The 219,338-nt window shown below is 66.9% G+C and carries 244 protein-coding genes, 2 tRNA genes and 1 pseudogene (2 of these 247 cut by a window edge); 139 read left to right on the top strand and 108 right to left on the bottom strand.

Translation table 11 applies throughout. The annotated features are described in order from the left end of the window. Positions 1-377, bottom strand: the 5' portion of a protein-coding gene (locus JIP62_RS11635; protein ID WP_201102343.1) for a hypothetical protein. Its footprint begins 238 nt before the window's first position; only the first 377 of its 615 coding nucleotides appear in the window; the start codon lies at positions 375-377; the stop codon falls past the left edge of the window. A gap of 146 nt (positions 378-523) precedes the next feature. On the opposite strand from JIP62_RS11635, the gene sdhC reads away from it, so the two are divergent. From sdhC to JIP62_RS11605, 6 genes are all read left to right on the top strand, one after another. Beyond that, positions 524-985 (top strand): succinate dehydrogenase, cytochrome b556 subunit, encoded by a 462-nt coding sequence (gene sdhC / locus JIP62_RS11630; protein WP_201102342.1) that lies wholly within the window; start codon positions 524-526, stop codon positions 983-985. Next, entirely contained in the window at positions 982-1,386 is a 405-nt protein-coding gene (gene sdhD, locus JIP62_RS11625) for a succinate dehydrogenase, hydrophobic membrane anchor protein (protein ID WP_201102341.1), read from the top strand. Before sdhC ends, sdhD begins: the two co-directional genes overlap by 4 nt. A gap of 7 nt (positions 1,387-1,393) precedes the next feature. Further along, a complete protein-coding gene (sdhA, locus tag JIP62_RS11620; RefSeq protein ID WP_201102340.1) occupies positions 1,394-3,178 on the top strand; it encodes a succinate dehydrogenase flavoprotein subunit in 1,785 nt (594 codons plus the stop codon). A gap of 2 nt (positions 3,179-3,180) precedes the next feature. After that, positions 3,181-3,996 (top strand): succinate dehydrogenase iron-sulfur subunit, encoded by an 816-nt coding sequence (locus tag JIP62_RS11615; protein WP_201102339.1) that lies wholly within the window; start codon positions 3,181-3,183, stop codon positions 3,994-3,996. Between the two features lie 65 nt (positions 3,997-4,061). Further along, positions 4,062-4,382, top strand: a complete 321-nt coding sequence (locus JIP62_RS11610; protein ID WP_201102338.1) for a 2Fe-2S iron-sulfur cluster-binding protein — start codon at positions 4,062-4,064, stop codon at positions 4,380-4,382. 54 nt (positions 4,383-4,436) lie between these two features. Beyond that, positions 4,437-4,763, top strand: a complete 327-nt coding sequence (locus tag JIP62_RS11605) for a PilZ domain-containing protein (RefSeq protein WP_201102337.1) — start codon at positions 4,437-4,439, stop codon at positions 4,761-4,763. Between the two features lie 87 nt (positions 4,764-4,850). On the opposite strand, the gene JIP62_RS11600 is transcribed toward JIP62_RS11605, so the two are convergent. Further along, a complete protein-coding gene (locus JIP62_RS11600) occupies positions 4,851-5,702 on the bottom strand; it encodes an HAD family hydrolase (protein WP_201102336.1) in 852 nt (283 codons plus the stop codon). A gap of 114 nt (positions 5,703-5,816) precedes the next feature. Beyond that, a complete protein-coding gene (locus JIP62_RS11595) occupies positions 5,817-8,096 on the bottom strand; it encodes a sensor histidine kinase (RefSeq protein WP_201102335.1) in 2,280 nt (759 codons plus the stop codon). A 106-nt stretch (positions 8,097-8,202) separates the two neighbouring features. Between JIP62_RS11595 and JIP62_RS11590 the strand changes: the two genes are divergently transcribed. From JIP62_RS11590 to JIP62_RS11575, 4 genes are all read left to right on the top strand, one after another. Then, the gene (locus tag JIP62_RS11590) at positions 8,203-8,619 is read left to right on the top strand and encodes a metallopeptidase family protein (protein WP_201102334.1); all 417 of its coding nucleotides are present in this window, start codon (positions 8,203-8,205) and stop codon (positions 8,617-8,619) included. 87 nt (positions 8,620-8,706) lie between these two features. Next, positions 8,707-11,682, top strand: coding sequence for a M16 family metallopeptidase (locus JIP62_RS11585; protein WP_201102333.1), 2,976 nt, complete (start codon positions 8,707-8,709; stop codon positions 11,680-11,682). A gap of 231 nt (positions 11,683-11,913) precedes the next feature. Beyond that, a complete protein-coding gene (locus JIP62_RS11580) occupies positions 11,914-12,342 on the top strand; it encodes a DUF2141 domain-containing protein (RefSeq protein WP_201102332.1) in 429 nt (142 codons plus the stop codon). A 75-nt stretch (positions 12,343-12,417) separates the two neighbouring features. Then, positions 12,418-13,899, top strand: a complete 1,482-nt coding sequence (locus tag JIP62_RS11575; protein ID WP_201102331.1) for a carotenoid oxygenase family protein — start codon at positions 12,418-12,420, stop codon at positions 13,897-13,899. Here the strand turns inward: JIP62_RS11575 and JIP62_RS11570 are convergent. Continuing rightward, a complete protein-coding gene (locus JIP62_RS11570; protein WP_201102330.1) occupies positions 13,896-14,666 on the bottom strand; it encodes a LytTR family DNA-binding domain-containing protein in 771 nt (256 codons plus the stop codon). The two genes, JIP62_RS11575 and JIP62_RS11570, sit on opposite strands and share 4 nt — an antisense overlap. Positions 14,667-14,729: 63 nt before the next feature. Continuing rightward, positions 14,730-15,446, bottom strand: a complete 717-nt coding sequence (locus JIP62_RS11565; protein ID WP_201102329.1) for a TetR/AcrR family transcriptional regulator — start codon at positions 15,444-15,446, stop codon at positions 14,730-14,732. A gap of 179 nt (positions 15,447-15,625) precedes the next feature. On the opposite strand from JIP62_RS11565, the gene JIP62_RS11560 reads away from it, so the two are divergent. Then, positions 15,626-17,836, top strand: coding sequence for a TonB-dependent receptor (locus JIP62_RS11560; RefSeq protein WP_201102328.1), 2,211 nt, complete (start codon positions 15,626-15,628; stop codon positions 17,834-17,836). Positions 17,837-17,959: 123 nt separating this feature from the next. Then, positions 17,960-19,282 (top strand): spinster family MFS transporter, encoded by a 1,323-nt coding sequence (locus JIP62_RS11555; RefSeq protein WP_201102327.1) that lies wholly within the window; start codon positions 17,960-17,962, stop codon positions 19,280-19,282. 43 nt (positions 19,283-19,325) lie between these two features. On the opposite strand, the gene JIP62_RS11550 is transcribed toward JIP62_RS11555, so the two are convergent. From JIP62_RS11550 to JIP62_RS11535, 4 genes are all read right to left on the bottom strand, one after another. Further along, the gene (locus JIP62_RS11550) at positions 19,326-19,580 is read right to left on the bottom strand and encodes a DUF1150 family protein (RefSeq protein WP_201104728.1); all 255 of its coding nucleotides are present in this window, start codon (positions 19,578-19,580) and stop codon (positions 19,326-19,328) included. A 61-nt stretch (positions 19,581-19,641) separates the two neighbouring features. Continuing rightward, positions 19,642-20,133 carry an Hsp20 family protein gene (locus JIP62_RS11545; protein WP_201102326.1) on the bottom strand — a complete coding sequence of 164 codons (492 nt, stop codon included), beginning with the start codon at positions 20,131-20,133 and terminating at the stop codon, positions 19,642-19,644. 106 nt (positions 20,134-20,239) lie between these two features. Next, positions 20,240-20,315, bottom strand: a tRNA-Ala gene (locus JIP62_RS11540). A gap of 181 nt (positions 20,316-20,496) precedes the next feature. Next, positions 20,497-20,952: a TIGR02300 family protein gene (locus JIP62_RS11535; protein ID WP_201102325.1), complete on the bottom strand. Its 456-nt coding sequence runs from the start codon at positions 20,950-20,952 to the stop codon at positions 20,497-20,499. A gap of 208 nt (positions 20,953-21,160) precedes the next feature. Between JIP62_RS11535 and aroA the strand changes: the two genes are divergently transcribed. The 9 genes and pseudogenes from aroA to mscL all read left to right on the top strand — a co-directional run bounded on the left by aroA (position 21,161) and on the right by mscL (position 28,328). Continuing rightward, positions 21,161-22,405: a 3-phosphoshikimate 1-carboxyvinyltransferase gene (aroA, locus tag JIP62_RS11530; protein WP_230974743.1), complete on the top strand. Its 1,245-nt coding sequence runs from the start codon at positions 21,161-21,163 to the stop codon at positions 22,403-22,405. A 3-nt stretch (positions 22,406-22,408) separates the two neighbouring features. Beyond that, a complete protein-coding gene (locus tag JIP62_RS11525) occupies positions 22,409-22,795 on the top strand; it encodes a RidA family protein (protein WP_201102323.1) in 387 nt (128 codons plus the stop codon). Next, positions 22,792-23,079 carry a hypothetical protein gene (locus tag JIP62_RS11520; RefSeq protein WP_201102322.1) on the top strand — a complete coding sequence of 96 codons (288 nt, stop codon included), beginning with the start codon at positions 22,792-22,794 and terminating at the stop codon, positions 23,077-23,079. Before JIP62_RS11525 ends, JIP62_RS11520 begins: the two co-directional genes overlap by 4 nt. Continuing rightward, a pseudogene (locus JIP62_RS11515) lies at positions 23,076-23,225 on the top strand ((d)CMP kinase); the annotation flags it as partial. The gene JIP62_RS11520 and the pseudogene JIP62_RS11515, both read left to right, overlap by 4 nt. Positions 23,226-23,563: 338 nt before the next feature. Further along, on the top strand, positions 23,564-24,220 hold the full coding sequence (cmk, locus tag JIP62_RS11510; RefSeq protein ID WP_201104727.1) for a (d)CMP kinase: 657 nt from the start codon (positions 23,564-23,566) through the stop codon (positions 24,218-24,220). 197 nt (positions 24,221-24,417) lie between these two features. After that, positions 24,418-26,121, top strand: a complete 1,704-nt coding sequence (gene rpsA, locus JIP62_RS11505; RefSeq protein WP_201102321.1) for a 30S ribosomal protein S1 — start codon at positions 24,418-24,420, stop codon at positions 26,119-26,121. 133 nt (positions 26,122-26,254) lie between these two features. Beyond that, the gene (locus JIP62_RS11500) at positions 26,255-27,391 is read left to right on the top strand and encodes a serine hydrolase domain-containing protein (protein WP_201102320.1); all 1,137 of its coding nucleotides are present in this window, start codon (positions 26,255-26,257) and stop codon (positions 27,389-27,391) included. Between the two features lie 192 nt (positions 27,392-27,583). After that, on the top strand, positions 27,584-27,874 hold the full coding sequence (locus JIP62_RS11495) for an integration host factor subunit beta (protein WP_201102319.1): 291 nt from the start codon (positions 27,584-27,586) through the stop codon (positions 27,872-27,874). Positions 27,875-27,890: 16 nt separating this feature from the next. Then, positions 27,891-28,328, top strand: a complete 438-nt coding sequence (gene mscL / locus JIP62_RS11490; protein ID WP_201102318.1) for a large-conductance mechanosensitive channel protein MscL — start codon at positions 27,891-27,893, stop codon at positions 28,326-28,328. On the opposite strand, the gene JIP62_RS11485 is transcribed toward mscL, so the two are convergent. The 3 genes from JIP62_RS11485 to JIP62_RS11475 form a co-directional block, all read right to left on the bottom strand. After that, positions 28,306-29,412, bottom strand: coding sequence for an N-acetyltransferase (locus JIP62_RS11485; RefSeq protein WP_201102317.1), 1,107 nt, complete (start codon positions 29,410-29,412; stop codon positions 28,306-28,308). The two genes, mscL and JIP62_RS11485, sit on opposite strands and share 23 nt — an antisense overlap. A gap of 97 nt (positions 29,413-29,509) precedes the next feature. Next, a complete protein-coding gene (locus tag JIP62_RS11480; protein ID WP_201102316.1) occupies positions 29,510-31,576 on the bottom strand; it encodes a S46 family peptidase in 2,067 nt (688 codons plus the stop codon). Positions 31,577-31,696: 120 nt separating this feature from the next. After that, on the bottom strand, positions 31,697-32,170 hold the full coding sequence (locus tag JIP62_RS11475; protein WP_201102315.1) for an NUDIX domain-containing protein: 474 nt from the start codon (positions 32,168-32,170) through the stop codon (positions 31,697-31,699). Positions 32,171-32,306: 136 nt separating this feature from the next. Between JIP62_RS11475 and JIP62_RS11470 the strand changes: the two genes are divergently transcribed. The 5 genes from JIP62_RS11470 to JIP62_RS11450 all read left to right on the top strand — a co-directional run bounded on the left by JIP62_RS11470 (position 32,307) and on the right by JIP62_RS11450 (position 35,120). Continuing rightward, on the top strand, positions 32,307-33,095 hold the full coding sequence (locus JIP62_RS11470) for an SDR family oxidoreductase (RefSeq protein WP_201102314.1): 789 nt from the start codon (positions 32,307-32,309) through the stop codon (positions 33,093-33,095). A 10-nt stretch (positions 33,096-33,105) separates the two neighbouring features. Next, on the top strand, positions 33,106-33,504 hold the full coding sequence (folB, locus tag JIP62_RS11465) for a dihydroneopterin aldolase (RefSeq protein WP_201102313.1): 399 nt from the start codon (positions 33,106-33,108) through the stop codon (positions 33,502-33,504). A gap of 88 nt (positions 33,505-33,592) precedes the next feature. Further along, a complete protein-coding gene (locus tag JIP62_RS15155) occupies positions 33,593-34,378 on the top strand; it encodes a hypothetical protein (RefSeq protein WP_230974742.1) in 786 nt (261 codons plus the stop codon). A 3-nt stretch (positions 34,379-34,381) separates the two neighbouring features. Continuing rightward, positions 34,382-34,777: a hypothetical protein gene (locus tag JIP62_RS11455; protein ID WP_201102312.1), complete on the top strand. Its 396-nt coding sequence runs from the start codon at positions 34,382-34,384 to the stop codon at positions 34,775-34,777. A gap of 55 nt (positions 34,778-34,832) precedes the next feature. Then, complete coding sequence (locus JIP62_RS11450) at positions 34,833-35,120, top strand: GNAT family N-acetyltransferase (protein WP_201102311.1); 288 nt, start codon at positions 34,833-34,835, stop codon at positions 35,118-35,120. 16 nt (positions 35,121-35,136) lie between these two features. Here the strand turns inward: JIP62_RS11450 and JIP62_RS11445 are convergent, their stop codons facing one another. From JIP62_RS11445 to JIP62_RS11435, 3 genes are all read right to left on the bottom strand, one after another. Beyond that, entirely contained in the window at positions 35,137-36,852 is a 1,716-nt protein-coding gene (locus JIP62_RS11445; RefSeq protein WP_201102310.1) for a CHAT domain-containing protein, read from the bottom strand. Between the two features lie 67 nt (positions 36,853-36,919). Continuing rightward, complete coding sequence (locus JIP62_RS11440; protein WP_201102309.1) at positions 36,920-37,603, bottom strand: hypothetical protein; 684 nt, start codon at positions 37,601-37,603, stop codon at positions 36,920-36,922. Between the two features lie 113 nt (positions 37,604-37,716). Next, a complete protein-coding gene (locus JIP62_RS11435) occupies positions 37,717-38,451 on the bottom strand; it encodes a DUF1223 domain-containing protein (protein ID WP_201102308.1) in 735 nt (244 codons plus the stop codon). Positions 38,452-38,671: 220 nt separating this feature from the next. Here JIP62_RS11435 and JIP62_RS11430 point away from each other — a divergent pair, with 220 nt between their 5' ends. Genes JIP62_RS11430 through arfB form a run of 4 tightly spaced genes read left to right on the top strand, consistent with a single transcriptional unit; the run spans position 38,672 to position 42,439 of the window. Then, a complete protein-coding gene (locus JIP62_RS11430) occupies positions 38,672-40,156 on the top strand; it encodes an amidohydrolase (protein WP_230974741.1) in 1,485 nt (494 codons plus the stop codon). After that, the gene (locus tag JIP62_RS11425) at positions 40,156-41,529 is read left to right on the top strand and encodes an amidohydrolase family protein (protein WP_230974740.1); all 1,374 of its coding nucleotides are present in this window, start codon (positions 40,156-40,158) and stop codon (positions 41,527-41,529) included. Before JIP62_RS11430 ends, JIP62_RS11425 begins: the two co-directional genes overlap by 1 nt. A gap of 53 nt (positions 41,530-41,582) precedes the next feature. Then, positions 41,583-42,041 (top strand): YaiI/YqxD family protein, encoded by a 459-nt coding sequence (locus JIP62_RS11420; RefSeq protein ID WP_201102307.1) that lies wholly within the window; start codon positions 41,583-41,585, stop codon positions 42,039-42,041. Further along, positions 42,038-42,439, top strand: a complete 402-nt coding sequence (gene arfB, locus JIP62_RS11415) for an alternative ribosome rescue aminoacyl-tRNA hydrolase ArfB (protein WP_201102306.1) — start codon at positions 42,038-42,040, stop codon at positions 42,437-42,439. Before JIP62_RS11420 ends, arfB begins: the two co-directional genes overlap by 4 nt. 3 nt (positions 42,440-42,442) lie before the next feature. Here arfB and JIP62_RS11410 read toward each other — a convergent pair whose 3' ends face one another. The 4 genes from JIP62_RS11410 to JIP62_RS11395 form a co-directional block, all read right to left on the bottom strand. Further along, entirely contained in the window at positions 42,443-42,925 is a 483-nt protein-coding gene (locus JIP62_RS11410; protein ID WP_201102305.1) for a hypothetical protein, read from the bottom strand. Positions 42,926-42,945: 20 nt separating this feature from the next. Next, a complete protein-coding gene (gene ubiB, locus JIP62_RS11405; protein WP_201102304.1) occupies positions 42,946-44,547 on the bottom strand; it encodes a 2-polyprenylphenol 6-hydroxylase in 1,602 nt (533 codons plus the stop codon). Continuing rightward, positions 44,535-45,323 (bottom strand): class I SAM-dependent methyltransferase, encoded by a 789-nt coding sequence (locus JIP62_RS11400; RefSeq protein WP_201102303.1) that lies wholly within the window; start codon positions 45,321-45,323, stop codon positions 44,535-44,537. Before JIP62_RS11400 ends, ubiB begins: the two co-directional genes overlap by 13 nt. Before the next feature lie 72 nt (positions 45,324-45,395). Beyond that, positions 45,396-46,100: a Crp/Fnr family transcriptional regulator gene (locus JIP62_RS11395; RefSeq protein WP_201102302.1), complete on the bottom strand. Its 705-nt coding sequence runs from the start codon at positions 46,098-46,100 to the stop codon at positions 45,396-45,398. A gap of 142 nt (positions 46,101-46,242) precedes the next feature. On the opposite strand from JIP62_RS11395, the gene JIP62_RS11390 reads away from it, so the two are divergent. Together JIP62_RS11390 and JIP62_RS11385 are read left to right on the top strand one after the other, a co-directional pair. After that, entirely contained in the window at positions 46,243-46,548 is a 306-nt protein-coding gene (locus JIP62_RS11390) for a 4a-hydroxytetrahydrobiopterin dehydratase (RefSeq protein ID WP_201102301.1), read from the top strand. Then, positions 46,545-47,339 (top strand): SDR family oxidoreductase, encoded by a 795-nt coding sequence (locus JIP62_RS11385; protein ID WP_201102300.1) that lies wholly within the window; start codon positions 46,545-46,547, stop codon positions 47,337-47,339. Before JIP62_RS11390 ends, JIP62_RS11385 begins: the two co-directional genes overlap by 4 nt. A gap of 112 nt (positions 47,340-47,451) precedes the next feature. On the opposite strand, the gene JIP62_RS11380 is transcribed toward JIP62_RS11385, so the two are convergent. Beyond that, positions 47,452-48,483 carry a 2'-deoxycytidine 5'-triphosphate deaminase gene (locus JIP62_RS11380; RefSeq protein WP_201102299.1) on the bottom strand — a complete coding sequence of 344 codons (1,032 nt, stop codon included), beginning with the start codon at positions 48,481-48,483 and terminating at the stop codon, positions 47,452-47,454. Positions 48,484-48,593: 110 nt separating this feature from the next. Between JIP62_RS11380 and apaG the strand changes: the two genes are divergently transcribed. After that, positions 48,594-49,001: a Co2+/Mg2+ efflux protein ApaG gene (gene apaG / locus JIP62_RS11375; protein WP_201102298.1), complete on the top strand. Its 408-nt coding sequence runs from the start codon at positions 48,594-48,596 to the stop codon at positions 48,999-49,001. A gap of 137 nt (positions 49,002-49,138) precedes the next feature. Here the strand turns inward: apaG and gcrA are convergent, their stop codons facing one another. After that, positions 49,139-49,660, bottom strand: a complete 522-nt coding sequence (gene gcrA, locus JIP62_RS11370) for a cell cycle sigma 70 cofactor GcrA (RefSeq protein ID WP_330999968.1) — start codon at positions 49,658-49,660, stop codon at positions 49,139-49,141. 221 nt (positions 49,661-49,881) lie between these two features. On the opposite strand from gcrA, the gene JIP62_RS11365 reads away from it, so the two are divergent. The 3 genes from JIP62_RS11365 (at position 49,882) to argF (ending at position 52,929) form a co-directional block, all read left to right on the top strand. Next, complete coding sequence (locus JIP62_RS11365) at positions 49,882-50,703, top strand: ABC transporter permease (RefSeq protein WP_201102296.1); 822 nt, start codon at positions 49,882-49,884, stop codon at positions 50,701-50,703. A gap of 133 nt (positions 50,704-50,836) precedes the next feature. Beyond that, complete coding sequence (locus JIP62_RS11360; protein WP_201104723.1) at positions 50,837-52,012, top strand: aspartate aminotransferase family protein; 1,176 nt, start codon at positions 50,837-50,839, stop codon at positions 52,010-52,012. Further along, entirely contained in the window at positions 52,009-52,929 is a 921-nt protein-coding gene (gene argF, locus JIP62_RS11355) for an ornithine carbamoyltransferase (protein ID WP_201102295.1), read from the top strand. Before JIP62_RS11360 ends, argF begins: the two co-directional genes overlap by 4 nt. A 43-nt stretch (positions 52,930-52,972) precedes the next feature. Here the strand turns inward: argF and JIP62_RS11350 are convergent, their stop codons facing one another. The 17 genes from JIP62_RS11350 to JIP62_RS11270 all read right to left on the bottom strand — a co-directional run bounded on the left by JIP62_RS11350 (position 52,973) and on the right by JIP62_RS11270 (position 70,350). Next, positions 52,973-53,479, bottom strand: a complete 507-nt coding sequence (locus tag JIP62_RS11350) for a pyridoxamine 5'-phosphate oxidase family protein (protein ID WP_201102294.1) — start codon at positions 53,477-53,479, stop codon at positions 52,973-52,975. Positions 53,480-53,540: 61 nt separating this feature from the next. Beyond that, entirely contained in the window at positions 53,541-53,963 is a 423-nt protein-coding gene (locus JIP62_RS11345; RefSeq protein WP_201102293.1) for a VOC family protein, read from the bottom strand. Between the two features lie 13 nt (positions 53,964-53,976). Then, positions 53,977-55,491 carry an AMP-binding protein gene (locus JIP62_RS11340; RefSeq protein ID WP_201102292.1) on the bottom strand — a complete coding sequence of 505 codons (1,515 nt, stop codon included), beginning with the start codon at positions 55,489-55,491 and terminating at the stop codon, positions 53,977-53,979. 26 nt (positions 55,492-55,517) lie between these two features. After that, positions 55,518-55,916: a Zn-ribbon domain-containing OB-fold protein gene (locus JIP62_RS11335; protein ID WP_201102291.1), complete on the bottom strand. Its 399-nt coding sequence runs from the start codon at positions 55,914-55,916 to the stop codon at positions 55,518-55,520. A 2-nt stretch (positions 55,917-55,918) separates the two neighbouring features. Further along, positions 55,919-57,082, bottom strand: a complete 1,164-nt coding sequence (locus JIP62_RS11330; RefSeq protein WP_201102290.1) for a thiolase family protein — start codon at positions 57,080-57,082, stop codon at positions 55,919-55,921. 90 nt (positions 57,083-57,172) lie between these two features. Next, positions 57,173-58,708: a class I adenylate-forming enzyme family protein gene (locus JIP62_RS11325; RefSeq protein ID WP_201102289.1), complete on the bottom strand. Its 1,536-nt coding sequence runs from the start codon at positions 58,706-58,708 to the stop codon at positions 57,173-57,175. Then, positions 58,705-59,835 (bottom strand): acyl-CoA dehydrogenase family protein, encoded by a 1,131-nt coding sequence (locus tag JIP62_RS11320; RefSeq protein ID WP_201102288.1) that lies wholly within the window; start codon positions 59,833-59,835, stop codon positions 58,705-58,707. Before JIP62_RS11320 ends, JIP62_RS11325 begins: the two co-directional genes overlap by 4 nt. Positions 59,836-59,847: 12 nt before the next feature. Beyond that, positions 59,848-61,056, bottom strand: coding sequence for an acyl-CoA dehydrogenase family protein (locus JIP62_RS11315; RefSeq protein WP_201102287.1), 1,209 nt, complete (start codon positions 61,054-61,056; stop codon positions 59,848-59,850). Positions 61,057-61,135: 79 nt separating this feature from the next. Continuing rightward, positions 61,136-62,029, bottom strand: coding sequence for an acyl-CoA thioesterase (locus JIP62_RS11310; protein WP_201102286.1), 894 nt, complete (start codon positions 62,027-62,029; stop codon positions 61,136-61,138). After that, entirely contained in the window at positions 62,029-62,961 is a 933-nt protein-coding gene (locus tag JIP62_RS11305; protein WP_230974739.1) for an SDR family NAD(P)-dependent oxidoreductase, read from the bottom strand. Before JIP62_RS11305 ends, JIP62_RS11310 begins: the two co-directional genes overlap by 1 nt. Before the next feature lie 41 nt (positions 62,962-63,002). Next, the gene (locus tag JIP62_RS11300) at positions 63,003-63,818 is read right to left on the bottom strand and encodes an enoyl-CoA hydratase/isomerase family protein (protein ID WP_201102285.1); all 816 of its coding nucleotides are present in this window, start codon (positions 63,816-63,818) and stop codon (positions 63,003-63,005) included. Positions 63,819-63,828: 10 nt separating this feature from the next. Then, positions 63,829-65,064 (bottom strand): acyl-CoA dehydrogenase family protein, encoded by a 1,236-nt coding sequence (locus tag JIP62_RS11295; protein ID WP_201102284.1) that lies wholly within the window; start codon positions 65,062-65,064, stop codon positions 63,829-63,831. 7 nt (positions 65,065-65,071) lie between these two features. Beyond that, positions 65,072-66,184 carry an acyl-CoA dehydrogenase family protein gene (locus JIP62_RS11290; RefSeq protein WP_201102283.1) on the bottom strand — a complete coding sequence of 371 codons (1,113 nt, stop codon included), beginning with the start codon at positions 66,182-66,184 and terminating at the stop codon, positions 65,072-65,074. A 10-nt stretch (positions 66,185-66,194) separates the two neighbouring features. Further along, a complete protein-coding gene (locus tag JIP62_RS11285; protein ID WP_201102282.1) occupies positions 66,195-67,010 on the bottom strand; it encodes an enoyl-CoA hydratase/isomerase family protein in 816 nt (271 codons plus the stop codon). After that, positions 67,007-68,191 (bottom strand): acetyl-CoA C-acyltransferase, encoded by a 1,185-nt coding sequence (locus JIP62_RS11280; protein WP_201102281.1) that lies wholly within the window; start codon positions 68,189-68,191, stop codon positions 67,007-67,009. The genes JIP62_RS11285 and JIP62_RS11280 overlap by 4 nt, the downstream gene beginning before the upstream one ends. Before the next feature lie 18 nt (positions 68,192-68,209). Next, on the bottom strand, positions 68,210-69,190 hold the full coding sequence (locus JIP62_RS11275) for an acyl-CoA dehydrogenase family protein (protein ID WP_201102280.1): 981 nt from the start codon (positions 69,188-69,190) through the stop codon (positions 68,210-68,212). A 14-nt stretch (positions 69,191-69,204) separates the two neighbouring features. Beyond that, on the bottom strand, positions 69,205-70,350 hold the full coding sequence (locus tag JIP62_RS11270; RefSeq protein WP_201102279.1) for an acyl-CoA dehydrogenase family protein: 1,146 nt from the start codon (positions 70,348-70,350) through the stop codon (positions 69,205-69,207). Positions 70,351-70,496: 146 nt separating this feature from the next. On the opposite strand from JIP62_RS11270, the gene JIP62_RS11265 reads away from it, so the two are divergent. From JIP62_RS11265 to JIP62_RS11255, 3 genes are read left to right on the top strand one after another with little or no spacing between them, the layout of a single operon-like run. Next, positions 70,497-71,267, top strand: a complete 771-nt coding sequence (locus JIP62_RS11265; RefSeq protein WP_201102278.1) for an enoyl-CoA hydratase/isomerase family protein — start codon at positions 70,497-70,499, stop codon at positions 71,265-71,267. Between the two features lie 3 nt (positions 71,268-71,270). After that, a complete protein-coding gene (locus JIP62_RS11260; protein ID WP_201102277.1) occupies positions 71,271-71,648 on the top strand; it encodes a Zn-ribbon domain-containing OB-fold protein in 378 nt (125 codons plus the stop codon). Then, entirely contained in the window at positions 71,645-72,784 is a 1,140-nt protein-coding gene (locus JIP62_RS11255) for a thiolase (protein ID WP_201102276.1), read from the top strand. The genes JIP62_RS11260 and JIP62_RS11255 overlap by 4 nt, the downstream gene beginning before the upstream one ends. Before the next feature lie 58 nt (positions 72,785-72,842). Here the strand turns inward: JIP62_RS11255 and JIP62_RS11250 are convergent, their stop codons facing one another. From JIP62_RS11250 to JIP62_RS11225, 6 genes are all read right to left on the bottom strand, one after another. Then, the gene (locus JIP62_RS11250; protein WP_201102275.1) at positions 72,843-73,655 is read right to left on the bottom strand and encodes an IclR family transcriptional regulator; all 813 of its coding nucleotides are present in this window, start codon (positions 73,653-73,655) and stop codon (positions 72,843-72,845) included. Between the two features lie 116 nt (positions 73,656-73,771). Beyond that, positions 73,772-74,518, bottom strand: a complete 747-nt coding sequence (locus JIP62_RS11245) for a GntR family transcriptional regulator (protein ID WP_201102274.1) — start codon at positions 74,516-74,518, stop codon at positions 73,772-73,774. A 127-nt stretch (positions 74,519-74,645) separates the two neighbouring features. Further along, positions 74,646-75,545 (bottom strand): crotonase/enoyl-CoA hydratase family protein, encoded by a 900-nt coding sequence (locus JIP62_RS11240; RefSeq protein ID WP_201102273.1) that lies wholly within the window; start codon positions 75,543-75,545, stop codon positions 74,646-74,648. 4 nt (positions 75,546-75,549) lie between these two features. Then, positions 75,550-76,233, bottom strand: a complete 684-nt coding sequence (locus JIP62_RS11235; RefSeq protein WP_201102272.1) for an SDR family NAD(P)-dependent oxidoreductase — start codon at positions 76,231-76,233, stop codon at positions 75,550-75,552. A 14-nt stretch (positions 76,234-76,247) separates the two neighbouring features. Continuing rightward, positions 76,248-77,036, bottom strand: coding sequence for an enoyl-CoA hydratase (locus JIP62_RS11230; protein WP_201102271.1), 789 nt, complete (start codon positions 77,034-77,036; stop codon positions 76,248-76,250). Between the two features lie 58 nt (positions 77,037-77,094). Then, complete coding sequence (locus JIP62_RS11225; protein WP_201102270.1) at positions 77,095-78,321, bottom strand: CaiB/BaiF CoA transferase family protein; 1,227 nt, start codon at positions 78,319-78,321, stop codon at positions 77,095-77,097. Positions 78,322-78,520: 199 nt separating this feature from the next. Between JIP62_RS11225 and JIP62_RS11220 the strand changes: the two genes are divergently transcribed. From JIP62_RS11220 to JIP62_RS11195, 6 genes are all read left to right on the top strand, one after another. Next, complete coding sequence (locus tag JIP62_RS11220; RefSeq protein ID WP_201102269.1) at positions 78,521-79,327, top strand: crotonase/enoyl-CoA hydratase family protein; 807 nt, start codon at positions 78,521-78,523, stop codon at positions 79,325-79,327. Between the two features lie 8 nt (positions 79,328-79,335). Continuing rightward, a complete protein-coding gene (locus tag JIP62_RS11215) occupies positions 79,336-79,761 on the top strand; it encodes a Zn-ribbon domain-containing OB-fold protein (RefSeq protein WP_201102268.1) in 426 nt (141 codons plus the stop codon). Positions 79,762-79,769: 8 nt separating this feature from the next. Beyond that, a complete protein-coding gene (locus tag JIP62_RS11210) occupies positions 79,770-80,909 on the top strand; it encodes a thiolase family protein (RefSeq protein ID WP_201102267.1) in 1,140 nt (379 codons plus the stop codon). Further along, the gene (gene folE / locus JIP62_RS11205) at positions 80,906-81,487 is read left to right on the top strand and encodes a GTP cyclohydrolase I FolE (protein WP_201102266.1); all 582 of its coding nucleotides are present in this window, start codon (positions 80,906-80,908) and stop codon (positions 81,485-81,487) included. The genes JIP62_RS11210 and folE overlap by 4 nt, the downstream gene beginning before the upstream one ends. Further along, the gene (locus JIP62_RS11200) at positions 81,484-81,930 is read left to right on the top strand and encodes an acyl-CoA thioesterase (RefSeq protein WP_201102265.1); all 447 of its coding nucleotides are present in this window, start codon (positions 81,484-81,486) and stop codon (positions 81,928-81,930) included. Before folE ends, JIP62_RS11200 begins: the two co-directional genes overlap by 4 nt. A gap of 122 nt (positions 81,931-82,052) precedes the next feature. After that, entirely contained in the window at positions 82,053-83,285 is a 1,233-nt protein-coding gene (locus tag JIP62_RS11195) for an amidohydrolase family protein (protein WP_201102264.1), read from the top strand. An 11-nt stretch (positions 83,286-83,296) separates the two neighbouring features. On the opposite strand, the gene JIP62_RS11190 is transcribed toward JIP62_RS11195, so the two are convergent. Next, entirely contained in the window at positions 83,297-84,100 is an 804-nt protein-coding gene (locus tag JIP62_RS11190; protein ID WP_201102263.1) for an IclR family transcriptional regulator, read from the bottom strand. An 82-nt stretch (positions 84,101-84,182) separates the two neighbouring features. Between JIP62_RS11190 and JIP62_RS11185 the strand changes: the two genes are divergently transcribed. Genes JIP62_RS11185 through JIP62_RS11175 form a run of 3 tightly spaced genes read left to right on the top strand, consistent with a single transcriptional unit; the run spans position 84,183 to position 88,325 of the window. Further along, a complete protein-coding gene (locus JIP62_RS11185) occupies positions 84,183-85,295 on the top strand; it encodes an NAD(P)/FAD-dependent oxidoreductase (RefSeq protein ID WP_201102262.1) in 1,113 nt (370 codons plus the stop codon). Next, on the top strand, positions 85,288-86,895 hold the full coding sequence (locus JIP62_RS11180; protein WP_201102261.1) for a GMC family oxidoreductase: 1,608 nt from the start codon (positions 85,288-85,290) through the stop codon (positions 86,893-86,895). Before JIP62_RS11185 ends, JIP62_RS11180 begins: the two co-directional genes overlap by 8 nt. Next, complete coding sequence (locus tag JIP62_RS11175; RefSeq protein WP_201102260.1) at positions 86,892-88,325, top strand: NAD-dependent succinate-semialdehyde dehydrogenase; 1,434 nt, start codon at positions 86,892-86,894, stop codon at positions 88,323-88,325. The genes JIP62_RS11180 and JIP62_RS11175 overlap by 4 nt, the downstream gene beginning before the upstream one ends. On the opposite strand, the gene JIP62_RS11170 is transcribed toward JIP62_RS11175, so the two are convergent. From JIP62_RS11170 to JIP62_RS11145, 6 genes are read right to left on the bottom strand one after another with little or no spacing between them, the layout of a single operon-like run. Then, positions 88,322-89,113, bottom strand: coding sequence for an SDR family NAD(P)-dependent oxidoreductase (locus JIP62_RS11170; RefSeq protein ID WP_201102259.1), 792 nt, complete (start codon positions 89,111-89,113; stop codon positions 88,322-88,324). The genes JIP62_RS11175 and JIP62_RS11170 overlap by 4 nt on opposite strands. Next, positions 89,110-89,814: an SDR family oxidoreductase gene (locus JIP62_RS11165; RefSeq protein ID WP_201102258.1), complete on the bottom strand. Its 705-nt coding sequence runs from the start codon at positions 89,812-89,814 to the stop codon at positions 89,110-89,112. The genes JIP62_RS11170 and JIP62_RS11165 overlap by 4 nt, the downstream gene beginning before the upstream one ends. Further along, on the bottom strand, positions 89,811-90,809 hold the full coding sequence (locus JIP62_RS11160) for an acyl-CoA dehydrogenase family protein (RefSeq protein ID WP_201102257.1): 999 nt from the start codon (positions 90,807-90,809) through the stop codon (positions 89,811-89,813). Before JIP62_RS11160 ends, JIP62_RS11165 begins: the two co-directional genes overlap by 4 nt. Before the next feature lie 2 nt (positions 90,810-90,811). Beyond that, positions 90,812-91,957: an acyl-CoA dehydrogenase family protein gene (locus JIP62_RS11155; RefSeq protein ID WP_201102256.1), complete on the bottom strand. Its 1,146-nt coding sequence runs from the start codon at positions 91,955-91,957 to the stop codon at positions 90,812-90,814. A 3-nt stretch (positions 91,958-91,960) separates the two neighbouring features. Further along, positions 91,961-92,380: a MaoC/PaaZ C-terminal domain-containing protein gene (locus tag JIP62_RS11150; protein ID WP_201102255.1), complete on the bottom strand. Its 420-nt coding sequence runs from the start codon at positions 92,378-92,380 to the stop codon at positions 91,961-91,963. Between the two features lie 7 nt (positions 92,381-92,387). Beyond that, positions 92,388-92,966 carry a MaoC family dehydratase N-terminal domain-containing protein gene (locus JIP62_RS11145; RefSeq protein WP_201102254.1) on the bottom strand — a complete coding sequence of 193 codons (579 nt, stop codon included), beginning with the start codon at positions 92,964-92,966 and terminating at the stop codon, positions 92,388-92,390. Between the two features lie 21 nt (positions 92,967-92,987). On the opposite strand from JIP62_RS11145, the gene JIP62_RS11140 reads away from it, so the two are divergent. Beyond that, entirely contained in the window at positions 92,988-93,794 is an 807-nt protein-coding gene (locus tag JIP62_RS11140; RefSeq protein WP_201102253.1) for an SDR family NAD(P)-dependent oxidoreductase, read from the top strand. A gap of 6 nt (positions 93,795-93,800) precedes the next feature. On the opposite strand, the gene JIP62_RS11135 is transcribed toward JIP62_RS11140, so the two are convergent. Genes JIP62_RS11135 through JIP62_RS11125 form a run of 3 tightly spaced genes read right to left on the bottom strand, consistent with a single transcriptional unit; the run spans position 93,801 to position 96,435 of the window. Further along, positions 93,801-94,358 carry a nuclear transport factor 2 family protein gene (locus tag JIP62_RS11135; RefSeq protein WP_201102252.1) on the bottom strand — a complete coding sequence of 186 codons (558 nt, stop codon included), beginning with the start codon at positions 94,356-94,358 and terminating at the stop codon, positions 93,801-93,803. After that, complete coding sequence (locus tag JIP62_RS11130) at positions 94,355-95,053, bottom strand: hypothetical protein (RefSeq protein WP_201102251.1); 699 nt, start codon at positions 95,051-95,053, stop codon at positions 94,355-94,357. Before JIP62_RS11130 ends, JIP62_RS11135 begins: the two co-directional genes overlap by 4 nt. Beyond that, the gene (locus JIP62_RS11125) at positions 95,053-96,435 is read right to left on the bottom strand and encodes a phenylacetate--CoA ligase family protein (protein ID WP_201102250.1); all 1,383 of its coding nucleotides are present in this window, start codon (positions 96,433-96,435) and stop codon (positions 95,053-95,055) included. Before JIP62_RS11125 ends, JIP62_RS11130 begins: the two co-directional genes overlap by 1 nt. Positions 96,436-96,618: 183 nt before the next feature. Between JIP62_RS11125 and JIP62_RS11120 the strand changes: the two genes are divergently transcribed. From JIP62_RS11120 to JIP62_RS11090, 7 genes are all read left to right on the top strand, one after another. Then, on the top strand, positions 96,619-97,773 hold the full coding sequence (locus tag JIP62_RS11120) for an NADH:flavin oxidoreductase (protein ID WP_201102249.1): 1,155 nt from the start codon (positions 96,619-96,621) through the stop codon (positions 97,771-97,773). Between the two features lie 27 nt (positions 97,774-97,800). Continuing rightward, the gene (locus JIP62_RS11115; RefSeq protein ID WP_201102248.1) at positions 97,801-98,568 is read left to right on the top strand and encodes an SDR family NAD(P)-dependent oxidoreductase; all 768 of its coding nucleotides are present in this window, start codon (positions 97,801-97,803) and stop codon (positions 98,566-98,568) included. Between the two features lie 116 nt (positions 98,569-98,684). Continuing rightward, positions 98,685-100,793, top strand: coding sequence for a 3-hydroxyacyl-CoA dehydrogenase NAD-binding domain-containing protein (locus JIP62_RS11110; protein ID WP_201102247.1), 2,109 nt, complete (start codon positions 98,685-98,687; stop codon positions 100,791-100,793). A 9-nt stretch (positions 100,794-100,802) separates the two neighbouring features. Next, positions 100,803-101,903, top strand: a complete 1,101-nt coding sequence (locus tag JIP62_RS11105; RefSeq protein ID WP_201102246.1) for an acyl-CoA dehydrogenase family protein — start codon at positions 100,803-100,805, stop codon at positions 101,901-101,903. After that, entirely contained in the window at positions 101,900-103,105 is a 1,206-nt protein-coding gene (locus JIP62_RS11100) for an acyl-CoA dehydrogenase family protein (protein WP_201102245.1), read from the top strand. The genes JIP62_RS11105 and JIP62_RS11100 overlap by 4 nt, the downstream gene beginning before the upstream one ends. A 37-nt stretch (positions 103,106-103,142) precedes the next feature. After that, on the top strand, positions 103,143-104,294 hold the full coding sequence (locus JIP62_RS11095) for a CaiB/BaiF CoA transferase family protein (protein ID WP_201102244.1): 1,152 nt from the start codon (positions 103,143-103,145) through the stop codon (positions 104,292-104,294). Beyond that, on the top strand, positions 104,291-104,647 hold the full coding sequence (locus JIP62_RS11090) for a DUF2200 domain-containing protein (protein WP_201102243.1): 357 nt from the start codon (positions 104,291-104,293) through the stop codon (positions 104,645-104,647). Before JIP62_RS11095 ends, JIP62_RS11090 begins: the two co-directional genes overlap by 4 nt. A gap of 5 nt (positions 104,648-104,652) precedes the next feature. Here the strand turns inward: JIP62_RS11090 and JIP62_RS11085 are convergent, their stop codons facing one another. Continuing rightward, positions 104,653-105,684: an SMP-30/gluconolactonase/LRE family protein gene (locus JIP62_RS11085; protein WP_201102242.1), complete on the bottom strand. Its 1,032-nt coding sequence runs from the start codon at positions 105,682-105,684 to the stop codon at positions 104,653-104,655. 35 nt (positions 105,685-105,719) lie between these two features. Further along, the gene (locus JIP62_RS11080; protein WP_201102241.1) at positions 105,720-106,817 is read right to left on the bottom strand and encodes a Gfo/Idh/MocA family protein; all 1,098 of its coding nucleotides are present in this window, start codon (positions 106,815-106,817) and stop codon (positions 105,720-105,722) included. Between the two features lie 154 nt (positions 106,818-106,971). Here JIP62_RS11080 and JIP62_RS11075 point away from each other — a divergent pair, with 154 nt between their 5' ends. From JIP62_RS11075 to JIP62_RS11060, 4 genes are all read left to right on the top strand, one after another. Continuing rightward, the gene (locus JIP62_RS11075) at positions 106,972-107,370 is read left to right on the top strand and encodes a host attachment family protein (protein ID WP_201102240.1); all 399 of its coding nucleotides are present in this window, start codon (positions 106,972-106,974) and stop codon (positions 107,368-107,370) included. A gap of 188 nt (positions 107,371-107,558) precedes the next feature. Next, entirely contained in the window at positions 107,559-107,870 is a 312-nt protein-coding gene (locus JIP62_RS11070) for a PadR family transcriptional regulator (protein WP_201102239.1), read from the top strand. Continuing rightward, a complete protein-coding gene (locus JIP62_RS11065; RefSeq protein WP_201102238.1) occupies positions 107,867-108,406 on the top strand; it encodes a hypothetical protein in 540 nt (179 codons plus the stop codon). The genes JIP62_RS11070 and JIP62_RS11065 overlap by 4 nt, the downstream gene beginning before the upstream one ends. Beyond that, complete coding sequence (locus tag JIP62_RS11060; protein ID WP_201102237.1) at positions 108,403-108,768, top strand: hypothetical protein; 366 nt, start codon at positions 108,403-108,405, stop codon at positions 108,766-108,768. Before JIP62_RS11065 ends, JIP62_RS11060 begins: the two co-directional genes overlap by 4 nt. A 558-nt stretch (positions 108,769-109,326) precedes the next feature. Here JIP62_RS11060 and JIP62_RS11055 read toward each other — a convergent pair. Continuing rightward, positions 109,327-109,403 (bottom strand) — tRNA-Arg (locus tag JIP62_RS11055). Between the two features lie 260 nt (positions 109,404-109,663). On the opposite strand from JIP62_RS11055, the gene JIP62_RS11050 reads away from it, so the two are divergent. Beyond that, positions 109,664-110,593 carry a DMT family transporter gene (locus tag JIP62_RS11050; protein ID WP_201102236.1) on the top strand — a complete coding sequence of 310 codons (930 nt, stop codon included), beginning with the start codon at positions 109,664-109,666 and terminating at the stop codon, positions 110,591-110,593. A 15-nt stretch (positions 110,594-110,608) separates the two neighbouring features. Here JIP62_RS11050 and JIP62_RS11045 read toward each other — a convergent pair whose 3' ends face one another. Together JIP62_RS11045 and JIP62_RS11040 are read right to left on the bottom strand one after the other, a co-directional pair. Further along, the gene (locus JIP62_RS11045) at positions 110,609-110,812 is read right to left on the bottom strand and encodes a cold-shock protein (RefSeq protein WP_201102235.1); all 204 of its coding nucleotides are present in this window, start codon (positions 110,810-110,812) and stop codon (positions 110,609-110,611) included. Between the two features lie 209 nt (positions 110,813-111,021). Beyond that, the gene (locus JIP62_RS11040; protein WP_201102234.1) at positions 111,022-111,783 is read right to left on the bottom strand and encodes an extensin-like domain-containing protein; all 762 of its coding nucleotides are present in this window, start codon (positions 111,781-111,783) and stop codon (positions 111,022-111,024) included. Positions 111,784-111,860: 77 nt separating this feature from the next. Here JIP62_RS11040 and ppk2 point away from each other — a divergent pair, with 77 nt between their 5' ends. Then, positions 111,861-112,610 carry a polyphosphate kinase 2 gene (gene ppk2, locus JIP62_RS11035; RefSeq protein WP_201102233.1) on the top strand — a complete coding sequence of 250 codons (750 nt, stop codon included), beginning with the start codon at positions 111,861-111,863 and terminating at the stop codon, positions 112,608-112,610. Here the strand turns inward: ppk2 and gluQRS are convergent, their stop codons facing one another. Next, entirely contained in the window at positions 112,611-113,456 is an 846-nt protein-coding gene (gene gluQRS, locus JIP62_RS11030; protein WP_201104721.1) for a tRNA glutamyl-Q(34) synthetase GluQRS, read from the bottom strand. Between the two features lie 75 nt (positions 113,457-113,531). On the opposite strand from gluQRS, the gene JIP62_RS11025 reads away from it, so the two are divergent. From JIP62_RS11025 to JIP62_RS11015, 3 genes are all read left to right on the top strand, one after another. Further along, a complete protein-coding gene (locus tag JIP62_RS11025; protein WP_201102232.1) occupies positions 113,532-114,233 on the top strand; it encodes a DNA-3-methyladenine glycosylase family protein in 702 nt (233 codons plus the stop codon). Beyond that, positions 114,230-114,880: a trimeric intracellular cation channel family protein gene (locus JIP62_RS11020; RefSeq protein WP_201102231.1), complete on the top strand. Its 651-nt coding sequence runs from the start codon at positions 114,230-114,232 to the stop codon at positions 114,878-114,880. The genes JIP62_RS11025 and JIP62_RS11020 overlap by 4 nt, the downstream gene beginning before the upstream one ends. Before the next feature lie 134 nt (positions 114,881-115,014). Further along, positions 115,015-115,575: an HNH endonuclease gene (locus JIP62_RS11015; protein ID WP_201102230.1), complete on the top strand. Its 561-nt coding sequence runs from the start codon at positions 115,015-115,017 to the stop codon at positions 115,573-115,575. 27 nt (positions 115,576-115,602) lie between these two features. Here the strand turns inward: JIP62_RS11015 and JIP62_RS11010 are convergent, their stop codons facing one another. From JIP62_RS11010 to JIP62_RS10990, 5 genes are all read right to left on the bottom strand, one after another. Continuing rightward, on the bottom strand, positions 115,603-116,358 hold the full coding sequence (locus JIP62_RS11010; RefSeq protein ID WP_201102229.1) for a molybdopterin-dependent oxidoreductase: 756 nt from the start codon (positions 116,356-116,358) through the stop codon (positions 115,603-115,605). Then, positions 116,355-117,146, bottom strand: coding sequence for a cytochrome b/b6 domain-containing protein (locus JIP62_RS11005; protein WP_201102228.1), 792 nt, complete (start codon positions 117,144-117,146; stop codon positions 116,355-116,357). The genes JIP62_RS11010 and JIP62_RS11005 overlap by 4 nt, the downstream gene beginning before the upstream one ends. A 113-nt stretch (positions 117,147-117,259) precedes the next feature. After that, positions 117,260-117,703, bottom strand: coding sequence for a cell wall hydrolase (locus JIP62_RS11000; RefSeq protein WP_201102227.1), 444 nt, complete (start codon positions 117,701-117,703; stop codon positions 117,260-117,262). Positions 117,704-117,767: 64 nt separating this feature from the next. Continuing rightward, positions 117,768-119,216, bottom strand: a complete 1,449-nt coding sequence (locus JIP62_RS10995; protein WP_201102226.1) for a sensor histidine kinase — start codon at positions 119,214-119,216, stop codon at positions 117,768-117,770. Beyond that, a complete protein-coding gene (locus tag JIP62_RS10990) occupies positions 119,213-119,932 on the bottom strand; it encodes a TVP38/TMEM64 family protein (protein WP_201102225.1) in 720 nt (239 codons plus the stop codon). Before JIP62_RS10990 ends, JIP62_RS10995 begins: the two co-directional genes overlap by 4 nt. Before the next feature lie 159 nt (positions 119,933-120,091). Between JIP62_RS10990 and rpmH the strand changes: the two genes are divergently transcribed. From rpmH to yihA, 4 genes are all read left to right on the top strand, one after another. Further along, a complete protein-coding gene (gene rpmH, locus JIP62_RS10985) occupies positions 120,092-120,226 on the top strand; it encodes a 50S ribosomal protein L34 (protein ID WP_003164000.1) in 135 nt (44 codons plus the stop codon). A gap of 145 nt (positions 120,227-120,371) precedes the next feature. Next, a complete protein-coding gene (gene rnpA / locus JIP62_RS10980) occupies positions 120,372-120,782 on the top strand; it encodes a ribonuclease P protein component (RefSeq protein WP_201102224.1) in 411 nt (136 codons plus the stop codon). Then, positions 120,779-122,605, top strand: a complete 1,827-nt coding sequence (yidC, locus tag JIP62_RS10975; protein WP_201102223.1) for a membrane protein insertase YidC — start codon at positions 120,779-120,781, stop codon at positions 122,603-122,605. The genes rnpA and yidC overlap by 4 nt, the downstream gene beginning before the upstream one ends. Further along, positions 122,602-123,249 carry a ribosome biogenesis GTP-binding protein YihA/YsxC gene (gene yihA / locus JIP62_RS10970; RefSeq protein WP_201102222.1) on the top strand — a complete coding sequence of 216 codons (648 nt, stop codon included), beginning with the start codon at positions 122,602-122,604 and terminating at the stop codon, positions 123,247-123,249. The genes yidC and yihA overlap by 4 nt, the downstream gene beginning before the upstream one ends. Here the strand turns inward: yihA and JIP62_RS10965 are convergent. The 3 genes from JIP62_RS10965 to phyR all read right to left on the bottom strand — a co-directional run bounded on the left by JIP62_RS10965 (position 123,240) and on the right by phyR (position 126,254). After that, positions 123,240-124,043 (bottom strand): Rossmann-fold NAD(P)-binding domain-containing protein, encoded by an 804-nt coding sequence (locus JIP62_RS10965; RefSeq protein ID WP_230974738.1) that lies wholly within the window; start codon positions 124,041-124,043, stop codon positions 123,240-123,242. The genes yihA and JIP62_RS10965 overlap by 10 nt on opposite strands. Before the next feature lie 80 nt (positions 124,044-124,123). Further along, on the bottom strand, positions 124,124-125,359 hold the full coding sequence (locus JIP62_RS10960; RefSeq protein WP_201102221.1) for an NAD-dependent epimerase/dehydratase family protein: 1,236 nt from the start codon (positions 125,357-125,359) through the stop codon (positions 124,124-124,126). A gap of 100 nt (positions 125,360-125,459) precedes the next feature. Then, positions 125,460-126,254 (bottom strand): anti-anti sigma factor/receiver protein PhyR, encoded by a 795-nt coding sequence (gene phyR, locus JIP62_RS10955; protein WP_201102220.1) that lies wholly within the window; start codon positions 126,252-126,254, stop codon positions 125,460-125,462. Between the two features lie 195 nt (positions 126,255-126,449). On the opposite strand from phyR, the gene nepR reads away from it, so the two are divergent. The 5 genes from nepR to JIP62_RS10930 all read left to right on the top strand — a co-directional run bounded on the left by nepR (position 126,450) and on the right by JIP62_RS10930 (position 131,055). Further along, the gene (gene nepR / locus JIP62_RS10950; protein WP_201102219.1) at positions 126,450-126,653 is read left to right on the top strand and encodes an anti-sigma T factor NepR; all 204 of its coding nucleotides are present in this window, start codon (positions 126,450-126,452) and stop codon (positions 126,651-126,653) included. Next, entirely contained in the window at positions 126,650-127,252 is a 603-nt protein-coding gene (locus tag JIP62_RS10945) for a sigma-70 family RNA polymerase sigma factor (RefSeq protein ID WP_201102218.1), read from the top strand. Before nepR ends, JIP62_RS10945 begins: the two co-directional genes overlap by 4 nt. Positions 127,253-127,325: 73 nt before the next feature. Continuing rightward, the gene (gene phyK, locus JIP62_RS10940; RefSeq protein WP_201104718.1) at positions 127,326-129,029 is read left to right on the top strand and encodes a sensor histidine kinase PhyK; all 1,704 of its coding nucleotides are present in this window, start codon (positions 127,326-127,328) and stop codon (positions 129,027-129,029) included. A 64-nt stretch (positions 129,030-129,093) separates the two neighbouring features. After that, positions 129,094-129,231, top strand: coding sequence for an entericidin A/B family lipoprotein (locus JIP62_RS10935; RefSeq protein WP_201102217.1), 138 nt, complete (start codon positions 129,094-129,096; stop codon positions 129,229-129,231). Positions 129,232-129,384: 153 nt separating this feature from the next. Further along, on the top strand, positions 129,385-131,055 hold the full coding sequence (locus JIP62_RS10930) for an MFS transporter (protein ID WP_201102216.1): 1,671 nt from the start codon (positions 129,385-129,387) through the stop codon (positions 131,053-131,055). Here the strand turns inward: JIP62_RS10930 and JIP62_RS10925 are convergent, their stop codons facing one another. The 3 genes from JIP62_RS10925 to JIP62_RS10915 form a co-directional block, all read right to left on the bottom strand. Further along, complete coding sequence (locus tag JIP62_RS10925; RefSeq protein ID WP_201102215.1) at positions 131,056-131,667, bottom strand: DUF1190 domain-containing protein; 612 nt, start codon at positions 131,665-131,667, stop codon at positions 131,056-131,058. An 8-nt stretch (positions 131,668-131,675) separates the two neighbouring features. Then, positions 131,676-132,086 carry a DUF350 domain-containing protein gene (locus JIP62_RS10920; RefSeq protein WP_201102214.1) on the bottom strand — a complete coding sequence of 137 codons (411 nt, stop codon included), beginning with the start codon at positions 132,084-132,086 and terminating at the stop codon, positions 131,676-131,678. Positions 132,087-132,160: 74 nt separating this feature from the next. After that, on the bottom strand, positions 132,161-132,805 hold the full coding sequence (locus JIP62_RS10915; protein ID WP_201102213.1) for a YjfK family protein: 645 nt from the start codon (positions 132,803-132,805) through the stop codon (positions 132,161-132,163). Positions 132,806-132,952: 147 nt separating this feature from the next. On the opposite strand from JIP62_RS10915, the gene JIP62_RS10910 reads away from it, so the two are divergent. The 5 genes from JIP62_RS10910 to JIP62_RS10890 all read left to right on the top strand — a co-directional run bounded on the left by JIP62_RS10910 (position 132,953) and on the right by JIP62_RS10890 (position 137,179). Next, entirely contained in the window at positions 132,953-133,402 is a 450-nt protein-coding gene (locus tag JIP62_RS10910) for a YjfI family protein (RefSeq protein WP_201102212.1), read from the top strand. 22 nt (positions 133,403-133,424) lie between these two features. Continuing rightward, positions 133,425-134,168 carry a PspA/IM30 family protein gene (locus JIP62_RS10905; protein WP_201102211.1) on the top strand — a complete coding sequence of 248 codons (744 nt, stop codon included), beginning with the start codon at positions 133,425-133,427 and terminating at the stop codon, positions 134,166-134,168. A gap of 163 nt (positions 134,169-134,331) precedes the next feature. Further along, positions 134,332-135,489, top strand: coding sequence for a glutathionylspermidine synthase family protein (locus tag JIP62_RS10900; protein WP_201102210.1), 1,158 nt, complete (start codon positions 134,332-134,334; stop codon positions 135,487-135,489). A 17-nt stretch (positions 135,490-135,506) separates the two neighbouring features. Then, positions 135,507-136,961, top strand: coding sequence for an NAD-dependent succinate-semialdehyde dehydrogenase (locus JIP62_RS10895; RefSeq protein WP_201102209.1), 1,455 nt, complete (start codon positions 135,507-135,509; stop codon positions 136,959-136,961). Continuing rightward, the gene (locus JIP62_RS10890) at positions 136,958-137,179 is read left to right on the top strand and encodes a hypothetical protein (RefSeq protein WP_201102208.1); all 222 of its coding nucleotides are present in this window, start codon (positions 136,958-136,960) and stop codon (positions 137,177-137,179) included. Before JIP62_RS10895 ends, JIP62_RS10890 begins: the two co-directional genes overlap by 4 nt. Here JIP62_RS10890 and JIP62_RS10885 read toward each other — a convergent pair. Beyond that, positions 137,139-137,621, bottom strand: coding sequence for a hypothetical protein (locus tag JIP62_RS10885; RefSeq protein ID WP_201102207.1), 483 nt, complete (start codon positions 137,619-137,621; stop codon positions 137,139-137,141). The two genes, JIP62_RS10890 and JIP62_RS10885, sit on opposite strands and share 41 nt — an antisense overlap. A 65-nt stretch (positions 137,622-137,686) precedes the next feature. Next, positions 137,687-138,163, bottom strand: coding sequence for an Lrp/AsnC family transcriptional regulator (locus tag JIP62_RS10880; protein ID WP_201102206.1), 477 nt, complete (start codon positions 138,161-138,163; stop codon positions 137,687-137,689). 141 nt (positions 138,164-138,304) lie between these two features. On the opposite strand from JIP62_RS10880, the gene ald reads away from it, so the two are divergent. Further along, on the top strand, positions 138,305-139,423 hold the full coding sequence (gene ald / locus JIP62_RS10875; protein WP_201102205.1) for an alanine dehydrogenase: 1,119 nt from the start codon (positions 138,305-138,307) through the stop codon (positions 139,421-139,423). A 180-nt stretch (positions 139,424-139,603) separates the two neighbouring features. On the opposite strand, the gene JIP62_RS10870 is transcribed toward ald, so the two are convergent. Next, a complete protein-coding gene (locus tag JIP62_RS10870) occupies positions 139,604-140,365 on the bottom strand; it encodes a hypothetical protein (protein ID WP_201102204.1) in 762 nt (253 codons plus the stop codon). A gap of 147 nt (positions 140,366-140,512) precedes the next feature. Here JIP62_RS10870 and obgE point away from each other — a divergent pair, with 147 nt between their 5' ends. The 4 genes from obgE to rlmH all read left to right on the top strand — a co-directional run bounded on the left by obgE (position 140,513) and on the right by rlmH (position 143,353). Then, positions 140,513-141,562, top strand: coding sequence for a GTPase ObgE (gene obgE, locus JIP62_RS10865; protein WP_201102203.1), 1,050 nt, complete (start codon positions 140,513-140,515; stop codon positions 141,560-141,562). Positions 141,563-141,632: 70 nt separating this feature from the next. Then, positions 141,633-142,289: a nicotinate-nucleotide adenylyltransferase gene (locus JIP62_RS10860; protein WP_230974737.1), complete on the top strand. Its 657-nt coding sequence runs from the start codon at positions 141,633-141,635 to the stop codon at positions 142,287-142,289. Positions 142,290-142,405: 116 nt separating this feature from the next. After that, a complete protein-coding gene (rsfS, locus tag JIP62_RS10855) occupies positions 142,406-142,864 on the top strand; it encodes a ribosome silencing factor (RefSeq protein ID WP_201102202.1) in 459 nt (152 codons plus the stop codon). Between the two features lie 24 nt (positions 142,865-142,888). Further along, complete coding sequence (gene rlmH / locus JIP62_RS10850) at positions 142,889-143,353, top strand: 23S rRNA (pseudouridine(1915)-N(3))-methyltransferase RlmH (protein ID WP_201102201.1); 465 nt, start codon at positions 142,889-142,891, stop codon at positions 143,351-143,353. Here rlmH and JIP62_RS10845 read toward each other — a convergent pair. The 5 genes from JIP62_RS10845 to JIP62_RS10825 form a co-directional block, all read right to left on the bottom strand. Next, positions 143,350-144,492, bottom strand: coding sequence for a patatin-like phospholipase family protein (locus JIP62_RS10845; protein ID WP_230974736.1), 1,143 nt, complete (start codon positions 144,490-144,492; stop codon positions 143,350-143,352). The two genes, rlmH and JIP62_RS10845, sit on opposite strands and share 4 nt — an antisense overlap. Positions 144,493-144,540: 48 nt before the next feature. Next, positions 144,541-145,716: a glutamine-hydrolyzing carbamoyl-phosphate synthase small subunit gene (gene carA / locus JIP62_RS10840; protein WP_201102199.1), complete on the bottom strand. Its 1,176-nt coding sequence runs from the start codon at positions 145,714-145,716 to the stop codon at positions 144,541-144,543. A 59-nt stretch (positions 145,717-145,775) separates the two neighbouring features. Continuing rightward, positions 145,776-147,116, bottom strand: coding sequence for an amino acid permease (locus JIP62_RS10835; protein ID WP_201102198.1), 1,341 nt, complete (start codon positions 147,114-147,116; stop codon positions 145,776-145,778). 82 nt (positions 147,117-147,198) lie between these two features. Beyond that, a complete protein-coding gene (locus JIP62_RS10830; RefSeq protein WP_201102197.1) occupies positions 147,199-147,990 on the bottom strand; it encodes a hypothetical protein in 792 nt (263 codons plus the stop codon). 112 nt (positions 147,991-148,102) lie between these two features. Next, on the bottom strand, positions 148,103-148,792 hold the full coding sequence (locus tag JIP62_RS10825; protein ID WP_201102196.1) for an SDR family NAD(P)-dependent oxidoreductase: 690 nt from the start codon (positions 148,790-148,792) through the stop codon (positions 148,103-148,105). Between the two features lie 151 nt (positions 148,793-148,943). Here JIP62_RS10825 and JIP62_RS10820 point away from each other — a divergent pair, with 151 nt between their 5' ends. Continuing rightward, the gene (locus JIP62_RS10820; protein ID WP_201102195.1) at positions 148,944-149,648 is read left to right on the top strand and encodes an HAD family hydrolase; all 705 of its coding nucleotides are present in this window, start codon (positions 148,944-148,946) and stop codon (positions 149,646-149,648) included. Here JIP62_RS10820 and JIP62_RS10815 read toward each other — a convergent pair. Both JIP62_RS10815 and JIP62_RS10810 read right to left on the bottom strand, forming a co-directional pair. Further along, on the bottom strand, positions 149,639-150,430 hold the full coding sequence (locus JIP62_RS10815) for a hypothetical protein (protein ID WP_201102194.1): 792 nt from the start codon (positions 150,428-150,430) through the stop codon (positions 149,639-149,641). The genes JIP62_RS10820 and JIP62_RS10815 overlap by 10 nt on opposite strands. Positions 150,431-150,549: 119 nt before the next feature. Continuing rightward, entirely contained in the window at positions 150,550-153,567 is a 3,018-nt protein-coding gene (locus JIP62_RS10810; protein ID WP_201102193.1) for a TonB-dependent receptor domain-containing protein, read from the bottom strand. 265 nt (positions 153,568-153,832) lie between these two features. Between JIP62_RS10810 and JIP62_RS10805 the strand changes: the two genes are divergently transcribed. Genes JIP62_RS10805 through JIP62_RS10795 form a run of 3 tightly spaced genes read left to right on the top strand, consistent with a single transcriptional unit; the run spans position 153,833 to position 157,965 of the window. Further along, positions 153,833-154,186: a hypothetical protein gene (locus JIP62_RS10805; RefSeq protein ID WP_230974735.1), complete on the top strand. Its 354-nt coding sequence runs from the start codon at positions 153,833-153,835 to the stop codon at positions 154,184-154,186. Positions 154,187-154,197: 11 nt separating this feature from the next. Beyond that, positions 154,198-157,497 (top strand): carbamoyl-phosphate synthase large subunit, encoded by a 3,300-nt coding sequence (carB, locus tag JIP62_RS10800; RefSeq protein WP_201102192.1) that lies wholly within the window; start codon positions 154,198-154,200, stop codon positions 157,495-157,497. Between the two features lie 24 nt (positions 157,498-157,521). Beyond that, positions 157,522-157,965, top strand: coding sequence for a hypothetical protein (locus JIP62_RS10795; RefSeq protein ID WP_201102191.1), 444 nt, complete (start codon positions 157,522-157,524; stop codon positions 157,963-157,965). Positions 157,966-157,979: 14 nt separating this feature from the next. On the opposite strand, the gene JIP62_RS10790 is transcribed toward JIP62_RS10795, so the two are convergent. Genes JIP62_RS10790 through selD form a run of 3 tightly spaced genes read right to left on the bottom strand, consistent with a single transcriptional unit; the run spans position 157,980 to position 161,173 of the window. Further along, positions 157,980-159,071 (bottom strand): SGNH/GDSL hydrolase family protein, encoded by a 1,092-nt coding sequence (locus JIP62_RS10790; protein ID WP_230974734.1) that lies wholly within the window; start codon positions 159,069-159,071, stop codon positions 157,980-157,982. A 9-nt stretch (positions 159,072-159,080) separates the two neighbouring features. Next, a complete protein-coding gene (mnmH, locus tag JIP62_RS10785) occupies positions 159,081-160,136 on the bottom strand; it encodes a tRNA 2-selenouridine(34) synthase MnmH (protein ID WP_201102190.1) in 1,056 nt (351 codons plus the stop codon). Further along, on the bottom strand, positions 160,133-161,173 hold the full coding sequence (gene selD / locus JIP62_RS10780) for a selenide, water dikinase SelD (protein WP_201102189.1): 1,041 nt from the start codon (positions 161,171-161,173) through the stop codon (positions 160,133-160,135). The genes mnmH and selD overlap by 4 nt, the downstream gene beginning before the upstream one ends. Before the next feature lie 98 nt (positions 161,174-161,271). On the opposite strand from selD, the gene JIP62_RS10775 reads away from it, so the two are divergent. The 5 genes from JIP62_RS10775 (at position 161,272) to JIP62_RS10755 (ending at position 164,028) form a co-directional block, all read left to right on the top strand. Continuing rightward, positions 161,272-161,481: a cysteine protease gene (locus JIP62_RS10775; RefSeq protein ID WP_201102188.1), complete on the top strand. Its 210-nt coding sequence runs from the start codon at positions 161,272-161,274 to the stop codon at positions 161,479-161,481. Between the two features lie 84 nt (positions 161,482-161,565). Continuing rightward, the gene (locus JIP62_RS10770; protein WP_201102187.1) at positions 161,566-162,228 is read left to right on the top strand and encodes a glutathione S-transferase; all 663 of its coding nucleotides are present in this window, start codon (positions 161,566-161,568) and stop codon (positions 162,226-162,228) included. A 35-nt stretch (positions 162,229-162,263) separates the two neighbouring features. After that, positions 162,264-162,452: a hypothetical protein gene (locus tag JIP62_RS10765; RefSeq protein ID WP_201102186.1), complete on the top strand. Its 189-nt coding sequence runs from the start codon at positions 162,264-162,266 to the stop codon at positions 162,450-162,452. Between the two features lie 107 nt (positions 162,453-162,559). Further along, positions 162,560-163,033: a transcription elongation factor GreA gene (gene greA / locus JIP62_RS10760; protein ID WP_201102185.1), complete on the top strand. Its 474-nt coding sequence runs from the start codon at positions 162,560-162,562 to the stop codon at positions 163,031-163,033. 53 nt (positions 163,034-163,086) lie between these two features. After that, complete coding sequence (locus JIP62_RS10755) at positions 163,087-164,028, top strand: mitochondrial fission ELM1 family protein (RefSeq protein WP_201102184.1); 942 nt, start codon at positions 163,087-163,089, stop codon at positions 164,026-164,028. Here the strand turns inward: JIP62_RS10755 and JIP62_RS10750 are convergent. Beyond that, a complete protein-coding gene (locus JIP62_RS10750; RefSeq protein ID WP_201102183.1) occupies positions 164,025-164,330 on the bottom strand; it encodes a hypothetical protein in 306 nt (101 codons plus the stop codon). The genes JIP62_RS10755 and JIP62_RS10750 overlap by 4 nt on opposite strands. Before the next feature lie 78 nt (positions 164,331-164,408). On the opposite strand from JIP62_RS10750, the gene trxB reads away from it, so the two are divergent. Next, complete coding sequence (trxB, locus tag JIP62_RS10745) at positions 164,409-165,428, top strand: thioredoxin-disulfide reductase (RefSeq protein WP_201102182.1); 1,020 nt, start codon at positions 164,409-164,411, stop codon at positions 165,426-165,428. 7 nt (positions 165,429-165,435) lie between these two features. On the opposite strand, the gene JIP62_RS10740 is transcribed toward trxB, so the two are convergent. The 4 genes from JIP62_RS10740 to JIP62_RS10725 form a co-directional block, all read right to left on the bottom strand. Then, positions 165,436-165,843, bottom strand: coding sequence for a response regulator (locus tag JIP62_RS10740; RefSeq protein WP_201102181.1), 408 nt, complete (start codon positions 165,841-165,843; stop codon positions 165,436-165,438). Between the two features lie 95 nt (positions 165,844-165,938). Beyond that, complete coding sequence (locus JIP62_RS10735) at positions 165,939-167,495, bottom strand: sensor histidine kinase (protein ID WP_201104710.1); 1,557 nt, start codon at positions 167,493-167,495, stop codon at positions 165,939-165,941. 92 nt (positions 167,496-167,587) lie between these two features. Then, positions 167,588-168,781, bottom strand: a complete 1,194-nt coding sequence (locus JIP62_RS10730) for a cell wall hydrolase (protein ID WP_201102180.1) — start codon at positions 168,779-168,781, stop codon at positions 167,588-167,590. 97 nt (positions 168,782-168,878) lie between these two features. Then, complete coding sequence (locus tag JIP62_RS10725) at positions 168,879-169,358, bottom strand: Dps family protein (RefSeq protein WP_201102179.1); 480 nt, start codon at positions 169,356-169,358, stop codon at positions 168,879-168,881. Between the two features lie 172 nt (positions 169,359-169,530). On the opposite strand from JIP62_RS10725, the gene JIP62_RS10720 reads away from it, so the two are divergent. Beyond that, positions 169,531-172,779, top strand: coding sequence for a PAS domain S-box protein (locus tag JIP62_RS10720; protein WP_201102178.1), 3,249 nt, complete (start codon positions 169,531-169,533; stop codon positions 172,777-172,779). A gap of 9 nt (positions 172,780-172,788) precedes the next feature. On the opposite strand, the gene JIP62_RS10715 is transcribed toward JIP62_RS10720, so the two are convergent. Continuing rightward, positions 172,789-173,142: a DUF6481 family protein gene (locus tag JIP62_RS10715; protein ID WP_201102177.1), complete on the bottom strand. Its 354-nt coding sequence runs from the start codon at positions 173,140-173,142 to the stop codon at positions 172,789-172,791. A gap of 196 nt (positions 173,143-173,338) precedes the next feature. Then, positions 173,339-173,524, bottom strand: a complete 186-nt coding sequence (locus tag JIP62_RS10710) for a hypothetical protein (RefSeq protein WP_201102176.1) — start codon at positions 173,522-173,524, stop codon at positions 173,339-173,341. A gap of 446 nt (positions 173,525-173,970) precedes the next feature. On the opposite strand from JIP62_RS10710, the gene JIP62_RS10705 reads away from it, so the two are divergent. Continuing rightward, positions 173,971-175,056, top strand: coding sequence for a cell wall hydrolase (locus tag JIP62_RS10705; protein ID WP_230974733.1), 1,086 nt, complete (start codon positions 173,971-173,973; stop codon positions 175,054-175,056). Between the two features lie 6 nt (positions 175,057-175,062). Here the strand turns inward: JIP62_RS10705 and JIP62_RS10700 are convergent, their stop codons facing one another. From JIP62_RS10700 to JIP62_RS10650, 11 genes are all read right to left on the bottom strand, one after another. Next, positions 175,063-175,260 carry a hypothetical protein gene (locus JIP62_RS10700; RefSeq protein ID WP_201102175.1) on the bottom strand — a complete coding sequence of 66 codons (198 nt, stop codon included), beginning with the start codon at positions 175,258-175,260 and terminating at the stop codon, positions 175,063-175,065. Positions 175,261-175,315: 55 nt separating this feature from the next. Next, positions 175,316-176,179, bottom strand: coding sequence for a carboxylating nicotinate-nucleotide diphosphorylase (gene nadC / locus JIP62_RS10695; RefSeq protein WP_201102174.1), 864 nt, complete (start codon positions 176,177-176,179; stop codon positions 175,316-175,318). Positions 176,180-176,190: 11 nt separating this feature from the next. Then, positions 176,191-177,705: an L-aspartate oxidase gene (locus JIP62_RS10690; RefSeq protein ID WP_201102173.1), complete on the bottom strand. Its 1,515-nt coding sequence runs from the start codon at positions 177,703-177,705 to the stop codon at positions 176,191-176,193. Next, positions 177,702-178,550 (bottom strand): metalloprotease, encoded by an 849-nt coding sequence (locus tag JIP62_RS10685; RefSeq protein WP_201102172.1) that lies wholly within the window; start codon positions 178,548-178,550, stop codon positions 177,702-177,704. Before JIP62_RS10685 ends, JIP62_RS10690 begins: the two co-directional genes overlap by 4 nt. A 109-nt stretch (positions 178,551-178,659) precedes the next feature. Further along, on the bottom strand, positions 178,660-179,742 hold the full coding sequence (gene nadA / locus JIP62_RS10680; protein WP_230974732.1) for a quinolinate synthase NadA: 1,083 nt from the start codon (positions 179,740-179,742) through the stop codon (positions 178,660-178,662). A gap of 80 nt (positions 179,743-179,822) precedes the next feature. Next, positions 179,823-180,350, bottom strand: a complete 528-nt coding sequence (locus JIP62_RS10675; protein WP_230974731.1) for a methylated-DNA--[protein]-cysteine S-methyltransferase — start codon at positions 180,348-180,350, stop codon at positions 179,823-179,825. Beyond that, positions 180,331-181,446 (bottom strand): bifunctional transcriptional activator/DNA repair enzyme AdaA, encoded by a 1,116-nt coding sequence (locus JIP62_RS10670; protein ID WP_201102170.1) that lies wholly within the window; start codon positions 181,444-181,446, stop codon positions 180,331-180,333. The genes JIP62_RS10675 and JIP62_RS10670 overlap by 20 nt, the downstream gene beginning before the upstream one ends. A gap of 56 nt (positions 181,447-181,502) precedes the next feature. Beyond that, positions 181,503-182,624 carry an HAAS signaling domain-containing protein gene (locus JIP62_RS10665; protein WP_201102169.1) on the bottom strand — a complete coding sequence of 374 codons (1,122 nt, stop codon included), beginning with the start codon at positions 182,622-182,624 and terminating at the stop codon, positions 181,503-181,505. Positions 182,625-182,649: 25 nt separating this feature from the next. Beyond that, the gene (locus tag JIP62_RS10660; protein WP_201102168.1) at positions 182,650-182,979 is read right to left on the bottom strand and encodes a PadR family transcriptional regulator; all 330 of its coding nucleotides are present in this window, start codon (positions 182,977-182,979) and stop codon (positions 182,650-182,652) included. A gap of 76 nt (positions 182,980-183,055) precedes the next feature. After that, entirely contained in the window at positions 183,056-184,342 is a 1,287-nt protein-coding gene (locus tag JIP62_RS10655) for a dicarboxylate/amino acid:cation symporter (protein ID WP_230974730.1), read from the bottom strand. A gap of 78 nt (positions 184,343-184,420) precedes the next feature. After that, a complete protein-coding gene (locus JIP62_RS10650) occupies positions 184,421-185,116 on the bottom strand; it encodes an extensin family protein (RefSeq protein WP_230974729.1) in 696 nt (231 codons plus the stop codon). Positions 185,117-185,263: 147 nt separating this feature from the next. Here JIP62_RS10650 and uvrB point away from each other — a divergent pair, with 147 nt between their 5' ends. Beyond that, positions 185,264-187,636, top strand: coding sequence for an excinuclease ABC subunit UvrB (gene uvrB / locus JIP62_RS10645; protein ID WP_201102167.1), 2,373 nt, complete (start codon positions 185,264-185,266; stop codon positions 187,634-187,636). A gap of 6 nt (positions 187,637-187,642) precedes the next feature. On the opposite strand, the gene JIP62_RS10640 is transcribed toward uvrB, so the two are convergent. After that, on the bottom strand, positions 187,643-188,965 hold the full coding sequence (locus tag JIP62_RS10640) for a Fic family protein (RefSeq protein WP_201102166.1): 1,323 nt from the start codon (positions 188,963-188,965) through the stop codon (positions 187,643-187,645). A 97-nt stretch (positions 188,966-189,062) separates the two neighbouring features. On the opposite strand from JIP62_RS10640, the gene JIP62_RS10635 reads away from it, so the two are divergent. The 3 genes from JIP62_RS10635 (at position 189,063) to JIP62_RS10625 (ending at position 191,098) form a co-directional block, all read left to right on the top strand. Continuing rightward, positions 189,063-189,296, top strand: coding sequence for a DUF2188 domain-containing protein (locus JIP62_RS10635; RefSeq protein ID WP_201102165.1), 234 nt, complete (start codon positions 189,063-189,065; stop codon positions 189,294-189,296). 91 nt (positions 189,297-189,387) lie between these two features. Further along, positions 189,388-190,500: a DpnI domain-containing protein gene (locus tag JIP62_RS10630; protein WP_201102164.1), complete on the top strand. Its 1,113-nt coding sequence runs from the start codon at positions 189,388-189,390 to the stop codon at positions 190,498-190,500. A 55-nt stretch (positions 190,501-190,555) separates the two neighbouring features. After that, a complete protein-coding gene (locus tag JIP62_RS10625; RefSeq protein ID WP_201102163.1) occupies positions 190,556-191,098 on the top strand; it encodes a hypothetical protein in 543 nt (180 codons plus the stop codon). A gap of 479 nt (positions 191,099-191,577) precedes the next feature. On the opposite strand, the gene JIP62_RS10620 is transcribed toward JIP62_RS10625, so the two are convergent. The 4 genes from JIP62_RS10620 to JIP62_RS10605 are packed head-to-tail and all read right to left on the bottom strand — an operon-like array spanning position 191,578 to position 193,136. Next, entirely contained in the window at positions 191,578-191,835 is a 258-nt protein-coding gene (locus tag JIP62_RS10620; RefSeq protein WP_201102162.1) for a hypothetical protein, read from the bottom strand. Beyond that, positions 191,825-192,013, bottom strand: a complete 189-nt coding sequence (locus JIP62_RS10615) for a hypothetical protein (RefSeq protein ID WP_201102161.1) — start codon at positions 192,011-192,013, stop codon at positions 191,825-191,827. Before JIP62_RS10615 ends, JIP62_RS10620 begins: the two co-directional genes overlap by 11 nt. 5 nt (positions 192,014-192,018) lie before the next feature. Further along, entirely contained in the window at positions 192,019-192,483 is a 465-nt protein-coding gene (locus tag JIP62_RS10610) for a hypothetical protein (protein ID WP_201102160.1), read from the bottom strand. An 8-nt stretch (positions 192,484-192,491) separates the two neighbouring features. Beyond that, positions 192,492-193,136 (bottom strand): XRE family transcriptional regulator, encoded by a 645-nt coding sequence (locus JIP62_RS10605; RefSeq protein WP_201102159.1) that lies wholly within the window; start codon positions 193,134-193,136, stop codon positions 192,492-192,494. A 69-nt stretch (positions 193,137-193,205) separates the two neighbouring features. Between JIP62_RS10605 and JIP62_RS15345 the strand changes: the two genes are divergently transcribed. From JIP62_RS15345 to JIP62_RS10475, 26 genes are all read left to right on the top strand, one after another. After that, a complete protein-coding gene (locus JIP62_RS15345; protein WP_201102158.1) occupies positions 193,206-193,484 on the top strand; it encodes a helix-turn-helix domain-containing protein in 279 nt (92 codons plus the stop codon). 2 nt (positions 193,485-193,486) lie between these two features. Further along, entirely contained in the window at positions 193,487-194,359 is an 873-nt protein-coding gene (locus JIP62_RS10595) for a ParB/RepB/Spo0J family partition protein (RefSeq protein ID WP_201102157.1), read from the top strand. After that, positions 194,356-194,592 (top strand): hypothetical protein, encoded by a 237-nt coding sequence (locus tag JIP62_RS10590; RefSeq protein ID WP_201102156.1) that lies wholly within the window; start codon positions 194,356-194,358, stop codon positions 194,590-194,592. Before JIP62_RS10595 ends, JIP62_RS10590 begins: the two co-directional genes overlap by 4 nt. Then, positions 194,589-194,831: a hypothetical protein gene (locus JIP62_RS10585; protein ID WP_201102155.1), complete on the top strand. Its 243-nt coding sequence runs from the start codon at positions 194,589-194,591 to the stop codon at positions 194,829-194,831. The genes JIP62_RS10590 and JIP62_RS10585 overlap by 4 nt, the downstream gene beginning before the upstream one ends. Then, positions 194,824-195,285, top strand: coding sequence for a hypothetical protein (locus JIP62_RS10580; protein ID WP_201102154.1), 462 nt, complete (start codon positions 194,824-194,826; stop codon positions 195,283-195,285). Before JIP62_RS10585 ends, JIP62_RS10580 begins: the two co-directional genes overlap by 8 nt. Then, positions 195,282-197,273, top strand: coding sequence for a transposase domain-containing protein (locus JIP62_RS10575; protein ID WP_201102153.1), 1,992 nt, complete (start codon positions 195,282-195,284; stop codon positions 197,271-197,273). The genes JIP62_RS10580 and JIP62_RS10575 overlap by 4 nt, the downstream gene beginning before the upstream one ends. Before the next feature lie 66 nt (positions 197,274-197,339). Next, positions 197,340-198,311: an AAA family ATPase gene (locus tag JIP62_RS10570; protein WP_201102152.1), complete on the top strand. Its 972-nt coding sequence runs from the start codon at positions 197,340-197,342 to the stop codon at positions 198,309-198,311. An 11-nt stretch (positions 198,312-198,322) separates the two neighbouring features. Continuing rightward, positions 198,323-198,661, top strand: coding sequence for a hypothetical protein (locus JIP62_RS10565; RefSeq protein ID WP_201102151.1), 339 nt, complete (start codon positions 198,323-198,325; stop codon positions 198,659-198,661). 12 nt (positions 198,662-198,673) lie between these two features. Further along, complete coding sequence (locus tag JIP62_RS10560; RefSeq protein WP_201102150.1) at positions 198,674-199,198, top strand: host-nuclease inhibitor Gam family protein; 525 nt, start codon at positions 198,674-198,676, stop codon at positions 199,196-199,198. Further along, positions 199,198-199,533: a hypothetical protein gene (locus JIP62_RS10555; RefSeq protein ID WP_201102149.1), complete on the top strand. Its 336-nt coding sequence runs from the start codon at positions 199,198-199,200 to the stop codon at positions 199,531-199,533. The genes JIP62_RS10560 and JIP62_RS10555 overlap by 1 nt, the downstream gene beginning before the upstream one ends. Further along, the gene (locus JIP62_RS10550; RefSeq protein ID WP_201102148.1) at positions 199,530-199,766 is read left to right on the top strand and encodes a hypothetical protein; all 237 of its coding nucleotides are present in this window, start codon (positions 199,530-199,532) and stop codon (positions 199,764-199,766) included. Before JIP62_RS10555 ends, JIP62_RS10550 begins: the two co-directional genes overlap by 4 nt. Then, entirely contained in the window at positions 199,763-200,257 is a 495-nt protein-coding gene (locus JIP62_RS10545; protein WP_201102147.1) for a hypothetical protein, read from the top strand. The genes JIP62_RS10550 and JIP62_RS10545 overlap by 4 nt, the downstream gene beginning before the upstream one ends. After that, the gene (locus JIP62_RS10540) at positions 200,257-200,682 is read left to right on the top strand and encodes an ASCH domain-containing protein (protein ID WP_201102146.1); all 426 of its coding nucleotides are present in this window, start codon (positions 200,257-200,259) and stop codon (positions 200,680-200,682) included. Before JIP62_RS10545 ends, JIP62_RS10540 begins: the two co-directional genes overlap by 1 nt. Further along, on the top strand, positions 200,679-201,248 hold the full coding sequence (locus JIP62_RS10535) for a gp16 family protein (protein ID WP_201102145.1): 570 nt from the start codon (positions 200,679-200,681) through the stop codon (positions 201,246-201,248). Before JIP62_RS10540 ends, JIP62_RS10535 begins: the two co-directional genes overlap by 4 nt. Next, the gene (locus JIP62_RS10530; RefSeq protein ID WP_201102144.1) at positions 201,245-201,532 is read left to right on the top strand and encodes a hypothetical protein; all 288 of its coding nucleotides are present in this window, start codon (positions 201,245-201,247) and stop codon (positions 201,530-201,532) included. The genes JIP62_RS10535 and JIP62_RS10530 overlap by 4 nt, the downstream gene beginning before the upstream one ends. Continuing rightward, entirely contained in the window at positions 201,529-201,951 is a 423-nt protein-coding gene (locus tag JIP62_RS10525; RefSeq protein WP_201102143.1) for a helix-turn-helix domain-containing protein, read from the top strand. The genes JIP62_RS10530 and JIP62_RS10525 overlap by 4 nt, the downstream gene beginning before the upstream one ends. A gap of 165 nt (positions 201,952-202,116) precedes the next feature. Further along, a complete protein-coding gene (locus tag JIP62_RS10520) occupies positions 202,117-202,578 on the top strand; it encodes an N-acetylmuramoyl-L-alanine amidase (RefSeq protein ID WP_201102142.1) in 462 nt (153 codons plus the stop codon). Next, complete coding sequence (locus JIP62_RS10515) at positions 202,575-202,883, top strand: hypothetical protein (protein WP_201102141.1); 309 nt, start codon at positions 202,575-202,577, stop codon at positions 202,881-202,883. Before JIP62_RS10520 ends, JIP62_RS10515 begins: the two co-directional genes overlap by 4 nt. A gap of 11 nt (positions 202,884-202,894) precedes the next feature. Further along, positions 202,895-203,389 carry a hypothetical protein gene (locus JIP62_RS10510; RefSeq protein ID WP_201102140.1) on the top strand — a complete coding sequence of 165 codons (495 nt, stop codon included), beginning with the start codon at positions 202,895-202,897 and terminating at the stop codon, positions 203,387-203,389. Positions 203,390-203,497: 108 nt separating this feature from the next. Then, complete coding sequence (locus tag JIP62_RS10505; protein WP_201102139.1) at positions 203,498-203,908, top strand: hypothetical protein; 411 nt, start codon at positions 203,498-203,500, stop codon at positions 203,906-203,908. Further along, positions 203,905-204,207 carry a VpaChn25_0724 family phage protein gene (locus JIP62_RS10500; RefSeq protein ID WP_201102138.1) on the top strand — a complete coding sequence of 101 codons (303 nt, stop codon included), beginning with the start codon at positions 203,905-203,907 and terminating at the stop codon, positions 204,205-204,207. Before JIP62_RS10505 ends, JIP62_RS10500 begins: the two co-directional genes overlap by 4 nt. Before the next feature lie 4 nt (positions 204,208-204,211). Continuing rightward, positions 204,212-204,769, top strand: coding sequence for a DUF3486 family protein (locus JIP62_RS10495; RefSeq protein ID WP_201102137.1), 558 nt, complete (start codon positions 204,212-204,214; stop codon positions 204,767-204,769). Further along, positions 204,769-206,247 carry a phage terminase large subunit family protein gene (locus JIP62_RS10490; protein WP_201102136.1) on the top strand — a complete coding sequence of 493 codons (1,479 nt, stop codon included), beginning with the start codon at positions 204,769-204,771 and terminating at the stop codon, positions 206,245-206,247. The genes JIP62_RS10495 and JIP62_RS10490 overlap by 1 nt, the downstream gene beginning before the upstream one ends. Then, entirely contained in the window at positions 206,247-207,878 is a 1,632-nt protein-coding gene (locus JIP62_RS10485) for a DUF935 domain-containing protein (protein ID WP_201102135.1), read from the top strand. The genes JIP62_RS10490 and JIP62_RS10485 overlap by 1 nt, the downstream gene beginning before the upstream one ends. A 287-nt stretch (positions 207,879-208,165) precedes the next feature. Beyond that, positions 208,166-209,386: a phage head morphogenesis protein gene (locus tag JIP62_RS10480; RefSeq protein WP_201102134.1), complete on the top strand. Its 1,221-nt coding sequence runs from the start codon at positions 208,166-208,168 to the stop codon at positions 209,384-209,386. A 238-nt stretch (positions 209,387-209,624) separates the two neighbouring features. Beyond that, positions 209,625-210,038: a thermonuclease family protein gene (locus JIP62_RS10475; RefSeq protein ID WP_201102133.1), complete on the top strand. Its 414-nt coding sequence runs from the start codon at positions 209,625-209,627 to the stop codon at positions 210,036-210,038. A 41-nt stretch (positions 210,039-210,079) separates the two neighbouring features. On the opposite strand, the gene JIP62_RS10470 is transcribed toward JIP62_RS10475, so the two are convergent. After that, positions 210,080-210,724, bottom strand: coding sequence for a hypothetical protein (locus tag JIP62_RS10470; protein ID WP_201102132.1), 645 nt, complete (start codon positions 210,722-210,724; stop codon positions 210,080-210,082). A 75-nt stretch (positions 210,725-210,799) separates the two neighbouring features. Here JIP62_RS10470 and JIP62_RS10465 point away from each other — a divergent pair, with 75 nt between their 5' ends. The 13 genes from JIP62_RS10465 to JIP62_RS10405 form a co-directional block, all read left to right on the top strand. Next, positions 210,800-211,846 carry a phage protease gene (locus tag JIP62_RS10465; protein ID WP_201102131.1) on the top strand — a complete coding sequence of 349 codons (1,047 nt, stop codon included), beginning with the start codon at positions 210,800-210,802 and terminating at the stop codon, positions 211,844-211,846. Between the two features lie 3 nt (positions 211,847-211,849). Then, positions 211,850-212,293: a hypothetical protein gene (locus JIP62_RS10460; protein ID WP_201102130.1), complete on the top strand. Its 444-nt coding sequence runs from the start codon at positions 211,850-211,852 to the stop codon at positions 212,291-212,293. Between the two features lie 11 nt (positions 212,294-212,304). Then, positions 212,305-213,183, top strand: coding sequence for a Mu-like prophage major head subunit gpT family protein (locus JIP62_RS10455; RefSeq protein WP_201102129.1), 879 nt, complete (start codon positions 212,305-212,307; stop codon positions 213,181-213,183). Beyond that, entirely contained in the window at positions 213,171-213,539 is a 369-nt protein-coding gene (locus JIP62_RS10450; protein ID WP_201102128.1) for a hypothetical protein, read from the top strand. The genes JIP62_RS10455 and JIP62_RS10450 overlap by 13 nt, the downstream gene beginning before the upstream one ends. Next, the gene (locus tag JIP62_RS10445) at positions 213,539-213,955 is read left to right on the top strand and encodes a gp436 family protein (RefSeq protein ID WP_201102127.1); all 417 of its coding nucleotides are present in this window, start codon (positions 213,539-213,541) and stop codon (positions 213,953-213,955) included. Before JIP62_RS10450 ends, JIP62_RS10445 begins: the two co-directional genes overlap by 1 nt. Next, on the top strand, positions 213,955-214,413 hold the full coding sequence (locus tag JIP62_RS10440; protein ID WP_201102126.1) for a phage virion morphogenesis protein: 459 nt from the start codon (positions 213,955-213,957) through the stop codon (positions 214,411-214,413). Before JIP62_RS10445 ends, JIP62_RS10440 begins: the two co-directional genes overlap by 1 nt. Continuing rightward, complete coding sequence (locus JIP62_RS10435; RefSeq protein WP_201102125.1) at positions 214,410-214,991, top strand: hypothetical protein; 582 nt, start codon at positions 214,410-214,412, stop codon at positions 214,989-214,991. Before JIP62_RS10440 ends, JIP62_RS10435 begins: the two co-directional genes overlap by 4 nt. Further along, complete coding sequence (locus tag JIP62_RS10430; protein ID WP_201102124.1) at positions 214,984-215,592, top strand: phage baseplate assembly protein V; 609 nt, start codon at positions 214,984-214,986, stop codon at positions 215,590-215,592. The genes JIP62_RS10435 and JIP62_RS10430 overlap by 8 nt, the downstream gene beginning before the upstream one ends. Beyond that, the gene (locus JIP62_RS10425) at positions 215,592-215,951 is read left to right on the top strand and encodes a GPW/gp25 family protein (protein ID WP_201102123.1); all 360 of its coding nucleotides are present in this window, start codon (positions 215,592-215,594) and stop codon (positions 215,949-215,951) included. Before JIP62_RS10430 ends, JIP62_RS10425 begins: the two co-directional genes overlap by 1 nt. Further along, the gene (locus JIP62_RS10420) at positions 215,951-216,844 is read left to right on the top strand and encodes a baseplate assembly protein (RefSeq protein WP_201102122.1); all 894 of its coding nucleotides are present in this window, start codon (positions 215,951-215,953) and stop codon (positions 216,842-216,844) included. Before JIP62_RS10425 ends, JIP62_RS10420 begins: the two co-directional genes overlap by 1 nt. After that, on the top strand, positions 216,837-217,490 hold the full coding sequence (locus JIP62_RS10415) for a phage tail protein I (protein WP_201102121.1): 654 nt from the start codon (positions 216,837-216,839) through the stop codon (positions 217,488-217,490). The genes JIP62_RS10420 and JIP62_RS10415 overlap by 8 nt, the downstream gene beginning before the upstream one ends. A gap of 1 nt (position 217,491) precedes the next feature. Beyond that, positions 217,492-219,099 carry a phage tail protein gene (locus tag JIP62_RS10410; protein ID WP_201102120.1) on the top strand — a complete coding sequence of 536 codons (1,608 nt, stop codon included), beginning with the start codon at positions 217,492-217,494 and terminating at the stop codon, positions 219,097-219,099. A 94-nt stretch (positions 219,100-219,193) separates the two neighbouring features. Next, positions 219,194-219,338, top strand: the start of a protein-coding gene (locus JIP62_RS10405; protein ID WP_201102119.1) for a phage tail sheath subtilisin-like domain-containing protein. 1,070 nt of this gene lie beyond the right edge of the window; 145 of the gene's 1,215 nt are visible here — the first part of the coding sequence; it begins with the start codon at positions 219,194-219,196; the stop codon falls past the right edge of the window.

The following is a 219,338-nucleotide window of genomic DNA, read 5'->3' as shown; positions in this document are numbered from 1 at the left end:
CCCGTCACACGCCAACGGCCGTCCAGCGGGCCCATGCGCTGATCCATCCGGATTTCTGCCGAGGCGACGCCCTGGTCATAGGCCAGTTCGGCATCGGTGGGGGTCGCCTCATACTGGCCGTTATAGGCATCGACCGGAACGGGCGCGGCAATCGCGCGACGCCAGGTGTCGCCCGCTTCGGCCCCCTGGGCGGCCTCGCGCCCAAAGTTGGAGGCGGGCTCGAACGGCCGTATCGGCGGCGCGGCGTAGGCCGTCAGGGGCAGGGTCGAGGGCGGCGGCGCCGAAGCGGCGGGATCCTGCGGGCCGGAAATCACAAGCGCGATGGCAAGGTTCAGCAGCATCCGAACAGACTGCCGCAGGGCGTTGCGAAAAAGCAAGCGTTCGCGCCGCGCTGGCGAATTCGTGACCCGTCGTGCCCTGCGTCAGGGTCGCGCGTTGACATGGGTCGCGACGCGTCCCTAAAGCCTGTGCCCTGTCACGGATATCAGGGATTGACTTCCCTCCGTTTTTGAGAAGCACTCGCATGTCCCAGCCCTCCCCGGCCGACGGCACCGCCTCCGACCTCGCCGGTCGCGAGACGATTCAGCCCAACGGCCGTGTCCGCCCGCTGTCGCCGCACCTTCAGGTCTGGCGCTGGCACATCACCATGTTGGCCTCGATCCTGTTCCGCATGACGATCGGCGCAGCCAGCTTTGCTGCCATGTTCGTCGTGGCCTGGCTGGCCGCCATCGCCTTCGGACCGGAAGCCTATGCCGCCTTCCTGGCTGCGGCCACATCGCCGGTGGGTCTGGTGATCGGTATCGGCATGACGCTGGTGCTGTTCTCCTTCCTGCTGAACGGGGGTCGTCACCTGATCAACGACACGGGCAACGGACTGACGGTGCCGTCGGCCAACACCCTGTCGCAAATCTCGGTCTGGGGGCCGGTCGTGCTGACTGTCGTGTTCTGGGCCGGGCTGTTCGCCACCGGGAGGGTTTCGCTGTGACCAACGCGGTTCGCTATCACAAGGGGATCAAGGTCTCCGAACATCACGGCACGGTGGAATGGACGGTCGAGAAGATCGCTCTGGGCATCCTGATGCCGCTGTGCGTCTGGGCGGCGTGGAGCGTCTTCACCCTGGCGGGTGCCGATCATCAGGCCGTCCTGGACTGGTTCGCCAACCGGCTGAACGCCGGCCTTCTGATCCTGACCGTGGTGACCTTCTTCCTCTATGTCAGCCTGGCTTGGAAAGTCATCATCGAGGACTACATCCACAAGCCCGGCACCAAGGGGGCCCTGCTGGGCTTGGTCAACCTGATCTGTCTGGTCCTGGTCGCGGCGGCGATCTTCTTCATCGTGCGGCTGGCGTTAAGCTCGGCGCCGCTGCCGGCCGGTTTCGGAGTCTGATTGCCTGATGGCTAGCTATCAATTCGTCGATCACGAGTATGACGTCGTCGTCGTCGGCGCAGGGGGCTCGGGCCTGCGCGCCGCCCTCGGTGCCGCCCAGCAGGGACTGAAGGTCGCCTGCGTGACCAAGGTCTTTCCGACCCGGTCGCACACGGTCGCGGCCCAGGGCGGGATTTCCGCCTCGCTCGGCAACATGGGTGAGGATTCCTGGAAGTGGCACATGTACGACACCGTCAAGGGGTCGGACTGGCTGGGTGACCAGGACGCCATCGAATACCTGGTCCGCGAGGCGCCCAAGGCCGTCTATGAGCTGGAACACTGGGGTGTGCCGTTCAGCCGCACCGAGGATGGCAAGATCTATCAGCGCGCCTTCGGCGGCATGACGCGAAACTATGGCGAGGGTCCGGTCCAGCGCACCTGCGCCGCTGCCGACCGCACCGGCCACGCCATCCTGCACACCCTGTACGGCCAGTCCGTACGGCGCGAGGTCGAGTTCTTCATCGAATACTTCGCGCTCGATCTGATCATGCAGGACGGCGCCTGCACCGGCGTCACGGCGTGGAAGCTGGACGACGGCACCCTGCACCAGTTCCGCGCCAAGCTCGTGATCCTGGCCACCGGCGGCTACGGCCGCGCCTATTTCAGCGCCACCAGCGCCCACACCTGCACGGGTGACGGCAATGCCATGGTGCTGCGCGCCGGTCTGCCGCTGCAGGACATGGAGTTTGTCCAGTTCCACCCGACCGGCATCTATGGCGCCGGCTGCCTGATCACCGAGGGTGCCCGGGGCGAGGGCGGATATCTGACCAACTCCGAGGGCGAGCGGTTCATGGAGCGCTATGCGCCCTCGGCCAAGGACCTGGCCAGCCGCGACGTGGTCAGCCGGTCGATGACGATCGAGATCCGCGAAGGCCGGGGCGTGGGCCCGAACAAGGACCACATCTTCCTGCATCTGGATCACCTGGATCCCAAGACCCTGCACGCGCGCCTGCCCGGCATCTCGGAAAGCGCCAAGATCTTTGCCGGGGTCGATGTGACCAAGGCACCGATCCCGGTCCTGCCGACCGTTCACTACAATATGGGCGGCATCCCGACGAACTATCACGGCGAGGTCCTGACCAAGGTCGGCGACAATGCCGACACCGTGGTGCCCGGCCTGATGGCCGTGGGCGAGGCGGCCTGCGTCTCGGTGCATGGTGCCAACCGCCTGGGCTCGAACAGCCTGACCGACCTGGTCGTGTTCGGCCGCGCCGCCGGACTGCGGGCTGGCGAGGTGGTGGACAAGGCCTCCAAGGTTCCGGACGCTCCGGCCAGCGCGACCGAGGCCCATCTGGCCCGGCTGGATCGCTTCCGCCACGCCTCCGGCAGCACGCCGACGGCCAAGCTGCGGATTGAGATGCAGCGGGCGATGCAGTCGGACGCGGCGGTGTTCCGCACCGGCAAGACGCTGGAAGAAGGCGTGACCAAGCTGCGCGCCATCCACGCGGCGGGCGACGACATCCGCACCACCGACCGCGGCCTGATCTGGAACACCGACCTGGTCGAGACCCTGGAATACGACAACCTGATCGATCAGGCCCTGGTCACCATCGAGAGCGCCGCCAACCGCAAGGAAAGCCGCGGGGCTCATGCGCGTGAAGACTATCCCGATCGTGACGATGCCGAATGGATGAAGCACACCCTGGCCTGGAAGCGTCCGGGCCAAGGCGTCGCGATCGATTACCGTCCGGTCCACCAGTACACGATGTCCGACGAGATCGAGTACATCAAACCCAAGGCGAGGGTTTACTAAACATGGTTCAGCTTACGCTTCCGCGCGGCTCCAAGCCCAGCAAGGGCAAGGTCCACAAGGCGCCGGCCGGTGCCAAGAACGTCAAGACCTACAAGGTCTATCGCTATGACCCCGAGGTCGATGCCGCGCCGCGCTGGGACGAGTTCCAGGTCTCGTCCGACGATCACGGCCCGATGCTGTTGGACGCCCTGATCCACATCAAGAACGAGATCGACCCGACCCTGTCGTTCCGGCGCTCGTGCCGCGAGGGCATCTGCGGCTCGTGCTCGATGAACATCGACGGGCGCAACACCCTGGCCTGCACCAAGGGCTGGGACGAGTGCCAGTCCTCGACCATCGCCATCGCGCCCCTGCCCCACCAGGCTGTGGTCAAGGACCTGGTCACCGATCTGACGCTGTTCTACGCGCAATACGATTCCATCCAGCCCTATCTGCAGTCCGACGATCCGGACCCCACGACCGAGCGGCTGCAGTCGCCGAAAGATCGGGAAAAGCTGGACGGACTCTACGAGTGCATCCTGTGCGCCTGCTGCTCGACGTCCTGCCCCAGCTACTGGTGGAACCAGACGGAATATCTGGGCCCGGCGGCCCTGCTGCAATCCTATCGCTGGATCGCCGACAGCCGTGACGATGCGACCAACAAGCGGCTGGACGACCTGGAAGATCCATTCAAGCTGTATCGCTGCCACACGATCATGAACTGCGCCCAGGTCTGCCCCAAGGGGCTGAACCCGGCCAAGGCCATCGCCGAGACCAAGAAGCTGATGGTCAACCGGCCGGCCGATCGCAAGAAGACGGCGGCCAGGGTCCCGGCCTGATCGCCCACACGAAGTCCTCATGCGGTGGCATTGTCGCCATGCGCAGCAACCCCTAAGCCCGCGTCATGGCCAAGATCACCTATATCGAGTTCGACGGATCCGAACATGTCGTCGACGTGAAGCCGGGGCTGTCGGTGATGGAGGGTGCGATCCGGAACAATGTTCCGGGGATCGACGCCGACTGCGGCGGGGCCTGCGCCTGTGCCACCTGCCACGTCTATGTGGACGAGGCCTTTCAGGAGGCTGCCGGCAAGGCCAGCGCGATGGAGGAGTCCATGCTGGATTTCGCCGAGAATGTTCAGCCGAACAGCCGTCTATCCTGCCAGATCCGGGTCAGCGACGCCCTGGACGGCCTGATCGTTCGCCTGCCCGAGAGCCAGCACTGATCGCCGCATCCCTCTGAACGATCTGGAAACTCTTCCGTCGTTCTGTGTTCTGACATGATACCGTCCGAAAACCGCCGCCTGGAAGTCCGCACGCCCACGCGGGTCAATGGCATCATCGTCGCTCCAGGGCTGGAGGTCGGCTGCGTGATCGCCGACCGCTCGGCTGGCGGTATGCGGGTTCGGATGGAGCGCAACCTGTCCCTGCCCCGCCAGGTCGTCGTCATCGACGTGCCCCAGGCCACCGCTCACGAGGTGGATGTGATCTGGCAGAAGGGTCAGGAGGCAGGGTTGAAACAGCGCAGCCAGGCTTCGCTGAAAGGCCTCGTTCCTTCACGCCTGACCGCCGCGCGCGCCGCCCTGCTCCGGGCAGGCGGGCGTTGAGCCGAACGCTCACATAGCGCGCGATCGTATCGAGAACCGGCTCAAGCAGCGAGCGACCGCGTCGCCAGCCGCAGCCGAAGGACCTGCCTAGATATCCTTCATCGTCCCGGCATTGATGGCGATGCGGCCGATCAGTCCCTTCACGATCAGGTCCAGCGGCTGACCTTCGCGATAGTCGGCGGCAGCGACGAAGTTCACCCGGTCCTCCGAGATCAGGCCGTAGATCTTCTTCTGGTCCTTTTCGGAATTGCGCGGATCATAGACGGCGATCGAAAAGCCGCCCTTGGTGTGCATCATCTTCATGGTCGGCACATCGGTGTCGCCATCGCCCAGGAAGATCATCCGCTCGAATGGGACGGCGCGCTCGTCGTCGGGCACGAATTTGTTGATCCGCTCGTGGTCCCAGTGGTTCAGCACGCCCTTGTTGATGCGGAACAGATACTGGGTCTTGGTGGTGTAGTTCACGCCGACCGCCGGCCAGATGGCGACACCGTGGTCGTCATAGGCGAATTTCGATGCGAAGACGTGTTTGAACGCCTCGCGGATCGGACAGCCGTCGATCATCTCCTCCAGCCCGGCCGAGATGATGTAGTGCTCGATTTCCAGGCCATATCTGGCCCCAACGGCATCGATGCGCTCGAACCATCCCGAGCCCGTCAGGTCCGACTTCAGCCCGTCGAACAGCTTTACGTCCTCGCCATGCTCGCGCAGCAGCTTCTTGGTGATCGGCTGGCCGTTCTCGCGAGCCCGCTGCAGCATCAGCTGCATGTACATCAGGATGTTGTCGCCATCGACCGACTTGGTCAGCCGGTCCGCCTCGCCCCAGAAGTCGCCGATCCCCATGCCCACCGACGGGATGAAGGTGACTTCCTGCATGTTTCCCCGGGCCAGGGTGCCGTCGAAATCATAGATGAGGGCGGTCTTGAGACGGGGGGTCATGGTGTGTCCAGCGCGTGACAGTGGCTAGTGGCTAGTGGCTCGTTCCTGCCGTGTCAAAATCGCAGGGGCGACACCCGAACCGGCATGCTCAATTCCTGGTCAGGAAGCCGGTATTCACGACCCCAGCGCCAGTTCCGGCATTGCCGCCTCGCCGGCGGCTTCCAGCGGCAGATGCAGGATGAAGGCCGCGCCCTTGCCCGGCTCGCTCTCGACCTCGGCCCAGCCGCCGTGAAGTTCCACGATCGCCTTCACCAGCGCCAGACCGACGCCCGGTCCGCCGCGCTCGCGCTTGACGAAGCGGTCGAACACATGGGCCTGCAGGTGATAGGAGATGCCCCGGCCGGTATCTTCGACCCGGATGCGGACCTCACCGGCCCCCGCCGCGGCGATCAGGGCGACATGGCCGCCCTCGGACACGGCACGAGCCGCATTCTCCAGCAGATGATCGACCACCTGCCCCAGGCGGCGGCCGTCTGCGCGGATGGGGGCCAGCCCGGCCGGGATCGTGATGGCCAGGGTGGCACCGCGGCCCTCGACACGGGCGCGGATCCGGTCGCCGGCCTGTGTCAGCAGGTCGTTCAGATGGACATCGCCCAGCGACAGCTCCATCTCTCCGGCATCGATCTGGGCCATGTCGAGGACGTCATCGATCGACCGGGCCAGTTGGCTGGCGGCGACGCGGATGGCACCGGCATGCTGGCGACTGCGTTCGGGCAGGTCGCCCAGGGTTTCCAGAAGCTCGGAATAGCCGACGATGGTCGTCAATGGCGTGCGCAGTTCATAGGAGACGCTGCCCACGAACTCCCGCTTCAAGGCCTGGCTCTCCTTCAGCGCCGCCTCGCGCTGTGCCAGGGCCTGTTCCAGCTCCCGCCGCGCCGTGACGTCCGAGAACGCGACCAGGGTGGCCCCATCGGGCAGGGGCCGGGTCTGCCAGGCAGCGATCCGGCCATCGCCGGTCCGACCTTCGCCTGAGATCGGCACGCGGCTTTCCGGATCGGGATCGGCGACGCGCGCCTTCAGGCCCAGCCACAGGGCGGGATCGGGCAGGCTGGCCTTGCAGAGCGATGCTACGGCCTCGAAATCGCCCGCCTCGGTCAACTGTTCGGCGGACAGGCCCCAGAAGGCCTCGAACGCCTCATTGTGCAGACGCAACCGGCCATCCGAGCCGAAAACGGCGACGGCGTCGTTCAGCTTGTCCAGAGTGGCCGTCTGGACCTGAATCTGGGCGTTGAACCTGGCCCGCAGCTTCAGCTCGTCGGTGATGTCGGAAAAGATCAGCAGGATGCCGCCCAGCGGGTGCGGCTGACGCACCACCCGGAGGGTCCGGCCATCGGGCAGGGACCAGCTGTCATCCGGCGATGCCTTGGCCTCGCCATAGAAATCCAGCTCGTGCGCCTTCCACCCGGCATAGTCCATGACCTCGGGCAGCAGCCGGCGCTGGCGCAAGCGGTCCAGCAGTTCGGCGTGGGTCGGCCGCTCGTCCAGCCAGGCCGGGTCCAGCCGGAACAGGGTCTGGAACGCCGTATTGTGGAAGGCCAGCCGCTTGGACGGGCCAAAGATGGCGACCGCATCTGCCAGATGGTTCAGCGTCTCGTCATGGGCGGTGACGTGGCGGCGCAGGGCGTCGCGGGTTTCCTCGACGTCGGTGGTGTCGATGGCGAAGACGGTCACGGCCCCGGTCCCGCCCGGAGCCGGCTCGGCCACGATCCGCCAGGCCCGGCGCCGACCGTCGGCCGCCGTGGTCCAGCGGAAACCCTCATGCCGACTACCCAGCCTTGCCGCCTCTGCCGCCACGGCGTCGGCCCCGCGATCGAAGCTCAGGCCCTGGGCCTTGGCCGCATCCAGGCTGTCGCTGCGGGTTTCGGTCAGCCAGGCCCGATTGGCCCAGGCCAAGGCCCCGGACGCATCCATGACCCAGGTCGGCACGGGCGAGGCATCGACCAGCAGGCCAAGGCCGCTCTCAGTCCCTTCGGTCACGGCCTCCAGCGGCGACAGGCGCAGCCACGCCTGGCCGGCAACGGCACGGCCCTCGACCCGCCATGTGCGAGAACCGATGGTCGCGATCCGATCGAAGGGGCAGCCCTCCTGGGCCAGGGCGGTCAAGGCCGCTGCGTCCACGGCCTGGCCGACATCAGACAGGGCGGCGACCGCCTCGGCATCGCCCAGAGGATGGCCCAGGCTCCCGTCCGGGTGAACGACCATTCGCACATCGGAAAACGCCGCCAGGGCGGCCTCACGACGAGCGAGATCGCCCTGAAGTTCCGCCGTATGATCGGCCAGCAATGACCGGGCCGCCGCAGCGCGTGTGGTGAACCGCCATGTCCAGGCACTGACAGCCAGGGCCAGTCCCGCTGCCCCGGCTGCGGCTACATAGGCGATGTCCGCTTCAGCCATCCCTGCCCCGGCCCATGGCGCCGATGCGCCGATCCGTAACGATTCGGTCACCATAACGCATGCAGCGCCCATTGCGACCCGATCACGCGCGGACGATATCGCCAGAATGACCCAAACCGCCCTCTCCGGCTGGACCGATCTGACCGCGCCGTCCCTGGACGATTTCGCCGCGATTGCCCGAGCGGCCTTCGATGCCCTGCCCGAGCCCTTCCGCAGTCTGTCGGGTGAGGTGGTGATCCGCGTCGACGATTTCGCCGATGAGGCCACCCTGGCCGAAATGGGGATAGAAGACCCGTTCGAGCTGACCGGTCTTTATCATGGCGTCGATATCGGACGGCGCGATAGCCTGGGCCCTGCGGCCGAGCCCTCGCGCATCTTCCTGTACCGCCGTCCGATCCTGGACGAATGGTGCGACCATGGCGGGATCACACTCAGCGAACTGATCGCCCACGTCCTGATCCACGAAATCGGCCACCATTTCGGCCTGACCGACGACGACATCGATCGCGTCGAGGCGGAGTAGTCGGCATTACGAAAGTGTAAGGTCGCTTGGCGGCTCGGGTGTGCGACCCTGCCCTCCTGAAATTTCGGCGGATTGAGGACGATTCCGATGCAGACCCTGAAAATGACGCGCCGTTCCATGCTGACAGGCAGTCTGATGGCGGGCGCGGCGCTGGCTGCGTTCCAGCCCAGCCTGGCCCAGGCTGCGGCCCTGGCTCAATCGGCGGCTCCGGCAGGGGACATCTATCCGTTCCCGACCCACATCCGCGACCTGCCCAACGGCCTGCGCGTCATCGTGGTCGAGACAGGCTTCCCCGACATTGTCTCGCTGCAGATCCCGGTCTCGGTCGGGTCGCGCAACGAGGTCGAGCCGGGCAAGTCGGGCTTTGCCCACTTCTTCGAACACATGATGTTCCGCGGCACCAAGACCATGTCGGGGCCCGAATACAATGCCACGCTGAAGAGCATGGGCGCCGACTCCAACGCCTATACGTCGGATGACCGCACCAACTATCACATGACGATCAACAAGGAGGACCTGGAGACGGCCCTCCGGATCGAGGCCGACCGGTTCCAGAACCTGGAGTATTCCGAGCCGGACTTCCGCACAGAGGCCCTGGCGGTGCTGGGCGAGTACAACAAGAACGTCGCCAACCCGATCTCCAAACTGTTCGAGGTCCAGCGCAACGCCGCCTTCACGACCCACACCTACAAGCACACGACGATGGGCTTCATCGCCGACATCGAGGCGATGCCGGATCAGTTCGACTACAGCCGCCAGTTCTTCGACCGCTATTACCGCCCGGCCTATACGACCATCATCATCGCCGGCGACGTGCAGCCGGACGCGGCCTTCGCCCTGGTCGAGAAATACTGGAGCGACTGGCAGGCGGGCCCCGAGCTGCCGCCGGTGCCTGCGGAGCCTGCGCCCAATGGCCCGCTCTATGCCCATGTGCCCTGGGACAGCGAGACCCTGTCCTGGGTCAGCGTCGCCTTCCGCGGACCGGGGGCCTATCCGACCGCGAACAATCCGGCCGCCGGTGACATGCAGGCGCTGGACGTTCTGAGCGCCTATGCCTTTTCCCCGTCCTCGCCGCTGTATCAGCGGCTGGTGGTGACCGAACAGAAGCTGCAGGCCCTGGCCGGCTATTTCCCGGACAGCCTGGATCCCGGCCTGATCGGCGTCCTGGCCCAGGTGAAGGACAAGGCGGACATCCCCTATGTCCGCGAGGCCATCCAGCAGGAACTGGCCACCATGCGGACGACCCCGGCCGATCCGGCCCGTCTGGCCGCGATCCGCAGTTCGCTGAAGTATGGTTTTGCCGCAGGCCTGGACAATACCGAGTCCGTCGCCGACGCAATCGTGCCGGTGGTCGCCGCCACCCGCGATCCGGGCACGCTGAACGCCGTCTATCGGGCCTATGACGCCATCACGCCGGACGACATCCTGCGCGTGGCCAACACCTATTTCACCGATAAGGGCATGATCATCACGACCCTGGCCTATGGCGACCTGCCCGAGGGCGGCGATGCCAAGGGCAGCGTCGATGCCAAGGTCGGCGCAGCGTCTGCGGCTCCGGTTGCGGCGCTCGCGGCCCCGGCGGCGATCGCGTCTCGCCCCGTGCTGGAGCCATCCGCGCGTCAGGTGTTCCGCGAACTGATCGAGCCCAGCGCCTCTCCCCTGATCGACGTCAGCCTCAGCTTCCGCACCGGCTCGGTCGATGATCCGGAGGGCAAGGAGGGCCTGGCCGCCCTGACCGCCGAGATGGTCACCGGCGCGGGCAGCAAGGCCCTGACCTATGCCCAGATCCAGCAGGCCCTGTTCCCGATGGCCGCCGGTTTCGGTTCGATCGTCGACAAGGAGATGACCACCTTCTCGGGCACCGTCCACCGCGACAATCTGGATGGCTGGTACGACGTCGTCATGGGCCAACTGCTGGAGCCCGGCTTCCGTGAGGAAGACTTCCGCCGCGTCAAGGCCGCCACCGTCAGCGGCATCCGCGTCGCCCTGCGTGGCAACAACGACGAGGAACTGGGCAATGAGGTGCTGTACGAGCACCTGTACGCCGACCATCCCTATGGCCATCTGTCCACCGGTCACGCAGCGGCTGTCGAGGCACTGACGCTGGACGACGTCCGGGCCTTCTATGCGGCCCACTACACCCAGGCGGCCCTGACCGTCGGCGTGGCGGGGGCACCGGGCGACGCCTTCCTGAACCGTCTGCGCGGCGACCTGGGGGCTCATCTGCCGACCGGCCGCCCTGCCAATCGCCGGATCGCAGCGGCCGCCCGGCCCGAGGGCCTCAAGGTCACTGTGGTTGAGAAGGACACCCGCGCGGCGGCCATTTCAATGGGCTTCCCGATCGAGGTGAAGCGCGGCCATCCCGACTTTGTGGCCCTGTATCTGGCCCGCGCCTATCTGGGCGAGCACCGGTCGTCGTCCTCGTATCTGTACCAGCGGATGCGTGAAATCCGGGGCATGAACTACGGGGACTATGCCTATACGGAATACTTCCCGGCGGGCATGTATCTGACCGCCCCGCCCGCCAATGTGGCCCGCAGCCAGCAGGCCTTCCGCATCTGGATCCGCCCGGTCCCGCTGGAGCAGACCCACTTCGCCATTCGCATCGCCAAATACGAACTGGACAAGCTGGTTCGGGACGGCATGAGCGAGGCCGATTTCGAGGCGACCAAGAGCTTCCTGGTCAAATCGACAGGCCTTCTGACGGCACGCCAGGGTGTGCACCTGGGCTACAGCCTCGATCAGGCCTTCTATGGTTTGGGCACCTTCACGGCTTACATCCGGGACGGCCTGGCCACCCTGACGCGGCAGCAGGTGAATGATGCGATCGCTCGCCACCTCAAGAGCGACGACATGGCCATTGTGGTGGTGACCTCTGGTGCCGAGGCCTTGAAGACGGCCCTGGTCGACGACGTCGCCTCGCCCATCACCTATGCCTCCGAAAAGCCCGCCGAGATCCTGGAGGAGGACAAGGTCATCGCCGTCTATCCGCTGGACCTGGATGCTGACGATGTCCGCATCGTGCCGGTGGGCGAGGTGTTCGAAAAAGACCTGTTCGGCTGATCGCCGGACATTCGCGAAAGGGGCCGGATCTTCGTCAGAGGGTCCGGCCCTTTTTCATTTGTGGCGGACGCGTTCGTTCGCGCTTCGCCAGTGGACGAACATGGTCATTGGCGAAGGCGGCACGGCCACCGCCGCAAGTCCGCTGGCGGGGTGGGCCGGGCGGGGTGAGTGTCGGGACGTCGAGGCCCGGCGGTCGGGTCTCCCGCTTTCAGACCTAACAGGACCCACACCATGAAGACCTTCGCCATCGCCGCTTCCGCCGCTGCCCTGATCCTGTCCGCCGCCGGTGCGGCCCTCGCCCATGAGCCCACCTCCGTAACCTTCGAATTCGAGACCGGCGAGCGCGGCGGTGCCGTCATGGTGGCCCTGTTCGACAGTGAGGCAGGCTACGAGGGCAGCCGCCCCGTCGGGGCCCAGACGGTGTCGGTGTCGGGCCGCATCACCCGCGTCACCTTCGAGGGCCTGGCCCCCGGCGACTATGCGATGAAGGCCTTCCACGACGTGGACGGTGACGGCGAAATGGACTCCAACCCCTTCGGCATGCCGACCGAGCCCTATGCCTTCTCCAACAATGCGGTCGGCAACATGGGCCCGGCCCGCTGGGACCGGGCCCGCTTCGAAGTGGCCGGCCCGACTGTCCAGACCATCAGCATTCGTTGATTGGGCCTATCGCGCCTGGCGCTACCTGCGGCCCGTGATGCCGGGCCATGTCGTCAACCTCACGGAACCCCTGCCATGATCCCTTCTCGTCGATCCTTTCTGATGGGGGCTGCGGCCCTGTCCGCCGCTGTCGCCACGCCCGAAATGGTCCGGGCGGCGGCGGCCCAGGATATGGCCCTGGCGCGAGGCGGGGCCGACTGGGCCCTGGCCACGGCGGATCTGGAGGGCGACATCGCCCCCCGGGCCCTGTCGCTGGTCCGGGGGCGGGCTCCGGTCGATCTGGCCGGGACGCTGTTCCGAAACGGACCGGGCAAGTTCCGGCGTCCGGGTGGATCGGCGACCCACTGGTTCGACGGCGACGGCCTGATGCGCGCCTTCCGCGTGGAGGGGGGTCAGGTGACGCTGGACGCCCGCTTTGCCGACACGCCCAAGCGCCGCACCGAAACCGAACTGGCCGCCGTGGTCACCCCCGGCTTCGGGACGGCAGGCGACGATCGGGCCCGCATCGGGTCGAACGACGACGCCAATGCGGCCAATACCTCGGTGATGGTTGCGGGGGATCGGGTCTGGGCGCTGTGGGAGGGCGGCTCTCCCCTGGGCATGAGCGCATCAGATCTCGGCACCGATGATTTCATTACCCTTCGGCGCGACCTGAAGGGCATGCCGTTCCAGGCCCACCCCCGCCAGGCACCCGACGGCACCTTGTGGAATATCGGGCTGAATGGCGACAAGGCCATCGTCTGGCACCTGAACAGTGATGGCGGCCTGATCGACGCCCAGCTCCTGCCGCTGCCGCGGGCCAGCTATATGCACGACTTCACCGCCACGGCCCGTCATCTGGTGATCGTGCTGCAGCCCTGGGTGTTCGAACGGTCGGGCATGCCGTTCGCCAGCCAGTTCGCCTGGCATGCCGACATGGGCACCCAAGTCATGGTCGTGGACAAGTCGGACCTGAGCCGCCACCGCATCTTCGAACTGCCGACCTTCTCCTATTTCCACCTCGGCGACGCCTGGGAGGATGCCTCCGGCACGATCCGGTTCGACGTGGCGGCGGGCAAGGACGTGGCCTTTGCCGTGGAGGGCGCGCGGGTTCTGGTCGAGGGTCGCGGCACCGTGCCGGGCGAACCGGCGGTCATGTCCCTGGTCTCGCTCCATGCCGATGGCCGGGCCGAGATGGTCTCCAGCGGCATCAGCGGCGAGTTTCCGAAGAGCGACCCGCGCCGCGCGGGCCTTGCGCGCACGCGAACCGTCCATGTCACCGGCGAGAGCGGCGGACGTCCGCTGGCCACGGGCGTTGCGGTTCACGACTGGTCCACGGGCCGCTCGGACGGCTTCGACTTTGGGCCCGATCACGTTGTCGAGGAAATGCTCTATGTCCCCAAGCCGGGCCGCAGCGGAGAGGCCGAGGCCTGGCTGGTCGGACCGTCGATCAACCTGCGCCGGGGCGTCACGGAACTGCATGTGTTCGACGCAGCCCATGTATCGAACGGTCCTTTGGCCACATGGCGCGCAGAGGTCGTTCTGCCCGCCGGTTTCCATGGGACGTGGAAGGGCTAATACCAGCCCGCGTCGCGAAGGCCCTTGGCATGGCGGCGGCTGACCGGTGCGGACAGGTCGCCGTCCAGGGTCAGGGTCGCCCGCCCGTCGCCCCGACTGACGCCGCGCACGGCGGCCTTCGCGACCCACCAGCTGCGATGGGTCTGCGCGCCTTCCAGGCCCTCCAGCTCCTCCAGGGCGTCGGACAGCCGCATCAGGATCAGATCCGAGCCGCGATCGGTATGGATCCGCAGATAGTGGTCTTCCGCCTGGACAGCCCGGATCGTGGCGCCTCTCAGCTTGGGCGGCAGACGGTCCAGAAAGCGGGACGGGGTGGCCCCCGTCGGCGCCGCATGGGTCTGGCGCGGTTCGACGCGCGCCAGGAAGACATTGATCGCGCTGACCGCCGCCGTCACCGTCACCACCGGTCCAAGCATATAGGGCAGAGCCGCCAGCGGCATCATCGCGCCGCTGAAGACCGGCCCCGTGACCGCCCAGACCACGACGGACAGCGGCCCCGAAATGACCAGGGTCAGCACCAGAACCGACAGCCAGGGTCGCTCGTCCAGATCGACGAAGCGGGCGACGAACAGCGAGCAGCCGTGGGCCCACAACGCCCCAGCGAACATCATCGGCACCCAATAGGCCAGCCGGAGCCACAGAGCAGCCCCTCCGGTATTGAAGGCCCCCGTCAGAGCCAGAACCAGGCCCGCGCCTCCCGTCACGACCAGCCCGCGGATCAGGGCGCGCCGTTTTCGATGGGATTCATCCTGATCGCCTTCCGCCATGGGCCACTCCTTCGTCCGGCCGTCTGAGACCATGGATTCGCGATCGATTGAAGGGCGGATACTCTAGGGGCGGTCGGTGCAGACGGCGCGGAACCCTGCCGCAGCGAAACGCACCATGTAGTCGCAGGCGCTGTCCAGATCGCCGGACCGGCACAGCCCCCCCGAAAGCCGGTCCAGCCGGCCTGTCTCGCCCAGGGTCAGCGTCAAGGCGCCCGACAGATTGTGATAGGCCCAGTAAAGATCGACCTCTGCCGCGCCGGGCAGGACCTGTTTGATCAGTTCGATCAGCCGCCGGATCGCGGGGTCGAAATAACGCGCCATGGTCTCGCCCCCGAAGGCCGGATTGGCGTTGGTCTGCGCCACCAGGGCCGAATAGTGTTTCCACCCCGGCCCTCCCTTCAGCGACCATTGAAACGGTGGTCGAAGAAAGGCTTCCAGCAGACCCTCCAGCGTCATGGCCTCGCCCGCTTCGCGCGCATAACGGTTGATGGCATCGACCCGGTCATTGTTCCAGACCTCGGCCCGTCTCAGGAAAACGGCGTCGAACAGCCCGCGCTTCGCCCCGAAATAATAGTGGACCAGGGCCGTATCCACGCCGGCCTCGCGGGCCACCTCCCGGATCGTCACCCCGTAGAAGCCGTGCTTGGAAAAGAGATCTTCGGCCGCGTCCAGAATCATGTCCCGCGTGTCGCCCGCCGCCGCGGCACGGGCCTTGGGCGGCCGTCCCCGGCGCGGCAGTCCAGGTTCGACGTTCGGCGAGGGAACTGGCAGCTTGGTCATGGCGCGACGCTAGGCTGATGTCGCCTCCCTGTGCAACGGGGCCACACGGTTCGCAGAACCTTCCCCATGGGTAAGCGCGACCGTTTGACAGAAACCGAGATTGCGGTCATTTTGCGGAAAATCATTGAACGCTGAATAAAAGCGTCATCGGGAACGACACACAGGAACTGGGGACTTCAATGAATAAATTCGTCAAGACCGCCTTGATGGCGGGAGCCGCCTGGAGCGCGCTTTCGACCTTCGCCATGGCCCAGGACGTCGCGGGTCCGGGAGATGAGGCGACCAGCGTCGATGAGATCGTTGTCACCGCCCGCCGGCGCGACGAAGCCTTGAAGGACGTGCCGATCGCGGTGTCGGCCATCAGTTCGGAACGCCTGGACCAGACCGGCGCCTCGGACATCACCGCCCTGCAACAGCAGACCCCGAACGCCACGGTGCAGATCGCCCGCGGTTCCAACTCCACCCTCATCAGCTTCATCCGCGGCGTCGGCCAGCAGGACCCGCTGTGGGGCTTCGAGCCGGGCGTGGGCCTGTACATCGACGACGTCTATGTGGCCCGTCCTCAAGGCGCCGTGCTCGACATCTTTGACGTCAACCGCATTGAAGTGCTGCGCGGCCCGCAGGGCACGCTCTACGGCCGCAACACCATCGGCGGCGCGATCAAATATGTGACCAAGCGCCTGGGCAATGAGCCCAGCTTCCTGGGGCGCGGCACCATCGGCTCCTATGACCAGCGCGACTTCCTGATGTCGGCCTCCGTGCCGCTCAGCGACACCTTCGCCGTCGGCGGTGCCGTGGCCGTGTATAACCGCGACGGTTTCGGCCAGAACCTGACCACCGGTCAGGAGCACTATGACAAGGACGTCAAGGCGTTCCGCGCCAGCGCCGAATGGACGCCCAGCGACAGCTTCTTCCTGCGCCTGGCCTATGACCGCGTCGAGGACGATTCCAGCCCGCGTCACGGCCACCGCGAGGTCAACTCCACGACCGGCGGCTTCACCCCTCCCGCCGACATCTACGACACCCAGGCGGGCCTGACCGGCGAGCAGTCGGTGGTCACCGAAGGTGTGGCTCTGACGGCCGAGTACGTGCTGAGCGACAGCCTCACCTTCAAGTCCATCAGCGCCTATCGCAGCGGTGACACCCAGACCGTCATCGACTTCGACCAGACGCCCCTGCCGACCCTGGACGTCCCGGCCATCTATTCCGACGATCAGTTCACCCAGGAACTGCAACTGCTGTTCACGGGCGAGCGCTGGTCCGGTGTCGCGGGCCTGTTCTATCTGGATGGCACCTCGTCGGGCGTGTTCGACACCATCGCCGGAAACCTGGGCGTCGTGATCGCGGCCGCAGGATCGGTCGAGACCGAATCTTTCTCGGCCTTCGCGGACTTCAGCTTCGACCTGTCGGACCGGCTGCACGCCTCGATCGGTGGCCGCTACACCCGCGACGACAAGACGGGCGAGGTCTTCCGCGCCTTCTATCTGGGCGCGACCCGGTCGCCGCTGACGGGTGGCACGCCGCGCGCCATTCTGCAGACCCGCACCAACTACACCGCCTCGGACACCTTCGAGCAGTTCACCCCGCGGGCCAGCATCTCCTATGACTTCAGCGACGACCTGACCGGCTATGCTTCGGTGGGTCAGGGCTTCAAGTCGGGCGGCTGGGACATGCGCGGCGACGCCTTCCTGGTCCCGCAGACGGTCAATGGCTATGAGCCGGAGACGGTCACGACCTATGAAATCGGCCTGAAGGGCTCGGCCTTCGATCGCCGCCTCTCCTTCGCTTCGGCGGTCTTCTATTCGGACTTCAAGGACCAGCAGATTACGACCCAGCAGGTCGCGACCCCGCCGGCCACGGGCATTGCCTCGGTGGTCGACAACGCCGGCGCCTCGACCATCTACGGCTTCGAACTGGAAGGCACCGCCTATCTGACCGACAGCCTGACCTCGACCGTCTCGCTCGGCTACCTGAAGAACGAGTTCGACGAGTTCATCACCCTGGTCACCGGCACCCCGGTCGACATCTCCAACAGCCGCACCCCGCAGAACTCGCCCGAATGGTCGGCGTTCTGGAGCCTGACCCACAGCAGCACTGTGGCGGGTGGCGATCTGCGGATCACGCCTTCGGTGTCCTACCGCTCGGATTTCCACCTGTTCGACGCGCCGGACCCGGTGCTGGACCAGGACGGCTATGCTCTGGTCGACCTGGCCATCATCTGGCGCGCGCCCTCCGGTGCCTATGAGTTCGGCGTCGTCGGTCGCAACCTGACGGACGAGGAATACAAGGTCGGCGGCTACAACTTCGCCGGTGCCACCTTCAACAACTCGATCTCGGCCTTCTACGGCCCGCCGCGCACGGTTTCGGCCTCGGTCACGCTGCGGTTCTGATCCGGCCCGGCATCTGAAACGAGAAGGGGCGGCGGTTCGATCACGGACCGCCGCCCTTTTTGTTGGCGTGGCTGAAAACGCCCGCTACCGTCCATCCAAAGATAGAAAACCACGGGAAACGCCATGAGCACCACAGAGGCCATCGAGCGGGGCATCGGCCCGGCCGCCAACCGGGGCTACCGCGCCTATGTGCTGGCGCTGCTGATGGTGGTGTACACCTTCAACTTCATCGACCGGCAGATCCTCGCGATCCTGCTGCCCTACATCAAGGCCGAGCTGAACTTCACCGATGGCCAGCTGGGCCTGCTGGGCGGCCCGGCCTTCGCCATCGTCTATTCGACCCTGGCATTGCCGATCGCCTGGTTCGCCGACCGTGTCAGCCGGGTCTCGATCGTCGGGGTGTCCCTGGCGGTCTGGAGCGGATTTACCGCCGTCTGCGGCTTTGCGACGGGCTTCTGGACCCTGTTCGGCGCACGCATGGGCGTCGGAGTCGGCGAGGCGGGCGGCGTGGCTCCCTCCTATTCGCTGGTCGCGGACTACTTCCCCAAGTCCCAGCGGGCGCGGGCCCTGGCCTTCTATTCGTTCGGCGTGCCGATCGGCACCGCCCTCGGCTATCTGTTCGGGGGCCTTCTGGCCGAACACATCAACTGGCGGATCGCCTTCATGATCGTGGGCGGTGTGGGCGTCCTGCTGGCCCCGCTGCTGAAGTTCACGGTCAAGGACCCGGTCCGGGGCGGGTTCGACCGCGTCGCCAGCGCCGAGGGCACGCCTGAGGTGAACCATGTTCCGACCAAGGCGGCGGGTTTCACCGAAGTCTGGGGCGTGCTGCTGAAGAAGCCCAGCTTCTGGTTCCTGGCCTTCGGTGCGGCCTGTTCTTCGGTCTATGGCTATGGCGCGGCCTTCTGGCTGCCCAGCTTCTTCCAGCGGTCACTGGGGATGGAGGGCGTGGACCGCGCCCTCTATATCGCCGGCATCGCCTTCATCGGCGGCACCGTGGGCATCTGGCTGGGCGGCTGGCTGGCCGACAAACTGGGCAAGGGCACCAAGAAAGCGCCCTATCCGCTGGTTCCGGCCGTCTGCTTCATCATCGCCGTGCCCATGTTCTTCCTGGCCATGAATGTTCAGGACAAGTGGCTGGCCTTTGCCCTGTTCCTGATCCCGCAAGCCTTGTCCCTGGCCTGGCTGGGCCCGGTCGTGACGGCGGTCCAGCACCTGGTTCCGGCCCATATGCGATCGACCGCCTCGGCCAGCTTCCTCCTGATCAACAACCTGGTCGGGATCGGCCTGGGCATCTATCTGCTGGGCGCGGTCTCCGACTATCTGACCCCGCGGTTTGCCGAGGAAGCCCTGCGGTACTCGCTGTATGTCGGCCAGTGGTTCTATGCTCTGGCGGCGATCCTTCTGATTATCGCGGCCCGCAGCCTCCGCCGCGACTGGGTCGACTAAGCACGTCGGGCGGACCGTGGCACAGATCGCCCGGTCCGCCCCGTCAGTGAACGGAAACGGGCTCGAGCTCGTGCGCCACGGCGGCAGCGAAGGCGGAGGCCCGGTCGACCATGACCGCCAGACGCTCTCCGTCGGCGCTGTGAACGGCATAAAGGGTCTGGGTCGGATCGATTTCCAACCCGCGCGTCTCCGCGATCTGGGTGTCGGCCAGAACGTCGGCCGCACTGATCTCGCGCACATAGACGAGGTCGGGTGCGCCCAGACCAGCAAAGTCTTCTTTTGTCATCAACGGCGTCATCATCGACCGCCTCCTTCTTGTTCACTAACGCCGCTGGAAGCCGGCGGTTCTATCGCGTCGCTCAGCCCGTGGTGATCGGGATCCGACGCACCGTCTGGACGTCTTCCGGCCGGGTCAGGTCGACATGCAGCAGACCGTGCTCCAGCCGGGCCTGTTCAACCTCGAGACCGTCAGCCAGGACAAAGGTCCGCACGAAGCCGCGTGCGGCGATGCCGCGATGCAGGAAGGCTGCGGCCTCATCACCGCCTTCGGCCCCCTTGGCGGCCGGCTCGCGCTTGCCCGCCACGACCAGCTGACGCCCTTCCAGGGTCACGGCCAGATCCTCGGGGGCGAACCCGGCCACGGCCAGGGTGATGCGAACCGAATGGGTCCCGCGCTGCTCGACGTTGTAGGGGGGATAGCTCTCGGCCGCCGCCTTTGCCGCCCGGTCGATAAGGGCCCGGGTATGGTCGAAACCCAGCAGGAAGGGGCTGTCGAACAGAAGGGTTCGTGTGGTCACGGCGCGTCCTCGAACAAAGCGACTGCGGATCCGGCCCCCACCCGGAAGTGGCATGGGGACCCTGAGCCGAACGATATGGGATGAGCGGTCGTATCCGGCAAGCGCGCCGCGATCGGCCCGCAAATGGAAAAGGCCGCTTCCTGTTCGGAAGCGGCCTTTATGGTGGAGCTTAGCGGAGTCGAACCGCTGACCTCTTGCATGCCATGCAAGCGCTCTACCAGCTGAGCTAAAGCCCCGAACCTCTGAGCACCAGGGCCCTTTGGTCGGATCGTCGGTTGTTCCGAAATCGGAAGGCCCCGGCGAGGCGGCGGAACCTATGTCAGGGTCTTTTTGCGATCAACCCCAATCAGAGGATTTATTTGCGTTCTTGCCTGTCGCGCCCCGGGACGGCCCGAGGCGCGACAGGCAGAGCGGTCATCAGTCCTCGTCGTCGCCGGGTTTGACGATCTCATCTTCGAAGCTGTCGTCGTCTTCGTCCTCGATGAAGGGGACCGAATCGTCATCGTCGTCGTCCAGGACGTCGTCGTCGCCGGCTTCGCCCATGCCGGGCTCTTCGGCCGGGTCGACCGGGGCCTCGTCCTCATCGTCCGGCGTCAGAATCGGCTCATGGCCTTCCTCGTCGATCTCAGGCGTGACGACGGCTTCTTCTTCGTCCTCGTCGCCATCGGCGGACTTGTCCTTGACCTGATCTTCAGCTTCGTCATCGGCAGCATAGCCACCGGGACGAGTGCGGCGGCTGCGCAGCTTCAGCGCCTCTTCCGGATCGAAATCGGTCGCGCATTTGGGGCAGTGGGCCGGGCGGCGGCCCAGATCGTAGAATTTGGCCTGGCAGTTCGGACAGATCTGCTTGGCGCCCAGTTCGGGATTGGCCACGGATAAGACCTTTGGCGGGGAGTGGAAATCGGGGGCGTCCCTTGCCACTCGGCGGGCCCGCTGTCAAAAGCCATCTTCCGCGCCGCCTCCCCGGCTGGGCGTCTCGCCGCCAGCCCGGAGCCGATCCCCGGTGACACAGCCCTCTCATCTGACTGCCCGCCCCGCCCCGTCACTGAACGGCACTGCGCGCGCGCCGGGCGACAAGTCCATGTCCCATCGCGCCCTGATCCTGGGCGCAATGGCCACCGGCACGACCGAGATCGAGGGTCTGCTGGAGGGCGACGACGTCCTGGCCACCGCCCGCGCGGTCAAAGCCTTTGGCGCCACGGTCGAGCGACTGGGCGTCGGTCAGTGGCGGGTGACGGGCCAGGGTGGGTTCCGCACGCCGGCGGACGTCATCGACTGCGGCAATGCCGGCACGGGCGTCCGGCTACTGATGGGGGCCGCGGCAGGCTATCCGATCACGGCGACGTTCGACGGCGACGCCAGCCTGCGCAAACGGCCCATGGGCCGGGTGACCGATCATCTGGAACGGATGAGCGCGCGGTTCGACTGGAGCGGGGCCAGAGGCCTGTTGCCTGCCGATCTGACGGGCGGAAGCCTCTCGGCCATCGACCATGTGCAGACCGTCGCCTCGGCCCAGGTCAAGTCCGCCATCCTGCTGGCCGGGTTGAACGCTGTGGGCATCACGACCGTGACCGAGCCGGAGCCCAGCCGGGATCATACCGAGCGGATGCTGAGGGCCTTTGGTGCCGTGGTAGAGGTGGAGACGCTGGACGAAGGCTGGCGCGTGTCGCTGACCGGCGGACAGGCCCTGACCGGCACAGGCGTCGCCGTCCCGGGCGATCCGTCCTCGGCCGCCTTCCCGCTGGCGGCGGCCCTGATCGTGCCGGGCTCCTCGGTGACCGTGGAGGGGGTGATGCTGAATCCGCTGCGCACCGGCCTGTTCCAGACCTGGATCGACATGGGCGCCGATCTGACGATCACCAACCGGCGCAGCAGCGGCGGCGAGGAGGTCGGCGACATCACCGCGCGGCACTCGCGTCTGAATGGCATCGTCGTGCCGGAGGATCGCGCTGCCTCCATGATCGACGAATATCCGATCCTGGCCGCGACCGCCGCCTTTGCCGACGGTGCGACCGTCATGCGCGGCATCGGCGAAATGCGGGTCAAGGAAAGCGACCGGATCGCCCTGATGGCAGCGGGCCTGGCCGCCTGCGGCGTGGCGGTCGAGGAAGAGGCGGAAGGCTTCACCGTGACCGGATCGAACGCCGTGCGCGGCGGGGCGACCGTCACCACCCACGGCGATCACCGCATCGCCATGAGCCATCTGATCCTGGGCCTGGCCGCCGAACAGGCGGTGACCGTGGACGAGCCCGGCATGATCGCCACCAGTTTCCCCGGCTTTGTCGCGCTGATGCGTGGGCTGGGCGCCGACATCGCGGAGGCCTGACCGATGCGCCGCCTGATTTCCTCCGGCTCCAGCTTCGAAGCCCAGATCGGCTATTCCCGCGCCGTCGTGGACGGGGACTGGGTCTTCGTGTCGGGGACCACCGGCTTCGACTATGCCGACATGACGATTTCGGACGACGTCGCGGTCCAGACCGAACAGGCACTGAAGAACATCGCCGCCGCCCTGACCGAGGCGGGGGCCAGTTTCGCCGATGTGGTGCGGGTGCACTATCTCTTGCCGGACGCCGCCGATTTCGAGGCCTGCTGGCCCGCCCTGGGCCGGGCCTTCGGCGAAGTGCGGCCCGCCGCGACGATGATGCAGGTCGGTCTGGCCGATCCCCGAATGAAGATCGAGATCGAGGTGACGGCGCGTCTGGGAAGCGCCGCATGACAATCCACGGCCCCGCCGGCGATCCCCGTCCCTATTTCGAGTTTGCGGCGGTTACTTTCGCCGTTTGCTGCCTTTTCGCGGTTTTCGCTGTGATTGATGCGTCAGATGGCCAAACCCGCATGGGCAGGCGTTCAATGGTTACACTGGAAGACAACCCCAAGGGCTTCAGAGGCGCGCTGATCGCGAACTATGGCCTCTACACGGTCGGTGCCCTGGTTGGCTCGGTGGTCGGTACTGTGGGTGGATTGGCCATCCAGGCAACAAACCGGTCATCAATGCCATGAACTTCGTGATCGCCGTCGATGGCCCCGCCGCCTCGGCAAAGGGGACGGTCGCCTCGCGGCTGGCGCAGGTCTGTGGCCTGCCCTTCCTGGATACCGGCCCGCTGTACCGGGCGGTCGGCTTCGTCGCACGGATGCGTGGCCGGGGCACCGACTTCGGATGAGCCGGAGGCGGCGGGACCGTGACGACCGGCGGATCGGCCGGAAGGGCCTGGCGATGATCGCGGCCGTCTCCGCGGTGGTCCTCTGGTACGGTTACAACATCATTTTCGAGGCGCGCATTCCCCTGCGCCACGGCGACATCACCTATGCGGACCAGCCGGGGACGTTCGGCTGGCTGGTCGCGGCGATGGTGATCCTGCCGGTGCTGGCGATCACGTTTTCCGCCATCCATATCGCGCGCAAACGCGGTGGTCTGGACGCCCTGATGGACCGCCGCGCCAACCAGCCCTTGGACAAGGCGGTGCGCAGAACCTACCAAGCGGCCATGGTGCCTTCTCTCCCTCTCGTTATCGCCGTCGATGGACCTGCCGCCTCGGGAAAGGGGACGATCGCGTCTCGGCTGGCGCAGGTCTACGGCCTGCCCTTCCTGGATACTGGCCTGCTGTACCGGGCGGTCGGCATGGGCGTGCTGTCCGCCGGGGCGGACCTGTCGGATGAGGCGGCGGCCGAGGGGGTGGCGCGGGCCCTGGATGCGGACGGCCTGTCGGACGATCCCCGGCTGACGACAGGCGAGGCGGGCGAGGCGGCCAGTCGGGTCGCGGGCTATCCGGGCGTGCGGGCCGCCCTGCTGGAACTGCAGCAGGCCTTTGCCAGCCAGCCGGGCGGGGCCGTTCTGGACGGTCGCGACATCGGTACGGTGATCGCGCCGAACGCACCGGCAAAACTGTTCGTCACCGCCACGCCGCAGGTCCGCGCCCGCCGCCGCTGGAAGCAACTGCACGACCGGGGCGACGCCATCACCTATGAGGCCATGCTGGCCGACATCCAGCGGCGGGACGAGCGGGACGCCGGGCGCGGGGCCGCCCCGATGGTCCAGGCGCCAGACGCGGTCTTGCTGGATACCACCGAGATGGATATAGAGACGGCCTTCGATGCGGCCCGCCGTATCGTCGAGGCCGCGCGCGCCCGGTACAGTCTCTAGCCTCCCTCAAATAGCGCCTGGCGCGATAGGGAAGCAAAAAGGCGATCGGGCAAATCCAACGCGCAGGGCTCGGCCACCGCGGGCGTTCTGACGGCCTGACCGTCTCGTGTCCTGCGACCGACGTCCAACCTCCACCTTCACCTCGCGCGGGGCCAATCGGTCACGCGCCACAGCCCTTAAGAAAACCCCAGAGTTACATGACCGATACCATGACCCCCTCGCGCGACGATTTCGCCGCGCTTCTCGATGAGACCCTGCAGGGCCGCGATCTCGGCGAAGGCCAGGTCGTCCACGGCCGCGTTGTCGGCATCGAGAAGGACATCATCATCATCGACGTCGGTCTGAAGACCGAAGGCCGCATCGCTGCCCGCGAGTTCGGCATCGGCGAAGGTGCTGTCATCCCCAAGGTCGGCGACAATGTCGAAGTCTATCTGGAGCGCGTCGAGAACGCTCTGGGTGAAGCCGTCATCAGCCGCGACAAGGCCCGCCGCGAAGAAGCCTGGACCCGTCTGGAAGTGGTCTTCGCCGAGCAGCAGCCGGTCATGGGCGCCATCGTGGGCCGCGTGAAGGGTGGCTTCACCGTCGATCTGGGCGGTGCCTCCGCCTTCCTGCCGGGTTCGCAGGTCGACATCCGCCCCGTGCGCGACGTCGGCCCGCTGATGGGCAAGGAACAGCCCTTCGCGATCCTGAAGATGGACCGTCCGCGCGGCAACATCGTCGTCTCGCGCCGCGCCATCCTGGAAGAAGCCCGCGCCGAACAGCGCACGGAGCTGGTCGGCCAGCTGCAAGAGGGTGAAGTCCGCGACGGCGTCGTCAAGAACATCACCGACTACGGCGCGTTCGTGGACCTGGGCGGCATCGACGGCCTGCTGCACGTCACCGACATGAGCTGGAAGCGCGTCTCGCACCCGTCGCAGGTGCTGGCGGTCGGCGACACGGTCAAGGTTCAGATCGTCAAGATCAACCCGGACACCCAGCGCATCAGCCTGGGCATGAAGCAGCTGCAGTCGGACCCGTGGGACGGCGTCGAAGCCAAATACCCGGTCGGGGCCAAGTACTCGGGCCGCGTCACCAACATCACCGACTACGGCGCCTTCGTGGAACTGGAAGCCGGTGTCGAAGGCCTGGTCCACGTTTCGGAAATGTCCTGGACCAAGAAGAACGTCCATCCGGGCAAGATCGTCTCCACCTCTCAGGAAGTGGACGTGGTCGTCCTGGACGTCGACAGCTCCAAGCGCCGGATCTCGCTGGGCCTGAAGCAGGCGCAGGACAATCCGTGGGATGCCTTTGTTGCCGCCAACCCGGTCGGCTCCACCGTCGAGGGCGAAGTCAAGAACGCCACCGAGTTCGGCCTGTTCATCGGCCTGGACAACGACATCGACGGCATGGTGCACCTGTCCGACCTGGACTGGAACGTCTCGGGCGAAGAGGCCATCCAGCGCTATCGCAAGGGCGAGATGGTCAAGGCCAAGGTCCTGGACGTCGACGTCGAGAAGGAACGCGTCTCGCTGGGCATCAAGCAGCTGGGCGGCGATCCGATGGAAGGCGACACCTACAAGAAGGGTCAGATCGTCACCGTCACCGTCACGGCGATCGAGTCCGGCGGCATCGAGGTCAAGTTCGGTGAAGACGACGCTCCGGTGTCGAGCTTCGTCCGCAAGTCGGACCTGTCGCGCGATCGCGGCGAGCAGCGCCCCGAGCGCTTCTCGGTCGGGGATCGTCTGGATGCCATGATCACGAGCATCGACAAGGCCACGCGCCGCGTCTCCGTCTCGGTCAAGGCCCTGGAAATGAAGGACGAGGCCGAGGCCATCGAACAGTTCGGTTCGTCGGACTCCGGCGCGTCGCTGGGCGACATCCTGGGCGCGGCGCTTCGCGAGAAGACCGCTCCCAAGGAATAGTCCGAGGGAAAGCTTCCAGATCGGCTTGCGCTGATCGGATGACCTGAAGGAGAGGGCGGCCGGAGCGATCCGGCCGCCCTTTCTGTTTGTTCTGTGGCTGGCTAAGGTCGCCACCTGGTCGGGGAGGCACATCATGAATCGCAGGCAGGCATTGTTCGGACTGGCAGGTCTGGCCGCGGCTCCCCTGATCGGGGGTGCGCGCCAGGTCCAGGACACCGGCGACCTGTGGGCCCGCATCCGGGCCATGGGTGAGGCAATCATCGCCGAGGGCCTGACGCCCGGTCTCCAGATCAGCGTCAGGCAGGGCGCAGAAGTGGTGTTCCAGCAGGGCTTCGGTCAGGCCAATGTCGAGACCGCCACCCCGATGACGGCGAGCAGCGTCCTGCGGATCGGCTCCCTGACCAAACAGTTCACCGCAGCGACGCTTCTGCTGCTGGAGGCTGAAGGCCGGCTGTCGCTGACCGATCCGCTGTCGCGGTTCCTGCCCGATTTCCCGCGAGCGGCCGATCTGACGCTGGAGCGGATGCTGGACCACACCTCCGGCCTCGGCAACTATACCGATGCCGCCAGCCTGAACACCTTTCTCCAGGCTGGCCGGCCGGACCGATCAATGGCCGAGATGGTCGAGATCATGAAGGCATCTCCCGGTTTGCAGGCCTTCGAGCCCGGCACCGGCTGGGCCTACAGCAACACCGCCTATGTCCTGTTGGGGGCCGTGATCGAGAAGGCGTCGGAACGTCGCTATGACGTGGCGATGAAGGAGCGCCTGTTCACCCCCCTGGGTCTGAACGACACCGCTGTCGACGACGCGTCCCAGATCGTGGCGCAGCGCGGCTCTGGCTACACGCCCACCCTGGCCCCCGGTGTGTTCCAGAACGCCTCCTTCATCTCCATGTCCTACCCGGGCGCGGCCGGATCGATGCGATCGACCACGACGGACCTGTGCCGCTGGCATCAGGCCCTGCTGGGCGGGAAGGTGCTGTCGGCGGCGGCCCTGGCACGCATGCTTACACCGGCCACCCTGGCGGACGGCAGCCTGCCGATGCAGGGCGGATCGCCCATACGCTATGGGCTGGGCCTCTCGATCGGCGAGGCAGCGGGCCGTTCCCTGATCAGCCATTCAGGCGGCATCCAGGGCTTCTCTGCGTATCTCGGCAGCTATCCGGACAACGGCCTGACCGTAGCCACCATCGTCAATGTCGATGGGGGACCGGCCGGAGCGCGCGTCCAGGCCATGAGGGTCGCGATCCGCGACGGACTGCTGTCCTGAAAATTCCCTTTGCGCATGAACCCGCGCCAAGCTTAACTGTACGGGATCGGACACTTAAGGATGATTTGACCGGTCAATAGACCTTTGGACCCTTTCTCGCCCGGCAGGCGAAGGCTAGGGTAGTGCCGCGGCCGCGTCAGGAGCCGCACCGCGAGCTTGGTGAGACAGGCATAGAGGGCGGGGGCCCATGACATGATCAAATCGGAACTGATCGAGAAATTGGCGGCCGAGAACACCCATCTGACCCATGCCGAGGTCGAACGGGTGGTCAACATCGTTCTGGGCCGGATGGTGGACACCTTGTCCGATGGTGGCCGCGTCGAGCTGCGCGGTTTCGGGGCCTTCTCCGTCCGCAGCCGTCCGGCGCGCGCTGGACGCAACCCGCGCACCGGCGAAACCGTTGACGTCCCCGCCAAGTCCGTCCCCTTCTTCAAGAGCGGCAAGGAACTGCGCGAGCGCCTAAACGCGTCCGGCGACGCTTGATTTTTGGAGTAACGATTTGAGCCTTCTGTCCGAGTTCAAGGAATTCGCGGCTCGCGGAAATGTGGTCGATCTGGCCGTCGGGGTCATCATCGGCGCAGCCTTCGGCAAGATCGTCACCAGCCTGGTCGAACAGGTGGTCATGCCGCCGATCGGCCTGATCCTGGGACGCGTCGATTTCTCGGAGCTGAAGCTGGTCCTGGCCCCCGAGAACCCCGCCACCACCGAAATCGAGGAGGTCGCCATCCAGTATGGGGCCTTCATCAATACCGTCATTCAGTTCCTGATCGTCGCCTTCGTGGTGTTTCTGATGGTCAAGGCGATCAACAAGCTGCGGCGCCAGCAGGCGGCGGAACCTCAGGCCGCTCCGCCGGCCCCCACGCCCACCGAGGCCCTTCTGGCCGAGATCCGCGATGAGCTTCGTGCCGGAGCCGTCAGAGGACCCGAGCCCCGCTGACCGGCACGGGCCTGAGGCAGATCAGGTAATCCCCGTCCAGCGGCGTCGGCGACCAGCCGGCGGGATCCGGGCCATCGGCGGCAAAGGTGGCGTGCCCATGGCCCCAGCCGCCCTCACGCCGAGCCCGCCGTTCCCAGCCACCCAGCTGTGACAACAGCCGGGGCGAAACCACCTGCAATCGGACCTTGGCGGCACCCAAGCTCGGCGCAGCCTCAATCATGGCCTGCATCAGGGACGCCACCGCCTCCGGGTGGCCTTCCAGAGCGATCAGATCGATGACCTCCAGCACAGGCGGGGAAATCGCGTTGTCCTTGGCCAGGACAGCCAGGGCATGGCCGACAACCCTGCCCCCATGGCTGCCAATCAGGGCAAGCGGGGCGGTCGTGACGTCCGGGTTCGCCAGACGCCAGCGCAGCATCGCCGGGTTGCGGTCGGCGACCAGCCGTCCCTCGGCCACCAGAGCCTGCCAGAAGGCGGCATAGGGCGAGCTGTCGGTCAAATCGGTCAGGACCGTGACCCCGGCGGGCAAGCGCAATGATCGCCCCTGCCCCAGGCGCCGGTTCATCAGCCGCTCGCCCAGACGTGGGGTCAGACCGGGCCAGCGGTCGTCGATCTGCCTCAGACCCCGCCCGGCCGCACAGACCAGCGGATCAATGATCCAGGACAGCTTCAGGGCATGGGTTCCGACCGGCCACGGCTCCAGCCCGATCCGGTCATAGATGCGCGCCGCCGCCGGATTGGCGTTGAACGTATAGTGGGCAAACATGCCCGGCTGGGTCATCAGGGCCTTGACCAGACCCCGGCTGCGACCGGCCTTCTCGGGCGGAACAATCAGCGAAAAGCCTGTCGCGCCATAGACGGTCCGCTCGCCCTGGCGAAAGCCCTGCACCAGATTGCCCAGAAAGGCCGCAGGTCTGTCCTGATCGTCGGCCAGCACATAGCCAAGGGGCGAACCGGTGGCGCGTTGGGCCGGGTTTTGCCGCAACCATGTCCAACCGGCAGCGGACCGCACGGGCCAGCCGACACTGCGATGCAGCGCGTCGACCGCAGGAATGTCCGCAGGTGCGAAGTCTCGCGCGGGCATGCTGGCCAAGCTCCGGAGCGCCCAGGGGCGGCTGGCCAACACTAAGGGCACCGGCATCAACCAAAGGTTGATGCCGGTCGACCCCGTCGTCAGACGCCTATTCGACGCCCAGTTCGGCCAGCAGATGGGGCTGGCGATAGACCGTCCGCAGCGCCTCGGTGATGGCCGCCGTCGAGACCGTTACCGTGCGGTTCAGCGCGGCGTCATAGCCATAGCTGCCGCCCAGGGAGTGGATGTTGCCGTCGAAGGCGGCACCGATCACCTCGCCCTTGGCATTGACCACCGGCGAGCCGGAGTTGCCGCCGATGATGTCGTTGGTCGAAACGAAGTTATAGACCGCCTGCTTGTTCACCCGATCCTCCGCCGCAGCGAAGGACGGTGCCAGGTTGAACGGCTCCGATCCCGTGGCGCGCTCATAGAGTCCGCCGATGTAGGTGAAGGCCGGGACCTCGACGCCGCGATAGGTCCAGCCCTGCACCTGGCCGTAGGAGATGCGCAGGCTGAAGGTGGCGTCCGGATACTGGTTGGTCCCGTAAACGGCAAAGCGGGCCTGGGCCACGCGCTCGGCAGCCTGAGCGGTCGGCGCGGTGACCTCGTTGTTCCAGCGCGCGCCGATGGCAGCAGCAGCATCGTCATTGGCCAGGATGAAGGCCAGCAGAGGATCGGCGGCGGCCATTTCCGCCGGGGTCATGGTGGCGACCTGGGCGCGGAAGGCGGGATCGGCCAGCCGGGTCGTCGAGACCAGACGGTCGGCCAGGGCCTCGGGGCTTTCATTGCCCAGCAGAGCCTTCACCTGCGGATTGTCGACCGTCAGATATTCGCGGGTCTTGGACAGCCAGAAGCCCAGATAGACTTCTTCCAGCCCGGCATCGATCGGCAGATCGGCACTGACGCGCTGGCCGAACTGAGCCATCTGCGCGTCGCTGACACGGCCGGCCTCGCGGGCCTTGCCGGTGCGGACGATCGCCCGGCCGATGGAATACAGGGTCGAGCGGCTGCCCGCCCCCTGCTCCAGCTGGCGGTAGGGCAGGTAAAGCTCGCGGGCCACGGACTGGATCTGGGCCAGCTCGCTCCACGGATCGCCGATGCGCTGCTTCAGGGCCGGGTCGGCATCGACGGCGGCGCGCAGGGCGGCCTCTTCTTCACGCTTCTTGGCCATGAAGGCGGGGTCCAGCAGCGCCTGGTTCTGGCCGTACCAGACCTTGAAGCTGTTCTCGAGACCGAAGATCGGGTCGGTCGCGACCCGCTTGGCCTCGGCGCTGGTGGCGGCATAGGCCAGCATGCGTCCGCGCAGTTCCGAGCCCTGGATCAGGGTGATCGGCAGCTGCTGGTCGCGGGTCCATTCCAGCTGGCTCATGGTCAGCAGGCGCGAGGTCGAGCCGGGGTTGCCGACCACGAAGGTCACGTCGCCCTCGGCCGGAGCCGACGAGTTCCAGACCAGGTGGTTCGGTGTCTCGACCGGCTTGCCGTCCTCATAGGCGCGCAGGAAGGCGGCATCGAGGGCATAGCGCGGGAAGTTGAAGTTGTCGGGGTCGCCGCCGAAGAAGGCCGCCTGAAGCTCGGGCGCGAAGACCAACCGGACGTCGTCATATTTGCGGAACTTGTACAGGGCGTACTGACCACCGCGATAGAAGCTGATGACCTGGCACGTCAGCTTGGGATCGCCATTGCAGTTTTCCTGCTGGATCTTGGCGGTTTCGGCGTTGCGGGCCTGGGTGAACTCCGCCCCCGTCAGGCCCTGGCCGGCGGCCAGGACGCGGTCGGTAACGTCGATGATGTCGGTCAGGACCTCGGCCGTCTGGCCCAGGCAGGTCTTTTCTTCCTCGCGCGTGGCGGGCATCCAGCCGTTCTGGACATAGTCGTTCTCAGCCGTCGACAGCTCCTGCACGCAGCTGAGGACGCAGTGGTGGTTCGTCAGGATCAGGCCTTCGCCCGACACGAACGAGGCCGAACAGCCGTTCAGGCGCACCGAGGCCGAACGCAGATTGTCCAGCCAGGCCTGGTCGATGTTGGTGCCGTATTTCTGGTTCACCAGGGCGATGGGGAAGTTGTTGAAGGTCCACATCCCTTCTTCACGAGCCATGGCGGGCGCGGCGGCCAGAACAAAGGCAACACCGCCCATGGCGGCAAAGGAGGCGGTCAGGCCCAGACGACGAAGCGACATCGATGAAACTCCCTGTGGCCGCGCATTGGATTGGCGCCGGCTGTTATTCTGTAGCTACTCCCGAAGACCACCAGCCGTCCACTGCCTGCGATGCGCAGGCCATCACGCCCTTGTGTGGCCTCACCAGTGGGGGCTGAGCGGGATGCCCTGGAATATCTCGGCCAGGCGATCGCGGCTGCCGCGATTGACGTCCGAGGGCAGGTTGAGGGGATCGAACCACTCCACGGCATCTATTTCACCCCGGCTGTCCGAGGGCCCGGCTTCAAAGGCGTCTACCCGATAGACCAGGACATGATCGCCGCGAAAGAACCGCTCGTTGGAGTGGATTGAGATCAGGCGCGGCGGCGCGGTGGCGATCAGCCCCGTCTCCTCGCGCAGTTCACGCACCGCCGCTGCATCGGTCGTTTCGCCCCGATCCACGCCGCCGCCGGGCAGCCACCATCCGGGCAGATAGGTGTGGCGCACCAACAGAACCCTGCCGCCTTCATCGACGGCGGCGATCCTGACGCCCAGGGTCATGCCGCGCGTGGCCCGTGACAGGGCGAAGAAGAGCGGACGGGTGAAGGGCTCGATGCGGGCACGCCAGTCGGTCATGCGATGACGATAGGGTGTCAGGCGACGACTTGAACAGCGGGCTCCGGGCCTTTATTGCCCGGCCCTGAAACAGGAGTGCTCCTCATGCTGGCTCTCGCCATCATCCTCGGCTTCGTCGCCGTTCTGGCCGCGATCAATGCGTTCGAGTTCGGCCGGGTTGACTGAGGCCTCTGACCGGGGCGTCGCCCTCGTCACCGGAGCGGGTCGCCGGATCGGTCGCGCCATCGCGTTGGAACTGGCGCGGGTCGGTTTCGACATCGCCGTGCACCATCGCGAGCCGCAGGGCGGCGGGGCCGCCGACGCCCAGGCGCTGATCGCCGACATACAGGCCCTGGGGCGGCGCGCCGCCGCCGTCACGGCCGACCTGTCGGATGAGGCCGCCGTGCGGACCGTCGTCCCGGCGGCGGTCCAGGCCCTGGGCCCCCTGACCCTGCTGGTCAACAATGCGTCGGTGTTTCAGGACGACCGCGTTGGCGGGCTGGAGCGCGGCCTGTGGGACCAGCATATGGAGACCAACCTGCGGGCACCGATCGTGCTGGCGGAGGCCTTTGCCGCCCAGGCCCCCGCCGGGTCCTCTATCGTCAACCTTCTGGACCAGAAGGTCGCCAAGCCCGATCCCCGATTCTTTTCCTACAGCCTGTCGCGGGCCGGCCTGTGGTGGGCGACGCGGACCCTGGCCCAGGCTCTGGCCCCGCACATCCGGGTCAATGGTGTGGCACCCGGCCCGACCCTGCCGTCGATTCACCAGACCCAGGCCGACTTCGATGCCGAGGCCGCAGGCACCCTCCTGCAAAAGCCCGGAAGTCCCGAGGCCGTGGCGAGCGCGGTACGGTGGCTTGTCGATGCCGACATGGTCACCGGCCAGATGATCGCCGTCGATGGCGGCCAGCACCTGGCCTGGCACACACCCGACATTGTGGAGTAACCCCCGCCCCATGGCTCCGTTTCCGACCGTGACCGCTTTTCCGAATGCCGACCTGCCGCGCCGCGAGGGGCTGATCGTCTTCGTGCGCGGATTGTCGATCCAGGCCGGAATCGGCATTCATGACCATGAACAGGGGCGGTTCCAGACCCTGGTGATCGATGTCACCCTGGACCTGGGCCCGGCCCCGGTCGATCGTCTGTCCGATACCGTGAACTATGAGACGATTGCGGAGGCGGCCCGCGACATCGCGCGCTCCGGCCATGTCGGTCTGGTCGAGACCTTTGCCGAGCGCCTGGCCCTGGCTTGCCTTGACGATGTGCGGGTGCGCGCCGTGACGGTCCGGATCGAGAAACCGGGCGCCCTGGACGGGGCCGTCGCCCCCGGATGCGAACTGCGTTACGTGCGCTGACGGTTGCGCCGGAAAGGCCGGGCCGTCATTGTCGCCCCTGAGCAGGCTGCCCCGTCAGGGCAGGATGGAGCCGCGCCGCACGATGTCGATGGCCAAACCCGAACCCCAGGACGCCACCCCCGGCGTGGATCACGATCTGGACGATCTGGTCGGCTTCAGCACACCCGGATCGCTGGCTGGTGCGCCGGTGCGCGTGGCGGCCGAGCCCGTAGAGATCGACTATCCCCCGGAGACGCAGGCCGATCCCCTCGAGCACGAGCCGCTGGCCGCGGCACAAGAGGATCACGACCGGGCCGACTTCACCCTGTCCCCGCCGCCTGCGCCGAAGCTTGAGGCAGAGCCGGACACAGTGGCCACAAAGCCTGTCGTGTCGCCGCGCGAGCCTGAACCCGAATTGGATTTGCGCCCGGCCCCGACGGTGCCGACTGCCGCCGTACTGCCGGTGGTGGATGCCGACTTGAAACCGGGCTGGCGTGAACAGCTGCGCCAGGCCGAATCCACCATTGCGCCGGTCCAGACCATGGCGCGTCGCAAGACCGCGTCGATCGAGGGCATCATGGGTCTCTATTCCGTCTACGCGCTGATCCTGTTCTCCGTCCCGACGCTGGGCGTCTCGGCGGCGATCGGCCTGCTGGCCGTGTTCGGACGCGAGGGCCCCAGCGACCCGGTGGCCCGAAGCCATTTCATCTATCAGCAGCGCACCCTTTATGCCGCCGCCATCACGGCCCTGTTGGGCGTGATCCTGATCGTGATCGGCCTGGGGGTCTTCGTTCTTTTCGTTCTGGCCGTCTGGACCCTGGCCCGCGGTGCCTGGGGCGTCTGGCGGCTGAAGGCCGACCGGCCCATCGACAACCCCAGACACTGGCTGTTCTGACCCATGACCGACCTGCCTCCGTCCAGCCGACCGTCCTTCCAGTCGAACGATTCCGAAGGCAAGCCCGCCGCCCTGATCGCCTGGGGCCTGTATCTGCTGTCCCTGCCCAGCGCCAACACCCTGGTGCTGGTCGGACTGGTCGTGGCCTATGCCACGCGCGGATCGGCGACGGGCGTGGCGCGTCAGCACCTGGATGCCCAGATCGCCCTGTTCTGGCAGACCTTCTGGTGGACGGTGGCCCTTTGGATCCTGATCGCAGTCAGCTTGGTCTTCTCGTTCGTTGCGATCGGGATCCCGTTCCTGATCCTGTTCGTCATCCTGTGGTTCCTCGTGACGGTGTGGTTCACGGTCAAGAGTGTGCTGGGGCTGCTGAACCTGCTGCAGGATCGCCCGGCCTGACGGGAACCGTTCGCCCGCCGCAGGCTTGGATCAGGACAGAAGCGGAGACGCAGTCATGACGGCCTTCACCGACGACACCGGGGCACAGCGCTTTCACCAGACCGAGCCGGATTCACAGGGCACCGAACGCCCCGTCTGGGCTGACTATGCGGTTCAGGGCGGCACGCGCATCATCTTGCATGTCGAGGCGGACGAGGCCCTGCGCGGCACCGGCGCGGCGGGCCGCTTCATGCAGGCCCTGGCTGACCACGCGCGAGCCGAAGGCCTGAAACTGGTCCCGCGATGCAGTTATGCCGTCGCCTGGCACCGCCGAAACACGGCCTATAACGACGTGCTGGCCTGATGCCGGCCCGCAGACCTCAGCCCGGGGTCCCGACCAGGGTGAAGGCCGCCCAATAGGCCGGGTGCCCCCAACGCCTTTCTGAGCGAACGGCCAGCATGGCCGCTTGGAGGCTCTTGGCCCGTGCTGCCGAATCATCGGGTGCCGCCGTGTCCAGTCCCGCAAAGGTGCCGGTGATCAGCGCCGTGGTGGCCAGGTCGGAGACCTCCCAGTGCGAGACCAGCACCGAACGGGCCCCGGCATAGAAAAAGGCGCGGGCCAGACCCGACAGCCCCTCGCCGCCCGGCCGCCCGTCTGACGCTGCCGTATTACAGGCCGACAGCACCACAAACTCGGCCCTCAGCCGCAGTTGCGCCGCCTCGGACGCCGTCAGATAGCCGTCGTCCGCCTCAGACGCCGTGGTCGGAGGCGTCAGGACCAGGCCCGGCTCCGCCACAGAGGCTCCGGCCATCAGTCCATGGGTGGAGAAGACCACGAAGCGCGCATTCGACAGGGCGGCGGTATCCGTCCGCCGAACGGCATCCTCGGTCGCCTCGGCCCCGGTACGAACCAGGCTGTTCGGATAGCGCCTGCCAAGAGCCGCCAGCTCGGCCCGCGATCCCGGCAGGTCCGGCAGGGCGCGCAGCACGGCCACATTGGCCAGCCGTCCCTCGCCCATGACCCTGTCAGCAGGCTCGGTCCCGCGCGAGCCGCGCACGGCCTGACCTGACAGCACCGGCGCGCCGAATGCGGCCAGCTGGATCCGCTCGGGCACTGCGGCGTCGGCTCTGGTCGGTTCGATCTTGCCCGGTGGGCAGCCGGGGTGACGGTCGGCGGAGGCGACGACCAGATGGCAGCGCAGGGCCTTCAGGCTCGACACCGACGGCAGGCTGGCCAGGGCATAGCGGTCGATCAGCCAGGACGCCCCGTCCAGCGCGTCCCGGTCGGTATCCAGGCCAGTGGACGGCTCGGTCATCAGCACCGCCAGGGGCAGGGTCGTCAGCGCGCCCGTGACCACGGTGATCAGCGTCGACTTGCCCTCGAACACACCCTCCACCGGCTGGATCAGCTCGGCGTAGAGACGGTGGGCGGTGGCGCGATCATAGGCAGGCACCGGGCGCCCCTCGAAGATCATGGGGTCGAACTCGGGCTCGTCACCACGCGCCGCGGCCGCCTGGGTCAGCGAGGCCCGCAGGCGCCCAACCGCCTCCGACATCGCCTTTTCGCCGAGGCCTGCCGCCCGAGCCCACTCGATCCGGTCCCTCGACACCCCCCAGACATAGGTGGCTTCCGGGTTGACCAGAACCAGCAGCAGGGCCTCGTCCGGTCCCAGCAACGCCTGCGTTTCCTCGACCGTCAGGGCGCGGGGGCGCGTCAACTCGGCATAGGCTGGAAACTGGACCGCGATCTGGGCGTCCAGGGCGCGCAGGCGTTCCAGGACACTGTCGTATTCGGCCCGGCTTTCGGCGCGACGACGCACGCCTTCCTCGCCGGCCAGGCCATAAAGACCCTCCAGTTCGCGCTCCAGTCGATCGCGGCGGCCGACCAGTCTCTCGCGATCCTCGGCCAGTTGGCCAAGCGCATCGTCCCCCGCAGCAAAGCGCGCAGAGACCTTGGCCAGGGCGTCGGCGGCGTCGGAGGCGATGGCCCATTGCGCGGCTTCGAATGCCTCGGCCCTGAGGGAGGCGGGCGTATCGTCGCGCACCGTGGCCACGGCGTCGCTCCGCAGCGTCAGGCCGAGCGTGACTGCGGCCATAGCCGCCGCCAGCACGCCTGCCAGAACTCGCCCCCTGCCCATACTCAGCCCCCCGTCATCCGGCCGTTCAGTTGCTCAGGATCTGGACCTTGGTCCAGACGTCGCCGCGGTTGATGATGTCGATCCGCACGGTACCGGCACGGGGCGGGACGACGGTGCAGACCGGGTAATGATCACCCGATCCGTCGCGGCAGATCACAGCCCCGCTGGCGTCGCGCATCGACAGATCGATATTGGTGTCGCCATCGCCGATGGCCGCGATCCGCAGGACCTCGCCTCCGCGAGCCTGAACATTGAAGCCATAGACAGCGCGCGCGCGCACCTCCTTGACGGTGAAGATCGGCCCCTCTCCGAACGAGGAGGAATCGACCCCCCGGCTGCCGTGCTCACGCACACGATCAATCGCGTCCAGCCACGCCGGCTGACCCAGGGACAGGGACGCGGCCTCGTCCAGCAGCCGGTCAGGCGTCAGAATGGGAGCCTCGCCCTCGCCGACCCGCACCGGCACCTCGCCCAACATCCGCGCCGCCAGGATCAGGGCTCCGGGATCGCCGCGTCGACGCCCCCAGGCGGCCAGCTCCGCCGCGGTGACGACCTGGCCGATCCCTACTGCCTCGGGCGACAGGGCCGACGGGTCCTGGACAGGGGCAGAGACCTCAACCGGGGAGGCGCCTGCAAGGGCCGCGATCAGCCCCAGCCCCAGCCCCAGTCGTCGCGCGCTCCTGCCCAGCTTGAATCCAGCCATCATCATCGTCCCGTCACGGCCCGACGCATACGGGCCCCCTGCAGCCGTTTCAGATCATCCGGCGCAATGGGGATACTGACCGAAGCTGACGGGGACCGCCAGCGCATCGCAGAACGCCGTCAGTCGGGGACCGCAGCCGCCAGGATGCGGCGATCGGTCCGGCTTTGAACCAGGATCACCACGGATTCGGTGTCCGCGGTGGTCGCAGGGAGATCGAACAAGGCCGGGCGGCCGGTCCAGTCGCCCAGGCGGATGATGCGGCGCACGACATTGACCTGTCGAACCGCCTTGCCCCGATTGTCACCCCCGCCCACCTGAACGACCTGGGACCCGGCGACATAGGTGACTGCGACCACATCGGCTCCACCGGCCGGGACGGTCCCGGACCCGACCCCGACCCGCTTTCCGTCCTGCCGAAACTCGATCTCGGGGGGATAGTCGCGGCGGGCGGCCTCCTCATCGACCGCCAGCGTCAGCTCGGCCTCGCGCGCGGCCGAGGCGACCCGGCGTCCGTCGATGATGACCTGGGGCGTCGACACGGCCCGCAGACGCAGGGCCTGCCCATAGGACTGCTGGCGGCGGGTAAACTCGGGCCGGGCAAAGGTGTCTGCCCAACCCAGATAGTCCCAATAGTCGACCGGATACGTCAGGGCGATCACGCCCGGCCGGGCGGACAGGGTCTCGAATACCCGATTGGCATCGGGACACCCGCTGCAGCCCTGAGCGGTGAACAACTCCACCACGACGGGTTCAGCAGGCGGCCCAGCGCGCCGACCAGGCTGGATCCCGTTCGTCTGGGCCGCCGATGCGGCAGCCAGCAGGCCCGCGATCAGGGCTGCCAGCGGTAAGATCATGGCCCTCGGCATCATGGGCAAACCTTAACGGCCCCATCGCTCGGCGCTGTTCATTTTCCCGTGAGGGCGGCGGCTTGTCCCCAGGCGTGCGGATGGACCGCCCCGATGCTTCGTCACCGGACGAAAGGGGCTTTACGCGTCAGGGTCCACCCGTTTCTATGCCGCCCTGTTCGAACGCTCGCGCCATGCTCTGGCCCGTGGGCGACAAGGGGGTTCTTCAATGACGACCGATCTTTCTCCAGGCTCCGGCCTCAGGATACTCGCCTGCGCCATGGCCCTGGCTGTTTCCGCCTGCGCGACCGGCGCGGCCGACAGCGAAGGCAGCGAGACCGCCCCTGCCCGTCAGGCCCGCGCCCTGCCCACCGGCATGGACGCCGCGACCAATCTGGACCCCTATCCTTCGACGTATCGCGGCCTGCCGCGCGAGAACATGGCGATCGTCGGAGGCACCGTCTTCACAGGCGCAGGCCAGCGGATCGAGAACGGCACCGTCGTGGTGACGGACGGCAAGGTCGCGGCGGTCGGCGACGCCTCCACCCCCATCCCGTCTGGGTATCGCGTCGTGAATGCCCAGGGCCGCTTCGTCACCCCCGGCATCATCGATGTCCACTCCCACCTCGGGGCCGGCCCGTCACCGGGCGTCCAGGGGAACAGCGACGTCAACGAGCCCACCAATCCGAACACGGCCCAGGTCTGGGTCGAACATTCCGTCTGGCCCCAGGACCCCGGCTTCAACGCCGCACGGGCGGGCGGGGTGACGACGCTTCACATCCTGCCCGGCTCGGCCAATCTGTTCGGCGGGCGCGGCGTGACACTGCGCAACGTGCCGTCCGTGACCATGCAGGGCATGAAGTTCCCGGGTGCCCCCTATACGATCAAGATGGCCTGCGGCGAGAACCCGTCGCGGGTGTATGGCGGCCGCAACAGCTCGCCGGCGACCGGCATGGGCAATATGGCAGGCTATCGCGCCGGCTTCATCGCGGCGCGCGACTACAAGGACAAATGGGACCGCTGGCGCGAGACCGGAGAGGGCACGCCCCCGACGCGCAATCTGCAGAACGACACCCTGGCCGGCGTGCTGGACGGTTCGATCCTGGTGCAGAACCACTGCTACCGCGCCGACGAGATGGCGCTGATGATCGATATGTCGCGTGAGTTCGGATACCGGATCACCACCTTCCACCATGCGACCGAGGCCTACAAACTGGCTCCCACCCTGGCGCGCGAAGGCATCTGCGCGGCCATGTGGACCGGCTGGTGGGGCTTCAAGATGGAATCGCTGGACGGGATCGAAGAGAACGTCGCCCTGGTCGATGCGGCCCAGGGATCCTGCGCCGTGGTCCACTCGGATGACGCCGAACTGATCCAGCGCCTGAACCAGGAAGCTGCCGCCGCCCTGTCGGCGGGCCGCCGCGCCGGTCTGGACATCTCCGAAGAGCACGCGATCAGCTGGATCACCCTGAACGCCGCAAAGGCCATCGGCATCGAAGATCAGACCGGCTCGCTGGAAGTCGGCAAGCGCGCCGACGTGGTGATCTGGAGCGCCAATCCCTTCAGCGTCTATGCCCGCGCCGATCAGGTCTTCATCGACGGCGGACTGGCCTTCGACCGCTTCGATCCGGCCTATCAGCCGCTTTCCGACTTTGAACTGGGCCAACCCGGCTATGGCCAGGACGCCGCCGCCACCCGCCAGGGAGCCCGCTGATGAAAACCGCATCCCTGTCGATCAAGGGCCTTCTGGCCGTCGCCGCCCTTGCGCTGGCGACACCCGCCGTCTCTCAGGAAACGACCGCAATCACCGGCGGCCGCGTGCTGACCGGCACCTCGGTCATCGAGAACGGCACCGTCGTCATCCGGGGGGGCCGCATCGTCTCGGTCGGCACCGGTGCCGCGCCGGCTGGTGCCCGCGTCATCGATGCCACCGGCAGGGTCGTGGCCCCCGGCTTTGTCGCCGTGGACTCCGGTCTTGGCGGGTCGGAGGTCTCTTCCGTTCGGGGTTCGGACGACCTGTCAAACGCCTCCAACACCCTCAGCGCCGCCTTTGACGTGTCATGGGGACTGGACCCGTGGTCCATGACCCTGCCGGTTGCACGCCTGGGCGGCGTGACCCGCGCCATCGTCGTGCCGAACCATCCCGGTTCGTCGGGCGGCCATGCCCATGAGCAGGAAGACATGGCCGGGGCAGGTGACGGCGGCTATCACACACCCGGCCTGTTCGCGGGCCAGGCCTCCATCATCCACCTGGGTCCCGACACCCGCAACGGCGGCACCGAGATCGTGGTCCAGTCGCGGGTCGCCATGGTCGCCCCGTTTGGCGAGGCCGGGGCCAATGTCGCGGGCGGTGCGCGCGGAGCCGAGTTCGTCCTGTTCCGCGAGACCATGGCCGAGGTCCGCCTCTATGCCCGCAATCGGTCGGCCTATGACCGTGCCGGTCTGCGCGATCTGTCGCTGTCGCGGGCCGATCTGGAGGCCCTGGTCCCCGTCGCCGAGGGCCGGATGCCGCTGATCGTCACGGTTCACCGGGCGTCGGACATTCTTCAGGTGCTGCGCCTGGCCCGCGAGGAAGGCATCAAGGTCATTCTGGATGGGGCTGAAGAGGGATGGCTGGTCGCGGACCAGATCGCCGCCGCCAATGTGCCGGTCCTGCTGAACCCGATCACCAACCTGCCCGGCAATTTCGAACGCCGTGCCGCCCGCATGCAGAATGCCGCGGCGCTGGAGACGGCGGGCGTCCTGATCGCCATCAAGGGCAATGAGGGTTCGGTCCACCGTGCGCGCGAGACCCGCTACAACGCCGGAAATGCCGTCTCGCACGGCCTGTCCTATCCGGCGGCGATCGCGGCCATCACGGTGAACCCGGCGCGCATTTTCGGCATGGAAGGCCGGTTCGGCGGCCTGGTGGCCGGCGCGGAGGCCGACGTCGTGGTCTGGTCCGGCGATCCGCTGGAGCCACTGTCCCAGCCCGTCGCCATCTTCATCCAGGGCCGCGAACAGCCCCTGACCAGCCGGCCCCTGCTGCTGCGCGACCGCTACCGCGATGGTGGCGAGGGGGCGATGCCTCCGGCCTATTCGAGGTAGGGGCTTGGGCTTCTCCCTCCTCCTGCGGGGGAGGGAGAGGTATAAGCCGCCCCATGCCCACCCGCCTGTTCATCGACGCCGACGCCTGCCCGGTAAAGGACGAGGTCTATCGCGTCGCCGCGCGATACGGCCTGCACGTCTTTGTGGTGTCCAACAGCTGGATCAACACACCCCGCCAATCCTGGATCGAACAGGTGGTCGTCGATGCGGGCCCGGACATTGCCGACGACTGGATCGCGGAGCGGGCCGGGCTTGGCGATGTGGTCATCACAGCCGACATCCCCCTGGCTGACCGCTGCCTGAAAGCCGGGGCCCTGGCGCTGAAATCGAACGGCCGGTTCTTTACCCCCGATTCCATCGGCTCGGCCCTGGCCGGGCGGATGGTCGGCGAACATCTGCGATCCATGGGGGTCGCCACCTCGGGCCCGCCTCCGTTCGGCCCGCGCGACCGATCCAACTTCCTTCAGGCGCTGGACCAGGCCGTGGTCAAGGCGCGCAGGACCGCGCCATGACGGTGATTCCCGAAACGGAGCTGGAGTTTCGCTACTTCCGCGCGGGCGGGCCTGGCGGCCAGAACGTCAACAAGGTCTCGACCGCGGTCCAGATGCGGTTCGACGCTCTGAACTCTCCCTCGCTGAACGAAGGCACGCGCCAGCGGCTGATGAAGGCGGCGGGTTCGCGCCTGACGCAGGACGGGGTCATCCTGATCACGGCCGTCCGCTATCGCACTCAGGAAAGGAACCGCCAGGACGCCATCGAACGCCTTCAAGCCCTGGTCGATCAGGCCGCGATTGCGCCGATCCGGCGCGTGGCCACCCGCCCCACCAGGGCGTCGAAGGAACGAAGACTGGTTGCCAAGTCGCACCGGTCCAGCATCAAGAGCGGACGGGGCCGGCCACCCCCGGAATAGCGACTATTCCGGGCTCACCGGCGTTTCGCGGAACAGGAAGACGCCAATCTTTCCAGCGGCGTCCAGACCGATGATCCACTGGGTGTCGCCCGCCTCGAAACGGGCGCGGTAAAGGTCGGCACCGTTCTGGGCGCCGACGAAGGTGACCGCTGTCAGGGCCCCCATGTTTTCGACCATCTCGGACAAAGCCGCGCCCTGTCCCTGGCGCATCGTCTCGCCAACACCGGGGGTGAAGACCGAATAGTCGATGCCGTCCGCCTGCGCCGCAGCGATCACGCCGCGCAGCGCCGGCTCCGTCCGGGGATCCGCCACCTCGGTCGGCACAGGCGCAGCAGGCGCGGGTTGAGCCGCCGAGACGGCACGCGCGGGTTGATCGAAGCTGTTGGGCAGGCGTGCGGCCGCCACGCCGTCCTGGGCGACGGCCGAGCCGGCGAGCGCGACGAACAGGCTTGCGGCGATCAAACCGGCGGGAATGCGAGCAGACATGGCGGGACTCTCCGGAACAGTCAGGAGAGAATGCCGGGCCAAAGCGACAGAACAAGGGCAGCAGCAGACATCACGGCTCCCAGGGTCGCAGCCGCGACCAACCAGACCGGGGTCACCGTCTCTCGCACAATGACCGTTTCCACGACCGGCGGGTTCTGCACCAGATGCGACGCGGCCCGAGCGGTGGTCAGGACATCGGCCAGCACATCCCGCACCTGGGCGGCGGGGCCCAGTTCGCGCCGGATCCACTGTTCGACCACCGGCTGGGCGGCGGACCACAGGTCGTGATCCGGGTTCAGCCGCCGCGCCACGCCCTCGACCGAGACCATCGTCTTCTGCAGCAGGATCAGTTCGGGACGCAGATGCATGTCGAACAGTGCGGTGATCTCGAACAGCTGACCCAGCAGGCGTCCCATGGAGACCTGCGAGGCGGCCTTGCCGATCACGGGCTCGCCCACCGCCCGCAGGGCCTGGGAAAAGACCTGCACCGAATGGCGCGGCGGCACATAGCCGGCTTCGAAATGCACCCGCGCGATCCGGTCGTAGTCGCGGCTCAGGAAGCCCCAGAGGATCTCGGCCAGATACCTCCGCTCGGCCTTGCCCAGCCGCCCGACGATGCCGAAATCGACCGCCATCACCTCGGCCGGGGCGCTGGCGAACAGATTGCCCTCGTGCAGGTCGGCGTGGAACACCCCGTGATCCAGAGCCTGGCTCAGGAAGGACCGCACGACATTGTCGGCCAGGGCATTCTTGTCCAATCCCGGCTGTTCGGCGGACGCCGGGTCGGTCATGGCGATCCCCGTCGCCCATTCCAGCGTCAGGACACGCTTGCCGACACCATCCCAGACCACTGCCGGCGCCGACATATGTCCGCCGCCGCCGCTGACTGGGCGGGACAGCACATCCTTCATTTCCGAAGCTGCAGCCGCCTCCAGCCGCATGTCCAGTTCCAGCATCATCGACTGGGCAATGGTCTCGACGAAGGCCATCGGCTCCAACCGCCGCACCACCGGCACCAGCCGGTGCGCCAGCCGCGCCCCCAGCCGCATCGCATCCAGCCCGCTGGCCACGCGCCGTTCGACACCGGGCCGCAGGATCTTGACCGCCACCTTGCGTCCATCCGCCAGCCAGGCCGGGTGCGCCTGAGCCAGGGAGGCCGCAGCCACAGGGTCGCCGAAATCGGTGAACAGGCTATCGACCGGCCGCCCGAGTGAGCGCTCGACCTCAGCGCGGGCCAGCTCGGTGGAGAACGGCGGCAGGGCATCCTTCAGACGACCCAGGTCGCGCGCAAACTCGATGCCGAAGATATCCGCCCGCGTTGCCAGGACCTGACCCAGCTTTACCGCCACGGGGCCCAGGTGTTCGAACGCCTTGCCCAAGCGCTGGCCGGGCCGACCGGCGCGCCCCTCGGGTCCGGCAAAGGCGTGCAGCAGATGGGCGATCGGCCGGGCCCAGGCGGGCAGGATCGGCGTGATCTCGCGCGGGGCCAGGGCATCGTGCCGGGCGAGCACGACCAGCCAGCCGATCAGCCTTGCCGCCGCGCCGAGCGGATCGCGAACAGGCTGGGCTGCCGGTGCCTGCGGCGGGACCAGGGGATGCAGGCGGCCGGTCAGATCGCCCACCCGTGATGGATGGCCGCGATCCCGCCGGACAGGTTGGTCACACTGACACGGCTGAATCCGGCGGTTTCGATCATGGCCTTGAACGTCGCCTGTTCGGGAAAGCGGCGGATGCTTTCGACCAGGTATTGATAGCTGTCGCGATCACCCGCCACCCAGCCGCCGATGCGCGGGATGGCGTTGAAGGACCAGGCGTCATAAGCCTTCCTCAAAGCGCCCGTCGTGGGGCGCGAGAACTCCAGGCACAGGAACCGGCCGCCCGGCTTCAGCACCCGGCGCGCCTCGGCCAGGGCCTGGGAAATGTCGGCCACATTGCGGATGCCGAAGCTGATCGAATAGGCATCGACCGAGGCGTCGGGCAGAGGCAGGGCCATGGCGTCGCCGACCGTCCAGGTCATCTCCGGCTCGCCCCCTTTGGCCACGCCCGCCAGGATCATCTCGGCGTTGTAGTCCAGCACGATGACCCGGGCGTCCTCACCGCCGCGGCGCTGCTGGGCCGCGCGCGCCATCTTCGAATAGCGGCGTGCCATGTCGCCGGTGCCGCCCGCGACGTCCAGGATCACCTCGCCGGGCCGGGGATTGAGGCGAGCCGCCGCCGCATCCTTCCACAGACGGTGCACGCCACCGCTCATCAGGTCGTTCATCAGGTCGTAGCTGGAGGCCACGCTGTCGAACACGCCGCGCACCAGGCGCACCTTTTCGCCCGCCTCCACGTCGCGGAAGCCAAAGGTCGAGGTCTTGCCCGCGGGCAAATCGGAAGGCGGCGCAGCGTCGGTCATCTTTGCGCTTTAGCGGGTCGCGAGGCTGGCGTCACCGGGCTGCGTCGTCGCGGCTCTTTGCGACACTTGCGGCTATCGGCCGTGACGGGGACGAGGCACGCCCAGATCCTTCATCACGCCCCGCATCATGGCATAGCAACCGCAGGCCGCCCCCTCCAAAGCCTTGCGGTCGAGGACCTCCACCCAGCCGCGCCCGCGCTTGATCAGGCGTCGCCCTTCCAGTTCGGCCCCGACCTCCGACACCGTGGCGCGCCGCACACCGAGCATGCCCGCGATATCCTGCTGAGTCAGGTTGAAGCGATCTTCATCGGCCCGGTCGTGCAAGGTCAGCAACCACCGGGCCAGACGCTCGTCCAGCTTGTGCTGCGCATTGCAGGCGGCTGTCTGCTGAACCTGGGCGAACAGGCTTTCGGTGAATTTGGCGAGAGCCATCCGCATGGGCTCGCTCTTTTCCAGGGCGGCCGAGAAGATATCGGCCGGGCAGCAGGCCGCGACACCCTCCAGCTGGGACACCGCACGGCTGGCCGCCCGCGCGTTCAACGGCCCACAGGTCACGCCCACCAGACCCTCGCGCCCGATGGCCGCCGTCTCGACCATGCGGTCATCGGGCAGCACCGTCATCAGCGAGACCACGCCGCGCATCGGAAACCAGACCTCGTCGACCGCCTCGCCGGCGTCGTAAAGCATCTGGCCCGCAGCAAAGGCCTTCTCGCTGAGGTGCGGCTCGATCCGTTTACGATCGGCAGGCTCCAGTTGGGAAATCCACAGATTGTCCATGACGAGGCTCTTTTGCGAACGGCGACGCTTGGTAACGCCAGAGCTTGTGCCGTGTTCCAGGCCCGGTCGCAGTTGCCGCTGCGTGACCTTGTAGGGGTGCCGACACCGCGATAGGCAGGGTCAGGGACAAGAGGAAAACGCCATGGCACAAACGCCGCTCGACCTGGACCAGGTTCTGGCCGATCTGCCGCAATGGCGCGCTCATGCCGGAGACCGCACGGCGATCGAACGGTCATTGCGCTTTGCCGATTTCAACGCCGCCTTCGGCTTCATGACGCGCGTGGCCCTGCTGGCCGAGACCATTGATCACCATCCCGAATGGTCCAATGTCTACAATCGCGTCGACATCCTGCTGACCACCCATGACGCGGGCGGTCTGACCGAGCGGGACGTGCGGATGGCCCGCTTCATCGACGACATCGCCTCCAGCCAGGGAACCCAATCATGAGCATCGCACGTAAGGGACGGGTCGAGGGCAAGACGGCCTTGATCACCGGGGCCGCCGGGGGCCTGGGTCAGGCCATGGCCTGGATGCTGGCCCGCGAAGGCGCAAAGGTCGCCGTCACCGATATGGATTTGGCCGGTGCAGAGGCCTTGGCCGCCGCCATCAATGCCGAAATTGCCGGCAGCGCCTTCGCCTTTGCCCAGGACGTGACGGACGAAGGTCAGTGGGCAAGTGTGGTCGAGGCGGCGGTCCAGGCCATGGGCGGCCTGTCCATCCTGATCAACAATGCCGGCATCGGCGGCCAGTTCGTCTGGGCCGAACAGGACTCGCTCGAGAACTGGCGCACGGTCCAGGCGGTCAATATCGAGAGCATCATGCTGGGCTGCAAATACGCCCTGCCGCACCTGCGCGCGTCGGGCGCAGGCTCGATCGTCAACATCTCGTCGGTGGCGGGGCTGGCGGCGGCGCCCGGCATGGGGGCCTATAACGCCACCAAGGCGGCCGTCTGGATGTACACCAAGACCGTCGCCCTGGAATGCGCCAAGGCCGAGTGGAACGTGCGTGCCAACTCGGTCCATCCGGTCTTCATCAAGACCCCGATCCTGGACCCCTTCATCGCCATGGCCGGCGGCGACGAGGACAGGGCGCACGAGCGGCTGGCACGCGGCATCCCCCTGAAGCGGATCGGCGAACCGGACGACGTCGCCTATTGCGTCCTCTACCTGGCCTCGGACGAAAGCAAATTCGTCACCGGCTCCGAGTTCAAGATCGACGGCGGCATGCTGGCTCAGTGAGGCTGGTTCGCCAACATCCAAGCCGTACAGCCGACAAAAAAGATGATGAAGAACAGATACTCGCGCGGCTTCAGGTCGCGCGGATGCCGACGTTTGCCTGGTTCGTCCATCGCTACCTCCAAGCCCTAAAATGCTTGCTCAGCTTCAGCCCCTGTCGCTGATAGTGGCTGCCGCCCTCACCATACAGGCGGTCGGGCCGCATCGTCAGGGGCTCATAGACCAGACGCGCGACGATCTGGCCGTGTTCCAGCAAAAAGGGCGTGTCGTGCGTCCGCACCTCCAGCACCCCCTTTGATCCTGCTCCATGAGCCTCGTCCGTGCCGAAGCCGGGGTCGAAGAAGCCGGCGTAATGCACCCGGAACTCGCCCACCGACGGGTCGATCGGCGTCATCTCGGCCGCCTGCATGACCGGAATCTCAACCGCCTCGCGTGAGGCCAGGATGTAGAATTCGCCCGGATCCAGCAGCAGCTCGCCCTTCGGGGCCGACAGCGGTTCCCAGAAGTCGCGCGGATCGTGGCCGTCGATCCTGTCCAGATCGACCACGCCTGCATGACGCCGCCCCCGGAAGCCGACGATGCCCCCTTCGCCGCTATCCAGGTCGACCCCGACGCTGCGGGTCTCCAGGCGCGGCGGTTCGCCCGCCTTCAGCCGCAGCTGATTCAGCCGCGTTCCCGGCCGGACCAGGATGGAAAAGGTCTGGGGCGCGATCTCCAGATACAGCGGCCCCTCATAGCCCGCGTCCACATCGTCGAACGCCGCGCCCCGGTCGGTCAGCAAACGCACGAAGACGTCCACCCGCCCGGTCGAGCTCTTGGGATTGGCGCGCGCGATCAGGCCGGGCGGCAGGCTGAGCCGCTCCTGAAGCCGGGCGATATAGACGCAGCCCTTTTCCAGCACATAGCCGCCCGACAGATCGATCGGGTGCATGGAGACGTCGGCGATCCGGTCCTCGACCTTGCGCTGACCGGGCAGGAAGCTGGCCCGCACCCGCCAGGCCCGGTCGGACAGGCGCAGGTCCAGGCTGGCGGGCTGCACCTGATCGGTGTCGAACGGGGTGTCGGACGCGATCGCGCCCGTGGCGATCAGGGTCTCGATGGACTGGCAGGGCAGGATGCCCGAAACGGAGGATTCGAAGGCTTGCATGACCCCGACATACACGGTTTTGAACGCCGTCTCCCCTGTCTGAAGGCCTCAACCTCTCGCGACGCGCGACGCCGCTTGAACCGACCCGCCATTGGGACGAGGGTACGCCCATGCATGACACCCCCGCCTATGTCGCCGAAACCTCAGGCATCGTCGTCCGCGTCCGGCCCAGCTTCCTGGCTGGCCAGTCGGCGCCGGAGGACGGCCGCTGGGTCTGGGCCTATCAGATCGAGATCGAAAACCGCGGCGACCGCCCGGTCCAGCTGATCGCCCGTCGCTGGCTGATCACCGATGCCCTGGGCCGGGTTGAAGAAGTGCGCGGCCCCGGCGTGGTCGGCGAGCAGCCGGTGATCCAGCCGGGTGATCGCTATGCCTATGCTTCTGGCTGTCCGCTGACGACGCCCTCAGGCTCCATGGTCGGCGGCTATACGATGACGGATGAAGCGGGGCACACCTTCGAGGCCGAAATCCCGGCCTTTAGCCTGGATGTGCCGGGAGCGCGGCGGGTCCTGAACTAGGGTCCCGGCGAACGGGGCTGCACCACCCCGAATGACCTCAGCCCCGCCGCGCTCCCCGCAAGGGGTGAGCCCGGCGGGGAGGCGCTAAGTCCTTTGCGGGCATCCATTGGTGATCGTGGGCTACCGCGCTTGGCGCCCTAGATGTAGCGCCGCAGCGAACGGGCCAGTTCGGAAGCACCGTCCTTGGCGCCGCGACGGACCTGGGGCTGATAGGCGACGCGGGCGTGTTCGACGCAATAGACGCCTTCGGAGGCGCGCCGACCGCAGAAGCTGAACTCGGTCGAGGACGGGTCACCGATCGGCCATTTGCACATGTGTGCCCCTAGCGTCAGCACCGTGGCGGTGCCCGGCAGATCAGGCGCGGGGGCCGGTTCGTGCACCACGGGGACGGCCGGGCGCGGCTGGGCCGCCTCGATCCGGCGCGGAGCCGAAGGCTGGGCCATCACCGGAGCCTGGGCGGGACGCGGGCGCGCCGGGCGGAAGTTCGTGCGTGCCGGCTGCGACGGAGCGGCCCGGCCCGACAGACCCAGGCGGTGCACCTTGCCGATCACGGCATTGCGGGTCACGCCGCCGCCCAGCTGCTTGGCGATCTGGCTGGCCGACTGGCCTTCCAGCCAAAGCTTCTTCAGCGCGCCGACGCGGTCTTCGGTCCAGCCCAGGTTCACGACACCCTCCGTCAGCGATTGATTCAACATTTGGGGCCGGGCGACTGGTTAGCGGCCTCGAACCCACAACTAATCGTAAAGCACTCCTTAACGGACGCAATATGTGCGAATCAGATCGTCCACAGAAACCACATCTTGAATCAGCGTTCGCTCGGTGAGCCGATAGGGTGCCCCCGACCCTTGCGCGCAGGCCCGCGACCGCGCATTTGCGCGGGATGACCGATCTCGCCTCTCAAAGCCCCGAAGCCCTGCCCCAGCCGCGTCGCTACGACGGCGTCAACTGGATCGGCGTGCGAACCCTCTACATGCGCGAGGTGCGGCGCTTCTGGAAGGTCGGGGCCCAGACCATAGCCGGTCCGGTGGTGACGACCCTGCTCTACATGCTGGTGTTCGTGGTCGCCCTTCAGGGCGCGCGGCCGCCGCTGCACGGCACGCCGTTCGGAGAGTTCGTCGCGCCGGGCCTGATCATGATGGCCATTCTGAACAATGCCTTCGCCAATGCCTCGTCCAGCCTGATCCAGGCCAAGGTCATGGGCACGGCCACCGACTTCCTGACCCCACCGCTCAGCCCGCTGGAACTGACGGTCGGCTTTTCGCTGGGGGCTGCGACCCGGGGCCTCGTGGTCGGGCTGGTGACGGCCTTGTGTGTCGCGCCCTTCGCGCGGCTGGGCCTGGCCAATCTGGCCCTGATCGTGTGGTTCGGCCTGATCGCCTCGCTGCTGATGGGGATGTTGGGGGTTCTGGCCGGGCTGTGGGCGCAGAAATTCGATCAGCTGGCGGCGGTCCAGAACTTCGTCATCATGCCGATGACCTTCCTGTCCGGGACCTTCTATCTGGTCGACAACCTGCCCGAGCCCTTCGCCACCATCAGCCACTGGAACCCGATCTTCTATCTGATCGACGGCTTCCGCGCCGGCTTCATCGGCCAGGCCGAGGGGTCGCTGCTGATCGGCGTCGTCCTCAGCGGCGTCCTGACCCTGGCCATGGCCACCGCCTGCTGGCTGGTCTTCCGGTCGGGCTGGCGCCTGAAGAGCTGATGCCCGCAGAGTGTTGACTCACCCTGCCCCTCGCCTGACAAGGCAAGTACCCTTTCCCTTGGCGGTCCCGGCGCAGTCCAGCGGCGGGGCCGTCTGACTTTTACGGAGACCGACCGTGTCCACCGAACACCTGATGGGCGTCTACAACCGTGCACCGCTGGAGGTCGAGCGCGGTCAGGGTGCGCGTCTGTGGGCGGCGGACGGGACCGAGTACCTGGACTGCGTCATGGGCATTTCGACCAATGCCCTGGGCCATGCCCATCCGGCCCTGGTTCAGGCGGTCAAGGATCAGGCTGAAAAGCTGTGGCACGTCTCCAACATCTTCCGCATCCCTGGCCAGGAGGCCCTGGCCGACCGGCTGTGCGAGACCAGCTTTGCCGATGTCGTCTTCTTCACCAACTCGGGCACCGAGGCGGTCGAATGCGCGATCAAGACCGCACGCAAGCATTTCTCGGCCAAGGGCCAGCCCGAACGCATCGACATCTATGGCTTTGACGGCAGCTTCCACGGCCGGACCTACGGGGCCATCAACGCCGCGGCCAACCCCAGCTATACCAACGGCTTTGGCCCCCCGATGGAGGGCTTCCACCAGCTGACCTTCGGCGATCACGAGGCTCTGAAGGCCGCGATCGCCAGCCCGACCACCGCCGCCATCATCGTCGAGCCGGTTCAGGGCGAGGGCGGATGCCGCGCCATTCCCGAGGTCTGCCTGCGCGGCCTGCGCCAGTTGTGCGACGAGCACGGCGTCCTGATCATCTTCGACGAGGTCCAGTGCGGCATGGGCCGTACCGGCAAGCTGTGGGCCCACGAGTGGGGCGGCATGACCCCGGACATCATGGCCATCGCCAAGGCCCTGGGCGGCGGCTTCCCCATCGGGGCCTGCCTGGCCACCACCGAGGCGGCCAGCGGCATGGTCGTGGGCGTCCACGGCTCGACCTTCGGGGGCAACCCCCTGGCCATGGCCGTCGGCCTGGCCGCCTTCAACGAGATCGCCAGCGCAGCGACCCTGAACAATGTCAACGAGGTCGCCGGCTATCTGAAGCAGCAGCTCAGCGGGCTGAAGGACCGCTATCCCGACGTCATCGTCGAGGTGCGCGGCAAAGGGCTGTTGATGGGGGTCAAGCTGATCCCGAACAACCGCGAGTTCATGGGCTGGGCCCGCGATGAAGCGCAGCTGCTGGTGGCCGGGGGCGGCGACAATCTGGTCCGCATCCTGCCGCCGCTGAACCTGACCCTGGACGAGGCCCGCGAGGTCGTGGAACGGTTCGAAAAGGCCTGCGAGTTCGCGCGCGGCAAACTGGTAGCGTGACGATGGTCCGCCACTTCCTCGACATTCATCGGCTGGAAGCGGCCGATCTGCGTGCCATTCTCGACGACGGCCATGCCCGCAAGGCCGCCCGCAAGGGCCGCCCCATGGGCTGGGTCGATGCCGACGCCCCGGCCAGAGACCGCGTCCTGGCCATGATCTTCGAGAAGAACTCGACCCGCACCCGCTTCAGCTTCGATGCCGCTATCCGCCAGCTGGGCGGGTCCGGCATCATCGCCAATGCCGGCGACATGCAGCTGGGCCGGGGCGAGCCGGTCGAGGATACCGCCCGGGTGCTGTCACGCATGGTGGACGCGGTGATGATCCGCGCCAATGTCCATGAGGACGTCGAGCATTTCGCGCGGGTCTCGACCGTGCCGGTCATCAACGGCCTGACCGATCGCAGCCATCCGTGCCAGATTCTGGCCGACCTGATGACGATCGAGGAGCATCGCGGACCGATCGCCGGAAAGACGATCGCCTGGGTCGGCGACGGCAACAACGTCTGCGCCAGCTTCATGCACGCGGCGCCGAAGTTCGGCTTTCACCTGAATGTCGCCTGCCCCGCCGAATACCATCCGGACCTGGTGGATCTGCAACGCGGCGGAAGCGCCGTGTCCTTGACGGCCGACCCGCGCGAGGCCGTGGCGGGGGCGGATGTGGTCGTGACCGACACCTGGGTCTCCATGGGTGACGGCGACTATGAGGCCCGGCTTGAGGCCTTCGATGGCTATACGGTCGATCAGGCCCTGATGGATCTGGCCGCCCCCGGTGCCGCCTTCCTGCACTGTCTGCCCGCCCATCGCGGCGAGGAAGTCACCGACGGCGTCATCGACGGCCCCGCCTCCCTCGTCTGGGACGAGGCCGAGAACCGGATCCACGCCCAGAAGGCCGTCCTGGCCTGGTGCTTCGCAGGCTGATCAGAGAGGGACTGCCCACCGGAGCGGGCAGTCCCGGATCCGACTACTGCAGATTTACGTCCGCCACGCCGCCTACGTCGGGGACGGTCTTGGTCAGGTTGGCCTTGGCGACCTCATACAGGAACTTGACCGGGCCCTGTTTGGACACCCAGATTCGGCCGTCGTCGGCGTCGAAGCGCAGGATGGTCAGGTGCGGATCGTCCTTGCCCTCGGGGTACCAGGCCGCCACGACGGGGTTCCAGAATTTGTCGATGATCTGACGGTCCGGGCCATGGACGGACAGGGTGCCGTGGATGCAGGCCCAGACCTCCTGGTCCTTGGAGCCATAGGTGAACATGGCCGACTGATCCGGAACGGCGGCGTCTTTGGCCAGGTCGGTGTCGTCGCGGGTGAAGAACCAGATCGTGCCGGTTTCTTCCTCACGATAGGCGGTCATCGGCTGGCTGTGATAGCCGGGCTGGTCCAGGCCGAGCATGCCGGTGTTGGACGACTTCAGATGCTTCCAGAACTCGGCTTCGGCATCGGCGGGGGACAGGACCTTGTCGGCCATGGGGGCATCTCCTGATGGGGTGTGTCTCCTATCCGGAATGGGCTTGGGCCTCGGCGGTTCCTCAATCTCTGTGCAGCTGAACCAGCTGGACCAGAAGGCCGCCAAGGCGCGCATCACGCAGAAAGACCCAGTCGGCGCGCGGTGCCGATCCCTCGCCCAGGACCTCCACGCCCGCGGCGATCATGCGGGCGCGTTCTGCATCCAGGTCGTCGACCTGAAACGCGAGGTGCGACATCCCCTCGCGATCGCCGAACACCTGGGCGTCAATCGTCGGGCCTGACACCGTCTGGACCATCTCCAGCTCGACGCCATCACCCGTCCGCCCATGAGTGACCAGACTGACATGGTCCGGGCCGCTGTCGGGGTCCGGCAGATCGTGCCGGACAGGCGGCTCCCAGTGGATGCCGAACAGCGTGCGCCAGACTGCGGTCGTCATCTCAAGGTCGCGGACGGCGAAGCCGACATGCAGCAGTCTCATCGCCATCGACCGTCTCCGCTCAGTGTTTGTAATCCTTGCCGCCCGGATAGCCGCCGCCGCCGTGGGCGAGGTCAAGCGCGGCATAGTCGATGGGACCGGCCGGAGTGCGCGGCAACGCGTCCACAAACACCACCCACCGCGGCTTCTTGTAGGAGGCGATGCGCGCCCGGCAGTGTTCGATCAGTTCGGCCTCGTCCACCGTTTGGCCCGGCCGGGTGACGACGATGGCCTTCACACTCTGAATCCATCGGGGATCGGGCACGCCGATGACGGCGGCATCGGCCACTGCCGGATGACTCTTCAGACAGCCTTCCACCTCGGCCGGATAGATGTTCTCGACCCCCGACTTGATCATCTGGACCTTGGGCCCGACGAAATTGATTGAACCGTCCGCCTCGCGCCGGCCGAGGTCGTTGGTCATCCACCACCCGAAGCGGGTGCGGTGGGCGTTCAACTCGGGCCGGTTCCAGTAGCCCAGGCCGACGATGGGGCCGCGCACGCCGATCTCGCCGACCTCGCCGTCAGGCACTTCCTGGCCGTCCTCGTCGAAGATACGGTTGACGGCAACGGGGCTGGACCGGCCGAAGATGCTGATCGCCTTGCGGTCGTAGTGAGCCCAGGTCGACAGCCCGCCAACCTCGGTCTGGCCATAGCCCATCATCGAATACTGGTCGCTGGGCATGGCGGCGGAGCGGAAGTGCGTCAGGTCATAGCGCCCGTCGGCGTTGAAGGCGGTCAGTTCCTCGATCGTCTTGGGCACGAGGAAGGCCAGACTGCATTTCTCGGCATGGAGAGCCTCGGCGATCACCGCCACCTCGGTGCGTCGGATCATCACATTGGCCCCGCCGGCGTGGAATACGCCCAGGGTGACCATCAGGGTCCCGATGTGGAAATGCGGCCCTGAATTCAGGAAGATGGTGTCTGCGGTCAGCCCCTGAACCAGCATGATGTTGACGTTCTGGGCCATGATGCCCGACTGCGTCGTGATCGCCCCGTTCGGCCGCCCTCCGAAGGCAGCGGTATAGATGATCAGGGTCCCGGCATGGACGTCGATGGGACGATCCTTGCGCGCCGGATCGGCCCCTTCCAGCAGGGCCTCATAGCCGTCGGGACCGGCATCGTCGAAATGGATCCAGGTGCCCCCTTTCCACTGGGCCAGCTCACGCGCGCCGCGCACGGCCTCGCCGATCTCACCCTCGTGCCACAGCAGGACCTGAGGCTTCAGGTCGTCGATGACAAAGGCGATCTCCTCGGCCGACTGGCGCCAGTTCAGCGGACAGAACATGGCCCCCAGGCTGGCGCAGGCCAGGATCCCCTCCAGGACAGCCAGGGAGTTCTGGCCCAGCCAAAGAACCCGTTCACCCGGCCCGACGCCCAGCCCTTCCCACAGATTGGCCAGCCGGTTCACCCGGTCCTCCAGGTCGGCATAGGTATAGCGCCGTCCCTCCTGAACCAGGGCCGTTCGGTTCGGATAGGACCGGCGATGCTCCTGAACAACGTCCAGCAGCGTCAGGGTGTGAAGGGCGTCGGACATGGGCGTGAACTCAATAGGGCGCGAACTCAGCGGGGCTTGAAGACGGGGGCGATCCGGCCGTCGTGAAGCGGGCGGAAGTCGACCTGGACCGGCAGGCCGCAGGCCAGGGCCTCGGGCGGGCAATCCACGAGGTGGGCGAACATGGCAAAGCCCTCGGGCAGGTCGATCGCCGCCAGCACATAGGGGGCGGCCATGCCCGGCTGGGGCGCACGGTGGATGGTGGTGTAGCTGTAGACTTCGCCCTGACCTGCGACGGGGCTCCAGGTCCAGTTCAGCGAGAAACAGTGGGTGCAGGCGATCTCGGGGGCGAAGAAGAACCGCCCGCAGTCGTCGCATTTCGGCGCAGTCAGACGCCCTTGGGACGCCGCCTCCCAATAGGGTCGCGACAGGTCGGTGACGGGAAAGTCGAACGCGGTCTGGCTCACGATCAGCGCCCTCCGGTCAGGATCAGGGTTTCCAGATGCTGGGCCCCCGATCCGGCATTGGTGACGATGGCGACCTCAGCCCCCTCGACCTGGCGGGCTCCCAGGCCGCCGCGCAGTTGGCGCACCCCCTCGATCACCTTGCCCGTCAGTTGGCTGGTGCCCGTCCAGCTGCCCGCCAGCATGCCGCCATCCAGATTGGTCGGGCAGTCGCCTGTCAGGGTCAGCCTGTCGCCCGCGACGAAATCCCCGCCCTCGCCCTCGGCGCACAGGCCCAGCATTTCGAACTGACGCAGGACCTCAAACGAGCACGGATCATACATGCAGAAGACATCGACGTCCGAAACGGTCAGGCCCGCCATGGCAAAGGCACGCGCCACAGCCTCTGCCCCCAGGGTCCGCACGTCGCGATACAGGGGCGGATTGATATAGTTGCCCTGGGCGAACTCCATCGCCCCGCCGGCCACGGTCACCCCCCTGACCGACAGGTCGCGCGCGCGCTCGGCCGTGGTCAGGATCAGGGCATGGCCGCCCTCGTTCATCAGGCAGCAGTCCAGCCGGTGCAGGGGATCGGCAATCATCGGCGAGGCCAGGATGTCGGCGACTGTCACCTCTGGCCCGCCGTGCAGGGTCGCCTCGGGGTTCAGCCGCCCATGATTGCGGATCACAGCCGCGACATGCGCCATCTGTTCGGGCGTCGTGCCGAACTGATGCATGTGTCGCCGCGCCACAAGGGCGAAATAGGCCATGGTCGAGGCGCCATAGGGGTCGATCCACTCCAGACCCATGCCCGAGCCGACCGCTGCGCCGGTGGTATTGAACGGTCCTGCCCGTGCACTGCCGATCACCACCGTGTCGCACAGGCCCGCCCGGATGGCGGCCCCGGCCTTCAGCACGCCGCGCACGCCGGTGGTGTCCATGAAGTGGCTGTCGACCCAGCCCAGACGACCGTTGAAATAGGGGGCCCAGCTGGCGGAATCGCCCGGCGCACCGCCCGGTCCCGGCCAGTCCAGGGCCACGCCGTCGATGGTTCGGCGATCGATCCCGGCATCGGCGATTGCGCCCTTGACCGCCTCGATCAGCAGCTCGTGCGAGGACCGGCCCGGCAGGCTGCGCGCCTGCTGGGTCGCATAGACCCCCACCACCACCGGATCGCGCGCCGAAGCCATCGTCAGTCCTGACCCAACTGGCGCAACCCCTGCGCCGTCCTACAGGTTTGTCCGCCCGCGCCCTGCCCGGTCAATGCGCGCGCGACACGATCATCCATGCGATGCCGCATGCAGGGCGCGCAGCGCCACCTTGTTGACCTTGCCGCTGGGCAGGGCGGGAAAGGCCTCCAGGAACAGCACCTGTTTGGGCTTCTTGTAGCTTGCGATCCGTCCCGCCGTGTGGGCGATAAGGCTTTCGGCATCGGCCTCGGCACCGGGGTTCAGGATCACGCAGGCCACAACCTTTTCCCCCCATTTCGGATCGGGGGCCCCGATGACGGCGACCTGGGACACAGCGGGATGTTCGGCGATGGCCCGCTCCACCTCCTGGGAATAGATGTTCTCGCCGCCCGAGATGATCATGTCCTTCTTGCGATCGACCAGGAAGATGCGCTCGCAGTCGTCGAACCGCCCCATGTCGCCGGTCTTCAGCCAGCCGTCATGAAAGGCCTCGATCGTGGCGGCGGTATTGTTCCAATAGCCGACCATGACCGCGTCGCCCCGAATCCACAGCTCCCCCACTTGGCCGGGTGCGCAGTCCTGCCCCTGGTCGTCGACGATGCGGATTTCCGCCAGCGGATAGGGATGGCCGATCGAGCCCAGCAGCTCGGTCATCGGCCCCTCGACCGCATGCAGGTGCTTGGGCAGGGCCGAGCCCGTGCCCTCGGTCTGTCCCCAGGCGTTGACGAAGACCGGCCCTAGTCGCTCCAGCGCCCGTCGCAGAACGGGCACAGGCATCGGGGCAGCGGCGTACAGGATCGTCTCGACGCTCGACAGGTCGCAGGTCTCGAAATCGGGATGATCGACCAGGGCCTGCACCATCAGCGGCACCAGATGCAGATGGGTGATCCGCTCGTCCCGCACCGCAGCCAGCACCGCGCCGGGATCGAAACCGCGATGGATGTGGATCTCGCCGCCCCGCCACATCTGCGCCAGCATGCTGGACTGGGCGCCGGCATGGAACATCGGCATGACTTCCAGCATCCGGCCGCGGGGTCGCACGTCCATGATGAAGGCGACGCATTCGCCCATGGCCAGTTCGTTGCGATGGCTGCGCATCACCCCTTTGGGCCGACCCGTGGTACCCGAGGTATAGATGATGTGGGCAATGTCCTCGGGCCGGGCCGTGAGGGGCGCACCCGCAGGATCGCCCCCGTCCAGAAAGGCCTCGTATTCAGTCGCCCAGTCCGGGGCCTGGCCGATGCAGACCCATGTCTGGATAGACGGCAGTTCGGCACGGAGACCGTCCACCAGCGCGGCATACTGGTCTTCGAAGATCAGGACCCGCGGCGCGGTGTCACCCAGGACCCAGGCCACTTCCGGTGCCGCCAAGCGGAAGTTGACGGTGGCCAGAATATAGCCGGTCAGCCAGGCCGCGCTGAAGGCTTCGGCATATTCGGTGCCGTTCATGGCCAGGACCGCCACGCGATCCTGATGACCGCATCCGGCCCGGTGAAGGGCCGAGGCCAGCCGACGTGCCCGGTCCAGATGCTGGCGATGGGTAAAGCGCACATCGCCACACACCAACGCCGTATCGTCGGGAGAGAAGCGGGCCGCCCGCGTGATGAGATCGCCCAGGGTCTTCATGCGACCTCCTTCAGGGCTTGGGCGGCGAACCTTTGCAGATGCCGGTCGATCCCTCCGAACAGCCCGCGCGCCAGCACTGCCCGCTTGTAGAAATGACCGACGACATATTCCTCTGTCACCCCAATACCGCCGTGCAGCTGGATGGCCTCGGCGGTGACCTTGATCGCAGCCTCGCTGATCTGGACCTTGGCCGCCGAGACGCCGGCCCGGCGCGCGGCCGGGTCGGGATGGGACAGAGCGGCGACCCCGGCCATCAGCATGGACCGCGCCAGTTCCGTCTCCACCAGCATGTCGGCCATGCGGTGCTGAAGCGCCTGGAAGCTGTTCAGGGTGGTGCCGAATTGCTTGCGGGTCTTCAGATAGTCCCGCGTCAGCCAAAGCGCGGCGTCCATGGCCCCCACGCATTCCGCCATCAGACCGATGACACCAAAATCCACGGCCTTTTCGATCGCGGTCAAGGCCCCGCCTTCCGGACCGATCAGCGCTTCTGGACCCAGCTGGACATCGGCCAGCGCGATATCGGCGACACGCCGGCCGTCAACGGCGTGATAGGCGGTAAGGCCCAGTCCGGCGGCCTTTGCAGGCACCTCGAACAGGCTGATACCGCCGGGCGTCCGCGCCGAGACCAGCAGGATGTCAGCGGTGGGCCCACCCAGGACGAACCCCTTGCGCCCGTTCAGGTGCCAGCCATCGGGCCCCTGCGCCGCCGTCGTGGCAACTTCGGCATCGTCGCCCCGCATGGCGACTTCGTTGTGGGCCAGGGCAACCAGCGTCTCGCCCCCCACAATGCCTGAGAGCATCCGTTCTCTCTGATCGGCGTCGCCCAGGGCTGCAATCGCCGTGGCGGCGACGACCACGCAGGACAGATAGGGCTCGACCACCAGGGCGCGGCCCATTTCCTCCTGGACGATGGCCATTTCGACCGGGCCGCCGCCATAGCCGTAATCGGCCTCCGACAGGCCGGCGCCAGTCCAGCCCAGTTCGGCAAAGGTAGACCAAAGATCGCGGCTGAATCCCTCGGCTGAACGCAGCAGGCCCCGCCGATGCTCGAAACCATAGTCGCGCTCGCACAGGCGCCGCACGCTGTCCTTGAGTGCAACCTGTTCGGAGGTCAGAGACAGTTCCATCAACCTACCCCCTCACAGACCCAGAACGGATTTGGCGACGATGGTCCGCTGAATCTCGTTGGCGCCGCCATAGATGGTCGTGGCCCGGCGGAACATCGCCCGCGACAGCCAGCCGGCCGCATGATCCGGCGCGGGTGGCACGGGGGCCAGAACATCCATATTGTCCTGCCCCTCGACATCGGGGAACACGGCCAGCCCATGATCGCCCAGAGCCTCGACCGCCAGATCGGCGATGCGCTGGCGAAGTTCCGACCCTCGCAGCTTCAGGACGGAGGCGGTCGCATTCAAGGCGGGATCATCCTCGGCCATGTGCAGGACCCGATATACGGCCGCTTGCAAGGCCATCAGCTCGATCTCGAACCGGGCCAGTCGCGCGGCGAACAGGGGGTCCTCGATCAAGGGCCGACCATCCCGCAGCTCGCGCCGGGCGATATCCTTGACCATGGCCAAGTCAAAGGCGGTGTGCGGCGTCTCCGCACTCATCGTGCGTTCGTTGGTCAGAAGGAATTTGGCATAGCCCCAGCCGCGGTTCTCCTCGCCTACCAGGTTCTCGACCGGCACGCGCACATTGTCGAAGAAGACCTCGTTGACGCTCAGACCCTCGTTGATCGTATAGATCGGCCGCACCGAAACGCCGGGGCTCTTCATGTCGATCAGCAGGAACGAAATGCCCGCCTGGGGGCGCGCGTCGGCATCGGTGCGAACCAGGGCGAACATCATGTCCGCCTTGTGCGCCTCGGACGTCCAGGTCTTCTGTCCATTGACGACATAGTGGTCGCCGTCACGAACAGCCGATGTCTTCAGCGAGGCCAGATCCGACCCGGCATTGGGCTCCGAAAAGCCCTGGCACCAGAAGGTGTCGCCATTCAGGATTTCGGGCAGATACCGCGCCTTCTGGCCCGCATCGCCGAAGGTATAGATCACCGGCCCGACCAGCTCCAGCGCCGCCTGGTCAGGCACCGGAGCTCCCGCCGCCCGCAGTTCGACCTGGAACAGATGTTTCCGCAGCGGCGACCAGTCGGTGCCGCCATGCTCGACCGGCCAGTGGGTCGCGGCCAGGCCACGGGCGTTCAGTATCCGCATCCAGTCGCGAATATCGTCGTGCGTCGCGTGAAAACCCCGGCGCCCGCGCCGGGCGATACCTTCGGGCAGAAGATCGCGGATCAGGGTCCGCATCTCGGCCTGAAAGGCCGCGTCTTCGGGGTCCAGGGTAAAATTCATGGCCGGACCTTAGCGCAGGACGCGCCAGCGAAATCCCCAATGGGCACAGTCACCGGCTGCAATCGCATGGGCGATCCGGTCAGGCGATCAGATCGCCGCGCCGGGGGGCCTCGTGCATCTGACCGGGAAACAGATAGACCTCCTGCGCCACCGAAGCGATCAGTTGTCCAGCCCGGTCGAAGATCCGCCCCCGTGCCAGGCTGCGCGCCGAGCCGGCCCAGTCGCTTTCCATGTCGTACAGAAGCCACTGCGAGGGGTCTGTGGGCTGGTGAAACCACATGGCGTGATCAACGCTGGTCAGCTTCTGCCGCACCGCATCGGGGTGCAGGATCTTGGCCACACCGCCCAGCCAGAAGTCGGACAGATAGGCCAGGCCGCACGCCCGCAGGGCGTCATCCGACAGACCCTGTTCGCGCGCCCGCATCCAAAGCAGCCGCCGCGCCTCTCCCTCGGCCTCGCGACGCCCGACGTCGAGCGGGATCATCCGTCGCTCGACCAGGGGCAGCAGCTTCAGCACCTCGCCGTTCGGTTCAAAGGCATCATGCATGGCCCGCTCGAACGGATCCTCGGCCGAGACCTCGTCCGGGCCGGGCACCACCGGTGCGGCACGCGAATGGCTGATGCCCTCGCCGCCGTCGTGAAAGGACGCTTCCATATGGAAGATGGCCTTGCGGTTCTGCAGGGCGATCACCCGGCGGGTGGTGAAGTTGCGGCCGTCCCGCGTCCGCTCGACCTGATAGACGACGGGCTCGGCCTCCGCCCCCGGCCGGATGAAATAGCCGTGCAGCGAATGCACCGGCCGGTCCGCGACAGTGAACAGACAGGCCCGCAGCGCCTGGGCCAGCACCTGCCCCCCGAACAGGGCACCCGAAAGGTTCGGCTCGGTATGGCGCGAGCGGAAATAGTCGGATCCGACGTCCTGCAGATCCAGCAGGTCCAGCAGCGAGGGTGTCGGCGCGCCCTTGTTGCCCATCAGCCCTGAGCGCCGGTCTTTTCCTGGATCATGTGCCAATAGGTCGTCGCATCGGCGGGCACGGTCAAGGCCGAAGTGTCGCGGATGGCCTCCCACTGACCGGCGACGGCCTCAGGGCTGAAGTCATCCAGGACCACGCCTTCGGTCACCGCAACGACCACCCGGTTGATCCAGCCACAGCCCGCGTTGAAGATTTCGCCCGACGCCGGACAGGTCTCGTGCGCCAGGGCCAGCACCAGGGGCGAGACGCGCTCGGTGGACATCGGATCCTCCTGCGGCGTCCTGGGCTCGGTCGCCTCGCCCGACATCCCGGCCGTGGCGGTCAGCCGGGTGGCCGCGGTGGGAGCCAGGGCATTGATCTTGATTCCGGCCCGCGCGCCCTCAATGGCCATGACGCGCATCATGCCGACGATGCCCAGTTTGGCCGCCGCATAGTTGGCCTGGCCGAAGGCCCCGAACAGGCCCGACGGCGAGGCCGTCACCACGATGTTGCCGCCGCCGTTGTCCTTCATCCAGTTGAAGGCGGGCTGGACCGTGAAATAGGTCCCGCGCAGATGGACATCCAGGATGATGTCCAGTTCCTCGACGCTCAGCTTGGAGAAGCTGCGGTCCCGCAGGATGCCGGCATTGGCGATGACCGCATCGACCCTGCCCCAGGTATCCAGGGCGGTCTGAACGATGGCCGCACCACCAGCCTGGGTCGCGACGCTGTCGAAGTTGGCCACAGCCTCTCCACCCGCCGCGCGGATTTCCTCGACGACTCTGGAGGCTGCCGCCTGGTCGTCGCCGCGACCGTCGGTAGATCCGCCCAGATCATTGACGACGACGCGCGCGCCCCGCTCGGCCAGTTGCAGGGCATAGGTCCGGCCCAGGCCGTTCCCGGCCCCCGTAACCACTACGACCTTGCCGTCAAAGCGCATCGCATCTGTCATCGATCCATCCTCATCCTGGGTGACGCAGCCCTTTGGGCCCGTCAGGTGTGCTTGAAATTCGGGCGGCGCTTTTCCATCGCCGAGGTGCGCTTCTCGACGGCGTCCTCGGTGGCCTGGCTGGCCAGGACGGCGCGGTTTTCCAGCTCGATCGCCGCTTCCAGACTGCCCGCCGACTGGTTGAACCAGAGCGACTGCTTGGTCAGCCAGATACCGACCGGGCTGTTCACGGCGATGGCGTCAGCCAGTTTCAGCGCCTCATCCATCAGCGCCTCGTCCTCGACAGTACGCAGGACCAGGCCGATCCGTTCGGCTTCGTCCGACAGGACGGGGCGGGCGGTCAGCAGAAGTTCGGCCGCCCTCTGGGTGCCGACGGCGCGCGGCAACAGATAGCTCATCCCCAGTTCCGCTCCCGTCGCGGCATTGTGGATCACATTGACGAATTTCGACGAACGGGCGGCAATCGTCAGATCCGAAGCGAGGGCCAGCGAATAGCCGATCCCCGCCGCCGTGCCATTGACCGCACAGATGATCGGCTGGGGCATGGATCGCATCAGGACCGGGATCTGGCCCAGCACCCGCATGGTGTATTTGCCCGCCTGGATTCGCCCCAGGCCGGGCCGGACCCAACCCGGCTTTGATCCTGCCCGCACATCATGCCCGGCACAGAAAGCCCGACCCGCCCCGGTCAGGACGATGACGCGAGCGTCGGGATCGTCACGCAGCCCCTCGAAGGCCGCGATCAGCGCCTCGTACATGTCAAAGGTGAAGCTGTTCAGCGCCTCGGGCCGGTTCAGGGTGATCCGGGCCACGCCCTCGGCAGGACGATCGACCAGGACGGCGGCTTCGGTATCGGACATGCGCAGGCCCCTAGCGCGGCAGGCCGAGCACGCGCTCGGCGATCACGGTCTTGAGGATCTCGACCGTGCCGCCCGATATGCTCCAGGCGTAGCTGAGAATGAAATCGTGCATGGCATTGCCGGTCTGATGACCGCCGCCCATCACCGCCGGCTGCTGGGCCTGGGCCGCCAATCCGCCGATCCGCACGCGGAAATCAGTGTAGCGCCGCAGAATGTTCGAGAAGTGGATCTTGATATAGGTCGGCAGGGTAGCCGAACCCATGTGCGGATCGGCCTCGACCTCCTGCATCATGGCCCGGATCATCAGGCGCAGGGTGACCATGTCCGAATAGGCGGCGGTGAATTCGCGCCGCAGCTGGTCGTCCTTCAGCCAGGCGGCGTCGGTGCGTTTGGCCTCGGCCAGGTCGGCGTCGAAGGCCCGGGCCATCCGCTCTGATAGTTCGAAGACGATCAGGCCCCGCTCGGCCGACAGGGTCGACTGGGCGATCATCCAGCCCGCGTTCTCTTCGCCGATCCGGTCGGCTACCGGAATCTCGACATTGTCCAGGAAGATTTCACAGAACTCGGACTGGCCGGTCGCCTGACGGATCGGGCGCACGGTCACGCCCGGAGCCTTCATGTCCAGGATGAAATAGGTGATGCCGGCCTGCTTCTTGGGGGCCTCGAAGTCCGTGCGGGCCAGCAGCAGGCAATAGTCGGCAAAGGCCCCGTACGACGACCAGACCTTCTGACCATTGACCACATAGACGTCACCGCGCCGCTCGGCCCGCGTGCGCAGCGAGGCCAGGTCCGATCCGGCGTTGGGCTCCGAAAAGCCCTGGCACCAGACCTCGCCGCGTTCCTTCACCCCGGTCAGATAGCGGTCGCGCTGCGCCTGGGATCCATGACCGAACAGGGTGGCGGGCAGGTGATACAGCGAGATAACGAACAGCTCGGGCCCCGGGGCCCCGGCGCGTGCCACCTCTTCGAAGATGATCGTCTGGTGCCGGATGCCGATGTCGGCACCGCCCCAGTCGCGAGGCCAGTGCGGCGTGGCCAAACCCACCTTCTGCATTTCTGCGAACCACCAGCGCTGGAAGGCGACATAGTCGGCCTCATCCGCCCCGGTCATCCGTGTCTGCCAGTCAGCTGGGACCACCGCCTCCAGCCAAGCCCGGACCTCGGCACGAAAGGCGGTCAGGTCATCCTTGTGCGCCAGGGGGTCGAAGACGCGAGCCGGAGAAACGGTCGGTGTGGACAGGGTCATCGTCATCTCACGCCGCCGCCAGCAACAGCTGCGCGACCCGATCCAGGTGAGCAGTCTCGCCGCCAAACAGCTGCTGGTTCAGCCGCGCGCGCTTCAGATATAGATGGCAGGGGTGCTCCCAGGTATAGCCGATGCCCCCATGCAGCTGGACCGCATCCTCGGCGATACGGAAATAGACCGAGGCGCACAGGGCCTTGGCCGCAAGGGCTAAGCGCAGCGCCTCGTCATCGCCGCGCGCCAGCCGGTCGGTCGCCTCGGCCAGCAAGCCACCCGAAGCGACCAGGGCAATCTTGTGCTCGGCACATCGGTGCTTCAGCGCCTGAAACGACCCGATCGGCTTTCCGAACTGCTGTCGGGTCTTCAGATAGTCGAGTGTCAGTTCCAGGATGGCGTTGGCCCCACCGTCGCAGTCGGCGGCGATCGCCAGCGAAGCCGTCGCCAGCAAGGCCTGTCCCACCCGCTCGGCATCCACCGCCAGCAGACGCTCGGACGGCAGCCAGACATCGGTGAAGCGGACCTGGGCCAGATGCCGGGTCCGGTCGACGGTGCCGATCTTTTCCGGCGTGACGCCATCGATCGACGGTTCCACCACCACCCAGGCGAGTTTGCCGTCCTCCCGACGGGCCAGCAGGATCAGCAGATCGGCTGCCGATCCGTCCATCAGATCGCCCGCAAAGCCGTTCAGGACCAGGCCGCCCGCGCCTGACGACAGGATCAGATCCGTCGACAGGGCCTCGGGGGTCACCATGGAAACGGCACCGATGCGGGTGCCCGTGGCCAATCCTTCGGTCCAGGCGGCGACCTGTGGCCCCTCTCCGGCATGGGACAGGATTTCAACGGCCAGCATGGTCCCCAGCCACGGCAGAGGGGCCACCGCGCGGCCCAGTTCCTGTTGCACCACACCCAGTTCCAGCGCACCCAGGCCAAGCCCGCCGAAACACTCGGGTGCCGACAGGGCCGTCCAGCCCAAGCCGGCGGCCTGATCCCACAACGCCTTGTCCAGGATCTGTTCCGCGTCGGCGAAGGCCTTCACCCGCTCATGCGACGCCTGTTCGGCAAGGACGCCGCGGACCCCGTCGCGCAGGGCAATCAGGTCCATGCCGGTTTCGGTGTCGGTCATCGCCAGCCCCTCAGAACGTCACGTCGGACTTGAAGTCGGGCGCGCGTTTTTCCGCCATCGCGGCCATGGCCTCGGTCGCCTCGGCTCCTGAAAAATTGACCATCTCGAAAGCCGCCGACAGGTCGAAGATCGCCGATTGCTGCCGCAGCCAGTGGTTCAGGACGTATTTGGTCATTCGCACCGCAGTGGGAGCGGACGCGGCCAGTTCGCTGGCCACCTCGATCGACGTCGCCTCCAGCACCTCGGCATCGACGGCCAGGGAGACCAGATTGTTGCGCTCCGCCTCCTCGCCCGTCATCGGCCGGTTGGTCAGCAGATAGTATTTGGCCTTGGCCATGCCGCACAGCAGGGGCCAGACGATCGCAGCATGGTCCCCGGCGGTCACCCCGATCCGCACATGGCCATCCAGCAGCTTTGCGGTCTTGGACGCGATCGAGACGTCGGCCAGCAGGCCGATGGCCAGCCCGGCTCCGACCGCCGCGCCGTTGATGGCCGAGACGATCGGTTTTCGCGCATCGATGATGCCCCGCACCAGCCGGACCGCATTGTTGAAATCCTTGGACACCTGCTGGTTCGGATCCAGCACGCCACCGCTCGGCATGTCGTCCAAAGCTCCCCCCGCACAGAAGGCTCGGCCCTCGCCGGTGATGATGGTCACGCGCGTCTGCGGGTCGGCGTCGATGGCGGCCCAGACGTCTTCGAGCTGGCGGTGCATGGCCGGGGTCACGGCATTGGACTTGCCCGGATTGCTGATCGTGATCCGCAGCACCCAGGGCGCGGGCCGGTCGAACTTCAGACGGTCGAAGGCGGCGTAGTGGTCGGTCATCGGTCGATCTCGAACAGACCGGCGGCGCCCATGCCTCCGCCGATGCACATGGTCACGACGACGCGCCGGGCGCCCCGCCGTGCCCCTTCGATAAGCGCATGACCGACCAGACGCGAGCCACTCATGCCATAGGGGTGGCCGACCGCGATCGCGCCGCCGTCGACGTTGAACCGCTCCGGGTCGATGCCCAGGGTGTCGCGGCAGTAAAGAACCTGTGAGGCAAAGGCCTCGTTCAGCTCCCACAGGTCGATGTCGTGGATGTCTAGGCCATGTCGCGCCAGAAGTTTCGGCACCGCCAGAACGGGACCGATACCCATCTCGTCCGGCTCGCAGCCGGCCACGGCGAAACCGGTGAAACGCCCCAGGGGCGTCAGGCCGCGCCGATCCGCTTCTGCGTCCGACATGACCACGCAGACGCTGGCCCCGTCTGAAAGCTGGGATGAGTTTCCGGCCGTGATGAAGGCACCTTCGCCCATGATGGGTTTCAGCGCCGACAGACCCTCCAGCGTCGTGTCCGGCCGATTGCCCTCGTCCTTCGTCAGGGTGACCGTCTCCTCCCCCGTGACCGATCCCGCCTTGTCGGTCAGCTGTTTGACGCTTTCCAGCGCCACGATCTCGGCATCGAACCGGCCCGCCGCCTGGGCCGCCGCGACCCGCCGCTGGCTCTCCAGCGCATAGGCGTCCTGGGCCTCGCGGCTGATGCCGTATCGCCGCGCTACCGTGTCGGCCGTGGCGATCATGGGCGCATAGATGTCAGCCTTGTGCTCGAGCAACCAGTTCGAGCGATTGCGGTGCCGGTTGATGTGATGATGCGTCAGGGAGACGCTCTCCACCCCGCCCGCCACAAACACATCCGCTTCACCCGCCAGCACCCGCTGGGCGGCCAGGACCACGGCCTGAAGGCCCGACGAGCATTTCCGGTCCAGGGTGAAGCCCGGCACACCGACCGGACATCCGGCCCGGATCGCCGACTGGCGGGCAATATTGTTTCCGGTCGGCCCCTCGGGCGTCGCGCAGCCCAGGATGACGTCTTCGACCTCGTCCGGCCCGACACCGGCGCGCGCCAGGGCCGCTGCCACGACATGCCCCCCCAGGTCCGCGCCGTGGGTGTTGTTGAACGCACCACGGAAAGCCCGGCCGATCGGGGTTCTGGCGGTCGAGACGATGACGGCGTGGGGCATGAGGGTCGGTCCTTGGCGTCAGGCCGCGTCGGTGCGGCGGGCGAGTTCGTGCCACAGGCCCTGCGGTCCCAGAGCGGCGACCTGGCGGCCCAGGCGCGTGGCCCAGAAACGATCTCCGCCGAACTCGGACCGCCAGCCGGTCAGACGTCGTGTCAGGCGATGCAGCGGATACTCCAGCGTGAAGCCGATCGCCCCATGGACCTGATGCGCCAGCGCGGCCCCCTGTCCGGCGGCGGCGTTGGCCCGCAGCTTGGCCGCCGCGAACTCCAGACTGGCATCCCCAGCATCCGCAGCGCGCGCTGCCGCCTGTCCCGCTGTGTTCACCGCTGCCGCTTCGACCGCGAAGATGGCCAGGTTCTGCTGCACCGTCTGAAACTTGGCGATCGGCTTGCCGAACTGGACCCGGTCGTTGGCATAGGCGATCGAGGCTGCCAGGGCCGCATCCAGGGCTCCGGCGATCTGCGCGGACCGCAGAAAGGCACCGCAGGCCAGCAGATCGATGCCGCAGCCCGCTGCCTGGATCGGCGCACTGGCGAAGGTCAGACGGTCGCGCGGTTCGCCTGCCGGGCTTGATCCCGGTGTCACCACCGCATCGGCGACCGAGAGCCGCAGCAGGCACCCCTCCAGCATCGCGACCACGACCTGGGCCTCGCCTCCCCAGGGCACGCCGCGCAGGCTGCCGGTGAAACGGCCTGCCTCGATCGTACCCTCGACCACGGGAGCTATGGTGGCCAGCCCTTCGACCGGATCCAGACCGGCCTTCGCCAACGCCCAGGCGGCAAGAGCAGCCTCTCCGACCGGAGCGGCCAGGGCGTGAAAACCCGCGAGCCGAACCACGGCGAACAAGTCGCCCCAGTCGCCACCGAATCCGCCCTCGTCCTCGGACAGCAGCAGGGCGGCGAACCCCGTGTCGGCCAGGCCGGACCACACATCGGCAAAGACGGCGTCGGGCGCGGCAGAAATATCCGTAAACAGACGATCTGCAGTTTCAACCAGCATGGACCGGGCCTCACTCATCGCAATCCCAGCCCCCGAGCGATGATGCCCCTCAGGATTTCGCGCGTACCGCCCCGCAGCGAGAATGACGGCGACACCTGCAGCAGCAGAGCCAGGACCCGCGCCAGGTCGCCGGCGTCCGACAGATCGTCCACCCCGTCCAAGGCGGCCTGGATGGCTCGCGGCAGATCCTGTTCGAAACTGTTGCCCAGGTCCTTGACGATCGCAGCCTCCAGGGCCGGGTCCTGTCCGGCGGCCAGTTTGGCGGCCGTCGACTGGCTCATGTGCCGCAGGGTCCAGAGGTCAGCCGTCAGCCGTCCGATCACCCCGGCCAGCACCGGATCGGGATCGGGACCGGCGAAGCGGATGAGCTCGGTCAAGGCCGAATAGCTGGACAGATATCGCTCGGGCCCCGACCGCTCCAGAGCCAGCTCGGCTGTGCACTGGGTCCAGCCATTGCCTTCGGGGCCCACCCGCGCCGTATCCGGCACATGGACATTGTCCAGGAAAACCTCGTTGAAATCGTGCCCGCCGACCAGGTCGATGATCGGTCGCACCGTCACGCCCGGCGCATCCATGGGAATCAGGAACTGGGTCAGGCCCTCGTTCCGCTGCGATCCCTCGACCGTGCGGACCAGGGCGATCATCAGATGGGCATTGTGGGCGTTTGTGGTCCACAGCTTCTGGCCCGTGATGCGCCAGCCCTCGCCGTCGCGCACGCCCTGGGTCCGGATCGAGGCCAGGTCCGAACCCGCGCCCGGTTCGCTCATGCCGATGCAGACATAGGTTTCGCCTGCCGCAATCGACGGCAGCCACTGCTGGCGCTGTTCCTCGGTGCCGTATCGCAGCAGCAGGGGGCCGCTCTGGCGGTCGGCTATCCAGTGCATTCCGACAGGGGCCCCCGCCGCCAGCAGTTCCTCCAGAACCACATAGCGATGCAGGGGGTGCCGCTCGTGCCCCCCATATTGCCTGGGCCAGGTCATGCCGACATAGCCGGCCCTCGCCATGGCGCGGGAGAAGTCCGCATTGCAGACGGCCCAGCTGTTGGCCCGGCCCGCCGCATCCGTGACCGGAGCTTCGCGGGCGATGAAGGCGCGCACCTCGTCGCGGAGGGCGGCGACGCCAGCAGGCGGATTGAAAGGATGGGCGTCGAAGGTCTGCACCCCGCCAATTTGACCGCCGCGTGCGGTGCCACAAGCGAGGGCCAACCCCTATCGCAGCCGCGATATGGCCGGGCACGAAGGTCGCACTTGGGTCGTCACCAGCCAAGACCCGGTGCTATGCCGGTCACACATCAAAGGAGACCGGCATGGCCATCGACCTGACCATCGAGGGCGGCATCGCGACCGTCACCATCAACCGGCCGGAGCGCAAGAACGCCATCCTGTTGGCCATGCGCCTGGAGATCGAGGCGGCGTTCCAAAAGTGCCAGGACGACGACCAGGTGCGGGTCATCATACTGACCGGGGCGGGTTCGGACTTCAGTGCCGGTGCCGACGTCAGCGAGATGGGCGGCGGCGGGATCCGCGGATCGCTTTACCGGATGCGGCACATGCACCGGATGTCACGCGCCATCGCCAATACGAACAAGCCGGTCATCAGCGCGGTCGAAGGCGTCTGCATCGGCATGTGCTGGGCCATGGCCCTGTCCACGGACATCATCGTGGCCGCCGAGAACGCCCGCTTCCAATTCGCCTTCCGCCACATCGGCCTGGCTCCGGACGGCGGCGCGGCCTATCTGCTCAGCCGCCATGTCCCGATCCAGCGGGCCAAGGAGATCATGTATTCCGGCCGCTTCGTCAGCGGCACCGAGGCACATCAGCTGGGCCTGGCGCTCTATTCCACGCCGCCCGGCGAGGCGCTGGCCAAGGCCAGGGAACTGGCCGCCTCCTTCGTCGATGCCCCGACCATCGCCATCGGCATGGCCAAGCGCCAGTTCGAGGCCGCCCCGGCCCAGAACTTCGACCAGGCCCTGGATTTTGAGGCCAATATCCAGCCCCTGATGGTCCAGACCGAGGACTTCCGCGAGGGCACAACCGCCTTCAAGGAAAAGCGGAAATCCGCCTTCGTCGGCAACTGATCCATGGACGTCACCCACCCCGATTCCGAGTTCCGCGCCTTCCTGGCCGAGGGGCGGTTCATGATCCAGCGCTCGAGGGGGACGGGGGCCTTCGTCTTCTATCCAAGGGCCGTCGCGCCGGGCACCGGTGCGCGCGACCTGGAATGGGTCGAGGCCTCGGGCCGGGGGATCGTCTATTCCACCACCGTGGTGCGCAAAAGGCCGCCGGAGCCCAGCTATAACGTCGCCCTGATCGACCTGGACGAGGGCGTCCGTATGATGAGCCGGGTCGAGGGACTGGACCCCGAAGCCGTGACCATCGGTATGATCGTCTGTGCACGGATTATCGATCAAGACGGTGAGCCGGTCGTTGTCTTCGATCCCGTGGAGGATGGCCAATGAGCGGTTTCCCTTCCGGCCGCACGGCCGTCGTCGGGGCCGCCACCTTCGGCCAGGGACGCGCGCCCGGTTTCGAGGCTTCCGATCTGGCCGCCATCGCCGCCGGCCTGGCACTGGAAGATGCGGGCCTGAGCCTAACCGACGTCGACGGTCTATTCTTCTGTCACCCCACCGACACCATGGGCGGGCTGTCGTTTGCTCAGTATCTGGGTATTCGGCCCAAGGTCACCGACAACAACCGCACCGGCGGCTCGGCGTTTCAGACCTATGTCGAGCATGCCGCCTTCCTGCTGGATGCTGGGCTGATCGACTGCGCCCTGATCGCCTATGGGTCGAACCAGGCGACCGCGACGGGCAAGCTGGTCTCGACCGTTCAGCCGATGCGGTACGAAGCCCCCTATCGCCCGCTGAATCCGGTCAGCTCCTATGCCCTGGCGACCGCGCGCCACATGCATCAGTACGGCACCACACGCGAACAGCTGGGCGCCGTCGCCCTGGCCGCGCGCGAGTGGGCCCAGTTGAACCCCGAGGCATTCAAGCGAGACCCTCTGACGCTCGACGACTATCTGGCCTCGCGACGGGTCTCCGACCCGCTGACGGTGCTGGATTGCTGCCTGGTCACGGATGGGGCCGCTGCGATCGTCATGACCCGCGCCGACCGGGCCCGCGACCTGAAGCGCAAGCCGGTCCATGTCCTGGGCGCGGCCGCCGAGACCCACCATCGCGAGATCGGCTGGCTGGACGACCTGACGGTCACGGCGGCCCAGGCCTCGGGCGCGCGCGCCTATGCCCAGGCGGGGCTCGGCCCATCGGATATCGATGTGGTCCAGGTCTATGACGCCTTCACCATCAACACGATCCTGTTCCTGGAAGACCTGGGCTTCTGCCCCAAGGGCGAGGGTGGGCGGTTCGTCCAGGACGGTGCCATCGCACCGGGCGGATCTCTGGCGGTGAACACCAATGGCGGCGGCCTGTCCTGCTGCCATCCCGGCATGTACGGCCTGTTCACACTCGTCGAGGCCGTGCGCCAGTTGCGTGGCGAGTGCGGCGATCGTCAGATCACCGGGGCCGAACGCGCCCTGGCCCACGGCAACGGCGGCGTCCTGTCCAGCCAGGCCACGGTGATCCTGGGCCTCTGAGAAACGAGAACGGCCGCCCCGGTCGGGGCGGCCGTTCGTTGTTTGACAGTTTGGAAGATCAGGCTGAGCGGCGCATCGGTTCGGCGACGCCCGCCTCGGTCAGGGGTGCCTCGATCAGGGGACGGCTCATGGACGGATTGGTCAGGCGCGCGATCGCACCGCGCACCATCTGCAACAGCCAATCGCGATGGGCCTCGAACATCGTGGCATCGCCATGGATGGTCAGGACCAGGGCATGGGCGTCGCGGCCCTGGGAGATCAACATCGACAGGCTGGCCTGACCGTCCTCGAGGTGCAGGGCATAGCCCTGAATGGCACAGGCGCGCAGCTCGTCGGCCAGCTCCGTGGCACAGATGCGGGCCGTGCCTTCGGGGGCCTCGGCATTGATGCGGTGCACCAGCTTCCTGACGAGGTTCGGATCGAAGGTCGCCAGCAGGGCCTTGCCGGGCGCCGAGGTTGCCAGCCCTGTGGCGGCGGGAATCTCGATCGCGCTGTCGGCCGCCCGCACCACATGGATGTGCTGCATCGACATCCCGACCTTGTGCGCGAGGGTCACCGTGACGCCAGCCTCTTCTGACAGGTGGTCCAGAATGGCCAACAGGCGCCCTTTGCGGAACAGTTCCGGCTGGACGGAGGAGCCGATCACAGCGACGCGGGCCGTGGGGCGATAGGTCCGCGCGTCACGGTCGCGCTCCAGATAGCCCAAGGAAACCAGACAGTTGAGCAGTTCCGACGTGCTGGACTGGGGATAGCCCATGGACCGGGCGATATCCATGACGGTGGCCGTCGGCCGGCTGTCGGAAAAGTACTCCAGCACCTCAAGCGCACGCTGTGCGGACTTGATCTTCTTCGGGTCCAGCGACTTGACCATGACGACGTTTCCCTATGCCTTTTCTTATGACGTCATGCTGTCATAACAAGTTGAGGCTCGCAAGGTAGGGCGTGTGTTTTTTCGAATGACGTTCGCTTTATGGGTTTTGCCCAGGCTTATCGCCCGCGGCCGTCCGCATTGAATTCAATGACATAGCTGTATCGCGCGGGATGGTAGCGGACGAATACAGCTTCGATGGGTTGGCCGCTGGCCAGATAGTAGACACGGGTGACGAACAGGACCGGATCGCCAGGCTGCAGCCCCAGGTGAGCCGCCGCGACCTCGCCTGCGGTGCTGGATTCAATCTTCTGCTGGGCGCGACTGACCCGAACATTCAGTCGCCGCTCGACTGCCCGGATGATCGGCACCCCCGCCTTCAGAAAGTCGTGATGCTCCAGCTGGCGCCCGACCTCATGCGGGAAATAGATTTCCAGATGAGCCGTCGGTTCGCCGTCGATCCGGCTGACCAGTTCAATCCGCGTCAGCTGAGCATCTTCGGGCAGGTTCAGGTTCGCGGCGGCCTGGGCGTTGGTGGCGTCGTGCGTCAGAGACAGCCGATCGGGCTCCATCACGCCGGCGCCCGACAGGAATTCGTCCAGCGAGCCCCGCAAGGAAATGGTCCGGGCCCCGGTCTTGGGTTCCGCTACGAAGGAGCCGACCCCGCGCCGCTTGACGATCAGCCCCTGGGCGATCAGCGCGTCCAATGCCCTGCGCACGGTGATCCGGCTGACGCCATACTGCTCGCATATCCGCTCTTCGGAAGGCAGGGCGTCGCCGGGGGCGTACTGACCGGCGTGTAGGCGCGCACGCAGGTCCTGTTCCAACTGGTGGTAAAGCGGAAGCGGGCCGGATTCGAGCAGCATGGGCAGTCCGTCGTCGCGACCGAACACCGGACGCCGAAGCAGACAGACTAGCCGTCCCGTCTTGCGTGTAAAACCGTCGAAACACGCTGACGCCCCTGATCGCGACACCGATCGCTGCGGTGCAGCGTCAATCCCGACGCAGGCGCACAATCCCGTCGCCGAACGGCGCATCGCGGTGGGTCAGGGCCGTCTTCAGACCATGTTCGGCCATATCGGCCTTGAACTGCGTCCGGCGCGGCCCCTTGGACAGGTGGGCACGGGCATCGTTCTCGGCTGCAAGGCGCTGGATTGTCCTGGCCCCCATGACCTCCAGGGCCAGGTTGACGATCCGCTTGTGGGCGGACAGCAGCTCGTTGTCGACGAAGGACAATCGCCGCGCCAGTTCGTCGACGCAGGCATCCAACTGGTCGGCCGGGGCCGATTCCAGGGCCAGGCCGATGGTCACTGCATCACGCCCCAGGATGCTGTCGCCGGTCATCAGCATCCGCTTCGCCCACTGCGGGCCGCAGTGATAGATCCACATATGGTTTGGCGGCGACCCGTTGGCACGGGTGGCCGGAAAGCCGATCTTCGCCTCGTCCGATACGATGACGAAATCGCACATCAAGGCCAGGTCCGTGCCGCCCGCCAGACAGTTGCCGTGCACCCGCGCGATCACCGGCTTGTGCAGGTCGAAGATGACCGTGGTCAGGGCCTGTTGCCGCTCCATGAACCAGGCGTCGTCGTCATAGCTGCCCGAGGAGGAGCGATAGGCGGACGCCTCGATCTCGCTCTCGGCCTGACGCCCCGCATAGACCCCGGCCAGGTCGTAGCCGGCGCAGAAATCCTTGCCCGCGCCCTGAAGGATGATGACATTGACGTCCAGCCGGTCGTCCGCCTCCAAGAGGGCGTCGTGCAGGTCCTGCAGCGTCTGGGGCGACAGGGCGTTGCGCTTGTCGGGCTTGTTCAGGGTGATGCGCGCCACGCGATCGGCGACCTCGAACAGGACCTCCTTCGGATCGTTCAGCCACTTGCCGCGATAGGTCATGGCGTCAGACCCGCCCAGTAACCGGGATCAGCGCCCCGGTGACGGCACTGGCCGCATCAGACGCCAGGAACAGGATCACCTCGGCCAGCTCATCCGGTGTGACCCAGGTTCCGAAATCGGCGTCCGGCATATCCTTGCGATTGGCCGGAGTGTCGATGATGGAGGGCAGGACGGCATTGACCGTGACGCGGCCCTTGTACTCCTCGGCCAAGGCCTCGGTCAGGCGATGCACGCCGGCTTTGGACGCGGCATAGGCCCCCATGCCGGTCGCGGCCTTGTGCGCGGCATTGGCCCCGATGTTGACGATCCGGCCTGCTCCGCTGGCAACCAGATGCGGCAGGGCGGCCCGGCAGGCGTTCAGCGCCGTCACGACGTTCAGCCGATACAGCCGGTCCCAGGTCGCGACCTCGCCGTCCGACACGGTCTCCCACGCAAAGCCGCCCGCGATATTGATCAGGACATCGACCGACCCGGCCGCCGTGATGGCCGCCTCGGCGGCGGCGGCGTCGGACAGGTCCACGCCCCCCCGGATTACGCCGTGCTCGCCCAGGGCCTCGGCCAGGCCCGGCGGGGCCTCGCTCGCATGATCGACCGCCACGACCCGCGCGCCTAGGGCGGCGGCTCGCGCAGCCACGACGCGCCCCAGCGCGCCGGAGGCTCCGGTGATGACGACGATCTTGTCCTGCATGGTCACTGCTCCGGTCAGCTGCCGGTGAACACCGGCTTGCGCTTCTCGGCAAAGGCGCGGATGCCTTCCTTATAGTCCGAGGACGCATAACAGGTCTGGAACATCTCCTCGCATTTGGCCAGATCGCGATCGGCCGGATCCTTCAGGATCGTGGCCAGGGTGTATTTGATCTGCTCGGCGGTCAGCGGCGCGCCGCCAGCGATCTGGGACGCCGTCTTCTTGATGAAGGCATCGAATTCCTCGCCCTCCGCCAGCACCCGTCCGACCAGCCCCTTGGCGTAGGCCTCCTCGGCGGTGAACTGCAGCCCGCCCAGCAGCATATCCTTGGATGCGGGTACGCCGATGATGTCCACCAGCCGCGACAGGCTCTTGTAGCGATAGCCGATCCCGTAGCGCATGGCCGGCTGGCCGAACTTCGATTTGGACGAGCAGTAGCGCAGGTCGCAGGACACCGCGACCGAGATGCCCCCGCCGATGCACCAGCCGTCGATGGCCGCGATCGTCACCTTGGTCGAATTATAGATGGCCGACAGGCCGCGCTCGCCGGTCTGCGCATAGTGCTCCTGAGCATTCTCGCCCATCCGCTCTTCCTCGTATTTCGAGACGTCGGCGCCGGCGATGAAGGATACGCCCCCCGCGCCCGATATCACGATGACGCGGATGACCGGATCGCTCTCGAAGTCGGCCATGATGGTCGACATCCCCTCCCACATCTCCAGCGAGATGGCGTTCAGCTTGTCGGGGTTGTTGAAGATCATGTGGCCGATCGGGCCGTCCTTGCGGCTCAGAATCTTGTCGGTCATGGCGGGCTTTCCTTCGGGATGACGTGAAGCGACGCGGGGAGCCGTCGCAGGGGGTTTTTCAGATGACGCGCGATCGGCGCAGGGCAGCCACGGCATCCGGCTCGTATCCGACCGAGGCCAGGATGGCGTCTGTATGCTCTCCCACCAGCGGGGGCGGGGCATAGTCCTCGATCGGGGTCTCAGACAGGCGGATGGGATTGCTCAGGGCCTTCAGCTTTCCGGCCACCGGATGGTCGATCTCTCGCACCATGCCGCGATGCACGATCTGTGGATTGGCCAGGGCGTCAGCGATGTCATTGACCGGGCTGGAAGGCACATCGGCCACGTCCAGCCGCGCCAGCCAGTCCTCGGCGGTTCGCGTCGCGAACACCGCATCCAGGATTTCCAGCAGGGCGTCGCGATTGCAGATCCGCCCCGCCGTATTGTCGAAGCGCGGATCCTTGGCCAGCTCCGGCCGGTCCAGCGCCCGGCACAGACGTGCGAACTGCACATTGTTGCCCGCCGTCAGGAAGATGTCCCGGTCCGAACAGCGAAAGGTCTGCGACGGCACACCGCCATAGCCGCCATTGCCCCGACGGGCCGGAATCTCGCCTGAGACCAGATAGCTCATGGCGAAGTGGCTCAGCGACGCCACCCCGCAGTCCAGCAGTGACAGGTCGATGTGCTGGCCGGTCCCCCCGCCCGCGTCGCGGTGGTGCAGAGCCGCCAGGATGGCGCTGGAGGCGTAGAGGCTGGTCAGGATGTCGACCATGGAGATGCCGACTTTCATAGGCCCTCCGCCCGGCACGCCGTCGGGCAGACCCGAGACGCTCATCATCCCGCCCATGGCCTGAAAGACGCCGTCGTATCCGGGCTTTTGCGCCATAGGTCCGGTCTGGCCGAAGCCGGTGATCGAACAATAGATCAGCCCCGGATTGATGGCCTTCAGACTGTCGTAGTCCAGGCCGTACTTCTTCAGCGCCCCGGTCTTGAAGTTCTCCAGCACCACATCGCTCTGGGCCGCCAGGCGACGGACGATCTCCTGCCCTTCGGGCGAGGCCAGATCGACGGTGATGGATCGCTTGTTGCGGTTGCAGCTCAAAAAGAAGGCTGCATCCGAGGTCGGATTGCCGTCGCTGTCGTTCAGGAAGGGCGGGCCATATTCCCGGCTTTCGTCGCCGGTCCCGGGGCGCTCGACCTTGATCACGTCGGCGCCCAGATCAGCCAGCAGCTGACTGGCCAGCGGCGCAGCCAGCACCCGACTGAGATCCAGGATCCTGACGCCTTCCAGGGCCTTGGACGACATGAACAGCAACGCCTCCCCGCGCCCAACCCTGAGTGGTTGCGCGTCTTCATCCCGCATCGTCGTGAAGTCGCCCCTCGAGACAAGAAGGCCGCGCCGGTCATCGTGTGGGTGATATGTCTGACCGCCGTTCAGGCGGCGCTTGTGATGCAGCGCGTTTGCGGATGCTTTGCCCCGGAACGAGCAGGAAAGCCGCCATCCCATGAGCGAACCCTTCGCCCTTTACGAGACCCGTGGCCGTATCGCGGTCGTCACGCTGAACCGGCCCGACACGCGCAATGCGATCGGCGAACACTCCGACTGCACCGATCTGGTCGCGGCGATCGAGCGCGCGAACGCAGACCCGGCAATTTCTGTCCTGGTTCTGACCGGTGCCGGTTCGGCCTTTTCGGCCGGCGGCAATCTGAAGGGCATGCGCGACCGAAACGGCATCGGCCCCCTGGCCACGCCGGCCGACACCCGCGACAACTATCGGCGCGGCGTCCAGAAGATCGCCCTGGCTTTTGCCGGACTGGAGATCGCCACCGTGGCCGCCGTGAATGGCCATGCCATCGGCCTGGGCTGCGACATCGCCTGCCTGTGCGATCTGCGGGTGGCCTCGGACGCGGCCAAGTTCGCCGCCAGCTTCGTCAAGATGGGCATCGTTCCCGGCGACGGCGGAGCCTGGATCCTGCCGCGGGCCATCGGCTATGCCAATGCCGCCGAGATGATCCTCACCGGCGACACCTATTCGGCGGCAGAGGCCAAAGGCATGGGTCTGGTCAACCGGGTCGTCCCGGCCGACCAGGTGCTGGACCAGGCCCTGGCCCTGGCCGAGCGCATCGCCGTCAACCCGCCCCGCGCCGTGCGGTTGGCCAAGCGGCTGTTGCGCGAGGGTCAGCATTCGCGCCTGGCCGATGTGCTGGAACTATCCGCCGCCTTCCAGGCCCTGGCCCACGAGACCGCCGACCACAAGGAGGCCGTCGAGGCCTTTCTCGACAAACGCCCGCCGCAGTTCACCGGCGCCTGAGCAGACCGATGACCGATACCGCCCCCCAGCCCCTCCGCCCGGCCCAGCCCTATATCCGCCTGGATGGCGACACGCCCTATGTCGAGGGACGTCTGTGTTCGGCCTGCGGTGCCCGCACGGCTGCGGTGCATCTGGCCTGTCCGGGCTGCGGAGGCAGGGACACGGTCCAGTCCTATCGCGCGCCGACAACCGGCCGTTTGCATGCCTATTCGATCGTCAGACGGTCCTATCCCGGCGTTCCGGTGCCCTTCGTCTCGGCCATCGTGGATCTGGACGACGGACTGACCTTGAAGGGCAATCTGATCAATGTCGCGCCCGAGCCGGACGCCCTGCCTGTCGGCATGCCGGTGCGGATGGTGTTCGGCGACGCCATGGGCCGAACTGACAAGGACGGCGCGTCCTATGTCGCCTTCTTCTTTGAACCTGCAGCCTGAGGCCGGTCATGAGCGAGAGTGTCTATATCCTCGGCATCGACATGCTGAAGTTCGGCAAATACCCGGACCGCACCTTTGCCCAGTTGGGAGGCGAGGCAGCCCTTCTGGCGCTGGACGACGCCGGGCTGACCGTGCGCGATGTCCAGGCCATGTACTGCGGCTCGGTATTCGGGGCCTACGACATGACCGGACAGGCGGTCATGCGCGAGATCGGCCAGACCGGCATTCCGGTGACCAACATCTCCAACGCCTGCGCCACCGGGGCCTCAGCCTTCCGCGAGGCCTGGATCGCCATCAAGTCGGGCCTGTACGACGCGGTCCTGGCCGTTGGCGTCGAAAAGATGCCGCGCGGCATGCTGGGCGCTGGGCACGAGACCGGCATCTCGCTGGAGGGCCTTTTCGGCTCCGCCTCCATGCCTGCCGTCTTCGCCGAATCCGGGATGGAGCACGCCGGAAAATGGGGCACGACCTTCGAACAGTTCGCCAAGGTCTCGGTGAAGAACCACCATCACTCCACCATGAATCCCAAGGCCGTCTATCAGAAGGAGACGCCGCTGGAGGAGGTGATGGGCTCGGAGATGATCGCCTATCCCAACACCAAGCTGATGTGTTCGGTGAACGTCGACGGCTCGGCGGCGGCGGTGCTGGTCTCCGAGAAGAAGGCACGGGAAATGGGGATGGGCCGCGCGATCCGCGTCATGGCGTCCGCCCTGGCCTCCGATCCGTGGAACCCGCGCAATCCGATCATGCCCGACGTCAACAGCGTGACCCGGCTGGCGGCCCAGACCGCCTATGACATGGCCGGCATCGCCCCGTCCGACGTCAGCCTGGTGGAACTGCACGACTGTTTCGCCACGGCCGAGCTGCTGCACTACGAGAACCTTCAACTGTGCGCGCCCGGCCAGGCGGGACGGCTGATCGACGAAGGCGTAACGGCCCTGGGCGGCCGGGTGCCGGTCAATGTCTCGGGCGGGCTACTGTCCAAGGGGCACCCTCTGGGCGCCACCGGCATCGCCAATATGTATGAGATCGCCCTGCATCTGCGCGGCGAGGCGGGCGCGCGACAGGTCGAGGGGGCCAAGGTGGGCCTCACCCATGTCGTAGGCCTCGGAACGGCCTCGGCGGTTCACCTGTTCGAAAAAGCATGACCAGACCTACTCAGGAACAGGCCGAGGCCGCCGTACGGACCCTGCTGGAATGGGCGGGCGACGACCCGGCGCGCGAGGGTCTGCTGGACACGCCCAAGCGGGTGGCCAAATCCTACCGCGAACTGTTCGCCGGTTATGAGCAGGACCCCCGTGCCTATCTGGAGCGGACGTTCGAGGAGGTGGCCGGCTACGACCAGTTGGTGGTGCTTAGCGACATTCGCGTCGTCAGCTTTTGCGAACATCACATGCTGCCGGTGATCGGCGTGGCCCATGTCGGCTATCTGCCGACCGACAAGGTGGTGGGGATTTCCAAACTGGCACGGGTGGTCCACGGCTTTGCCCGGCGACTGCAGATTCAGGAGAAGCTGACCGCCGAGATCGCCCAGGCCATCGAGGACGTCCTGGCCCCGCAGGGCGTCGGGGTGGTGATCGAGGCCGAACACAGCTGCATGACCCTGCGCGGCGTCAATACGCCAGGGTCGCGCCTGACCACCTCCAGCCTGCGCGGCGTGATCCGCGATGACCCGCGCACGCGCGCCGAGTTCCTTCGACTGACCCGCCGGGGGGCGCAGCCATGACCGAACCCATGAAGCCGGGCGAGGAACGCCGCGATCATTACCGCTGGTGGCTGGACATCCCCACGCGCTGGGCTGACGGCGACGCCTATGGCCACGCCAACAATGTCATCTACTACAGCTGGTTCGACACGGCGGTCACTCGAATGCTGTTCGAGCGAAAGCTGATCTGGCTGCCCGACAGCCCGACCATTGGCCTGTGCGTCGAAAGTCACTGCAACTTCCTGGCTCCGGTCGAATTTCCCGAGACCGTCCAGGCCGGGGTCCGGATCGGACGCCTGGGCGACAAGTCCCTGAGGTTCGAGATCGGACTGTTCCTGGAGGGGCGCGAGGTCCCGGTTGCGGCCGGCTATTTCACCCACGTCTATGTCGACCGCGCGACCCGTCGGCCGGTGTCGCTGACCGATATGCAGAAGGCGTCCATCGCCGACCTGGTCGTCGGCTGAGGCCCTCGCCGAGGCCTTATCGCAGGCCTGATCGCATCGGCCGTCCCTTGACAAGATCGGACCGTACGCAGAAAATCGAACATCATTCAGATTTTATCGCCCCAAGCGATCAGGAGCCGTCGATGCCCGCCCAACCCCTGTCCGACACCCCGACCCCAGGCTGGCGCTACAAGGGGCCGATCTTCGACGCCGATACCCACCTGTATGAGACACCCGAAGCTTTCGACGTCTACGTGCCGGCCAAGTACAAGGCCGATTGGGGTCTGAACTACCGGCATGCCGATGACGGCCAGTTCGCGCTTCATGTCGGCAACCGCAAGGTCGAGATCAGCGCCGATTATATGACCGAAGACTTCAAGATCCCGCCGCCCGGCAAGCTGCACGAATGGCTGCGTGCGCAGAAGGAGGGCAAGGCCGAAGTCGACATGCGCGTGCCGATTACCCCGACCATGACCGACCCCGCCGAACGGGTGAAGGTGCTGGATGCCTGGGACGTGCGGTCATCCATGCTCTATTGCGGCAACTTCGTTTCGGCGATCAGCTATCTGGACGAGCCCGATCCCGCCTATGCGATCCTGAACGCCTATAACCGCTGGATGCTGGACCAATGGAAGTTCAACTACCAGAACAAGATCTTCACCTGTCCCGTCGTGACCCTGGCCGATCTGCCGCAGGCGATCGAACAGGCCAAGTGGGTGGTCGCCAACGGCGCGAAATTCATCCTGATGCCGATGGGCCCCTTCAACGGCAAGGCTCCGGCTCACCCCGACCATGACCCGTTCTGGGCGATCCTGAACGAAGCCGGGATCGGTGTCGTCTTCCATGTGTCGGAGGCCATCTATCTGAAGGATCACATGGCTGTCTGGGGCGAGCCGATGCAGAAGTCGCGCCTGCGCCAGACCGCCTTCATGTGGATGCACGGCTATTCCGAGCGCCCGGTGATCGAGACCCTGTCCAGCTTCGTTCTGCTGAACTTCTTCGAGCGCTTTCCGAACATCACCCTTATCTCGGCCGAGAACGGCGCTGAATGGGTGCCGTCCATGCTGGTCAAGATGGACAAGGTCCGGGGCATGGCCAAGAACGGCTACTGGCCCGGCGGCCAGCTGAAGGAACGCCCCAGCAAGATCTTCAAGCGCCACGTCAAGATCGTGGCCTATCCGGAGGACGACATCGGCCAGATCGTGGCTCAGACGGGCGATGCCGACTGGCTGCTGATGGGATCGGACTATCCCCACTCCGAAGGCGTCGAGGAACCGCGCATCTTCGCCGACGAGGCCTGCAAGGACCTGACCGACGAGGACACGGCCAAGGTCATGTACGAGAACGGGATGAAGATGGCCGGCCTGCCCCTCTAGGCCCGACCGACCTAACCGGAGACGGCCGCCATGCCTCCCGAGGCGTGCGCGGCCGTTTTCATGACCGCCTCCATCAAGGCTTCGCGATTCGACGCCATCCGATCGGTCGGAGCCCCCAGCGAAACCGCCGCCAGAACCGTCCCGTCCGGCCCGAAAATGGGCGCGGCAACGGCAGCGGAATCGGCGACCGATTCGCCCAGGCTCAGCCACACGCCGGTCTCACGCACCTCCTGCAGCTGGGCCCTCAGGATCTCGCGGTCGGTATTGGTACGCTCGGTCAGGGCGACCAGCCGGGCCTTGGCGACATAGTCGTTGCGATAGTCTTCCGGCTGATAGGCCAACAGCACCCGCCCCGCAGCCGTCGAATACAGTGGTCCGCTCATGCCCAGGCGCATGGTGTAGCGAACCGGGCGAGAGCTCTCGATCACGTCGATATAGACGAACCGCTTCATCTCGTGATCCAGCACAGCCAGGCCGATCGTCTCCTGCGTCTGGTCGGCCAGGGCCCTCAGATAGCCCCGCACCATGCGCGGCAGATCGTAGGCAGAGCCGATGGTCGCGGCCAGGCGGAACGCCTTGGGCCCCAACCGATAGAGCACGCCCTCCACGACCAGAAAGTCGTCCGCTACCAGTGGCCGCAGGCTGTTCAGCAGGGTGCTTTTGGGCGCGCCCAGCGCCACCGAAATATCGGCCAGGGGCAGTCCACCGGGGGCGCGCGCCAAAAGCTCAAGCAAAGCCAGGACGCGACCCATGGCGCGGGGACCACCGCTGTCGCGGTCTTGAGTTTCGGGATCGGTCGTCGTCATGCCGATCATCGTAGAGGGTGGTCCTGATCGCGTCCACGATCCGAGGGCGCGGCCCCTATCGCAGCGCGTGGCCCTGTGCTTTCGCAACACTATGGACACGGTCGAATGTGTGGTGATCGGTGCCGGGGTGGTCGGCCTCGCGACGGCCCGCGCCCTGGCCCTGACGGGCCGCGAAGTGGTCGTCCTGGAGGCGGAGGACCATATCGGCTCAGGCGTCAGTTCGCGCAACAGCGAGGTCATTCACGCGGGGATCTATTATCCGCAAGGCTCGCTGAAGGCCCGGCTGTGCGTTCAGGGTCGGGACGCCCTTTATGCGTATTGCACCGAGCGCCATCTGCCGCACGCCCGCTGCGGGAAGCTGATCGTTGCCACCGATGCGGCCCAATTGCCTGAGCTGCAGCGTTTGCAACAGGCCGGTATGGCTAATGGCGTTGACGACCTGGCCTGGCTTACTGCGGATCAGGCCCAGGCGTTGGAACCGGCTCTCGCCTGTGTGGGGGCCCTGCTCTCTCCGTCGACCGGGATTGTCGATTCCCACGCCCTGATGCTGTCGCTGCAAGGCGAGGCCGAGGCCGCCGGGGCCATGATCGCCTTTCTGACCCGCGTAACGGCCATGGAAGTCCGGCCCGAAGGCGTGGCGATCACCACGGGCGAGGATGGCGACCCGTCGTTGCTGGCCCGGCTGGTCGTCAACTGCGCCGGACTGAGCGCGCCGGGTCTGGCCGCTGCCACCGAGGGCCTGTCGCCGACGGATCAGGCCACGCCCCATTTCGCCAAGGGCAGCTATTTCACCCTGACGGGCCGGTCGCCGTTCAGCCGGCTGATCTATCCCACGCCGGAGCCGGGCGGGTTGGGTGTGCATCTGACGCTGGACCTGGGTGGACAGGCCAAGTTCGGGCCCGATGTCGAATGGGTCGATCGGCCCGATTATGATGTCGATCCGCGCCGGGCCGAGCGCTTTTACGGTGCGGTTCGTCGGTATTGGCCGGACCTGCCGGACGGTGCCCTGGTGCCCGGCTATGCGGGCGTGCGACCCAAGATTTCGGGACCCGGCCAGCCCGCCGCGGATTTCCGCATTCATCCGCTCGGCACCGCCCGATCAGGCATGATCCATCTGTATGGCATCGAAAGCCCCGGCCTGACGGCCTCTCTGGCCATTGCCGACCATGTGGTGGACTTGGCTAGGGGACTGGCCAATGCGTGAGATGGGACGCTTTGACTATGTGATCGTCGGCGCAGGCTCGGCCGGGTGCGTCCTGGCCAATCGTCTCAGCGCCGATCCCCGAAATCGGGTTTTGCTGCTGGAAGCCGGCGGCGAGGACACCAATCCCTGGATCCACATCCCCCTGGGTTACGGCAAGCTGTTCGTCGATCCCAAGGTTAACTGGATGTTCCAGACGACGCCGCAGCCGCACCTGGACGACCGCATCATCAACCAGCCGCGCGGCAAGGTTCTGGGCGGATCCAGCTCGATTAACGGCCTGGTCTATGTTCGGGGTCAGGCTGAGGATTTCGACGGCTGGCGTGATCTGGGCAATGTCGGCTGGGGCTTCGAGGACGTCCTGCCCTATTTCCGCAAAGCTGAGGATCAGGCCCGCGGCGCAGATGAGTTCCACGGACAGGGCGGGCCCCTGCCCGTCTCCGACCAGGGCTCGCCCCACCCCCTGTGCGATGCCTTCGTCGCGGCCGCTCAGCAGGCGGGCCATCCGCGCAACGACGATTTCAACGGCCGGACCCAGGAAGGGGCCGGCTATTATCAGACCACGTCGCGACGGGGACTGCGGGTCTCCTCGGCCGTGGCCTATCTGCGGCCTGTTCGGCGACGGCCCAATCTGACGGTCGTCACCCGTGCCCATACGACCCGGCTGATCTTTGACGGACGACGCTGCACCGGTGTGGAGTTCAGCCGTGATGGCCGTCCCGGCACCGCCCAGGCCGGCCACGAAGTCATCCTCTCGGCTGGAGCCATAGGGTCGCCCCAGTTGCTGCAGCTGTCCGGCGTCGGCCCGGCATCCCTGCTGGCGCAGCACGCCATCCCTGTGGTCCACGACCTGCCCGGCGTCGGGGCCGACCTGCAGGACCATCTGCAGGTCCGCATGGTCCTGAAATGCACCCGAAGCATCACCTTCAACGACGATATGCGCAGCGCCTGGCGCATGGCAGGGGTGGGGTTGAACTTCGCCCTGAACCGCAAAGGCCCCCTGACCGTCAGCGCCGGCTATGCCGGGGCCTTCCTGAAAACCGATCCGACGCTCGCCCTGCCGGACACCCAGATCCATTTCATCAACTTCTCGACCACCAAGATGGGCGATCGGCTGCACGACTATTCCGGCTTTACCGCCTCGGCCTGCCAACTGCGGCCCGAGAGCCGGGGCACCTTGAAGATCGTCAGTCCCGACCCGTTCGTCGCTCCTGCCATAGACCCCAACTATCTGGCGACCGAGACCGACCGGCGCGTGACGGTCGGGGGGTTGAAGGTGCTGCGCGACATCATGCGCCAGCCCGCCATCGCCCCCTTCATCGACCACGAAGTCGAGCCCGGCCTGGACTGCGCCTCGGACAAAGATCTGCTGGCCTATTGCCGTGCCAGGGGTTCGACCATCTACCACCCCACCTGTACGGCGCGGATGGGCAACGATGCGGGTGCCGTCGTGGATGCCCGGTTGCGGGTGCGCGGCATCGGCGGGCTTCGGGTTGTGGACGGTTCGATCATGCCGTTCGTCCTGTCGGGCAACACCCATGCCGGCATCGTCATGATCGCCGAAAAGGCCGCCGACATGATCCTGGAGGACGCGCGCGCATGACCGACTATTCGACCCTGGCCCTGTTCATAGACGGACGCTTTGTGTCCGCGGACACACGCACCACCGAGCCTGTCTTCAATCCCGCCACGGCCCGTCCGATTGCCGACCTGCCCCATGCCACGGATGCCGATCTGGACGAGGCCGTGGCGGCTGCGGCCCGCGCCTTTCCCGCCTGGGCGGCGACAACGGCCGTGGAGCGCTCGGCGATCCTGCGCCGCGCAGCCGCTTTGATCCGTGAACGGATTGAAGCCATCGCCGTCGTCATGACCCTGGAACAGGGCAAGCCCTTGGCCGAGAGCCGGGGCGAGATCGCCTACGCTGCGGACGTCATCGACTGGTATGCCGAGGAGGGTCGCCGCACCTATGGCCGCGTGGTGCCCAGCCGGGTTCCCGGCGTGGTGATGACGGTGACGCACGAACCGGTCGGACCGGCGGCGGCCTTCACCCCCTGGAACTTCCCGGCCCTGACGCCCTGTCGCAAGATCGGCGGGGCGCTGGCCGCGGGCTGTACCCTGGTATTGAAGGCGGCGGAGGAGGTGCCGGGCACCGCCGTCGAGATCGCACGGGCCTTTGCTGACGCGGGCTTGCCGGCGGGCGTGCTGAACCTTGTGTTCGGCGACCCGGCCACCGTCTCGGCCCGGCTGATCGCCGCATCCGAAATTCGCAAAGTATCCTTCACCGGCTCGACCGCCATCGGCAAGTCGCTGATGCGGCTATGCGCAGATGATCTGAAGCGCACCACCATGGAACTGGGCGGGCATGGCCCGGTGATCGTTTTCGACGATGTCGATGTCGAGGCGGTGGCCGAGACGGCCGCCATCGCCAAATACCGCAATGCCGGACAGGTCTGCATCTCCCCCACACGCTTCTTCGTCCAGGCGGCAGTTCACGATCGTTTCGCGGCGCGGTTCACTGAGGTGGCCCGCAGCCTGAAGGTCGGCGACGGCCTCGGTGCGGGAGTCCAGATGGGCCCGCTGGCCAATCCCCGCCGGATCGCGGCGATGGAGGCCCTGGTTCAGGACGCACGCGACCGGGGCGGTCGGATCGAGACGGGTGGAGAGCGGCACGGAAACGAGGGCTGGTTCTATGCGCCCACGGTCATCACGGGCCTGGACGATGCGGCCCTGGTCATGTGCGAAGAGCCGTTCGGGCCGGTGGCCCCTATCGTACCGTTCGACGACTTCGACGAGGTCGTGGGGCGGGCCAACAGCCTGCCCTATGGCCTGGCCGCCTATGCCTTCAGTTCCTCGGCGCGACGGGTTGCCGATATCGGGGCTGCGTTGAAGGCGGGCATGGTCGGCATCAACACTCTGGCCGTGTCGAACCCCGAGACACCCTTCGGCGGCGTGCGCGATTCCGGTCACGGTTCGGAAGGCGGGGCCGAGGGTCTGCTGGCCTATCTGGACGTGAAGTTGACGGCTTCGGCCTAAAGCGCGGTGTAATAGCCGCCGTCCACATTGACGGTCTGACCGGTCACATAACGCCACAGATCGCTGCACAGGGCGACGGCGGCCGGTCCGATATCGTCGCGCATGTCGCCCATCCGCCCGAGAGGGAAACTCTTCATCGCCTCGCGCGTGCGGTCCGGATCGGCTTCCAGATAGGTTCGCGCAGCATCGGTCAGAGCCGCCGGAGCCAAGGCGTTGACGACCACTCCATGCGGACCCCATTCGCGCGCCAGTGATTTGACGAAGCCTCTCTGTGCCGCCTTCAGGGCCGTATAGGCCGGGTTCATCGCCCCCCCGTGCTGCCCCTGGGCCGAGGTCAGAACCAGGAAACGCCCGCGCCCGGTACCCCGCAGGTGCGGCAGGGAGGCTGTAGCCAGGTGATGCAGGGCGTCCAGCGACACCCCGGCCTGTTCCAGCCACAAGGCTTCGTCGATCGCTTCCAGCGGCGTCGGCTTCGAAAGGGTGCTGGCCGCATTGTGCACGACAATGTCCAGCCCACCGAAAGCCTGAACGGTGCGATCGACGGCCGTCCGGACGGCGACGTCGTCGCAGACATCGGTCGGCACGAACAGCGCCCGTCCCCCGGCGGCGTCTATCAGGGCCACCGTCTCGTGTCCGCCGACCGGACTGCGGGCCGCGACCGTGACGGACGCCCCGGCCAGGGCCAGGGCCTGTGCCAGACCCCGCCCGACACCCCCACTGGCCCCGGTGACCAGGGCCGTGCGTCCGGCCAGCAGACCGGCCACAGGGGTCCAGTCCATCGCGCTCATGGCACCATCCATTCGCCGCCATCCAGCATCAGGGTCGCCCCCGTCACGCCCCGCCCGCCCGGCCCGGCCAGCCAGGCCGCGAGCGAGGCGATCTCGGCCCGTGCATTGGGTCGGCGTCCCAGCGCCACAGGAACGGCATCGCCCTTGGTTGCCAGGGTTGCCGCAGCAAACTGATCCGACAGGGCAACCGGCGCCGCAGCGATCCAGTTGACCGTCACCCCGGTTGCGCCCCACTGGCGCGCCACGGACTTGACCAGACCCCGCTGCCCTTCCAGCGCCGTCACCAAGGCCACGCGGCCGTCGCCGCCGACCAGCGACAGCGAGGGGGCCAGGAAGACGATACTTCCCCGACCGGCGGGCTTCATCACCTCGCCCAGGACGCTGAGGACCTGCATGGCCATACGGATCGGCGCGATAGCCCCGGTCCGCCAGTCGGCAGGGCTCTGGTCCGCCATGGGTCGCTGATCTGCGACATCATGGTTCAGCAGACTGACCACCACCAAAGCAGGCACGCGGCCATCCAGGGCCTCCAGCAAAACCTCCCTGACCAGATCGCGCGATCCCGACAGGCGCGGGTCCGCCACAACCCGGACATCCGCCCCCGCATCGTCCAGACCTTCGGCCACCCCCGCGATGATGGACAGGCCGTGCGTGACGATCAGGGCCAGTTCGCCGTCGAGGGGGCGCACTGCGCCGGTCATCCGCGTTCCATCTCCAGATCGATCAGCGTCAAGCGACGGGAGGCGCGCCCGACGGGGTGTTCTTCGGTGACCCCGATACCGCCGTGCAGCTGAACCCCTGTCTGGGCGACCAGACGCGCCGCCTTGCCCACCACCGACCGGACTTGGCTCAGGGCCTTGCGCCTGACGTCCGCATCCGGATCTTCGACGGACAGCGCCGCGAACATCGCCATGGACCGGGCCTGTTCCTGGGCCACCAGCATATCCGCCGCCTTGTGCCGAAGGGCCTGAAAGCTGGACAGGGTCATACCGAACTGACGCCGGGTTTTCAGATGCTCCAGCGTCGCATCCAGCACGGCCTGCATCAGGCCGACGGCCTCAGCCGCCCGCGCCGCCGTATGGTGCTCCCCGGCCCGCGCGATCAGCGCCTCAGCCGTCTCGCCCTCGGCCAGGACGGCTGTCGGACCCACACCCTCGAAACGGAGTTCTGACGCCGCCGCCCCGTCGAACAGGCGGTAGTCGCGCTGGGTCAGCCCTGCCGCATCCGCCGTCACGATCAGCACCAACGGACTTGCACCATCCAGAGCTGTGACCACGAAAGCGTCTGCGCCCGCCGCATGGTCGACATTGATCTTGTGGCCCGACAGCCGCCAGCCGTCGAGCGTTGTCGTGGCCGCCAAATCGCCGTCGCAGGCCCAGGCGACCCGCTTCTCCCCACCAGCCAGGGCCGCGATCAGGCCCTCGGGCGCACGGTCCGCAAGCCGCAATGCCGTTCCAGCGGCAGTGATGGCACCGGCATAGGGCGTCACTGCCTGCGCCCGGCCCATCGCCTCGCCTACGATCATCGTTTCCACCGGCCCCAGGCCCAGACCGCCGTCATCCTCGGCAAAGGGCGCGGCCAGCAGGCCCATCTCGGCCATCCGCGCCCAAACGCCGGCCCCGTCCGCCGCCTCGGCGAACAGCCGCTCGGCGGTGTCCTTCAGCATGGCCTGGTCTTCGGTCAGGTCGAAATTCATGCTCACAGCCCCAGCACGCTGGAGGCGATGATGTTCTTCTGCACCTCTGACGCCCCGCCATAGATGGAGGCGGCCCGCAGGGTGAAATAGTTGGATGCCGCCTCGAAGGGGGCCTCTCCCTCGCCCTCATAGACGAACTCCAGCCCTGCCGGTCCGATGACACGCATCAGCAGTTCCGACGCCGCCTGACGCAGCTCCGTTCCCTTGATCTTCAGGATTGAGGATCGCGGATCGGTCTGACCCGCGGCCTGGGCCGCCAGCACCCGCAACTGGGTGATCTCCAGCGCCTTCAACTCCGCCTCGATGGCATCGGCCTCCCGCCCATACCGACCTTCGGCCCCGGAGGCACCCAGCGCATCGCGCACGCGCGCCAGCACCCGCCGCGTCATGCCGATGCGCGCGATGCCGGTGCGCTCGTTGGACAAAAGGTATTTGGCATAGGTCCAGCCCTGGTTCTCCTCGCCGATCCGGTCGGCCACGGGCACGCGGACATCGTCCAGAAAGACCTCATTCACCTCATGCCGACCGTCGATCGTGATGATGGGCCGGATGGTGATGCCCGGCGACCTCAGATCGATCAGCAGAAAGCTGATACCCCCCTGCTTCTTGGGGGCCGCCGGATCGGTGCGGACCAGGGTGAACATCCAGTCGGCCCGGTGGGCCATGCCCTGCCACAGCTTCTGGCCATTGACGACGTAGTGATCGCCATCTCTCTCCGCTGTCGTCGACAAGGCAGCCAGATCCGACCCTGCCCCCGGCTCGGAAAACCCTTGGGCCCACCAGATGTCCAGATTGGCGGTGGCCTTCAGGAACCGTTCCTTCTGGTCCTGATTGCCGTATTCGATCAGGACCGGTCCGATCATCGATACATTGAAGGACAGGGGCTCCGGCGCGCTGGCGGCATAGAGCTCATCCATGAAGATGTATCGCTGCACAGCAGTCCAGCCCGGCCCTCCGGCAGAGGCTGGCCAGCTGGGTGTGGCCCATCCGCGCGCGTTCAGGGTCCGCTGCCAGTCGACCACATCGGCCTTGGTCAGGGCGCGCCCTTCTTCGACCCGGCGCCGCGTCTCGGGCGACAGCTCGCTTGCGATGAAGGCGCGGACCTCATCGCGAAAGGCATTGTCCTCGGGCGAAAAACTCAGGTCCACGGCTCAAGCAATCCGGACCAGAGCATCGCCCATCAAGGTCACCGGCCCGTCCACGACAGCAGCCGTCACCGTCAGCCTGGCCAGGCGCTCACCGTCCCGCCCCAGAATCTCCACCACCTCGCCGCCACAGGCCAGGCGGGCCCGCAAGGGTGTGATGGCGGCGAACCGCACGCTGAACGACCGCACCGCGGTCGGCCCCGCCCAGTCGGTCAGGGCGCGTCCCAGATAGGCCATTGACAGCATGCCGTGGGCAAAGACCTCGGGGAATCCGCCCGAGGCCGCGAACTCCGGATCCAGGTGGATCGGGTTGTGATCGCCCGATCCACCCGCGAACAGGGCCAGCGTCAGCGGGGTGACCGGTTCCGTCGTCAGGGTGGGCAGGGCATCGCCGACGGCGACATTCGACAGATCGATTGCTTTCATGGCGGCCTCAGTTCCGGACCACAGCGACGCTTTTCAGCGTGCAGCAGACGACGTCGTCCTGATTGCGGGCGACCGTTTCCAGAACGATGAACTCCAGCGCACCGCCCTTCTTGTCATAGATGTCGGCAACCCGCTGCTTCAGTCGCACGGTGTCACCCACCCGGATCGGGTGATGATGCTCGAACGCCTGTTCCCCATGCAGCATACGCGCTAGGTCGACCTGCATCACATCCAGGACCAGATTGGTCCTGAACGGGCTGAGGTTCAGCAGGGTCTGGGCATAGGTCGGCGGCGTCGGCACCGCGTCCAGCCCCGCTGCCCGCGCCGCCTCGGCGTCCCAGAAAACGGCATTCGTCTCGCCGGTCGCCTGGCAGAACAGCTTCAGCTGGCTCTGTTCGACGAGGATGGACACCTCCTCCGTCTCGGCCCCGATATGACTGTGATCGATCATGGCGTCTTCCGTCTGGTCATGGCCTGCCTCCCACGTCATCGCGATGCGCGCCACTGTGGGCCTGCGGCTATCGCTGTTGCGATCACGGACAGCGGCGTCGCGACGCTGGTCGAACCAGCCCATAGTCTGCAGCACGCAGTGGCGCGGGAGACGAGCATGACACGGCTGGCCGGAAAAGTGTCGATCATCACCGGGGCGGCGTCGGGGATCGGGGCTGGAACTGCCGCGCTGTTCGTGTCGCAGGGCGCGCGCGTGGTCATCGCCGACATCGACCTGGACAAGGCCGAGACCTTGGCCGAGCGGCTGCGGAGCGAGGGCGGTGACGCGGTCGCCCTGATCGGCGACATCGGATCTGAAAACTCGATCAAGGCCCTGGTGGCCCAGACGGTCGACCGGTTCGGGCGACTGGATGTGGTGGTCAACAATGCCGCCGCCACGGTCCTGGCCGCGACCCAGGACGGCCCCCTGCTGAAACAGACCAGCGACCTGTGGGACAGGCTGATGGCCATCAATCTGCGCGGGCCCATGCTGATGTGCCGCGAGGCCGTGCCGCACATGGTGGCGCAGGGATCGGGAGCCATCATCAATATCTGCTCCAACTCGATGAACCTGGGGGACCTGGCCAATACGGCCTACGCCTGTTCAAAAGCTGGTCTGGCGACCTTGACCCGCTATGTGGCGGCCCAGCACGGAATCCAGGGGGTGCGCTGCAACGCCATTTCGCCCGGCTACATCCCGACCAAGCCGGTGGTCGACGACCGCCGGGCCAAGCTGGAAAAGGCGCTGATGCGTCAGAACGTGGTCACCCGCGGCGGTCGCCCCGACGACATCGGCTGGATGGCGGTCTATCTGGCCAGCGACGAGGCGGGCTTCGTCAATGGCCAGGTCTACAGCGTCGATGGCGGGGCGCAGAGCCACCAGGGACACATGCCCGACCTTCGCGACTTCCTGGCCGGAACCTGAGGGCGATCAGGGCTTGCGGCTGATGGCCGACACGTCGGTACCGCTCCAGAAGGTCTGCCAGTTCGGAAAGCGCGGCAGCATCATCGGCGGATTGTGTTTCGGCGCGGGCCCCGGCCACCGCGCGAAGTCGACGTCCTGCGGCCTTTCCAGCACATCGCAGGTGTAAAAGAAGTCCTCTTCCCGCCCCGCGAAATACCAGGTCCCGTCCCGGCGCTCATAGGTGTCGTGGTAGACGCAGGCCATGACGATCCACTGGTCGCCGTATTCGTGCTCTGCCCGGCAATAGACCCGCCCCCTGGCCCGGTCACCCTCGATCGCATCGATGGCATGGCCGGTGATGGAATGAACGGTACGATAGAAGTCGCGCGTGGCCGGCTCGATGAAGGTTCGTAGGGCCTCTCGCCCCCGACCCCGGCGTCCGCAGTCGATGTCGTCGACGAACAGCCCCAGCCAGGTATCGATGTCCCGGGCGTCCACCGCCATGGCATAACGAATGGCCAGTTGCTGGATCGCCAGCTGCGCCTCGACCCGTTCCAGTCGGGCCAGCAGGTCCGGCTGACTCATGACGCCGGATCGAGATGGATGCGGCCATCGACAACCCGCCCCGTCCGCCCGGTGTCCAGATCGACGAAGCCGCAGGCGCGCGCGGCGGCAGACGTCACCCGCAGGTGCCCGGCGGCGTCGGCGGCGACGGTCCATTGATCCGCGTCATAGGGTGCGCCAGCCTCACCCGGAGAGGTGATCAGGACGAGCGGCCCCAGAAAGGCCAGGCTGTGCGGGTCCAGCCCCATCTCACGCAGGCCCGGCACCGCCTCCTCGCGCGCGACCAGGACCTGGGTGCGTCGCAGCACCGCTGCAGGGTCAAAGCCGAAGCTGCCCAGCCCCTCCACTGTCTGACCGCCAGCCCCCATCAGGACCTGCAGATCGAAACGGCGCGCATACATTTCGGTGCGACTGACATCCCACGGTGTCGCCATGCCGTTCAGCACGACGGCGCCGATCCGCAAGGCCGCCAGATAGAAGGGCCAGAACTGTCCGCCCTCGCGATAGTTGTGGATCAGGTCGATCAGCGACCCCTGGCCGACACCCAGGGCATCCAGTTGACGCGCGGCCCATAGGGCGTCGGCCTCAACATCGCGGTTCGACAGGGCATATTCGACGGGGCCTCCGGCTGAGGAGGCTGTGCCGATGGCCCACAGGGCGTCGGGGGCGTCTGGGTCGTAGGCGGTCCAGGCGGATTGGGGGGCGAGGCTCATCATCAGGCCTTTGCGACACGAGGAATCTTGTGCGGCGGACCCAGTTTGATCAGCTCGCTGTTGGGCGTCAGCTCGACCTGCGGGCGGACACCGACACGGGCCTCGACCTCGTCGGCGACGCGGCGGGCGACATCGGCATGATCGGGCGGATCGCCGTCATAGCCGACCCTCAGCTTCAATTCTGACAGTTCGCGCTGGGGCCGAATGATCTGGAATAGTCCGGCGGACGTTTCGGCAACCTGTTCCACTGCGGTCCAGACATCGCGCGGCAGGACCGACCTGCCGTTCACCACCACCTCGTCACCCAGCCGTCCCAGCGGCCAAAGACGCACATGGGTCCGGCCGCAGGCGCAGGGCGCGCGGGTGAAGCGCACAAAGTCGCCCGAGCGATAGCGGATCAGGGGATCGGTCTTGTTGTGCAGGGCGGTCACGACCAACTCGCCCCCCTCGCCGTCCGCCACCGGTTCATCCGTGCCTGGCTTCAGCACCTCGACCAGGCCGATGTCCTCCCAGGCATGGAAGCCATCGCCGTGCTCGCATTCCCAGATGGTCCCGGAATCCCCCAGACTGGAGAATTCGAACACCTTGGCCCCCCAGCGATCCAGCGTCGCCTGCATGCGCGGTCCGATCGGCTCCCCGCCATAGACGCAGGCGCGGAAGCTGGAGAACAGGTCGACCATGTCGATCCCCTTCTCGCGCTCCATCCGTTCCAGCCCGTAGATGACCGGGGACGACAGGTGAAAGAAGATCGTCGGGCGGTATTTCAGGATCAGATCGACCGCCGTCTCCACCTCGTTGGGATCGTGATTCAGCAGCAGGGGAATGGCCCCGGCGGCACGGGTGATGCGATGACCGATGCCGCGCATGACCGTGCTCATCTCCAGCACATAGTCGCCAGGGCGAAGGCCCAGCATCCAGTATTCGCGCGGGGTGAACGGCCCCTCATACCCCCGGTCCCAACGCTCGGCAAAGATGGTCGGATCACCCGTGGTGCCGGAACTGGACCCGATGTTGTGCAGTTCGTCGCGATCGACACACAGAACCCCGCCGAACGGATCGCCCGTCCGGTCGCGGAAGGCGCGGATCGCATCCTTGTCCATGAAGGGAGCCCTGGTCTTGAAGTCGGCGAGCGAGACAATGCTCAGCGGATCCACCCCCGCCGCGGCCCACAGTTCACGCACTACCGCCGACCGGGTCGCGATCCATTGCATCTGCTCCAGCAGCATCGCTTCCTGCCTGGCCTCGATCTGGTCGCGCGGTGCGGCCTCGATCGGATCGAGCCAGGGGCGGTCGCTCCACTTGGACGCGTTGCTCGCCTGATAACCCAGACCGTTGCCCGAAGTGTTCAGCGTCCGATCCGGTGCACCCGCAGCGGCGTCCAGCATGCCGTTTCTCATCCCATCATCGCCCCGTCTGACGCAGGGCCAGCCGCCACATTAGACCGCAGGTCCCGGTGCGCCTAAGCCGATCTCATGCTTGATCGGCCATGCGATGACCCCGACTGCCTGCTGGCGCGTGCGTTGCGTCCCAACCAGTCTGTAGGCCTGCCCCTGCCAAAGGACCCCGACATGACCGCCGGTTCCGACAGTCCGCTGTTTCAGCCCCTAACGATCGGCCCGCTGCATCTGGCTAACCGCGTGGTCATGGCCCCGATGTCGCGATACTTCTGCCCAGAGGAAATCCCGCACGACGATGTGGTCCAATATTACGCACGCAGGGCGCGGGGCGGCTGCGGGCTGATCGTCACCGAGGCCACCTATATCGGCCACCCCTCGGCCCACAGCTATGAGAATGTGCCCCGCTTCTATGGCGAGGCATCACTGGCCGGGTGGAAGCGGGTCGTGGATGCCGTCCATGCCGAGGGCGGCAGGATCATGCCTCAGCTCTGGCACACGGGCAGTTTTCGCGAGATCGGCATGGCCCCCGATCGCGAGGTGCCGGGCTTTGGACCGTCCGAGAACCTGAACGCCTTCGAGAACACCACCCACGTCACCAAGCCGATGACCGAGACGGACATCGCCGACGTCATCGACGCCTATGCGAGCGCCGCCGCCAATGCTCAGGCGTTGGGCTTCGACGGCGTCGAACTGCACGCCGCCCACGGGTATCTGATCGACACCTTCTTCTGGCACGAGACGAATCGCCGCGACGATTCCTGGGGCGGGCCGACCCTGGCCGCCCGTGCGCGCTTCGGCATCGAGGTGGTGCGGGCGATCCGCGATCGGGTCGGGCCGGACTTTCCCCTGTCGTTCCGCTGGTCCCAGTTCAAGCAGCAGGACTACCGGGCGCGCCTGGCCCAGACACCTCAGGAGCTGGAGACCCTCCTGGGGCCATTGTCCGACGCAGGGGTGTCCATCTTCCATGCCTCCACCCGCCGTTTCTGGGAGGCCGGATTTCGCGATCTGTCCGAGCGGACATTGGCCGGCTGGACCCGCCACATCACTGGCAAACCCGTCATCGCTGTCGGCAGCGTGGGCCTGGCCGGGGTCGCCTCGACTGCCAAGGCCTCGCCCACCCAGGTCAATACCCAGACCATCAGCTTCGGCGATTCCGACCTGGACGGCGTCGACCGGGTCGAGGCCCTGATGGCGGCGGGCGAGTTCGACATGATCGCCGTGGGCCGCGCCATGCTGGCCGATCCAGACTGGGCCGAGAAGGTCCGCACGGGCCGGCTGGATCAGCGGATCCCGTTCGGCAAGGCCCTGCTCGCCCAGCTTTATTGAAACCCCAATGCCACGGAGTCCCGACGCATGCCTTCCCCCTTCGATCTGACCGGCCGCACCGCTCTGGTGACCGGCGCCTCCTCCGGGCTGGGGGCCCGCTTTGCCCGGATGCTGGCGGCGCAAGGCGTCAATGTCGTAGCCGGGGCGCGACGGCTGGACCGGCTGAAGTCCCTCGCCGACGCCATCAGGGCCGACGGCGGGCGGATCGAACCGGTCGAGATGGACGTGGAGGACGAAGCTTCCATCATCGCCGCCTACGACCATGCCGAGGCAACCTTCGGCACGGTCGACCTGATCCTGGCCAATGCGGGCGTCAACGCCCAGGGCCCGGCCACGGAGCTGCCCTCCGACGACCTGGGCCAGTTGCTGAGGATCAATGTGCAGGGTGTCTATCTGACGGCGCGCGAGGGGGCCCGCCGCCTGATCGCGTCGCCCGACCCGTCGCGGGGACGGATCATCCTGCTGGGCTCGGTCGGGTCCCTACGGCCCCTGGCCGGACTGACCGCCTATTCGGCTTCCAAGGCCGGGGTGGCCATGCTGGGCAAGGGGCTGGCCCGCGAATGGGCGCGCCACGGCATCAACGTCAACACCATCTGCCCCGGCTGGATCGTCACAGAACTGAACGCCGATTGGCTGGCGGGCGAAGGCGGACAGAAGCTGATCAAGACCTTTCCTCGCCGCCGGGTGATGAATCCGGAGGATCTGGATGGCATCGTCACCTTCCTGGCATCGGATGCTTCGCGCACCATCACAGGGGGCGTATTCGCCGCCGACGACGGGCAAGTCCTGGCCTGACCCCGCTGCGGTCCGGGCCTATCGCGTGAGCGATCAAGCCCGGCCAGGCGCGCGGTGTGGTTGAGCCGGACTTCCGCCCGCGCCTAAGACAGAGAGGTCCTGTCCCCGGAGCTTTTATGTCCACTGTCGACTATGCCGTCCAGAGTTCGGTCGCCGTCCTGACCGTGGCCTACCCCCCCGTCAATGCGCTCAGCCTGGCGGTCCGCGCCGGCCTGGGGGAGGGCGTGGCGCGAGCCATCGCCGACCCGGCGGTCAAGGCCATCGTCGTGATCGGCAGCGGCACCATCTTCATCGCCGGGGCGGACATCAGCGAGTTCGGCACACCCAACAGTGCCGCCGAGCCGCGGCTGCAGACTCTCCAGGCCCAGTTCGAAGCCAGCCCGAAGCCGATCGTCGCCGCCATCCACGGCACGGCCCTGGGCGGAGGACTGGAACTGGCCCTGACCTGCCATGCCCGCGTCGCCGTCCAGTCGGCCAAGGTCGGCCTGCCCGAGGTAAAACTGGGCCTGCTTCCGGGGGCCGGGGGTACGATCCGCCTGCCGCGCCTGACCGGCGTCGTGGTCGCGTTGGAGGCCATCACCACCGGTCGCCACATCGGCGCGGTGGAGGCGAACAAGCTGGGCATCGTGGATGCCATCGTCTTCGACCTTAAGGCCGACGCCATCGGCTATGCCCTGAAGCTGGCGGCCGAGGGCACCCCGCCGCCCGTCCGCGATCGCAACGACAAGATCACCGGCGTAGACCCAAAGGTCTTCGCCGACTTCCGCGCCAGGGCCGGCAAGAAATGGCGCGGCCAGATCGCTCCGGCCCGAATCGTCGACGTCATCGAGGCTGCTACCACCCGGAGCTTCGACGACGCCAAGGCCTTTGAGAACGAGCAGTTCAAGGCGCTGATGGAGAGCGATCAGCGCAAGGCCCTGATCCACTATTTCTTCGCCGAGCGGGAAGCCCGCAAGATTCCGGACGTCCCAGCCGACATCAAACCGCTGCCGATCCGCAAGGTGGTGGTGATCGGCTCTGGCCTGATGGGCGGCGGCATCGCCATGTCGTTCGCCAATGCCGGTATCCCGGTCAAGCTGCTGGACATCGACGCGGAGGCCCTGGCGCGCGGCATGGGCGTGATCCGCAAGACCTATGAAACCTCGCTTTCGCGCGGCTCGATTACCCAGGCGCAGCTTGACGAGCGGTTCGGGCGGATCGAGCCGGTCGGCGGCTATGACGACCTGGGCGACGTGGACATGGCCATCGAGGCGGTGTTCGAGGACATGGCCCTGAAGCAGAAGATCTTCGCCCTGCTGGACAAGGCAACCCCGCCCCATGCCATCCTGGGCACCAATACCTCGTCACTCGACATCGACCAGATCGCCTCCGCCACGACCCGGCCTGACAAGGTCATTGGGGCGCACTTCTTCAGCCCCGCCAATGTGATGAAGCTGCTGGAGGCGGTGCGCGGATCGAAAACCAGCGCCGAGACGATCGCCACCGTCATGGCCCTGGGCAAGCAGATCGGAAAGGCCCCGGTTCTGGCCGGCAACTGCGACGGCTTCATCGGCAACCGGATGCTGCAGTATTACACCGTCAACGCCGAATACATGCTGGAACGTGGCGCGACGCCGGAACAGATTGACCGCGTGGCCGAACAGTTCGGCATGGCCATGGGTCCCCTGGCCATGCGCGACTTGGCGGGCATGGCCCAGGCCGTCAATGTGCGCGCTGTTCGCAAACTGACCCTTCCGGCCGACGAGCGAATGCCCGAACTGGTCGAGCGCATGGTCGAGGCCGGGCGCATCGGACAGAAGTCCTCCGCCGGCTTCTACCGGTATGACGGTCGCGAGCGTCTCCCCGACCCCGCCGCCCTGGACCTGATCCGCGCTGAGGCACAGCGCCAGGGCATCGAACAGCGCAGCTTTACCGACGAGGAGATTCTGGCCCGACTGTTCCACCCCCTGGTCAACGAAGGGGCCAAGGAGCTGGAGGAAGGCATCGCCATCCGCGCGTCCGACATCGATGTGGCGTGGGTCAACGGCTATGGCTTCCCCGTGCACACCGGCGGGCCGATGTTCTGGGGAGAGCAGATCGGCCTGGACAAGGTGCTGGCCACCGCCCGCACCCTGGGGGCCGAGAACGGCCAGACGCGCTGGGGCCCGTCGCGCCTGCTGGAGCGGCTGGTCGCCGAGGGCAAGGGGTGGAAGGATGCCCCCGCCCTTATCGCTGCGGGCCTGTAGAGGACGCCCATGCCCTTCTTGCTGGACGACGACCATCGCCAGATCGTTCAGGAGGCCGAGCGCGTCCTGTCGGACGGCTGGTCGCCGGATGGGCTGCGCCATCTGCTGGAACGGGTCGGGGCTCATGACGACCGCTTCTGGACGACCTGCCGCGACATGGGTTGGACCGGCATCACCATATCCGAAGATCACGGCGGCCTGGGCCTGGGGCCGATCGCGCTATGTCTGACGGCAGAGGTCGTCGGGCGGTTCGTCGGCGGGGCTCCCTTCCTGTCCACCGGCTATGGGGTGAGCGAGGCTCTGCGCCGCTTTGGCAGCAATGATCAGCAGGGCCGGTATCTGGCCGGGCTGGCGAACGGCGAAAGGACCGGGGCAATAGACCTGACCTCCGCCCTGGATGGAGGCGAACGGCTGGCTTGGACGGACGGCAGGCTGTCCGGGGCCACCGGCCTGGTCGCCGCCGGGGCCTGGGCAGACCTGCTGGTCACCGTGGCGCGAGACACCGCGACCGGGGGGGATGTCCTGGTCCTGGTGGCTCTGGACGAGCAGGCACACCCCGAACCCGTTCAGACCTTCGACAACAGCCGCGGTTATGCGGTTCTGCACTTCAACAGTGCACCAGCAGAAGTTCTGGCGACCGAACACGCCGGGGATGCCGCGCTGGAACTGCTGGCCCGTGTCGCCGTCATAGTGGCGTTTGAACAGCTGGGCGGTGCCGAAGCCTGCATGGAGCGTGCGCGCAACTTCGCCAATGAGCGCCAGGCGTTCGGCCAGCCGATCGGCAAATTCCAGGCTATCAAGCACCGCATCGCCGAGATGTATGTTGCCAATGAACTGGCGCGCGGCAATGCCCTGCGGGCCGCCCTGTCACTGCGGGACGATGCCGGTGATCTGGTCCTGCGCGCTGGAGCCGCGCGCCTGACCGCCATAGACGCTTACGAGTTCGCCGCCACAGAGGCCATCCAGACCCATGGTGCCATTGGCATCACCTGGGAACATGACCTGCATCTGTTCTTCCGCCGCAGTCGCGCCCTGGCTCTGGAACTGGGCGGTCGCGGGCCATGGCAGGATGTGGTCGCACGCCGCGTCATCGCCGGAGTCGCCGCATGACCTCCTTGTCCCCCGAACTGGAGGCGTTCCGCGATCGTGTCGTCGCCTTCATGGACCCTCACGTCGCCGAGTACGGACAGGCCGCGCGCCTGGGTCTGTCGCTGGATGACGACATCGCCCTGGCCCGGCGGTGGCAAGCGACCAAGGCGGCCGCCGGCTATGCGGGCCTGACCTTCCCCACAGAGTACGGCGGCGCGGGTTTGACCCAGCTGGAACAGGTCATCTTCGTGGCCGAGGAGGCAGCGAGAGGCTTTCCGGCAGGCTATTTCGTCATCAGCCTGTCGATGCCGATCCCGATGATGCTGCGCTATGCGACGCCTGAGCAGAAGGCGCGCTTCGTGCCCCCGGCCCTGCGCGGCGAGCAGATCTGGTCCCAGCTTTTCTCCGAGCCCTCCACCGGCTCCGACCTGGCGGCTGTGCGGACCCGGGCCGTCCGCGACGGTGAGGACTGGATCATCAGTGGACAGAAGGTCTGGACCACCTTTGCCCAGTACTCCGACTATGGTGTCATCGTCGCACGCACCGATCCCGACGCGCCCAAGCACCGCGGCCTGACCTATTTCTTCGTTGATCTGAAGGCCCAAGGCGTGACGGTGCGTCCGATCCGCCAGCTGCATAGCGCTGCAGAGTTCAACGAGGTCTTCTTCGACGACGTTCGCGTTCCCGACGCCTGGCGCCTGGGCGGGGTGGGCGACGGGTTCCGGCTGGCGGTCGAGACCCTGATGATCGAGCGCTACACCGCCGCCGCCGACGAGACCGGCTTCGGGCCACCGCTGGATGCCCTGATCAGCCTGGCCCGCGAAGCGCAGCTAGACGGTCGCCCGGCCCTGGAAGATGGCCGCGTCCGGGCCGTGATCGCTCAGGCCTACGCCACCCAGCAGGGCCTTTTGGCGATCAGCGAGAAATCCATACTGGAACTGGCCGCCGGGCGAGAGCCGGGACCAGAGGGGTCGATCCACAAACTGGTCGGAGCACGAGGCCGACGCGAGGTGGCCCTGTGCGCGCTTGATCTTCTGGGCACGGATGGTCTGCGCTTCGATGCCGCCGCACACCCGCGGCCCAAGACCGATTTCGCCATGTCCTGGATGGACCAGCCCACCTTGCGGATCGCGGGCGGCACGGACGAAATGCTGCTGAACACCGTGGCCGAGCGCATCCTGGGCCTCCCACAGGACTATCGTCCCGACAAGCTGCCGCGCTGACCTGCCCCTTTCCGATCTTCTTCGCTAGAACGGTCGGATGACAGGCGCACTTTCCGGCATTCGCATTATCGAGATCGCGGGCCTGGGGCCCGGCCCCTTTGCCGGCATGATGCTGGCCGACCATGGGGCAGAGGTGATCTGCGTCGAGCGTCCGGGCGGCAACCCCCTGCAACCTGCCTCGGGCCGCCCGGCCGACATCCTGTCGCGGTCGCGCCGGTCCATCGCACTGGACCTGAAATCGCCCCAGGCCGCCGGCGTGATCAAGGCCCTGGTCAAGACGGCCGACGGCCTGATCGAGGGGTTCCGGCCGGGCGTGATGGAGCGTCTGGGTCTGGGGCCTGACGACCTTCTGGCCGTCAACCCGGCCCTGGCCTATGGCCGGATGACCGGTTGGGGCCAGACCGGTCCCTGGGCCCAGCGGGTCGGCCACGACATCAACTACATCGCCCTGTCCGGCGTGCTGCACGGCATCGGCGAGAAGGGCGGCCGCCCCATCGCACCGCAGAACCTGCTGGGCGATTTCGGCGGCGGCGGCATGATGCTGGCCTTCGGAATGCTGGCCGCCATCCTGTCGGCGCGCACCACGGGCCGGGGCCAGGTGGTGGATTGCGCCATGACCGACGGCTCGGCCCTGCTCAGTGCCATCACCTGGGGCTTCCGGGCCCAGGGGCTTTGGCGCGACAAACGGGGGGTCAATCTGCTGGATGGCGGGACCCATTTCTATGACACCTACCGGACCCGCTGCGGGGGTCATGTGGCGGTCGGTGCGATCGAGCCGGCCTTCTATGCGGCCCTGCGCCGCGTGGCGGGCCTGACCGATGACCCGGCCTTCGATGCCCAGATGTCGCCCGCCGACTGGCCCGTGCTGAAGGCCCGGCTGCAGGACGTCTTCCTGACCCGGACGCGCGACGAATGGGCCGAGGCGTTCGAGGCGGACGCCGCCTGCCTGACGCCGGTCCTGTCCATGCCGGAGGCGCGCGACCATCCGCACAATGCCGCCCGCCAGACCTTCGTCACCCTGGACGGCATCACACAGCCCGCGCCTGCACCGCGCCTGTCACAGACCCCGCCCGGCCCGCCGCGTGCCCCCCGCCCCATCGGGGCCGACACCGATGCCATCTTGGCCGAGGCCGGTTTCGACGCTGAGGCGATTGCGGCCCTGCGCCATGACGGCGTGGTGCACGGATGACGGAGGTCCCGCACCGCGTCTATCGGATGAGCGTCGCCAGCGTGCATGTTCACTATGTCGCCAAGGCCGAGCGGAAGGGGCGCAGCCGTGAAGAGGTCGATCAGATCATCACCTGGCTGACCGGCTACACCCAAGTCCAGTTGGACACCCATCTGGCGGACAAGACCGATTTCGAGACCTTCTTCGCCCAGGCTCCCCGGCTGAACCCGGCCCGGACCACGATCACCGGCCTGATCTGCGGTGTCCGCGTCGAGACCATCGAAGATCCGCTGATGCGGGAAATCCGCTATCTGGACAAGATGATCGACGAACTGGCCAAGGGCCGTTCGATGCAGAAGATTCTGCGCGAATAGCCGCCTCAGCCGCGCGTCAGCGTTCGGATCCGCAGCAGGTTCGCCCCAGCCGTGATGAACAGGGTCCGCCCATCCTCGCCGAAGGTGCAGTTGGCGGCCGGGCCATCGGTGCGGATCAGCCCCAGGGCCTGACCATCCGCGGCCAGCACATGGACACCCCCCGGCCCGGTGCAGAACAGCCGCCCCGCCTCGTCCACGACCAGGCCGTCGGGCAGACCCGGGTTGTCGGCCCCGACCATGGCGGTGAAATCTCTCAGCACCCGCCCGTCGGTGACCCCTCCCCGCGCGTCCAGCCCATAGGCCATCACCACCGCATGGGCCGGGTCCGACACGGCGACGTAAAGGGTGCGCCGATCCGGCGACAGGCCGATCCCGTTCGGAAAGGTCAGGTCACGGACCAGCAGCGAAACCGCCCCGTCCGCATCCAGCCGATAGACGCCATTGTGCCCCTGTTCCTTCAGCGGCGACTGGTCCATCCCCGCCAGACCATAGGGCGGGTCGGTGAAGAAGATCGCCCCCCCGGCCCCCTGGACCAGATCGTTCGGCGAGCTGAACCGCCGCCCGCCGAACTGCGTGGCCAGCAGGGTCTTGGCCTGGGTCGCCAGGTCCAGCCGGGCGACGGCGCGGTTGCCGTGATCCGCCATCAGGATGGAGCCCTTCGGCCCCACGATCAGCCCGTTCGACCCGGCCTCGCGAAAGGCGTCGGTTGCCGGGCCGTCATAGCCGGACGGCTCCATGAACACCGACAGACCGTCCGCCTCTGACCAGCGGTGGATCCGGTTGTTGGGCACGTCGCTGAACAGCAGATAGCCGCCCTCAGCGATCCAGACCGGCCCCTCCGACCAGGTGAAGCCCTCGGCCAGCACCTGGATCACGGCATCCGGCGCCACGATACCGTCCATGGCCGGCGACAGCCGCTCGACCCGGCCCAGGGTCCGAAAGCGGGGATCGGGCACCGCCCCCACGGGTCGCCCGGCACAGGCTGCGGCGGCGGCAGCCAGGCCACCGGCCAGGGCGAGACGGCGTGAGGGACGCATGGGGAACTCCGGGACAGGAAACAGAAAGGGACGGCCTACAGCGCGACCGACCGGCCTTCGCGCGCGGCGCGATAGATGGCCTCGATGATCCGCATGTCGCGCAGGCCTTCCTCGCCCGGAACCAGCGGCTCGGCCCCGGTCATGACGCAGATCGACAGATGGTCCAGCTGGGCCGAGAACTGGTTCTGGCCCGTCGGCACCGCATGGGGCCGGGTCTGCCAGTCGCGGTGCAGGCGCAGGGTGTTGTCGCCATAGGCGGTGCCCGGCTCGGCCTCGATCCACCCCTTGGTCCCCGTCACCCGATAGCGGTTGTGGTGCGAGCCATAGGTCGAGACGCAGTTGGCCACGGCGCCGGACGGGAACCTCAGCTGGAAATTGATCGTGTCCTCGACCTCGGCAAACCGGGGGTCGCTGCGATCGGTCGATTCCATCGCGCTGACCTCGACCGGCTCTTCCCCCGTCAGATAGCGCGCGGCCTGAAGACTGTAGATGCCGATGTCCATCAGCGACCCGCCCCCTGCCAGCGCCCGGTTCAGCCGCCACTGGTTCGGGCTGATGGGAAAGCCGTGGTCGGCGGTCACGATGCGCGGCGCACCGATCTCGCCCTCGCGCACGACCCGGATCGCCTCCTTGTTGCCTGCCTCGAACCGGCAGCGATAGCCGATCATCAGCTTGCGGTCGGCGTCGCGGCACGCCCGGATCATGTCCTCGGCCTCCGCCGCCGTATTGGCCATCGGCTTTTCGCACATCACATGCTTGCCCGCCGCCGCCGCCCGCAGGGTGTATTCGTGGTGCAGGCCGTTGGGCAGGATGACATAGACGATGTCGACATCCGGATTGTCCCGGATGGTGTCGAAATTCGCATAGTCATACAGGCCATGGTCCGGCACGCCGTATTGCGCGCCATAGCGGCGGGCCTTTTCCGGCGATCCGCTGACCAGGGCCGTGACGCGCGAATGACGGCATTCGGCAAACCGCGGCAGGATGACATCCGCATACTGACCCAGGCCGACGATGGCATAGCCCAGTTTGCGCTCCGGCCGCTCCTGGCTCCAGGCCGAGGTGGACAGGGGTGCCAGCCCGGCTGCCGCCCCCAGGGCCATCACCGATCGGCGGCTGTGTCGAAGGGTCATGGACGTGCGCTCCGGTCGCCCTGCGCCGGGCCGGTGAGATGAGCCCCTAGGCAAGCCGCGTTTGACCACCGCTGTCAACGCAGATCGCCCGATCCGGCAACCGACACCGCCGCAGGGTCGTTGATGAAGACCCTCAACAAATCGGAGCCGCCCCATGATCCTGTCCAAAGGCACCCTCGTGGCCGTCGTCGACGGCGAGAAGCTCGCCCTGTTCGAACAGACCGGCCAGCAGGACATCGCCCTGACCGCCCGCCCCACCCCGGCGATCGAGGAGCGCGCCTCGGGGGCCGCCGGCCGCATCTCCAGCGAGGCCAACCCCGACAACGACACCCAGGCCGAGGACGGCTTTGCGATGGGCGTGGCCGATGTGTTGAACAAGATGGTCCTGACCAATCAGGTCCAGCACCTGCTGGTCATCGCCGCGCCCAAGACCCTGGGTCAGCTGCGCAAGGGCTGGCACAAGGAAACGCAAGGCCGCCTGGTCGGCGAAATCGCCAAGGACCTGACCGGCCACTCCACCGACCAGATCGCCGCCGCCATCGACAAGGCCTGACGGCGGGCTCGCACCGAGTCTCGCATTTCTCCCCGGGTGAGGCCTTGCGCCGACCCGGGGTTCAGGCCGGTGCCAGTTTGGCCCTCGGGCGAGGGGAAGCGCGTCCGCTGATCGCCTTCGTGCGGGGGACGGAAACAGCCCAGAAGACAGCGCTTGACTCATAACTCGACATATGGCGAGTTAAGGGAATGACACGTCCTGCAAACGCCTCCAGCCAGACCCGCACCCTGCTCGCCCAGTTCGCCGATCAGCCTCAGGCGTGGCAATATGGCTATGAGTTGAGCAAACTGACCGGGCTTGGGTCCGGCACCCTGTACCCGACCCTCGCGCGCCTCACTGAACAGGGCCTTCTGGAGTCGGAGTGGAAGCCGTCGTTGCAGCCGGGGCGCCCCCCCAGGCATGCCTATCGACTGACCAGCGCAGGGCTCGAGTTCGCCCGCGCGCAGTCTGCCAAAGCGGCCAAACCGTCCAAATCGCGTTCCAGAGAGGCCATGGCATGACCAGGTTCACCGCACTGCTGTTCAACTTCGCCGTCAGGGTCGGTCCTGCCGACCGTGAGGTCTGGTTCAGAGCGATGGAAACGGAGTTCCAGTTCATTCCAGCGGCCCAGCGGCTTCGCTTCGCAACCGGGTGTCTCGCGGCGGCGGTGGTCTGGCGCATCTGGACGCCGGATGGAGTACGCCAGATTACGCAAGGCGGGCTTGTCGCCGCCTGCGCGTCGCTTGCAGGGCTGATCACGATCCACGCTCATCTCGGGACATTCGGGCCGCTTGATCCGATGATGACCGTGCTCGGCTTCACCTATGCGGTGGGAGCCGCCGCTACGGCTCGCTGGGGTCTTCGAGGCATGTCCGCGTTTGCCCTGGGCGGAATCGCGCTGAACACCGCGTTTGTGAGCGCATGGGCTGGAGGGCTCGCCGAGCCACCGGGGTTTGTCCGCGCCTTGTCTATAGAGGCCTATCTGATCCTGGCGACATTCCTCGGGATCGCAGCCCTCGCTCATTCCCTGGCCCGTCGCCTCGAGCGCGCCGCATGACCCGGAAAGCTATTTGGCTGCTGGCTTCACTGGGCCTGCTCCTGGGCGTTTTGCATCTCGGCTTGACGCTTCCAATGTACCGACAGCTTTCGCTTGAGGCGTTGTGGTTTGCCGGCAGCGGCCTTGCCGTCGTCTGCTGTGCGCTCATGAACATTGCTGCGCTGCGCAATCGCACGCCGTCGAGCCGTTGGGCAGTGGTGATCGCGAACCTGCTCATCGCATCATTCTTCGCCGCAGCCTGGCCGCTCCTGCCAAGCCCCCAGGTCGCGGTGGGCTTCATCATCTTTATCGTCCTGGCCGCCTATTTCGGTCCGATAACCCTGTGGCAAGAGAGAGCCGTCCGGCGCACGCTCAAGTCCTGAGGCGCAACCCGACGGATCTGTTTCGACCCATTGCTGACTTGGGGTGTCATTTCTCCCCTCGAGGGTCGGGCCAGAGGATTAGAGGTCGTCAAAACCGCCAGGCTGCCTGTCCTCCCATCGAAGAAGAAACGCGTTGGCGACCACGGACAGCACGCCCAACAACAGTCCGATCCAGATTGGAAGGCCCAGCAACCATAAAATGCCACCGACCCCAAAAAGAGCCCTAGTTGGACGGCGACAACTCCGCTCCCGACCGTTGAGAGCGCTAGCGAACGGCCGACCTTGCGTCGAGTAGGACTTTATTCCTTTTCCGCCCTTGATCCCTCTCCCTTCCTGCCCATGTCCGGCGTTGCGCTCGCGAGGGTGCCCGGTCTTTGACAGCAGCAGCGCGGAATCTCCCGTCGGGGCGGGGATGTCCGATCATCCAGGACGGCATCCGGGCCTGCAGGGCGCAGATCGCGTCGCCGACCATGTGGACTGAGTGGACTGAGTGGACTGGTTTTTCTTCGCGCGCTCGCCACTCGCCGACGGCACCACAGGAGCGAAAATGAAGGAGGGTGGCGACCCCGGCAGGACTCCAACCTGCGACCTCGGCTTTAGGAAAGCCTTGCTCTATGCGGCTGAGCTACGGGGCCACGTGCGCCTGACCTAGCGTCTGATGGGCAGGAGGGGAAGAAGCGGCGGCGAATTCCGGCCCGGCCTGTCCGCAGACACGCGACCGTCTAGGCGGCGAAGGCCCTGTGCATACAACATCTTGTAGGGAACAAAGCCTGAATCGGACCAGGTCAGCGATTCGGTCCTGATTCGTTTCGCGCCTGTTCCGTGGCCCGGTCACTCCTTGTTAATCCGGCCGACAGGGCTTGCGCCGCGCGGCCGGGGCTGTAGGCGAAGGGCCATGTCGTCCGCACCCGTTTCGTCCCTTTCGCCGCGCGCCATGGCGCTGATCGTCCTGATCGGGGCGGCCTGCGTCCTGGGGCTGGCGCCGATCCTGGTGCGGCTGACCGAGACGGGACCGGCGGCGGCAGGGTTCTGGCGCTTCGCCTTCGCTGTGCCGTTGCTGCTTCTGGTCACGGCCCGGCCGGGGGCGGAGGGGACGGGACGGCCCGGACGCTGGGCGGCGCTGGCGGGCCTGTTCTTCGTGCTGGACCTGTCGTTCTGGCACTATGGGATCGTGATGACCTCGGTCGCCAATGCGACGGTCCTGTGCAACCTGACCCCGGTGGTGGTGACCCTGTTCGCCTGGCTGGCGTTCCGGGATCGGCCCGGCCGACTGTTCCTGCTGTCCCTGGCCCTGGCCCTGGGCGGCGCCTTTGCCATGGCCGCCGGGGCCGATGGCGGTCAGGGCACCAATCCTCTGTTGGGCGACCTGTTCTCCCTGTCGGTAGCGGTCTGGTACAGCGGCTATTTCCTGGCCGTGAAGGCCGCCCGCCGGACCATGAGCGCCAGCCGCGTCATGCTGTGGTCCACCGGCATCGGCACGCCCCTGCTGCTGATGGTGGCCCTGGTTCTGGGAGAGAACATCCTGCCCGCCGGGCCGGGCGGCTGGATGGCCTGCATCGCCCTGGGAGTCATGCATGTGGTGGGTCAGGGCGGCGTGGCCTGGGCCCTGGGGCGGCTGCCTGCCGGGATCACCGCCGTGACCATCCTGATCCAGCCGGTCGTGGCCGCAGGGCTGAGCTGGCTGGTGTTCGCCGAGACGATGACCCCGATCCAGATGCTGGGCGGGGCCGTCGTCCTGGCCGCCGTGGTCCTGGCCCAGTGGTCGACCCGCCCCGGCAGCAAAACGGGCGCGGAACCGGCTGGTCCCGCGCCCGTCAGCCTCTGAACCGGAAAGTCCGGATCAGAGCAGTTTCAGATCGACCGCCGCCGTCTTGCCGCGCTGGGATTCCAGCTCGTACTCGACCTTGGCGTTCTCATCGAGGCCGGTAAGCCCCGCCTTTTGAACGGCGGTGATGTGCACGAACACATCATTGCCGCCGCCGTCGGGCTGGATGAATCCAAAGCCCTTGGTGGTGTTGAACCACTTGACCGTGCCGGTCGCCATCTTGCGCTCTCCGTCAACGCGCTTTTCCAGGCAGACGCCCGCCAGCGGACGCCCGTCAGTCCATCTGGACAGCTCGTTCAGGCGAAGGAGCGAAACGCGGGTGTGGACCCCACGCGAAATCCGGACTGCGGTGATGTTGTCTTATGGGAAAACGGGTCGGTCAACCCGAAAGCGATTCGCCCAAGGCGCGAAGACGGTTACCGCCTGCGTCAGGCGCACAGGCCCCTTGAGGCTCCGTCCAGGTGCAGGTGATCGCGGTGCGCTTCGTTATACTCGGGGGTCAGGACCGTGGCGAAGACCCGGCACGCCCCGTCCCGCAAACGCCGCAGGAAGCGCGATCCGTCCGTGCCCGTCGCCCCCTCTCCGGACCAGTCGTCCAGCACGCTGACCACCCGCCCGTCCTTCAGCCGGACACCCGACACGTCCAGGGCATTGGCGCGGGCATGCTCGCTGGGCCGGGCAGACTCATCGGTCTGGCCATAGATGCGGCGGCAGGAATAGGTGCCGAAATTCTGGACCTGGGCGGCGTCGGAGCCGAACACCTCGCGGGCGGCGGGCTGCAGCACCTGACGGTCCCAGATCACATAGCGAACGGCCAGCGGGCACTGCATCGTCAGCCCGCCGGGCGACAGAGGCGTAATGTCGCCGCCGGTGATCCGCACGGCGCCCCGCACCTGGCAGAAGCCGCCGTCGTCGACGTCGGGCGCGCGCTCGACGGTCACCCCGGCCTCGCGCAAGACCTGGATACAGGCGTCGGTCGCCGCCTCGATCTGTTCAGCGGCGGCGGCAGGCGGCAGTTCAAAGTCGGCTACCTTGGCCGCCGTCGCCTGGCCGATCGGCCGGTTCAGATCCAGCGGCTTCCAGGGCAGGTCCTGATGCGGGGCAAAGGCGTTCAGCAGAGCGAAGGCCGCGCAGGCGCACAGCGCGACCTCCCAAACCAGATTCCAGAAGTCCGCCAAGTCCCGCTTCATCGATCGCTCATAACCGGAAATGCTTCATCGGGCGACCGTCTCTTGCCGTGGCCGAGCCGGGCGCCCACAGTGAACCCATGGGCAAGAAAAAAGACGACTACGACCGCACGCTGGAGAACCTTCAGATTCAGTGGGTCGAGGCCCAGGCCTGGGCCATCGAGCAGGGGGTTCGCACCCTGATCGTGTTCGAGGGCCGCGACAGCGCCGGCAAGGACGGGGCGATCAAGCGGCTGACGGAATATATGTCTCCGCGCCAGACCCGCGTCGTGGCCCTGCCCAAACCGAACGAGCGCGAGACCAGCCAGTGGTATTTCCAGCGCTATGTCCCCCACCTGCCGGCGGCGGGCGAGACGGTCATTCTGAACCGGTCCTGGTACAATCGCGGCGGGGTCGAGCCGGTCATGGGCTTTTGCACCCCCGCCCAGCATGAGGCCTTCCTGAGGGAGGCCCCGCTGTTCGAGCGGATGCTGACCGACGACGGCATCATCCTGATCAAATTCTGGCTGGACATCAGCCGCGAGGAACAGGCCAAACGCCTGGCCGAGCGGGTTGCCGATCCGCTGAAGCGCTTCAAGGTTTCGCCCCTGGATGCCGAGGCCCAGGCGCGCTGGGACGCCTATTCCCAGGCCAGGGACCAGATGCTGGCGGCCACCCATGCCCGGCGCGCGCCCTGGACCATCGTCGCCACCGACGACAAGAAACTGGCGCGGCTGAACGTCATCCGGCACGTCCTGACCCGGCTGGACTGCCCCGGCCAGGTCCACCACCGTCCCGACAAGGCGATCGTCTTTCCGGCCGATCAGGCCGCTGGGCGTCTGGCACCCTGATCAAAACCCCAGCTCGGCCCGCAGGTCCGCCGCGCTGACGCCCGAGGCGCGGATATCGCCCAGGGTCGCCGAGCGGTCCCGCTTGGCCAGACGGCGCCCGTCAGCGCCCAGGATCAGCGGATGATGGCGATAGACGGGCGTGGGCAGGCCCAGCAGGGCCTGAAGCACCCGCTGGACCGAGGTCACCTCGACCAAATCCTCGCCCCGGATCACATGGGTGACCCCTTGGGCCGCGTCGTCGATGACGGCGGCCAGCACATAGCCCGCCCCGATGTCCTTGCGGCCCAGAACCATGTCGCCCAGCCGCTCGGGTCGGGCCGTGTGGATGCCGGGTCGATGCGCTTCCTCCACCCAGGTCAGGGCGTCGAAACCGTCCAGAACCTCGCGCGCGCGATCCAGCGACAGCCGCCAGGCAAAGGCCTCGCCCCGCGCCAGTCGCTCGGCTTCCTCGGCCGGATCGTGCGGCCCATGGGCAAAGGCCTGGGGGTCGGCGGGATCGTCGCCGTGCGGGGCCACGCCCGCCGTGGCCATCAGTTCCTTGCGCGTCCGAAAGCATCGATACAGCAGACCTCGATCGCGCAGGCCCTCCAGCGCCGCCTCATACTCGCCCCGGTGCTCGGACTGGCGGCGGACGGGGCTTTCCCAGTCCAGACCCAGCCACCTCAGGTCATCCAGGATGGCCGCCTCATGCTCGGGCCGACAGCGGGTGAAATCGGTGTCCTCGATCCGCAGCAGGAACCGCCCGCCCGACGCCTGCGCCGCCGTCCACGCCGTCAGGGCGGAAAAGGCATGGCCCTTGTGCAGGCCGCCGGTCGGCGAGGGAGCGAAACGGGTGATCATCGAGATGCAAACTAGCGGGAAGCGGACGTCGCCGTCAGCGTCTCTTTGCGTGAAGCGGTCCTCGCTCTAGGGTCGCGCGTCATGGCCCTTGCCCCCTCTCCTGCCGACATCGCTGCCGCACGGGCTGCCCTGGCCGTTGCCGACCCGGCCCTGGCGCGCGTCCACGCTCAGATGCCGCCTTTCGAATGGCGGCTGCGGCCCGGCGGGTTCGAGGGCCTGTTCCGCATGATCGTGGAGCAACAGGTCTCGGTCGCGGCTGCTGCCTCCATCTGGGCACGGGTCGTGGCCGGGCTGGGCGAAGTAACGCCGCAGGCCGTGCTGGCCCTGGATATCGAGACCCTGCGCGGCTTTGGCCTGTCAGGGCAAAAGGCCCGCTATGGCCATGAGATCGCCCGCGCCCAGACCGACGGCCTGATCGACTTCGACCATCTGGAGCGGCTGTCGGACGAGGAGGCCATTGCGCGCCTGACGGCCATAAAGGGGGTCGGAAAATGGACGGCCGAGACCTTTTTGATGTTCTGCGAAGGGCGGCTGGACGTGTTTCCTGGCGGCGACGTCGCCCTGCAGGAGGCGATGCGCTGGGCCGACGGCGCAGACGTCCGGCCCAGTGAGAAGGCCGCCTATGCCCGGGCCGAGATCTGGCGCCCGCACCGGGGCGTGGCGGCCCATCTGCTGTGGGGCTGGTATGGGGCGGTCAAACGCGGCGAGGTCATGATTGAACCCGTTCCGACCGCTAAAACCGCCCCGTCCCGCGGGCGAGCCGCCAAGGGCAAGAAGCCATGACGATCCTGGTCGATCCGGCCCTGACGGACCCCGAGACGGTGCTGGGAGCCCTGGATTTCGCAGGGGTGGCCGTCTTCGCCGCCACCGGGGCCCTGGCTGCCGCGCGGCAGAAGCACGACCTTGTCACCTTCGCCTTCTTTGGAGCCATCACTGGCGTCGGGGGCGGCACCTTGCGCGATGTGCTGATCGGCGCGCCGGTCTTCTGGGTCCAGGACTGGCGCTATATCGCGGTCTGCCTGATGGCCTCGCTGGCGGTCTGGCTGGTCGGGGCTCGCGACTGGCGGTTCCGGGCCCTGCTGTGGCTGGATGCGATCGGCCTGGCCGCCTATGGCGTCATGGGCGCGGCCAAGGCCGAGGCCGTGGGCGTCGCCCCCCTGATCTGCATCGTCATGGGGGCCCTGACGGCCTGTTTCGGCGGCATCGTCCGCGATCTGCTGGCCGGTCAACCCTCCATCCTGCTGCGACGAGAGATCACCGTCTCGGCCGCCCTGCTGGCCGCGACCCTGTTCGTGGTGGGGCGGTTCCTGGGTCTGGATGCCTGGCCGGCGGCATTGTTGGCGGCACCTTGCGGTTTCGCCCTGCGCGCCGGGGCCCTGGTCTGGGGCTGGAGCCTGCCCGCCTTTCCGGGCACGCCCGCCCGAGGATGAGGCCGTCACGAAACCGCGATCTTCAAGTCATGGCGGCGTAGTCGAATCAGGGATAGGGTCAAGGTCAGCCAAGGAAGGAGACCTGTCTTCAGTCCTGTCGCGTCGATCATCCCTTACCGGACCAGGAGGCCCTGATGCAGGCCCTTCACCGTCCGCCGTCCGGCTGGCCCGCCCTGGTGCTGAACGCCGACTTCCGACCGCTGTCCTATTACCCGCTGTCGATCTGGCCATGGGAAGACGTGGTCAAGGCGGTCTATCAGGATCGCGTCGATGTCATCTCGACCTATGACAAGGTCGTCCGCAGCCCTTCCATGGAAATCGTCCTGCCCAGCGTGATTGCGCTGAAGTCCTATGTGGACCAGGACCGCCAGCCGGCCTTTACCCGCTTCAACGTCTTTCTGCGCGACGGCTTCACCTGTCAGTATTGCGGGGCCTCGGCCGAGCTGACCTTCGACCACGTCGTGCCGCGATCGCGCGGGGGCCGCACGACCTGGGAAAACATCGTTGCGGCCTGTTCGCCCTGCAATCTGCGAAAAGGCGGCCGGACCCCTGACCAGGCCGGGATGCCCATACGCCGCGCACCGCATCGGCCCAGCGCATGGCAACTTCAGGAGTTCGGTCGCAAATTCCCGCCGCACTACCTGCACCAGAGCTGGCTGGACTATCTGTACTGGGACATCGAGCTGGAGCCCTGACGGCCCGGCATCCGCAAGGCCGGTCAGTCAGATGCCCGCGTACCACTCATAGCCGCGATCGGGCCAATAGCCGCCTTTACCGCCCGCGATGTGATCGAAGCTTTCGACCGCCTCGATCCGGCGAATATATTTGGCGTGTTTGTAGCCCAGCTGCCGCTCTACCCGCAGTCTGAGCGGCGCACCGTGCGGGACGGGCAGGGTCTCGCCGTTCATGTCATAGGCCAGGATGGTCTGGGGGTGATAGGCGTCGATCAGGTCGATGCTCTCGTAGTAGCGCGGCCCCGTCTCGGTCTGGGTCAGGGCATCGAAGCAATAGAAGACGATGTATTTCGCCTCGGGCTTCAGCCCAGCTTCGTCCAGCAGATCGGCCAGTTTGGCCCCGCTCCACTGGCCGATGGAGGTCCAGCCCTCGACGCAGTCGTGCTTGGTGATCTGGGTCCGCGACGGCCGGGCGCGCAGTTCGGCCAGCGACAGGCTGAGCGGCCGCTCGACCAGTCCGCCGATCTCCAGGCGATAGTCGGCGAACCCTGCATCCCTCAGCGCGACATAGTCGGCCGCCGCCGGATTGATCGACCCGTTGGCCCGGAAATCGTCGGAGATTTCGCTGATGTCGTATTCGGGGGCCAGGGCCTCGCGCGGGATGATCAGGCGCTGCGCCCGCCGGGTCAATTCCTCGGCGCTGACCAGCAGACGCTGACCCGCCTGCTCCGCCCGCTGGCAAGCCGCCAAGGTCAGAACGCCGGCCGTGGCCAGGGCCCGGCTCAGCCAGTCACGGCGGTTCATGACGCCCCTCCCTCGTCCTTGCGTGTGCTGGGCTCGATCACGAACCAGCCGGTGATCATTGCCCGCATGTTGTTGTAGAGGCCGGTCCAGATCACCAGGCCGACGTGAATGACGATGAAGCCCACGATCAGGGCGGCCGAGATGAAGTGCAGCGTCCGCGCCGACTGTCGTCCCCCCATCAGGTCCAGAAGGATGCCGCCAATGGCGTTGAAGCCCGGCGACATCGACAGGCCGGTGATCAGCATCATCGGCAGCACGACCAGGATCATGGTCACATAGGTCAGCTTCTGGATGACGTTATAGGTCCTGGCCTCGTCATCCTTGGGGAAGTGGAAGCGGGCGTGTTCCTTCACCGAGGGCCAGAAGCCCTTCAGGTCCGCCCCGGTCGGCCACAGCCGCCTGCCGAACCGGCGCGTGACGAAGCCATAGGCCAGATAGATCAGGCCGTTGATGACGAAGACCCAGGCAAAGAAGAAATGCCAGTGCCGGGCCTCGGCCAGGTTCCGTCCCTGCGGCAGCATCACCCAGTTCGGGATGGTGCCGAACGCGACCCAGGGATCGTCGAAGGTGGACCGCAGGCCCCAGTAAAGCTGCGGGTGGGCGGCCAGGATGTTCAGCCCGCTCATGATCAGCACGACCACGGCAATGACGTTCAGCCAATGGCTGATCCGTACCAGGGGCGGGTGGCGATAGGTGTCGGTGCGTCCGCCCGGCAGGGGGCGATCGGCGTGTCTGACGGGCGACCTGCCCGGTGTCACTGGGCTGGCTTCGGCGGCGAACTCGGTCATGGCCCCTCCCGATGGCGCGACGGCCGGACCGGACGGTGTCATGCCGTGCCCGCCCATTCAACGTCTCATGACGTCCAGTTCGCCACGGCGCGTCGAAAGGTTACGCTTCGCGGTCAGTCAGGCACGACACAGATCGCAGCATTGTGGCGGGCGCGGCAGTCGGCCAGCCAGGCGGCGCGGTCGGCCTCCCAGGCCCTGCGGGCGGCATCGGCGGCTCTGACGGCCGCCTCATGGTTGGCGCGGGCGGTTTCGGCGGCGGCGACGTCCCGGCGATAGGCCTCGTCGGCCAGGGCCGAGGCTTCCAGCGCGGCGGCATAGGCGGCGTTGTCGGCCGCCTCACGCTCTTCGGCCGCAAGGTTGCGGGCGGCGATCTCGGCGTTTAACTGGCGGGTGCGCTCCAGCTCGGCCGGATCCTGTTCGGAATCCTCGGCGCGGGAATAAGCCTCGCCGCGGGCCTGCATACGGGCATCCGCCTCGGGATCGGGGACCGACTGAGCCGCAGCGGGAAGCGCTGACAGAGCCAGGACTGCACAGGCGACGGACAGGATCATCTTCATCGGAGGTCTCCTCGGTACACGGTCAAGCTCGGCTTGAAACGGGGCCGTTGCGTGGCAAGGCGCTTCACAGCGGCAGGCGCAGTTCGAACGTGGTTCCGCGCGGTCCGGTTTCAACCAGACGCAGTTCACCGCCATGGGCCACAGCCAGCTCGCGTGAAATGGTCAGCCCCAGGCCGGTCCCGTCAGAGGCCGCCCCGCTGACGAACGGGTCGAACAGGCGGCTGGACAGGCGCTCGGGAATGCCTGGCCCGTCGTCGGCGATCTGAACCCGCACCCATCCCGGCTCGGTGCTCGCCGAAATCCGCACGGTCCCGACACCCCGACGACGTCCGTTGCGCAGAGGATCGGTCTCGATCGCCTGACGGGCATTGCGCATCAGATTGACCAGGATGCGATGCAGATGATCCGGGTCCGCCTGGACCATCAGACGGGCCGGAATGGCCCGGGCCAGACGCACCCCGTCGCCTTCCAGCCCTGCGTCCTCGGCAGCCGCGATGGCGGCCCGGCTGAGCGAAACCTTCTGCACCTGAGGGGCTGGTTCCTCGCTCTTGCCATAGTCGAGCACATTGCGCGTCAGGGCAGCGGCACGGCCCAGCGCCCGCTCCAGCCGGGGCAGAGCCTTGGCCACATGGGGGTCTGCCGACACCGCCAGGCGATCCGACGCGATCTGGGCCGAGGTCAGCATGTTGCGCAGGTCGTGATTGATCTTGGCCACCGCCTCGCCCAGCGTGGCCAGCCGCGCACGGCTGCGCAGGGAATCGCGGACTTCCTGCTGCATGCGGACCAGTTCGCGCTCGACGCGGCCGATTTCGTCCCGGCGGGCGCTGGGCGGCTCAGGCTGCGATTCCGGATCGTCGGCGAACCGCTCGATCGAGCGGGTGACCCGGCTGAGCGGCCGAAGCACAAGATAGGCCAGGGCCGCATACAGCAGTCCCCCCGCCACCGCCGAGATCAGCAAGGACATCAGAAGGCTGTTCAGCAGGAAGGCGCGCAGTTCCTGTTTCAGCGGCTCGGCCGGGGCCAGGATCTCGATGAAATCGCCGGACCGATAGCGCGGCCGCGCCTGGACCCGCACCGAACGGTCGGGGTGGCCCGCCAGGGTCCGCCAGGGATCCGCCAGACGGGCCCAGACGCCGCGATCGCGCAGATCGATCAGATCGGGCGCACGCGGCAGGTTGGGGGCCTGCAGCAGCAGGCGGCGCACGCCCTGTTCGCCGACGACCACGGCCTGAACGCCGCCGATGGTCAGCAGCTGTTCGGCCGTCTCATCCTCCACCATGGAATAGGGCAGAGCCTCGACCCCCACCGAGGCCAGTTCGGCGGCCTGCAGTCGGTCCAGCAGCCAGCGCTCGTGAAACGACGCCGCGCTCGGCGCAATGATCAGGGCCTCGACTGCCAGGGTGAAGGCCGCCGTCAGGATCAGCAACTGGCCCGAAAGGCCATCGAACGACGGGCGATGCAGCCGCCGCAGGATCGCGTCTCGAGCCCGCAGATGTAGAGGCACTTCCGTCATGCCGGGCGCTTCTGAAAGGCGGCCTGGGCCCGCTTCAGGACGAGGGGCAGAACGACCGCCAGCACAAAGACGCCCAGCATCGGAGCCCAGAACTGGTTGAACAGGGCCTGGAAATCCGGATCCGGGTCGCTGACCAGCAACTGGTTCAGCCGCGCCCCGATCCAGCAATAGATGATATGGGCCGGCAAAAGGCCGATCACCGTCGCGGTGGTATAGGGGACCAGGCGCACCGCCATCAGGCCCGCCGCGACATTGATCATGTGGAACGGCACCACCACGGCCAGACGCGAGGCCAGGACATACCAGAAGGTGTCGCGGTCGATGGCGTCGCAGACCTTCTGCATCAACCCGGCCTTGGCCTGGGCCTGTTCCCGCAGCGATCGCCCCAGGGCCGTGCGCGCCACCCAATAGATGGCCAAGGCGCCCAGGGTCGCCGCGATTGCGGTCGACACCCCACCGACCCAGGGCCCGAAGAGATAGCCGGCCGTAATCGTGATGAAGAAGACGCCCGGCACGACGCTGGCCGTCATCGCCGCGAACAATGCCATGAGCAGCAGCAGGCTGAGCAGATAGTTGGCGGCCGTGAAGTCGCGGAAGCCCTGGCCATGGTCGCGGATCGTGTCCAACGACAGATATTGGTTCCAGCCCATGCCAAACACCAAGGCGATCACCGCCGCCAGAACGATCAGGGGCGCGAAACGCCGGACCTTATCCATCTTCACTCCACCCTGCCCGGATGGCATCCGGGTTACGCCTTGGTCGATCTGGACGAAGTCGGCGTTGACACCCACCTTCTGCCGCCTTATACGCCCGCCCTCCTGCGCTGGACGCCTTCATGTCCGGTGCTTCCTGTATTCAGCTTTGAGGAGCCGACCGTGAAGCGGACCTATCAGCCGTCGCGACTCGTGCGCAAGCGCCGTCACGGCTTCCGTTCGCGGATGGCCACCAAGAACGGACAGAAGATCGTTGCGCGTCGTCGCGCCAAGGGCCGCAAACGCCTGACGGCGTAAGGCGGACATCGCCTTCTTCATTCCTCTCCCGTCGGGAGAGGAAGACCGCGCTGTGCGTGGTGGAGGGGGCCGGACGCGAAGTGCCTGTCTGGGGTTGGCCCCTCCACCGCTTCGCGGTCCCCTTCCCCCAAGGGGGGAGGAACAGATGAGTGAACCTTTCGAAATTCGTCGCCTGACCTCGCGGCCCCAGTTTCTGGCGGCCGCGAAAGGCGTTTCTCAGGCCCGCGGGGCCGTCGTGGTTCAGCAACTGCATCGGGCCGATGCAGAAGCCGCGGTCGGCGTCGGTTTCACCGCCACCCGCAAGATCGGCGGTGCCGTCATTCGCAACCGCGCCAAGCGACGACTGCGCGAGGCAGCCAGGGCGCTTCTGCCCCTGCACGGCTGCCCCGGCTGCGACTATGTGTTCATCGCCCGCATGGGCACGGCGGACCGTCCGTGGGACCGTTTGCTTGACGATGTGAAATCGGCGCTTACAAGGCTGGCGACGCCCCGGCCCGCGCTCCGCGACGCGCCCTCTGACAGTGCCGCTCCCGGCCAGGACCCTGGACCTCCATGAAAAGCGAGAACAGCCGGAACACGATCATCTTCATCGTGATCACGGTCATCTTCCTGTTCGCCTATCAGGCGTTCGTGCTGCAGCCCCAGGCCGATGCCCGCCGGGCCGCCCAGTTGGCTGCTGCGGAAAAGTCAGCCCCGGTACCCGGCCAGGTCGGCACGGCCGCCGATGCCTCGGGCGCGCCCACCGTCTTCATCACCGATCGTCGCCAGGCCCTGGGCACCGCCAAGCGCGTGCCGATCCAGACGCCGACCCTGCGCGGATCGCTGTCGCTGGTCGGCAGCCGGATCGACGACCTGTTCCTGACCGAATACGATCAGACTCTGGCCGAGGGCTCGCCCCCGGTTGAACTGTTCCGACCCCAGGGCATGAACCATGCCTATTTCGCCCAGTTCGGCTGGATCGGAGCCAATGTCGCCGGCGGCGTCCCCGGGCCGAATACGCCCTGGCAGTTGACGGCCGGTTCGGTGCTGACGCCGACCACGCCGGTCACCCTGACCTGGGACAATGGACAGGGCCTGCGCTTCACGCGAGTTGTCGCGGTCGACGACCGCTATGTCTTCACCGTCACCGATACGGTCGCCAACCTGGGCACCCAGGCGATCACCCTGCGCCCCTATGGCCGGGTCGAGCGTCAGGGCATCCCTTCGGACCTGGGCAAGCAGCCGATCCTGCACGAAGGCGCCATTGGCACCTTCTCCAAGGGCTCTGGCTTCTCGACCGAACAGGTCAAGTACAACGACTGGGTCAAGAAGGGCCGCGTCCAGCATGAGACGACCGGCGGCTGGTTGGGCATCACCGACAAATACTGGATGGCCGCGCTGATCCCGGACCAGGCCGAGACGGTGGGTGCCGAGTTCCGCGTTCGCGACGTCAACGGGCTGAACGTCCACGAAGCCAATCTGCAGGGCTCGGTCCGCACCGTCGCGCCGGGGGCCCAGATCGTGGAGACCCAGCGCCTGTTCGCCGGAGCCAAGCGCAACGAGGTTCTGGCCGATTACGAAAAGTCGCTGGACCTGCCGCGCTTCATCTATGCGATCGACTGGGGTTTCCTGTTCTTCCTGACGCGGCCGATCTTCCTGGTCGTGGACTTCTTCTTCGGCGTGTTCGGCAACTTCGGCCTGGCCATCCTGGCCCTGACCGTCGTGGTCAAGGTCATCATGTTCCCCCTGGCCAACAAGGCCTATGAGAGCCTGTCCAAGATGCGGAACCTCCAGCCCAAGATGGAGGAACTGAAGAAGAAATACGCCGACGACGCGCCTAAACAGCAGCAGGAGCTGATGGCCCTGTATCAGCGCGAGAAGATCAACCCTCTGGCCGGATGTATCCCGATCATCATCCAGATCCCGGTCTTCTATGCCCTGTACAAGGTGCTGTTCGTCACCATCGAGATGCGCCACGCGCCCTTCTTCGGCTGGATCCAGGACCTCAGCGTGCGCGATCCGTCCAACATCTGGACCCTGTTCGGCCTGATCCCGTGGGATCCGTCCACCGTGCCGCTGATCGGTGGGCTGATCTCGATCCACGGTGGCGGCGGCTTTACCCTGGCGCTCAGCGTCCTGGCCATCTTCTACGGTGCCACCATGTGGCTGCAGCAGGCGATGAACCCGCCCGCGCCCGATCCGGTCCAGCGCAAGATCTTCGCCTTCATGCCGCTGGTGTTCACCTTCATCATGGCGCCCTTTGCGGCAGGCCTGCTGGTCTATTGGTCGTGGAACAACATCCTGTCGATCCTGCAGCAGTATGTGATCATGCACCGCTTCAAGGCCGAGAACCCGATCGACCAGTTCATCGACAAATACATCAAGAAGACAGCCACTTGACCGACTTCACCGACGAAGAGATCGAGGCTGCACGGGTCCTGTTCTCGCGGCCTGCGACCTTCGTCATGGGCTGCGCCAAGATCGAGCAACTGCCCGATCCGGACCTGCCGGAAGTCGCTTTTGCCGGCCGGTCCAACGTCGGCAAGTCCAGCCTGATCAACGGCCTGGTCGGAATGCACAAGCTGGCGCGGGCCTCCAACGAGCCGGGCCGGACGCGAGAGGTCAACTTCTTCGACCTGGACGGGCGAATGCGGCTGGTCGACCTGCCGGGCTATGGCTGGGCCAAGGCCTCGCGCACGACGGTCAAGAAATTCCAGGACCTGGGCCGCGACTATCTGCGCGGTCGGGTGACGCTGAAGCGGGTCTATCTGCTGATCGACAGCCGCCATGGCCTGAAGGCGGTCGATACCGAGGCGCTGGACGCTCTGGATAAGGCCGCCGTCAGCTATCAGATCGTGCTGACCAAGGCCGACAAGCTGAAGGCCGGCGAGGCTGAGGCCGTCGCCGCAGCAACCCTGAAGGCCATCTCCAAGCGCCCGGCTGCGTTTCCAGAGGTGGCCGTGACCTCGGCCGAAAAGGGGGGCGGCCTGCCCGAGCTGCGGGCTGCGATCGCGCGCGCTACGGGCGCTGATCCCTATGCCTGACCGGCCGCCTGCTGCTCGGCCTCTGCGATAATCGCCTCGAGCCCCTCCCGCCAGGTCGGGTGGCGCGGTCGCCAGCCCAGTTCGGCCTTGGCCAAGGCATTCGAGACGCGTTTTGAATCACGGTAGAAGCGCCGCATCGATTCCGAGACCGACGGATCGGTCCAGTCCACCTGGGGCGGGGTCTCAAGCCCCAGACGTGCCGCGGCCCAGGCGGTGACCACGTCGGAAGGGGCAGGCTCGTCGTCGCAAAGATTATAGGCCGCGCCCGGTCGCGGCCGGGCCATCGAAGCGAACAGGCCGTCTACAGCGTCCTGGACATGGACCCGGTTGAAGATCTGGCCCGGCTTGACCACGATACGCGCCGTGCCCGCGCTCAGCCGGTCGACGATCGAGCGGCCCGGTCCATAGATGGCGGGCAGTCGGAAAATCTGCACCGTCAGCCCCATGCCCTGGCCTGCGTCCAGCCAGTCGCGCTCGGCCCGGACCCGGCGCGCACCTTCCAGGCTGGCGGCATTCAGGGCATCGCCTTCGAACGCCCAGCCGCCGTCACGATCGCCATAGACGGCTGTCGAAGAGACATAGCCGACCCAATCGGGATAGGTGCCGGTCGCGGCAATCGCCGGGATCAGAGCCCGCGCGCCCGGACAGCCGGGCCCCTCGGGCGGGGCTGTAATCAGAATACGGCCGCAGGTGGCGACGGCGTTCGACAGGGCCTCCTGGTCCGCCGGGTCGATCGCCTCCATCCCCGCCTGGATCAGGGATGCACGCCGCTGGGGATCGCGAGACGTCGCCATGGCTCGGCCGCCCGCCGCGATGACGGCGCGTCCGGCGGCCTGGCCCAGATATCCGCCGCCAAAGATCAGCAGTGACGCGGTCAGGCGCGCACCGCCGCAGGTTCAGGCCGGGCCGCCGAAGCGGCAGGAGCGTCGGCCGTGAGCGCTTCGGCTCGGCGGCTGTTCCAGCTGGAAACGCAGGGGATCTTGGTCATGTCGACCCGGTCGGCATAGCGGCGGGCGATGTCCGTCACCTCGTCCATCAGACCCTGCCGCAGGGTGATCGGCTTCAGGCCGAGGTCGCGGAACTGGTCATTGGCCACGACCAGATCGTTCTCGTCGGCTTCCTGACGGGGATTGGGCACCTGGGCGACCTCGGCCCCGGTCAGGTTAGCGATCATGGCGGCCAGGTCGCGGACCCGGTGGCTTTCGGTCATCTGGTTCAGGATCTTGACCCGCTCGCCGGCCTTGGGCGGGTTCTTCAGCGCCAGCTCGACGCAGCGGACCGTGTCCTGAATATGGATGAAGGCGCGGGTCTGGCCGCCAGAGCCGTGCACCGTCAGGGGATGGCCGACCGCCGCCTGCATCAGGAAGCGGTTCAGGACCGTGCCATAGTCGCCGTCATAGTCGAACCGGTTGATCAGCCGCTCGTCCTGGCGGGTCTCCTCGGTCTGGGTGCCCCAGACGATCCCCTGGTGCAGGTCGGTGATCCGCAGATTGTCATTGCGGGCATAGAACTGGAACAGCAGGGCGTCCTGGGTCTTGGTCATGTGATAGATGGACCCCGGATTGGGCGGGAACAGGATTTCCTGTTCGGTCGGCCCGTGGTCCGTTTCCACCGTGACCTTCAGATAGCCCTCCGGGATGCGAAGACCCGCTGTCGCATAGCCATAGACCCCCATGGTGCCGAGGTGCGCCAGATGCACGTCCTGGCCGCTCTCGACGATAGCCGCCAGGAGGTGGTTGGTCGCATTCAGATTATTGTCGACGGTATAGAGTTTGTGCCGCGCCGACTTCATCGAATAGGGGGCCGCGCGCTGTTCGGCGAAATGCACCACGCTGTCGGGGCGGACATCACGGATCAGAGCCACCAGACGGTCGAACTCCTTGCCCACCGTCATGTTGACGAAGTCGATCTTGCGCCCGCTGATGGCCTGCCAGGCGGCGATGCGCTCGCCCATGGTGCGGATGGGCGTCAGGGAACGCACTTCCAGTTCGTTGTCGATGTTCCGGCGTGACAGATTGTCGACCACGGTGACGTCCCAGCCCCGCGCCGACAAGTGCAGGGCCGTGGGCCAGCCACAGAATCCGTCACCACCCAGAATCAAGACACGCATCTAAACCCTCGCACTTTCTTGATCCCTGCCTAGCCCATGAGGCGACGAGGGGCAAAGCGTGCGGGACGGAGGGGAAGATCCTTCCCCTCCGGCACTGACCTCAGGCGGCCTGCTTCTGGCGCGTGGGGTGGAAGAACAAGGCCTGGCTGATCGCCGCCTTGACCGTTTCCGGCTGGAACGGCTTGGTGATCAGGAACGTCGGCTCGGGCCGTTCGCCGGTCAGCAGACGCTCGGGGAAGGCCGTGATGAAGATGACCGGAACGTCGAAGCGTTTCAGGATGTCCTTGACCGCATCGATGCCCGAGGAACCGTCGGCCAGCTGAATGTCGGCCAGAACCAGACCCGGACGGTGACGGGCCACGGCGTCGACCGCTTCGTCGTGGGTGGTGGCGGTGGCGGTGACGTTGTGACCCAGTTCGCGCACCAGGCTTTCGATGTCCGCCGAGATGATGGCTTCGTCCTCGATGATCAGGACATCGGTGGCCAGTTCGGCGTCGATATCGGCCTGGGCTTCGCTGATCAGACGCTCGACGTCATGGGCGTCCGCGCCGAGAATCTGGGCGGCCTCCGATGGCGTGAACCCTTCGAGCGCCGTCAGCAGGAAAGCCTGGCGCGAACGGGGCGAGATCCGCATCAGGCGGCTGGCGGCATCATCTCCCGCTTCCAGGCCGCTGGCATCCTCCAGACGGGCACCGGTCGAGGACCAGATGGCATGGAACACGTGGTACAGGGCCACACGCGGCGTCATGTCCGAGGGCAGCTGACGTTCGCCGGCGGCCAGGGCTTCAAGCGCGACGCGGACATAGTTGTCGCCCGTGGTCTGATCGCCCGTGAGGGCACGAGCGTAACGGCGCACATAAGGCAGGTGCGGCGCGAGACGGGCGAGTAGGCTCATTTCAAAAAATCCCCGACAGGAAGCAACCCCTACCATGAGGCCGCCGTAGGCGCTGCAAACGTATCAAATCCGCAACGGTTCCGCTTGTCTGAAAATCTGGTCACATTAAAGCTGAGCCATGACGGAACCCCAGCACGCGGGTGACGTTCCCGGCGACCACCTACCCAGCAGCCAGCGGCGGCGATCGATCCCTTGATGATTGAAAACTCTGAACCCACCCGACGCAACTCGGCGGCCTCGGATAACGAAGCTGGCCTTGAAGAGGCGCGCCTGCGCCAACAGGCCATTGGCGTAAAGCTCCGCCACATGTTCGACGAGGTGGTTAACGAGCCGGTGCCGGACGAGTTCCTGGATATTCTGCGCCGTGCGGATGACCGCACCGGCAAGGGTGGCGCATGACCGGACCGGCCCCCAAGCCGCCCTCTGCGGACGACAATGCCTTCAAGGCGCAGCTGATCACCCTGATCCCGCATCTGCGCGCGTTCGCGCGGACCCTGACGGGGGACCCGACGGCTGCCGACGATCTGGCCCAGGACGCCATGATGAAGGCGTGGGATGCGCGGGCCAGCTATCAAATGGGCACGAACATGAAGGCCTGGACCTTCATGATCCTGCGCAACCAGTTCTATTCGGAAAAGCGCCGTTCGTGGCGGCAGTCGCAGCTCGATCAGGAAGCCGCCGAGCGGACCTTGGTCGCTGTGGACGATCCCGAGGCCCCCGTCGCACTGGACGAACTGCGCATGGCTTTGAACACCCTGCCCAAGGAACAGCGCGAAGCGCTTATCCTGGTCGGGGCCGGCGGCTTTGCCTACGAAGAGGCTGCCGACATCTGTCAGTGCGCGGTGGGCACGGTAAAGAGCCGCGTCAGCCGTGCCCGGCGCGCCTTGCTGGCCACGCTGGAACGCGGTGGCTACGCCCGCGACGGCAAGGCGGCCGGCGACGCCATGCGCTCCATCCTGGCCGATGCAGATCGCCTGAGCGGCACTCGGCAGGGCTGAGCGGGTGGTGCGTCTGGGACGGTCATTGGGCCGAGGGCTGGCCGCGCCACGGTTCCAGGGCATCCGCTTTCGCATGGGCATGGCCATGGCCGTCGCCCTGGCCCCCATACTGATCCTGAGCGCCGTCCAGACGGTGAACGACTTCCGGCGTCAGGCCGAAGATCGGCGCACCGACCTGACCCTGGCGGCCGAACGCAGCGCGGCAGCGGCCAAGAGCCGACTGGACGGGGCTGCTGTGCTTTTGCAGGCGCTGCGTCCCGAAACACTGGGCCCCTTCTGCGGGCCGCGCCTGACGGCTCTGGTCGACAGGCTCGACGGCTATTCCAGCCTGGTTCGCTACAGTGCCACGGGCACGGCCACCTGTGCCTCTGACCTCCGGCCCTCGGCCGCCGCCTGGCAGGCCCAGGCCGGGCGCGACCCCTGGTTTACCCGGCTGCGCCTGGGCGAACCGATGACGGTCGCCCGTGCTCCAGACGGCGCGACGGACGGCCCTGCCCTGATCGCGGCGATCCGTCTGGAGCGCCCTCTGGGGGCCTTTGACGGGTCCATGGCGGCGATCATCCCCCTCAGTGCCCTTCAACCTGACACGCGCGACCGGGCCTTGCCGGAGGGCTCCGAGGCGGCCCTGACCGATGCGGACGGCAACATCCTCATCGCCACAGACCCCCAGGCGTTCCAGGCCAGCCGGGGCGACAGCGTTGCCGGCTGGGTCGAGCGCGCGCGGGCCGGTTCCTCGGCCCAGTTCGAAGCTGTGGATGCGTCGGGTCACAGGCGCGTCTATGCCGGGGCGGCCCTGGCGGGACGCGATGTCTATGTCCTGCTGTCTGCGCCAGCGCCGGGCTGGTTGTCCTGGGCCCGCCTGAACCCGATCGGGACGCTTCTGCTGCCGCTGGGGGCCTGGCTGTTGGCCTTTGCGGCGGTGATGCTGGTGTCGGAGCGGATCGTGATCCGCTGGCTGGATTATCTGGAGCGGATCGCCGCCATCTATGCCCGGGGACGGTTTTCGGTGCGACCGGTTCAGGCGGTCAATGCCCCGTCCGAGATCCGGGTCCTGGCCCGCACCCTCGACGAGCTGGCCGAGGCGATCACGGCAAGGGACCGATCACTGACCGACTCGCTGGAGGAAAAAGACGCGCTGATGCGCGAGATCCACCACCGGGTGAAAAACAACCTTCAGATCATCTCGTCCCTGCTCAGCATGCAGCAGCGGGCCCTCAAGGATGCACCGGCCAAGGCGGCCCTGGGCGATACGCTCCAGAGGATCGCGGCCCTGGCCCTGATCTATCGCACCCTCTATCAGAGCGACGACATAAGGCACGCTGACGCCAAGGTCTTCCTGACCGAACTGGTCGGGCAGCTGGTGGCCGGCGAGGCCATGCGGGGGCCGGTCGTGACCAGTGCGGTCGATGCCGATTCCCTGCTGGTCGATCCCGACAAACTGGCACCGCTCGCCCTGTGGCTGGTGGAAGCGGTCGCCAATGCCCAGAAACACGCTTTTGCCGGGCGAGGGGGCGACCTCAAGGTCCGCTTCCGCGTCAATGGGACGACCAGTGTGCTGGAGGTCGAGGACAATGGCCCCGGGATGGATGAGGAAGCCCGCGCCGGCGTCGGCCGTACCCTGATGGGGGCCTTTGCCAAACAGTTGCGCGGCGAGGCCGATCTGACGCCGGCACCGGGAGGCGGAACCATCGCGCGGATGACCTTCGCCACGCCTGAAGCGACGCGCCCCCCCGGAGAAGTAGTTCCATACGGAACCGCGCCGCGCGCATCGCGTTGATCAGGCAGACGAGGACGACGGCCAAGGTTCTCGCCCGACCTGTTTCATTCACCGGAGCCTTCCCATGCGCAAGATTTTCGTTCTGATCGCGACCGCCGCCGCCCTGACCACCGCCGCCTGCAACACCGTCGCCGGCGTGGGTGAAGACGCTCAGGCCGCTGGCCAGGCTGTCGAGCAGTGCGCCGAAGGCCGCACCTGCTGATCTGAGATCAACGCACACTCGCGGTCGGTCTCCCCGACCTCGGCCGCGAGCCGGAACCCCGTCGACCGCAAGGTTGGCGGGGTTTTCGTTTGTCTATGGCCAAGCTAGCATCCGATCAGGCGCTCAGCAGAAGCACCAGGGTTGGGGAAACCAATGGCTGATATCGAAGGGTCGAGGGATCGCGAACAGGGCGAGCCCGGATTGCGAACCGTGGTCGGAGCCTCCGCAGCGGGCACGGCCTTCGAATGGTATGACTTCTTCATCTTCGGCTCGCTGACCACCGTCATCGCCCGGCATTTCTATGCCGATGTCGGCGAGGCGGCCTCCTACATCCTGGCATTGTTGACCTTTGGCGTCGGCTTCGTGGTGCGGCCCCTCGGCGCGCTGGTTTTCGGCTGGTTCGGCGACAAGACGGGACGCAAGACCACCTTTCTGGTGACCATCAGCCTGATGGGATTTGCCACGGTCGCCATCGGTCTGTTGCCCGACTATGACCAGATCGGCATCGTCGCTCCGATCCTGCTGATCCTGATGCGCATCCTTCAGGGCTTTGCCCTGGGCGGAGAATACGGCGGAGCCGCCATCTATGTCGCCGAACATTCCCCGCGGCCCAGGCGCGGCCTGCTGACCGGCTGGATTCAGACCACGGCGGCCCTGGGTCTGATCGGCGCGCTCAGCGTCATCCTGACGACGCGGGCCATTCTCGGAACCGAGGCCTTCGACGAGTGGGGCTGGCGCATCCCCTTCCTGCTGTCGCTGCTCCTGCTGATCGTGTCGCTGTGGATCAGGCTCAAGCTGAACGAGAGCCCGGCCTACAAGCGGATGGAGGCGGAGGGCGGGGCACGCCGGACCCCTTACCGCGAGGCCTTTGGCACCTGGAAGAACGGCAAATACGTGCTGATCGCCCTGTTCGGCATCATGATCGCCCAGGGCGCGGTCTGGTACTGCGGCTATTTCTATACCCGCTTCTTCATGGAGCGGGTTCTGAAAGTGGAGGTGTCGACCGTCGATCAGCTGGTGCTGGCGGTGACGGTCTGTTCGGCCTTCCTCTATGTCTTTTTCGGCTGGCTATCGGACAAGGTGGGACGAAAGCCGGTCATGCTGGGTGGGATGATCCTGGCCCTGATCGCCTTCTTCCCTGGTTTTCATGCCCTGACCCGGGCGGCCAATCCGGCCCTGGCCGAGGCCCAGGCCTCTTCGCCCGTGGTGGTGGTGGCCGATCCGGCGACCTGTGCCATCCAGTTTGATCCCGTGGGCAAGACCGCCTTCGCCAGTTCCTGCGACATCGCCAAGAATGTGCTGTCCAACGCCGGGGTCTCCTACGACAACCAGGCGGCTCCGACGGGCACGGTTGCCGTGGTTCGCATCGGCGCGGTGGAGGTGGCCTCGGTCGAGGGCGCGGGCCTGACGCCGGCCGCCCTGAAGGCTGCGCGCGCCGAAGTGGACGGCCGCATCAAGGCGGCCCTGGTCAGCGCCGGCTATCCGGACCGGGCCGATCCGGCGCGGATCAACTTGCCCGCCGTCTTCGGGATCATGATGATCTTCATCATCGCCGCCTGCGCCCTCTATGGACCTCAGGCCGCAGCCCTGGTCGAGCTGTTCCCGACCCGGGTGCGATATACGGCCATGAGCCTGCCCTACAACGTCGGCACCGGCTGGATCGGCGGTCTGCTGCCCGCAGCCAGCTTCGCCTTGGTGGCCTGGTCGGGGAACATCTATTTCGGCCTTTGGTATTCGGTCGGCTTCACCCTGCTGGCGGTGATCGTCAGCCTGATCTGCTTGCCCGAGACGCGGGGCCGCGACCTGGACACCATCGGCGACTGATCAGCCGCCGTAGCTGCGACCCCCGCCGCCGAACCCGCCACGAGAGACCACGGTGGTGCGGCTCTGCACCCGCGAAGGGGCCTGGCGGGCCGCCGGGGTATGGTCACGGGCGTCCGTGATGGTGCGACCGGTGCGATAGTCTCGCGCCAGATAGCCGCCGCCGTAACCGTTGGAATAACGGTTGTCGCGGTCGCGATACAGCGGGCCACCGCCGCGATAACCGCCGCCGTTCAGCAGCTGGCCGATGATGAAGCCCGTGGCCAGGGGACCGAAGAAGGAGCCATTGCCGCGTGGCTCGCACTGCGACGGACCCCATTGACCCTCGCACTCCTCGCGCGTGGCATAGCGGGGCGAGGTGGCTTCGGCCTGTTTCTGGGCCTCGGCATAGGCGGCGTCGCACTCGGCATCGGCGATGACGTCCTCGGCCTTGCACTCTGCCAGTGAGGTATAGGCCAGGGTCGGCTGCGGAGGGCCGGACGGCGCGGCGACTTGGGGCGAGTTGCAGGCCGACAGCGAAAACGCCGTGGTGGCCATCAGGCTGGTCACCTGAAGGGTGCGCGAGCGCTTCAGGCGGCGGAAGGTGGTGGTTTGGGGCAGAGTCTGATCAGTCATGATGCGCCTCAGGCCGTCATGCAGGCAGCGTTGAGCAGACCGACGCCGATGGAGATGGAGGCCAGATAGACCCCCGCCGCCAGCTCGCCAGCCTCGATCCGGGCAGCCAGGGCCTTGTAGACAAAGCGGCTGACGACGATGAAGGCGACGATCTGGATCACCCCGGCCAGCAGGGCCCAGGCCGCAAATTCCGGAAGGCTGACGGTGTGCGACAAGGCCGAGGCCAGCGGCAGGACATAGCCGATCAGAGCCCCGCCCAGCGCGACGGCAGCCGCCGTATTGCCCTGACGGATCAGATCCCGCTCATGATAGGGCGTGACCCACTGATAGACGTACTTGAACGCCACGAAGAACACCACCGCCGCAGCAAAGGCGATGATGAAGGCGATCGCCCCCGTCTGAAACGCGAACCAGTCCATGGGTTTAGCTCCTGTTGGCTTCCGTTATCCGCTGGCACGCAGCGATCGGGAGTGACGAAGAGAGTGAGGGTCGTTCACGCCCGGAACTCCGCCATTTCCAGGGGGATGCCGATCATGATCTCATGACTGACGTCGCCCCCTTCGGGCTCCTGCTCCAGGGCAATCATCAGTTCGCGTCCGTCGGGCAGATCGCGGGCATAAAGCATGCAGGTCTGGAAGATCTTGGCGTAGGGCGTGGTCGCCGTGCGGTCGTCATAGATGCTTTCCCACAGGGTGACCGGCGGCTGACGGGCGTCGTCTTCGCTGAACCAGAAGCGGGGATATTCGGGCAGGCCCTCGGGTGCGCCCTTGAAGACCGGCTCGGACAATCGGTCACGCCACAGCCGCCGGGCGCGATCGTCGGGCGGATAGGCAGACGACCAGGGCGTGAACAGGGTGAAGTCGTAGGCGACCTGCCCGGCCTCGTCGTCGCTCATGGCCTGAAGCATCACATGGTCGTCGGTATAGAAGCGATGCACGAAGGTGCCGCCGTCCAGGGCCACCACGCCCTGGGCCGTAATCTCCAGCGCGTCGCGATCGAGCGCAAAATGGGTATCCGCACCCAGGCGCCGCCAGGCCAAGGGGTCCAGGGCCACGGTCCGACCGACCGTGATGTTGCGGACTTCGGCCAGGGTCCTGACCGGCTCCGACGGCTTCTGTCCGAACAGACGCTTGAACATATCCTCTCCTATCGCGGAACGGCCCCGGCCGCGAGCGGGATGTTGGCGCGCTGAGGATTACGCTACAGGAAGCCACCGAGGGGGCTTGTCCTGACGACCGGACCCCACACCTTTAAGGCCACACCCGCTTTCGGAGCTGACTGACCGATGGATGCCGTGATCGAAACTGCCTGGACCGTGCCCGCCATCAAGGCGGCGCTGGACGCATCGCCCTTGATCCGCGACGGCGAGCTGAGCCTGCGGGTCGTGGAGGGGGCCGATCCGGTCCTGCTGGCCACCATGCACGACTTCGGCGACCTGCCGATCTATCTGAGCGTCGGCGGCGACCAGATCGTCTGCTCGGTCCTGCTGTGGCCCGTGGCCGAGCAGAACGACCGGCACGCGTTCAACGAATTCCTTCTGAAGGCCCAGCGGATCGTGCCCCTGTCGAACTTCGCCATTACCTCGGTCGGGGGCGAAGACGTCTATGAGCTGATGGGCGAGCTGTCGTGCCGGACCAGCCTGCAGACCATACTGATCGAACTGCGCACCCTGGCCCAGAACGCCATCGATGCGACCGAACTGCGTGAAACCTTCGGCGCCGACACGGCCGCCTGATCCACCCGGGGAAATCGAAGACATGTCCATGCTCGCCAAACTGTCCGCCCTGTTCCGCGGCACCGCCCATGACGCCGCCCAAGGGGTGGTCGATGCCAATGCGCTGAAGATCCTGGACCAGGAGATCCGCGACGCCGACAACGCCCAGGGCAAGGCCCGCGACGACCTGGCCGGACTGGTCGCCCGTCGCCGGATGGCCGAGAACGAACTCAAGAGCTTCGGCGAGCAGATCGCCAAGTACGAAAGCTCGGTCCGCAGCGCCCTGTCGCAGGGTCGCGAGGATCTGGCGCGCGAGGTCGCCCAGCGGATCGCCGAGCTGGAAACCGAGATCGGCACGCGCGGGCCGCTGATCGAGGACATGAAGGCGGCTGAAGCCCGCCTGCGCACGGCCATCGCCACCACCGATCAGAAGATCGAGACCCTGCGGCGCGAGATCGACATCGTGAAGGTGAACGACTCGGTCCAGCGGGCCCAGACCTCGGTCGCCCTGCAATCGGCGGGGGCCCAGTCGCGGATCGGATCGGCCGCCGACAGCCTGCAACGCATCAAGCAGCGCCAGGCCATCAACGAAGAAAAGCTGCGGGCTGGCCAGGAACTGGAAGACAAGCGCACCGGCGCCGATCTGGACGCCAAATTGCGTGAAGCAGGCATTCTGCCCGGCCACTCTTCGGCCGACGACGTCCTGGCCCGGCTTTCGGCCCGTCCGGTGACAGTGGTCACGCCGATGATCGGCACCAGCGTGCCGGTGGACAAGGACCGGGGCTGAACTGTCTCCTCCCTGTCGCGAAGCGATGGGGAGGTGGCGCGGCGCGTCTTAGCGCCGTGACGGAGGGGGTGTTTAACCGGACGCGATCGTGTGGCGGAAAGAGCCCCTCCACCACTTCGTGGTCCCCCTCCCCATCCTTGATGGGGAGGAGACGGAGTAACCCATGAAGCGTCTGACCCTGGACCCCCGGCCCGACTGGCAGGCGCGGGCCGATGCGGTGGGGTTCACCTGGCATCACGATTCCGGCGAGCGATATTGGGACGAGAGTGCGGCCTATGAGTTCAGCCTCGAACAGATCGAGGACGGGATCGAGGCCCCGACGGCCGAACTGCATGGCCTGTGTCTGGACCTGGTCGACGAGGCAGTGAAATCCGAGCGGCTGATGAGCCTGCTGGAAATCCCTGAGGCCTCTCGCGACTATGTCGCCGACAGCTGGAAGCGGGCCGAGCCGTCGCTTTATGGCCGGTTCGACTTCGCCTACGACGGCCAGTCCCCGGCCAAGCTTTACGAATACAATGCCGATACCCCGACCAGTGTGTTCGAGACGGCGGTGTTCCAGTGGCTGTGGCTGGAGGACCGGATCGCGGACGGGACGCTGCCGGCCGATGCGGACCAGTTCAACAGCCTGCATGAAAAGCTGATCGACCGGTTCCGGGCCATCTTCCCGGACGGTGGCTTCGTTCATTTCAGCTCGGACGCGGACTTCGTCGAGGACCGCCAGACCGTGCGGTTCCTGGAAGACCTGGCGCGGCAGGCGGGGCTGGACCCGAAATTCATCGCCATCGACCAGATCGGCTTGAACGCGGACGGCCAGTTCGTCGACGACGAGAACTGGCTGATCCAGGCCATGTTCAAACTCTATCCCTGGGAGCAGATGCTGCGCGACGACTATGCCGAGCCTCTGCCGGGGGCCGGAGTGACGGTTCTGGAACCGGCATGGAAGGCCATCCTGTCGAACAAGGGGATCCTGCCCCTGTTGTGGGAGCGGCACCCGGGCCATCCCAATCTGCTGGAAGCCTATTTCGAAAACGACCCGGCGGCGTCGCGGCTGGGCCCCGATCATGTGCGAAAGCCGCTGTTCTCGCGCGAGGGGGCCAATATCGCCATCGTCGAGGGCGAGGCGCGCGAGGAGGGTATCGACGCAGGCTATGACGGCACGGCCATCCTTCAGGCCCTGCATGCCCCGCCGCGGTTCGATGGCCAGCATGTGATCGTCGGTTCGTGGATCGTCGGGGACGAACCGGCGGGTCTGGCGTTACGCGAGGACAAGGGGCGCATAACGCGGAACACCTCTCGCTTCGTGCCCCATTTCATCCGCTGAGGTCTGGAGATCGTCCGATGAACACCGCCGCCCGCCAAGCCGGTCTGAAACTGTTGCGCCAGCACGCCCTGATCGCAGGGGAGGCCATCGCAGCAAACGGCACGGGCATCGCGGTCGATGACCCGGCGACGGGCGAGGTGCTGGGCCACATCCCCGATCTGGGCACCGCAGAGACCGGGCGCGCTGTCCAGGCAGCGCATGACGCGTTTGCCGATTGGTCGACATCAGACCCGCACAAGCGGGCGGCCTTCCTGCGGGCCTGGGCCGGGCTGATCGACGACCATCTGGACGGCCTGGGGGCGCTGATGGCGCTGGAGAACGGCAAGCCGTTCGAGGAGGCCAAGGGCGAGGTGACCTATGCCAACGGCTTTCTGAAGTGGTTCGCAGGCGAGGCCGAGCGGCTGATCGGCGAGAGCCAGGACAGCCCGCTGGGCCATGTCATCCTGACGTTCCGGCAGGCGGTCGGGCCATGCGCTCTGATCACACCGTGGAATTTCCCCGCCGCCATGCTGACGCGGAAGCTGGGCCCGGCCTTTGCCGCAGGCTGTACGGCGGTGGTCAAGCCGGCCAGCCAGACGCCCTTCACCGCCATTGCCCTGGCCGAACTGGCCCATGAGGCCGGGCTGCCCAAGGGGGCGCTGAGCGTCGTCACCGGGGATGCCGCCACGATCGGCGGGGTGCTGACGGCCTCGCCCCTGATCCGCAAACTGTCCTTCACCGGATCGACGCCGGTGGGGCGCAAGCTGGCCGAGCAATGCGCGCCCACCTTGAAGCGGGTGTCGATGGAGTTGGGCGGGGCGGCCCCGCTGATCGTGTTCGCCGATGCCGACATCGACCTGGCCGTGGCCGAGACGATCAAGGGCAAGTTCCGGAATTCCGGCCAGACCTGCGTCTGTCCCAACCGCGTCTATGTCGAGGCCTCGGTGGCGGAGGCCTATGCCGAAAAGCTGGCCGCGGAAGTGGCCAAGATCCCCGTGGGTCCCGCCTTCGAGGACGGGGTCAAGGTCGGCCCCCTGATCGAGGACAAGGCGGTCGACAAGGTCGAGGATCACCTGAAACAGGTCACGGCCTCGGGCGGACGGGTGCTGACCGGCGGGGCGCGGCACGCCCTGGGCGGGCGGTTCTTCCAGCCGACCGTGACGCTCGGCGGCGATGATGCCCTGTTCCGACGCGAGGAAACGTTCGGGCCCCTGATCCCCGTGTTCGCCTTCGAGACCGAGGACGAAGTGGTGGGCAAGGCCAATGACAGCGACTTCGGCCTGGCATCCTATCTGTTCACCCGCGACCTGGACCGGGCCATGCGGATCGGACGGCGGATCGAGGCGGGGATGTGCGGCGTCAACACCGGCCTGATCTCCACGGCCGTGGCGCCGTTCGGCGGTGTCAAACAGTCGGGCTATGGCCGCGAAGGCTCGATCCACGGCATCGACGAATATGTGGACGTCAAGGCCGTGACCCTGGCCCTGAGATGAAATCCGGCCCTTTCGTCTGGCCCCTGGTCCTGCTGGCCAAGGGTGCGGCGATGATCGCCCTGGCGCAGGTCCTGGCGGGGATCGAAGGCTTCTACAGCTACGGCCTGGTCCAGGGCCTCGGCGAGCTTCTCGCGGCGATCGGAGCGGTCTGGCTGATCGTGGCCGTGGCTCAGCGCGTCAGGCGTAAGCCCAGCCCGGAGCGCCGGCATCACACTTAGGTCGACGGGGCCGCGCCCGGCGCGGGGCGCGAACCGAGCGGGCGAACCGATTTGCGACGGCACCGACACCCGCTTGAACGCGCTGGACGCGGGCTAGGACCGCCGCCTTGACCGGAGCCAGCCGGGCATTGGCCGAGATCAGGCCGACCGCAGCCATCAGCTCGACATAGGCCAGGACATCACCGGCCAGCAGCAGCGCCAGCTCCACGCCCACCAGCTGCCACAGCAGGGCGGCACCCAGTCCGATCAGCAGCCAGCGATGGGGCCTTCCCTCGACGAAGCGGGTCAGGGGCCCGGTCACCAGATTGCGGCTTGGACGATGGGCGGCGCAGACGACGGCCAGGGCGAACAGGCCCAGGGGTAACAGTCCCAGCCCCTTGATCGCCAGCACCAGCGAACAGGCCACGGCAACCAGTCCCCAGCCCCAAGTCTCACGATCCATTGAGCCCATCCCCGCCTGTCCGGACTTCGACTTGGGCAGGCGAGAGAGGCGATGCAAGTCCGAAGTCAAACCGGCAGGGCACCGCGCTTGACGACCGTACGCATGGCCACGCTGGAGGAAACGCGGGTCACGCCGGGAATGCGGGTCAACTCTCGTGAATGCACTCTTTCCAGGTCGTCGACGTCGCGCAGGACCAGCCGCAGCAGATAGTCCGAGCCCCCGGTCATCAGATAGCATTCCACCACCTCGGGCACGGTGGCGATGGCCGTCTCGAATGCCGTCAGGGCGCTTTCGGCCTGGGACGACAGGGTGACGGTGACGAAGACGCTGATGGGCAGGCCCACAGCCCGTTCGTTGATGATGGCGGCATAGCGGCTGATGACCCCGGCCGCTTCCAGCGCACGAAGCCGGCGCAGGCAGGCGCTTTCCGACAGGTTCACCGACCGCGCCAGTTCGGTATTGGTCATGCGCCCATCACCCTGAAGCGCGCGCAACATCTTTCTGTCGGTGACATCCAGGGCAACGGCAGAAACGGTCTTCATTTGGGCAATCCATGCGGGTTTCCGCGACTTTACGCCGTTCAGTCGTCGAAATGAACAGGATGCTGCGTTTCGGGCGGCGCTAGATTGCCGTCAAACGGCGTCCATCCAGTCTGGTGGAGCGCCTCACAGGGAGAGAGTGAAATGCGCGTCGGTGTGCCCAAGGAAATCAAGAAGAACGAACACCGGGTCGGCCTGACCCCCACGGCCGTGCGCGAGTACGTCGCCCATGGTCACACGGTTGCGATCCAGACCGGAGCCGGCCTGGGCGCTGGCTTCACCGACGACGACTATGTCCGTGCCGGTGCGGCCATCGTCGCCGATGCCGCCACGATCTTTGCCGACAACGACATGATCGTGAAGGTGAAGGAGCCCCAGAAGGTCGAGTGGGAAATGCTTCGCGAGGACCAGATCCTCTATACCTATCTGCATCTGGCCCCCGACCCCGAACAGACGCGCGGCCTGATCGCGTCGAAATGCGCGGCCATCGCCTATGAGACCGTCACCGACGCGCGGGGCGGACTGCCCCTCTTGGCGCCGATGTCGGAAGTCGCCGGCCGGATCGCCGTCTTTTCCGCCGCCGAGACCCTGCTGAAGCACAATGGCGGCATGGGCCTGCTGTTCTGCGGCGTTCCGGGCGTGGCCCCGGCGCGGGTGCTGGTGCTGGGCGGCGGTGTCGTCGGCCTTAACGCCGCCCGCATGGCCATGGGTCTGGGGGCCGAGGTTGTGGTTCTGGAGCGGTCGATCCCGCGCATGGCCTATATCGACGAGGTGACGGGCGGGCGGGTCATCACCCGCTATTCCTCCATCGGCGCGATCGAGGAAGAGATCGTGAAGGCGGATGTAGTGATCGGCGCCGTCCTGGTGCCGGGAGCCGAGGCGCCCAAGCTGGTCAAGAAGGCGCATCTGAAGCTGATGAAGCCGGGCTCGGTCCTGGTCGACGTCGCCATCGACCAGGGCGGCTGTTTCGAGACCAGCCACGCCACGACCCACGAGGACCCGACCTATACCGTCGATGGCGTCGTCCACTATTGCGTCGCCAACATGCCGGGCGCCGCACCGCGCACCAGTTCCGAAGCCCTGAACAACGCCACCCTGCCCTTCGGCCTGGCTCTGGCGAACAAGGGCCTGGACGCGCTGAAGGCCGATCCGCACCTGGCGCGCGGCCTGAACGTCCTGCGCGGCGAGATCACCTATCCGGCGGTGGCCCAGGCCCTGGGTCTGGACTGGAGCGACCCGTTCGGCGTCTGGGCCAAGGGCTGATCCTTTCCCGCTGCCAGGTCACCGTCATTCCGGGGCGCTCGCAGAGCGAACCCGGAACCCAGGAGAGCAGTCTCCGGCGTCAACTCGCCGACCCGGACTGAGGCCCTGGGTTCCGGGTTCTTGGCAGCGCCAAGCCCCGGAATGACGGAGAGAGCGGGCGACTGTCGATCGTTCCTAGGTTCAGGCTTTCACGGACGCCCCGCTGGAGAGCGGCTCCGGTGCCCCTGTGGGGGCGAAATCGAGCGCCTGTTCGAGCTCGGCCATGGCCTGATCCGAGGCGTCCCAGTCCTTCTGGCCCGGCTTGCGGGTGTGGGCCCAGTCGGCCTTGATGTCCTCGCGGGCTTTCTTCAGCTCGCCGAGCGCCAGCTTGACCTGCTCAAAGAACCCCCGATCCGCCACGGCCGCGCTCTCGACCGCCTCCAGGCGGTCGGCGCGGTGGTCCTGGCCCTGGGCGAACTCGGCGGCGACGGCATAGGCCTGTTGGGCGCGCCGGGCGTCGGCATCGACGGCGGCAGCCGGTGCCCCATCTGCCTCCACCGGTGCGGCCGGCACGCCATCGGCCGCGGTGTCGGCGGCGTCACGGGCCTCTGACGCCTGTTTGCGGATCATGGCCATGTCGCCATCGGTGACGTTCTTGCCGCCCGCCTCGACATAGTCGGTCACCGCCGATTTCAGTTCCTTGGCCAGCTCTGCCGTCATCTTCAGCGCGGACTTCTGGTCGATCCGAACAAGCAGCTTCAGCGCGTCCATGCGTTCGCGCACGGCCTGCACCTTTTTCGCCGCCATCGCCTTCTTCTGCGCCTTCTGGGCGTCGCGCATTTCGGACAGGCTGGGCAGGGCGACGCGCGGCGTCTCGTCCCGCGCCGTCGGGGACGGGACCGGATCGCGCAGGGTCCGGAGCGCCGGATAGGGCGAGGCGGCAGGGGCCGTCAGCGAGATCATTCTGATCTCTCCGTGAATGTTTGCGGCCAAGCTAGGGGCCGCGCGTTTCGATCGGCTTAAGCGCCTGCCTGTAATTCGCCGTCGTCTTGCGGCATAAGCCCCGATCAAGCTGCGAGCGATCGCGCCCCTGACTTAGAAATCCCCCCGATGAAGTTCCTCGACCAGGCCAAAATCTATATCCGCTCCGGCAACGGGGGGGCCGGCTCCGTCTCGTTCCGGCGAGAGAAATTCATTCCGAACGGCGGACCGGACGGCGGCGACGGCGGGCGGGGCGGCGATGTCTGGATCGAGGCGGCCGAGGGCCTGAACACTCTGATCGACTTCCGCTATCAGCAGCATTTCAAGGCTGCGACCGGGGCCCATGGACAGGGCCGCCAGATGCATGGCGGCAAGGGTGAGGACGTCGTCCTGCGCGTGCCGGTCGGTACCCAGGTCCTGGACGAGGACAAGGAAACGGTCCTGCTGGACATGGATACGGCGGGCCAGCGGGTGAAGCTGCTGACCGGCGGCAACGGCGGCTGGGGCAATGTCCACTTTAAGGGGCCGATCAACCAAGCCCCCCGCCACGCCAACCCGGGCCAGGAGGGCCAGGAGAAATGGGTCTGGCTGCGGCTGAAGCTGATCGCCGACATCGGCCTGGCGGGTCTGCCCAATGCGGGCAAGTCGACCTTCCTGGCGGCGGCCAGCGCGGCCCGGCCCAAGATCGCCGACTATCCTTTCACCACCCTGGTGCCCAATCTGGGCATGGTGGACCTGAGCCCGACCGAGCGGTTCGTCATCGCCGACATTCCCGGGCTGATCGCCGGGGCGTCCGAAGGCGCGGGCCTGGGGACGCGATTCCTGGGCCATGTCGAACGGTCGGCCTCACTGATCCATCTGATCGACGGAACCCAGGAAGACGTGGCGGAGGCCTATCACGTCATTCGGGCCGAGTTGGAAGCCTACGGAGAGGGCTTGGCCGACAAGGTCGAGATTCTCGCCCTGAACAAGGTCGACGCCCTGACGCCCGAGGCGCGCGAGGAGAAGGCGGCGGAACTGGAGGCCGTGGCCGGTCGCCGGCCCATGCTGGTCTCCGGCGTGTCGGGCGAGGGCGTGCCCGAACTGCTCCGTGCCGCCTGGGCCGAAGTCAGGAAGACGCGCGGCGAGGTCGATGCCGATGGCGATGCCGTCGCCCCCGCCGGAGCCTGGGCACCGTAAAGCGCGACAGGGCCGATCCGGCGTGTTAGGGCGCAAGTGAGCATAACTCCCGTTTCGTCCAGAGCCCCTCTTGCCGCTGTTCCACGCCGGTCCCGCTCCGAAAGCCCAGGGTCCGCGCGCGGGTGGCCTGCGCGACGGCCTCGGCGTGGCCGCAGGCATGAAGGTCGGCCTGTTCGGGGGGTCGTTCAATCCGGCGCATGACGGCCATCTGCACCTGGCCGAGACGGCCCTGAACCGGCTGGGTCTGGACCGGGTGGTCTGGCTGGTCTCGCCGCAGAATCCGCTGAAGGACAGCGCTCATACCGCCCCCCTGGCCGAGCGTATGGCCGGGGCCCGCGCCCTGGCGACGGGGCCCGAGATGGTGGTGTCGGATTTCGAGACGCGGGTCGGCACGACCTGGACGGTCGATACCCTGCGCGCCTTGCAGACGCGGCACCCCGGCGTGCGGTTCGTCTGGCTGATGGGATCGGACAATATGGCCGGTTTCCATCGCTGGCGCGGATGGACCGACATCATGCGGGCCGTGCCTGTGGCGGTCATCGCACGGCCCGGCTCGCTGCTGGAAAGCCGCACCTCGCCTGCCGCCGCCCGCTTTGCTTCGTTTCGCGTGCCACAGGAGCGGGCGCGCATGCTGCCCTCCATGCCGGCCCCGGCCTGGACCTATCTGACCGCGCCGCTGAACGCCAAGTCTTCGACGGCGATCCGGGCAGGCCGCGCAGGTGCGTGACGTTTCCCGCCATCTGTGCTAGGTGTCTGCTTTAGTCACCGTCCCGGAGCCTTCCACTGACCCCCTCGCCCGCGCACGATGCGCAGAATGAAGCCGTATCGAACACGGCCCATGAAATGGATGCGATTGCGCCCATTCACGACGAAGACGGGTCGGACCTAGCCCCCGATTTCGCAGAGGCCGGCCATGATGGTCCCGGCTTCGACGGCCCGCGCGAAGCCCTGCCCGTCGGCGGCACCGCGCTGGAAGAGGCCCTGCTGGCCAAGCTGGACGACGACAAGGCCCAGGACATCGTCCTGATCGACCTGCGCGGAAAGTCGCCCATGGCCGATGCCATGATCGTGGCGTCCGGCCGGTCGCACCGCCATGTCGGCGCCCTGGCCGATCACCTGCTGCGCACGCTGAAGGACCATGGCCTGGGCAAGGCCAAGGTCGAGGGCCTGCCGCACTGCGACTGGGTTCTGATCGACGCGGGGGACGTGATCGTCCACCTGTTCCGGCCCGAGGTTCGGACCTTCTACAACATCGAAAAGATCTGGTCGGTCGACAGCGCGCACCGCACCGCGCGCGTCTGATCCCCTGAGCCTGAACCCGGCCCGATGAAGCTGGCCATCGCCGCTATTGGCCGACCGGGACGCGGACCCGAAGCGACCCTGGCCGCCGACTATGCCAATCGCGCAACCCTGGCCGGGCGGGCCCTGGGGCTGGGTCCGCTGGACCTGGTCGATCTGGAACCGCGCAAGACCGGCAAGGCCCCCGAGGCCGAGCTGATCCTGAAGGCGGCGGAGGGGGCCCATCTGATCGCCTGCGACGAACGCGGCCGGACCTATTCGTCGCGCGCCTTTGCCGATCATCTTGCCGCGCTTAGGGATCGCGGCGAAAGGCGGCTGGTGTTCGCCATCGGCGGAGCGGACGGGCTGGACCCCAGCGTCCTGTCAGCTGCCGGATCAACCCTGGCCTTCGGCCCCCAGACCTGGCCCCACGCCCTGGCCCGCGCCATGCTGGCCGAACAGCTGTACCGGGCGGTGACCATCCTGGCCGGATCGCCCTATCACCGGGATTAGCGCCAGATCGAGCCGTCCAACGCGCCGGTCCGGCCCACCTCGAACACCGCGCGCATCGCCTCGACATCGAAGTCCAGCGGATCGGCGGTGCTGTCGTCCGGCAGGGCCGCGAAGCGGAAGACCAGACCGTTACGGTCAGCGAAGGCGCGGTTCCCTGCCAGGGTCGAGACCAGCGAGGTACGCAGCATGGTGTCCACGCTGCGCCCCAACACCCCTTGCAGGCTGTCCCGGGTGATGTCGAAGCTGGGCGCGATCCGGCCGTTGACGACCACATGCAGCCGCGCCCCGCGCAGCCGGCCGGCATCATCCTGATACGACCAGAAGGTATCGGGCAGAGCCAGGAAGGGGGTCGCCACCCCGCCGTCGACGTGCATTTCCTCGAACCGCAGCCCCCCGCTCTCCGACGGGATCAGGACCGGCGGAAAGGCGCCGGGAATACTGGCCGAAGCGACCAGAACATTGCGGAATAGAGCCAGGGCGTCCGGGCCGCCACGTATGGCGATGGCCCCCATGTCCCAACTGACCCCTCGCTGGGAATCCAGATCGGTGGTCGCCACCAGCAGCACCCGCCCCTTCCTGGCCTCTGCCGCGACCGCCACCAGCATCTCCTCGGTGACATAGCGTTCGACCAGGGCCCGCAGCGGCTCACCGCGATAGATTCCGGACCCGAAGAAGGTACCCAGACCCTGGCGTTGCAGCAGGCGGCTGGCCGCCCCGCCGGTATAGGCCTCGGTCAGCTCATCATCCCAGTCGGGACCCAGAAAGACGAAGGGTGCCGCCAGAGCCCCGGTCGAGACCCCGGTCACGATCTCCATGTCCGGGCGGGTGCCCGATGCGGTCCAGCCGACCATCAGGCCTGCGGTAAAGGCTCCGTTCGATCCGCCGCCTGAAAGGGCGACGAAATCCAGATGGCCGTCCGGTCCGACCGGCAGGCCCTCCCGCACCTCTTTCTCGAAGAAGGCGACCCGACTTTCATCGTCCAGATAGAAACGCAGGGGCCGATCGTCCGTCCCGGTCACACCCATGGGCACGGCCCCGCCGCGATCCTCGACCGCAAAGTCCGATCGGGTGCCGCTGACACAGGCGGACAAGAGAAAAGACAGGGTCAGGCCCGCCAGCACGCGTGAGTGAATACGCACGGCCATCTCCTTGCAGCGGGTCAGAGGGTGCCGTGGCACCCGAGACGATTACACGCCCATTGCGTCGCGGAAGCGCTGGAACAGATACAGGCTGTCGGTGGGGCCCGGCGAGGCCTCGGGGTGGTACTGGACGCTGAAGACCGGCCGGTCCTTGAGCGCGATGCCGCAGTTGGTGCCGTCGAACAGGCTGACGTGGGTTTCCATCACGGCATCGGGCAGGCTGTCGCGATCGACGGTGAAGCCGTGGTTCATGGACACGATCTCGACCTTGCCCGTCGTCAGGTCCTTGACCGGATGGTTGGCCCCGTGGTGCCCCTGCTCCATCTTGACGGTCCGGGCACCCAGGGCCAGGGCCAGCATCTGATGCCCCAGGCAGATGCCGAAGATCGGCTTGCCCGACTCCACCAGCTTCTTGATTTCGGGCACCGCATATTCGCCGGTCGCCGCCGGATCGCCCGGTCCGTTGGACAGGACCACCCCGTCCGGGTTGCGGGCCAGGATGTCCTCGGCCGAGGTCGTGGCCGGCACCACGGTGATGGCGACGCCGCTGGAGGCCAGGGCCCGCAGGATGTTGCGCTTCACTCCATAGTCGATGACCACGACCGACTTGCCTGCCCCGTCGACGCGCGGATGGCCGGCGGGCCAGTCCCACAGCCCCTCGTCCCACTGGAACGACTGCAGGGTGGAGGCCGCCTTGGCCAGGTCCAGCCCGACCAGGCCCGTCCAGGCCTTGGCCTGAGCCACCAGGGCCTCCAGGTCGAACCGGCCCTCGGGGTCATGGGCGATCACGGCATGGGGGGCACCACGCTCGCGGATGATGCGGGTCAGGGCGCGCGTGTCGATGCCGGACAGGCCCACGACACCGCGGCGCTTCATCCAGGCATCCAGGGTGGCGTCGCTGCGCCAATTGGCCGGATCGGTCGGCAGGTCGCGAAAGATCGCACCGCGCGCGGAGGTATCAGACCCCCCGCCCATCTGCTCGATGTCGTCGATATTGGTGCCGGTGTTGCCGACGTGGGGAAAGGTGAAGGCCAGGATCTGGCTCATGTAGGACGGGTCGGTCAGGATTTCCTGATAACCCGTCATGGCCGTGTTGAAGACCACCTCGCCCAGGGCCGTGCCGGTCGCCCCGACGCCGATGCCTTGCAGGATGGTGCCGTCGGCCAGGGCCAGCACGCCGGTGCAGCCTTCGATCAGGGGGGCATGGGGATGCTGAGCGGTCATGACAGGCTCCTTAGCACCGAATCCCGATCAGCAGACACCGGGAATGGGGCGCGGCGTTGCTAAGGGGCCGCAGCGCCCCGGTCAACCGGCGGCAGTGACCGACGCACCCGCCAGAACCAGATCGTGGTCGTCAGCACGAAGAAGCCCGCCGACGGCAGGATGTAGCCGGGCGCAGCAAAAGCGACGGCGGCCAGGGCGAAGGCCAGTCCGGCGACGGCGATGATCCGGGCCTGCGACCGCCGGGCCAGGCGCCACAGGGCGATGGAACAGACGGCATAGATGAGCAGGGCCAGCACCGAGGTCACCCCCACCAGCATGCCGAACTGGCCGCCCAGGGTCGGCTGGCCCGACAGGACCACCACCACGCTCATCAGGGCGGCCCCCAGCAGGGGATTGGCGATAGGGGTGCGGTCCCCCTGGCCAAAGCCGGCGGGCATATAGCCCTTGCGGGCGGCGGCGCGCGCCGTCTCGCCGCCCATCATGGTCCAGCCCCCGATGGTGCCAAAGGTCTTGGCGATGGCGCACAGGGCAACGAAACCGGCGATGGAGGCACCGAACACCTGTCCGGCCAGATCGGCATAGGGACTGGTCGAGTTGGAAAGCTGGGCCAGGGGCACCACGCCGAACACGGCGACGGTCGCGGCGATATAGACGGCCGTGGCCAGGGCCACTCCCACCATGGAGGCACGCCCGACGTCGCGGGCCGGGTGCCGCACCCGGTGCGACAGGGCCGCCGCACTCTCCAGCCCCAGATAGGCCCAGAAGATCACGGCCAGGGAGGCGGGCACCGACTGGACCAGCGACCCACCCGCCGGATTCCAGGAGGCGGCGAACAGGTCAGGATCGAAGGCCACAGCCCCGGCCACCACGGCGATGACGATCGGGATCAGGCCGACCACCAGGGCCGTGGCCGCCAGCCAGGAGGCGGTACGCGCCCCTACGATATAGGCCAGGGTGGCGGCCCAGATCAGACCGAGATTGCACAGGGTCGCCGCCACCGGATCCTTCAGCACAGGCCAGAAGAAACCGAGATAGCCGGTCGCCGCCACGGCCACGGCCACATTGCCGACCAGACAGGCGATCCAAAAGGCCAGCGAGACCTGGAAGCCGGCGAACCGGCCCAGACCCGCCTCGGCGAACCCGGCAAGGCCATCGGCCTCGGGTCGCAGGCGACCGAGCGCGCCGAACACCAGGGCCAGGGTCGCCGCACCGATCGCCGCCACGATCCAGCCGATCACCGAGGACGCGCCGATGGGGGCCAGGCTGACCGGCAGCAGATATAGCCCCGAGCCGATCATGTTCCCGGCCACGACCAAGGCCGCCAGACCCCAGCCCAGCTTGTGCCGATCCGACAATTCGTTGACCGACAGGGTGTTGGCCACCAGGGGATTGTCGCTCATGCCTGCGCCCGACTGAACGGCCCGGGATCGGGCCATGGCGGCGATCAAAGGCCCAACGCAGGCCGGGGCGTCAACCGCAGAGTCAGACCGTCAGCGATTCCATCGGCGCAAAGACGGCATGTGTGGCCCCGGCGGCAGCGGCGGCAGGGCCGCTTTCGGGACGCAGATTCAGGATCAGGACCTGGGTCGCCGCCTGGCGGGCCGCCGCGATCAGGCGGGTCGCCTCTTCCCAGCCCCTCGCGCCAGTCTGGTCCACCCCGGCGAAGTCGATCGCCAGGCAGTGCGCCCCGGTTCCGTCCATGCCCGCGATCAGATCGGCATCGGGCGCGACATGCAGGATGACGTTGAGACGCTCGGTCTGCAGATGGCCGATCGCCTCGGCCAGGGCCTCGACGCCCGCGACCTCTGGCCCGCCCATGATTTCCAGCAGCAGCATGGCCGGGGCGCTCTGGTGCTGGAGCCCCGCATACAGCAGGGCAAACCGGCCGTGGCTGGTCGCCGCCGTCCGCCAGAAGGCGGGCAGGACGCCGCTGTCCTCGCTGTTCAGCCGCAACAGGTCCAGGCCATGGCCCAGGGTCAGAAGGTCGATGCGGCGCAGGTCGACGGGCTCCAGCGTGCGGCGGCCCAGCAGGGCGCGTTCACCCCCCTTGTGGCGAATGATCCGGCGGACCCGGCGGCTGACCGCGCGCTGGGCGATCAGGTCGAACACCGGCTGCGCCGCCAGGGTCACGCTGAGTTCACGCCGACCGCGCGTCAGATAGGGAAAGGTCAGGCTTTCATAGGCTGCAGCATAGGGCGGGCCGTCGCCTGTCGTCGATGCGGGCTGGAGCCCGGAGTCCGGCAAGTGCGGCGCAGGGCCGCCTGGGTAGGCCATGACCACCTCCTGCAGCGCGCAAGGAAACCGGCCGTCAGCCTGCGCCGGCTTTACTGACAAATCGCCAAGGAAGGCGGTGAATCGAGACGGTGAACAGGCAGCGAGAAGGGCTTCAGGCCGGGATGCGCACCCCGTCCCAGGCAAACACCCCACCGCTGTCGGCCGGCGTCAGGCCATCCAGCACCGTCAGCAACGCGTGTGCGGATCGGTCTGGCGTGAACAGCCGCTCCGGCGAGACCCCTTTCTGGAACGGCCGACTAAGGGCGGTATCGACCGTGCCCGGATGCAGCCCCGCAATCACCGCCTGAGGGTGACTGCGCGCCATCTCGATCGACAGATTCGTCAGGATCATGTTCAGCGCCGCCTTGGACGCCCTATAGGCATGCCAGCCGCCCAGACGGTTGTCGCCGATCGACCCCACCCGCGCCGACAAGGCCACAAAGACCGCCCGCCGGTCCCGTGGCAGCAGCGGCAGGAAATGCTTGGCGACCAGAGCCGGGCCTATGGCGTTGACGCGATAGTCCCGCAGCAGATGCGCGGCCGAAAGGGACCGATAGGTCCGCTCGGGCGATGGGCCGTTGTGAAGAACGCCCGTGGCCACGAAGACCAGGGTGGGAGCGGGGCCCTGCCCTATGGTCGTTGCCGCCGCAGCAATGGTCGCTTCATCCTCCAGGTCCAGCCCGGTTCCGGAGCGCGACAGGGCATGGACCACGCCATAGCGGCCAGAGGCGCGCAGCTGTTCGACCACGGCCGCCCCCACACCCCCCGTCGCACCGATCACGACCGCTGCTTCGTCCGTCATGCTGATCCCTTGTCGCTCCGGCGCGAGATGATGCCTTGGCGGTTATCTAGGCCCCTGGTCGCCGCGCACCGCAACGCGTCGCGTTGACACCCCGCCCTTGCACCTGCGACCGCCTCGGGCCAGAGCGGGGGCCTCGCCTGGAGCCCAGACCATGACCATCACCACCGTCGGCCTCGATGCCGATGACACCCTTTGGCACAATGAGACGATCTTCCGCCTGACCCATGCGCGGTTCGTCGATCTCTTGGATGACCATGGCGACCGCGAGACCATCGAGACGCGGCTGGCCGAGGTCGAGCGGCGGAACCTGCGGCTCTATGGCTATGGGGTGAAGGGCTTCACCCTGTCGATGATCGAGACGGCGATGGAGCTGTGCGAGGGCGGTGCTCCGCCCGAGGTCGTGCGCGAAATCCTGGCGGCGGGGCGCGAAATGCTGGCCCACCCGGTCGAGACCCTGCCGGGGGTGGACGAGACCCTGGCCGCCCTGGCCGAGCGCTATCGGCTGGTGCTGATCACCAAGGGGGACCTGCTGGACCAGGAGCGCAAGCTGGCCGCCTCGGGCCTGGGCGAGCTGTTCGCAGCGGTCGAGATCGTGTCGGAAAAGGACACCGGCACCTATCGCCGGGTGTTCGACCGCCACGGCACCGGCCCGGCCGAGGCCCTGATGGCCGGCAATTCGATGAAGTCGGACGTCCTGCCTGCCATCGAAGCGGGGGCCTTTGCCGTGCACATCCCCTATGTCGTCACCTGGGCCCACGAACTGGCCGACGCCCCCGAAGGCCACCCCCGCTACGGCGCACTCGACACCATCGCCGACCTTCCCGCCTGGATCGCGGCCCGGGCCGATCAGGTATAGCCGAGCGCGCGTCGCAGGCCTGGGGCCTGAAAGTCGACCAGGGCTTTCTGGGTGTCGGACAGGCTTTTCGGAAAGGTCAGGCCATCGGGCAGCTTGAGGTTCTCGCGCGCCGTACGGCTGAGACGCGGGTCTGACCCGATCCGCACCCGTTCGCGCCAGTCGGCGGGCATGGCGATCCCGGCGGCTCCGAGAAGATCGGCGAAGAAGGCTTCGGCCTGAGAGGTCTCCAGGTCCCTGAGCGCCGCGATGATGTCTTCATAGCGGATCACCGTCACCGCTGTGCCCAGCCATGCGACAGCATTGTGGGTGTAGATGTCGATCAGCGATGGCGATTTCTGATGGATGCCGAAGATCATCATGTTGATGATCTGGTCGGCGGAAAACAGCCCCGTCTTCAGGTGTTTGATATTCTCCTGCTCGAAAGCGTCCGAGACGAAGAAGCGCGCCCGGGCCAGCACCCAGTCATACGGGTCCCGGATCAGCAGGATGTGGCGGGCATACCGGATATTGGCTGCGGACTGATCGCTGAACAGGAGATGGGCGCTGGAGAGCTTGGGGGCATTCGGGTCGAACGCGTCCAGATGCTGGTGCATGTTGGGGATCTGGACGAAGTCGCGGTCGTGATGCTGCTCCACCGGCACGAACATCCGCACGATGTTGCGGATCAGGTGGGTACCGCCCTTGGGAATGCTGTTCAGCATCACCGGCTGTGACAGCGGCACCTGTTCGAAGCGAGCGACCTGCGCGTTCAAGGTGTCCTTTATTCCGCGAATGATCGCCATGCGTGCCTCAGTGTCTGGTTTGGCTGCTCGTCTCGTTGAGACCAGCGCTCAGGTCAAAAGAAAAAGGGCGGCGGATCGCGCCGCCGCCCTCCTTCACTGTCAGATCGATCCGATCGAAATCAGAACGACTTGCTGAACCGCACGAAGCCGCGGCGTCCGTAGTAGGCTTCGGTGTACTGCGAAGCGAACACCGAGTTCCCTTGCACCGAGGCCCGTGCCGAAGAGGCAGCGGGGGCCCGCTCGTCGAACAGGTTGGCGACACCACCCGACAGGGTCCAGCCTTCGAACTCATAGGCCAGGGACACGCTGTGGAAGCCGGTGAACTCGGCCGAGGCCTTCTGTTCGGTCAGGCGTCCGTCGATCAGCTGGGTCGGCGTGCCGCCCAGACGGATGATGTCGGCGGTGTTGTCCTGTTTGCCGATCCAGTCGAAGCCCCAGAAGGCCGTCCACGGTCCGCGCGAAACGGTCGCGTTGATGTTGCCGACCAGTTCAGGGTTGCCGATGTTCCCGCGCGGGTCGGTCGTGAAGTCGGCGAAGGTCGCCGTCACGTCTTCCAGCGTCCAGGTGGTCTGGCTGTCCAGGGTCAGGGTTCCCCAGCCGTAATCACCGAACCAGCGCGCGGTGAAGTCCAGGCCACGGTTATTCTGCTGAGAGATGTTGATGTAGGAATCGCGCACCTCGTCGATCGACCGGGACGTGGGGTTCCGGTCGAACTGGTTGCAGATCGGATCGGCGGGGAAGTTCTCGGACAGGTAGCAGGCCTGCAGAATGCCCGCCGCACCCAGAACCGCGACCTCGTCGTTGATCTCGATGTCGAAGTAGTCGATCGCCAGGCTCAGGTTGCTGTCCGGCGGAGTGAGAACGACGCCGATCACCGTGGACTTGGAGGTTTCGGGTTCGAGGACGCCCAGGCCGCCACCGGTCACAACCGTGGCCGTGACGACACCGCCCGTGAACGTCGGCGACACACCGCCGCCCGGTCCGGCCGGATTGGTGCAGTTGACGTAGATCGGATCGGTGACGGAGATCTGGCCGTCAGCCACGCGCGTCGCGAGGTTCAGACACGGGTCGATGCTGCGCTGGGCGATGAAGCTGGTCTGGTCGGCGAGATAAAGCTCGAACAGAGCCGGGGCACGGAAGGACGTTCCGTGGGTCGCCCGGAAGCGGACCGCATCATTGATCGCCCAGTTGAGGCCGATCTTGTAGGTCGAGGCATCGCCCGAGGTCTTGGTGTCGGTGTAGCGACCCGACAGCGACAGATCGAGGCTGCGGGCGAAGGGCGCATTAACCAGCAGCGGAATGGCGGCTTCGGCGAAGACTTCCTTCGTCTCCTCGTCGCCGGCAGTGATGCCCGCACCGGACAGACCCCAGCTGTTGTTCGCCAGGGTGATCTCGCCGGGCGTGTCGTTGATCTCATCCTTGCGCAGGTGGAAACCGACGGCCAGGCCGAGCGGCCCCGCCGGCAGCTCGAAGAGATTGCCCGCGAGCGAGCCTTCGACATAGGTCTGTTCGTAGAGGGTGTTGCCCGTCTCGTTGTCGAACAGGAAGTCGCGCTCGGCCTGAGTCAGGCGGCCGGCCAGGAAGTCCGGGTCCGTGAAGTCGACATCGATACAGGGACGACCGCTGACCGGCAGGTTGGTGCCGACGCAGGACGACGTCTTGAAGCTGGTCGAGTCAACCGCATCCTGAAGGATGACGTCCTGGCTGTAGTCGCCGTCCGAGCGGCTGTACTGGCCGTAGATGTCCCAGGACCAACCGTCCAGGAAGCCGCCCCCGATGTCGCCGCGCAGACCCAGGACGACGCGAGCGTAGTCAACGATCTGTTCGGAATCGAAGTGGTCGGTGATCGGCGTGGCGCTGAGCAGGTTCAGGCCGCTGAAGCCGGTCAGAGGATCGCCGCCGGCACCCGGGCCATAATAGAAGTCCAGGAAGTCGTTGGTGTAGGTGTAGTTCCAGAACTGGCGATAGCTGTCGGTCCGGCTCTCGCGGCGGTTCAGCAGCAGTTCGGCATAGGCTTCGACACCACCGCCCAGTTCATAGGCACCGTCCACGAAGACCGTGTAGCGTTCGATCTCCGGAATGATGGTCGCGTCATAGGCATATTCGCTCAGGTTGTTCGTCACCGCGCGCGAAGGGATGTCGTAGTTGACCAGATAGAAGCCGGCCGGGGCATTCGGATATTGGGCGCTGACCGCCGGATTGGTCGGACGCGTGGGAATGAAATTGCCCAGGTTGCCGTCATAGTCGAACTGGAAGCGACCGGCCCGGCCCGAGAAATCGGGTCCATAGACGTAGATCTGGCCCCAGCTGAGGTCGGTACACTGCGGCTGTCCGGTGCGCGGATCGATGCGGTCGGCGCGGGTGCGGGTGCCGGGCTCGAACACGAACTGGTTGGTACAGATCAGGTCCTCGCGGTCGCCGGCACGAAGGGCTTCCTGACGGTAATAGTCGGCCGAGACGTTCAGATAACCGCGGTCGAAGCTTTTTCCGAAGGTGCCCGAGATGTTGTACTGCTCGCCGCCCTGTTCAAAGGGGACGCTGGCATAGGTCGAGAACTCGGCCCCGTCGCGCGAACGCTGGGTGATCAGGTTGACGACCCCGGCGACGGCGTCCGAACCGTAGATGGACGAGGCGCCATCCTTCAGCACATCAATGCGGTCGATGGACGATTGAGGGATGACGTTCAGGTCGAAGGCGGACACGCCGCCGCGGGTCCCGGCCGGTCCGGCGCGACGGCCGTTCAGCAGAACCAGAGTCCGGTTAGCTCCCAGACCGCGCAGGGAGATGGTCGAAGCGCCCGGTCCGCCGTCGGTCACAAAGGCCGTCGAGATGGCGGCGTTCACCTGGGGCGAACCCGCCGCCAGGGTGGAGCTTTGCAGCAGTTGGGCCGTGTCGCTGATCCCGCGCTGCTGGGCGCGGTCGGTCGTCAGGACCTGGATCGGCGACGGACTTGTGAACTCGTTCTGCGGAATGCGGGAGCCGGTAACGACCAGTTCCTCGACTTCAGTCGCCTCATCGTCCTCGGGATCCTGCGAAGATTGAGCCTGCGCAACGGCCAGACCGGGAACGAGCAGAAGCACAGCGGCGAGCGTGCCACCCGCCAGACTTGATGAGCCGCGAAGACGACGTGCAGACATGAAGGACCCTCCTTGAAGTCGGCGTGAGAGAGCCGCCGACCGATACATAGAAGCTGACCATGGCCGATGGATTGGGCAAAACCAACCCTTCAGACGCTTTTTCGTCACAGATTCGACGCTTTTCAGCAGCGGTGTTGTTGCATTGCGGCATGGAATTCGCCGCTTTGAGCGGCCGGCATCGGGCCCCAAGAAACGCATTGATCGCAACCACGCGGCGCTCTAAACGAGCCGCTTAACCGACAACCCGAACGGCTGGCGCGGCGCATTGTCGCAGCTCGGTCGCGCGCGCCAGGAGCCGATCACGGTGGACGAGAGCGAGGTCCCGCACGAAGAGCGCGACGCAGCCATTCGCGCGTCCCTGGCGGCCCATGGCGATTCCGGCGTCACGCCGCGCCATACCCTGTTCTATTTCCACGGTGACGGCGATCACGACGACCTGAACGAGGTTGCGCGCCGCGCCGGCTTCATCACGCGCGGTGCCGATGACGCGACCGTGCTTGAGACCACCATTCCCGTCGATGCGGCGTCCTTCGCCCCCGTCAGCGCCATGATGCAATCCTGGGCCGCGGCCTTTCAGCTGGACTATGACGGCTGGGAGTGCGCGGTCGTGACCAATTAGAGGAGGCTGAGATGCCCAAACGTACGGACATCCAGTCGATCCTGATCATCGGGGCCGGGCCCATCGTCATCGGCCAGGCGTGCGAGTTCGACTATTCGGGGGTCCAGGCCTGCAAGGCGCTGAAGGCCGAGGGGTATCGGGTCATCCTGGTCAACTCCAACCCGGCCACGATCATGACCGACCCGGAGCTGGCCGACGCCACCTATATCGAGCCGATCACGCCCGATATGGTCGAGAAGATCATCGAGAAGGAGCGCCCCGACGCCCTTCTGCCCACCATGGGCGGACAGACCGCGCTGAACACGGCCCTGGCGCTGGATGCCTCGGGCGTGCTGGCGAAATACGGCGTGGAGATGATCGGGGCCAAGGCCGAGGTCATCGACAAGGCCGAAGACCGCCAGAAATTCCGCGACGCCATGGACAAGCTGGGGCTGGAAAGCCCGCGCTCCAAGGCAGCCCACTCGATGGAGGAGGCGCTGGAAGGGCTGGAGTTCGTCGGCCTGCCCGCCATCATCCGCCCCAGCTTCACCCTGGCGGGCACCGGAGGCGGCATCGCCTACAACCGCGAGGAGTTCGAGGAAATCGTCCTGCGAGGCCTGGACCTCAGCCCCACCACCGAGGTGCTGATCGAGGAATCCGTTCTGGGCTGGAAGGAGTATGAGATGGAGGTCGTCCGCGACAAGGCGGACAACTGCATCATCATTTGCTCCATTGAGAATGTGGACCCGATGGGCGTCCACACCGGTGACAGCATTACCGTCGCCCCCGCCCTGACGCTGACCGACAAAGAGTATCAGCGGATGCGGACCGGCTCGATCAATGTGCTGCGCGAAATCGGCGTCGAGACGGGCGGATCGAACGTCCAGTGGGCCATCAACCCCGCCGACGGCCGGATGGTGGTGATCGAGATGAACCCGCGCGTGTCGCGGTCCTCGGCCCTCGCCTCCAAGGCCACCGGCTTTCCCATCGCCAAGGTCGCGGCCCGCCTGGCGGTCGGCTACACCCTGGACGAACTGACCAACGACATCACCATGGTCACGCCGGCCTCGTTCGAGCCCAGCATCGACTATGTCGTCACCAAGATCCCCCGCTTTGCCTTCGAGAAATATCCGGGTGCCGAGGCCAGCCTGTCGACCTCGATGAAGTCGGTGGGCGAGGTCATGGCGATCGGGCGGACCTTCCAGGAATCGATGCAGAAGGCCCTGCGCGGGCTGGAGACCGGCCTGAGCGGCTTCGACGACGTCGAGATCGAGGGCACGACCGATGTCGATGACGAAGCCGGAGCGCGGGCCGCCGTGGTGCGGGCGCTGGGCCAGCCGACGCCCGACCGTATCCTCGTGATCGCCCAGGCCTTCCGTCACGGGCTGACGGTCGAAGAGGTCCAGGCCGCCTGTTCCTATGAGCCCTGGTTCCTGCGCCAGATCGCCGACATCGTGCGCGAAGAGGGGCATGTCCGGGTCAAGGGTCTGCCGACCAAGCCCGCCGACTTCCGCCGCCTGAAAGCCATGGGCTTCTCTGACGCCCGCCTGGCCCACCTGACCAGCACGACCGAGCGCGAGGTCCGGTGCCAGCGCCGCAGCCTGGGTGTCCGCCCGGTCTTCAAGCGCATCGACACCTGTGCGGCCGAGTTCGCATCCGCCACCGCCTATATGTATTCGACCTATGAGACCGGCGCCCTGGGCCAGGTTCCGGAGTGCGAGTCCGAGCCGTCCGGCGCGCGAAAGGCCATCATCCTGGGCGGCGGTCCCAACCGGATCGGCCAGGGGATCGAGTTCGATTACTGCTGCTGTCACGCCGCCTTTGCCTTCGCCGACATCGGCGTCGAAAGCATCATGGTCAACTGCAACCCAGAGACCGTCTCCACCGACTATGACACCTCCGACCGGCTGTATTTCGAGCCCCTGACAGCCGAAGACGTGCTGGAGCTGATCGAGGTCGAGCGGTCGAAGGGCGACTTGATCGGTGTGGTGGTGCAGTTCGGCGGCCAGACCCCGCTGAAACTGGCCCATGCCCTGCACGAGGACGGCATTCCGATCCTGGGCACGTCGCTGGACTCCATCGATCTGGCCGAGGATCGCGAGCGGTTCCAGGTCATGCTGAACGACATCGGCCTGATGCAGCCGCCCAACGGCCTGGCCCGGTCGGCCCAGGAAGCCGCCGACAAGGCGGACGAGGTCGGCTATCCCGTCGTGCTGCGCCCCTCCTATGTGCTGGGCGGCCGCGGCATGATGATCGTCCACGACCGCGACCAGCTGGACCGCTATGTCGGCGAGGCCATGAGGGTCTCGGGCGAGGATCCGGTCCTGATCGACCATTATCTGAACCGCGCGACCGAGGTCGACGTCGATGCCCTGTGCGACGACGAGACGGTGTTCGTGGCCGGGGTGCTGGAACATATCGAAGAAGCCGGGGTCCACTCGGGCGACAGCGCCTGTTCCATGCCGCCCCACTCCCTGTCAGCCGGGATCGTGGCCGAGCTGAAGCGCCAGACCGAGGCCATGGCCCGGGCGCTGAAGGTGCGGGGCCTGATGAACGTCCAGTTCGCCATCGAAGAGCCCCACAGCGAGAATCCGCGCATCTTCGTGCTGGAGGTGAACCCGCGCGCCAGCCGCACGGCCCCCTTCGTGGCCAAGACCATCGGCCAGCCGATCGCCGCCATCGCCGCCAAGGTCATGGCGGGGGTGCCGCTGAAATCCTTTGCCCTGGCCGACCGGCCCTATGACCATATCGCGGTCAAGGAAGCGGTCTTCCCCTTCGCCCGGTTCGCCGGCGTCGACACCATCCTGGGCCCGGAGATGCGCTCGACCGGCGAGGTCATGGGCCTGGACTGGAAGCGCGAGGACGAGGCGGACATGGCCCCGGCCTTCGCCCGCGCCTTTGCCAAGTCCCAGATCGGTGGCGGCACCACCCTGCCGACCGCCGGATGCGCCTTCGTCTCGGTCAAGGATGACGACAAGCCCTTCATCGTCGAGGCTGTCGCCCTGTTGCTGAAACAGGGCTTCTCGGTGATCGCCACCGGCGGGACGCACGCCTATCTGGTCGAACAGGGCCTGCCGGTCGGCCATGTGAAGAAGGTGCTGGAGGGACGTCCCAACATCGTCGACGCCATGAAGAACGGCGAGGTCCAGCTGGTCTTCAACACCACCGAGGGCAAGCAGTCGCTGCAGGACAGTTTTAGCCTGCGTCGCACCGCTCTGATGATGAAGATCCCGTATTACACCACCTCGGCCGGTGCCTTGGCCGCCTCTCAGGCGATCGGTGCCATCCAGGCGGACGCCCTGGATGTCCGGCCGTTGCAGGATTATGCCTAAGGCCGAACGGAGAGGGAGAAGGTCATGTTTAGGCTCATTGCTGTCGTCGTTGCGCTGATTTCCTTGGCATCACCGGCTCTAGCCCAAGACGATCCTACCCCGCCGATGTCAGCTCAGGCCATCGCGGAAACACGCCCGTTGACCGACCGCTTCTTCACTGCCCTTCAGGCAGGCGAGGTCAGCCGTGCCTATACCGACCTCTTTGCCGGCACATTGGCGGAGGGAAAGACGCTGGAGCTTCAGACTCTGATCTCCCAGAGCACCTTCATCCTCCAGACCTACGGACCGATCACGGGATGGACACTGGCCAGAACTGACTGCATCACACCGACGTTCTGCAGAGTCATCTTTCAGATCAATACCGAGAACGGGCCGATCATGGTCTTGATGAGCCTTTATCGTCGTTCATCTGGCTGGGTGACGACCAACATTCTAATCACCGACATCGCGACAGATCTTTTCGACTGACAGTGCCGCGCTGATCAGGGCGCCGTGAGCTCGTTGCTCCAGACGCCCATGGTCTCGATCGTGGCTTGGATCAGCTCGGCGATCCGGGCGTCGTCGTCGATCGAGGGATGCCAGTCGCAGCCGCCCAGTTCCAGGCCGCCAAAGGCCAGGGGGACGGCCCGATCGGGCTGGTCGGCATTGACGGCGGCGGCCACCGCCTGAACGTCGCCGAAGAAGGCGTCCGATCCCATCAGGATGAAGCGCGCCTGGGGTTGCTCACGCGCCAGATCGCGTACGAAACCGATGTAACGCTGGCGGTATTCGGCCCTCAGACCGGCCTCGTCGGCCCACCGCTCGCCCGCCCCGACCGGCGTTGAGAAGTCGTTGGTGCCCAGGTTGATGACGATGACCTGGGGCCGCCAGTCGCCAGGACCCTCCACCATCCGCTCCGCATCGTCCGGCTTCATCCGGCCATAGAGGGTCGGCAGGCTGAGGTCCGGAGAGGTACCGGCATAGTTCCGCACGATGCCGAAGCCGGAATAGGCATGGGTCCGGTAGTCGGCGTCGAAATGGCGGGCAACGCGGGGACCGAACGCCTGCTGGGTGTCGGTGAAGGCGTGGACTTCCGCGGCTGAACACTCGCGTCGTCCCGATGTATTGCCATAGCCGACGGTGTAGGAATCGCCGATGAACTCGATCTGGCGCGGTCGGGGCATGAAGGTCAGGGCCACCGTGTCGCCCACCGCCTCGAAGGCGATGAAACGGCCGCCACCGGTCTGGCTCTCGGTCTGTTTCTCCAGCCGCACGACGTGATCGCCAGGCGCCAGGCCGTCCAGCGTCAGATCGACCAGGCCCGGCCGGCGAAAGGCCGCGCGCTCCTGTCCGTCGATCAGCAGGCGCATGTGTTCGGTCGGGGCCTCGAACCGCACCCTCACCGCCGTGCCGCTGAACCGCGCCTCGAAATAGATGCCGGGCCAGCCGAAGGTGAGTCCCCCGTCCGGATCCACGATCACCCGCCCGCCGACATGGACCGGCAGGGCCCGTGAGGCGGCATCCTGGGCATGGGCGGTACCGCCGCCCAGCAGCAAGGCGGCAATCATGACGAAGGTTCGGGTCATCTGGCGCATGGGTCTTGTCTAAACTGCGGCGGTGGACGGCAACACCCGCGCGATGTGTGCGGCGGCGTCGGACAGGTCGTCCGGGGACAGTCCGGACAGATTCAGCGTGGCCAGCACCGCCCGGTCACCCTTCGACCGGCGATAGGCGGGGTCGTAATGGTCCTGCATCAACTGGGTCGCCAGGGTCTCGATCTCACCGGCCGAAGCCAGGTCACGCCAACGCGCGATCGTCGTCTTGGCATGATGCCGAGGCAGGCGCGTCAGGGCCTGATCGAGGCGATCGGGGTCGGCGGCAATCTCGACATAGGTCTGAACGATATGGCGAGCCCGATCAGAAAGGGGGGCGGTCATCTCGATCACGGGCGCGGTCCCCATGGCGGTCCAAAACCGGGGCGGCAGCGCGCGCACCCCGATCCGGCTGGATTCAGCCTCCACCACCACCGGGCGGGTCGGATCGAGCGCCTCGATCGCTGCCAGCAGGGCCGTCTCGAAACCGCGTTGCGAAGGCTGTCCCTGAGGCATCGCCCCGAACAGGGAGCCGCGATGCCCGGCCAGGCCCTCCAGGTCCAGCGACTGCACGCCATGGTCGGCCAGCCGGTTCAGGATCGCCGTCTTACCGCAACCCGTCGGCCCCGACAGCAGCACCAGCTGCAGCGGCAGAGGCGTGTCGTAAAGGGCGTTCGACACCCTGCGCCTCCAGGTCTGATAGCCGCCCTCCAGCACCGTCACTGGCCAGCCGACCTGATCCATGACCGTGACCATGGCCCCGGACCGCTGGCCGCCGCGCCAGCAATAGACCAGGGGGCGGAACGATCCGTCCCGCTCCTTCAGCGCGCCCTCCAGATGTCCGGCGATGTTTCGCGCCACCAGGGCCGCCCCCATGCGCCGGGCCAGAAACTTGGAGCCCTGGACATATTCCGTACCGACCAGGGCGCGCTGCTCGTCATTCAGGACCGGCAGGTTGATCGCGCCCGGGATGTGATCGAGGGCGTACTCGGACGGGCTGCGCACATCGATGATGGCGTCAAAGGCGGCGCGGGCCGCCGGACGCAGATCGGTCGTGCGCCGGATCACGAGGGACGGACGCGGACCTGGGCCGGTCCCTCCACCACACGGCCGACGACGACCGCGTCGACGCCTTCGGCCCGGGCAGCCGCCTGAAGCTCGGCCAGTTCGCCCTCTGCCACCGCGATCAGAAGCCCGCCTGAGGTCTGGGGATCGGTCATCAGGGTCCGGAGCTCGCCTTCGTCCAAGCCCAGCACATCCTGGCCATAGGCGGCCCAGTGGCGGCCCGACGCCCCGGTGCGAAGCCCCGCCTCCAACAGCGCCCGCACGCCCGGCAACACAGGCGGATCGGCACTCAACTCTACCGTCACGCCCGCTCCCCTGGCCATCTCCAGCGCATGCCCCAGAAGGCCGAAGCCGGTCACGTCGGTGACGGCGTGGACCCCGCCCCGCCCGGCCAGTCGCGCTCCGAACCGGTTCAGCCGGGTCGTGGAGGCGACCAGGGTGGCATAGCCCGCCTCGTCCAGACGTCCCTGTTTGAGCGCGGCGCTCAGAATGCCGACACCCAGCGGCTTGGTCAGCACCAGCCGGTCGCCCGGACGGGCCCCGGCGTTCGTCAGAATATGATCCGGGTGGACCAGCCCCAGAGCCACCAGTCCATAAATCGGCTCGACGCTATCGATCGAGTGCCCGCCCGCCACCGGAATGCCGGCGGCAGCGCAGACCGAGGCCCCACCCTGCAGGATCCGGCCGATCGTCTCGGACGACAGGACGTTGATCGGCATGCCGACCAGGGCCAGGGCCAGGATCGGCGTGCCACCCATGGCATAGACGTCGGACAGGGCGTTGGTCGCCGCGATCTGGCCGAAGTGGAACGGATCATCGACCACCGGCATGAAGAAGTCGGTCGTGGCCACCAGGGCCTGGGTGTCGTTCAGACGCCAGACGGCGGCATCGTCGCTGGTCTCGTTCCCCACCATCAGGTCGGCGAACATCGCACCCTGGGGCATATCCTTCAGGATGTCGCGCAGCACGCCCGGCGACAATTTGCAGCCGCAGCCTCCACCGTGGGCGAGCGAGGTCAGCGAGGGTTCGGTTCGGGTCATGCCCCTGGATTGAGCCAATCTGCGCGGCGGTTCAATCGCCGCACGCCCGAAACCGGATCGCATCCCTGGCGTTTGGTTCGCTCAAAAGGAGATCAGACATGCCCATTCCCAAGATCGCCACCGTTCTCGGCGGCCTGCTTCTGAGCCGGGGCGGACGCCGGATGGCGGGCCGTCATGCGGGAAAGCTGGCCCTGGCCACCCTGGCCCTGCAACTGTGGCAGCAGCGGCAGGCGTCCAAACGTCCGGTTCGGGGCAAATCGGCGCCGAAGGGCGGTCCGGCCAAACGGTGGAGCGGTCGCCGGGTCTGAAGTGCGTGTGGACGGCTTGGCCGGGTCAGGCTAGGCGTGGCTTCGACACATCCGGGTCGATCGGCCCGATGAAGAGGCCGCGCCATGATCACTGTCCACCATCTGAACAACTCCCGTTCCCAGCGCGTGCTGTGGCTGCTTGAGGAGTTGGGACTGGACTATCAGGTGAAACGCTATGAGCGGGACGCCAAGACCATGCTCGCACCGGCCGAGCTTCGGGCCATCCACCCCCTCGGGAAGTCCCCCGTCGTCGATGACGGTGAGGTGCGCGTGGCCGAAACAGGGGCCATCGTCGAATATCTGCTGGACACGCATGGTGAGGGGCGGCTTCGTCCCACGCCGGGCACGGCTGAGGCCCGTCGCTATACCTATTGGCTGCATTACGCCGAGGGCTCGGCCATGACGCCTCTGCTGCTGAAGCTGGTGTTCGGTCAGCTTCCGAAACGGGCCCCCGGCCTGGTCAAGCCGATCGTCAATGCCGTGTCGAACAAGGCGCAGGAGGGCTTCATCGACCCTCAGATCGCCGCCCACGTCGCCTATTGGGAGGCTGAACTGAGCAAATCCGCCTGGTTCGCGGGCGACCAGTTCTCAGCTGCCGACATCATGATGAGCTTTCCGCTGGAGGCCGGACGCAGCCGGGCCCCCTATGACGGGCGGCCCCGGATCGAGGCTTTCCTCGCGGCCATCCATGCCCGCCCCGCCTATCAGCGCGCCCTGGAACGCGGCGGACCCTACGCCTACGCGTGATCGCAACCTCCGGCGATTGTCGGCGTTAACCGCCTATGCGCCTGAGAACCCTCCAGATCACCGCCGCCATTGCGGCCATCATCGCCTTCGTCCTGGCTTTCGTCGTGGCGGGGATCGCCCTTGTGTCCGGCGCCTTCATGCTTGCGGGGTTGGCAGCCGTAGCCTGGCTGGCCTGGAGCCTGGTCAAACAGGTTCACCGCCGTCAGCGGCGACACCCCGCTTGAGTTCGACGGCCTGATGGCCTAGCCTCTCCGCCCGGTCGCCCACGCCCAGCGACCATCGTACAGCGTTCAGGTCCTTCCCTTCGGGCGGCATAAGAAATTCACGATACATGGAAAAAGTGCCGATGACGGCCGGGGGCTATCGCGCCCTCGACGATCAGTTGAAGCAACTCAAGTCGGTCGAAAGGCCGGCGGTGATCGCGGCTATCTCTGAAGCGCGCGCCCATGGCGACCTCAGCGAAAACGCCGAGTATCACGCGGCCAAGGAACGCCAGGGTTGGATCGAGGGCCAGATCGCCGAAATCGAGGACAAGATTTCGCGCGCCCAGGTCATCGACGTCTCCAAATTGTCGGGCGACCGCGTCAAGTTCGGGGCCACGGTCACGATGGTGGACGAGGATACCGAGGAAGAGGGCTGCTATCAGATCGTCGGCGAGCACGAAGCCGATGTGAAACAGGGCAAAATCTCAGTCGCGTCGCCGATCGCCCGGGCTCTGATTTCCAAGGAGGTCGGCGATGTGGTCGAGGTGAACACCCCCGGCGGCGTCAAGGCCTATGAAATCCTCAAGGTCGAGTGGAAATAGGGGCCGATAAGCCCCCGCTCCTGATTCAGGTCGTCTCCGACGGCCGCATCGGCATGGAAAATCAGGCCCTCGGTCTGGCCGAGGCCGTGGCGCGTCTGGTGCCCGCCCGTATCGAGGTGAGGCGCGTGCGCTGGCGGCCCCTGTTTGACCGGCTGCCGTCGGCGTTGAAGACCCGCGCCATGCTGGACCCGGCGGCGGACAGCCCTTTCCCTGCTGAGGACACGCCCTGGCCTGACCTGTGGATCGGCACGGGGCGCGCGACCCTGCCTTTGGGCCTGTGGGCCAAGGTCCTCTCAGGGGGCCGGACACGGGTGATCCAGACCCAGGACCCCCGCTGGCGCACCGCCGATTTCGACATGGTGGTCGCCCCCCGCCACGACGGCGTGCAGGGCAAAAACGTCCTGCCCATCACCGGCTCTCCCCACCGGATCACGCCCGAGCGGCTGGCCGAAGCCATGCCTCCCTTCGCCGGAGCGATCGATGCCCTGCCCCATCCGCGGGTGGCGGTCCTGATCGGCGGTCGGTCTCGCAGTCACGACCTGACAGTTGACCACGCCCGATCGCTGGCGGAACTGATCGCGGCCGCGGTCGACACCGCCGGGGGCTCGCTGATGCTGACGTTTTCACGTCGAACACCGCCGGAGGCACGTGCCGCCATGACGGAACGGCTGAGCGGGCTGAAAGCGGTGATCTGGGATGAGACCGGCCCCAATCCCTATTTCGCCTTCCTGGGCACCGCCGACCACATCCTGGTGACCGAGGACAGCGCGAATATGGCCGCCGAGGCCGCCTCGACCGGAAAGCCTGTCCACATTCTGCCCATGGTGGCCCGCAAGTCGGCGGGCAAGTTCGCGCGGCTGCATGCTGACCTGCGCGATCGCGGCGCGGCGCGGCCTTTCGACGGCTCATTGACTCCCTGGACCTACGAGCCGCTGGCTGAAACCGACCGTGCAGCCAGGGCGATCGTCGAGCGGTTCGTCAGCCCGCGGGCCTAGTCGCCGCCGCCACCGCCGTCACCGCCTCCGTCGGCCCCACCATCGCTGCCGTCCTGATCGGCGATGCTCTTGCCGCGGTCCCCGCCATGAGCACCGGCGTCAGAGACATAGGCACCGTCGCCCCCCTCGCTGCGCCGCGACGACCGTCGCTTGTCACCCATGTCCGCCAACACCCCGACCAGAACGCCGACCGCCAGTCCGATGGCCAGGCCGATCGGCAGATTCCCCATCGCCAGGCCCAGTCCCGCCCCGATCGCGACGCCGACCGCCAGGCCGACTCCGATGAAACTGCGCTGCTGCATGACCAAATCGTCCGTTTCGTCTGTGAATGTCCGCAATCCTAGCATCGCGCACAGCGGAATCAGCGCCTAAATAGGGGCATGACCACGCCCTCCTCCGACATCCGTACCGTCCGCGTCGCCATCATCGGCTCGGGTCCCGCCGGCTGGACCGCCGCCATCTATGCCGCGCGCGCCCTGCTGAAGCCTGTCATCATCGCCGGATTGCAGCCGGGCGGGCAGCTGACCATCACCACCGACGTGGAGAACTATCCCGGCTTCGCCGACGTCATCCAGGGGCCCTGGCTGATGGAGCAGATGCAGAAACAGGCCGAGCACGTCGGGACCGAGATCATTCACGACATCGTCGTCTCGGCTGACCTGTCCCGCCGGCCGTTCCACCTGAAGCTGGACTCGGGGGCCGAGATGCTGGCCGAGACGGTCATCATTTCCACCGGGGCCCAGGCCAAGTGGCTGGGTCTGGAAAGCGAGGCCAAATATCAGGGCTTCGGCGTCAGTGCCTGTGCCACCTGTGACGGCTTCTTCTATCGCGGCAAGGAGGTCATCGTGGTCGGGGGTGGTAACACCGCCGTCGAGGAAGCGCTGTTCCTGACCAACTTCGCCTCGAAGGTTACAGTGGTCCACCGCAAGGACGAGTTCCGCGCCGAGAAGATCCTTCAGGACCGGCTGTTCGCCCATCCCAAGGTGGAGGTCGTGTGGAACCACGTCGTCGATGAGATCCTGGGCGTGACCGAGAACGGTGGCTCGAACGTCACGGGTGCCCGGCTGAAACACGTTCAGGACGGTTCGACCCGCGAAGTCGCGGCCGACGGGGTCTTCATCGCGATTGGCCATGCGCCCTCGTCAGAACTGTTCAAGGACCAGCTGGCAACCAAGGCCGGAGGCTATCTGGTGGTCAAGCCCGGCACGACCCAGACCGAGATCGAAGGCGTCTACGCCGCCGGCGACGTGACCGACGACGTCTATCGCCAGGCGGTCACCGCAGCGGGGATGGGCTGTATGGCAGCCCTGGAGGCGGTGCGCTTCCTGGCCGAAAAGGATCATGCGGCCCAGGGACAGCCCATCAGTCACCACGAGGCTGAAAAGATCGGCGCCTGGTAGGTTGCCTTCAGCCGAACAGCTGTAGCTCGGGCGGTGCAAATTCGACCGGACGGCCCTGGCGACGCCTGAGGGCATAGTCGACGGCCGTCTGCACCGCGCGTTCGTCGGTCGGCTTGGACAGGACACCGATCGTTCCGGCTACGCCGTCCCGGACCATCCCCGGATTGGCGGTCATGAACAGAACGCTGACGCCGCGATCCTGACCCAGTTCGCGCCCCAACCCGATGCCGGTCGGACCATCGGACAGGTGAATGTCGACCAGGGCCAGATCCACCTCATTCTCGGCCACGAGGTTGCGTGCGGTCGCAGCGTCCGCTGCTGTGCCGATGACCTCATGCCCCAGGTCCTCCAGCACGAAGCGGAGTTCCATGGCCACCAGAGCCTCGTCCTCAATGATCAGGATACGCGCAGTCATAACCGTCTCAGTCTTGTCCTCTCGTCGAACGCCGCTCCATTCAGGAACGGCCCAACCCAACGTGCGATGGCGTTGCAGGTTTCAGGCCATCCCGCCTATGCGACATTCTGTGCCGCCCGGCGGCGGGACAAAGCGGTGGCCGGCAGATCGGCCACGACACGCAAACCGCCCTCAAGCCATTGTCGTTCCAGGCGTCCGCCCAATTGTCCTTCGACCGAAAGCGTGGCCAGTGACGACCCGAAGCCGGCGCGCGTGGGCGGCTCATGGATGGGCGGTCCATCGTGTTCGGTCCACACCAGGATGAATCGGTCGCCCTCGGCCCGGGTGTCCAGCGTGATGTAGCCCTGATCGTTCGACAGCGCCCCGTACTTGGACGCGTTGGTGGCCATCTCGTGGAACAGCAGAGCCACCGACGTAGCGGCCTGATCGTCGAATACGGCGTTGTCTCCGCTGATCACGACCCGCGGCGCACCGTCCGACCCGGCATAGGCCTTGAACAAGGCGGCCAGAAAATCGTGCAGGGTGGTGTTGCCGATGTGCGGCTTTGACACTTCCGAATGGGGACGCACGAATTCGTGCGCCTGTGCCAGAGCGTTAATCCGGGTGCGTAGTGACTTGGCAAAGCCCTTGGCCTCGGGAAACTGCCGCGCCGACAAAGCCACAAGGGCCGAGATGACGGCGAAGATGTTCTTGATCCGATGGCTCAGTTCCTGGCTCAATAGCTCCTTGGCCTCGTCAATCTTCTTCAGATCGTCGATGTCCGTGCAGGTGCCGAACCAGCGGATAATGCGGCCATCTTCATCGCGGATCGGAGCGGCGCGGCCCAGAGTCCAGCGATAGATGCCGTCGTGGCGACGCAGACGATATTCGATCTCATAAAGCTCACCGGTCTTGAGCGAATGAGTCCAGCGAGCCCAGGCACGCGCCTGGTCCTCCGGATGGAACATGCCGGCCCAGCCCTCGCCGTCCGTGCTGCCAACAGGCGTCCCGGTAAACTCGTACCAGCGGGCATTGTAATAGTCGTGGAACCCGTCGGGCAGCGTCGACCACACCATCTGGGGCATGGAGTCGGCGATCACACGGAACCGGGCCTCGCTGTCGGACAGTTTGCTGGCCGTGGCTGCCAGCACCTCGGCTGATCGGCGCTCTGCCTTCACGGCCCGGCGCAGCTTCATCAGGTCCATGGTCTGCCGCGACAGGGTTTCCAGCGCCTGCATCTGCAGAGGCGTCAGTCCGTCCGGCCTCGGGCGCGTGTCCAGCACACACAGCGTCCCCAGGGGCAGCCCCTCATCCGTCTTCAACAGGACCCCGGCATAGAAACGGATGCCGCCATCGGCGAGGACCAGGGGGTTGCAGTTGAACCGAGGGTCCTCGGTCGTGTCGCGAACGATCAGGTGATCGTTCTGCAACAAGGCATGCCGACAGAAGGAGGTCTCCAACGGAGTCTCATCGACACCCAGGCCCACCTCTGCCTTGAACCACTGTCGGTCCGCAGCGATCAGATTGATGACCGCAATCGGCGCATCGCAGATGCTGGCGATCAAAGCCGCCAGATCGTCAAAGGCGCGTTCCCGCCCGGAATCCAGAATGTCGAAATCATAGAGCGCGGCAAGCCGTGCCTGTTCATCGAATGGGGGACTTTCAGCAGACACGCTCAAGCCTGGGTGGGGCGCCTTGGGGCGCGGTGGACGACATGAAATGCATCCGAACCACAGCCGTTGCAACGCCCCTTGCCGTTACCGCGTCAGCCGCCGGGACGACCCACTTCCTCGACGTCCATTGTCGTCACCCCGGGGGGCGGGGCGGACGGTGAGACCACCGGCCGGGGGGCCTCATAGGCGGCCAGATTGCGGTTGATCTCGGCAACTTCCTCGGGTGTGGGCTGGCGCCGGCCGCCCAGGCTGGTCACCCCTACCACGCGGGTGCGGCCATCGATCTCGACGGTACGCACCGCACTGCCGCCATTGGCTGCGGCCTGAGCCAGGGCCGCATCGGCCTCGTCCGGGGCTGCGGACGCCGCCGTCACGATCCGTGGCCGGGCGAACCTGGCCTCGTCGATCACGGGCTCGCGACCCGAATAGGCCTGGCGGAAGGCGGCCGTCTCTCCGTAGACACCCTTCCAGCGATAGAAGATGTGCGCCCCGATCTGGGTGATCTTGTTCAGCGTGGGGGCCCACCAGGGGTGAACATAATCGGCGTGGTAATGGGTCGCGGTTCCCACACGCACCGCCACATGGCCGGCCAGGGCCCGCTCGGCCACGATCCGCGCGCGGTCCCAGGCCCAGGCGACCGGACCCTGCGCCAGGGATCCGTCGCAGGTGAAGCTGAACTGGCAGCCGGTCACGCGCTCCGCCCCCTGGAACACCACCCCGCAGATGGTGTCCGGATAGTTGGGGTCGCGCACCCTGTTCAGCACGACCTGAGCAACCGCCTCCTGACCCTCGGTCGGCTCCAGCGCCGCCTCGTAATAGATGGCCTGGGTCAGGCAGCGCAGGGCGCGACGACGGTCGTCGGCCGTGCGCGGGCGGAAGACAAAGGGCTTGGCAGGGCGCAGAACCCCGCTGTCCACCGGCATGGCGGCATTGATGCGCTGGGCATCCAGCCCCTGGGGCGCGCCATCCAGTGTGGGCTTTCCGGCCAGAGACAGACTTTCCCAGCCCGGAGTCAGGCCCAGAAGGCTCGGACGCACAGAACCGGGATCGAACCGTCCGGCGAGCGACAGCAGTGCCGGATCATAACGCGCGGTCAGGGCCCGCAGCCCGCCCGGTCCCAAATCGCCCTGGGTCGTCCGCGCCAGCACTTCTGCGCGCCGGTCGACGTCCGGACGCGGCGTTGAACTGGCGGCCAGCGCGACACCGAAAGCGGCCATGGCGGCGGGGACACCGGCGGCGAACCGCCGGGCCTGAGCCTTCATGACTGTCCAGTCGATGACGCGCATCTGGTGTCCGGATGACGGTGCTCGCGCACCTCGTATCAGTCTTCTTGCACGAGGTTGGCGGCGACATTCAGGCGAATGACGCCGTTCTCTCTCCGGATCAGCGCGATCCCAGGCTGGAGCGAAGCATCCAGGCTGCCTTTTCATGGGCGGCCAGGCGCTGGGTCATCAGATCGACGCTGGCCTCGTCACCGGCTTCATCCGCCTCATCCAGCGCCGCGCGGGCGGTGGCGATGACGGTCTCGTGGTCGCGCATCAGCTCCTTCAGCATCTCCGGAGCGTCCTTTTCAGGATCGCCGTCCTTGATGGACGTCAGATTGGCAAAGGCCGAGCCGCCTTGAGGCACCAGCTCACCGAGCGCACGAATGCGTTCGGCGATATCGTCCAGCGCCGCCCAGATCTCGCGGTACTGAAGCTCCAGAAGATTGTGATAGCTGAAGAACTCCGGCCCGCGCACGTTCCAGTGATAGCCGTGGGTCTTCAGATAGACGGCATAGCTGTCGGCCAGCACCTTGGTCAGCTGCTGAGCCACGCCGCTGCGTTCGCCCTGTGTCAAGCCGGTATCGATGCTGGCGGTCATGAAAGGTCTCTCTTCAGGCAGGAATGGCGGCGGCGATGTCGCCGCATCCGGGAGTTAGGAAGCCGCCGCCCCTCAGCCAAGGGCGTATCGTCGCATATGGCCACGTTTGACAAGACGCCGATCGTGACATCAAGCAAGGCGCTGGTCGGCGATGACGCTGGACGGGGATTGCATGGGCGCTGACGCCTTCTTCAGAAGCATTGCGCTGTCGCCTCCGCCGGGCCTCTGGCGGACCCTTGCGATCATCTTCGGTTGCGCCCTTGGCGGATTGGCCACCCGGCTCGCGCTCGGTCCCGTCATGGGCAGTCTGCCCGCTTATGTGATCCTCATCCCTTCGGTGGTGCTTGCTGCGCTTTGGGTTGGCCGTCGCGGAGGCCTGGCCGTAACGGTCATCGGCATCCTCGGCAACGGAATGATCGTCGCTCAAGCCTCCGGTGCAAGTCTCGATCAGATCGGGCTCACCACAGGCGGGATCGTGTTCGCGGCGGTCGCCGTCCTGATGACCTTGGTTGCCGGCTCGCTCAGAAGCTCGCTCAGACTGGCCGAAGCGCGCCTGCTGGACTTGCAGCGGTCGGAGCATCGCATCGACGAAAGCGAGACGCGGTTCCGGGACATCAGCGATGCGGCCCCGGTCATGTTGTGGACCGCCGACGCCAAGGGCCGGGTCTATCTGAACGCGGCCTTCCGGCAGTTCTGGGGCAACAGGCCCCTCAATGTGCTGAACCTGAAGCCCTGGCTGGATGCCATCCACCCCGAAGATCGCGACCGGGTGTTCAAGGCCAGCATGAACGCCCTGACGAAACGCACGCCCCTGGTCATCGAGGGCCGCTATCGTCGGCACGATGGCGAATGGCGGATTCTGGCGACCGAGGCTCAACCCCGACTGGGACCTGACGGGGCCTTTCTGGGCATGGTCGGGGCCAATACCGACGTCACCGAACAGCGCCACGCCGAGGCCGCAGTCCGCGAGAGCGAAGCACGGTTCCGGCTGATGGCCGACACCGCCCCCTCGCCCGTCTGGCTGACCAATGCGGCCGGTGAGGTCGAGTTCGTCAACAAGGCCCTGGAAGTCTTTTATGGCCAGGCGGCCGAAAACATCCTCGGCCATGTCTGGAAGCAGGCCATTCATCCCGACGACGTCGCCGCTGTCGGCGTGGCACAGGCCCCGCGCGAGGAACGCCTGCCCTACGGCTTCGAATGCCGGTTCATGCGCGCCGATGGCGCATGGCGCTGGATGCGCGTTTCGGTCAATCCGCGCTTCGACGGGGACGGTGAGTTCCTGGGTTATGTCGGGATGTCCTTCGACGTGACCGAGGCACACGAGGCACTTGAGCGGCTGGAGCGTCAGCAGCGCCGCCAGGGTTTTCTTCTGCGACTGTCGGACGAACTGCGAGGGCTGGCCGCCCCCGACGACATCATCGGCCACGTCAGCCGGGCCTTGGGTGAGAAACTGGGCGTGGATCGCGTGGGCTTTGCAGAGGCTCAGGCCGACGGCGAGACGGTCTGGGTGCGCCAGGCCTGGGCGCGCGAGGGTCTGAAGCCGCTGGATGGGGCCTGGCGCCTGTCCGAACATGGCGAAGCGCAGGCCCGAGATTTGAAGAACGGCATCGCGATCCGCACGAGCGACATTCATCAGGAGAACGACCGGCATTCCGGGCCGATGTATGAGGCCCACGGCGTGAGGGCGCGCCTCAGCGTGCCCCTGATGCAGGGCGGTGCCCTGAGGGCCTTGCTATTCGCCCATGCGTCAGAGGCACGCGAGTGGCCCGATGACGATGTGACCCTGTTCAAGGACGTCGCGGCGCGGACATGGGCCGAACTGGAGCGCGCGCGCGCCGAGGCGGAGGTGCGCGAGAGCGAGCAACGCTTCCGCGCCATCGCGGATACGGCCCCGGTTCTGATCTGGGTCACCCACGCCGATCGGACGCGGGCCTTCGTCAACGAGGCCTATGTCGCCTATTATGGCAGCTCCTATGAGGAGGCCCTCACCGCCGACTGGCGCGCGGCCATCCACCCTGAAGATCAGGCGCGCATCCTGGCCGAGTCGGTCGCCGGCGAGGCGACAGGCCGCCCCTTCTCGATGGAGGCCCGCTATCTGCGCCATGACGGCAGCTACCGGTGGCTTCGGTCCTTCTCGCGGCCGCGCCTCTCGCCCGATGGCACGGTGGCCGGCTTTGTGGGGGTGGCCTTTGACATCACCGAACCCAAAAAGGCCGAACAGGACCTGATGCGAATCAATGAACTGCTGGAGGACCGCGTGGGTGAGGCCCTGGCAGAGAAGGCCAAGGCTGAGGCCGACCTGATGCATGCGCAGCGGATGGAGGCGGTCGGACGGCTGACGGGGGGCGTCGCGCACGATTTCAACAATCTGCTGACCGTGGTGATCGGGGCTCTGGATATCATCCTGAGATCGCCCAATGACGCGGCCAAACGGCAGAAGCTGGGAGAGGCGGCCCTGTCGGCAGCGCGGCGCGGAGAGCGGCTGACGCACCAGCTTCTGGCCTTCTCCCGGCGACAGGCCCTGCGGCCCGAGCCGGTGGATCTGAATGCCCTGATCCGCGAGAGCGAGCCACTGCTGCGGCGGGCCGTCGGCGATGCTGTCGACATGAAGCTGAAGCTTCGGCGAGGGGGGGCCAGGGTCAATGTCGATCCGGCCCAGTTCGAGGCCGCCCTGCTCAATCTGATCGTAAATGCGCGTGATGCCCTGGGCGATCGCGGCCGGGTGGAGATCCAGACCCAGAGCTGCGACGTCGAAGCCGGTGACGTGCCTGGCCTGGCAGCCGGTACCTATGTTTGTGTGACGGTCACCGACAATGGCGGCGGCATGCCGCCCGATGTCATCGACCGGGTGTTTGAACCCTTCTTCACGACCAAGCCGGTCGGCAAGGGCACGGGATTGGGGCTGAGCCAGGTTCACGGCTTTACCCACCAGAGCGGCGGTGGAGCCGCCGTCACCTCCACCTTTGGCAAGGGGACCGAGATCCGGCTTTATCTGCCGCCACTTTCGGACGACGTGGCCAAGCCGGAAGCGCCGCCCGTGGCCGTGCCGCGGGGCTCGGTCGTGGGCAAGCGCCTGCTGCTCGTCGAAGACGACGCCGGTGTCGCTGCCGTTGCCATCGAGTTGCTGGAGGCCATGGGCATGCAGGTGACGGCGGCCGAAAACGCGCCTCATGCCCTGGCTGTCCTGGCCGAGGCTCAGTTCGACGTCATGCTCAGCGACATCGTCATGCCCGGCGGCATGACCGGCATCGAGCTGGGCAAGCACTGTGCCCAGACCTGGCCAGCGATGCAGATCATCCTGGCCTCAGGCTATGCCGGAGACGATGTGGACGAGGCCCTGGCCGACGCACCCTGGCCCTTCCTGCGCAAACCCTATTCGGCAGAGGCGCTGAAGGCGATCATCCACGAGGTGGTCGGCTAGACCGCGCGATCAGCGTCCGCGCTGCGCCTTCTTGTCGGCGCGCCGAGCGCGCTGCTCGGCCTTGACCGCAGCCTTGCGCTCACGGCGTTCGTTACGGCGAGCTTCTTCCTGCTCTTCTTCGGTCATGCGCTTGGCCTCTACGACCTGTTGCTGCACGACTTCTTTTTCGCGACGCAAAGCGGCCTTGGCCGCCTCATGCTGCTGACGGATGGCTTCCTTTTCGGCGGCCCGCTTGGCGGCCAGCAGATCGAACTCGGGGTCCGGGGCAGCGGGCTTGGGCTTGAACTTGGCCAGGAGAGCCTTCTTGGCTTCGGCCTGGGCGGACAGTCTGTCGGCAAAGCCGGTCTGTTTCAGATCTCGCATGCGAGGGTCGGTCGTCCTTTTGGTGCGGGCTTACCGCGAATGAGGGGCCAGACGCCCGCTCCGGGCGGGTGGCTACGCGAAAACAGGGCCACAGATCAAGGCCGGGCAGACCTGGAGCCTGTTTGGCGCACGTGTCGACGGCGCAGCATGAAGCGATGCTGCGCCGTCTGGCCGTCAGAAGCTCTGGCTTCAGAGATCAGTCTTCGCCTTGGGTCCGCGAGACGGCGGCACCCGCGGCACCCCCTACGGCGGCACCGACCGGGCCAGCCACAACGGCACCAGCCACAGCACCGGTCGCGGCCCGTTGCTCCATGGTCGAGCCACAGGCTCCCAGGGCCAGGGCAGAGGCGGCGAAGGTCAGGGCGATAAGGGTGCGGGTCATGGCTTCTCTCCAGAATTACCTGCCGATAACGCCAAGAGTGCCGCTGCGTTCCGGACCCGGCACACCAAGGGTTTGGACAGCTTCGCGATGGATCGCGAATGCAATCGAACAACCAGGATAGAGCCACCACCAAGCAGGCCCGCCCACGGCCAATGTAGAAGCGGTGAGAAGCAATACAGTATAGCGCATCAAGTCATAGCCGCCCGAGCCATGAAGACTCATATTGTCTTGCCGGACGATCCGACTTCGCGACAAATTGCTGCGCTGCACACCGATCTTGCGAATCAAACACATTGAGGCCACAAATGGGTGGCTTAAGGCGCGTCCCCGACGTCCGGCTGTTCGCCGATCGTCGGTCTCTTTGACTGCCCTGCGGGCCCGATCCGCAGGTGTTCAAGACGATATTTAAGGGGCGGCATTGCGCCCTGCGGATCAGGATCAGGCCTTTGTCGACCCCTTCGCCCTCGCGCGTGGCTACCCATGCCGATCGTACCGCAAAGATCCGCCCCGCAGCGGCGGCGGCGGCATTCGGCGGGCTGGTCGGCCTGGCCATCGGCTGCGCCTATCTGGGCGGAACGGTCGCCAAGGCCACCACGGTGCGTGCTCAGGCGGAACGGATCGAGGGGGCGGCCTCCGCCGGCTTTACGGAAGAGGCCCTGTCGGCGGCTGCGGGCGGCATGGATGCCAGCGCCCTGGCCATCGCGCGTCGGCATGATCCCTACACCGTTGCAGGTCCGTCGCAGCGCGACCGGCAGGCGGAACTGATGACCGCCCGACTGGAACGTCTGCGCGGCACGCCCGATTCCAACCTTCGTCAGGTCAGCCTGGGGGCAGCCCATCCGGCCGCGCGGCCCTTCCGCCTGGACAACGCCCTGGACGCCTCGCGTGACCTGGAGTGCCTGACCCAGGCCGTCTATTACGAGGCCCGCGGCGAGGGTCGCGACGGCATGCGCGCCGTGGCCCAGGTCGTTCTGAACCGCGCCCGGCACCCGGCCTTCCCCAAGACGGTCTGCAGCGTCGTCTTCCAGGGGGCCGGACGACGCACCGGCTGCCAGTTCAGCTTCACCTGTGACGGATCCATGCGCGCGCCCATCAATCGGGCCGCGTGGAACCGGGCCCGTGACGTCGCCTCTCAGGCCTTGTCGGGCACTGTCTATTCTCGGGTCGGCAATGCGACCCACTTCCACACCACGGGCGTCTCCCCCCGATGGCGGTCCTCACTGATTCAGGTGGGCCAGGTCGGCGATCACGTCTTCTATCGCTTTGGGGGCCGTTCGGGCTCCAGCAGCGCCTTTGCCTACCAGCCGCGCGCCTCGTCGAGCGAACCGCCGCAGATCATGCAGGCCAGCCTGGATCCGACCGTGCCTGTCCGTCAGGCGGGACAGGCCGTCGCCTATAGCTGGGTCCTGGCCCAGGAAGGTCTCGGGGTGGGGGAAACCTCGGCCAGCCCCGCCCCCTCGGCGTCGACCCCTACCACTGCAGCGCCGGCACCGGCACCTGCGATCACAACGGAACCGGCCCCGGTTACCTGATCGAACTCAGCGCTGGTGAACCTGCATCTGCGCCGTCAGATTGCGGTTCAGCCGACCGAAATCCGGCCTTCCCTTCCTGTAGCCCGTGACCTGAAGCGGGTCTGCGTAAAGGGCATCGCCCCGATCCGGCCCGGCCAGCGATAAGGCCTGGGCGGTCATGTTGGTGGTGTCGAAGCTTCGGTTTTCGCAGGTCAGATCAGTCATGGGGCGTCCTTCGCCCCGATAAGCCCCTGGATTCACGCCTGTTCCATAACGACGATCAGCCGATCAGGGCGTCGAGGCCGAGATCCAGAGCCGGCGCCGAATGGGTCAGGGCCCCGACCGAAATCACATCCACGCCCGTGGCCGCGATCGCCGCCACCGTATCCAGGGTGACGCCGCCCGAAGCTTCCAGCACCGGCCGCCCGAACGGATTCACCTTGGCCCGGGCCACCGCCTCGCGCAGCATGGGCAGGGTGAAGTTGTCCAGCATGACGACGTCGGGGCCCTCAATCAGGGCCTCGTCCAGCTGATCCAGGCCGTCGACCTCTACTTCGACCTTCATCAGATGGCCCGCAGCGGCCCGCGCCCGGCGGATCGCCTCGCCCACCCCGCCGCAGACGGCGACATGGTTGTCCTTGATCAGGATGGCGTCATCCAGGCCAAAGCGATGGTTGACCCCGCCGCCACAGCGTACGGCATGCTTCTCCAGCGCACGCAGCCCCGGGGTCGTCTTGCGCGTGTCGGCGATCCGTGCCCGCGTCCCCGCCACTGCCTCGACATAGGCATGGGTCAGGGTCGCGATGCCGCACAGGCGCCCCAGCAGGTTCAGTGCGGTCCGCTCTGCCGCCAGGAAGGCCCGGGCATCGGCTTCGACCTCGGCCAGGACCGCACCCGCGGCAAAGGTTGCGCCGTCCGCCAGCTTCAGGTCGATCGACGCCTTCGGATCCATGGCCAGCACGGCGCACCGGACGATGTCGATGCCGGCCAGCACTCCGGGCTTGCGCGCGGCGAAGGCGGCACGCAACCGGGCATCGGCCGGGATACAGGCCGCAGCGGTCACATCCCCTGCGCGGCCCAGATCCTCGGCCAGCGCCATGCGAACGACCGGCTCAATCAGGATCTCAGGCAGGCGGGAGGTCATTGAGGCATCCTTCATTCGGCGGCAATCAACTTGGCCGGAGCGCGCCGGATACGGGTGTGGCGGGGCGCGGCTGACAGGTCCGGCCAGTCGCTTCGGTAGTGTCCGCCGCGGCTCTCCTGACGATCCAGCGCCGCCTGGGCGATCAACCGGGCGGTAATCAACGGCAGGGCCCCGGCACTATGGGCTTCCAGTTCGGTGATGATGGCCAGGGCCCTGGCCAGACCTTCGGCATCGCGCACCACGCCGACATGGTCGCTCATGGCATGGCGCAGCGTCTGCAGGTCCGCATCCTCAAGGGTGGCACCGCTTACGATCGACAGGACCGGGGTCAGCCCGCCTGCCTCGGCTGCCGCCGCCCGGCCCGTGCGTCGTCCGAAGGCGGCCGCTTCCAGCAGGGAGTTGGAGGCCAGGCGATTGGCGCCATGCACCCCGGTCGCCGCGCACTCGCCCACGGCAAACAGGCCGGGCAGGCTGGTGCGCCCATCGGGCGACGCCGCAATACCCCCCATGTGATAGTGGGCCGCCGCCGCAACGGGGATCGGCGTCTCGCGAGGGTCCAGGCCCGCCCGCATACAGGCGGCGAACACCGCCGGAAACTCGTGCGGAAAGGCCTCGCCAATGGCCGATCGCGCATCCAGATAGGCTCCGCGGCCCTTGGCCCTGGCGGCATGGACGGCACGGGCCACCACATCGCGCGGTGCCAGGTCCGCATCGTCCGCTGGCCCCAGCAGGAAACCGCCGTCCCGGTCGATCAGGCGCGCGCCCTCGCCCCGCAACGCCTCGGTCGCCAGGGGCATGGGGTCCAGCCCGACGTCCATGGCCGTGGGATGGAACTGGACGAACTCGGGATCCAGGATTTCGGCACCGGCCAGCCAGGCCAGGGCCAGACCCTCGCCCAGCAGGGCGGCGGGGGTGGTGGTCTGGGCATAAAGGCCGCCGGCCCCGCCCGTGGCCAGCACCACCGAGGCCGCCAGAACCTGAACCCGGCGTCCGCCCGACCGCTCGATCAGGGCCCCGCGCACCCGGCCCGAGGCGTCCTGGATCAGGCCGCAAAGCCGTCCGTCCTCCCATACCGTGACATGAGGGGCGGCACGCACCGCCGCGACCAGAGCCGACAGGATGGCCCGGCCCGCACCGTCACCGCCGACGCGGGCGACGCGCGGGCGCGAATGGGCGGCCTCCAGGCTGACGGCAAAGCCGCCGCCCTGGGCACGATCGAACGGGGCACCCAGACCGGCCAGCCACTCGACCGTCTCGCGCCCGTCGTCGGTCAGGGTTCGGGTGGCCAAGGGCTCCACCAGCCCCGCGCCGGCCAGGGCCGTGTCCTTGGCGTGCAGGGCGGCGCTGTCGTCATCGCCAAGGGCTGCGGCCACCCCGCCCTGCGCCCAGGCGGAGGAACAGGCCTGAAGCAGGGGCATGGGGGTCACGACCAGCGTCGGCCGGGGCCCCGCCTCCAGCGCCGCCGACAGGCCCGCCAGTCCGCCGCCAATGATCAGCGGCCCGTCATGAATGATCGGAGCCGTCATCGACCGATACCGAAATAGCGTCCGCCGATCTCCAGCGCCCCGCCGACCGAACCGTCGGTCAGAGGCGCCAGGGCCGCGACGCCGACGCCGGCGCACAAGATGGCGGTGACCAGGAACAGGCCGACACTCATGCCCGCCTCGCGCCAGGTCAGCTGCCGCCCTTCCGGCCGCCATGTGCCGCGCCGCAGGTGTCCGATCAGGGCCAGGGCAAGAAAGACCGCGAAGATATAGCTGCCGTTCATCACGCCCCAGGCCACGACCGCCAGGCCGATGAGCACCATGACCGCCATCTCGACCATCGGATGAATCCGGGCCAGCACGGGCCCCAGGGCCTTTGACCCATCCAGAGGCGGCGCGGGGGCCAGGTTGATCAGATTGATCGCCGCGATCGCCGCCGCGCCCACGAACCATTCCGCCTGGGCGGTATAGGCCCCCAGGGCAAAGAAGGGGATGGCCGCCAATATGCCAAAGGCCGGTCCGGCCAGGGACACCAGCACCCCGTCCCACTCACTGACGGGCATGCGCTGGCCGCGTGCGACGCCGCCCAGGAAGGGAATGATATAGATTTTGGCCGGGCCCATCCCTAGCCGGTTCATGGCCAGGACATGCCCATATTCATGCACCAGCAGGCCGAAGATCGCTGCCACGGCGATGACCCAGCTGCCGCTGATCCACCAGATGAATCCGCCGAGCAACGCCGTCGAGATCAGGGCCCAGGCCGGATGCTGGCCCTTGACCAGATCGGGCTGGACCGGGGGCCGGTCCGCAGGGGGTGGCGAAGAGGGAACCGGGTTGACGGGAAGGTCCCAGGGGCCGCGGCGGGCGGAGTCGGTTGGATCGCTCATCGCTCGGACTTGGCCTTGTCCGTCCTCAGCCACAAGGCCAGGAGGGCGAGAAGCCGCAGGGTCTTGCGATCAACCTGAACCGAGGCGTGAACGGGAGCGACATAGTGCATCAGATCAGCTCCACCGCCACATGGTGACGCGCCTTGAAGAGGTCATAGCGGGCCGGGATCGCGGGCGGCGGCAGATCGACCATCCGCTGCACGGCCAGGCGCGCACGCTCAGCCATATCCTCGGGCACGGTCACCTCGAACTGCATGTTGATCAGGCAATCGCGGATGTTTTCGAGGGTAATCCGCTTCATGTGCGGACACAGGTTGCACGGGCCGATGAACTGCACGCCGGGTACGTCGCCGGCGACATTGGAGGCCATCGAACATTCGGTGATCAGGACGACCTGCTTGGGTTTTCGCCCTGCGACATAGTCCGTCATCGCCGCTGTGGAGCCTGCGAAATCGGAGGCGGCCAGCACATCCTCGGGACATTCCGGATGGGCCAGGATTTCGGCACCCGGATAGGCGGCGCGCATGTCGGCGATGTCGGCGGCGGTGAAGCGCTCGTGCACCTCGCACCGGCCCTTCCAGGCGATGATGCCGACGGTGGTCTGGGCCGCAACATTGCGCGCCAGGAACTCATCGGGGATCAGGATGACACGATCGACGCCCCATTCCTTTGCCGCCCATTCGACGACCTGGACCGCATTGGCGCTGGTGCAGCAGATGTCGGTCTCGGCCTTCACATCGGCGGTGGTGTTCACATAGGTCACGACCGGCAGACCCGGATAGCGCGCCTTGATCAGCCGCACATCGGCCCCGGTGATCGAGGCCGCGAGCGAACAGCCGGCCCGCAGGTCGGGGATCAGCACCGTCTTGTCGGGCGACAGGATCTTGGACGTCTCGGCCATGAAGTGGACGCCGGCCTGGACAATCACCTTGGCATCGGACCGGGCGGCTTCCTTGGCCAGGCCCAGGCTGTCGCCGACATAGTCCCCTACCCCGTGGAAGATGTCGGGCGTCATATAGTTGTGGGCCAGGATGACGGCGTCGCGATCGGCCTTCAGCCGATTGATCTCGGCGATCAGCTCGGCCTGGACCGGCCATTCCATCGGGGTGACATGGTCGCGCACCTTGGGCCAGACATGGTCGGTCACATCCTGGACCGTGGTCCACCGCGCCATCGCTGCACCGTCTGCCATCGTCGCCTCCATACCCTTATGCTCACATTCAGCATAAGCAGGCGCAATCTAGGCCGATCAGCACGGATTGCAAGGGCACACTAGAGGATGACGCCCTCATGCCGCAGCAGCCAGCTCTTGCGCTCGATGCCGCCGGCATAGCCGGTCAGGGTGCCGTTCGTGCCGATCACCCGGTGGCAGGGGACGATCAACGCAATGGGGTTCTGGCCATTGGCCAGACCGGCGGCCCGCACAGCCCTGGGCGCACCGATCGCCGCGGCCAACTGGCTGTAGCTGCGGGTCTGGCCGGCCGGAATGGCACGCAGCGCAGCCCAGACCGCGCGCTGAAAGGCGGTGCCGGCGGTCTTTACCCCCACCGCGTCGAGCGCCCGCACATCCCCGCCGAAGTAGGCCTGTATCGCCGCCCGAAGACTCTCCGGAGCCCGGCCCGCCACCAGGACGGCCCCGGGCGCGTGCCGCCCCAGCAGACGCATCATGCGCGGCTCATAGTCGGCAAAATCGAGGGCCCGGACCGCGCCGTCCACGTCCGTGACCAGCAACACCTCCCCCACAGGCGACGCGATACGGTCGAGCGTGAGCATCAGGGTGTCAGGCTGCACAGCGGACATGGTGGTCCTCCTTGGTGATGACGCCGCCCAGGCGCAGGTGCCGTTCCGCATAGGCCCGCCATGGCCGCCAGGCCTCGGCACGCAGGGTCAGGGCCTCGTCGAGCAACCGATCGTTCGGCGCGTCGCCAGGGCGGTCGGTCCAGCTTCCCGGCAGCCTCATGCCCGGCCGGGCGGCCACAAGCGGCGCCAGCAGAGGGTCAGCGGACAGATCGCGCTCGATCGCCACCGGGTCCGCTGAAAGATCGAAAACCCTGCGCACCCGGGCCAGTATGCCTGGCAGTGCCTTCAAGTCGGCGGCCTCGACATGGAGATCAAGCCGCCCGCCGATGCGGTGCTCGACGCCGACCCGGCCGTCTGTCCCATCGATCTCGGGCGAGAGGACACGCGACCATCGCCCCGCCTCCACAGCGTCGCCACGCGCCGCGAGCGCGCCGATCATGTCATCCCAATCATAAGGTGGACGATAGGGCAGGCTGAGGGCGATGCCGGGCGTCGATCCAGGACGTTCGCGGCCTCGCCTCAGGGACGAGGGCGGTCGACCATAGAGGGCCTGGAACGTCTCATTGAACCGCCGCACGCTGCCGAAGCCGGAGGCCAGGGCCACCTCGGCCATCGACAGACCTGTCTGATGCAGCAGGGTCTTGGCCAGCAGCACACGCCGGGTCTGGGCCACACTGACCGGAGCGGCCCCCAGATGCTGGCGAAACAGGCGGCGCAGGTGGCGGTCCCCCATGCCCAGACGTTCGGCCAGGGCCTCGGTCGTCCCCTCACCGCCCGCCCCTCCGTCCAGCGCCCCCGCCTCGATCAGGGCAAGGGCCCGACTGACGCTGTTGGACGTGCCGCGCCAGGCTCCCATGTCCGGGGCGGTTTCTGGCCGACAGCGAAGACAGGCCCGAAAGCCTGCCTCCTCTGCCGCCGCCGCAGTCACCACGAAGATCATGTTTTGCCGCAGCGGGGTCCGCGCCGGACAGACGGGACGGCAATAGATGCCCGTGGTCTTCACACACCCGAAGAACCGCCCGTCGAAACGGGCATCGCGCGTCAGCACCGCCCGATAGCAGGCATCCTGGTCCAGAGGGGGCGGTGCGATCTCCATGCGAGACAGGATGCGCCCGGCCGCCCCTCAAGTCTCGCGGTTTTCGGACATCGATCTCAAACCCTGTCTCGGGCGGGTCGAACCAGCCGCCACAGATTGAGCAGGATCGAACAGACAAGACTGACGGCGATGATGGCCAGCACCCAGGTGAGGATGGTGCTCAAGATCAGACCGGCACCGTCGATGTCTTTTCCGGCGGCGGCCATGCGCGGCCAGGCATCCGGGGCCAGATACCGTCCCGCCGGACCGACCAGAGCAGTCACGCCATCCTGGCTGAGCGTGAACCAGGTTCCGGCCTGGTAAAGGACGGAAGCCAGCCACAGCCCTGCCGCCGCCAACGGGATTCGGAACAGAGCCCGCAGCTTGATCGCACTCGGACGCACCACGGTCAGCAGATCGACCGCGACGCCCGACAAGGCATAGGCCAGGATCGGCGTGAACAGGGCGGCCCAGATGGGCGCAGGCTGAAACACCATGTCTTCGCGTCCGAAGGATACGGCCGTCATGCCCACTCCCCGGAGCGCACCGATCCACCACAGCACGAACACGATCCCGGCGATCACGCCCCACAGGGCGTCGGCCCCCGGCATGGGCTTGGGAGCCGGGCGGGGCCTGTAGGCCGAGGGCTTTGCATTCAGATCGGCCCCCGCCATGCCCGTCGCCCAGTTGGCCGGGTCGCTGAGACGCAGCGCGGCCAGATCCTTCACCTTCCACTTCGTCAGGAAGTCGGGGCGAATGTTCTGCCAGTCCAGAACGGCACCGGCGACCGTGGCCACGCCGATCAGGGTCAGGGCGCTGCCGAAGAAGCCGTGGAAGGCCTGGGAGATCGACTGGCCGAAATTCGGCGTGCCCGACACGAGGTGAATGACCAGACCCAGCGCCTGCACCGCCAGCAGGATGAACAGACCCGCCTTCACCGCAAACAGCCAATAGGGAAACAGCTCTGGCCCGATCAGGCTCTGCGGCCCCCTGCCATAGCGGGCCGCCACGACCAACGGATGACCCATGGCTCGCAGGATGTCTTCGCGTTCGTCATCGCTCAGCGCGCGGCCCAGTTCGGCCTCTCGCTCCTCGAAGCGGTTCAGCAATGTGTCGCGCAGTTCGGCGACGATGTCGTCGCGGGTATCGCGCGGCAGCTGCGCCGCCACAGCATCCAGATAGGTGTCGAGCATGGTCATGTCGGTCCCCCAACCCGTTGATCGGTCACAAAATCTTCTCAAGCGACGCATTGATGCCGCGCCATTCGGCGGTCAGTTCGGCCAGCATGGCGACCCCGCCCGGCGACAGGCGGTAGAAGCGCTTCCTGCGCTTCTCTTCCTCGCGCCATTCGCTGATCAGCAGGCCCTGGCTCTCTAGTCGACGCAGCAGCGGATAGAGGGTTGATTCCTCCATCTCCAGCCCGTCAGCGGCCAAGGCCTGACGCAGGGTATAGCCGTAGCGTTCCTCTCTCAGCCGGGCCAGGACAGCCAGGACCAGAGACCCACGCCGCAGCTCCAGCCGCATGGAATCGAACTGTTCCGGATCCAAAGCCATTGCACGCCCTGTCCGCCACATAGTGTGTGACACACAGTGTATGCCGCACACTGTGCGACAGAGTCAATCTGACAGCTTAGCGAGGCTCGGCTTCCGGTCTCTCGACCAGGCGCGTCACGGCCAGGTCGGCGGTCACATTGCCGACGGTGCGAAAAATGTCCGGAATGACCTCTACCGCCAGCAACAGAGGCAGAACCTCCAGCGGCACGCCCATCGCGATGCAGATTGGGGCGATGGAGGCGAAGAAGGACACCTGTCCGGGCAGGCCAACCGTGCCGATCGACACCAGTATGGCGGCCAGTCCCGCCGCAATCAGCTGGCCTGCCGACGGCTCCAGTCCGAACAGGTGGGCGACGTAGACCGCCACCCCCAGATTGGCCACCGGACTGGTAATGCGGAAGACCGCCACCGCCAGCGGCAGAACCAGACCGGCACCGGCTCGGCTGATACCCAAGGCATCGACCGCCCGCTCGACCATCACCGGCAGACTGGCCAGGGACGACTGGGTCGAGAAGGCCACCACCTGGGCCGGAGCCGCTGCCCGCGCAAAGCGGAACAGACTGACCCGACCGAACAGGGCGACCAGAGGATACATCAGCAGGGTGATGCCCAGGCAGGACAAAGAGATGACGGCCACATAGTGGACCAGGGTTCCCGCCGCGCCGATCCCCGCTGACAGTCCAACCCCCAGGGACAGGGCGAATACCCCCAAGGGCGCGGCGGCCAAGACCCAGCGCACGATCACGATCATGGTCTCGGCCACCGCTTCGAACAGCGTGACCAGAGGCACCCGGAGACGCTCGGGCAGGCGCGAGGCCGCAAAACCAAAGAAGACGGCAAACACCACCAGCCCCAGGATCGCATCCTCGGCCGCCGCCCGGATCGGATTGGCCGGGGCGATGGTCTGGACGAAGGCCGAGAAGGGTGCCGTCTGGCCGATGCCCTCAGGCGCGGGCGGCGCTCCGGCCACCAGGGCGGCACCGCCAGCCGGATCGATCGGCCACAGGGCCAGCAGGCTATAGGCGGCGCCGATGGCATAAAGGGTGGCTCCCACGATCAGCACCGCAAAGATCGCCACGGCCCGGGCCGCCGTTCGCCCCGTTCGCGCCGCGTCTGCGATCGAGGCAATGCCGACCACCAGAAGCGAAAAGACCAGCGGCACGATCGTCATTCGCAGAGCATTCAGCCACAACTGCCCCAGGGCTGCGACCATATCGGCGGTTGCCGTCCCGCCCGGCAGACCGGCTGTCTGAGCCCAGGCCCCCGCCACCAGTCCCGTCGCCAAGGCCGCCAGCACCATCAGACTGAGCGACGGCAGCCTGGACCGGTGAGGCGAGGGCGAGGTGGAGGGCGTATCGGTCATGGCCGCACGCTAGCAGTCCGCGACCGGGCCGACATCCTGCGAAATCCTCATCAGCGAACCTTGATCGGACCTGGCACCTCAGCGGCAGAAGGGTCGGGCCCCCGGTTCCAGGTGCAGGTGATCCTGGTGCGGCGCGTCATAGTCGGGGCTGAGCACCGTGCCGAAGATACGGCAGGCATCGTCGCGGATGCGGCGCAGGAACCGCGCCTCATCCGTGTCGCCGCGCCAGTCGGCCGCGACGGTGATCCGCCGCCCGTCCCGCAGGCGCACCCCGCCGAAGTCGATGGCGGCGGCCAGGGAATGAGCGCTGGGCCGGGCCCCTGGCCGGTTGCTGACGCTGCGACACGCATAGGTGCCGAAATGGTCGATCTGGACCACATCCTGGCCGAAGATTTCACGCGCCGCCGGCTCCACCGACTGTCTGCGCCAGACGCTGAACGCCAGGGCCGTCTCGCACGTCATGGTCGGGGCGGCCGGAGCCAGCCGTGCTACCGTGCCCAGGTCCACCGCCAGCACGCCCGCTTGGCTGAGCCCGCAGGTCGCCGAATCCACGCGGTCGGGCACGGGATCGAAAGTCACCCTCGCCGCGCCCAGGCTGGCCGCGCAGGCCGCGACACCTGCCCCGGCGGCCCGCGCGATCCGCGACCGCGTCTGGCCATCGATCGGCGCATCGATCAGGCCGGCATCGGCAGGAGCGGCGGCTGCGGGAGCGGGCCGCGGCGGGCCGTCGCCGGGCGTATACGGCCGCTCGCTGCTCCGGGGCGCGCAGGACATCAGGACGAGACACGCCCCCATCGCCACCGCATATGCGCCTGTCCGGAAGTTGAGCATGACCAAAGGCAGGCCCCCAGCGCTGATTCGTCAAGCCACCGGCACCCCCGACCTCTGGCGATCCGGCCTGCCGCATCCTAAGTTGTGTTCATGAACCGTTCCTCGACGCCCAAGGGGTCGGCCCCCCGCACCAAGAAGCCCGTCCATGTGCCGCAGGCGGGCATGGCAGAGGCTCCGGCCGCCTTTCTGCGCGACGATGCGGCGCCCATGCCGCAGGCCATGCGCAACATGCCAATGTTCGCGCCCGTTTCCGGCCCGCGCCTGACGCCGGAGGAGGCCCCCGGCAAGCCGGACGACTGGGCTCCGCACCGTCCCGACCGCCCCGCCAAGTCGCTGAAAGGCCGCCAGCAGCAGCCCTTCCGTCTGGTCACCAACTACACGCCGGCCGGGGACCAGCCCTCGGCCATCGCCGAGATCGTCGAGGGGCTGGAGGGGTCGGAGCGCGATCAGGTGCTGCTGGGCGTCACCGGCTCCGGCAAGACCTTCACCATGGCCAAGGTCATTGAGGCCACGCAGCGTCCCGCCCTGATCCTGGCCCACAACAAGACCCTGGCGGCGCAGCTGTACAGCGAGTTCAAGGCCTTCTTCCCTGACAATGCCGTCGAATATTTCGTATCCTATTACGACTACTATCAGCCCGAAGCCTATGTTCCTCGTACTGACACCTATATCGAGAAGGACTCCAGCATAAACGAGCAGATCGACCGGATGCGGCATTCGGCGACGCGCTCTATACTGGAACGCGATGACGTCATTGTTGTGGCGTCGGTCAGCTGTATCTACGGCATTGGCTCGGTCGAGACCTATACGGCCATGACGTTCGACCTGAAGGTCGGGGCGCAGATCGATGAGGCGAAGCTGAGGGCCGATCTGATCGCGCTGCAGTATAAGCGCAACGACCTCAATTTCGAGCGCGGCATGTTCAGGAAGCGCGGCGACACCGTCGAGATCTTCCCGGTCCACCAGGAGGATCGCGCCTGGCGCATCAGCCTGTTCGGCGACGAGATCGAGAGCATCCAGGAGTTCGACCCCCTGACCGGCAAGAAGACCGCCGATCTGGAGGAGGTCACCGTCTATGCCGCCAGCCACTATGTCACCCCGCGCCCGACGCTGAACCAGGCCCTGGGCGGCATCCGGGCGGAGCTGAAGGAGACGCTCGACTGGATGGTCGAGAACGGCAAGCTGCTGGAGGCCCAGCGGCTGGAACAGCGCGTCCGCTTCGACCTGGAGATGATGGAGGCCACCGGCTCCTGCGCCGGGATCGAGAACTATTCCCGCTGGCTGACCGGCCGCGCGCCCGGAGAGCCCCCGCCCACCTTCTTCGAATACATCCCCGACAACGCCCTGCTGTTCGTGGACGAAAGCCACGTCACCATCGGCCAGATCAGCGCCATGTTCCGGGGGGATTACCGCCGCAAGTCGACCCTGGCCGAATACGGCTTCCGCCTGCCCTCCTGCATCGACAACCGCCCGCTGAAGTTCGACGAGTGGGACGCCATGCGCCCCCAGACGGTGCACGTCAGCGCCACCCCCGGGCCGTGGGAGATGGAGCGCACCGGCGGCGTCTTCGTGGAGCAGGTGATCCGCCCCACCGGCCTGATCGACCCGCCCGTCGACATCCGCCCCGTCTCCGGCAAGACCCGCAACCAGGTCGACGACGTCATCGACGAGGTCAAGGCCGTGGCCCGCAACGGCTATCGCAGCCTGGTCACCGTCCTGACCAAGAAGATGGCCGAGGACCTGACCGAATACATGCACGAACAGGGGGTCCGCGTCCGCTATATGCACAGTGACGTCGATACCATGGAGCGGATCGAGATCATCCGCGACCTGCGCCTGGGCACCTTCGACGTGCTGATCGGCATCAACCTGCTGCGCGAGGGGCTGGACATCCCCGAATGCGGCCTGGTCGCCATTCTGGATGCGGACAAGGAGGGCTTCCTGCGCTCCGAGACTTCATTGATCCAGACCATCGGCCGCGCCGCCCGCAACGTCGACGGCCGCGTCATCCTTTACGCCGACCGCATGACCGGCTCGATGGAGCGCGCCATCGCCGAGACCAACCGCCGCCGCGAACGGCAGGAGGCCTATAACGCCGAACACGGCATCACCCCCGAAAGCGTCAAGCGCGACATCAAGGAAATCCTCGACAGCCCCTATGAGAAGGACCGCGTCCTGATCCCCACCGCCGGGGTGCGCGAAGACGCCAAACCCTTCATCGGCAACAATTTCCAGGCCACGCTCAAGGACATGGAAGCCAAGATGCGCGAGGCCGCCTCCAACCTGGAATTCGAGGAAGCCGGCCGCCTGCGCGACGAGATCAAGAAGCTGAAACTGCTCGACCTGGAATTCGCCAACGAAGTCCTGACCGCCGCCGGCGAAGAGGTCGACAAGACCGCCCCGAAGCGCTGGCGCAAGGAGGCTCAGGTGGAGAAGGCGGAGGCGTTCCGTAAGGGGCGATAGGGGGCATCACGCATCGCTTATCGCGCGGCCAAATGGCAGCAGATCGCGATCAAGTTCTTCAAGCCTTTGCTTAAGCAAATCGTCATAATCGACGCCGATAAAATCTGTGTCCAGCTTTTGTTTGGGCAGGAACGCAAGTATTATTTCCGTTCTTGCTCTCACGCCAGCTTTAGTGCGCTCAATTAATTCAGCGGAAAGAAGTGAGTTTAGATCTCTCGATATCGTTTTGGCGGTTTTATTTGCATACATTTCGGCCAAAACGGGAGACATGTGCCTTAGTTTTTGAACCGGTGTATAGCCTCGATTTTGCGACAGCGCGAGAAGTAAGCAAATCTGGCGTTTATCGGCAATAGTTTTCTCCGTGCCGAAATATTCATGGACATAAGAGACCCACGCAACGTGCCATTGCTGTCTCTTTACGTACAGGATTTGCATCCTTAGTTGATCAACAAAGCCTCGTGTCGCGTAAGAGAGAAAGCCGACCAGATCGTCCTTCTTCGAGGCGTCGGAAAGCCGCCTGTAGTAGTCACCTCGGGTCTTGTTGTAGTGATTACTAAGAAGGTGAACGGCGGAAGAAGCCACGCCCGCCTCCATCAGGAAGCGAACCTCTAACATCCTGGCCGTCCGACCGTTTCCGTCTCCAAATGGGTGAATCCACGCGAGATAGACGTGCGCAATCACGGACTTTATGATTCCGTAGACGATAGCATCTTCGGCTTCAGGGGGTTCGAATCCGGTGTTTAGCCAGTCACAGAGTCTTTCCATGAGCGAGTCACAGTCTTCCCAATCTGGCGCTTTATAGTCGAACACTCCAACCGAGCATGTTCTAAATTTGCCAGGGTCAACGTGATCTTCTAATTCGAGACCATACAAAATATCCGCATTATAGTCTTTTATATCTTGTACAGTCAGCGGTTGACGACCGTTTATTTCGATCTCTTCAACAATACTGTTGGCCACGCCGAGGACATTTGTAATCTCCTGTTCAAGATACTTTTGTGATAGCGGCGTCGTGCGCTCGCCTTCGACGATTCGCAAAACCTGCGCCTCGGTGAGCGTGTTACCCTCGATCGCTGCCGTAGCGTGAACGCCTTTGGCTAGGAAAACGCGATGCAGGTTCTTTGCAAACTCGGGCATTAGCGGCACGCCCGCTAGGTGATGGCATTTGGAACTTGCTTCCCCCAAGGCCAGCCAAAGGCGCGCTGGCCATTCCCGGGTATCCGGAAGGCCAAAGACAAGCCACGGATGCGTCCGAAGGTATGACTCACCGTTTGACCGAATCTTGAGCGATGTAGGTTCGGTAGTTCCGGGGTTCTTCGATTTCGCCATTGAAAATGTCCACTCTGGTGTCCACCTGTGTGTCACCATCGGAGGGGTAACCTAATGTCGGGTTATCTCCTACGGCTGGACGGAGATTTTTTGCGATATGGCCAGGAAGATTTTTTACGTTGTGGTGAACGGCACGCAGTGGGGTGTCAGGTGCGAAGGGGGGCTGGTCAGCAGCCATTTGACTCAGGCCGCTGCGATCCAAGCTGCTCGTGGGCACGCGTTGGGATGGTGGAAAGCGGGCCAGCCTTCCCAAGTTCTCGTGCAAGGTGCTGATGCGAAATGGAGGACTGAGTGGACCTATGGCGATGACCCGCTTCGACACCCGGGTTGAGAGAGGCGGGGACGGTCTTACCGCGCTCGATGTCATTAGCGACTACACACGCGGTAAGGGCTAATTAGCCAAGCTGCCGCCATGCTGCGGCATGGCCGCCGACGACGAACCCTTCCGCAATCTCGGCTTCGCCGAGGACACTGCCGTCTTCGCCAGCGCACCGCAGAACGTCCGCGTCTTGTCCGAGGGCTGGATGGCGATGCACGGCTTCTGTCCCTCCTGCGGCGCGGAGCCTCTGTCCGCCTTCAAGGCCAACTCGCCCGTGGCGGACTTTCACTGCTCCGTCTGCGCCGAAGAATATGAGCTCAAGGCTCAACGCGGGCCGATCAAGCGGCGGATCATGGACGGTGCATATGGCACGATGACCGCGCGGCTGAAGGCGCGGAACAACCCAAGCCTGATGGTCATGAGCTACGATCCGGGCCGCACCCGCGTCACCGACCTGATCGTCGTGCCCCGTTACTTCTTCACCGTCGACCTGATCGAACCGCGAAAGCCACTCGGCCCGAACGCCCGCCGCGCCGGATGGCAGGGCTGCAACATCCTGATCGGCGACGTGCCGTTGTCTGGACGCATCCCCCTGATCATCAGCGGCGTGGTTTCGCCCCGCGCCGAAGTGGTGGACCGCTGGCGCTCCACCCTGTTCTTGAAGGACGCCAGCCTGAATGCGCGCGGCTGGCTGCTGGGCGTCATGCGGGCGGTGGAGGCGGTCAGGCGGCCAGAGTTGGCCCTCGACGACGTCTATGCCCATGAGGCGACGCTCTCGGCGCTCTATCCTGGGAACAACAATGTCCGCCCCAAGATCAGGCAGCAGCTTCAGGTGCTGCGCGACCGGGCTGGTTGGCGTTCAACGGGCGCGGGACGTATCGGCGGACCTGATCCCTCTCCCAACGGGAGAGGGTCGACGGGCCTGATCACCCCCCCCACGTCCGATCCTGACGGAAGCGTCGGGCAGGGTCTGGCCTTCGGATCAAGGGAGGATCGGATGGCAGAGGCGGTCAAGACGCTGACAGTGGCGGAGCGGCGGGCGGCGGCGAGGGGGGCGCGGCGGGTCGAGCGGGCGTCGCGCCATGCGGAGGCGATCATCGGCCTGGCCGAGGCACTGGCGGCGGCGTGGCACCTGCCCGAGGGATCGGCAGCGCAGCGCCGGGCGCGGGCCAGGATCGAGTGGGGAATCCGGGCCCTGAAGCGGGTGAAGCTGTGACGCGGCGGGGCCCTGTGTCCGCGCCTGACGCCGCTGTCCGGGATCCCTTCGTCCCATGAGCCCGCGCGCGCCCCAGAAAATTCGGTCGGGCCACATCTGGGAAGAGGTGCGGCGGGCGTGGGAGGCGGGGGAGACGGCGGCCTCTGTCGCGCGGCGCTATGACGTCGGCCTGGACAACCTGTGGCGGCGGCGGGCCAAGGAGGGGTGGCAGAGACGCCCGGCAGACGCCCCGCCCGAGCCGGTCGAGGGCTGGGACCGCTATGCCGCGCGCAAGGTCGAGGAATTCGAGGCCGAGCGGGAGGCGGTGCGCGAGCTGGCGCTGGACCTGGTGCGGGTGATGCAGGGCGGGCCGATCGAGGAGGCGCCGCTGTGGCACATGCCCTTCCTCTATGACTGGCGGGCGCGGCACCTGGGGCCCGAGGTGGCGGCCATGGACCGCGAGCGGGCGCAGGACCATGAATGGGCGCAGGCGTTCTGGGACGCCGAGGGGCGGCTGAGGCCCCTGCCCCAGCTGGACGCGGCGCTGATGCGGCTGTTCCGCCAGGATTGGCGGCGGCAGGTGGAGCTGCCGGACGGGGTGGCGGAGGCGTGGCCGTGAGGGGGCTGAGTCCGGTTGCTTGAGTCCGCCCCACCCGGCCGGATGTTAGGGGACATTAGAAACTGGAAGGGTGGGATACGCCGGGATTAGGCGGTCTACCGTGGGATTTCCCTTATTCATCAACGATCCCTCTTCCATAATTTTGTCGGCGGCGGCGGCGCGGGCTGTCTAATCGAAGTGGCAGTTTAGACAGACCTTCGACACTTGAACTTATAATTTTGTCGGCGGCCAGCGATCGGGGCGAGGTCGGCTTCAGGGTGGCCTCAGGCTGGGGTCAGGCTGGCCTCAGGCCCGGTGTGCCGGGATCGTCTTCCGTGGCATGAGGGCTGGAGGTGGAGCCGAAGGGCCGCGCGGGGTGCGAACCGGCGTCGGAAAAGTGGGACCTGGTGGTCCCAGAAACCTCAATGCCGGGCAAAGGCCCACGGGGCGGGACCGAAGGGGTCGCGAGAGCGGTCGCCGATGACGCCCGAAGTGGGACGCTATTTGTCGGGCTGGGTGGTCTGGTCGCCGACGTAGAAGCGGCCGTCGCTGATGTGCATCAGAAACCATGCGTCGGTGCCGGAAAAGGGCGGCAGGGCTGAGCGAGGGACGAAGCGGCCCAGGCGGCCGAAGTGGATTTTGACGCGCGGCACCTCTCCCGAGCCCAGGACATGGACTCCGCTCGCGGTGACCAGAACAGGCCAGGCGATCTTGCCCTCTGGGATGCCGATGCGGATCGGGGACGGTCTAGCCTTCACTGTCGGCGGAGCGGGTGAAGGCAGCCAGGACGTCGGCTTCACCCTCAGCGACCAGGCAGCTGAGCGATCCGCTGAGGAAAATGCGGGTGCCGTCCTCGGTCGCGGCGAAGGCCTGAACCCGGCTTTCGCGGATATAGATAGGCTGGCGTTCCGGTAGCTGAGTGAAGCGCTTGAACATGATCGTCAGGCCGGGATGGGCGGGAGGGCCGGAAGGTCGGCACCGTGAATTTGCCGATAGATGATCTGGGCGAGACGCTTGCTCTGTTCGAGGTCGGCGGGGCTGAGGTCGCCGCACTGGATGCGATACATGCCCGCGTCATCATAGGTCGCACCGGCCGGGCGACTGACCATGATCACCATCCGCCAGCCGCATCCCTGGACGGGTCGCGCGACGATCCAGCTGACGCCAGAGGTGTGGGCGTAGGAGATGTTGCGCTGCGCCTGGTAGTCGCCCTTCAGGGCGTCGGCGAGATATTCGGGACTCTTGACGTGGTCGAACTCGCAGGTTCGACCGATGTCCGGATCGGGGCAGGCGAGCAGCTTGACCGATTCGATCTCGACGGATGGCGATGGCGGGGCGGCCACGTCCCCGCAACCAACCACCCAGGCGCAGGCGAAAATGATTGGGCTGATCGAGCGGCGGATCATGTGCAGCCTTAAAGCATGGACCCCGACCAAAGGGCGCGGCCGAGGATTTGGAAACGGTTCAGGGCCTCGCCGGACAGCAGCTCGGGCTCGTAGCGGGGATTTTCGGACAAAATCTCGATGCCGTCGATGGTGCGGCGCAGGCGCTTCAGGCGAAGTTCGTCGTCGAAACGAAAGGCGAATACCTTCTCACGCAGGCGGGTATCCTTGAAGTCAATGACGACGCGGGCACCGTCGCTGATCAACGGCTCCATCGAGTCGCCTTCGGCTTCCAGGACGCCCAGACCGTCCCCGTTGGCTCTGCCCAAGGCCCGCAGCAGGTCCATATCGAACGGCATGGTGCCGATCTCCCTGGCTGCGTCGGAGAAGCTGGCCGTGCCGGCCGAAAGGCGGACGTCGAATATGGGCAGCCCCACATAACCGAACGACGAAGCGCTGGGCGCGCCTTCTCCGGTCGCCAGCCAATGCAAGCTGACATCGAGAGCCTTCGCCAAGCGGGCGGCCTTCAGCAGGCCCGGCTCGCTGCCATTGAGATACTTGCTCATGGCACCGGTCGAGATGCGTGCCCGCTTGGCTACGACCGCCTGTGACGTAGTGCCCATGGCAAGCTGAAGCCGCTCCGAGAAGCCGCGTGCCAAATCATCATCATCATCCACGATCGTGGTTGACGTGAATCGCGTGGGAGGCGTATCACTCACGATAGTGAACTTTCCTCACGAAGGCGAATGGCGTTGCATCCTGAAGAGATCAAGTGCGAGGTTCGCATGACGGGCATTACCCTGACAGGGTTGGCGCTGCGCCATGGGTTCAGCCCATCAGCTTGCCGCAAGGCGCTGGTGGTGCCCTGTCCTCGGGTCGATCGGGTGATTGCAAAGCGCATCGGTCGGAAGCTCCACGAGGTCTGGCCCGAGCGATACGACACGCGGGGCCGACGAATCTTCACGAAGGTGAATAGTAGCGCACTCCAAAGTGTGCCGCATCGTCTAAGCACGCAGGCGGTTTAGACATGGCTCAGGGGATCACATCCGGGCCGGTCGATCAGCCCGCCGCCGTCATCGATCCGGTCGCGATCGAGCAGATCGTTCTGGTGCCTTTGGCGCTGATCGATGCCAGCGACAGGCTGCGGGAGGTCAACGACGCCCACGCTGAGGTGATGGCCGCGTCGTTCACCGAACGGGGGCAGCGCACGCCGATCGAGATCGTGCGCCGGGGCGACCGGTTCCGTCTGGTCTATGGGGCGCACCGGTATAGGGCCGCCCAGATCGCGGGATGGGCCGACATCAAGGCCATCATCACCGAGGCCGACGACGCGGAACTCCGGCTGCGCGAGATCGACGAGAACCTGATCCGGCACGAGCTGACGGCGCTGGATCGCGCCCGGTTCCTGGCCGAACGCAAGCGCATCTATGAGGCCCTGAACCCAGAGGCGAAGCACGGCGGGGATCGTCGCAGCGACCAAGTGGCCAACTTGGCCACTTGGTCCTTCAGCGCCGACATCGCCGACAAGACGGGACTTTCCGAGCGCACGATCCGCCGGGCGGTTCTGCTGGCCGAGGCCCTCTCGCCGGACGTTGTGAAGGCGGTTCAGCACACGGCGCTGGCGTCCAATCAGGCGGCGCTGGAAGCTCTGGCGAAACATCCCCACGAACGACAGGTGGCGGCGGTCGGGCATCTGCTGGCCCAGGACAACCCCGCGCGGTCGGTGAATGAGGCCTTCGATCGGATCGACGGCAAGGCCGTCAAGCCTGCCGAAGACCGATCGCTGTCGCGCTCCATCGACCTTTGGGAGCGGATGAACGCCCGCGATCGGCGGGCCTTCCTGGCCTTCCTGGCCGAGGCCGAACTTCCCAAGGGCTGCTCGGTCGAGGTGACGAAATGATCCGGGAAACCAAGGCGCAGGAGCTGGGCGTCAAGCCCGGCGTCGTGTCGAAACGGGCCAAGCGGACTACGGCGCTGATCCGCTCCAAGCTGGAAGCCCTGGCCTATGAATGGTCGGAGATCGACGGGGCCGTCGAGGCGGACATCCAGGCGCTCTACGACAAGCTGGATGCCATCGACGTCGCGGTCGATGATGCTGTCGTCACCCTGCGCCGTCCGAGGGACGACGCATGACCGCCGCCGCCTGGACCTTCCAGAGCCGGATGGCGGTGCTGCGGGCCGTGGGCGCGGGCGACGGTCCTTGGGCAGGCTGGGACACCGGCGCGGCGGGCCGGACGGTCGAGGTGTCCGATGCCTATGCCGCGCGCCAGGCCATGATCCTGGACCTGCGGGCCGATGGGCTGCTGACCGAGCACAACCTGCTGACGGCCGAGGGCAAGGCCCTGCTGGCCGTGGAGCGGGCGCATGGGTAAGCGCGACCGGATCGATCCCCGGCAGATGGCCCTGTCGTTCGACGCCCCGGCACGGGTGACGCCGACCGAGGGGCTGCTGGCTGGTCTGGACACCTATGTCGCCGGGCTGGTGTCCGCCATCGTGCGGGAGGACTCGCGGTCCCAGGCCGAAGTCGCCGCCGCGATGTCGGCGGTGCTGGGCGAGACCGTGTCCAAGGACATGCTCTATGCCTATGCCGCCCCTTCAAAGGACGGACACAACATCTCGGCCGCCCGGTTCCTGGCCCTGGTCGTGGCGACCAAACGCTCGGACGCCCTGGACGCCCTGGTTACCCGGATCGGGTGCCGGGTGCTGGAAGGTGAGGAATATGTGCTGGCCCAGCTGGGCCACGTCCAAGCCGAGATGCGGCGCCTGAAGGCTCTGGAACGCGATCTGACCACGCGCGCGCGCCCGCTGGATGGGAGGGCCGCATGAAGGCGTGGTGGACCGCCCAAGACCTGGCCATGCAGACCCTGCCGGGCCTGCCGACGACCAAGCGCAAGATCAACGAGACAGCCGATCAGCTCGGCTGGGGCTCGCGCACCAATGCGTCAGGCCAGCCGCTGGCCCGCGCCCGCAAGGGCAAGGGCGGCGGGATGGAATATCACTATTCGGTGTTGCCGGTTCAGGCCGTCGCGGCGCTGGTCGCGCGCGGCCTGGTGGTCAATCTGGACACCGCCGCCCGGCCAATCGTGGCCCGGTCCGAACTATGGGCCGCGTTCGACGGCCTGCCCGAGTGCAAGAAGGCCGTGGCGCGGTTCCGGCTGGATATTCTGAAGGAGGTCGAGGCCCTGCGCCAGGCCGGGCATTCGGCCACCGGCGCAGTCGCCCATGTCGTCCACCTGCACGGTCTGAAGTTCCGCGCGGGGGAAGGCAAGGAGCACAAGTTCAGCGTCCAGACGGTCTATAACTGGCAGAAGGTGGTGCGCCATCTGAGCCGGGGTGACTGGCTGCCCGCGCTAGTCCCGCAGACTCAGGGCCGAACGGCCACGGCCGACTGTGATCCCGATGCCTGGGAGTTCCTGAAAGGCGACTATCTGCGCCTGTCGCAGCCCTCGTTCGAGAGCTGCTGGGACCGCCTGACCGATGCCGCCGCCCTGCATGGCTGGGCGCTGCCCTCGGCCAAGACGATGAAGCGTCGCTTGGACACCGAGATCCCGGAAGCGCTGCGGGTGATCGCGCGCGAGGGGACCGAGGTCCACGCCCGGATGTATCCGCCGATGGTGCGCGACCGCAGCCAGTTCCACGCCATGCAGGCGGTGAACGCGGACGGCCACCGCTGGGATGTCTTTGTCGCCTGGCCCGGAAGGGACAAGCCGGTGCGCCCGCTGATGCTGGCCATTCAGGACCTGTATTCCGGGAAAATCCTGTCGTGGCGTCTGGCCGAAAACGAAGGCGCGGACACGGTGCGCCTGGCCTTTGGCGATCTGTTCCGCGACCACGGCGTGCCCGAGCTGGCCTGGCTGGACAACGGGCGGGGCTTTGCCTCGAAGTGGATCACGGGCGGCACGCCGAACCGGTTCCGGTTCAAGGTCAAGAAGGAAGAGCCGGTTGGCGTCCTGACCGCCCTGGGCGTCGAGGTGCGCTGGACGCGCCCGTATTCGGGTCAGTCCAAGCCGATCGAGCGGGCGTTCGAGACGCTGTGCGACCACGGGGCGAGGCACCCGGCGTTCCAGGGTGCCTATACCGGCAACTCGCCCATGGCCAAGCCCGAGGACTATCAGTCCCGCGCCGTTCCCCTGCATGTCTTCAAGGCCGTCGTCACCAAGGTCATCGCCCAGCACAATGCCAAGGTCGGGCGTCGGACGCGGGTCTGCCGGGGCGTGCTGTCCTATGACCAGGCCTATGAGGCGTCTCGCGCCGGTGCCGTGATCCGGACCGCCACAGAGGCCCAGCTGCGGATGTGCATGCTGGCCCACGAGGGCGTGACGGCGGAGAAACGGTCCGGGTCGCTGCGCCTGTTCGACAACGTCTATTGGGCGGCGTTCCTGAACGAGCATCGCGGCGAGAAGCTGATCGTCCGGTTCGACCCGGACCGGCTGCATGAAGAACCGGTCCATGTCTATTCGCGGGCTGGCGCCTATCTGGGGGCCGCCGAGCTTCAGGCCGCGTCCGGCTTTGCCGATGCGACGGCGGCGCGCGAGCACAACCGGGCGCGGGCGGCCTTCATCAAGGCACAGAAGGATCAGCTGGCGGTCGAGCGGCGTCTGTCGGCCAGCGATGTCGCCGCCCTGCTGCCGGAGCTGGACGAGGACGACGTGGCACCCGCGCCCGCGCCTCGGGCGGTCCGCATGATCACCGGTCTGGGCTCGCTGGGCGGGGCTGCTGCCCTGGCCGCCGAGGCCGATCCCATCCGCTTTGACGACCGATACGCCGAGGCCCTGGCGCGAGAGCAACGGGACCATCTGCGGCTGGTCGAATGAGAAAGGCCGGTCGGGGCTGCCACCCCAACCGGCCCTGTAGGCACGCTTCAACAAAGGACGAATAGCATGACACCCAACCTCGGCAAAACCACCTTCAGCCCCCACGAGCTGGGCCAGCTGCGCGCGGAAACCAGCGCCTTCATCGACCGCCACGGCTGGACCGCCAAACAGTTCGCCGAAGAGTGCGAGGTGCCCGAGGGCACGTTCGGGCCCTGGCTGGCGGACAAATACCCAGGCTCCCAGAAGCGGATCGACGAGGTCGCATCGGTGGTGAACCGGTTCCTGGTCGCGCGGAAGGAACAGGCCGAAATGGCCGCTACCATTCCGGTCGCCCCAATGTTCCAGGAGACGCCGACGGCGCGCCGCATCTGGGCCGGGCTGGAGCACGCCCAGGTGTTCGGCGACCTGACGGTGGTCGGGGTCGGCCCCGGAATGGGCAAGACCGAGACCACTCGGCAATACCGGAAACTGCGTCCTCGTGTCTGGGTCGCCACGATGGCCCCGTCCACGCGCGGCGTGCCTAATGCCCTGATCGAGGTTCTGGGGGCCATGGGCGACCAGGACGCACGGGGGACGCCCCAAGCGCTGTCGCGCCGGGTCGCGGCCAAGGCGACGTCAGGCGGGCTGCTGGTCATCGACGAGGCGCAGCACCTTTCCCAGCAGGCCGTCGACGAGTTCCGGTCGATCCACGACAAGACGGGCGTCGGCCTGGTCTTCAGCGGCGACGAGAGCGTCTTCAGCCTGTTCGACGGTTCGCGCCGGTCGGCCTTTGCGCAGTTCCACAGCCGCATCGGCTATCGCGTCCGCCTGAGCCGCCCCGATCCCAAGGATGCCGTGGTGATCGCGGCGGCGCATGGGGTGACCGAGACCCAGCTGGTCAAGCTGTGCGGCGAGATCGCCAGCAAGCCCGGTGCCCTGCGCGGCCTGACCAAGACGCTGCTGCTGGCCAAGCGGATGGCGGCGATGGCGTCCGAGCCTTTGACCGCCACCCTGATCCGCGAGGCTTATGCCCAGCGGGCCGCAGACCAGGCGGCGTGAGGATGGGACCGATGACACATCCGCTCGACGCCATCCTGGCCGACGTCGGCATGATGGCCCGCCGCGCCATGGCGGGCACCCTGACGCCGCCCGAAGCGCTGGCGATCGCCAAGCGCATCCGGGACGGCGTCACCGCCCATAATGCCGATCGCGGCGGGTCCATCACCTACCTGCTGAACAGCCTGACCGAAGGCGTTCGCGAGGGCACCCTGACCCACCTGCGCGTCGAAGTGACAATGACGCGGATCAGGGACCGCCTGACCCCGCTGCGCGACCAGACGGCCGATCGCCTGCCTCCGCGACTGTCCCTGATCCAGGGCGGGCGCGCCGACCAACCCACCACCCACTGAAGGAAGACACCTATGGCCAAGGCCAAAATCAAGGCGCTCGCCACCCCGGCGGCGCAGTCGAAGGAAGAGACCGAGCAGCTGATCGCGCGCATGGGCGATCTGCAACGCCAGCGTCAGCGCATCCAGGCTGACTATGGCGACAAGGCCGCTCGGCTGAAGGAAGGCGTCGAGCAGGAAGTCCAGCCGATCGATGCCGAGATCGAGGACATCATGGTGCGCGTTCAAGGCTGGTGCGAGGCCAACCGCAACAGCATCACCCAGGGCGGGAAGGTGAAGTTCGCCAGCTTCGCCACCGGCGAGGTGAAGTGGCGCTCGCTGCCGCCGAAGGTCGGCATCCGCGGCGTCGAGAAGATGCTTGAAGAAGCCCGCCGTCTGGGCCTGACGCAGTTCATTCGCACCAAGCTGGAGCCGAACAAGGAGGTGATGCTGGCCGAGGCCGCGCTGGCGCGGACCCTGCCCGGCGTGACGATCGGCAGCGAGGGCGAAGAGTTCGGCATTGAGCCGTTCCAGGCCGAGATCGTCGGGGCGGCTGCCTGATGCTGCCTGGATATACCCCTGCCGCGACGGGCGGCATGCAGGCCGAGGCGACGATGAAGGTCGTCGCCGAGGTCCTGGCCGAACGGGGGCGCCAGGTCGCGATCGGCCACACCCCGGCGCGCGACGACGTCTATGTGGATGCCGAGCTGGCCAGAGGCAGCGCGGCCTATGCTTTGAACGCCAGTCGCTCCACCGCCGCGCCGTTGTTCTGGCCATGGCCGGGACACACCTGGCAGCCGGCCGAAGCGCGGCGCGACCTGATCAGGTCGGTTGCCTTGGCCATTGCCGAGATCGAGCGGCTGGATCGGGCGGCAGCGGCGACGGTGACGGCATGACCCGCAATGAGCAGCAGCTGCGCGTAATCCGGGCCAATGCCCTGATGTTCACCCGAGGCGACGTTCTGGCCGACTTTGAGGCGGAGCTGATCGCCGAGGTCCACAAGGGCCTCGTCCAATCGCGGTTCACGCGGGTGGTCACCCCGGCCGAGATGGCGGTGATCGACGATGCCATGGCCGCGATGCTGGCCGCCCCGCGCCAGGACCTGACCGACAAGGGGATGGCCGCGTGAAGCCCCTGCCGAAGACCACGCTGGAGGCGTTCGACCGCTTCTGGGCCGCCTACCCCTATCGGGCCGAAAACCCGAAGGCCCCTGCGCGCGTGGTCTTCGCACGGCTGCTGAAGGAGGGCGTCTGCGCCGAGGCCCTGATCGCCGCTGCCGGGCGATACGCCAGCTTCATCAGCCGGGAGAAGGTGAAGTCCATCTTCATCCCGCACGCCCGGAAGTGGCTGAACCAACGCTATTTCGAAGACTACATGACCGACCCGGATGCTCCGGCCTCGGCCCCTGAGGGACCGAGCCCTGATCACCCGCTGGCCAGCTTGTTTGCCGACGTCGGCGAAGGTCCCTGGCTGTCCTACTTCGCGCCGCTGGTGATCGATCAGAGCCAGCGCCCGGTGCGGATCACGGCCCCCCACCGGTTCGCGCTGGAACGTCTGACGCGCGACTATGGCCCGCGCATCGTCGCGGTGCTGGGGCCTGTCAAATGGGAGGTCCGCTGATGGTGGCCTACAGCTTCAAACCCGGCTTCATCGACGACATTCGATCTAAGGTGAAATGTCAGACGATCCGGCTGCCCCGCAAACGGCATGCGAGGGCGGGCGAGGCTCTTCAGCTGTTCACCGGCCCGCGCATGAAGCCGGTGCGCCTGGGGCGAGCGATCTGCGCCGCCAGCCGCGACGTCCGGCTGGATTTCAAAACCAACGTCGTCACCCTGGACGACTTCGAGGTGATTGCGGGGACCGAAGAGCTGAACGCCTTTGCCGTGCGCGACGGCTTCCGTCTGCCTGAGACGTTTCCGTCTGCGATTATCAAGATGGAGCCATGGGAATACATGGCCCGGTGGTGGGCGATGACCCATCCCGGCCAGACCGTGTTTCGGGGCGTCCTGATCGATTGGGGTCAGAGCTTCGAGGCCGCGAAATGATGGCCGCCCCTCGATATCGGCAGGACGTCGGCGACAGCCGAGCGCGGGCCATCGCCAAGGTGAAAATCGCGGCAAAGCAGCTGGGTCTGGATGATGCGACCTATCGCGCGATGCTCAGCCGGATCACCGGCCAGGACTCGGCCGCGAAGTGCACCGAGGCCCAGCTGGGCCGGGTGCTGGACGAGATGAAGGCCAAGGGCTGGAAGGCCTCGAAGCCTGCGGCGCGGTCAGAACGCTCTGCCTCCTCGACCCGACACGCCGCGAAACAGGCGGTGTCGCCTCTGGCGCTGAAGGCGCGGGCGATGTGGATTTCCCTGCACCAGCTGGGCGAGGTTCGTGATCCGTCCGAGGCTGCACTGGAAGCCTTCGCGCGCCGCCAGCTGGGCGTGGATCGCCTGCAATGGGCGGTGCCGTCGCAAGGGGCGGCGCTGATCGAGGCGCTGAAGGCGATGGCCGAGCGGGCGGGCTGGTCGCAGGACACCACCGGGCTGGCCCCGGACGAACGGCTGCCGGTGCTGAAGGCCCGTCTGGCTGAGCTGATCGCCCAGCGGGAGGCCGGACGATGACCGGCCCGAAGCGATTCTGGTGGAACGAAGCCGAGACGGTCGAAGAGATCGAGCGCGAGCAGCGCGCCCAGGACGCGGCCGACCGTTTGCTGGAGGTTCAGCTGGAAGCCGCCGCCCAGGACGTCCAGCGGGCGAACGACGCCTATGATCGCGCCCTGGTGCGGGTTCGCCTGGCCCCACAGGGCGAGACCCGCAACCGGCGCTCGGAACTGCGGACCGCCAACTTTCGAGTTCTGATGGCCGAGGTGCGCCTGGCCGAGCTGCGCCGGGGCGGCCCTCTGTGACCTCAGCCGCCGAAACATCGGCGGATTGGCCCGAGCTGTTGCAGCGGGTCGCGGACGCGTGCGGCGGCGGCGTGGCGCTGAGCCTGGCTGCGGCCTATGGCGGGCGCGAGATCTACATCCCCCAGGCGGACGGCATCGACGAGAGCCATCCCTTGGCCTTGACGCTGGGCCTGGCGGCGGCCCGGATGGTTGCGGACATCCTGAGCCCCGGCAAGATCGTGATCCCGATGGGGCCGACGTCCTCGGTCCGCCGCCGCAAGGCCGCCATGCGGGCGATGCGCCGCGAGGGCCGGACCAATGCCGAGGCGGCGCGCGCCCTGGGCATCCACATCCGCACGGTGGAGATTCGTCACCAGCGCGATCGTGAGCTAGGGATCGACACGAGCGATGCGCGCGAGGCCGATCTGTTCGGCGAGTAGTGCCCCGGCCCCGAAAGTTTTCGGGGTGGGAGTGAGCCCCCCAAGCTGGCCTTTCTGACCCTGCGTCCGCGCCGGGCGGCGCGTCAACAGGGGCTTCGCTCTTTCCATGACCCAGAGCCGATCGACAACCCGCCCGTTGCGCGGCGCAGCGGCGGCGGTGCGGCCGTGAGGGCGATCAGCAAGCTGGTGGTCCACTGCTCGGCGACGCCTGCCGCCCGCGACATCGGCGTGGCCGAAATCCGCGCCATGCACAAAGCCAAGGGGTGGCACGACGTGGGCTATCACTACGTCATCCGACGTGACGGCCGGGTGGAAAAAGGCCGTCCGGATGAGGTCACCGGTGCCCACGTCGTCGGGCACAACACCGGCTCGCTGGGCATCTGCCTGGTCGGCGGAGTCAAGCCGGATATGACGGCCGAGACCAACTTCACGCCCGCTCAATACGCATCGCTGGAGACCCTGCTGACCACGCTGTCCGCCCGGTATCCGAAGGCCCGCATCTGCGGACATCGCGACCTGTCTCCCGACCGCAACGGCGATGGGAAGGTTACGCCCGGCGAATGGGTGAAGTTCTGCCCGACGTTCGACGTGGCGGCTTGGTGGGCGAAGGCCACGGCCATTCGATGACCGACAGCCCCCTGGTTCCGCCGGTCCCGCGCCTGAAGGAGATCGAGTGGCTGTGGCGGCGGTGGTGGAGCTTCGGCGTCACCCTCATCGCCCTGGCCATCGTCGGCTTCATCGTCTGGTCGCTGGGCGGCTCAGCGATGTCGGACGCTCAGGCGCTGGCCATGCAGCACATCGCCTACGGGCTGATCGGCACGGTGATCTTCATCGGCCTGATCTATGTCGTCGGGGCCACCGCCTACGAGCTGACCCAGCTGGTGCAGGCCGCGCGGGTTCAGATCGCCATAAGGCGCGGGGGGCAACCGTGATTTGGGCCCCCTTGATCCGCACCGCGCTCGACTGGCGCGCCTGGGCCGTGGCGGGCGTGGCCGGGCTGGCCCTGTCGCTTTGGGTGGTGACGGTTGAACGCGACCACGCCCGCGAGAAGGCCGATGACCTGGCCGCTGACCTGACCAAGGCCGAGGCCGGATGGCTCGCCGCGCGGGCCGGAAAGAAGAAGGCCGAGGACGCCCTTGCCGACTATGCGCGCACCAGCGCCCTGACCTTCCAGGCCCAGGCGGAGGCGTCCCGCGCCATGGCCGCCGAAATCGAACAACTCAACCGCCGCGTCCGTGCGGCCCATCAGGAGATCGCCCGTGCGGACGGTTCTTTGCGTCTTGACGATCCTTTGCCTCGCGGCGTGCGCGACGGCCTCGCCTGCGCCGGTGGAGACGCCGTTGCCTGCGCCGCCGCCCCTGCCGGTCGAGTGCCGAGTGGAACTGCTGAACCCCGCGCCGACACCGGCCCCTCTGGCCGAGTCGATCACGGTGCGTGAGGCCCTGCAAACCGGCGCGTCCGATCGCGGGCTGGCCCTGAGCAACGCCGTCCTGGTGGGCGGTCTTCAGGCCTGCGTTCTGGCGCTGGTCGCCCAGCGGGTGACGCCGTGACCCTGGCCGAGACCATGACCGGCCTGGCCCTGGCGATCTCGGCCGCCAACTGCCTGCTGCTGTTCCTGACCTGGAAGCGGGCGGCGGCCTGGAAAGAAGGCGAGGAAGCCCAGGCGCTGATCCGGCGTCTGGACAAGTGCGTCAACGACATCGCCGCCATCAAGAGCCAGGGTCAGCAGGGCGATGCGCTTGCGGCGCGCCTGGGCCTGGCCGAGGGCGACATCACCGGCCTGAAGGCGCGGATGGAGAACGTCGCCACCAAGGCCGACGTGGCGCGCCTCACGGCTGAGATGACCGGGATCGAGCGCCAGGTGCTGGCGGTGGAGGGGCACGCCAAACGGATCGAGGGCGGCGTCGATCGGATCGAGGGCTTCCTGATGAACAACGCCGCGCGAGGGCACGCATGAGCTTCAAAGACCTGGTGGACGCCGACCGGCGTCTGGTGATCCTGGACCTGCTGTTGCAGGACAACGGTCACGGCAATGAGCGAGTGCTGGAAGCGGGACTGGCCCAGCTCGGCCACCGCGTCGGCCTGGAACGGGCCAGCGTTCGCGCGCACCTGAAGCATCTGGAAACCACCGGCTGCGTCACCATCGATATGTTCCGCGACACCATCATGGTCGCCTCGATCACCGAGCGCGGGGTCAAGGTGGCCAAGGGCTACATCACCGTGGACGGCGTCGCCCAGCCCACGCCCGGCAGCTGAGCCCATGGCCCGCGCCACCCGCCGTTCCCCGTCGTCTATCGACAAGCTGCCGCCCGAGGTGCGCGAGCTGATCGGTAAACTGCGCGCAGAGGGCGTCACGATCGACGCGATCCTGGCGAAGCTGCACGAGCTGGGCGCGGACGTTTCCCGTTCGGCGCTGGGCCGCCACATCAAAGGGCTGGCCGAAGTCGGCGAGCAGCTGCGCCGGTCGCGCGAGATCGCGACGGCCCTGGTCGGCCGGTTCGGCGAGGATGCGGACAATCGCGTCGGCCGCCTGAACATCGAGCTGATGCACGGCATCGTCATGCAGATGCTAACCGGTTCGCCCGACGAGACCGGCGAGGCGGGGCCGGTGACCTTCGACGCTGAAGAAACGATGTTTCTGGCGCGCTCGCTGCAATCCCTGGCCAGTGCCCAGAAGATCGATGCCGACCGCCTGCTGAAGGTGCGGGTGGAGGTGGCCAAGGATGCCGTGAAGGCGGTCAAAGCGGTCGGCCGTGACAAGGGTCTGACGGCTGACACGGTCGATGCGATCAGCCGCGCCGTCCTCGGCGTCGCCTGATGCAGCTGCGCGACCAGTCGCGCGCGGCCGTCGCCGAAAAGGCGCGGGAACGCGAGCAGGCCGAGGCGGCATTTGCCCGCCTGCCGCCCGGCGATCTGTTGCTGAAGTATCAGGCCTCGGCCATGGCCCTGCTGAAGACGGGCGTCTCGCTGCTGGCGATCGAGAAGAGCCGACGCATTGGCCTGACCTGGGCGCTGGCCGCCTATGCCGTGCTGAAGGCCGCCGCCCAGCGATCCTCGGGCGGCATGAACGCCTGGTATATGGGCTACGACCAGGAGATGGCGCGCGAGTTCATCGACGTCTGCGCGATGTGGGCGCGCGCCTTCGGCATGGCGGCCGAGGCCGTCGATGAGGAAGTCCTGGATGGCGACGGCGAGAAGGTTCAGGCCTTCCGCCTTCGGTTCGCGTCCGGCTTCAAGATCGTGGCGCTGCCGTCCGTGCCCCGCGCGCTGCGGGGCAAGCAAGGCCTGGTGATCATCGACGAGGCGGCCTTTCACCGCGAACTGGCCGAGGTTCTGAAGGCGGCAATCGCGCTACTGATGTGGGGCGGCCAGGTGGTGGTGGTCTCGACCCACAACGGCATCTCGAACCCGTTCAACCTGCTGATCGACGACATCCGCACAGGCAAGCGCAAGGGCGCGCACCTCACGATCACCTTCAACGAAGCGATCGAGGACGGCCTCTACGAACGGGTCAAGCTGACCAACCGCCACCGAGGGATGACCAAGGAAGAGTGGATCGCCGACGTCCGCGACACCTATGGCGACAACGCGGGCGAAGAACTGGACTGCATCCCCAAACAGGGCTCGGGCAGCTGGCTCGATCCCGCCGCCCTGGCCGCCTGCGAACATCCCGACGCGGGCAAGCCCGAGCTATATGCCGGGGGTCTGTTCTATGTCGGCCGGGACGTCGCGCGCCGCCGCGATCTGCCCGTGATCCACGGGTTCGAGGAAGTCGGCGATGTCCTGTGGATGCGGGACCGCTGGCTGGAACGCGGGGCCACCTTCCGCGCGCAGGACGATGCCTTTGACGCCATAGTCCGCGACCGCCGCCTGGTCGCAGCCTGGGTCGATCAGACCGGAATGGGCGAGAAGGTCGTCGAGGATTTGCAGCTACGCTACGGCACCACGCGCATCGTGGGCCAGCTGCTGACCGGACCGTCGCGCCTAGACCTGGCCATCGCGCTGAAGGAGCGGGTGGAGACGTGCCGCATCCGCCTGCCGCCCGTGCCCGCGCTGCGCACCGACCTCCGGGCGATCAAGCAACAGGGCAGCGTCGGCGGCGCGATCCGGATCGTCGATGACGGCGAGGTCCACGCCGACGAGTTCTGGGCCTCGGCGCTCGCTTGCCGCGCCGCCAGCAACCCTTACCAACCCTACGACTATCGCGGCGTCGGCCGAGGCGGACCCCGGCCGGGCGACCGCCAGTCTGATCAGGCCAGCCGGTCGCGATACGGCGGACGCCGAGGAATGCACTGATGACCGATCTTCTTCAGCCGGGCCTGACCAAGTCGGGCCTGATTGATCTCTATGGCCGGCCGATGATCGTGGCGGCGGCGGCGACCAAGTCCGAGATCGCCGAGGTAGTCGCTCGGCCGACAACGACGGGCGTGCGCCAAGCCTGGAACAACACCACCGTGGCGGCCGGTCTGACGCCGCAGCGGCTGGCATCCCTGCTTCAGCGCGCGGCCGAGGGCGACGCCCACGATTACCTGACCCTGGCCGAGGAGATGGAGGAACGCGACTGGCATTATGCCTCCGAGCTGGGGAAGCGGAAGCTGGCGGTGCTGGGCCTGGACCGCAACGTCCGGCCCGCGTCGGACGACGCCAGGGACATCGAGATCGCCGAGGCCGTGCGGACCGAGATCGTCGAGGACGAGGCGTTCGAAGATCTCGGTGCCGGTCTGCTGGATGCCCTGGGCAAGGGCTATGGCGTGGTCGAGATCGGCTGGGATACCGGCAGGCGGTGGGTGCCGAACCAATACGCCTGGCGCGATCCGCGGTGGTTTCAGTGGGACCGCCAGACCGGTCACCAGCTGCGGATGCTCGACCCGGCCGACATGGCCGAGGGCGTCGAGCTGCGCCCCTACAAGTTTGCGATCCACCGGCCCAATCTGAAGATGGGCCTGCCGGTGCGGGGCGGCCTGGCGCGCCTGGCCGCCTGGGCCTTCCTGTTCAAGTTCTATGGGGTCAAGGATTGGGCGACCTTCGCCGAAAGCTATGGCCAGCCGCTGCGCCTGGGCAAATACGACGCCAGCGCCACGCCCAAGGACGTCGACATCCTGTTCAATGCGGTGTCGATGATCGGCACCGACTGCGCCGCCGTGATCCCCAAGGCGATGGAGATCGAGTTCATTAAGGCCGAGGGCGGCACCGGCTCGGGCGCGGACCTCTATCAGCGGTTCGCCGAGTTCCTGGACAAGCAGGTGTCCAAGGCGATCGTCGGTCAGGACGGCACCTCGACCATGCAGTCCGGCGGCGGCTATGCCCAGGCCAAGGTGCTGGACGGGGTGCGCGGCGACATCTGCGAGAGCGATGCCAAACAGCTGGCCCGAACCATCCGGCGCGACGTCATCGAGCCGTTCGTCCGGTTCAACTATGGCCCAGACGCCAAGGTGCCCGGCCTGTCGCTGGAGACGCCGGAAACCGAAGACCTGAAGGCGCTGTCGGAAGCCCTGGCCCCGCTGATCGATCGGGGCCTGAAGGTCAAGGCCAGCCAGATGCGCGAGAAGTTCGGCTTGGATGCGCCCGAGGACGATGACGAACTGCTGGGACCGCAGGCCAAGACGCCGTCGCCGGTGACGGCCGAGCCCGATGCGCCCAAGGCCCCCGCCGAGCGGGCGCTGAACCGTGCCCAGGCCGAGGCCGAGCCGCGCGATCGGATGGACGATCTGCGCGACGATCTCTTGGAAGGGTGGACCGAAGACCTGGACCCCATGGTTGAGCCGTTTGAACAGCTGGCCAGGACCGCCAACAGCTATGCGGAATTCGAAGCGGGCCTGGTCGGGGCCGTCGAAGGCATGGACCCGACGGCCCTGGCCAAGAGCCTGGGTGCCGCCCTGTTCAAGGCCCGCGCCCAGGGTGACGCCAAAGACGATCCGGAGGCCTGACATGACCGATGGTCTTCCACGATCAACGTGGGCGTTACCTGGCGACCATCCCGTCTGCCCCTGGTGTCGCGAATCGGTTGGGGAGGCAGCAATCACTATCGGCCAACTTAGCGACGCCCTCTGTGACCAGCAGGTTGAGTGGGTCAGCATCTCGTCACAGGGGAAGCCGATCGGCGACGCGATCGTATGCGATTGCCCGTCATGCCAGCGGCCTTTTGCTTTGGCGGTCATGCCGACCCTACGCTGCCTTGCGGTCCGGACCCCGACCGATCTGAAGTTCCTCGGCGATGGCTGATCGCCCTGGCTTTACCTTCGGCAGCGAGCCCTCGCCCGAGGTCAGTGCCTATCTGCGCGAGAAGGGCGATCGTCCGGCGTTCCGATGGTCAGAGGTCTGGGGGCAGGAGCATGCCCATGCCTTCACCGTGGCCAAGGCGGTCCAGGCCGATGTGCTGGGCACCATCCGCGAGAGCCTTCAGTGGGCGATCGACCAGGGCGTGCCCTATGAGACCTGGTCGCGCGAGCTGAAGCCCGAGCTGCAACGCCTGGGCTGGTGGGGTCAGGTGGCGATGGCCGACCCGGCGACGGGCGAGGTCAGGGATCGGGAGCTGGGATCGCCGCGTCGCCTGCGCACTATCTATGACGCGAACCTGCGCAGCGCCCGCGCGGCCGGGCAGTGGGAGAGAAGCCAGAGGACCAAGGCTGTGCTGCCGTTCTGGCTCTATGGCCTCGGACCTTCGGTGAACCACCGGCCCGAGCATGCGGCGATGGAGGGTGTCGTTCGCCCGGTGGACGACCCGGTCTGGGACGCATGGTTTCCGCCCAATGGATGGGGCTGCAAATGCCATCTCCGGCAGATCACCAGGGCCGAGGCCGAGCGCCGGGGCGTCACCGCTCCGTTCGAGGTCCAGACGAAGACCTATCGCCGGGTGCGCGACGACGGCAGCTTCGAGCGGGTGCAGGTTCCGGTCGGCATCGATCCGGGCTGGCACACCAACCCCGGCCTGAACCGATCGCGCACCCTGATGACCAATCTCACCGAGCACTTGGCCTCGGCGGGCGAACCGGCGGCACGCGCCCTGATGTCCGACTTCTGGGCCGGGTCCATGCCCGAGGCCCTGGCCGCGCAACCGGCGGCGCGCGCGCCCAATGCAAAGGCGCGCCGGTCCCTGGCCCCGGTGGCCGTGATGACCGAGGCCACCCGCGCGGCCCTGGACGCATCGCACCCGGTCGCCATGGTGGGCAGCGACTATGTGGCCAAGATCGTGGACGGGCACCGGCGCGGGGCACGGCCCACACGCCCGGCCGACTTCGCCCGCGTGCAGGCCATCCTGGACGGCGGCGAGCTGGTCGAGCGGCGGGATCGGCGCGGAACCTATGTGATGCGGATGGACGACGGGCTGTGGACCCTGACCGTCAACGTCACCCGCCAGGGTGAAGTCGTGGTCCTGTCCCTGTTCGCGATCGACAGCGATCGGGAGGAGCGCCTGCGGCGACGTGGGAAGGACTGAGGTGCGGCGGGCGGAGGGACGTTACGCCCTCGCGGTAGCAAGCCCGGCTGAACAATGGCTCGCCCGTCGCCCACCCAAACTAGGCGCGAAGGGCGCAAAACGCCAGCCCGCGAAAATCGCGTCAGGACGCCGCTGGCGGGGTCGGGGTGGGCCGTTGGAGCGGAAATGGGCTAGAAGCGGTCTCAGGCGGCCTTAAACGGGCTTAGGCGGGGGTCCGGCCCCGACCGCGAGGTGCAGCATGTTCGATCCCGCCATCGTCGTTTCCGGACCGGCCCACGTCATCGACGGCGACACCCTGCGGATCGGCGAGGAACGGGTGCGCCTGTTCGGCATCGACGCGCCCGAGCTGGCGCAGATGTGCGGCTCCGTCCGCTGCGGGGTCAACGCCCGCGAATGGCTGGTGCGCCGGATCGCCGGGCGGCCTGTCCGGTGCGAGGGCGAGAGCCGCGATCGTTATCGACGGGTGGTGGCGGTCTGCCGGATCGGTCGCCACGACCTGGCCCGCGACATGGTCCAGGCCGGGCAGGCCGTCGCCTTCAGGCGCTATTCCGAGATCTATGTCGGGGACGAGACCGAGGCGCGGGCCGCGCGGCGGGGTATCTGGTCGCTGCGGTTCCAGCTGCCGCATGAGTGGCGGCGCGATCGACGCTGAGATGCCAGCCACACCAACTAACCCGCTTTATGGCCGCACCTTCAGTCCGCTGGTATCCGTGACCTAAGCGTGTCGATGAAGTTCCATCCGAGGGGCGGAATCTGAAGCTCTGGCAAGCCCGCGTCTTGGCGCAGATCGACAGCCAGTTCCCATGCCTCAAGGCCCAACTTGGCGATGGCTTCCTCATAGATGCGCTTCATCTTTTGCATGCGAGTATCGTCAGATCGGTCGGTGGCTTCGATCCGGTGGCCAGTCGAATTCCAGACGAGTTCGACCGAAGTCTCAAAGTCGCGAACCCTCGCTGCTAGAAGAGGTCCCAAGGGCACCCAATCGATCTCGTCTGGAAAAGTGAAGCTGTCTATGTGTGAGGAACGCACGTTGCTTTTCCGCGCGCAGTCCTTCGCATAGGCTTCGAGAAGGGTCGCTACTCGATAGGCCGAAAAAGCCTTCAGCTCGGCCGCCTTGGTTGCGCTAGTGAGTGCAACACGCCGCTCGTCATCCAGCCGATCGATTCGCTGCTGTTGGTAGGTATGGGCAGCGTGCTTGGTCTGCATCCAGCTGCCCAGCCAGACGCCACCCAGCGCACCGACCACCGTAATGAGCGGTGCGAAGGCATCGACGATCTGCTTAACCCCGGCGGCGACTTGGATGATCCCCGTGGGATCGGACGGGGCAACAGTCATCATCTGGACCCCTGTGTCTCTCTGACCCCGAAACCTTTCGGGGTCGGATGAGCCTGCCGACGCCCCGATCATGGGGCCATGAACAAGCGTTCGTCCACCCCTTCTGACATCGAACCGGCCACCTTGGCGACCGGCGTCCAGCAGATCGCCCTGAACGACGAAGGCGACGCCCCCGACTGGATCGAGCTGATCCCGGCCGGGTTCGACGTCATCGGCCGCGATGGCCGCGCCTGGATCAATCCCTCGCCCGAGCAGGTGGTGGCCGACACCCCGGTGGCTAGCCATCCCATGCCGCTGGATTGGGAGCACTCGACCGAGGTGCGCGCGCCGCTGGGCCTGGATGCCCCGGCTGCCGGTTGGATCGAGGAGCTGATGGTCCGCGAAGGCGGCTCGATCTGGGGCCGTGTGAACTGGACCGTCCGTGGCCGCGCCGCCGTCCAGGGCAAGCCGCCCGAATATCGGTTCGTCTCTCCCGTCTTCGCCTTCGACAAGCTGACCGGCGTGATCCGCCGTCTGCTGAGCGTCGCCCTGACCAACACCCCGAACCTGCTGCTCACGGCCTTGAACCGTCAATCCGACGGCGTGGGCACGGATCAGCCTCACCGCGAGCCCCCGGAGAAAACCTTGAGCATCGCAACCCAACTGGCCGCCGTCCTCGGATTGGCGGCCACCGCGACGGAGGCGGAGATCGTCACCGCCGTGACCGAGGCGAAGGCTGCCAATCGACCCGGCAGCGTGGACCTGACCAGCTATGCGCCGCGCGCCGACCTGACCGCCGCCATCAACCGCGCCGAAACGGCAGAGGCCGCGCTCAAGGCGCGTGACGCGGCCGAACACGAGAAGGCGATCGAGACCGCGATCAGCGCGGCCCAGGACGCGGGCAAGATCACGCCGGACTCGGCCGACGACTATCGCGCCATGTGCCGGGTGGAAGGCGGGCTGGAGCGGTTCAACCAGCTGGTGCCCAAACTGCCCGTGATCGTCGGTGCGGCCGAGAGCCGAGCCGCGAACAAGGCGATCGAGACCAAGGCCGGCTCAAACCTGACCGATGAGGAGCGGGCTGTCTGCCGCGCGCTCGGCCAGGACGAAGCCACCTTCAAATCCACTCAGCAGAAGGCGTCCTAAGCCATGGCACTGACACAAGGCCGCAAGGTCCAGGAGCGCGGCGCGCGCCAACATTCCCACCCCGTTCTGGCCGGGGCCGTGATCCATGCCGGGGCGCTGGTCGTCCTGGCCGCTGGCTGGGCTGCGCCTGGTCGCACCGGCGTCGGGGCGGACAATGCAGCCAAGGCCGCCGATGCAGCCACGCTCCAAGTTGTTGGCGTCGCCGAGGAAGGCGTCACCGGCGGTGCCGCCAACGGCGACGTGCGCGTCACCACGCGGGCAGGCTGCTTCTTCTTCAACAACCTGGGTGCCGACCCGCTGACCCGCGCCGACATCGGCAAGGCCTGCTTCCTCGTCGACGACGAGACGGTGGCCCGGACCTCCCCCAACAACACCCGCGCGCGAGCCGGGATCGTCGATGACCTCGAAGACGCGGGCGCTTGGGTCCGTGTCGGTCCTGGTCGCTAGGAGCTGAAGACATGCAAGTGACTGCAACCGCACTGGCGGCCCTGAACACGGGCTTCCGCAACGACTTCAACGGCGGCCTCGCTGGCGTGAAGCCGCTTTGGGAGAAGGTCGCCACCCGTGTCACCTCGACCCGGTCGTCCAACACCTATGGCTGGCTGGGCGCTTGGCCCGGTCTGCGCAAGTGGATCGGCGACCGCATCGTCAAGCGGCTGTCGACCAGCAGCTACACCATCGTCAACGAAAGCTACGAGGAAACCGTCGCGGTCCCGCGCACGGCGATCGAGGACGATGAGTTCGGCATCTACGGGCCGATGATGGCCAGCATGGCCCAGACCGTGGCTGAACATCCGGACGAGCTGGTCTTCGGCCTGCTGAAGGCCGGGTTCACCACGCCCTGTTATGACGGGCAGAACTTCTTCGACGAGGAGCACCCGGTCGGCGACACCCTCGTCTCCAACATGCAGGCCGGTGCCGGTGAGGGCTGGTATCTGCTGGACACCCGCCGTCCGCTGAAGCCGCTGATCTTCCAGGACCGCAAGAAGCCTGAGTTCGTCGCCAAGACGGCCCTGACCGACGAAAACGTCTTCAATGCGGCCGAGTTCGTCTATGGCGTTGATTGCCGTCGCGCCGCCGGGTTCGGCTTCTGGCAGCTGGCGTTCGGCTCCAAGGCCGCCCTGACCGCCGAGAACTACGAGGCGGCGTTCGAGGCCATGACCTCGCAGCGCAACGAGGAAGGCGGCGTCCTGAACGTGCGGCCGACCATCATCGTGGTCGGTCCGGGCAATCGCGCGGCGGCCAAGAAGCTGTTCAAGGCCATGCTGGTCGAGGGCGGCAACACCAACACCAACTACGACGACGTCGAGATCGTCGAAGCCCCGTGGGTCGGCTGATCGTGGCCCCCCGCGATCAGATGGATGTCCACCTGAAATCCCGCCGCGCACCCTATACGCGTGGCGGGGTGCGGTTCGGCTCGAACCGTGACGAGGTGGTCGTTCCTGGTGACCAGATCACCGACGCCCAGCTGGACAAGCTGGCGGCCGACCCGGCGATCTCGATCGCCCTGGTCAACCGCGAGACCGGTGAGCGCCAGGAGTTCGCCAAGCTGACGGCCGAGCCTGAGGCCCCGGCGGGCGAACCCGCGCCCGTCACCGAGCCCGCCCCGGCCCCTGCCGCTGCGCCTGCGCCTGCGCCTGCGCCCCGCAAGGGCAAGACGGCCAAGCCTGCGACCACGGGCGGAAACGCCTGATGTATGCCACGCGCGACGATCTGAACGCCGCCTTCGGACCCGATCAGGTCGAGCGGCTTGCCGCCCGGCCCGACGTCGAAGACGACGCGATGACCGTCGCGCGCGCGCTGTCGCATGCGGACGGGGTGATCGATGCGCGTCTGTCGGTGCGGTTCACCCTGCCGCTGCCCACGATTCCCGAGGTGCTGCGCGACATCGCCTGCGACATCGCGATCGCGCGCCTGGCGTCGGACGCCACCGGCCTGACCGATGATCTGAAGCGCCGCGAAGACCAGGCTCACGCCAGCCTGAAGGCGATCTCCAAGGGCGAGATGAACCTTGGTCTGCCTGCCGTCACCGAAGGCGAGCGGCCCCAGCCCATCGTGTCCTCGACCGGCGGCAAGATTTTCACCCGCGACCAGCTGCGGGGCTTCTGATGTCGGGAGCCTATGTCACCCAGGACCTAGAAGGTCTGGCCCCGATGCTGGCGCGTCTGAACGGGCTGGGCGATGCCCGCCGCCTGGGCGAAGGCCTGGCCAATATCGGCGGCCTGATCGAGAGCCAGACGCGCGAGCGGTTCGACATCCGCGAAACCCCGGACGGCGATCCCTGGGCTCCATGGTCGAAGGCCTATGGCGAGACCCGCAAGAAGGGCCAGACCCTGCTGGTCGCCAGCGGGGCCTATCGCGACAGCTATGCCTGGGACCTGACCGGCGACGAACTGCGCGTCGGGTCCAACATGGTCCAAGCCGCGCTGCTGAACTTCGGCGGCACCGAGGACATGGCCCCCGGCCCGGCCGCCGTGCCCGCTCGCCAGCATCTGGGTCTGTCGGCCGACAATATCGCCCAGATCGAGGAAGCCATGGGCGACTGGATCGAGGGGATGGCCCAATGAGCCAGCTGCTGATCCTGCGCCAGGCCGTGATCGATGCGATCAAGGCGGCCCTGCCGACCTTCGGCGTCGAGGGCCACCTGGGCCGGTTCGCCCCGGCCGACCTGTCCCGATTCCTGACCACGGCACCGGCGATCCGGGTGGCGATCCTGGGCTTGGGCAAGGGCGAGATCGTCTCGGATGAAGGCGCGGCACCCTTTTGGGACGGCGAAGTCCGCCTGGCCGTCTATGTCGTCACCAGGGATGCCGGGGCCAGGCTGACGCGCGATGCGGCGGCGATGGCGGCCGTCGAGACCATCGTGCTGCTGGCCGCCGGTTCCAGCTGGGGTCTGGACTTCGCCTTCCCGGCGGGCGCGGCGGATGGACAGAACCTGTTCTCCGACGAGACCTTGAGCAAGGGTGTCGCCCTGTGGGGCATCAACGTCCCGCAGCGGGTGCAGCTGTGGCCAGCTGAGGGCGAGCCGGACGGACCGCTGTCGGCCATGTTTGTCGGCATCGATCCCGAGACCGGCGCGGCCCATGAAGACGCCTACATCGGCCCGATCGACGGCGTGACCGTGACGGTGATCGGCGATGAGTGACGCCTTTGCCGCCGCTGACGGTGCCAACCGACAGGCCAACCTGATCCGCTTCGGAGTGATCACCCAGGTCCAGCCCGGACCGCCCACCCTGGCGCGGGTCCAGTTCGAGGACACTTGGGTGTCCGACTTCCTGCCGGTGTTTCAGCTGGCCAGCGGGAGCGTGCGCGTTTGGTCGGTGCCGGTGACGGGCGAACAGGTCTGCGTGCTGTCGCCAACGGGCGAGCCTTCGGTGGGCGTGATCCTGCGCGGCCTGCCCTGCGACGCCTTCCCCGAGGCGTCAGGCGAGCCCCATCTGACGGTCATCGGACAATGGCACGACGGCGCGAGCGATACCTATGACGCGGCCGAGAAGGCGCGGACCATCGCCATCCCGGCGGGCGGCAAGCTGTCCCTGTCGGTCGGAGTGCTGACGATCCGGATCGAGGATGGCGGCATCACCCTGGATGCGGGCGGCGCGCCCGCCGAGCTGGTCGCGTCCAAGATCACCCTGCGCGGGCCGGTTGATCTGGGCGGCGCGGGCGGCCAGCCCGTGGCGCGGGTCGGCGACGCGGTCGTGGCGGGCAAGATCGCCGCCGGTTCCGCCAGCGTGAAGGCGGTCTGATGGTCGCCCCGGTCCGGCTTCTCAGCGACTATGTCGGAGCCTCGGCTGCCGATGGTTCGACCCTTAGCGGGTTCGATCATCTGCTGGCGTCGCTGCGCGACATCCTTTCCACCCCGATCGGCACGCGGGTTATGCGGCCGACCTATGGCTGCCGCTCGGCCGAGCGTCTGGGCGCGCCGTTGAACGCCGCGACGACGGCCGACCTGGTCGCCGACACCGCCGAGGCCATTTATCAGTGGGAGCCGCGCGTCACCCTGAAGCGGGTGATCGTCACCAAGGCAGCGGCGGACGGTTCGGCCGGCCTCGATCTGATCTGCGACATCAACGGTCGCTCGGTCCGCCTGGAAGGGCTGATCTGATGGCCCGCACCACGATCGATCTGTCGCGTCTGCCACCGCCCGATGCCGTCGAGGTCATCGATCACGCCGCCCTGTGGGAGCAGGTCAAGGCCGACATCATCGCCGAGGCCCCCGAGGCCGCGCTGGTGCTGGAGCTGGAAAGCGACCTGTTCGTGAAAGTCGGGCAGGCCTTTGCCTATCGGTTGATGCTGAAGGCGAACGACGTCAACCAGGCGGTTCGGGCCGTCATGCCCGCCCTGGCGACCGGAGCCGATCTGGATCAGATCAGCCTGCGGCACGGCGTCCAGCGCCTGGTGCTCGATGCCGGGAATGCGGATCTCGGAATCGCCCCGACCTACGAGACCGACGAGGCCCTGTTGCGCCGGTTCGTGCTGGCCCCGGAGGGCTTCAGCGTCGCCGGTCCTACCGGGGCCTATGAGTTCCACGCCCTGTCGGCGGACGGCGAGGTGAAGGATGCCAGCGCCGGAAGCCCCGCGCCGTGCGAGGTGGTGGTCACTGTCCTGTCCCACGTCGAGGACGGCCTGGCGTCGCCCGAACTGCTGGCCAAGGTGGAAGCCGCCCTGTCGGCCACCACCGTCCGCCCGCTCGCCGACTTCGTCACCGTCCAGTCGGCGACCGTGACGCCTTATGAGGTCGAGGCGGTGATCCGGACCTATGCCGGTCCAGACCCAAGCGTCGTGATGACGGCCGCTCGCCAGTCGGTCGAGGCCTTTGTGACCAAGGCGCACACCCTCGGCCGAGACATCAACCTGTCCAGCCTCTACGCCGCCCTGACGGTCGAGGGCGTGATGCGGGTGGACCTGATCAGCCCGGTCGCCAACATCATCTGTGACGACACCCAGGCGGCCTTCTGCACGGCGATCACCCTGACATCGGGGGGTGTCGATGAGTGAGCCACGCACCCTGCTGCCGCCTAATGCCACGCCGCTGGAAGCCGCGCTCGAACGCGCGCTGGCCCGCCGCCTCGACGAGCTGCCGACGCCGATCCGCGACGCCTGGGACGCCGACACCATCGCTCTGGACACCTTGCCGTGGCTGGCGTGGGCTGTCGGTCGCCGAACTTGGAATGCCGACTGGCCCGAGGCGGTGCGCCGGGCGATCGTGCGCGACGCCATCATCACGGCCCGCCGCCTCGGCACCGTCCAGTCCGTGCTGGACGTGATCGAGCTGGTCGGGGGATCGCAGGCCTTCGGCGGCGAGCTGGACTTGGTCGAGTGGTGGCAGACCGAGCCGAAGGGCGAGCCGGGCACTTTCAGCGTCACCCTGTCGATCGACCCCGAGGACGGCCCGCCGCCCGCCGCCGCCTTTGTCGATGAGCTGATCGACGAGGTCAGCGAGGCCAAGCCCCGCAGCCGTCACTTCACCCTGACCCAGGCGCTGGGGTTCGACGGCGGCATCGACGTCGTCGGGGCGGTTCGGCCCATGGCCTACGCCCGGATGGAGTTCGCCCAGCGCCCACCGCTGATCCTGACCATCGTCACCGACGACGGCGATCCCGTGATCGACGCCGGTGGCGCGACCCTGTTCCTGGAGCAATAGCGTGACCGCTCTGTCCTTAACCGTCACCCAGGCCGGGCTTGCTGCCCTGGTGAATGCCCAGGCGACCGGGGCCAGCGCCGCCGTGATCGCCCAGATCGGCATCAGCGCAACCGCCTTCAACGTGACCACGGCTGTGACGGCCATCCCGGACGAGTTCAAGCGGGTCGGCGCGGTGTCCGGCCAGGTGGTGGATGCCCAGACTATCCACGTCGCGGCGGTCGATGCCTCCCAGGACACCTATGTCGTCCGCTCGATAGGCGTCTATCTGAACACTGGCGTGCTGCTGGCCGCCTACAGCCAAGCCGAACCGCTGCTAGAAAAAACCGCCCGGTCCTGGGCCGTCTTCGACGCCGTCATTCGCTTGTTGTCGGCGCTCGCGGGCAATGTTGCCTTCAGTGGCGGAGGCTGGACCAATCCGCCCGCCTCCGAAGCCATCATGGGGGTGATCAAGCTGGCTACGGGAGCCGAGGCCCTGGCCGGGGTCGATGCCACGCGGGCGATCACCCCGGTCACCCTGGCGTTGGTCGCCGCGCTCAAGGCCGACCGGGTGCGGATGATCACCGGCGGCGGCCTGGTCGCGGGCGGCGGCGACCTGTCGGCCGACCGCGTCCTGACCGTCACCGAGGCCAGCGATGCCGAGGCTCTGGCCGGGGTCGATGGCACCAAGGCGATCACCGCCCGGCGTCTGGCGACCGTCAAGGCCCTGAAGGCCGACAAGGCACGCACCGTCACCGGTGGGGGCCTGGTCACCGGCGGCGGCGATCTGTCAGCCGACCGGGTCTTGACCGTGACCGAGGCCAGCGATGCCGAGGCCCTGGCCGGTGTCGATGCGACCACGGTCATCACCCCGCGTCGTCTGGCTGTGGCCATCGCCGCCCTGATCGCGGGCGCACCCGGCGCACTCAATACTCTGGACGAACTGGCCGCCGCCCTGGGCGACGATGCCAACTTCGCCGCGACCGTGACCAACAGCCTGGCGCTGAAGGCAGACAAGGCGAGGACTGTCACCGGCGGCGGGCTGGTCACCGGGGGCGGCGATCTGTCAGCCGACCGGGTGCTGACCGTCTCTGAGGCCAGCGAACCGCAGGCCCTCGCCGGTGAGGCAGCCGACGTCGTCATGACGCCGCGCCGGGTCAAGGCCCTCATTGACCAGACGATGGCAGCCGCTCGCGCCCTGATCGAGGACGAGCGCCGGGGCGACATGGTGTTTCGCGCCACCCAGGCGGTGCCTGCCGGGGCCTACGAGTGCGACGGCCGGGCGCTGAGCCGGGTCGGAGCGGACGCGGCCTTGTTCGCGGTAATCGGCACGGCCTACGGCGACGGCGACGGGGCGACCACCTTCAACATCCCCGACATGCGCGGGCAGTTTCCGCGCGGCTGGGACCACGGTCGAGGCCTTGATCCTGGCCGGGTCTTTGGCTCGGCCCAGGCCGATGAGGTGAAGTCGCACAACCACACCATCCCGTCCCAAAACAACGGTGATGCCGGAAACGGCTACGTCGAGGACGCCAACGCCACGGGCGACGTCCGTGCGACCTGGACCGGCTTTACCGGCGGGGACGAGACTCGCCCGACCAACCTCAGCGGCCTCTGGATCATCTGGCGATGACCGGACTCGCACCACGCCCATCCGGCCATCCGGCCGCGATCGACCGACCGGCCCCGCCGGTCACCTTTGACCCTTCACTGGAGCCCGCCCAAACATGACCGATGCATATCTGCACGGCGTCGAAGTCGTCGAACTGAACGACGGCATCCGGACCATCGCCGCCAAGGCCACCTCCATCATCGGCGTGGTCGGCACCGCCCCCTATGCCGACGCCGCCAGGTTTCCGCTGGATACGCCGG

It is taken from the genome of Brevundimonas vitisensis, from assembly GCF_016656965.1.
Taxonomy (GTDB): Bacteria; Pseudomonadota; Alphaproteobacteria; order Caulobacterales; family Caulobacteraceae; genus Brevundimonas; species Brevundimonas vitisensis.
Note: the sequence above shows the minus strand (reverse complement) of the source record. Positions and strands in the feature narration are given on the sequence as shown.

Bases quoted from the DNA above. Each gene is read 5' to 3' on its own strand.
- JIP62_RS10945 (WP_201102218.1), top strand. From the start codon at position 126,650: ATGACCGGACCGGCCCCCAAGCCGCCCTCTGCGGACGACAATGCCTTC.
- JIP62_RS10710 (WP_201102176.1), bottom strand. From the start codon at position 173,524: ATGACCCGCACCCTTATCGCCCTGACCTTCGCCGCCTCTGCCCTGGCC.
- JIP62_RS10515 (WP_201102141.1), top strand. From the start codon at position 202,575: ATGACCGACAGCCCCCTGGTTCCGCCGGTCCCGCGCCTGAAGGAGATC.
- JIP62_RS11330 (WP_201102290.1), bottom strand. From the start codon at position 57,082: ATGGCTTCGGCGCGCGATCCGGTGGTGGTGGGGGTCTATGCGACCCAG.
- JIP62_RS10890 (WP_201102208.1), top strand. From the start codon at position 136,958: ATGAAATCCGGCCCTTTCGTCTGGCCCCTGGTCCTGCTGGCCAAGGGT.
- trxB (WP_201102182.1), top strand. From the start codon at position 164,409: ATGACCACGCCCTCCTCCGACATCCGTACCGTCCGCGTCGCCATCATC.
- JIP62_RS11045 (WP_201102235.1), bottom strand. From the start codon at position 110,812: ATGGCGACCGGCACGGTCAAGTGGTTCAACACCACCAAGGGCTTTGGA.
- JIP62_RS10915 (WP_201102213.1), bottom strand. From the start codon at position 132,805: ATGTTCAAGCGTCTGTTCGGACAGAAGCCGTCGGAGCCGGTCAGGACC.
- JIP62_RS11210 (WP_201102267.1), top strand. From the start codon at position 79,770: ATGAGCGAGAGTGTCTATATCCTCGGCATCGACATGCTGAAGTTCGGC.
- JIP62_RS10580 (WP_201102154.1), top strand. From the start codon at position 194,824: ATGGGTAAGCGCGACCGGATCGATCCCCGGCAGATGGCCCTGTCGTTC.
- JIP62_RS10770 (WP_201102187.1), top strand. From the start codon at position 161,566: ATGATCACTGTCCACCATCTGAACAACTCCCGTTCCCAGCGCGTGCTG.
- JIP62_RS11240 (WP_201102273.1), bottom strand. From the start codon at position 75,545: ATGACCTATCGCGGCAAGTGGCTGAACGATCCGAAGGAGGTCCTGTTC.
- JIP62_RS10825 (WP_201102196.1), bottom strand. From the start codon at position 148,792: ATGACGGACGAAGCAGCGGTCGTGATCGGTGCGACGGGGGGTGTGGGG.
- JIP62_RS10905 (WP_201102211.1), top strand. From the start codon at position 133,425: ATGTCCATGCTCGCCAAACTGTCCGCCCTGTTCCGCGGCACCGCCCAT.
- rsfS (WP_201102202.1), top strand. From the start codon at position 142,406: ATGGATGCGATTGCGCCCATTCACGACGAAGACGGGTCGGACCTAGCC.
- JIP62_RS10565 (WP_201102151.1), top strand. From the start codon at position 198,323: ATGACACATCCGCTCGACGCCATCCTGGCCGACGTCGGCATGATGGCC.
- JIP62_RS11425 (WP_230974740.1), top strand. From the start codon at position 40,156: ATGAAAACCGCATCCCTGTCGATCAAGGGCCTTCTGGCCGTCGCCGCC.
- rnpA (WP_201102224.1), top strand. From the start codon at position 120,372: ATGAGTGAACCTTTCGAAATTCGTCGCCTGACCTCGCGGCCCCAGTTT.
- JIP62_RS10455 (WP_201102129.1), top strand. From the start codon at position 212,305: ATGCAAGTGACTGCAACCGCACTGGCGGCCCTGAACACGGGCTTCCGC.
- JIP62_RS11455 (WP_201102312.1), top strand. From the start codon at position 34,382: ATGACCGACCTGCCTCCGTCCAGCCGACCGTCCTTCCAGTCGAACGAT.
- JIP62_RS11025 (WP_201102232.1), top strand. From the start codon at position 113,532: ATGGCCCTTGCCCCCTCTCCTGCCGACATCGCTGCCGCACGGGCTGCC.
- JIP62_RS11485 (WP_201102317.1), bottom strand. From the start codon at position 29,412: ATGCCCGCGCGAGACTTCGCACCTGCGGACATTCCTGCGGTCGACGCG.
- JIP62_RS11005 (WP_201102228.1), bottom strand. From the start codon at position 117,146: ATGACCGAGTTCGCCGCCGAAGCCAGCCCAGTGACACCGGGCAGGTCG.
- JIP62_RS10480 (WP_201102134.1), top strand. From the start codon at position 208,166: ATGGCTGATCGCCCTGGCTTTACCTTCGGCAGCGAGCCCTCGCCCGAG.
- nepR (WP_201102219.1), top strand. From the start codon at position 126,450: ATGATTGAAAACTCTGAACCCACCCGACGCAACTCGGCGGCCTCGGAT.
- selD (WP_201102189.1), bottom strand. From the start codon at position 161,173: ATGACCCGAACCGAACCCTCGCTGACCTCGCTCGCCCACGGTGGAGGC.
- JIP62_RS11215 (WP_201102268.1), top strand. From the start codon at position 79,336: ATGACCGATACCGCCCCCCAGCCCCTCCGCCCGGCCCAGCCCTATATC.
- JIP62_RS10560 (WP_201102150.1), top strand. From the start codon at position 198,674: ATGGCCAAGGCCAAAATCAAGGCGCTCGCCACCCCGGCGGCGCAGTCG.
- rpsA (WP_201102321.1), top strand. From the start codon at position 24,418: ATGACCGATACCATGACCCCCTCGCGCGACGATTTCGCCGCGCTTCTC.
- JIP62_RS10570 (WP_201102152.1), top strand. From the start codon at position 197,340: ATGACACCCAACCTCGGCAAAACCACCTTCAGCCCCCACGAGCTGGGC.
- JIP62_RS10550 (WP_201102148.1), top strand. From the start codon at position 199,530: ATGACCCGCAATGAGCAGCAGCTGCGCGTAATCCGGGCCAATGCCCTG.
- JIP62_RS11390 (WP_201102301.1), top strand. From the start codon at position 46,243: ATGGCACAAACGCCGCTCGACCTGGACCAGGTTCTGGCCGATCTGCCG.
- JIP62_RS11575 (WP_201102331.1), top strand. From the start codon at position 12,418: ATGATCCCTTCTCGTCGATCCTTTCTGATGGGGGCTGCGGCCCTGTCC.
- JIP62_RS11560 (WP_201102328.1), top strand. From the start codon at position 15,626: ATGAATAAATTCGTCAAGACCGCCTTGATGGCGGGAGCCGCCTGGAGC.
- JIP62_RS10430 (WP_201102124.1), top strand. From the start codon at position 214,984: ATGAGTGACGCCTTTGCCGCCGCTGACGGTGCCAACCGACAGGCCAAC.
- JIP62_RS11125 (WP_201102250.1), bottom strand. From the start codon at position 96,435: ATGCTGGACGCCGCTGCGGGTGCACCGGATCGGACGCTGAACACTTCG.
- JIP62_RS11040 (WP_201102234.1), bottom strand. From the start codon at position 111,783: ATGAAGCGGGACTTGGCGGACTTCTGGAATCTGGTTTGGGAGGTCGCG.
- JIP62_RS11305 (WP_230974739.1), bottom strand. From the start codon at position 62,961: ATGACAGATGCGATGCGCTTTGACGGCAAGGTCGTAGTGGTTACGGGG.
- JIP62_RS10990 (WP_201102225.1), bottom strand. From the start codon at position 119,932: ATGGATAAGGTCCGGCGTTTCGCGCCCCTGATCGTTCTGGCGGCGGTG.
- JIP62_RS11135 (WP_201102252.1), bottom strand. From the start codon at position 94,358: ATGAGTCAGCCGGACCTGCTGGCCCGACTGGAACGGGTCGAGGCGCAG.
- JIP62_RS11165 (WP_201102258.1), bottom strand. From the start codon at position 89,814: ATGACCGGCGCAGTGCGCCCCCTCGACGGCGAACTGGCCCTGATCGTC.
- JIP62_RS10615 (WP_201102161.1), bottom strand. From the start codon at position 192,013: ATGTTCAAGCGCTTCACTCAGCTACCGGAACGCCAGCCTATCTATATC.
- JIP62_RS10830 (WP_201102197.1), bottom strand. From the start codon at position 147,990: ATGGCCTACCCAGGCGGCCCTGCGCCGCACTTGCCGGACTCCGGGCTC.
- JIP62_RS11140 (WP_201102253.1), top strand. From the start codon at position 92,988: ATGACACGGCTGGCCGGAAAAGTGTCGATCATCACCGGGGCGGCGTCG.
- JIP62_RS11275 (WP_201102280.1), bottom strand. From the start codon at position 69,190: ATGCTGGTTGAAACTGCAGATCGTCTGTTTACGGATATTTCTGCCGCG.
- JIP62_RS10790 (WP_230974734.1), bottom strand. From the start codon at position 159,071: ATGCGCCAGATGACCCGAACCTTCGTCATGATTGCCGCCTTGCTGCTG.
- JIP62_RS11115 (WP_201102248.1), top strand. From the start codon at position 97,801: ATGCCTTCCCCCTTCGATCTGACCGGCCGCACCGCTCTGGTGACCGGC.
- JIP62_RS11150 (WP_201102255.1), bottom strand. From the start codon at position 92,380: ATGAAAGCAATCGATCTGTCGAATGTCGCCGTCGGCGATGCCCTGCCC.
- arfB (WP_201102306.1), top strand. From the start codon at position 42,038: ATGACGGTGATTCCCGAAACGGAGCTGGAGTTTCGCTACTTCCGCGCG.
- JIP62_RS11365 (WP_201102296.1), top strand. From the start codon at position 49,882: ATGACCGATCTCGCCTCTCAAAGCCCCGAAGCCCTGCCCCAGCCGCGT.
- JIP62_RS10635 (WP_201102165.1), top strand. From the start codon at position 189,063: ATGGCCAGGAAGATTTTTTACGTTGTGGTGAACGGCACGCAGTGGGGT.
- JIP62_RS10935 (WP_201102217.1), top strand. From the start codon at position 129,094: ATGCGCAAGATTTTCGTTCTGATCGCGACCGCCGCCGCCCTGACCACC.
- JIP62_RS10820 (WP_201102195.1), top strand. From the start codon at position 148,944: ATGACCATCACCACCGTCGGCCTCGATGCCGATGACACCCTTTGGCAC.
- JIP62_RS11495 (WP_201102319.1), top strand. From the start codon at position 27,584: ATGATCAAATCGGAACTGATCGAGAAATTGGCGGCCGAGAACACCCAT.
- JIP62_RS11470 (WP_201102314.1), top strand. From the start codon at position 32,307: ATGCGTTCGAGTTCGGCCGGGTTGACTGAGGCCTCTGACCGGGGCGTC.
- JIP62_RS11410 (WP_201102305.1), bottom strand. From the start codon at position 42,925: ATGTCTGCTCGCATTCCCGCCGGTTTGATCGCCGCAAGCCTGTTCGTC.
- JIP62_RS11195 (WP_201102264.1), top strand. From the start codon at position 82,053: ATGCCCGCCCAACCCCTGTCCGACACCCCGACCCCAGGCTGGCGCTAC.
- JIP62_RS10555 (WP_201102149.1), top strand. From the start codon at position 199,198: ATGCTGCCTGGATATACCCCTGCCGCGACGGGCGGCATGCAGGCCGAG.
- uvrB (WP_201102167.1), top strand. From the start codon at position 185,264: ATGAACCGTTCCTCGACGCCCAAGGGGTCGGCCCCCCGCACCAAGAAG.
- JIP62_RS11545 (WP_201102326.1), bottom strand. From the start codon at position 20,133: ATGCCACTTCCGGGTGGGGGCCGGATCCGCAGTCGCTTTGTTCGAGGA.
- JIP62_RS10460 (WP_201102130.1), top strand. From the start codon at position 211,850: ATGGCACTGACACAAGGCCGCAAGGTCCAGGAGCGCGGCGCGCGCCAA.
- JIP62_RS11100 (WP_201102245.1), top strand. From the start codon at position 101,900: ATGACCTCCTTGTCCCCCGAACTGGAGGCGTTCCGCGATCGTGTCGTC.
- JIP62_RS10795 (WP_201102191.1), top strand. From the start codon at position 157,522: ATGTTTAGGCTCATTGCTGTCGTCGTTGCGCTGATTTCCTTGGCATCA.
- JIP62_RS11400 (WP_201102303.1), bottom strand. From the start codon at position 45,323: ATGACCGACGCTGCGCCGCCTTCCGATTTGCCCGCGGGCAAGACCTCG.
- JIP62_RS10590 (WP_201102156.1), top strand. From the start codon at position 194,356: ATGATCCGGGAAACCAAGGCGCAGGAGCTGGGCGTCAAGCCCGGCGTC.
- JIP62_RS11580 (WP_201102332.1), top strand. From the start codon at position 11,914: ATGAAGACCTTCGCCATCGCCGCTTCCGCCGCTGCCCTGATCCTGTCC.
- JIP62_RS11255 (WP_201102276.1), top strand. From the start codon at position 71,645: ATGAGCGGTTTCCCTTCCGGCCGCACGGCCGTCGTCGGGGCCGCCACC.
- JIP62_RS10660 (WP_201102168.1), bottom strand. From the start codon at position 182,979: ATGGCTTTGGATCCGGAACAGTTCGATTCCATGCGGCTGGAGCTGCGG.
- JIP62_RS11050 (WP_201102236.1), top strand. From the start codon at position 109,664: ATGTCGTCCGCACCCGTTTCGTCCCTTTCGCCGCGCGCCATGGCGCTG.
- JIP62_RS11290 (WP_201102283.1), bottom strand. From the start codon at position 66,184: ATGACCGACACCGAAACCGGCATGGACCTGATTGCCCTGCGCGACGGG.
- JIP62_RS11340 (WP_201102292.1), bottom strand. From the start codon at position 55,491: ATGTCCGACGCCCTTCACACCCTGACGCTGCTGGACGTTGTTCAGGAG.
- JIP62_RS10465 (WP_201102131.1), top strand. From the start codon at position 210,800: ATGAACAAGCGTTCGTCCACCCCTTCTGACATCGAACCGGCCACCTTG.
- JIP62_RS11120 (WP_201102249.1), top strand. From the start codon at position 96,619: ATGACCGCCGGTTCCGACAGTCCGCTGTTTCAGCCCCTAACGATCGGC.
- JIP62_RS11060 (WP_201102237.1), top strand. From the start codon at position 108,403: ATGACCCGGAAAGCTATTTGGCTGCTGGCTTCACTGGGCCTGCTCCTG.
- JIP62_RS10995 (WP_201102226.1), bottom strand. From the start codon at position 119,216: ATGACGGAAGTGCCTCTACATCTGCGGGCTCGAGACGCGATCCTGCGG.
- JIP62_RS10765 (WP_201102186.1), top strand. From the start codon at position 162,264: ATGCGCCTGAGAACCCTCCAGATCACCGCCGCCATTGCGGCCATCATC.
- JIP62_RS10675 (WP_230974731.1), bottom strand. From the start codon at position 180,350: ATGTCCGCTGTGCAGCCTGACACCCTGATGCTCACGCTCGACCGTATC.
- phyR (WP_201102220.1), bottom strand. From the start codon at position 126,254: ATGAGCCTACTCGCCCGTCTCGCGCCGCACCTGCCTTATGTGCGCCGT.
- JIP62_RS11175 (WP_201102260.1), top strand. From the start codon at position 86,892: ATGACCGACTATTCGACCCTGGCCCTGTTCATAGACGGACGCTTTGTG.
- JIP62_RS11105 (WP_201102246.1), top strand. From the start codon at position 100,803: ATGCCCTTCTTGCTGGACGACGACCATCGCCAGATCGTTCAGGAGGCC.
- JIP62_RS11570 (WP_201102330.1), bottom strand. From the start codon at position 14,666: ATGGCGGAAGGCGATCAGGATGAATCCCATCGAAAACGGCGCGCCCTG.
- JIP62_RS11435 (WP_201102308.1), bottom strand. From the start codon at position 38,451: ATGATCTTACCGCTGGCAGCCCTGATCGCGGGCCTGCTGGCTGCCGCA.
- JIP62_RS11020 (WP_201102231.1), top strand. From the start codon at position 114,230: ATGACGATCCTGGTCGATCCGGCCCTGACGGACCCCGAGACGGTGCTG.
- JIP62_RS11095 (WP_201102244.1), top strand. From the start codon at position 103,143: ATGACAGGCGCACTTTCCGGCATTCGCATTATCGAGATCGCGGGCCTG.
- JIP62_RS11445 (WP_201102310.1), bottom strand. From the start codon at position 36,852: ATGGCCGCAGTCACGCTCGGCCTGACGCTGCGGAGCGACGCCGTGGCC.
- JIP62_RS11565 (WP_201102329.1), bottom strand. From the start codon at position 15,446: ATGACCAAGCTGCCAGTTCCCTCGCCGAACGTCGAACCTGGACTGCCG.
- JIP62_RS10640 (WP_201102166.1), bottom strand. From the start codon at position 188,965: ATGGCGAAATCGAAGAACCCCGGAACTACCGAACCTACATCGCTCAAG.
- JIP62_RS11475 (WP_201102315.1), bottom strand. From the start codon at position 32,170: ATGACCGACTGGCGTGCCCGCATCGAGCCCTTCACCCGTCCGCTCTTC.
- JIP62_RS11010 (WP_201102229.1), bottom strand. From the start codon at position 116,358: ATGAACCGCCGTGACTGGCTGAGCCGGGCCCTGGCCACGGCCGGCGTT.
- JIP62_RS11520 (WP_201102322.1), top strand. From the start codon at position 22,792: ATGACAATCCACGGCCCCGCCGGCGATCCCCGTCCCTATTTCGAGTTT.
- JIP62_RS10610 (WP_201102160.1), bottom strand. From the start codon at position 192,483: ATGATCCGCCGCTCGATCAGCCCAATCATTTTCGCCTGCGCCTGGGTG.
- JIP62_RS11295 (WP_201102284.1), bottom strand. From the start codon at position 65,064: ATGACCCTGTCCACACCGACCGTTTCTCCGGCTCGCGTCTTCGACCCC.
- JIP62_RS11610 (WP_201102338.1), top strand. From the start codon at position 4,062: ATGGCCAAGATCACCTATATCGAGTTCGACGGATCCGAACATGTCGTC.
- JIP62_RS10665 (WP_201102169.1), bottom strand. From the start codon at position 182,624: ATGACCATGCTCGACACCTATCTGGATGCTGTGGCGGCGCAGCTGCCG.
- JIP62_RS11600 (WP_201102336.1), bottom strand. From the start codon at position 5,702: ATGACCCCCCGTCTCAAGACCGCCCTCATCTATGATTTCGACGGCACC.
- JIP62_RS11315 (WP_201102287.1), bottom strand. From the start codon at position 61,056: ATGAATTTTACCCTGGACCCCGAAGACGCGGCCTTTCAGGCCGAGATG.
- JIP62_RS11300 (WP_201102285.1), bottom strand. From the start codon at position 63,818: ATGTCCGATACCGAAGCCGCCGTCCTGGTCGATCGTCCTGCCGAGGGC.
- JIP62_RS10910 (WP_201102212.1), top strand. From the start codon at position 132,953: ATGGATGCCGTGATCGAAACTGCCTGGACCGTGCCCGCCATCAAGGCG.
- JIP62_RS10625 (WP_201102163.1), top strand. From the start codon at position 190,556: ATGAGCCCGCGCGCGCCCCAGAAAATTCGGTCGGGCCACATCTGGGAA.
- JIP62_RS10490 (WP_201102136.1), top strand. From the start codon at position 204,769: ATGCAGCTGCGCGACCAGTCGCGCGCGGCCGTCGCCGAAAAGGCGCGG.
- JIP62_RS10500 (WP_201102138.1), top strand. From the start codon at position 203,905: ATGAGCTTCAAAGACCTGGTGGACGCCGACCGGCGTCTGGTGATCCTG.
- JIP62_RS11180 (WP_201102261.1), top strand. From the start codon at position 85,288: ATGCGTGAGATGGGACGCTTTGACTATGTGATCGTCGGCGCAGGCTCG.
- JIP62_RS11320 (WP_201102288.1), bottom strand. From the start codon at position 59,835: ATGGAACTGTCTCTGACCTCCGAACAGGTTGCACTCAAGGACAGCGTG.
- ppk2 (WP_201102233.1), top strand. From the start codon at position 111,861: ATGGGCAAGAAAAAAGACGACTACGACCGCACGCTGGAGAACCTTCAG.
- JIP62_RS11190 (WP_201102263.1), bottom strand. From the start codon at position 84,100: ATGATCGGCATGACGACGACCGATCCCGAAACTCAAGACCGCGACAGC.
- JIP62_RS11430 (WP_230974741.1), top strand. From the start codon at position 38,672: ATGACGACCGATCTTTCTCCAGGCTCCGGCCTCAGGATACTCGCCTGC.
- JIP62_RS10530 (WP_201102144.1), top strand. From the start codon at position 201,245: ATGACCGGCCCGAAGCGATTCTGGTGGAACGAAGCCGAGACGGTCGAA.
- carB (WP_201102192.1), top strand. From the start codon at position 154,198: ATGCCCAAACGTACGGACATCCAGTCGATCCTGATCATCGGGGCCGGG.
- yidC (WP_201102223.1), top strand. From the start codon at position 120,779: ATGAAAAGCGAGAACAGCCGGAACACGATCATCTTCATCGTGATCACG.
- JIP62_RS11000 (WP_201102227.1), bottom strand. From the start codon at position 117,703: ATGAAGATGATCCTGTCCGTCGCCTGTGCAGTCCTGGCTCTGTCAGCG.
- JIP62_RS11170 (WP_201102259.1), bottom strand. From the start codon at position 89,113: ATGAGCGCGATGGACTGGACCCCTGTGGCCGGTCTGCTGGCCGGACGC.
- JIP62_RS11385 (WP_201102300.1), top strand. From the start codon at position 46,545: ATGAGCATCGCACGTAAGGGACGGGTCGAGGGCAAGACGGCCTTGATC.
- JIP62_RS10585 (WP_201102155.1), top strand. From the start codon at position 194,589: ATGACCGCCGCCGCCTGGACCTTCCAGAGCCGGATGGCGGTGCTGCGG.
- JIP62_RS11235 (WP_201102272.1), bottom strand. From the start codon at position 76,233: ATGCAGGACAAGATCGTCGTCATCACCGGAGCCTCCGGCGCGCTGGGG.
- JIP62_RS11420 (WP_201102307.1), top strand. From the start codon at position 41,583: ATGCCCACCCGCCTGTTCATCGACGCCGACGCCTGCCCGGTAAAGGAC.
- JIP62_RS11380 (WP_201102299.1), bottom strand. From the start codon at position 48,483: ATGCAAGCCTTCGAATCCTCCGTTTCGGGCATCCTGCCCTGCCAGTCC.
- JIP62_RS10930 (WP_201102216.1), top strand. From the start codon at position 129,385: ATGGCTGATATCGAAGGGTCGAGGGATCGCGAACAGGGCGAGCCCGGA.
- JIP62_RS11250 (WP_201102275.1), bottom strand. From the start codon at position 73,655: ATGGTCAAGTCGCTGGACCCGAAGAAGATCAAGTCCGCACAGCGTGCG.
- JIP62_RS10730 (WP_201102180.1), bottom strand. From the start codon at position 168,781: ATGCGCGTCATCGACTGGACAGTCATGAAGGCTCAGGCCCGGCGGTTC.
- JIP62_RS11085 (WP_201102242.1), bottom strand. From the start codon at position 105,684: ATGCGTCCCTCACGCCGTCTCGCCCTGGCCGGTGGCCTGGCTGCCGCC.
- JIP62_RS11440 (WP_201102309.1), bottom strand. From the start codon at position 37,603: ATGATGATGGCTGGATTCAAGCTGGGCAGGAGCGCGCGACGACTGGGG.
- JIP62_RS10435 (WP_201102125.1), top strand. From the start codon at position 214,410: ATGAGCCAGCTGCTGATCCTGCGCCAGGCCGTGATCGATGCGATCAAG.
- JIP62_RS11550 (WP_201104728.1), bottom strand. From the start codon at position 19,580: ATGACGCCGTTGATGACAAAAGAAGACTTTGCTGGTCTGGGCGCACCC.
- JIP62_RS11245 (WP_201102274.1), bottom strand. From the start codon at position 74,518: ATGCTGCTCGAATCCGGCCCGCTTCCGCTTTACCACCAGTTGGAACAG.
- JIP62_RS10715 (WP_201102177.1), bottom strand. From the start codon at position 173,142: ATGCGAGATCTGAAACAGACCGGCTTTGCCGACAGACTGTCCGCCCAG.
- JIP62_RS11525 (WP_201102323.1), top strand. From the start codon at position 22,409: ATGCGCCGCCTGATTTCCTCCGGCTCCAGCTTCGAAGCCCAGATCGGC.
- JIP62_RS11110 (WP_201102247.1), top strand. From the start codon at position 98,685: ATGTCCACTGTCGACTATGCCGTCCAGAGTTCGGTCGCCGTCCTGACC.
- folE (WP_201102266.1), top strand. From the start codon at position 80,906: ATGACCAGACCTACTCAGGAACAGGCCGAGGCCGCCGTACGGACCCTG.
- JIP62_RS10630 (WP_201102164.1), top strand. From the start codon at position 189,388: ATGGCCGCCGACGACGAACCCTTCCGCAATCTCGGCTTCGCCGAGGAC.
- JIP62_RS11185 (WP_201102262.1), top strand. From the start codon at position 84,183: ATGGACACGGTCGAATGTGTGGTGATCGGTGCCGGGGTGGTCGGCCTC.
- JIP62_RS10920 (WP_201102214.1), bottom strand. From the start codon at position 132,086: ATGGACTGGTTCGCGTTTCAGACGGGGGCGATCGCCTTCATCATCGCC.
- JIP62_RS10670 (WP_201102170.1), bottom strand. From the start codon at position 181,446: ATGGAGATCGCACCGCCCCCTCTGGACCAGGATGCCTGCTATCGGGCG.
- carA (WP_201102199.1), bottom strand. From the start codon at position 145,716: ATGACCGCTCAGCATCCCCATGCCCCCCTGATCGAAGGCTGCACCGGC.
- JIP62_RS10720 (WP_201102178.1), top strand. From the start codon at position 169,531: ATGGGCGCTGACGCCTTCTTCAGAAGCATTGCGCTGTCGCCTCCGCCG.
- obgE (WP_201102203.1), top strand. From the start codon at position 140,513: ATGAAGTTCCTCGACCAGGCCAAAATCTATATCCGCTCCGGCAACGGG.
- JIP62_RS10925 (WP_201102215.1), bottom strand. From the start codon at position 131,667: ATGACTGATCAGACTCTGCCCCAAACCACCACCTTCCGCCGCCTGAAG.
- JIP62_RS10425 (WP_201102123.1), top strand. From the start codon at position 215,592: ATGGTCGCCCCGGTCCGGCTTCTCAGCGACTATGTCGGAGCCTCGGCT.
- JIP62_RS10755 (WP_201102184.1), top strand. From the start codon at position 163,087: ATGGAAAATCAGGCCCTCGGTCTGGCCGAGGCCGTGGCGCGTCTGGTG.
- JIP62_RS11130 (WP_201102251.1), bottom strand. From the start codon at position 95,053: ATGATGAGCCTCGCCCCCCAATCCGCCTGGACCGCCTACGACCCAGAC.
- sdhA (WP_201102340.1), top strand. From the start codon at position 1,394: ATGGCTAGCTATCAATTCGTCGATCACGAGTATGACGTCGTCGTCGTC.
- sdhC (WP_201102342.1), top strand. From the start codon at position 524: ATGTCCCAGCCCTCCCCGGCCGACGGCACCGCCTCCGACCTCGCCGGT.
- JIP62_RS11260 (WP_201102277.1), top strand. From the start codon at position 71,271: ATGGACGTCACCCACCCCGATTCCGAGTTCCGCGCCTTCCTGGCCGAG.
- JIP62_RS11065 (WP_201102238.1), top strand. From the start codon at position 107,867: ATGACCAGGTTCACCGCACTGCTGTTCAACTTCGCCGTCAGGGTCGGT.
- greA (WP_201102185.1), top strand. From the start codon at position 162,560: ATGGAAAAAGTGCCGATGACGGCCGGGGGCTATCGCGCCCTCGACGAT.
- JIP62_RS10870 (WP_201102204.1), bottom strand. From the start codon at position 140,365: ATGATCTCGCTGACGGCCCCTGCCGCCTCGCCCTATCCGGCGCTCCGG.
- JIP62_RS10880 (WP_201102206.1), bottom strand. From the start codon at position 138,163: ATGAAGACCGTTTCTGCCGTTGCCCTGGATGTCACCGACAGAAAGATG.
- JIP62_RS11310 (WP_201102286.1), bottom strand. From the start codon at position 62,029: ATGGGCAACAAGGGCGCGCCGACACCCTCGCTGCTGGACCTGCTGGAT.
- JIP62_RS11015 (WP_201102230.1), top strand. From the start codon at position 115,015: ATGCAGGCCCTTCACCGTCCGCCGTCCGGCTGGCCCGCCCTGGTGCTG.
- JIP62_RS10595 (WP_201102157.1), top strand. From the start codon at position 193,487: ATGGCTCAGGGGATCACATCCGGGCCGGTCGATCAGCCCGCCGCCGTC.
- JIP62_RS10685 (WP_201102172.1), bottom strand. From the start codon at position 178,550: ATGAGCGATCCAACCGACTCCGCCCGCCGCGGCCCCTGGGACCTTCCC.
- nadC (WP_201102174.1), bottom strand. From the start codon at position 176,179: ATGACCTCCCGCCTGCCTGAGATCCTGATTGAGCCGGTCGTTCGCATG.
- JIP62_RS10775 (WP_201102188.1), top strand. From the start codon at position 161,272: ATGCCCATTCCCAAGATCGCCACCGTTCTCGGCGGCCTGCTTCTGAGC.
- JIP62_RS10885 (WP_201102207.1), bottom strand. From the start codon at position 137,621: ATGGATCGTGAGACTTGGGGCTGGGGACTGGTTGCCGTGGCCTGTTCG.
- folB (WP_201102313.1), top strand. From the start codon at position 33,106: ATGGCTCCGTTTCCGACCGTGACCGCTTTTCCGAATGCCGACCTGCCG.
- phyK (WP_201104718.1), top strand. From the start codon at position 127,326: ATGGGCATGGCCATGGCCGTCGCCCTGGCCCCCATACTGATCCTGAGC.
- JIP62_RS10440 (WP_201102126.1), top strand. From the start codon at position 213,955: ATGTCGGGAGCCTATGTCACCCAGGACCTAGAAGGTCTGGCCCCGATG.
- JIP62_RS10650 (WP_230974729.1), bottom strand. From the start codon at position 185,116: ATGTCCTGCGCGCCCCGGAGCAGCGAGCGGCCGTATACGCCCGGCGAC.
- JIP62_RS10445 (WP_201102127.1), top strand. From the start codon at position 213,539: ATGTATGCCACGCGCGACGATCTGAACGCCGCCTTCGGACCCGATCAG.
- JIP62_RS11075 (WP_201102240.1), top strand. From the start codon at position 106,972: ATGATCCTGTCCAAAGGCACCCTCGTGGCCGTCGTCGACGGCGAGAAG.
- JIP62_RS11605 (WP_201102337.1), top strand. From the start codon at position 4,437: ATGATACCGTCCGAAAACCGCCGCCTGGAAGTCCGCACGCCCACGCGG.
- JIP62_RS10835 (WP_201102198.1), bottom strand. From the start codon at position 147,116: ATGAGCGACAATCCCCTGGTGGCCAACACCCTGTCGGTCAACGAATTG.
- JIP62_RS11395 (WP_201102302.1), bottom strand. From the start codon at position 46,100: ATGGACAATCTGTGGATTTCCCAACTGGAGCCTGCCGATCGTAAACGG.
- JIP62_RS10475 (WP_201102133.1), top strand. From the start codon at position 209,625: ATGTTCGATCCCGCCATCGTCGTTTCCGGACCGGCCCACGTCATCGAC.
- rlmH (WP_201102201.1), top strand. From the start codon at position 142,889: ATGAAGCTGGCCATCGCCGCTATTGGCCGACCGGGACGCGGACCCGAA.
- ald (WP_201102205.1), top strand. From the start codon at position 138,305: ATGCGCGTCGGTGTGCCCAAGGAAATCAAGAAGAACGAACACCGGGTC.
- JIP62_RS11350 (WP_201102294.1), bottom strand. From the start codon at position 53,479: ATGGCCGACAAGGTCCTGTCCCCCGCCGATGCCGAAGCCGAGTTCTGG.
- JIP62_RS11225 (WP_201102270.1), bottom strand. From the start codon at position 78,321: ATGTCGTCCAAGGCCCTGGAAGGCGTCAGGATCCTGGATCTCAGTCGG.
- JIP62_RS11325 (WP_201102289.1), bottom strand. From the start codon at position 58,708: ATGAAGACCCTGGGCGATCTCATCACGCGGGCGGCCCGCTTCTCTCCC.
- JIP62_RS11345 (WP_201102293.1), bottom strand. From the start codon at position 53,963: ATGGCGATGAGACTGCTGCATGTCGGCTTCGCCGTCCGCGACCTTGAG.
- JIP62_RS10415 (WP_201102121.1), top strand. From the start codon at position 216,837: ATGAGTGAGCCACGCACCCTGCTGCCGCCTAATGCCACGCCGCTGGAA.
- JIP62_RS11090 (WP_201102243.1), top strand. From the start codon at position 104,291: ATGACGGAGGTCCCGCACCGCGTCTATCGGATGAGCGTCGCCAGCGTG.
- aroA (WP_230974743.1), top strand. From the start codon at position 21,161: ATGTCCCATCGCGCCCTGATCCTGGGCGCAATGGCCACCGGCACGACC.
- JIP62_RS10655 (WP_230974730.1), bottom strand. From the start codon at position 184,342: ATGACCGATACGCCCTCCACCTCGCCCTCGCCTCACCGGTCCAGGCTG.
- JIP62_RS10750 (WP_201102183.1), bottom strand. From the start codon at position 164,330: ATGCAGCAGCGCAGTTTCATCGGAGTCGGCCTGGCGGTCGGCGTCGCG.
- JIP62_RS10535 (WP_201102145.1), top strand. From the start codon at position 200,679: ATGATGGCCGCCCCTCGATATCGGCAGGACGTCGGCGACAGCCGAGCG.
- JIP62_RS10815 (WP_201102194.1), bottom strand. From the start codon at position 150,430: ATGGCGATCATTCGCGGAATAAAGGACACCTTGAACGCGCAGGTCGCT.
- JIP62_RS10740 (WP_201102181.1), bottom strand. From the start codon at position 165,843: ATGACTGCGCGTATCCTGATCATTGAGGACGAGGCTCTGGTGGCCATG.
- JIP62_RS11615 (WP_201102339.1), top strand. From the start codon at position 3,181: ATGGTTCAGCTTACGCTTCCGCGCGGCTCCAAGCCCAGCAAGGGCAAG.
- JIP62_RS10420 (WP_201102122.1), top strand. From the start codon at position 215,951: ATGGCCCGCACCACGATCGATCTGTCGCGTCTGCCACCGCCCGATGCC.
- JIP62_RS11500 (WP_201102320.1), top strand. From the start codon at position 26,255: ATGAATCGCAGGCAGGCATTGTTCGGACTGGCAGGTCTGGCCGCGGCT.
- JIP62_RS10540 (WP_201102146.1), top strand. From the start codon at position 200,257: ATGGTGGCCTACAGCTTCAAACCCGGCTTCATCGACGACATTCGATCT.
- JIP62_RS11280 (WP_201102281.1), bottom strand. From the start codon at position 68,191: ATGCCCCACGCCGTCATCGTCTCGACCGCCAGAACCCCGATCGGCCGG.
- JIP62_RS11450 (WP_201102311.1), top strand. From the start codon at position 34,833: ATGACGGCCTTCACCGACGACACCGGGGCACAGCGCTTTCACCAGACC.
- JIP62_RS10965 (WP_230974738.1), bottom strand. From the start codon at position 124,043: ATGGCGACGTCTCGCGATCCCCAGCGGCGTGCATCCCTGATCCAGGCG.
- JIP62_RS10895 (WP_201102209.1), top strand. From the start codon at position 135,507: ATGAACACCGCCGCCCGCCAAGCCGGTCTGAAACTGTTGCGCCAGCAC.
- JIP62_RS11230 (WP_201102271.1), bottom strand. From the start codon at position 77,036: ATGACCGACAAGATTCTGAGCCGCAAGGACGGCCCGATCGGCCACATG.
- JIP62_RS10690 (WP_201102173.1), bottom strand. From the start codon at position 177,705: ATGACGGCTCCGATCATTCATGACGGGCCGCTGATCATTGGCGGCGGA.
- apaG (WP_201102298.1), top strand. From the start codon at position 48,594: ATGCATGACACCCCCGCCTATGTCGCCGAAACCTCAGGCATCGTCGTC.
- JIP62_RS11080 (WP_201102241.1), bottom strand. From the start codon at position 106,817: ATGACCCTTCGACACAGCCGCCGATCGGTGATGGCCCTGGGGGCGGCA.
- cmk (WP_201104727.1), top strand. From the start codon at position 23,564: ATGGTGCCTTCTCTCCCTCTCGTTATCGCCGTCGATGGACCTGCCGCC.
- JIP62_RS11360 (WP_201104723.1), top strand. From the start codon at position 50,837: ATGGGCGTCTACAACCGTGCACCGCTGGAGGTCGAGCGCGGTCAGGGT.
- JIP62_RS11200 (WP_201102265.1), top strand. From the start codon at position 81,484: ATGACCGAACCCATGAAGCCGGGCGAGGAACGCCGCGATCATTACCGC.
- nadA (WP_230974732.1), bottom strand. From the start codon at position 179,742: ATGGCAGACGGTGCAGCGATGGCGCGGTGGACCACGGTCCAGGATGTG.
- JIP62_RS11595 (WP_201102335.1), bottom strand. From the start codon at position 8,096: ATGGCTGAAGCGGACATCGCCTATGTAGCCGCAGCCGGGGCAGCGGGA.
- JIP62_RS10485 (WP_201102135.1), top strand. From the start codon at position 206,247: ATGACCGATCTTCTTCAGCCGGGCCTGACCAAGTCGGGCCTGATTGAT.
- JIP62_RS15345 (WP_201102158.1), top strand. From the start codon at position 193,206: ATGGCGTTGCATCCTGAAGAGATCAAGTGCGAGGTTCGCATGACGGGC.
- JIP62_RS10700 (WP_201102175.1), bottom strand. From the start codon at position 175,260: ATGACTGATCTGACCTGCGAAAACCGAAGCTTCGACACCACCAACATG.
- JIP62_RS10810 (WP_201102193.1), bottom strand. From the start codon at position 153,567: ATGTCTGCACGTCGTCTTCGCGGCTCATCAAGTCTGGCGGGTGGCACG.
- JIP62_RS11285 (WP_201102282.1), bottom strand. From the start codon at position 67,010: ATGACCGACCACTACGCCGCCTTCGACCGTCTGAAGTTCGACCGGCCC.
- JIP62_RS10575 (WP_201102153.1), top strand. From the start codon at position 195,282: ATGAAGGCGTGGTGGACCGCCCAAGACCTGGCCATGCAGACCCTGCCG.
- JIP62_RS11585 (WP_201102333.1), top strand. From the start codon at position 8,707: ATGCAGACCCTGAAAATGACGCGCCGTTCCATGCTGACAGGCAGTCTG.
- JIP62_RS10470 (WP_201102132.1), bottom strand. From the start codon at position 210,724: ATGATGACTGTTGCCCCGTCCGATCCCACGGGGATCATCCAAGTCGCC.
- JIP62_RS11220 (WP_201102269.1), top strand. From the start codon at position 78,521: ATGAGCGAACCCTTCGCCCTTTACGAGACCCGTGGCCGTATCGCGGTC.
- JIP62_RS11070 (WP_201102239.1), top strand. From the start codon at position 107,559: ATGACACGTCCTGCAAACGCCTCCAGCCAGACCCGCACCCTGCTCGCC.
- JIP62_RS11590 (WP_201102334.1), top strand. From the start codon at position 8,203: ATGACCCAAACCGCCCTCTCCGGCTGGACCGATCTGACCGCGCCGTCC.
- JIP62_RS11265 (WP_201102278.1), top strand. From the start codon at position 70,497: ATGGCCATCGACCTGACCATCGAGGGCGGCATCGCGACCGTCACCATC.
- JIP62_RS10960 (WP_201102221.1), bottom strand. From the start codon at position 125,359: ATGCGTGTCTTGATTCTGGGTGGTGACGGATTCTGTGGCTGGCCCACG.
- JIP62_RS15155 (WP_230974742.1), top strand. From the start codon at position 33,593: ATGGCCAAACCCGAACCCCAGGACGCCACCCCCGGCGTGGATCACGAT.
- JIP62_RS10725 (WP_201102179.1), bottom strand. From the start codon at position 169,358: ATGACCGCCAGCATCGATACCGGCTTGACACAGGGCGAACGCAGCGGC.
- JIP62_RS11480 (WP_201102316.1), bottom strand. From the start codon at position 31,576: ATGTCGCTTCGTCGTCTGGGCCTGACCGCCTCCTTTGCCGCCATGGGC.
- JIP62_RS10495 (WP_201102137.1), top strand. From the start codon at position 204,212: ATGGCCCGCGCCACCCGCCGTTCCCCGTCGTCTATCGACAAGCTGCCG.
- JIP62_RS11160 (WP_201102257.1), bottom strand. From the start codon at position 90,809: ATGAATTTCGACCTGACCGAAGACCAGGCCATGCTGAAGGACACCGCC.
- JIP62_RS10900 (WP_201102210.1), top strand. From the start codon at position 134,332: ATGAAGCGTCTGACCCTGGACCCCCGGCCCGACTGGCAGGCGCGGGCC.
- JIP62_RS11555 (WP_201102327.1), top strand. From the start codon at position 17,960: ATGAGCACCACAGAGGCCATCGAGCGGGGCATCGGCCCGGCCGCCAAC.